This window comes from Streptomyces sp. NRRL B-3229 (assembly GCF_000719505.1).
GTDB lineage: Bacteria > Actinomycetota > Actinomycetes > Streptomycetales > Streptomycetaceae > Streptomyces > Streptomyces griseorubiginosus.
Map to the genome: position 1 here is coordinate 1 of NZ_JOGP01000015.1, position 163366 is coordinate 163366.

Below are 163366 nucleotides of genomic sequence, written 5' to 3' on the forward strand. Positions count from 1 at the left end.
GTGGCTCCGCCGCGGGCGGGACGGGGGGTGGAGCCGGCCGAGGGAAGGGGGGCGGCGGTGAGGTCGGCCGGGGGGAGGGGGGTGGGTCGGGTGTCGGTGGGAGGTGGGGCCGGGGTCGCCGAGGGAAGAGGCGCCGGGGGAAGGGGCGTCGGGGTGTAAGCGGAGTGGGGGGTGGCGAGGGGTTCGGCGGCGGATGCAGGGCGCGCGTCCATGACGGGGGGCGGGCCGAACGCGCCGGTGGGGGGTACGGCGGTGCCGGGGGCCGGAGGTGGGGCCTGGAGCGGAGAGGGCTGGCTGGAGGGCGAGGACTGGGCTGGGGGCGAGGCGGAATCCGAGGCGTTCGCCGCGCTGGACGGCCGCGTGTCCTGGACTTGCCGCAGGGCCTGCGTGGGGGCCGGTTCGGCGTCCGACGGCTGGGGCACGGAGAGCTTGCGCATCCGGAAGGTGGCGTCGGACTCCTGCCCGGGCTCGTCGAACTGCCGCGCGGGCCGGGCAGGTGCCGTGGAGGGCTCGCGGTCGTACGCAGCGGGTGCGGCGGCGGGCTCGGCCGCGGGGGCGTACGAAGCGGGCGTACCGGCATCCCCGGACACCCGGTCGTAGGGGTCAGGTGCGGCTGAGGGCTCGGGCTCGCGGTCGTACGCAGCGGGTGCGGCGGGGGGCTCGGCCGCGGGGGCGTACGAAGCGGGTGCGGCGGCATCCCCGGACACCCGGTCGTAGGGGTCAGGTGCGGCGGAAGGGGCGGGCTCGCGGTCGTACGCAGCGGGGGTGGCGGAAGGGGCGGGCTCGCGGTCGTACGCAGCGGGGGTGGCGAAAGGGGCGGGCTCGCGGTCGTACGAAGCGGGCGCACCCGCATTCCCGGCCGCACCGTCATGCCGGCCAGGTGCGGCGGAAGGCTCCGGTGTCAGGGCGGCGGAGGACGGTCCGGGTCCTGGTCGCGGTTCGGGCCGGGGTGTCGTCGGGAGGAGGATCGGGCCGGACGGTGCCTCGAAGGGCTTCGGCGTTTCGGGGGCCGGTTCCTCGGGCGGGGACATGCGGATCGGCTCCCCGGTGAAGCGGCTGGAGCCGTCCGTGGTGATCTCCAGGGGGACCACATAACCGATGCGGGCGTCGTGGACCGTGGCGTGGACGGGGTGGCCCGTGGAGAGGGCGAGGTGGTGGAGGTGGGTCAGGACGGCCTGGTGGAGTTCCTCGCCCGGCGGTGCGGTGACCGTCCTTCCGGCCACCGTCGCGCACTCCCCCGTCAGCGGGACGCGGACGTCGATCGGGGTCGTCCCCCACTGCTGGTCCCGCTTCTTGTCGCGGCTGAGTCGAGACATCTCATCCCTCACGGTCGTGCACGTACTGTCGAGTCTCTCCGCTCGCCCCCGGTTCTCACGTCACCGTGATGTCACAGGCCTGTTCCAGGAGCCGGTGGCGGGTGGGATGACAGGGTCGGGGCGTGGGCATGCGCACCGGAGAACGGCGAAAGGCGGAGAACGTGCAGCACCAGGGACCGGAGATCTGGATCCGCGGACCTGTGACCCCGGCCGGGAGGCGGTTCTCGTGGGTGGGTACCCATGGTGGCGCCGGTGTCTCCACCCTGGCCACCGTCTACGGCGGTCATGACAGCGGACGCGCCTGGCCGGGCCCCGGCGCCCCGACCTCCGTGCTGCTCGTCGCCCGGACCCACGCCGCCGGCCTGCTCGCCGCCCACCGCGCCCTGGAGGGCTTCCGGCACGGAGAGCATCCGCCGGGCCTCGACCTCGACGCCGTCGTGCTCGTCGCGGACGCCCCCGGACGCCTCCCTCGCCCCCTCGCCGGCCGGATCAAGGAGATGGAGTCGGCGGTCGACGTGTACCGGGTGCCCTGGGTGTCCGACTGGCGTCTCGGCGACCTGAGCGGCAAGCCGCCCCGCGGCACCGAGTCCCTGATCCGGCTCGTCCGGTCCGCCACCCCCTGACGACCCCGGCCCCACCTCGCCTCCCCACTCCGCGCAGCCGTGGCTCCTCGTGGCTCGCCCTGGACAAGTCGATGCACGCACATATAATGCACGTGCGATTACTTCGTACGCCGCCCCTCCGGGAGATCTTCATGACGCGCCGCTTCCTGTTCGTGCTCGGCAGCAGCCGCAGCGAGGGCAACACCGAGCTGCTGGCCCGCCGGGCCGCCGAGCAACTGCCCCCGGACGTCGAGCAGCAGTGGATCGACCTCGCCACGCATCCGCTGCCCGACTTCGAGGACCTCCGGCACGACACGGACCATGTGCGTCCGACGATCGGCCACACGGCACTGCTCTTCGACGCGACGCTCGCGGCGACGGACATCGTGATCGCCTCCCCGCTGTACTGGTACTCGGTCTCCGCGCACGTCAAGCGCTACCTCGACCACTGGTCGGGCTGGCTGCGCACTCCGGGGATCGACTTCAAGGCGACCATGGCCGGGCGCACGCTGTGGGGTGTCACCGCACTGGCCCACGAGGAGTTCGAGGTCGCCGACCCGTTGGTCGGCACCCTGAACAACTCGGCCGCGTACATGGGGATGCGCTTCGGAGGGGTGCTGCTCGGCAACGGCAGCAAGCCCGGTGACGTCCTGAAGGACACCGAGGCCCTCACCCGCGCGAAGACGTTCTTCGAGCAGGAGGCCCCGCTCGCGCGGTACTCCTACGAGCGGCTCACGCCGTGATGTCCTTCGCCGTGAACCTCGCCCACGCGGCCGAGCCGAACACCGCCGCGTACAGCGCCTGAAGGCTCAGGTTCTTCACCAGGTCGTCCCAGTAGACCGGTTCCCGCATGAGGTCGGCGAAGGACAGCCAGTAGTGGGAGAAGAAGTACGGCTGGAGGGCGTGGAGCTGCGGGATCTGGTCGAGGATCTGGACCGTGATCAGCAGACCGACGGTCGTGGCCATCGCCGCGATGCCGCTGTTCGTGAGCGTCGAGACGAACAGCCCCAGGGCCGCCACGCCGACCAGTGAGGCGGCCACCACCAGGGCGATCAGCAGGGCCCTTCCGAGTCCTTCCGCGAAGGTGATCCGGGTGCCGGAGATCGTGGTGAGGTCGCCCAGTGGGAACAGGAGGGCGCCCGTCGCGAGCGCCGAGACCGCGACCACGAGGGTGGCGACCAGGCAGAACGTCATCACCGTCGCGTACTTGGTCAGCAGCAGGCGGGTGCGGCCCGCCGGGGCGACCAGGAGGTAGCGGAGGGTGCCGGCGTTGGCCTCGCCCGCGATCGCGTCGCCGGCGATGACGCCGATGGCCATGGGGAGGAAGAAGGGGAGGGTCGCGGCGAGGGCGGTGAAGACCAGGAACAGGCCGTTGTTGGTGATCTGGGAGATGAAGGCGGGGCCGTTGCCACTGGGGCCGGACGCGGAGTCGCCCCCTGTCTCGATCTTTACCGCGATGCCTACGAGGATCGGGACCGCGGCGAGTACCGCCAGGAGGGCGAGGGTGCGCCAGCGGCGGAACGTGGTGCGGAGTTCGTTGCGGAAGAGGGTGCCGTAGAAGGTTGTACGGCGACTGACGGTCGGTGGGGGCTGGTCGCGCAGTTCCCCGCGCCCCTTAAGGGAGATTTCTTCAGCCTGCGACATCGAAGCCCTCTCCCGTCAGAGCCACGAAGGCGTCCTCCAGGGAGGCCCGCTCCACTGCGAAGCCCCGCACCCGAACTCCCGCCGTCACCAACGCCGCGTTGAGGTCGGCCAGTTCGCCCTCCGGAGGGTCTGAGGTCACCCGGTCCTCCTCGACGACCACATCCGCGACACCCAGTTCCTTCAGCACCCGCGCCGCCTCCGTCGGGTCCGGAGTCGTCACCACCAGCCTCCCCCTCGCCCCCGCCGCCAGCTCCTCCACCGGGCCCTGGGTGATCAGGCGGCCCTGGGCCATCACGGCCACGTGGGTGCAGACCTGTTCGATCTCGTCGAGGAGGTGGGAGGAGAGGAAGACCGTCGTGCCGTCGGAGGCCAGTTCCCTGACGAGGGTGCGGATTTCGCGCATGCCCTGGGGGTCGAGGCCGTTGGTGGGTTCGTCGAGGACCAGAAGTCTGCGGGGCTGGAGGAGGGCCACCGCCAGGCCCAGCCGCTGTTTCATGCCCAGCGAGTACGCCTTCGCCTTCTTGCCCGCGGCGGCGGCGAGGCCCACCCGGTCCAGTGCCGCCGCCACCCGGGTGGACCGGGTGCGCGGGTCGGCGGTGGGGTCGGCGGCGTCGTAGCGGACGAGGTTGTCGCGGCCGGAGAGGAAGCCGTAGAGGGCCGGGCCCTCGATGAGGGCGCCCACGTGCGGCAGCACGGTCCGGGAGGCATGCGGCATGGGACCGCCGAGGACGCGGGCCGAGCCGGAGGTCGGTTCGATGAGGCCCATCAGCATGCGGATGGTGGTGGTCTTGCCGGAGCCGTTGGGGCCGAGGAAGCCGAAGACGCTGCCCGCCGGGACGGTCAGGTCGAGACCGTCCACGGCGAGCTGTCCGCCGCGGTAGCGCTTGGTGAGGGCGCGGGTGACGATGACGTCGTCACCGGCGCCCTGCGGAGCGCTGTCGTCCGGTCCCTCCGGATCCGGCTCCGTGGCGGACCGTTCGCCCATCGGCTTCCTCGATTCGTCGTGCTCCTGGGGACTACTTCCCCGCGTCGGCCGCCTTCACCAGGGCGTCCTTGGTGACCGCGCCGACGTAGACCTTGCCGTCGTCGGTGATCAGGGCGTTGATCAGGCGGGTCTTGAAGACGGTGCCCTGGCCGAAGCCGCCGGAGACCTTGTCGCCGAGCGAGTCCAGGAAGCTGCCCGCGTCACCGCCGACCTCGGAGCCGGACGGGACGCCCTTGCCGCCGGTGTCGAAGGTGGCGATGGAGTCCCAGCCGTCCCCGATGACGTTCAGGCCCTCGGGGCCGTTCTTGCCGAGCTCGGCGGAACCCTTGTCCAGATGCTTGCGCTGCTCCTTGCCGAAGTCCTCCGCGTGCCCGGGCGCCTTCGACGCGTCGCCCTCCTCGACCTTCGCGCCCTTGGGCGGGGTGAAGTCGAAGGTGGAGGCGGCCGGCTTGGCGAAGCTGACCTGGGTGAAGCCCGCGTCCACGACGGCCGCTCCGCCGCTCGCCGGGGTGAGGGTGAACTTGAGGGGCAGGCCGGTCTTCGAGTCGACCGCGACAGTGATCTGACCGACCGTCGTGTCCTCGTCCTTGGGCTTGACGACCAGGCGGTAGGCGTCCCGGCCCGCGACCTGGGCGGTGCCCTCGACGGTGATCGAGGTGGTCTTGTCGGCGGCCTTGAGGGCGTCCTCGGCAAGGTCCTTGGGGGTGGCCGGAAGCTCGTCCTTCTGCTTCCTGTCCCGCTCGGAGGCGGTGGTGTGGAAGACCGAGTTGGACTTGCTGTCGTAGCCCCAGACGTCCTTGCCGTTGTGAATGAGGCTGTACTCGGCCGCGTCCTCGAGCAGCGAGACCTTCTGCCTGTTCTCGCCGTCGGCCGCGACGCGCAGGGTGTGGGTGCCGGAGGCGAGCTCGGTCAGCTTGCCCGCCGGGTCGGCGGACGAACCGTCGCCCGAGCCCGAGGGGCCGGCGGCGGGGCCCAGCGAGTCGGCCAGGCCGCCGAGGTCCGGCAGGCCGAGGTCGGTGGTGATCTTCACGGTGCCGGACAGCTGCTGGACGTCCGACGCGGCGATCTTCTCGACGAGTTCCTGTGCGCTGATCTTCGGCAGGTCGGGGTCGCCGGAGTCGGCGAGCGCCGGGACGAGCCCGATGGTCGCCGCCGCGACTCCCACCACCGTGGCCGGGACGACGTAGCGCGCGGCCTTGCGCCGGCGCGCCGCGCGCAGTTCGTCGGCGTCCGCGGCGGTAGCGCTGTCGTCGGATGCGTTCGGTGCCATGTGTGCCTTACCTCCGTCGTCGGCGGCGGCTGTCAACTCCCGTACGTCCACCCGTAGCCGCCATTCTCACCCGAATCGGTGAGGAGTGGTGTTTTCCGTGGTGTCCATCTGACCAAATCGGCCATGAACATGCGTCAGACCACGGAGCCAACTCCGTGTACACCTGGGGTATGACACGACGCGCGAACGCCCCCTACGGAACCCGTAGGGGGCGTTCGTTCCAGGCACGGCTAGCCGGCGCGGTGGACCACCGCGTCGCACAGCTCCATCAGGGCCGCCTTCGCGTCGCACTCCCGCAGCGGGGCCAGGGCCGCGCGCGCGTCCTGGGCGTACTGCACGGTGTCCCGGCGGGCCTGTTCGAGGGCGGGGTGGGCGCGCAGCGCGGCCAGCGCCTCGGCGTGCCGGGCGTCGTCGGTGAGATCGGAGTCCAGGAGCTCGCACAGGGCGATGTCCTCGGCGAGCCCGAGGCGGGCGGCCCGCTCGCGCAGCCGCAGCACCGGCATGGTGGGGATGCCCTCGCGCAGGTCGGTGCCCGGGGTCTTGCCGGACTCGTGGGAGTCGGAGGCGATGTCCAGGACGTCGTCGGCGAGCTGGAAGGCGACGCCGAGGCGCTCGCCGTACTGGGTCAGGACGTCGACGACCCTCTCGTCGGCACCGGACATCATCGCGCCGAAGCGGCACGAGACCGCGACCAGCGAGCCGGTCTTGCCGCCGAGCACGTCGAGGTAGTGCTCGACCGGGTCTCGGCCGTCCATGGGCCCCGCGGTCTCCAGGATCTGGCCGGTGACCAGGCGTTCGAACGCCTCGGCCTGCACCCGGACCGCCTCAGGACCGAGGTCGGCCAGGATGTGCGAGGCCCGGGCGAACAGGAAGTCGCCGGTCAGCACGGCCACCGAGTTGCCCCAGCGGGTGTTGGCGCTGTCGACGCCGCGGCGCACCGCGGCCTCGTCCATCACGTCGTCGTGGTACAGCGTGGCGAGGTGCGTCAGCTCCACCACCACGGCGGACGGCACCACGCCGGGTGCGTACGGGTCGCCGAACTGGGCGGCGAGCATCACGAGGAGCGGACGGAACCGCTTTCCGCCCGCGCGCACCAGGTGCTGGGCGGCCTCCGTGATGAAGGGGACCTCGCTCTTGGTGGCTTCGAGCAGTCCCTCCTCGACAGCCGTCATTCCGGCCTGGACATCGGCTTCCAGAGCCTGGTCCCGCACGCTCAGCCCGAACGGCCCGACGACGGTCACGAGGGGTCTCCTGTCTGCTGGTGTCTTCTGGCGGTCAAACGGAATGTCGATAAGGCGCTGCCATCACTCAAGTCAGCGTATCCGGTCACCTTTGGATCACCGATAGCGCCCGCCCCGTCCATGCCAGGCGGTATCGGATCACGACCGGTATGTTTTTGATCACCTGAAATGATCGGATATCCATCGACTTGTAGGGAAGTAACCGACTGTGTCCCAGCTGCGCCGCACCGTGTGCCCGGTGCGTTGACACACGAGACGGTCCACGAGGACGTCCGTGTCCCGATGCCGGACGGGACGCTGCTGTACGCGCGCGTGTGGCGGCCGCTCACTCCCGAACCGGTACCCGCGATCCTGGAATACCCGCCGGACCGCCTCACCCACCGGACCGCGGCCCGCGACGGCCGGCGCCACCCTTGGTACGCGGCCCACGGCTACGCCTCCGTGGGGGTGGACGCGCGCGGGCACGGCGACAGCGAGGGCGTGCCGGGCGAGCCGTACGGGGCGGCCGAGCTCGCCGACGGGGTCGCGGTGATCGACTGGCTGGCCGCGCAGCCCTGGTGCGACGGGCGGGTCGGCATGATCGGCAGCTCCGGGGGCGGCTACGGCGCCCTGCGGATCGCGGCCCTCGCACCGGGGCCGCTCAAGGCGGTCGTCACGGTCTGCGGCACCGACGACCGCTACGACGGCGACGTGCACTACCTGGGCGGTTCCGTCCTCGCGGTGGACACGCACGCGTGGGCGGCGGCCACGCTCGCGCTCACGTGCCGGCCGCCGGACCCGCTCCACGTCGGCGACGCCTGGCGGGACATGTGGATCGGGCGCCTGGAGGCCGTGGAGCCGCCCCTGAACACCTGGCTCGCCCACCAGACCCGCGACGAGTACTGGCGCCGGGGCAGCGTCCGGGAGGACTACGGCGCGATCGACGCGGCCGTCCTGGCGGTGGGCGGATGGCACGACCCGTACCGCGACACCGTCCTCCGGCTGGTCGAGCACCTGCCCGCCGACCGGGTCCGCGGGATCATCGGCTCCTGGCCCCACCCGTACCCGGACCACGGTCCACCGGGCCCGGCGACCGGCGTTCTCCGGGAGACCCTGCGCTGGTGGGACCAGCACCTCAGGGGGATCGACACCGGCGTGATGGGCGAGCCCGTGCTGCGCGCCCACGTCAGCGACTCCCACCCCCCGGCGACGGCCCACGGCGCCCTGTCCTCGAACTGCCGGTACGGGGGCGTGAGGCGGACCTCGCGTTCTCGGATCCCGCGTTCCCGGATCCCGCGCCCTCGACTCCCGCACCCTCGGACCTCGCGTTCTCGGACATCGCGGTCTCGGACATCGCGGTCTCGGACATCGCGTCCGCGAACCTCGCGTCCTCGGACGGCGCGTCCTCGGACGGCGTGGTCGAAAAGCCGGAGCAGGCCGCGCAGCTCGGGGTGGACCGTGGCGTGGCCGCCGACGGGTGGAGTCCCGTGACCCTGGACGAGCCCCCTCCCGAGCGCCTGGTGGTGCGGGACGTGGCCAAGGGCGAGTGGCGTCTGGAGATCGATCCCCGGTACGGCGGCACGCGCGTGTACCCCGACGGGCTGGAGTGCACCGAGGACGTGCGGGAGACGTACACGATCGTCGAGCAGGACCCCCTGTCGGCGCGCACCCGCTCGGACTGGTCGATCCGGCTGCACCGGCCGGACCTCGCCTGGGACACCACCGTGCGCACCCGTTCGGAGATCAGCTGCGACGGCGGCGACTTCCACACCTCGAACGAGGTCATCTGCACCGAGGGCGGCGAGGTGGTCTTCCACCGGACATGGGAGAAGCGCATCCCACGAACGGCCGGTTGAAACCCAGTTGGGCCTCTTGCCCGTTTTGGGCGTCTTGCGCATGGGCGTGACTTGACTCACTCCGGCTGACGGACCGGCAGATATCCGGAACCTCTCAATCCGCCTTTCCCGGCGCACAAGTTGAGGCTTGCGACCGCAAAGGATCAAGTGCCCCAAATGCCACCGACCAAGGTCAATAGGCATTGCATGTGAATTCGCCACTTGTTCCGGACATGTGCTCTCGCATACGTTCCCGGCCTGTCGGGCGGACGCCGAATCCTGCCACCGCCCGTACACCCACCGAGAAACCACGGCAGGAGCGGGGGACCCAGGTAAGTCGCCGGACCGGGCGTCTTCGGACATACCGGTACGGCTCGGAGTGAAGTCATGCCTTTTGCGGGCATGGCCGGGCAGCTCCCCGCCCGAACCCGACAGCTCACCTCGCAGGCGACGGAGAGGAACTTCGCCATGCCCGCTGCCGCTCAGCACCGCGCTTCCCGCACCAACCGTCTCGTCCGCAAGCTCGCGATCGCCGGAACCGGGGTCGCCGTCCTCGCGCTCCCGCTCGTCGGCGCGACCACCGCGTCCGCGGCCACCCCGACCGTGCAGACCGCGACCACCCTCGGGTACGCCAACAACCTCGACGGCTGGATCCGCGCCTCGCTCGCCGTCATGGCCGAGCACGGGATCCCCGGCTCCTACGACGGCATCTACCGCAACGTCATCCGCGAGTCCTCCGGCAACCCCTACGCCATCAACCTCTGGGACTCCAACGCGGCCGCCGGCACCCCGTCCAAGGGCCTGCTCCAGGTGATCGACCCGACTTTCAACGCGTACCACGTGGCCAACACCTCGTGGGACCCGTACGACCCGGTGGCGAACATCACCGCGGCCTGCAACTACGCGGCGGCGCGGTACGGGTCCATCGACAACGTGTTCGGCGCGTACTAGGAACGGCGCCTGCTGGGAATTACGCCCGCTGGGAACTACGCCTGGCTGAACAGTCTTTCGAGGACGACGGCGATGCCGTCGTCCTCGTTCGACAGGGTCACCTCGTCGGCCACGGCCTTGAGCTCGGGGTGGGCGTTGGCCATGGCGACGCCGTGGGCCGCCCAGTCGAACATGGGGATGTCGTTCGGCATGTCCCCGAAGGCGATCGTCACCTCGGGTCCCAGGCCCAGGTGTTCGGCGGCCAGCGCGAGCCCGGTCGCCTTGGTGATGCCGCATGGCTGGAGTTCGACGGTACCGGGCCCCGACATGGTGACGGTGGCCAGCGAACCGACCACCGAGCGGGCCGTGACCGCCAACTCGTCGTCGGACAGGTACGGGTGGCGCAGCAGGACCTTGCTGATCGGCTCGCACCACAGGTCGTCGCGCCGGCCGACCCGCACGGCGGGCAGGGTCGGGTGGGGCATCAGATAGCCCGGCTCGATGAGCGTGAGCCCGTCGACGCCGTCCTGGTCCACCGCGGCGTACACCTGCCCCACCTCCGCCTCGATCTTCCCGAGCGCGGTCTCGGCCAGCTCCCGGTCGAGGGTGACCGACCAGAGCAGACGGTCCGCGCCGGCGTCGTACACCTGCGCGCCCTGACCGCACACCGCGAGCCCCGTGCTGCCGAGGTCGTCGAGGAGGGGCCGCACTCTGGGGGCCGGCCGTCCCGTCACGACGAGGTGCTGGGCCCCGCCCTCCGCGACCCTGGCGAGCACGGCCAACGACCGGTCGGAGAGGGTGTCGTCGGCGCGGAGCAGCGTGCCGTCCAGGTCGGTGGCGATGAGTGAATATGCGGGGGAGGCGGCCATGATCAGAGAATACGGATGGTTGGCCCCTCCGACTCGACGCGAACCGGACGGCTGCTGCTTTCACATCTGTTGACGGCAGTTCCGGTTCCGGGAACACGGCGAGGCGGGACGCGCGCCCCCGTCCACCGTTCCGCCGCCGACCGCGGATGCACGTCAATGTCCCGTACGCCTCCCCCCCGTTGCCGGCCCGTCTCTGCCGCTACGGCGCCTGCGGGGCGGGGGGAAGTTCATATCGGGGCGGCGTCCCGCGAGGCGCTGCCCGCGGGCGGGGCGGGGGCGGTGACCGGGAGCGAGTCGCCAAGGCCTCCGACCGCGAGGGCGTACGTCGCCCTGCGATGCCCGCGGGCGACTTGGCGAAGCCGCCGACTGCGATGGCGTCCGACGCCTCCTGAAAGATGGCGCTCGCGCCCGTCTGTCTGCCCGGTGGTGGCCGTGAGGGTGTCAGGCGGCCGCTCGGTTTCCGTGCCGCCGCGCTACGCCGAGTCGCGCACCACCAGTTCCGTCGGGAGGATGACGCCCGCCGGGTCCTCGCCGGCGATCTGGGCCAGGAGCATGCGGACCATCTCGGTGCTGATGCGGTCGAAGGGCTGGCGCATGGTGGTGAGGGCGGGGGCGATGGCGGTGGCCGCCGGTGAGTCGTCGAAGCCGCCGACAGCGATGTCGTCGGGGACCGAACGACCCGACTGCTGAAGGACGTTGACCACACCCAGGGCCATGAGGTCGGAGGCGACGAACACGGCGTCCATGTCGGGGGCCTGGGACAGCAGGCGCCGGGCCGCGCGCTCACCGCCGCTGCGCCGGAAGTCGCCCTCCACCACGAGCGCCGGGTCGTAGGGCAGGCCCGCCTCGGCGAGCACGTCCCGGTAGCCGGCGAGCCGGTCCGGGCCGCCCGGCATGTCCAGCGGCCCGGTGACCATGCCGACGCGCCGACGGCCCCCCGCGAGGAGATGCCGGACCATCTCCTGGGCGCCCTCCCGGTCGGCGGCGGCCACGTAACTCACCTTGGTCCCCCGCCCGATCGGCTTGCCGCACACCACCAGCGGAATCCCGGCGTCGTGGAGTTCGGCCGCGACCGGGTCACCGCTGTGGTTGGACAGCAGCAGCACCCCGTCGACGTGGCCGGAGGTGATGTACCGGGTCAGGCGCCGCCGGTCGTCGTCGCTCTCGGCGAGCATGAGCAGCAGCGGGATGTCGTGCTGGGCGAGTCGCTCGGTGCACCCCCGCAGCAGGACGTTGAAGTTGGGGTCCTCGAAGAACTTCTCCTGCGGTTCCGTGAGCAGGAACGCCACCGAGTCGGAGCGGCCCGTACTGAGGCTGCGGGCATGCCGGTTGACCACGTACCCGGTCTTCCTGATGGCGGACTCCACGGCCCGCCCGGCGGCGGGCGAGACGTAGTGGCCGCCGTTCAGGAAGCGGGAGACGGTGCCCCGCGACACGCCCGCCTCCCGGGCGACGTCGTGGATGGTGGGGGGCCTGCGGCGCCCGTTCGCACTCGTGGTCATGGTCCTCGTCAGGTGGGGTCCGTCAGCGGGAGAAGGGGTGTTCAGGCCTTGACCGAGCCGCTCAGCAGGTCCAGGGACCAGAACCGCTGGATCACCAGGAAGAGCCCGATCAGCGGCAGGACCGCGAGCAGACAGCCGGTGATGACCAGGGTGTAGAGGGCCGGCTGCGAGGCGCCCTGGGCGAGCAGCGTGTAGAGGCCGAGGGTGATCGGGAACTTCTCGTCGTCGGCGAGCATCACGTACGGCAGCAGGAAGTTGTTCCAGATGCCGACGAACTGGAAGAGGAACACCGTGATCAGGCCCGGCATCATCATCGGTACGGCGATCCGCGAGAAGATCCGCCACTCGCTCGCGCCGTCCATGCGGGCCGCCTCCATCAGCTCGGCGGGCACCGACGCGGCCGCGTAGATGCGAACCAGGTAGACGCCGTAGGGCGAGAGGATCGACGGCAGCAGCATCGCCAGGTACGAGTCGGCCATGCCCAGCTTCGACAGCAGCAGGTACTGCGGTACGGCGAGCACGATGGACGGCACCAGGACGCCGGCCAGGATCATCTTGAAAACGGCCTCGCGGCCCCGGAAGACGAACCGGCCCAGCGCGTAGCCGCCGGCGGCGGAGACCGCGGCCGAGAGCAGGGCGCCGAGACCGGCGTAGAAGGCCGAGTTGGCCATCCACCGCCAGAAGATGCCGTCCCGGTAGGCGGTCAGGTCGCTCAGGTTCTGGAGGAAGCCGGTGCCGGGGGCGAAGGTGAAGGTGGAGAAGAGCTCCGACCGGTCCTTGGTGGCCGCGACGACCACCCAAGCGATGGGGATCAGGCAGTACAGCGCGCCGAGGATCAGCACGATCGTGGGCACCCAGGCGGTGCGGCGGCCGCCCTTGGGCCTGGCGGTGAGGGTGAGGGGGGTCATGCCCGGTCCTCCCGGGTGTAGCGGTCGGAGATGCGCAGCAGGGTGAAGGAGAGGACGAACGTGGCCAGGGCCAGGACGACCGCGGTGGCGGAGGCGCCGTAGATGTCGGACTGGAGGAAGGCCTTGTCGTAGATGGCCATCAGGGGGCTCCACGAGCTGGGCAGGCCGTTGGTGAGCGGCTTGAGGGCCATCGGCTCGGTGAAGACCTGGAGGGTGGCGATCACCGAGAAGAAGAAGGTGAGCACCAGGGAGGGCAGCACGATCGGGATCTTGATCCGCAGGGCGATCTTCAGGTCGGACGCGCCGTCGATCCGGGCCGCCTCGTAGATGTCCGGCGGGATGGCCCGGAGCGCGGTGTAGATGACGATCATGTTGAAGCCGGTGCCGCCCCAGACCGCGATGTTGGCGAAGGAGAGGTAGAGGTTGCCGCCGTCGAACAGGTCGGGCTGCGGGAGGCCGAGCTTGTCGAGCAGGTAGTAGAACGGGCTGACGTCCGGCAGGTAGAGGAAGCCCCACATCAGGGCGGCGATGATGCCGGGCACCGCGTACGGCAGGAAGATCGCCAGCCGGGCGAAGGGCGCGCTGCGGGCCTTCGGGGTGTCGAGCATGAGCGCGAACAGCAGCGCGAGGCCCAGCATGGTCGGGATGACGATGAGGCCGTAGCCGAAGGCCCGCAGGACGCTGTGCCCGAACTCGGAGTCCTTCAGGACGTCGGTGTAGTTGCCGATGCCGTTCCAGACCTGCTGCCGGGCGCCCCTGCCGAGGCCGATGCCCTTGACCTGGACCCTGTGCAGGCTCAGCCAGATCGCGTACCCGATGGGCACCGCGGTGAAGGCGGCGAAGAGGGTGAGGGTGGGCACCAGGAACCAGTACGGTGCGCTGCGGCCACGGCGGCGGGGGCGGCTGGGGCGGACGGACTGGGCGGCGGTGCCGGTGCCGTCCGCCAAGGGGCCGGCCTCGACGAGGTCGGCGCCCTTGAGCGGCGCGCTGGTCATGCCTCGGTCACCTCGAAGCCCTGCTTCTTCATGTCGGCGAAGGTCTTCGCCTGCACGGTGGCGAGGGCGGAGTCGAACTGCGCCTCCTTCTTCGCCTTGGTGGCCTTGCCGAAGGCGTCCTGGAAGGTGGTGTAGGCCGTGTTGACGTTGGGGCCCCACGCCGCGGCGGCCGTGGTCGCGGCGATCTGACCGGCCGTGGTGTAGAAGTCCGCCTGGTTCGAGAAGAACTCGGGCGTGGTCAGGACGTCCCCGGACTGGCCCTTGGTGGCGGCCGGGTAGATCGCGACCTCCTTGACCAGGGCGGCCAGCGCCTCCGGGTCGGTGTTCAGCCAGGTGGCGAACTTCGCGGCGGCCTCGGCGTGCCGGGAGTCGGTGGAGACACCGGTGGAGGAACCGCCCCAGCTGCCGGTGACGTTCTCGCCGGACTTCCACTGCGGCAGCGGGGCCATCCGCCACTTGCCCTTGGTGTCGGGCGCGGAGGAGACCAGCACCCCGGGAGCCCAGACGGCGGAGACCCAGGCGAGGTGGGTGCCCTTGTTGAGGGCGTTGTTCCAGGCCGGGGTGTACATCGGCTGGTTGTCGATGACGCCCTCCTGGACCAGGCCGCCCCAGAACCCGGCGACCTGCTTCGTGGCCGCGTCGTCGATGCCGACCGTCCACTTGCCGCCGGAGCCGACGGTCCACCACTTGCCGCCGGCCTGCTGGGCGAGGCCCGCGAAGAGACCGGGGTCGTTGGAGGAGAAGGTGGTCAGGTACGCGTCCGGGACGGCCTTCCTGGCGGCGCGCGCGGTCTCGGCGAACTCCGTCCACGTCTTCGGCACGGTCAGGCCGTGCTTCTTGAAGAGGTCCTCGCGGTAGTAGAACATCAGCGGCCCGGCGTCCTGCGGTATCGCGTAGAGCGCGTCCGTGCCGAGCGTGACCATGCCCCAAAGGCCCTCGGCGAACTGGGACTTGGTGTCACCGGCGTACTTGGTGATGTCGGCCAGCACGTCGTTGGAGACCAGGGTGGGCAGCGACTGGTACTCGACCTGGATGAGGTCGGGGGCGTTGCCGGCCTTCTTCGCGGTGATCAGCTTGGAGACGATCTCGCCGCCGCTGGCCTGCTTGGACACGGTGACCGTGATGTCGGGGTTCTTCTTGTTCCAGATCGCGGCGACCTTCTCCATGTTCGGAGCCCACGACCAGTAGGTCAGCTTGACGGGTCCGCTGTCGCCGCCGGAGTCGTCGTCGGAACCGCCGCAGGCGGCGAGGGTGCCGGTGAGGCCGAGGGCTGCGGCCCCGGCAAGGATGCTGCGCCTGCTGATCTGGCGGCGGTTGATCGACATCTTCATCTCCCCTGACTTGGAACCAGCCGTTCCCGGACATCCCGCGTACGCGGCAACCGCCGTGGGGGGAGGTTCTGCGGACGTGTCCGAGAGGCTGTGCGCGAGGGCCGCGCGGCTCTGTGATCGTGCACAGTAGAGAATTGTTTCGGGCCCTTGTCAATGGCGAGTGTGTGGGGTTACCTACTTGTTGCTCGCCCACGACTGGGGCGAGGGGAGCTGTGCACGATCACAGAAAATGAGGGTTTTCTGTGATCGGCAGGCGGTTCGCCGGCTCCCCTCGCCCCGCTCCTCGTCACCCTTGTCGCCCCGCTCCTCGTCACCCTCCTCGTGCCGCCCTCGACGTCTCCCCGGCTCTCCCCCGGCCACCGAAGCCACCGCATCACCGGTGTCTCCGTGGCCGTCCGCGAAAGGACTCTTTGACATGCGCAGACGCAGTGTTCTCACCGCTGCCGGAGCCGCCGCGCTGGCCGTTCCCGTGCTGGGGGCCGCGCCGGCCACCGCGGCACCGGCGTCAGGCCGGCGGGGCTGCCTGGAGATCCGGGGTGTGGACATCTCCTCGCTGCCGAAGAACGAGGACCACGGGGCCGTGTACCGGACCGCGGAGGGCCGCCGCGAGGACCCGGTCCGCCTGATCGCGCGGGCCGGTGTCACCCACGCCCGCCTCAAGGTGTGGGTGAACCCGGCCGACGGCTACAACGACAAGGCGCACGTCCTGGCGCTGGCACGGCGGTTGAAGCGGGCCGGCGTCGGCATCTGGATCGACTTCCACTACTCCGACAGCTGGGCCGACCCCGCGCACCAGACCAAGCCGGCCGCGTGGGCGGGCCTGGACGTGCCGGGACTGGCCAGGGCGGTGTACGACCACACGGCCGATGTGCTGGGTGCGTTGCGCAGGCAGGGCACGCCCGCCCAACTCGTGCAGATCGGCAACGAGTTGAACGGCGGGCTCATCTGGCCGGAGGGCAACTGGGAGCACTTCGACGCCATGACCGCCTTCCTCAAGGCCGGTCTGAGGGCAGCCCGCGACACCACCCCGCGCGTCCGCACGATCCTGCACCTGGCGAACGGCGGCGACAACGGGCTGTACCGCTGGTGGTTCGACAACGTCGTGTCGTACGGCGTCGACTTCGACGTCATCGGGCTCTCGTACTACCCGTTCTGGCACGGCCCGCTCGCGGACGCGGCCGCCAACATGGCCGACATCACGGCGCGTTACGGCAAGCCGTGCGTGATCGCGGAGACGGCGTACCCGTTCACGCTGGAGAGCGAGGACGACGTCAACGACATCATGAACAGCCCCTCGCAGCTGACCGACGGTTTCCCCGCCACTCCCGACGGCCAGGCCGCGTGGCTGCGCACGGTGGCCGACCTCGCCGCGGGCGTCCCGAACGGTCAGGGCCTCGGCTACTGCTACTGGGAGGGCCTGTGGACCTACCGCGCGGGCAGCGGCTGGGACCCGGCGAACCCGGCCTCGGGCAACGCGTGGGAGAACCTGGCCCTGTTCGACTTCGAGGACCGCGAGCTGCCGGGGCTGGGGACGTTGGGGCGGTATCGGTCGTAGCGGGGCGGCCAGTGGTCGGGGGCTCGTCAGGTGCTCGCGCGTCCGGAGCCAGTGCGTGACAGGGTGACGGTGCAGGTCACAGTCGGGGCTTGGTCTCCCAGCGGGGCCCATGGCGGGGGTGTCGACTCCCGCCAGTTCCGTCACCGGGCGGTGCACCTGCGTCAGGCGGTGCACCTGCTTCAGACGGTGCACCTGCGTCAGATCGTGCAGCAGCGCCCGCGTCTCGTTCGTCGGTATGTCAGGCCGCCGGGCGATGTCGTCCAGGAGGGCGGCATCACCGTCGTGCGCCGCCTGCTCGGCCGTCACCGCCTGGAACACCCGCTCGTGCTCCTGGGTGTACTCCTGGCTCTCGCCCTCGCGGAACGTCCGCTCCGCGCCCACCGCCGCCGGGTCCTTGATCTGCTCCTCGGCCGGATCACCGGGGCGCGACTGCTGCTTGCCGCGGTGCTGCGCTGCTCCTCGTCGCCTTCCATCTTCTTGCGCACCATCGTGCTCTCCCGTCCTCGTCTCTGCCGTTCCTCCCGTTCGTGTCAGCCGTCCAGTTCCTCCTGGACCGGCGGTTTCGGCGCGTCCCGCAGATGCTGGGACTGGCGCCTGCCGCCCTTGCGTGCCTGCTCGGCGCGCTGGGCGGGACTCAGGCCGAGGCCGGATGCGGGGTCCACCCGTACCGACCGCGCCACCTCGTCCTTGTTCGTGTACTCGTCCGGCGGGATGGCGCGCAGCGCCGCGACGATCTCCTCGGAGCCGCCTCCCGTCCTGCGGGCGGCCTCCACCAGTTCGTCCTTGGTCGCCGGGAAGTCCACGTCCTTCAGTGCGTTCACGATCTCCCGGGCACTCGTGCCGTGCGGCGTGGCGTGCTCTCCGTTCCGGTGTGCGGGTGTGGCGGCCGCCGAGTACCCCGACACCGCCGGCCCTTTCGTCCCGCGGTCTCCCTTTTCGGTCCTGATGGCGGGCCGCCTTTTCGGTCCTGATGGCGGGCCGCGAGACGCCGGGGCTCTGTCTCACGTGCGTGGCGACCGCGGGGCGTACCGGGCCGGCACCCCCGTACGCCCCGGGCGTCCCCTGGCCGAAGTACCTCCACGCCTGCCGAAACTAGCCGTGGGCCTCCGCCAGGTGGCGGGCCAGCCGCGGAGAGGCGAACTCGGTGCCGCAGACGAAGCGCATCACCGGGCCGTAGGAGGCCGCCGCCGGGAGGCCGGTGAAGTACAGGCCCGGGACGGAGGAGACGTAGCCGGCGCCGAGCCTGGGGGTGCCGCGGCTGACCGCCAGCTCGGTGCGCAGTTCGTGGCCGAGGAAGTCCATCGCGGCGATGTCGACGCGGTAGCCGGTGGCGGCGATGACGTGGTCGGCCGAGAGGCGGTCCTTGCGGCCGGAGTGGTCGAGGACCTCCAGCACCGGGTGACCCTCGGTCCCGTCCGCGGTGACGATCCGGTCCACCTCGGTGACCTGGACCTTGCCCTCGAACCGGTCGCGCAGCCACCACGCGCCGAGCGGGCCGAGGACCCGGCGCACCAGGTAGTGGCGGGTGCTCTCGGGGAGCAGGCGGTAGGGGTGCGGGTAGTAGCTCAGGGCCCACAGCGACCAGGCGCGGCCGAACGGCGACTCGGGGCGCAGCCTGGGCTGCCGCCACGGGGGTGCGCCGAAGGCCACCCGGCCGTGTCCGCGGGCGACCACCCTGACCTGCGCGCCGGCCTCCGCGGCGAGGGCGGCGGTCTCCAGGGCGGACTGGCCGGCGCCGACGACGATCAGCTCCCTGCCCGCGTACCGGGTGAGGTCGTGGTGCTGGGAGCTGTGCGAGAGCGGTGCGGTGGGGGCCGGGCCGTCGGGGGCCGCGGCGGCCAGTTCCGGAGGCAGGTGGGACAGGCCCGACAGGCCGGTGGCGACGACGACGGCCCGTGCGGTGAAGGACTCCCCGGAGTCGAGCTTGAGCTGGAAGCCGCCCGGCTCACTGCGGTCCACGGAGACCACCCGCACCTGCTCCAGTTCGGGTACCAGCTGCTGCTGGAACCACTGGCCGTAGGCGATGAAGGTCTCCACGGGGATGATGTCCTCGTCCGTGACCAGCCGCCGGATCCCCGCCGCGTCGCAGTAGTGGGCGAGGGTGTGTCCGGGCTGGGGCGCGTCCAGGCTGGAGGCGGCCGGGGTGGACTTGAGGAGCATGCCCGCGGGCATGTGGTCGCGCCAGCTGACCATGGGCTCGCCGAAGACGCGCACGGGTAGGCCGCGCGCCCGCAGATGGGCCGCGGTGGACAGGCCGAAGGGCCCGGCGCCGATGACTGCTACCGGATGGATCACGAAGTCCCTCCCCAGGACGTTCACTTCGTCACTTCGTGGTGGTACTGCTGGTCAACTGGTGAGGCCGCCACGGCGGTTGGTGCGCCACAGCTGGTAGAGGTGCTTGGCGCCCGGCCGTACGAAGCGGCCGAGCATGGTGAGGAACGGCAGCGGGTCGTCACCCGCGAGCCAGGCCAGTTCGGTCCCGCTGGGCCGCTTCGGCGCGTGCGGGGTCGTATAGCCGCTGCGGCGGTAGGCGAGCAGGGCGGGCAGGTCGATGTTCTCCACGACATAGCGGTGCCCGGCCCGCTGTTCGCCCTCGGGGACGGCCCGCCCGGTCAGGTCCAGGTGCATGGCGCGGACGACGTCCACCCCCGACTCGCTCTCGAAGAGCCGGAACTGGGCGCCCATGCGGGGGTTGAAGTCGAGGAGCTTGTACTGGCCGTCGCGCCGGTCGAAGCGCAGATCGAGGTCGATGATGCCGGTGTAGCCGAGCTGCTTGACGAAACGCGCGGCGAGGTCCGCGAGTTCGGGGTTGTCGACGACGTAGGCGTTGGCCGTCATGCCCGCGTGCGGCGGCCAGGAACGCACCTTGACGCCGGTGAAGAGGGCCAGCGGGGTGGAGTTGGCGTCGAAGTAGGCGTGCACGATCCAGTCCTCGGCGTCCTCCCGGGGCAGGTACTCCTGGAGGATCACCCCGGGCCGCTCGCCCCAGTCACGGGCGAGGGCGAGCAGCCCTTCACGGGTGGCGATGCGGGTGGTGCCGGCCACCGCGGGCCGCCTGCGCCGTACGAACGCCTCGCGGTTCTTGGCCACCACGGGGAAGCGGGCCTTCTCGGCGAAGGCCACGATGTCGTCGTACGACTGCGGGAAGGCGGCCTCGGGACTGGCGATGCCGTGCTCCACGCACAGCTCGTGCAGGCCCTGTTTGCTGGCAAGGCGGCGCGGCAGGCCGGATTCCACACTCGGGAAGAGGAAGCGGCCGTAAAGGTCCCGGCGGTGCTCGGCGATCAGGACCGCGGCCTCCTCGTCGGTCGGCACGAGGACGGCGGGGCGGCCGATACGGCGGCCGATCCGGATCAGTCCCTCGACCAGCCGCCCCGGGTCCTCGGTGCCGGTCGTCGGCCAGACGAAGGCGCGGGTGAGGTAGCGGGAGGCGGCCGCGGGTGTCCAGCGGTCCTCGGTGATCGCGTACATGGGCACGCCGAGACGGCCCAGACTGCGGATGGCGCCCACCCCGCCGTGGTGCAGCGGGTAGTCGCCGAACTTGACGATCAAGGCCGGTACCTCGGTGTCGGCCTCGAAGGGCACACTGCTCGAACTCCTGGCCACGGTCCCCCCACGCGTCCCCCCGACGGACGCGACCCCACCCATCCCGTCCGTGTCTCGCAAAGGACGCTAAGCCGGAACGGTCCCCTCCGACCGTCCCTTAACGGGACATTGCCAACTCTTTGGCCACATCGCCAACCCTTCAGACACTCCCGCCAACAGTGGCTCGGCCGTAACGTGTGGCCCGACCACCGGCACCGCCTGTTCGAGAGTGAGGCAGCACCCCATGCCCCCCTTCGATGTTCCCGAGGGTGACCCCTTCGGCCCCCACAACCTCCCCTACGGCGTCTTCTCCACCCCGTCCTCGCCACGGACCGTCGGCGTACGGCTCGGCGACCACGTCCTGGACGCGGGCGCGGCTGCCGCCGCACTCGGCTCCCCGTACGCCGACCTGCTGGCCCGGCCCACCCTGGGCCCGCTGCTCGCGGCCGGCCGCACCGCCTGGTCGGACGTACGGCGGGCGCTGACGGCGTGGGTGACGGTGCCGGCCCACCAGGAGGTGATCGCGGACTTCCTGCGCCCGCTGTCCTCGGTCGAACTGCACCTGCCGTTCGAGGTCGCGGACTACGTCGACTTCTACGCCTCCGAGAACCACGCCCGGAACGTCGGGCAGATCTTCCGCCCCGACGGGGAGGCCCTGACCCCCAACTGGAAGCACCTGCCGATCGGTTACCACGGCCGCTCGGGCACGGTGGTGGTGTCCGGCACGGATGTCGTACGGCCCTCGGGCCAGCGGAAGGCTCCCGCCGACGCCGCTCCCGTCTTCGGACCGTCGGTGCGGCTCGACATCGAGGCGGAGGTCGGCTTCGTGGTCGGCGTCCCGTCCGCACTGGGCCGGCCGGTCGGGCTCGGCGACTTCCGCGAGCACGTCTTCGGGCTGTGCCTGCTCAACGACTGGTCGGCGCGGGACGTCCAGGCCTGGGAGTACGTCCCCCTCGGCCCGTTCCTCGGCAAGTCCTTCGCCACCTCGGTGTCCGCGTGGATCACCCCACTGGACGCTCTGGAGGAGGCGCGGGTGGCCCCGCCGGAGCGCACGCACGAGCTCCTGCCCTATCTGGACGACACGGTCCCCGAGGTCGAGCCGGGCGGCTACGACCTGCGGATGTCCGTCGCGATCAACGGGCACGAGGTGTCCCGGCCGCCGTTCTCCACCATGTACTGGACCGCCGCCCAGCAGCTGGCGCACATGACGGTGAACGGGGCCTCGCTGCGCACCGGCGACCTGTACGGCTCCGGGACGGTGAGCGGGCCCGCGGCGGACGAGCGGGGTTCCCTGCTGGAGCTGACCTGGAACGGCCGGGACGTGCTGGAACTCCCGGACGGCAAGCGGACGTTCCTGGAGGACGGGGACGTGGTGACGCTGTCGGCGTGGGCGCCGGGTCCGGGCGGGGCCCGGGTGGGTCTGGGGGACGTGGTGGGGCGGGTGGTGCCGGGCGGGGAGTGAGGTGAGGGGGCGCCGGAGCGGGAGGGCGCTGAGGTTCCTGGGCTCCGGGATGCCGGGGTGCCGGGGGTGTCGGAAAGGTGCGTCCGGGGCGGTCGGGACTGTCCGAGTCCTGCCGCGGGAGGCCTCCTCACGGCATACTGGCGGCGGGGGGGGGTCCGCGTGGGACGCGTCGCGACCGCCCCCGCAGCACCTCGTCACCCAGCCCCACCCTCCCCTGTCTCCGATCAGGATCCGGAGCCCGTGGCATGACACTCTGCCTGCTCCTGCTGAGCACCGTCGCCCTGGCGGCCGCCGTGCCGGTGCCGCGCGCGCTCACCCGGGCCGCCTGGCCCGAACGGGAACCGGTGGTAGGCCTGTGGGTGTGGCAGTGCCTGGTCGCCACCGTGCTGCTGTGCTGCCTGGCCGCGCTGGTCCTCGGGGCGGCGGCCGTCTTCCACACGGTCCGCGACCATGTGTTCGCCCCGGCACCGCCCGCCGTGACCGCGGCGTACGACCTCTCGGCGGCGCCGGTCTGGACGGTCGTGTCGACCCTGCTGCTGACGGCGGGGGCGGCCTGGACGACGGCGATGCTGGCCCGCGAGCTGGTCGAGACCCGGCGCCGCCGGGGCGCGGCGCGGGCGCAACTGCGGGAGCGGGCACCGGATCTGCCGCCGGGGCTCGGGACGCTGGAGCGGGGGCCGCTGCTGGTCCTGGAGGACGAGTACCCGGACGCGTGGTGGATGCCGGGGAGCCCGCCGCAGCTGATCGTCACCACGGGGGCGCTGCACCGGCTCACCGACCATCAGCTGGACGCCGTCCTCACGCATGAGCGGGGGCACGCGCGGGCCCGCCACGACTGGCTGCTGCATCTGTCGACGGCACTGGCCACGGGGTTCCCGCGGGTGCCGCTGTTCGCCCACTTCTGCGACCAGACGCACCGGTTGGTGGAGCTGGCGGCGGACGACACCGCGTCGCGGCGGTGCGGGCATCTGACGACGGCGCTCGCGCTGATCACGCTGAACCAGCACCGGGGGGTGCTGTCGTGTGCGTCCAGTCATCGGTTGCTGGGTGAGCGGGTGGACCGGTTGCTGGAGCCGCCGCCGAGGTTGTTGCGGCGGCAGCGTGCGCTTACGTCTGCGACGGCTGCGCTGGTGCCGTTGTTGCCGTTGCTGATTGTGTTCGGGCCTGGGTTGTCTGCGCTGGCGTAAGGGTTGTCTCGTCGGCCGCCGGCCGGTGGGGGCTTGTCGCGCAGTTCCCCGCGCCCCTAGGGAGGTCCAGCCCCGGCCCGCCTTCCTGTTCAGGTGGCACATCTCACCCCACAGCGAAGGAAACCGCAGGTCAGTCGCTGATCCGTTGCACCGTCAGGTGGCGCAACAATGCGGCAACACTCCTTTTCCTACCTGCTCGGTATGGTTCCAGCCATGCCCTCCACCGACCGTATCCGGGACCACGCCGGCCAAGGTGCGACCACCGTCGCCGCCCGGGCCCGGCGCCGGCTGCGTGCGGACCAGGCGCGGCAGCTGGCCGATCTGCTGCGCCACCAGATCCTCACCGGGGGATTCGACAGCGGCACCCTCCCCCACGAGAGCGTCCTCGCCACCGACTACCGCGCCTCCCGCAACACGGTCCGCCAAGCCCTGGACCTGCTCCGCGCGGAAGGACTCGTCGCCCGCCACCCCGGCGTCGGCACCGTCGTCGTCGGCCAGAAGTACCCGCACGGCCTGGACCGTCTGATGGGCCTCGCGGAAACCCTCCACGAGCACGGCACGGTCACCAACGAGGTCCGCACCATGGGCCCCGCCCCCGCCCCCCACCCGGTGGCCCAGCGCCTGAAGGTCGCGCCCGGCACCGACGTCCTCTGCATCGAGCGGCTGCGCCGGCTGAACGGCCTGCCCCTGTCCCTCGACCTCACCTACATCCCCCTCGACATCGGCACCGCCCTGCTCGGCGCCGACCTCGAGAACACCGACGTCTTCCGCCTCCTGGAGACGATCACCGGCCAGGGCCTCGGCCACGCCGAGATCACCCTGGAGGCCGTCAACGCGGACGCCCACTCCGCCGCCGTGCTGGAGGCCCCGCGCGGCGCGGCCGTCCTGATGCTGGAGCGCCTCACCCACCTCGCCGACGGCCGCCCCGTCGACCTGGAGTTCATCCGCTTCCGCGGCGACCGCATCACCATGAGCGGCCAACTGCGCCGCTCCCTCTGACCTCTTTCCGAGCCGTTTCCTGGAGACAGCCATGCCCTTGGCGCCCCAGCGGGCCGACGTGCCCGTGACCATCGACGAGTCGAAGTGCATCGACGGCTGCACGCTCTGCGTGGACATGTGCCCGCTGGACTCCCTCGCCATCGACACCAGCAGCGGCAAGGCCTACATGCACGTGGACGAGTGCTGGTACTGCGGCCCGTGCGCGGCCCGCTGTCCCACCGGAGCCGTCACGGTCAACATGCCCTATCTGCTCCGGTGAGAGGTCCCGAACTCCCATGAAGACCAAGCCAGTCGTCGCCGGCCTCCTGCTGCTCGCGCCGCTGACCGCCTGCGGCAGCGCCCAGGCCGGAGACAGCTCCACGGTCACCGTCACCGTCGGCTACCAGTCCAGGACCATCAACACCGTCACCGCAGGCACCCTGCTGCGCTCCCTCGGCTACTTCGAGAAGGAGCTCGACGCGCTGCACGACGGCAAGACCTACAAGGTCGACTGGCAGGACTACGCCACCGGTGCACCCATCACCGCCCAGATGACCGCGGGCAAGATCGACATCGGCTCGATGGGCGACTTCCCGCTGCTCATCAACGCCGCCCGCGGCAAGCAGCTCGGCAAGCCGACCCACCTGGTCTCCGTCACCGGCTACAACCTCCGCGGCGGCCTCAACACCATCGTCACCGCCCCGGACTCGAAGCTCGCCTCCCTCGCCGACCTCAAGGGCAGGAAGGTCTCCACCAGCGTCGGCTCCGCCGCCGACGGCACCCTCGTACGCGCCCTCCAGCGGGCCGGCATCGACCCCGACAAGGGCATCGAGAAGCTCAACCAGCAGCCCGCGGTGGGTGCTTCGGCCCTGTCGGCCGGCAGTACGGACGCGCTCTCCCAGTTCGTCGCCTGGCCCGGACTCCTCACCTTCCAGGGCAAGGCGAAGGCGCTGTACGACGGTGCCGAGCTGAACCTGCCCACCTTCCACGGCGTCACCGCCCGCGAGGACTTCGCCGAGCAGCGCCCCGCGGTCCTGGAGGCGTTCCTCAAGGCCCAGGCCGAGGCCACCGACTACCTCACCGAGCACCCGGTCGCCGCCGCCGAGTCGGTCGCCAAGGCCACCGGCCTGCCCCCCGAGGTCGTCTACCTCTACAACGGCGCCCACGGCATCTCCACCTTCGACCCGGCCGTCAAACCCCAGCTGGTCGCTGCGCTGAAGCAGGACGTCTCGGTCCTGAAGGCGGCCAAGCTCACCGGCGACATCGACGTGGACGCCTTCGTCGACGACCAGTACGTCAGGAAGGCCCTCGGCGCCGACTACGCCCGGCGCCTCGCGGCGACGCCGCCTGCCCCCGCTGCGGCGAACGAGGTGTGGCCGAAGGGTTCCGAGAAGACGGTCGGCTTCAAGTCCACCGCCGAGCTACTGGGTTACGTGGCCGCGCACCAGAACGGCATCCGGGCCGCCTACGTCCCCGACGCCACCACCGGCACCCTCTGGTTCGCCGACAAGGCGGTCTGGGTGGCCGACGGCGACCGGCTGCTGCCCTTCGTCGCCCCGGAAACCGCGCGGGCCTACGTCGGCGCACACGCCGGAGCCCGGACCGTGACCTACGCCCGGGCGCTGGAGCAGGCGTCGTGAGCGGGCGTCCGTCGGTCAGCCGGCGTCGGGCCGGGGGCAGGCCTGCTCTCGCGGGCCGACGTCCGTTCCTGAGCCGTCCCCTGCCGAAAACCGCCCGGTACGCGCTCAGGGCAGCCTCCCTCGTGGCCGCCCTCGGCGTGTGGCAGCTGCTGACCAGCCTGGACGTCGATCTCTGGCTGCGTTTCTCGCAGTTCCCCACGGTCGCCGACGTGGCCCGCGCCTTCGCCGAGCGGCTGTCCGGCCCCGACTACTGGACCGACCTCACCGACAGCCTGTCCCGCATCCTCACCGGGTTCCTCCTCGCCGCGGTGCTCGGCGTGGCCACCGGCGTGCTCGTGGCCCGCTCCCGCCTCGCCGAGGACCTGCTCGGACCGGTCCTGGAGGTGATCCGGCCGGTTCCCGCGATCGCCCTCGTCCCGGTCGCGATCCTCCTGTTCCCCTCCAACGAGCAGGGCATCGTCTTCATCACCTGCACCGCAGCCTTCTTCCCCGTCCTGGTCTCCACCCGGCACGCGGTCCGCGCGCTCACCCCCGTCTGGGAGGAGGCGGTGCTGACCATGGGCGGCGCCCGGTGGCGGGTCCTCGCCTCGGTCGTCCTGCCGGGCGCCCTGCCCGGCATCTTCGGCGGCTTGTCCGTCGGCATCGGCGTCTCCTGGATCTGTGTGATCTCCGCCGAGATGATCTCCGGCCAGTACGGCGTCGGCTACCGCACCTGGCAGGACTACACCGTCGTCGACTACGCGGGCGTCTTCGTCGGCATGGTCACCATCGGCGTCCTCGGCTGGCTCACCTCCACCGCCGTGGAACTCCTGGGGCGCCGCCTGACGCGCTGGCTGCCGAGGGCGTCGTACGACACCGGGGTCCGGCCTCGGCGCGCCCGCGCCGCCGTCACCGCCGGGGTCTCCGGCACTCCCGCGGCCACGCCGAAGACCGAGGAGGCACGCGATGAGCACCTCGTCTGACACCACCCGCACCTCGTCCGAGTCCGAGACCACCGGCAGGCCCACTCCCAGGGCGGTCAGGGCACCCGAGGCCGCGCGCGGCACCCGTCTCACCCTGCGCGACGCCACCCTCGGCCGCCCGGGCGCCCCCGTGGTCACCGGCGTCGGCCTCGACATCGCCCCCGGCGAGATCCTCACCGTCGTCGGCTCCTCCGGCTGCGGCAAGTCGACGCTGCTGCGCACCCTGGCCGGCCTCCTCCCCCTGACGGCGGGCGAGATCGCCCAGGACGGCCGCCCCCTGACCGGCCCCGGCGCCGACCGCGCCCTCGTCTTCCAGGAGGACGCCCTGCTGCCCTGGCGCACCCTGCGGGCCAACGTCGAACTTCCGCTGGCCGTCAAGGGCCTTCGCCGCGCCGACCGCCGCGCCCAGGCCGAGTCCTGGCTCGACCGCGTCGGACTCGCCGACCGCGCCGGGCACCTGCCGCACCGCGTCTCCGGCGGGCAACGCCAGCGTGCCCAGCTGGCCCGCGCCCTCGCCGGAGCGCCCCGGGCCGTCCTCATGGACGAGCCCTTCGGCGCCCTCGACGCCCAGACCCGCGCCGGCATGCAGGACCTGCTGGTCGAGGTGCTCCGGGGCACCGGCGCCACGGTCGTCTTCGTCACCCACGACGTCGACGAGGCCCTCTTCCTCGGCGACCGCGTCGCCCTCCTCGGCGGCGGCCGCCTCACCGCCGTACGCGACGTCCCGCGCCCCCGCGACCGGTCGGCGCACGACGATCCCGCGCGCCTGGCCCTGCGGCGCGACGTCCTCTCCTCGCTCGGTACCTGAAAGGCCTCCCGGTGACCACCTCCGCCTCGACCACGCCCCTGGAGATCCCCGCCCTCACCGACGCCGAGGAGATCCGCTGCGACGTCCTCGTCGTCGGCGGCGGCACCGCCGGCACCATGGCCGCCCTGACCGCCGCCGAGCACGGCGCGAACGTGCTGTTGCTGGAGAAGGCCCACGTCCGGCACTCCGGTGCCCTCGCCATGGGCATGGACGGAGTCAACAACGCGGTCATCCCCGGCCGCGCCGAACCCGACGACTACGTCGCCGAGATCACCCGCGCCAACGACGGCATCGTCGACCAGTCCACCATCCGCCAGACCGCCACCCGCGGCTTCGGCATGGTGCAGCGCCTGGAGTCGTACGGCGTGAAGTTCGAGAAGGACGAACACGGTGACTACGCGGTCCGCCAGGTCCACCGCTCCGGCTCCTACGTCCTGCCGATGCCCGAGGGCAAGGACGTCAAGAAGGTCCTCTACCGGCAGCTGCGGCGACGCGAGATGCGGGAGAGGATCCGCATCGAGAACCGGGTGATGCCGGTGCGGGTGCTGACGGCTCCCGATGACGGGCGGGCCGTGGGTGCGGTCGGCTTCAACACGCGCACGGGCGCGTTCGTCACGGTCCGCGCGGGCGCGGTCATCCTCGCCACCGGCGCCTGCGGGCGCCTGGGGCTGCCCGCCTCCGGCTACCTGTACGGCACGTACGAGAACCCGACCAACGCCGGCGACGGCTACGCCATGGCCTACCACGCGGGCGCCGAGCTCACCGGCATCGAGTGCTTCCAGATCAACCCGCTGATCAAGGACTACAACGGTCCCGCCTGCGCCTACGTGGCCAACCCCTTCGGCGGCTACCAGGTCAACCGGCACGGCCAACGCTTCGTCGACTCCGACTACTGGTCCGGCCAGATGATGGCCGAGTTCGCGGCCGAGGTCGCCTCCGACCGGGGCCCGGTGTACCTGAAGCTGAGCCACCTTCCCGAGGAGTCGATCGCGTCCCTGGAGTCGATCCTGCACTCCACCGAGCGGCCCACCCGCGGCACCTTCCACGAGGGCCGCGGCCACGACTACCGCACCCACGACATCGAGATGCACATCTCCGAGATCGGCCTGTGCGGCGGCCACTCGGCCTCCGGCGTACGGGTGGACGACCACGCCCGTACGACCGTCCCCCGCCTCTACGCCGCCGGCGACCTCGCCTGCGTCCCCCACAACTACATGATCGGCGCGTTCGTCTTCGGCGACCTCGCGGGCGCCGACGCCTCCCAGTACTCGGCGTACGAAGGGGAGTTGCCGCCCGACCAGCTCCGCGCGGCGCACGAACTGATCTACCGCCCGCTGCGCAACCCGGACGGCCCGCCCCAGCCGCAGGTCGAGTACAAGCTGCGCCGCTTCGTGAACGACTACGTGGCCCCGCCGAAGTCCGGCGCCCGGCTGTCCCTGGCCCTGGAGCACTTCGAGCGGATGCGGGACGACATCGCCGCGATGGGCGCGCACACCCCGCACGAGCTGATGCGCTGCGCCGAGGTCACCTTCATCCGCGACTGCGCCGAGATGGCCGCGCGCGCCTCCCTGGCCCGCACGGAGTCCCGCTGGGGCCTCTACCACGACCGCCTCGACCACCCCCGACGCGACGACGGCTCCTGGTTCCACCATCTCGACCTGCACAAGTCCCCCTCCGGCACGATGGAGTTCACGGCCCGTCCGGTGGCCCCCTACCTGGTCCCGATCGACGAGTTCACCCCGGTCGGCGGGCCCTCCCGGCACATCGGAGAGGTGCATCCGGAGCAGGTGGCCATGGCGGGGGGCCGGGATCGGGCGCCGGTCGCGGTGGAGCCGGGGGCGGGGGTGGCGGTGGCTGTGGAAGCCGCGGTGGAGGTGGGGGCGGGAGTGGTGAACTCCCCCGCCCGCCTCCTCGAACTCGTCGCCCTCGCCGAGGAACAGCCCGAACTCGGCGCACTGCGGCCCTACTTGACCGACCCGGCGCCCGCCGTCCGGCGCGAGGCCGTCGCCGTGCTGACCGAGACGCTGCCGCCGGGCACCGGCCCCGCCCTCGCCGAGGCGCTGCGCGACCCCGCACCCGAGGTCCGCGCCACCGCGGCCGCGTCCCTGCGCGAGCTGGTCGAGACGCTCCCGCCCGAACCCGCCCTGCGCGACAGCCTCGCCGCCGCCCTGGCCGAACCGGACCCCGTGGTCCGCACCGCCTCCCTCGATGTGCTGCGCGCCCTGCGCCTCGGTGACACGGAACTCTTCGCCGGGGCCCTGACCGACGCGGACATCCCCGTCCGCATCGAGGCCGTCCGCGCCCTGGTCTCGGTGGACGCGGCGACGGAACTGGCTCGCGCCGCCACCGCCGATCCGTCCCGCGAGGTCCGGGTGACGTTCGCCAAGGCGCTGGCGACGGTGTGGGCCCAACGCCCGCTGGACGCCGTCCTGCACGCCCTGACCCGGCTCACCGAGGACGCCGACGCCCTGGTCCAGGGGGCCGCCTTTGGAGCACTGGGCACCACCGGCTGCCCGCCTGCGCTCGCCGCGCGTGCCGTGACCGCCCTGTCGGCCGCCGCCTGGCAGGTCCGCTCGGGTGCTGCGACGGCCCTTTCCGCCGCCGACGCGGAGGTGGCCGTCCCCGCCCTCGCCAAGGCCCTGGCCGACTCCAACGCGGACGTCCGCAAGGCCGCCGTCCTGGCACTGACCCGCCACTCGGCCGCCGAGGACGCCCGCGCGGCCCTGGCCACGGTGACGACGGACCCGGACGCGGACGTCAGGGCGTACGCCACGCGCGCCTTGTGACCGGAGGTGAGGCCGGCGCTGATCACTTCGCCTGGGAGAGCGCGACCGCGTCGGCGCCGGCGGGGAATCGCAGCTGGCCGGTCGTGTCGTGCACGGCTCGCCACACCGTCTCGGCGACGTCGCTCTCCTTGGTGAACTGGTCCTGGCCCGTGAAATCGCCCATGGCCTTCTTCGCCCATGGTGCGTAGGGCGCCGGGACCAGCTCGTCCGGCGAGGCGCCCTTCGCCGCGTTGGCCGCGAAGTTCGTCGTCAGGCAGGCACCCGGCTCGACCGTCTTCGCCCGCACCCCGAACGGCGCGAGCTCGAGAGCGAGGGATGCGGTGAACCCCTCGACGGCCATCTTGCTGGCCTTGTAGACGGCCGTGAGCGGCATGTGCCCCAGCACCACGCTCGAGGTCACGTTGACCACCACGCCGGAGCCCCGCTCGCGGAACTGGGGCAGCACCGCCTGCGTCATCGCCATCACGCCGAACGTGTTGGTCTCGAAGACCTCCCGCACCCGGGCCATGGGGGTGCCCTCGAACACGCCCATCGAGGGCACGCCCGCGTTGTTGACCAGGACGTCGACGGGGCCCGCGGCCGCGAACGCGGCGGTGATGCTCTCGGGCCTGGTCACGTCGAGCTCGACGACACGGAGGCGGTCCGACTCGGGAAGGACGCCTGGACGCGGCGTCCGCATCGTGGCGATGACGTTCCACCCCTGCGCATGGAAGTGGAGGGCGGTCTCCCGCCCGTACCCGGACGAGGTGCCGGTGATCAGAACGGTCTTCATGGTGTGCCCCTTTGCGAGTGGTGGGATCCATCCGGATGGGCAGGCATTTTCCTGCCCGTCAGGAGAACCGGTCGAGTGCCGGTAATCCCATTGAATCGCTCTGAGCTGGGCAAATAGTAGAACTATCCTCGCTGCTCCTTGCACGATCCTCCCGCAAGCCCATCCGACTCAGGGCAGGAGAACAGCCGGCGCACGGACGGCCTGACGCAGGCGGGCGGCGTCCTGGCTGGGGGGCGCGCCGAACTGGCGGCGGTACTCCCGGCTGAACTGCGACGGGTTGTCGTAGCCGACGCGCTGACCGACTCCGGTGACGTCTCCGGGGTGGGTGGCGAGCAGCAGCCGGGCCTCCTGGAGCCGGATCTGCTTCTGGAACTGGATGGGGCTCATCGCGGTCACCGCCTGGAAGTTGCGGTAGAAGGCGGAGACGCCCATGCCTGACTGCCGCGCCACGTCCTCGACCCGGAAGGGCTGCGCGTAGTGCTCGCGGATCCAGCGCACGGCCCGCGAGATGTGGCTGAGGCTGCTGTCGGCCAGACCGAGCTGGCGAACCGTCGCACCCTGCTCGCTGGTGATCAGACGCCACAGGATCTCGCGCTTGAACAGCGGGGCGAGTACGGCCCGGTCGCGGGGCTCGTCGAGCAGGCGCAACAGCCGGACCACCGCGTCCAGCAGCGCGGCCGGAGCGTCACTGACGGCGATCCCCGACGGCGTGCCCCCGCCGCCCCGGGGGGCGTCACCGGGCCCGGCCTCGAGCAGCAGCTCGGCGACGGCGGAGGGTTCCAGGACGAGACCGAACCCCAGCGCCGGCTGCTCGGGGGCGGCCTGGGTGAACTGCCCTGTGACCGGCAGATCGACGGATGCGACCAGGTACTGCCCGGGCCCGTACTCGAAGACCCGCTCCCCCAGGGCGAGGCGTTTGGCGCCTTGCGCGATGACCGCCAGGAGGGTGCCGGACATCGAAGGCGCCGGCGGATCCGGACGGTCTACCTTCGAGATGAGGACGCCGTCGACGGCGGTGGTCCAGTCGGGCCGCGCGTGACGGGCCAGCAGAGTGCGGAGTTCCTCGAGGTACATGCGCCCATTGCAGCACCATTTCGCACCGCGATCCCCGAAGAAGCGAGGATCGTGCAAGGACGCCGGAGCATCTGTCTAACGTTTGCCCAGCTCAACGGGCTTGAATGGAATCACCGCACTCCACCGCCGAAGAGCAAGAGGAGAAATCCATGACTGCCGGCTACGGCTTCGCCGCAACCCTGACCGCCATGCCTGGTAGGGGCGACCAGCTCGTCGACCTGCTGCTGACCGGACTCGACGAGGGCAGCCCCGGCGCGAGCGAATACTGCCTGCTCTACCTCGTCTCCCGTTCCGCGTCCGACCCCGACGTCGTCCACGTCGCCGAAGGCTGGACCAGCGAGGAGGACCACCACCGCGTCTTCGCCGGCGAGACCGCCCAGGCCATCGTGGCGCAGATCGGCCCGCTGCTCGCCAAGGACTCCGAGTACACCGACTACGTCCCGGTCCGCGGCAGATCCGTCCTCTGACGCCCGCCCGTCCCGCCACCAGCCACCAGCCACCAGCCACCAGCCACCAGCCACCAGCCACGAGCCACGAGCCACGAGCCACGAGAGGCAACGACCATGACCACAGCACGTCCCTCCCTCGACCCCGAACTGCTGGAACTCCTCGCCGACATGCCGCTGATGTCCCAGCTCAGCCCGGAAGTGCTCGCGCAGGTACGCCCCTTCTCCTCGATGCCCGTCGAACCCCTCCTCGAAGGCCGCGCCATCGACCGGCGCGAGGTCACCGTCGCGGGCCCTGACGGCACCCCGATCCCCTTGTCCGTCTTCAGCCCCGCGAACAGCGATCGCGCCGCCGCCGCACCCTGCGTCTACTGGATGCACGGCGGCGGGATGGTCATGGGCGACCGCTTCTCGCAGATCGACATCCCGCTGGAGTGGCTCGACGAGTTCGGTGCCGTGGTGGTTTCCGTCGACTACCGGCTCGCGCCCGAGTCCACCGGCACCATCCCGGTCCACGACTGCTACCAGGGCCTGCTCTGGATCGCCGACCACGCCGCCGAACTGGGCATCGACCCCGCCCGGATCATCGTCGCGGGCGCCAGCGCGGGCGGCGGCCTCGCCGCCGGTGTCACCCTGCTGGCCCGCGACCTCGGCACCCCGGCGATCGCCGCCCAAGTCCTGATCGGCCCCATGCTCGACCACCGCAACACCACCACGTCCAGCCTCCAGTACGCGAACGGGCCCGGCGTCTGGACTCGCGAGATGAACGGATTCGGATGGCGCTGCCTCCTCGGCGACCTCGCCGACGACGAGGTACCCGCGTACGTCTCCCCCGCACTGGCCGACGACCTCGCGGGCCTGCCGACGACCTACATCGACACCGGCTCCGCCGAGGTCTTCCGCGACGAGGACACCGACTACGCCACCCGCATCTGGACGGCCGGTGGCCAGGCCGAACTCCACGTCTGGGCAGGCGGCTTCCACGGATTCGACGCCCTGTACCCGCAGGCAGACATCTCGGCCACGGCCCGCCGAACCCGCACCGACTGGCTCGCCCGGCTCCTGCGCACGAGCTGAGTCCCGGCCTCGTTGAGCGGGGTGAGACCGGAATGGGGCCGCTTCATGCACAGTCCCGGGGCTGTGTCCGAGCTACATCCAGTCGTCCTCGGGCTCCGGTTCCGCGTCCATCTCGGGCCAGTGGTCGGCTCCGGGGTCCGTGTCCGGGTCCGCGGCCCGGCCCGGTGCCTGCGAAGCGAGGGCGGCGTCGGCCGCCCCGCCGTCGGCCGTCCCGCCCCCCGCCGCCCCGCCGTCCGCCAGTCCGGCGAGGACCTCGATCACGCCCTCCCCGTACGTCGCGAGCTTCTTCTCGCCGACCCCGCCGACGGAACCGAGCTGTGTCACGGACGTGGGCCACGCCGTGACGATCTCCCTGAGCGTGGCGTCGTGGAAGATCACGTACGCCGGGACGCCCTGCTCCCGTGCCTGTTCGGCACGCCAGGCCCGCAGCGCCTCGAACGCCGGGACCAGCGCCTCGGGCAGTTCGGCCACCGCGGCCTTGGCCCTGCCCCGCCCGGACGAGGAGTTCGACTTGGCGGTGGCGGGCTTCTTCGGCTCCTTGCGCAGCGGCACCTCCCGCTCGCGCCGCAGCACCGTGCCGCTGGCCTCGGTCAGCACCAGCGTGCCGTAGTCCCCCTCGACCGCGAGGAGCCCCTGGGCGAGCAACTGCCTTACGACGCCTCGCCATTCGCCCTCGGTGAGCTCCTCGCCGATGCCGAACACGGACAGCTGGTCGTGGTCGAACTGGATGACCTTGCCGGTGCGCTTGCCGAGCAGGATGTCGACGATCTGCACCGCGCCGAACTTCTGTCCTCGCTCCCGCTGGAGCCGCACCACGGTGGACAGCACCTTCTGCGCGGCCACCGTGCCGTCCCAGGTCTCGGGCGGGGTCAGGCAGGTGTCGCAGTTGCCGCAGCCCGTCGGCTCGGGCTCCTGGCCGAAGTAGTTGAGGAGCTGACCGCGCCGGCACTGGGAGGTCTCGCACAGCGCCAGCATGGACTCCAGGTGGGCGGCGGCCCGGCGCCGGAACGCCTCGTCGCCCTCGCTGGACTGGATCATCTTGCGCTGCTGTATGACGTCGTTGAGGCCGTAGGCCATCCAGGCGGTGGAGGCGAGGCCGTCACGGCCGGCGCGGCCGGTCTCCTGGTAGTAGCCCTCGACGGACTTGGGCAGGTCGAGGTGGGCGACGAAACGGACATCCGGCTTGTCGATGCCCATGCCGAAGGCGATGGTCGCCACCACCACCAGGCCGTCCTCGCGCAGGAAGCGGGACTGGTGGGCGGCGCGGGTGCCCGCGTCGAGGCCCGCGTGGTAGGGGACCGCCTCGATGCCGTTGCGGGAGAGGAACTCGGCGGTGGCCTCCACCGACTTGCGGGAGAGGCAGTACACGATGCCCGCGTCGCCCGCGTGTTCCTCCCGGAGGAAGGCCAGCAGCTGCTTCTTGGGGTCGCTCTTCGGCACGATCCGGTACTGGATGTTGGGCCGGTCGAAGCTGGCCACGAAGTGCCGGGCCGTCGGCATGTCCAGTCGCTGGGTGATCTCCTCGTGCGTGGCCCGGGTGGCCGTCGCGGTGAGGGCGATCCGGGGGACGTCGGGCCAGCGCCGGCCGAGCACCGACAGGGTCAGGTAGTCGGGCCGGAAGTCGTGGCCCCACTGGGAGACGCAGTGGGCCTCGTCGATGGCGAAGACGGCGATCTTGCCGCGGGAGAGGAGGTCCTGGGTGGAGTCGAGACGCAGTCGCTCCGGTGCCAGGTAGAGCAGGTCGAGCTCGCCGGCGAGGAACTCGGCCTCGACCACGCGCCGCTCGTCGAAGTCCTGCGTGGAGTTCATGAACCCGGCGCGCACGCCGAGCGCCCTGAGGGCGTCGACCTGGTCCTGCATCAGGGCGATGAGCGGCGAGACGACGATGCCTGTGCCGGGTCTGACCAGGGAGGGGATCTGGTAGCAGAGCGATTTGCCGCCGCCGGTCGGCATGAGCACGACGGCGTCCCCGCCGGCCACCACATGCTCGATGATCTCTTCCTGTTCGCCGCGGAAGGCGTCGTATCCGAAGACGCGGTGGAGCGTGGCCAGTGCCTCGCTGTCGCTGCCCGCCGGTGTCCCGGTGATCCCTGGCATCTCGCTGATCCCGCCCATCGCGCCTGTCGCGCCCATCGTCCCGTCCCCCGTACGTCGTCCCTCGACCACTGCTTCCACGATAGGGGTCCGCACCGACACCACCGGAGTTATCCACAGGCCGGCCCCGTGGCGGTTCGGTGGCGGACCAAGGTCATTCGTTCGGACGCTGTCGCATGGCGCACTCGTTCGAGGCGAGGAGATGCTGCTGGGGCGGGCCGGTGCGGTCCGTCCCTCCCGGCCGACGGTGTGTCCCGCGTGTGCGTGTCTCCCGTCCCGTACTGCTCACGCGTTCAAGGAGAATTTCATGGCCCCTCGGCCCCTGAAGGCAGCCCTCACCCTCGCGGCCGCCGCGGCCTTCTCGCTGTCCGCCGTCCCGGCCCAGGCGGCCGACCCGGCCCCGTCGGTCTGGACAGACCTGACCCCCACGTACACGGCCACCGGCGCGTACGGCTATGCGCCGCTCGCCGTCGCCGACGGCTTCGTGCCCATGTCCTGCGTGCCCGGCATGGGCTACCACTACGTCAAGGCGGACAACGTCGGGGAGACCGACCCGGAGCGGCCCGCGGCGCTTCTGTACGACGACGGTCCGCACGGGCGCCGGCTGCTCGGTGTGGAGTGGATCGTGCCCGCGGGGTCCGGGGTCACCAGGCCGACGCTGTTCGGCCAGCAGTTCCAGGGACCGGCCGACGTGCCCGGCGTGGGTTCCAGTTACACCCTGCACGCCTGGATCTACCGGACGAACCCCAGCGGGCTCTTCGACCCGACGGACCCCGACGTGACGTGTGCTCCCGCGTCGGCCCCGAGCACGACTCCCGAGCCGGGCTGGCTGGCCGGCATCGACTGGACCGAGCTGGTCACCTGAGCGCACGCAAGGGGCCCGGCTCCCTCGGTGGGAGCCGGGCCCCTTGTGCGAGAACACCGCCGGTCGGTGCCGCCGGTCGGTGCCGCGGTGGTGCCGCCGGTCGGCGCCTCCGGTCAGCGCACGAACACTCCCGCCTGGTTGGCCAGGTCCAGGAAGTACTGCGGTGCCACACCGAGGACGAGCGTGACCGCGACGCCGACCGCGATCGCCGTCATCGTCAGCGGTGACGGCACGGCGACCGTCGGTCCCTCCGGCCGCGGTTCGCTGAAGAACATCAGCACGATCACACGGATGTAGAAGAACGCGGCGATCGCGGACGAGATCACACCGACGACGACCAGCGGGGCCGCCCCGCCCTCGGCCGCCGCCTTGAACACGGCGAACTTCCCGGCGAAGCCGCTGGTGAGCGGGATACCGGCGAAGGCCAGCAGGAACACCGCGAACACGGCCGCCACCAGCGGGGACCTCCGGCCCAGGCCCGCCCACTTGGACAGGTGGGTGGCCTCGCCCCCGGCGTCGCGGACCAGGGTGACGACCGCGAAGGCGCCGATCGTCACGAAGGAGTACGCGGCCAGGTAGAAGAGGACGGACGACACCCCGTCCGGCGTGGTCGCGATGACGCCCGCGAGGATGAACCCGGCGTGCGCGATCGACGAGTACGCCAGCAGCCGCTTGATGTCGGTCTGGGTGATCGCGACGATGGCGCCGCCGAGCATGGTGACGATCGCGACGGCCCACATGACGGGCCGCCAGTCCCAGCGCAGGCCCGGCAGCACGACGTAGAGGATCCTCAGCAGCGCGCCGAAGGCGGCCACCTTGGTCGCCGCCGCCATGAAGCCGGTGACCGGGGTCGGCGCGCCCTGGTAGACGTCCGGGGTCCACATGTGGAACGGGACGGCGCCGACCTTGAACAGCAGGCCCATGACGATCATCGCCGCGCCGATCAGCAGCAATGCGTCGTTGCCCATGGTGTCGGCGAGTGCCGGGTCCACGGTGGCGACGGTGCCGTCGACGACCCGCGCGATGGTGCCGTAGGACACCGAGCCCGCGTAGCCGTAGAGCAGGGCGATGCCGAAGAGGGTGAACGCGGAGGCGAACGCGCCGAGCAGGAAGTACTTGACCGCGGCCTCCTGCGACATGAGCCGCTTGCGGCGGGCCAGGGCGCACAGCAGGTACAGCGGCAGGGAGAAGACCTCCAGGGCCACGAACAGGGTCAGCAGGTCGTTGGCGGCCGGGAAGATCAGCATGCCGGCGACGGCGAAGAGCAGCAGCGGGAACACCTCGGTGGTGGTGAACCCGGCCTTGACGGCGGACTTCTCGCTGTCGCTGCCCGGCACGGACGCGGCCTGGGCGGCGAAGGAGTCGACCCTGTTGCCGTGGGTCTCGGGGTCGAGGCGCCGTTCGGCGAAGGTGAACAGGCCGACGAGGCCCGCCAGCAGGATCGTGCCCTGGAGGAACAGGGCCGGTCCGTCGACGGCGATCGCGCCCATGGCGGCGATGCCGGCCTTGGTGGTGGCGTATCCGTCGGCGGCGAGCGCCACGACCGCCGCGAAGGCGGCGCACAGCGCTACCACGGACACGAACAGCTGGGCGTAGTAACGGGACTTGCGCGGGACGAAGGCCTCGACCAGCACTCCGATGATCGCCGCGCCCAGGATGATCAGGGTGGGCGACAACTGCCCGTATTCGATCTTCGGCGCGTCGATCTTGGAGATCGGGTCGGCCGCGGTTGTCCACAGGCTGTGGACGACTGTCGCGCTCACTTGGCCGCCTCCACCGCAGGCTTGGGGTCCTTCTTGTGTACGTCGGACATGGTCGACTTCACCGCCGGGTTCACGATGTCCGTGACGGGCTTCGGGTAGACGCCCAGGAAGATCAACAGGACGACCAGCGGGGCCACGACCACGAGCTCACGCATCCGCAGGTCGGGCATCGCGGAGACCTCCGGCTTCACCGGGCCCGTCATCGTGCGCTGGTAGAGGACGAGGGTGTACAGCGCGGCGAGCACGATGCCGAAGGTCGCGATGATGCCGATCACCGGGTAGCGCGCGAACGTGCCGACCAGGACCAGGAACTCACTGACGAAGGGCGCGAGTCCCGGCAGGGACAGGGTCGCGAGGCCGCCGATCAGGAAGGTGCCGGCGAGCACCGGGGCGACCTTCTGGACGCCGCCGTAGTCGGCGATGAGCCGCGAGCCGCGCCGCGAGATCAGGAAGCCGGCCACCAGCATCAGCGCGGCCGTCGAGATCCCGTGGTTGACCATGTAGAGCGTGGCGCCGGACTGGCCCTGGGCGGTCATCGCGAAGATGCCCATGATGATGAAGCCGAAGTGCGAGATCGACGCGTACGCCACCAGGCGCTTGATGTCCCGCTGGCCGACCGCGAGCAGCGCGCCGTAGACGATGCTGATCAGCGCGAGGACGAGGATCGCGGGCGTGGCCCACTTGCTGGCCTCCGGGAAGAGCTGGAGGCAGAAGCGGAGCATCGCGAAGGTCCCCACCTTGTCGACGACCGCCGTGATGAGCACGGCGACCGGGGCGGTGGCCTCCCCCATCGCGTTGGGCAGCCAGGTGTGCAGCGGCCACAGGGGCGCCTTCACCGCGAAGGCGAAGAAGAACCCGAGGAACAGCCAGCGTTCGGTGTTGGTCGCCATGTCGAGCGTGCCGTTGGCGCGCGCTTCCGCGATCTCCTGGAGGCTGAAGTTCCCGGCGACCACGTAGAGGCCGATCACCGCGGCCAGCATGATCAGGCCGCCGACCAGGTTGTAGAGGAGGAACTTCACGGCGGCGTACGAGCGTTGGGCCGCCGCGTTCTCGTCCGAGCCCGCGTGGGCGCGGTCCCCGAAGCCGCCGATGAGGAAGTACATCGGGATCAGCATGGCTTCGAAGAAGATGTAGAAGAGGAAGACGTCGGTGGCCTCGAAGGAGATGATCACCATCGCCTCGACGGCCAGGATCAGGGCGAAGAAGCCCTGCGTCGGCCGCCACCGCCTGCTTCCGGTCTCCAGTGGGTCGGCGTCGTGCCAGCCCGCCAGGATGATGAACGGGATCAGCAGCGCGGTCAGCGCGAGCAGCGCGACCCCGATGCCGTCCACGCCGAGTTCGTAGCGGACGCCGAAGTCCGCGATCCAGGCGTGCGATTCGGTGAGCTGGTAACGGGCGCCATCCGGGTCGAAGCGGACCAGGACGGCGATCGCGAGAGCGAGGGTGGCGATCGAGACGAGCAGCGCCAGCCATTTCGCGGCGGTGCGCCGGGCGGCCGGCACGGCGGCCGTGGCGATGGCCCCGATCGCCGGGAGCACCGCCGTCGCTGTCAGCAGAGGAAAGGACATCGGTATCAGACCGCCCTCATCAGCAGGGTCGCGGCGACGAGGATCGCCGCGCCGCCGAACATCGAGACCGCGTACGACCGCGCGAAGCCGTTCTGGAGCTTGCGCATCCGCCCGGAGAGGCCGCCGACCGAGGCCGCCGTGCCGTTGACGACTCCGTCGACCAGGGTGTGGTCGACGTAGACCAGGGATCGCGTGAGGTGTTCGCCGCCTCGGACCAGGACGACGTGGTTGAAGTCGTCCTGGAGGAGGTCGCGCCGGGCGGCCCGGGTGAGCAGCGACCCGCGCGGGGCGACGACCGGGACGGGCCTGCGGCCGTACTGGGCCCAGGCGATGGCGACGCCGATCAGCAGGCACACCATGGTCGCGCCGGTGACAGTGGCCGCACCGAGCGGGGAGTCGCCCTCGCTGTGCCCGGTGACCGGTTCCAGCCAGTGCAGGAAGCGGTCGCCGATGCTGAAGAAGCCGCCCGCGAAGACCGATCCGAAGGCCAGCACGATCATCGGGATCGTCATGGACTTGGGCGACTCGTGCGGGTGCGGCTCAGCGTGTTCGCCGTGGTGCTCGGCGGCGGGCTCGGCGCTCGGGGCCTCCGGGGAGCGGGTCGGCTGGTTCTTCCAGCGCTCCTCGCCGAAGAACGTCATCAGCATCACGCGCGTCATGTAGAAGGCGGTGATGGCCGCGCCCAGCAGGGCGCAGGCGCCGAGGATCCAGCCCTCGGTGCCGCCCTTGGCGAAGGCCGCCTCGATGATCTTGTCCTTGGAGAAGAAGCCGGAAAGTCCCGGGAAGCCGATGATGGCGAGGTAGCCGAGGCCGAACGTCACGAAGGTGACCGGCATGTACTTCCTGAGGCCGCCGTACTTCCGCATGTCGACCTCGTCGTTCATGCCGTGCATGACCGATCCGGCGCCGAGGAAGAGCCCGGCCTTGAAGAAGCCGTGCGTCACCAGGTGCATGATCGCGAAGACGTAGCCGATGGGGCCGAGTCCCGCGGCCAGCACCATGTAGCCGATCTGCGACATGGTCGAGCCGGCCAGCGCCTTCTTGATGTCGTCCTTGGCGCAACCGACGATCGCACCGAACAGCAGCGTGACCGCGCCGACGACGGTGACGACGAGCTGGGCGTCGGGGGCGAGGTTGAAGATGTTGGCGGAGCGGACGATGAGGTAGACGCCCGCGGTCACCATGGTCGCCGCGTGGATGAGGGCCGAGACCGGGGTCGGGCCCTCCATGGCGTCCCCGAGCCAGGACTGGAGCGGCACCTGGGCGGACTTGCCGCACGCGGCGAGCAGCAGCATCAGGGCGATGCCGGTGAGCGTGGCCTCGGAGGCGCCGGTGACGAGTCCGGGCTTCTCGTGGCTGCCGAGGACCGGGCCGAAGGCGAAGGTGCCGAACGTCGTGAACATCAGCATGATCGCGATCGACAGGCCCATGTCGCCGACACGGTTGACCAGGAAGGCCTTCTTCGCCGCGGTGGCCGCGCTGGGCTTGTGCTGCCAGAAGCCGATCAGCAGGTAGGAGGCGAGACCGACGCCCTCCCAGCCGACGTACAGCAGGAGGTAGTTGTCGGCGAGGACCAGCAGGAGCATCGCCGCGAGGAACAGGTTCAGATACCCGAAGAAGCGGCGGCGGCGCTCGTCGTGCTCCATGTACCCGATCGAGTACAGGTGGATGAGGGAGCCGACGCCGGTGATCAGCAGCACGAACGTCATGGACAGCTGGTCGAGGCGGAAGGCGACGTCCGCCTGGAAGCCCTCGACCGGGATCCAGGTCCACAGGTGCTGGGTGAGCGTGCGGTGCTCGGCGTCCTTGCCGAGCAGGTCGGCGAAGAGGATGGCGCCGAAGACGAAGGAGGCGCCGGCGAGCAGGGTGCCGATCCAGTGGCCGACGGCGTCCAGCCGCCGGCCGCCGGTGAGCAGTACCGCCGCTCCGAGCAGGGGCGCCGCGATGAGCAGCGCGATCAAATTCTCCACGATTCAGCGACCCCTTACAGCTTCATCAGGCTGGCGTCGTCGACCGAGGCCGAGTGGCGGGAACGGAACAGCGACACGATGATCGCGAGCCCGACCACGACCTCCGCGGCGGCGACGACCATCGTGAAGAAGGCGATGATCTGGCCGTCGAGGTTGCCGTGCATCCGGGAGAAGGCGACGAACGCGAGGTTGCAGGCGTTGAGCATGAGCTCGATGCACATGAACACGACGATCGCGTTGCGCCTGATCAGGACGCCGGTGGCGCCGATCGTGAACAGCAGGGCGGCGAGGTAGAGGTAGTTGACCGGGTTCACTTCGACGCCTCCCTCTTGAAGGTGGCCGGTTCGATCTCGGTCCGCTCCAGGCGTTCCTCGGCGCGCTGTTCCAGCGCCTTGAGGTCGTTCATCGCCTCGGTGGACACGTCACGCATCTGGCCGCGGTCGCGCAGGGTCTTGCTGACCGTGAGCTCGGACGGGGTGCCGTCGGGCAGCAGGCCCGCGATGTCCACCGCGTTGTGCCGGGCGTAGACGCCGGGGGCGGGCAGCGGCGGGACGTGCTTGCCCTCGCGCACCCGCTTCTCGGCCAGCTCGCGCTGGGTCAGGGCGCGTTCGGTGCGCTCGCGGTGGGTGAGCACCATGGCGCCGACGGCGGCCGTGATCAGCAGGGCGCCGGTGATCTCGAAGGCGAAGACGTACTTGGTGAAGATGAGGGTCGCCAGGCCCTCGACATTGCCGCCGGAGTTGGCCTGGGTGAGGCCGTTGAACTGGTGGAGGGAGGCGTTGCCGAGGCCGGCGAGCAGCAGGACGCCGAAGCCGAGTCCGCACAGCAGGGCCAGCCAGCGCTGGCCCTTGATGGTCTCCTTGAGGGAGTCCGCCGCGGTGACGCCGACGAGCATGACGACGAACAGGAACAGCATCATGATCGCGCCGGTGTAGACGACGATCTGGACGACGCCGAGGAAGTAGGCGCCGTTGGCGAGGTAGAACACCGCCAGGATGATCATGGTGCCGGCGAGACAGAGCGCGCTGTGCACGGCCTTCTTCATGAAGACGGTGCACAGGGCGCCGATCACGGCGACGGTGCCGAGGACCCAGAACTGGAAGGCCTCACCGGTGGAGGTGGTGGAGGCGGCGGCGAGCTGGAGGTGCGCGGTCATCGCCCGATCACCTTCTCCGACGCCGGTTCGTCCGCACCGAAGGTGGAGTCGACCTCCTGGACCACCTCGCCCTTGGACACGGCGACCTGGGGGACGGTGCCGGGCGCGGCCTCGGTGACCAGGCCGCGGTAGTAGTCCTGCTCGTCCGTGCCGGGGTAGATGGCGTGGGGCGAGTCGACCATGCCCTCTTCGAGACCGGCGAGCAGCTGCTCCTTGGTGAAGATGAGGTTGGCGCGGCTGCTGTCGGCCAGCTCGAACTCGTTGGTCATCGTGAGCGCGCGCGTGGGGCACGCCTCGATGCACAGGCCGCACAGGATGCAGCGGGCGTAGTTGATCTGGTAGACGCGGCCGTAGCGCTCGCCCGGGGAGTAGCGCTCCTCGTCGGTGTTGTCGGCGCCCTCCACGTAGATGGCGTCGGCGGGGCAGGCCCAGGCACACAGCTCGCAGCCGACGCACTTCTCCAGGCCGTCCGGATGGCGGTTGAGCTGGTGCCGTCCGTGGAACCGGGGAGCGGTGGTCTTCTGCTGCTCCGGGTACTGCTCGGTCAGCCGCTTCTTGAACATGGCCTTGAAGGTCACGCCGAAGCCGGCGACTGGGTTCATGAAGCCGGGCTTCAACTGCTCGGTCTCCTTGGGCTCCTCAGCCATCGGACGCCTCCTTTCCCTCCGTAGATCCGCCGTCACTCTGAGTATCGGACCCACCACTGACAATCAGCTCCCGCTCCCGGTGGGGGCGGCGCCTGGGCACCGGCGGCAGCTCCTGTCCGGGCAGCGGCGGTACGGGGAAGCCGCCGGCCATCGGGTCGAAGCCGGCCGGTTCCGCGGCGGTCTCGGCGGCCGCCCTGGACTTCTCGCGGAACATGTCGGCGACGAAGGAGAGCAGCAGCAGGACGAGGACCGCGCCGCCGACGTAGAGGGCGATGTCGGCGAAGTCGTAGTTCTCGTTGCGCAGGGTCCGCACGGTCGCGACGAGCATCAGCCAGACCACGGAGACCGGGATGAGGACCTTCCAGCCGAGTTTCATCAACTGGTCGTAGCGGACGCGGGGGAGCGTGCCGCGCAGCCAGATGAAGAAGAACAGCAGCAGCTGCACCTTGATGACGAACCAGAGCAGCGGCCACCAGCCGTGGTTGGCGCCCTCCCAGAAGGTGCTGATGGGCCAGGGGGCCCGCCAGCCGCCGAGGAAGAGCGTGGTCGTCACGGCGGAGACCGTCACCATGTTCACGTACTCGGCGAGCATGAACATCGCGAACTTGATCGAGGAGTACTCGGTGTTGAAACCGCCGACCAGGTCGCCCTCGGACTCCGGCATGTCGAAGGGGGCACGGTTGGTCTCGCCGACCATCGTGATGACGTAGATGACGAAGGAGACCGGCAGCAGCACGATGTACCAGCGGTCCTGCTGGGCCTCGACGATCGCCGAGGTCGACATCGATCCGGAGTAGAGGAACACCGAGGCGAAGGCGGCGCCCATGGCGATCTCGTACGAGATCATCTGGGCGCAGGAACGCAGGCCGCCGAGGAGCGGGTACGTCGATCCGGAGCTCCAGCCCGCCAGGACGATGCCGTAGATGCCGACCGAGGCGACCGCGAGGATGTAGAGCATCGCGATCGGCAGGTCGGTGAGCTGCATCGCGGTGCGGTGGCCGAAGATCGAGATCTCGTTGCCTGAGGGGCCGAAGGGGATCACCGCGATCGCCATGAAGGCCGGGATGGCCGCGACGATCGGCGCGAGGACGTAGACGACCTTGTCCGCGCGCTTGACGATGACGTCTTCCTTCAGCATCAGCTTGATGCCGTCGGCGAGCGACTGGAGCATGCCCCAGGGGCCGTGCCGGTTGGGGCCGATGCGCAGCTGCATCCAGGCGACGACCTTGCGCTCCCACACGATGGAGAACAGCACGGTCACCATCAGGAACGCGAAGCAGAAGACGGCCTTGACGACGACGAGCCACCAGGGGTCGGTGCCGAACATCGAGAGGTCTTCCGCGGCGAGGGACGGGCTCATGCCTCCACCTCCTTGGGAACGTCGGCGGCGAGGGCGGCCGGGCCGATACGGACGAGGGAACCGGGCACCGCTCCGGTGTCGGAGGCCACTCCCCCGCCGGTGGAGTTCAGCGGGAGCCAGACCACGCGGTCGGGCATCTCGGTGACCTGGAGCGGCAGTTCGACGACTCCGGCGGGTCCGGTCACGGCGAGGAGGTCGCCGTCCTTGACGCCCGCCTCGGCGGCCGTCGCGGCCGACACACGCGCGTGGGCGGCGTGCCGGGTCCCGGCGAGCGCCTCGTCGCCCTGCTGGAGGAGACCCTGGTCGAGCAGCAGCCGGTGTCCGGACAGCACGGCCTCCCCGGCGGCGGGCCGCGGCAACTGGGCCCCGGTCTCGAAGGGTTCGGTGCCGCGCGCTCCGTCCCAGGGCCCGAGCCGTTCGATCTCCGCGCGCGTGGTGCGCAGATCCGGCAGGCCCAGGTGGATGTCCATGGCGTCGGCCAGCATCTGGAGCACCCGTGCGTCGGTGGGCGCGAGCCGGCGGGTCATCTGGTCGGGCTTGAGGGCGGCGTCGAAGAAGCGCACCCTGCCCTCCCAGTTGAGGAAGGTGCCGGGCTTCTCGGCGACCGCGGCCACCGGCAGGACGACGTCCGCGTGCTCGGTGACCTCGCCGGGCCGCAGCTCCAGCGACACCACGAACCCGACCTCCTGGAGCGCTTCACGCGCGCGTGCCGGATCGGGCAGGTCGGCGATCTCGACGCCGGCGACGACCAGCGCCTGGAGCTCGCCGGACAGTGCGGCCTCGACGATCTGACCGGTGTCGCGGCCGTAGCGGTGCGGGAGTTCGGCCACGCCCCAGACGGAGGCGACCTCCTCACGCGCGCGCGGGTCGGTGGCCGGGCGTCCGCCGGGCAGCAGGGAGGGCAGCGCGCCCGCCTCGACGGCACCGCGCTCCCCGGCCCGCCGCGGGATCCACACCAGCTGGGCGCCGGTCGCGGAGGCGGCCCGTACGGCAGCGGTCAGGGCGCCCGGCACGGCGGCGAGGCGTTCGCCGACGACGATCACCGCGCCCTCGGCGCGCAGCGCCTCGGCGGCCCTGCTGCCGTCGTCCGCGAGACCGACTCCGCCGGCCAGCGCGTCCAGCCACTCGGTCTCGGTACCGGGAGCGGCCGGCAGCAGCGTGCCGCCCGCCTTCTCCAGGCCGCGGGTGGCGTGGGTGGCGAGCGAGAACACCTTCTGGCCGTGCTTGCGCCAGGCCTTGCGCAGCCTCAGGAAGACGCCGGGCGCCTCCTCCTCGGCCTCGAACCCGACCAGCAGGACCGCGGGCGCCTTCTCCAGCGCGGTGTACGTGACGCCCGTACCGTCGAGGTCACGGCCGCGGCCCGCGATCCGCGCGGCGAGGAAGTCGGCCTCCTCGCTGCTGTGCACGCGCGCGCGGAAGTCGATGTCGTTGGTGTCGAGCGCCACGCGCGCGAACTTGCTGTACGCGTAGGAGTCCTCGACGGTGAGCCGGCCGCCGGTGAGGACGCCGGCCCGGCCGCGGGAGGCGAGCAGGCCCTGGGCGGCGATCTGGAGCGCCTCCGGCCAGGAGGCCGGCACCAGCTCACCCTCCGGGTTGCGGATCAGCGGGTGCTCCAGCCGGTCGCGCTGCTGCGCGTACCGGAAGGCGAAGCGCCCCTTGTCGCAGATCCACTCCTCGTTGACCTCGGGGTCGTTGGCCGCGAGCTTGCGCATGACCTTGCCGCGCCGGTGGTCGGTGCGGGTGGCGCAGCCGCCGGAGCAGTGCTCGCACACGCTCGGCGAGGACACCAGGTCGAAGGGGCGGGAGCGGAACCGGTACGCCGCCGAGGTGAGCGCGCCGACCGGGCAGATCTGGATGGTGTTGCCGGAGAAGTACGACTCGAAGGGGTCGCCCTCGCCGGTGCCGACCTGCTGGAGAGCGCCCCGCTCGATCAACTCGATCATGGGGTCGCCCGCGACCTGGTTGGAGAAGCGGGTGCAGCGCGCGCACAGCACGCACCGCTCGCGGTCGAGCAGCACCTGGGTGGAGATCGGGACGGGCTTCTCGTAGGTCCGCTTCTTGCCCTCGAACCGGGACTCGGCCTGGCCGTGGGACATCGCCTGGTTCTGGAGGGGGCACTCGCCGCCCTTGTCGCAGACCGGGCAGTCCAGCGGGTGGTTGATGAGGAGCAGCTCCATCACACCGTGCTGGGCCTTCTCGGCGACCGGCGAGGTGAGGTGGGTCTTCACCACCATGCCGTCGGTGCAGGTGATGGTGCAGGAGGCCATCGGCTTGCGCTGGCCCTCGACCTCGACGATGCACTGTCGGCAGGCGCCGGCCGGGTCGAGGAGGGGGTGGTCGCAGAACCGGGGGATCTCGATGCCGAGCTGTTCGGCGGCCCGGATGACCAGGGTGCCCTTGGGCACGCTGATCTCGGCGCCGTCGATCGTCAGCGAGACGAGGTCTTCCGGCGGGACCGCCGCCTCTCCCCCTCCCGAGGGAGCGTTGGTGGTCACAGTCATGCGTTCACCTCCGGGCGGTCGGCCCAGGCCGTGGACTTCGCCGGGTCGAACGGACAGCCCCGGCCGGTGATGTGCTGCTCGTACTCCTCGCGGAAGTACTTGAGGGAGGAGAAGATCGGCGAGGCGGCGCCGTCGCCGAGGGCGCAGAACGACTTGCCGTTGATGTTGTCGGCGATGTCGTTCAGCTTGTCGAGGTCGCTCATCGCGCCCTTGCCGGCCTCGATGTCGCGCAGCAACTGCACGAGCCAGTAGGTGCCTTCACGGCACGGGGTGCACTTGCCGCAGGACTCGTGGGCGTAGAACTCGGTCCAGCGGGTGACGGCGCGGACCACGCAGGTCGTCTCGTCGAAGCACTGGAGGGCCTTGGTGCCGAGCATGGACCCGGCGGCGCCGACGCCCTCGTAGTCGAGGGGGACGTCGAGGTGTTCGTCGGTGAACATCGGTGTGGAGGAGCCGCCCGGCGTCCAGAACTTCAGCCGGTGACCGGGCCGCATCCCGCCGCTCATCTCAAGCAGCTGGCGCAGCGTGATGCCGAGCGGGGCCTCGTACTGGCCGGGGCTCGCGACATGACCGCTGAGCGAGTACAGCGTGAAGCCCGGGGACTTCTCGCTGCCCATCGACCGGAACCATTCCTTGCCCCGCGCCAGAATCGCGGGAACCGACGCGATCGACTCCACGTTATTAACAACAGTCGGGCAGGCGTAGAGGCCCGCGACCGCAGGGAAGGGGGGACGGAGCCGCGGTTGACCACGGCGGCCTTCGAGCGAGTCGAGCAGTGCGGTCTCCTCACCGCAGATGTACGCGCCCGCGCCCGCGTGCACGGTGATGTCGAGATCGAGGCCGCTGCCCAGGATGTTCTGTCCGAGGTAGCCGGCCGCGTAGGCCTCGCTCACGGCCGAGTGCAACCGCCGCAGCACGGGGACGACTTCACCCCGCAGATAGATGAAGGCATGCGAAGACCTGATCGCGTAGCACGCGATGATCATGCCTTCGATGAGGCTGTGCGGGTTCGCGAAGAGGAGCGGGATGTCCTTGCAGGTCCCGGGCTCCGACTCGTCGGCGTTGACCACGAGATAGTGCGGCTTTCCGTCTCCCTGCGGGATGAACTGCCATTTCATCCCGGTGGGGAATCCGGCGCCGCCGCGGCCGCGCAGACCGGAGTCCTTGACGTACGCGATCAGGTCGTCCGGCGGCATCGCGAGCGCCTTGCGGAGCCCCTCGTACCCGTCGTGCCTCTTGTAGACGTCCAGCGTCCAGGACTTGTCCTCGTCCCAGAAGGCCGACAGCACGGGTGCGAGCAGCTTCTCGGGGCTGTTGTTCCTGAGTTCGGGTGCCAAGGTCATCACTCCCCCTCCTCGGCGGCGGGCCCGGCCGGATGGGCCGGGTCGGAGGCCGACGTGTCCTGTGGCGCGTCATGTGAGCTCAAGTGCTCCGACGGGGACGGCTCGTGGACATCCCTGTCCTCAGGGGCACCCTCGCGCGGATGAACCACGCGCGCGGGTGCCGTCTCTCCCCTGGCCAGGCGGAGGCCCACCAGCGACGCCGGTCCCGCTCCGCCGGTCGCCTCGACGGCCCCGGGCCGCTCGTCGGGGAAGCCCGCGAGGATCCGCGCCGTCTCCTTGAAGGAGCACAGCGGCGCCCCGCGCGTGGGCTCGACCGGACGCCCCGCGCGCAGGTCGTCTACCATGCGCTTCGCGCTCGCCGGGGTCTGGTTGTCGAAGAACTCCCAGTTGACCATCACCACCGGCGCGAAGTCGCAGGCCGCGTTGCACTCGATGTGCTCCAGGGTGACCTTGCCGTCGTCGGTGGTCCCGCCGTTGCCGACGCCCAGGTGCTCCTGGAGCTCCTGGAAGATCGCGTCGCCGCCCATCACCGCACACAGGGTGTTGGTGCAGACGCCCACCTGGTAGTCGCCCGAGGGCCTGCGCCGGTACATGGTGTAGAAGGTGGCGACGGCGGTGACCTCGGCCGTGGTCAGCCCGAGGACGTCCGCGCAGAACTGCATCCCGGTGCGCGTGACGTGGCCCTCCTCCGACTGCACGAGGTGCAGCAGCGGCAGCAGGGCCGAGCGGGAGTCCGGGTAGCGGGCGATGATCTCGCGCGCGTCCGTCTCGAGGCGGGCTCGGACGTCGTCCGGGTAAGCGGGTGCGGGCAGTTCGGGCATGCCCAGGCTGACGCCCCGCTCGGAAGAACTGGTGGTCACCGGTCGACGCCTCCCATCACGGGGTCGATGGACGCGACGGCGACGATGACGTCGGCGACCTGGCCGCCCTCGCACATCGCCGCCATGGCCTGAAGGTTGGTGAAGGACGGGTCGCGGAAGTGGACCCGGAAGGGGCGGGTGCCGCCGTCGGACACGGCGTGCACCCCGAGTTCGCCCTTGGGCGACTCGACGGCGGCGTACGCCTGTCCCGGCGGTACCCGGAAGCCCTCGGTGACGAGCTTGAAGTGGTGGATCAGGGCCTCCATGGAGGTGCCCATGATCTTCTTGATGTGGTCGAGGGAGTTGCCGAGCCCGTCGGGGCCGAGCGCGAGCTGGGCGGGCCAGGCGATCTTCTTGTCGGCGACCATGACCGGTCCCGGCTGGAGCCGGTCCAGGCACTGCTCGACGATCCTGAGCGACTGGCGCATCTCCTCCAGGCGGATCAGGAAGCGGCCGTAGGAGTCGCAGGTGTCGGCGGTCGGGATGTCGAAGTCGTAGGTCTCGTAGCCGCTGTAGGGCTGGGCCTTGCGCAGGTCGTGCGGCAGGCCGGTGGAGCGCAGGATGGGGCCGGTGGCGCCGAGGGCCATGCAGCCGGCGAGGTCCAGGTAGCCGACGTCCTGCATACGGGCCTTGAAGATGGGGTTCCCGGTGGCGAGCTTGTCGTACTCCGGGAGGTTCTTCTTCATCTTCTTCACGAACTCGCGGATGTGGTCCACCGCGCCGGGCGGCAGGTCCTGCGCGAGTCCGCCGGGGCGGATGTACGCGTGGTTCATCCTCAGGCCCGTGATGAGCTCGTAGATGTCGAGAATCATTTCACGATCACGGAATCCGTAGATCATGATCGTGGTGGCGCCGAGTTCCATGCCGCCGGTGGCGATGCACACCAGGTGCGAGGAGAGCCGGTTCAGCTCCATGAGGAGGACCCGGATGATCTCGGCCCGCTCGGGGATCTGGTCCTCGATGCCGAGGAGCTTCTCGACGGCGAGGCAGTAGGCGGTCTCGTTGAAGAAGGACGTCAGGTAGTCCATGCGCGTCACGAACGTGGTGCCCTGCGTCCACGTGCGGAACTCGAGGTTCTTCTCGATGCCGGTGTGGAGGTAGCCGATGCCGCAGCGGGCCTCGGTGACCGTCTCGCCGTCGATCTCCAGGATCAGCCGGAGCACCCCGTGGGTGGAGGGGTGCTGCGGGCCCATGTTGAGGACGATGCGCTCGTCGTCGGCGCGGGCCGCGGCCTGGACGATCTCGTCCCAGTCGCCGCCGGTGACCGTGTAGACGGTGCCCTCGGTGGTCTCACGAGGAGAGGCGTGGGAAGTGCTCACGAGTACGACCTCCGCTGGTCCGGAGCCGGGATCTGGGCGCCCTTGTACTCGACGGGGATGCCGCCGAGGGGGTAGTCCTTGCGCTGCGGGTGGCCCTGCCAGTCGTCCGGCATCATGATCCGCGTCAGGGCCGGGTGGCCGTCGAAGACGATCCCGAAGAAGTCGTACGTCTCGCGCTCGTGCCAGTCGTTGGTCGGATACACCGAGACCAGGGACGGGATGTGCGGGTCGGCGTCCGGGGCGCTGACCTCCAGGCGGATCAGCCGGTTGTGGGTGATCGAGCGCAGGTGGTAGATGGCGTGCAGCTCGCGGCCCTTGTCGTGCAGGTAGTGGACCCCGCTGACGCCGGTGCACAGCTCGAAGCGCAGGGCCGGGTCGTCGCGCAGGGTCTGCGCGACGCGCAGCAGGTGCTCGCGCTCGATGTGGAAGGTGAGCTCGCCGCGGTCGACGACCGTCTTCTCGATGGCGTTGTCCGGGAGCAGTCCCTGCTCCTCCAGGGCGCCCTCCAGCTCGTCGGCGACCTCGTCGAACCAGCCGCCGTAGGGGCGGGTGGCCGCCCCGGGGAGCCTGATGGAGCGGACCAGGCCGCCGTAGCCGGAGGTGTCGCCGCCGTTGTTGGCGCCGAACATGCCGCGCTGGACGCGGACCTCCTCACCGCCGTCGCCGCGCTGACCGGGGAGGTTGGAGCCGCTGAGGTCCTTCTCCGGGTTGGCTCCGTTGCCGTTCGCGTCGCTCACCGCAGCAGCCCCTTCATCTCGATCGTGGGCAGGGCCTTGAGCGCCGCTTCCTCCGCCTCACGGGCCGCCTCCTCGGCGTTCACGCCGAGCTTGGAGGACTGGATCTTCTGGTGGAGCTTGAGAATGGCGTCCATCAGCATCTCGGGCCGTGGCGGGCAGCCGGGCAGATAGATGTCGACCGGCACGATGTGGTCGACGCCCTGCACGATCGCGTAGTTGTTGAACATGCCGCCCGAGGAGGCGCAGACCCCCATGGAGATGACCCACTTGGGGTTCGGCATCTGGTCGTAGACCTGCCGGAGCACCGGCGCCATCTTCTGGCTGACCCGGCCGGCGACGATCATGAGGTCGGCCTGGCGGGGTGAGCCGCGGAAGACCTCCATGCCGAAGCGGGCCAGGTCGTAGCGTCCGGCTCCCGTGGTCATCATCTCGATGGCACAGCAGGCCAGGCCGAAGGTGGCCGGGAAGACGGACGCCTTGCGCACCCAGCCCGCGGCCTGCTCGACGGTGGTCAGCAGGAAGCCGCTCGGCAGCTTTTCTTCGAGTCCCATGACTTAAAGGCCCCTCAGTCCCATTCCAGGCCGCCGCGCCGCCATACGTACGCGTACGCGACGAAGACGGTGAGCACGAAGAGCAGCATCTCCACGAGCCCGAAAACACCCAGGGCGTCGAAGGTGACGGCCCAGGGGTAGAGGAAGACGATCTCGATGTCGAAGACGATGAAGAGCATCGCCGTCAGGTAGTACTTGATGGGGAAGCGCCCGCCGCCGGCCGGCGTGGGGGTCGGCTCGATGCCGCACTCGTAGGCCTCGAGCTTGGCCCGGTTGTACCGCTTCGGACCGATCAGCGTGGCCATGACCACGGAGAAGATCGCAAAGCCTGCCCCGAGGGCTCCCAGTACGAGGATGGGCGCATAGGCGTTCACCGCTCCTCGCTCCTCTCAGTCGGCACTGACTGCTGGCGATGGCATCGGACTCACACCCGACTCACACGTCCCTCCAACCTCCGCCGTCCCGACGAAGATCGCGAACATGTGAAGCAGGTCACAAGCCCAACTGACCCGCATCCTATGCCCGCCGGTCTGTGATCTGCGACACGGGGTATTGCACAAGCTTTGTGATCTCCACCACCTGATGAAGGATCATGGAGACCGAACAGGGACGATCTTCATACGAGAAGCGCCCGAGTGATCACCAGAAGTGACATTTTCGCTAGTCGATGCAGGTAAGAGAAGGCGTCTCAATATCAAGAGAGTTCCCCTGCATGCAAATTGGTGCTGGACGAGAGCGCTTGGTAGAGGATCGCGTTCACACATCAGGGGGAGCCGCGAGGACGGATGTGGACGCGTGCGCACATTCACGAGCGGCGGCCGACTCAGGACGCAACCGCCGCCGTAACCGTTGCGTGACCTCCGCCACACACGTGAGGGCCCCTCAGGAACGGGGCTTGGCCAACGGCCTCAACCGATGGTAGATGCGGGTCAATTCGGGCGTAACAGCGAAAGCCCATGATCACAGGCTTGATCGCGTGCGTCCGCAATGTCCGTTACGGCGTCAATAAAGAGCCGCCCGCCATGAATTCGGGCCGCCGATTGAACAACTGTGGCGCAGCCCACGTTTCTTGAAGGTATGGAGGAGCCCCTGATACCAGTTGGTCTCATGTCCCACACCGCTCACATACGCAGCCACCGGAAACCCCGCCGCAGCGCGACGACTTCGATCGCCGTGCGTGCCGGAGTCGCCGGTGGCGTTCTCAGCATGGCAGCGGCGGGCGCGTCGGCTTCGGCGTTCGCCGCCGAGTCGACGACCCAGACCATCGAACTGCCCACCCTCTCGGCCGACCTGGGCAGCCAGGTCGCCGAGTCCGCCGACGCCATGCAGCAGGCGGCCGCCAACTACCAGCTTCAGGCGGAGCGTGACGCGGCCGCCGCGAGCGCCGCCAAGCAGGCCAAGGCCGACCTCGCCGAGGCCAAGAAGAAGGCGGAGGCCAAGAAGAAGGCCGAGGCGGCCCGCAGGGCCGCCGCCGAGGAGGCCGCCTCACGCAGCTCCGCGCGGGCCACCCTGTCCGCCTCGGCGGGCGCGAGCGTCTCCACGAGCTCGTCCACGGCGACCGGTTCGGCCGCGGCGGTCATTGCCTTCGTGAAGGCGCAGATCGGCGACGCGTACGTCTCCGGCGGCACCGGCCCCAACTCCTGGGACTGCTCCGGTCTCGTCAAGACCGCCTTCGCGCAGGTGGGCATCGACCTGCCGCGCGTCTCGCAGGACCAGTCGACGGCCGGCACCCAGGTCTCGCTGAGCAACCTTCAGCCGGGCGACATCCTGTACTGGGGCAGCGCGGGCAGCGCGTACCACGTGGCGGTGTACGTCGGCGACGGCATGTTCGTCGGCGCGCAGAACCCCTCGACGGGCGTCGCCGAGAAGCCGCTGTCGTACGACCCGCCGACCGGCGCGGTGCGGGTGCTCTGACACCGGGACACCTGGGACACCTGGGACATCGAGCCACAGAACAGCACGAACACACGGAAGGGCCGCAGCCGCTCGGGGGCTGCGGCCCTTCCGTCGTCCTGTCCGGGGCGGGCGGCCCGGCGTTCGCGCTGTCCGGAGCGGGCGGCCCGGCCTTCGCGCTGTCCGGGGGGCGGGCGGCCCGGCTTTCGCCCTGTCCGGGGGGCGGGCGGCCCGGCCTTCGCCCTGTCCGGGATCGGAGGTCCTGCCCTCGGCCCGTCCGGGGTTGGATGGGTGCGGGCGGCGCACCCCCGCACCGCCCCGACAGGACAGGAGACTTCACCATGCCCAGTGTGTTCGTACAGGGCCGGCCCACCGACTCGTACCCGCGACTCGCCCCCGAGGCCCGGCGCGGGCGGGTCCGGCGCATCACCGAGGTCGGCGAGGAGATCCTGCACCGGCCGTGCCGGGACGTGACCGAGTTCGGGCCCGACCTGGCCGCGCTGATCGACGACATGTTCCTCACGATGTACATCGCGGACGGGGCCGGACTCGCGGCCAACCAAGTCGACGTCGACCTGCGGCTGTTCGTGTACGACTGCCCCGACGACGACGGTGTCCGACATGTCGGACACATCGTCAACCCGGTCCTCGACCCGCTGGATCCGGCCGCGCGCAGGCTGGTCGACGACGGCGAGGGCTGCCTGTCCGTGCCGGGTGCCGTGATGGACGTACCGCGTCCGGACCGGGCCGTGGTGCGCGGCTTCGACCGGGACGGCGAGCCGCTCGTGATCGAGGGGACCGGGTACTTCGCGCGCTGCCTGGCGCACGAGACCGACCATGTGAACGGGCACGTGTATGTCGACCGGCTGTCCGGGCGGGACCGCAAGGAGGCGTTGCGGCAGGCGGCGGCCCGGCGGGACGAGGTGTTCGCCCGCCGGGCCGCCAACGTGGAGGCGCTGAAGGGCGCTCAGGGCACCCTGGAGGCCTGACGGGCACCATTCTCAGAGAAGCCCGGCTCCCGGGCGGTCCTCCGAGGAGCCCGGCTCCCGGGCGGTCCTCCGAGAAGCCCGGCTCCCGGGCGGTCCTCCGAGGAGTCCGACCCCCCGGGTGCCCGTCACGCCTTCGGGGCCACCTTGCTCAGCCCGTTGATGATCCGGTCCATCGCGTCGCCGCCCGTGGGGTCGGTGAGGTTGGCGAGCATCTTCAGGGTGAACTTCATGAGCACGGGGTGGGTCAGCCCGCGCTGGGCCGCGATCTTCATGACCTTCGGGTTGCCGATGAGCTTCACGAAGGCGCGGCCCAGCGTGTAGTAGCCGCCGTAGGTGTCCTTCAGGACCCGCGGGTAGCGCTGGAGGGCCATCTCGCGCCCCGCGGGCGTGGAGCGGGCGTGGGCCTGCACGATGACGTCGGCGGCGATCTGGCCGGACTCCATGGCGTAGGCGATGCCCTCGCCGTTGAAGGGGTTCACCAGGCCGCCGGCGTCGCCGACGAGCAGCAGGCCGCGCGTGTAGTGGGGCTGGCGGTTGAAGGCCATGGGCAGGGCGGCCCCGCGGATCGGCCCGGTCATGTTCTCCGGCGTGTAGCCCCAGTCCTCGGGCATGGAGGCGCACCAGGCCTTCAGCACCTCGCGCCAGTCGAGCTCCTTGAAGGAGTCGGAGGTGTTCAGCACGCCGAGGCCGACGTTGGAGGTGCCGTCGCCCATGCCGAAGATCCAGCCGTAGCCGGGCAGCAGCCGGTCCTCGCCGGGTCCGCGCCGGTCCCACAGCTCCAGCCAGGACTCCAGGTAGTCGTCCTCGTGGCGGGGGCTCTCGAAGTACGTCCGTACGGCGACGCCCATCGGGCGGTCCTCGCGGCGGTGCAGGCCCATCGCGAGGGAGAGCCGGGTGGAGTTGCCGTCGGCGGCCACCACCAGGGGCGCGTGGAAGGTGACTTCGCGCTTGTCCTCGCCGAGCTTCGCGTGGACGCCGGTGATCCGGCCGGTGCGCTCGTCGGTGATCGGGGCACCGACGTTGCAGCGCTCGTACAGCCGGGCCCCGGCCTTCTGGGCCTGGCGGGCGAGCTGCTCGTCGAAGTCGTCGCGCTTGCGGACCAGGCCGTAGTCGGGGAAGGAGGCCAGATCAGGCCAGTCCAGCTGGAGCCGCACCCCGCCGCCGATGATCCGCAGGCCCTTGTTGCGCAGCCAGCCGGCCTCCTCGGAGACGTCGATGCCCATGGCGACGAGCTGTTTGACGGCACGCGGGGTCAGGCCGTCGCCGCACACCTTCTCGCGCGGGAACTCGGTCTTCTCCAGCAGGAGTACGTCGAGTCCGGCCTTGGCGAGGTGGTACGCGGTGGTGGAGCCGGCCGGCCCCGCGCCGACGACGATGACATCGGCGGTGTTCTCGGACAGGGGCTCGGTCACGGCGGGATCTCCCCAAGTTCGAAATCTGCGTGCCGACCGGCACTGGACATGGGCAGTCTATTCAGCAGAATTGATCACCCGGCTGAAGGGCTGCCCCAGTGAACCGAGCTCTGCCCGTAGTACGGCTGCGCGTCCCCACCGACGAGGACGCCGTCGCCTGGCACCGGGTCTTCGACGACCCGGACGTCATGGAGTTCCACGGCGGGAAGTCCGCGGAGCTGTCCTTCTACGAGGAGCTCACCGCGCGCCAGCGTCGGCACGACGCCGAGCTCGGGTTCTGCCTGTGGACGATGGTCGACGAGGGCGGCCGGGTCATCGGCTTCACGGGTGCCCAGCCGTGGCCGCGGGACTGGGGGCCGACCGGCGAGATCGAGATCGGCTGGCGGCTCGGGCGGGAGTACTGGGGCAAGGGGTACGCCACCGTGGCTGCGCGGATGACGCTGGAGCGGCTGCGGGCGGCGGGCGTCACGGACGTGGTCGCGATGGTCAGACCCGGCAACGAACGGTCGATCGCGGTCACCAAGCGCCTCGGCATGGACCTCGCGGAGACTTTTCCGCACCCGCAGCTTCCGGAGGACGCCCTGTGCTTCCGGCTCTCCCTGCCCGACGGTGACGCAGAGTAGCCGTCTGCTACAGAAAGAAACGCGACCCTTCCGGGCACCACCACGGCGGAGTTACCCTGCCAGTACCACTGGGGGTGACATCTGTGCGCATAACACCCAAAACACCCGAAGTGCGCGTACCGCGTCTGGTCGGACTCATGGCGGTGGACGCACGGGAGACGGCCCAGGCGCAGGGCCTGCTCATCAACGCACCGGACCGCACGGACTTCCACCTGGCCGTCGTCGACTATGTCGTACGCCAGTACCCGCAGCCCGGTGCCGAGGTGCCGCGGGAGTCCCTGGTGTACGTCTGGTTCGACCACGGTCCCGGTGAGGGCGGCGGAGGCATCCGCGAGCCCCGCGTTCCGAGGCCCCCGAGCGGCGGCCTCCAGCGCGAACTGGACGAGCCGGGCGATCCGTACGTGGTCCGGTGCGTGACGGGGCTCTGACACCTGAGGACACCGCGCACGGAAGACAGCGCGCAGGGCACTGAAGACAGCGCGCGGGCCGCGGCTCAGTGCGCCTTGACTCCCCGGTGCAGCGCCACGATCCCGCCCGTGAGGTTGCGCCACGCCACCTTGGACCAGCCCGCCTTCTGGAGGCGCTCCGCCAGGGCCGGCTGGTCGGGCCAGGCGCGGATGGACTCGGCGAGGTAGACGTACGCGTCGGGGTTGGAGGAGACCGCGCGGGCCACCGGCGGCAGGGCGCGCATCAGGTACTCGGTGTAGACCGTGCGGAAGGGCGCCCAGGTGGGGTGCGAGAACTCGCAGATCACGACCCGGCCGCCGGGCCTGGTCACCCGGAACATCTCGCGCAGCGCCGCATCGGTGTCCTGGACGTTGCGCAGCCCGAAGGAGATGGTGACGGCGTCGAAGGTGTCGTCCTTGAAGGGCAGCTTCGTCGCGTCGCCCGCCGTGAGCGGCAGCCACGGGTGGTTCTTCTTGCCGACCCTGAGCATGCCGAGGGAGAAGTCGCAGGGGACGACGTAGGCGCCCGTCCGCGCGAAGGGCAGCGAGGACGTGGCGGTGCCCGCCGCCAGGTCCAGGACCTTCTGGGCGGGGCGGGCGTCGACGGCCTTGGCCACCTCCTTGCGCCACGCCCGGTCCTGGCCGAGCGAGAGCACGTCGTTGGTCAGGTCGTACCGTTCCGCCACGTCGTCGAACATCGAGGCGACTTCGTGCGGCTGCTTGTTCAGGGAGGCGCGGGTCACCCGCCCATTCTTGCAGTACGACCTCCACGGCCCGCTCAGGGGAGCAGCCGCGGCTTCTTCTTCCCGGCCACGTCCTCCACCCATCCGCACAGCAGGACGAACACCGCGATCAGCACCCACCCGACGCCGAACAGGAACCACTGGCTCTCCAGCGGCAGCCACTTCTCGAAGGCGGGCACGTCCCAGAACAGGTCGATCAGCGGCACGGCGAGGATGAGGGCGATCTCGTGCCACAGGTAGATCGTCACCGCGCGGGAGTTGAAGACGGTGACCAGCCGGTCGGTCCGCCGGAATCGGGTGAGCCACGCGAAGTCGGTCCCGAAGTACGCCTTGGCCCACATCAGCAGCGTCACGTACCCGGCGGACCAGAAGGCCTGGGCGAGCGGGATGTCGTCGAGGTCGTACGACCCCGTTTCGGCCTGGTGCGTGAAGGCGTACCAGCCGGCGAAGCCGATCGCGGCGAGCGAGAGCACGACGACGGTGAAGGGCTTCAGCCGTTCCAGGACCCGGTCGCGGTGGGCGAAGCCGAGGATCCAGCAGAACAGGAAGGTCGCGAGGTCGGTCAGCGCGCTGCCGAGACGGTCGTCCGGCGGCTCCCACAGGAAGTGGAAGACCACGACCGGGGCGAGGGACAGCAGCAGGACCGGCACCGGGGCGAGCCGGAACACCCGGAGCAGCAGCGGGGAGAGCAGCACGAACCAGAGGTAGGTCCTCAGGTACCAGAGGATCTCCCAGGCCTGCTCGCCCCACGCGTTGCCGGGCGGATCGCCCAGTGGCACCACCCAGAAGACGATCTGCCGGCCCGGCATCCAGCCGTGGACCAGCATCGCGAGCACCACGAAGACGCCCCAGAACCAGAACGGCGGCAGCAGCCTGCGCAGCCGGCTCCTGATCACCTTGGGCGCGGGGCGCTCCAAGGACTTCGCCATCAGGGTGCCGGCCAGGCCGAACATGACGCCCATGGAGGGGAAGACCATGCCGGCCCAGGCCCACCCGAAGGTGTGATAGGTGACGACCCGGATCAGGGCGACGGCCCTCAGGGTGTCGAAGTAGCGGTCGCGGGCCGGGGGCCGAGGCGGAGGCTTCTCCTCCTCCGCCTCGGCGTCTTCGGGGGTTTCCCGCGGATACGGCGGCCGGGCGGGATCCGGCTGCTCCGGGGGATACGGCTGTTGCGCCCACCCCGAGTACCCGTACTCGGGGTCGTATCCCGGCGAGGGCCAGGGCTGCTCGTGGGCCTGCTGCTCCCAGCTCATCGGCCCACCCCCGCCGGTGTCCCGACCTCACCCGTGCGCTTCAGCTTCTGCCACCTGAGCCGCCCGCCGGTGAGGGCGGTGACGCAGGAGTGGATCAGGACGAGGTACATCATCTGCCGGTAGGCCAGCTGCTGGAGCGGCATCATCAGCAGGTACCGGTACTTCTCCCGGTCGAGGCGGAAGGCGTACGCGGCGCACACCAGCTGGATCCCCAGCACCGCCAGCCACGCGTACAGGGCAGCCCGGAAGTCGACGAAGATCATCGAGTAGGCGGTGAACACGTCGATCAGCGGGGCGAAGACCGGCGTGACGATCTGGAAGATCACCACCAGCGGCATCCCGACCCGGCCGAAGCGGCCCGAGGGCCCCCGGTCGGTGAGGGACTCCCGGTGCTTCCACAGCGCCTGCATGGTGCCGTACGACCACCGGTAGCGCTGCGACCACAGCTGCTGGAGCGAGCCGGGCGCCTCCGTCCAGGCGCGGGCGTGCTCCTGGTAGACGACCCGCCAGCCCGCGCGGTGCATCGCGATGGTGATGTCGGTGTCCTCGGCGAGGGTGTCCTCGCTCATCCCGCCGACCTGGAGCACGGCGTCCCTGCGGAAGGCGCCGATCGCGCCCGGGATGGTGGGCATGCAGCGCAGCAGGTCGTACATGCGGCGGTCGAGGTTGAAGCCCATCACGTACTCGATGTGCTGCCAGGCACCGATGACCGTGTTGCGGTTACCGACCTTGGCGTTCCCGGCGACCGCACCGACATCGGGGTCGGCGAAGGGCTGCACCAGCTGCCGTACGGTGTCCGGCTCGAAGACGGTGTCGCCGTCCATCATCACGACGATGTCGTGACTCGCGCTGCGGACACCGTTGTTGAGGGCGGCGGGCTTGCCCGCGTTCTCCTGGCGGATGACCCGGACGTTGGTCATGCCGAGCGCACGGGCCGCCTCGCGGGCGATCTCCGAGGTGCCGTCCGAGGAGCCGTCGTCGACGACGATGACCTCGATCGGGTGGGTGCTCTTCGACAACGACTCCAGGGTGTTGGCGATGCACTCCTTCTCGTTGTACGCCGGGACGATCACGCTGACCGGGCCGGTGACCGTGGGCCCCCAGCTGAAGCGGCGCTTGTTGCGCTGTCTGTAGTGGCGGCGGGCGAGGACCAGCATCATCCCGAACCGGCCCAGGACGGCCACGCCGACGATCACCAGCCCGACCGAGAGCGTGGGCACCGTGTACTCGGCGACGGCGACCGCGGCGACGAGCGCCTTGCCCTCGTAGAGGGTGGTGCCGGTGGCCTCGCGGTGGGCGGCCTGGAGGCGCTCGGCGGCGTTCTGGTCGGCGCCCGCGGTGCCGTTCCGGTCGCCGCCCTGGAGCTGCCCGCCCGCGGTGCCGGCCGGCGCGTTCGTCTGCTGCCCCGCCGGGGCGTTGTTCGCGTTCTGCGCCTCGACGACCCCGCTGATGGTGGTGAAGGTGTAGCCCTTCGCCCGCATCTTCTCGATGTACTTCGGCAGCGCCTCGATCGTCTGCTCGCGGTCGCCACCGGCGTCGTGCATCAGCACCGAGGCGCCCGAGGTCCCGGACGGCGTGGCCCACTTGACGATCTTCGAGACGCCCGGCTTCTTCCAGTCGTCGCTGTCGGTGTCGACGAAGACGCTGGTGTAGCCCTCCTCGCCGAGCTTCTTGTAGACGGGCCAGCTGTAGTTGTCGATCGCGTCCGTCTCCGAGGAGTACGGCGCCCGGAACAGCGTGGTGGTGATGCCGGCCGCGCCCGCGAGGGCGAGCTGGGTCTGGGTCATCTCGCGCCGGATGCGGGCGTCGCTCTGGTAGGAGAGGTCGACGTGGGTGAAGGTGTGGATGCCGACCTCATTGCCCTGGTCGACCATGTCCTTCACGATCCCCGGGTAGCGCGAGACCATCGAGCCGACGAGGAAGAAGGTGGCCGGGACATCGTACTTCTTCAGGATCTTCAGGACCTGGGGCGTGTACGTCGGGTTCGGGCCGTCGTCGAAGGTGAGCGCGATCGTCTTGGCCGGCACGGAGGTCGTGGTGGCCTGGCCGCCGCGGAAGCTGAGGACGGGCCCGCCGTTGAGGATCTCGTCGGGGACCTTGCTGGAGCTCGCGCCGTCGCGCACCCGCTGGTCGCCGCCGACCTCAGCGCGCAGATAGCCGTCGAGGAGCATCACGCTGGTCAGGCCGAGCAGGAGCAGCAGGGCGAGGATGACCCGCGGTTTCTGCAACGCCGCGGCCCTGCCCGCCGCCCGCTGGATGCGGGTGGGGGCACGCCGGCGGCCGCGGGAGGGCGTCGTCGTGGTCATGTGGTGGGCCGTTCCGGTCAGTTGGAGGCCGCGGAGGCGGTCGCGGTCGGGGCGGCGCTCGGCGAAGCGCCCGTGACGGTGCCGATGGGCAACGCGGGCGGGGTGCCGGCGGGCAGCGCGGGCGGGGTGCCGGTGCCGTCCTGCGGCTGGGTGCCGCCGGGGCCCGAGTTGGACGTCCCGAGCGGTCCGCCGCCGCCGAAGGGCAGCAGGGTCGTGCTGGAGACGCCGATGCCCATGAAGGCCAGGCCCAGCACGACGGCGTAGCCCAGGGAGAGGACGCCGAGGAGAAGGCCGACCCGGCGCAGCAGCTTGGAGCGGCGTCCGGAGTTGTCAACGAACACGGGCCCCTCGGCGGACCCGTTGCCGCGTTTGCGGCGGCGACCGCGCGACTCGGCGCGGCTTTCGGTGGCAGGCTCGGAATGCATTCCCCAGACATTAGGCAGGCTTTATGTGTTCACATTTGGCGTTCTTGTGAGGCGCATATGAGAAACCTCTTGCACTGTCTGTTTCCTGAGAGATTCCCAGAAACCCTGCGCGACCCCCCGGGAGGCGAACGAGGCCGAATGTCCGCCTTACGTGACCGATTCGCCCGTTACCACCCACCTGGTCTGTGAGTCTGCTGTTCGAAGACTTTCCTCATGAACCTCAGGAGGGTGTGAGACATTCGCCCTCCAGAAATCGCCGTAACGAGAGCGGGTGCATGAGAATGCGGAGTTTCCTGAAGCCGATGGCCGGGCTGACATGTCTGTTGGCCCTGGCCGCGGCGGGGTGCTCCGCCGAATCGAACAGTTCCTCGGACGCAAAGCATCCACAACAGAGCACCACGTCACCGTCGGCGTCGGCGTCCGCCTCGGAGGCGGCGTCCTCGGTCACCGGGTACGCGCCCTACGTCAGTGCGACCGATGCCTCCGACAACGACTCCGCGGGCTCACCCTCGGTGTACAACCTCGCGTTCGTGATCGCCGACGGCAGTGACTGCACGCCGTCCTGGAACGGTACGAACGCCGTCGGGGACTCCTCGGTGACGTCCCGGATCAGTGCGCTGAAGGAGGACGGTGCCGAGGTGCGGGTGTCCTTCGGCGGGGCGTCCGGGAAGGAGCTGGCCGAAACCTGCTCCAGCGCGGCGAAGTTGGCGGCGGCGTACAGCACCGCCCTGGACGCCGCCGGCTCCTCCCTCGCCGACTTCGACGTCGAGGGGGACGCGTTGACGGACTCCGACTCGGTGGACCTGCGGTCGGAGGCGATCGCGTTGCTCCAGAAGCAACGGAGCGATCTGGCCGTCTCGTTCACGCTGCCGGTCATGCCGTCCGGGCTCGACGCCGACAGCGTGGCTCTCTTGGAGTCCGCGAACAACCACTCGGTTCAGGTCTCCACGGTCAACATCATGACGATGAACTACGGGGAGTCCTACGACGGGGACATGGGGACTTACGCGATCACTTCGGCGAAGGCGGCGCAAAAGCAGTTGAAGTCGGTGTTCGGCACGGACAACTCCACTGCATGGCGGGCTTTGGCGCTCACTTCGATGATCGGTACGAATGATGTGGCCGGGGAGACGTTCACGCTGTCGGACGCGGCCCAGGTAAGGGAGTTCGCCGAATCGAAGGGGGTGGCGTGGGTGTCGATGTGGGCTACGTTCCGGGATCAGCAGTGTGAGGAGGGGGGTGACGCGTTGACGAATTGCAGTGGGGTTTCCCAGTCGGCGGGGGCGTTTGGGGAGGCGCTGGCCGGTTGAGTTTCGGCTGCGGGTGCGTTGTGGCTGGTCGCGCCCACGCGGCGGAGCCGCATATCGACACAGCCCCGCGCCCCTAAAAGCAACTTCACCTGCGCCTGTGCAGCAAGCGGCCCCTGATCACCGTGGCCACGCATTCCTGTGCGCCGAAGATCGCGAAGGTCGCGTCCGCGCCCGGTCGCAGCAGCATCGGTGTGACCCCGTCCTGAATCCTCAGGCCCGACCTGTGCACCGCGTCGATCACCGCGGGGCGTCGCAGCGGGCCGGCGACCGCCACCGTGCCCTGGGCCAGCAGCCGTTGCACCCCCCGCCTCGCGCTCGCGCCCCATCTCGCCTCGGTCATGTCGAGGGCCGACAAGGCCTCGCCGGTGAGGGGTTCGCTGCCCAAGTCCTCGCGTGGGTCCGGGTGGTAGGACCGCTCCAGGAGTTCCGGGCCGTCCGGGTTCAGCAGGCCCGGGGTGATGACTCCCGGCCAGCGGCGGACCCTTGCCGTGGGGTGGGCGCCGGCCAGCTCCTCGTAGGCCCCCACGGCAGCGATCGCGCGGCCCTCGACCAGGACCGCCCCGGCGGGCAGGGGCGGTCCCCCGTCCCCGCGGAGCAGCTGGTCGGCGGTGTGGATCGTCAGCAACGCGGGCCTAGTTGGAGGCGAGGATCTTCAGCTCGGGGTGGGCCGTGCCGCCCTCGATGGCCGTGGAGGAGATGTGGGACTGGACGCGCGCGTCGACCGGGTCGTTCGCCGGGTCGTCGTGGACCACGAGGTGCTCGTAGGTCGTGGAGCGCTGGGCCGGGACGCGACCCGCTGTGCGGATCATGTCGATCATTTCCTGGAGGTTGGAGCGGTGCCTGGCACCGGCCGCCGAGACGACGTTCTCCTCCAGCATGACCGAGCCGAGGTCGTCCGCGCCGTAGTGCAGCGTCAGCTGGCCCGCGTCCTGGCCGGTGGTGAGCCAGGAGCCCTGGATGTGGGCGATGTTGTCCATGAAGAGCCGGGAGATCGCGATCATCCGCAGGTACTCGAAGATCGTGGCCTGGGTGCGGCCCTTCAGATGGTTGTTCATCGGCTGGTACAGGTACGGGATGAACGCCCGGAAGCCGCCCGTGCGGTCCTGGACGTCACGGATCATCCGCAGGTGCTCGATGCGCTCGGCGTTCGTCTCGCCGGTGCCCATCAGCATGGTGGAGGTGGACTCCACACCCAGCCGGTGCGCGGTCTCCATGATCTCCAGCCAGCGCTCGCCGGACTCCTTGAGCGGGGCGATGGCCTTGCGGGGGCGCTCGGGGAGCAGCTCCGCGCCCGCGCCCGCGAAGGAGTCGAGGCCGGCCGCGTGGATGCGCTGGATCGCCTCCTCCACGCTCACCTTGGAGATCCTGGCCATGTGCTCGACCTCGGAGGCACCGAGGGAGTGGATGACCAGCTGCGGGAACTCCTTCTTGATGGCGGCGAAGTGCTTCTCGTAGTACTCGACGCCGTAGTCCGGGTGGTGGCCGCCCTGGAACATGATCTGGGTGCCGCCCAGTTCCACGGTCTCCGCGCACCGGCGCAGGATGTCGTCGAGGTCGCGGGTCCAGCCCTTGTCCTTGGCGGTGGGCGGGGCGTAGAAAGCGCAGAACTTGCACGCCGTCACGCAGACGTTCGTATAGTTGATGTTCCGCTCGATGATGTACGTGGCGATGTGCTCGGTGCCCGCGTAGCGCCTGCGGCGCACGGCGTCCGCGGCGGAGCCCAGCGCGTGCAGCGGGGCGTCGCGGTAGAGGTCGAGCGCCTCCTCCGGGGTGATCCGCCCACCCTCGGCGGCACGGTCGAGGACGGACTGAAGGTCGGCCTTCTCGGTCACCGGGGCGTGCCTTTCGTCAAGGGTTCGGACGGACCAAGCCAGCCTACGCCAGCCCTGTGACAAGCCCGACCTCAGGCCGTGTACGCGCCGATCAGCAGCCCCGCGTACGCCCCCGCGATCAGGAACGGCCCGAACGGGATCGCCGTCTTGCGGCCCGCCCTGCCCACGAGGACCAGGACACCGCCCCACAGCGCGCCGAGCAGGAACCCGGCGAAGGTCCCGAGCAGTACGGTGTCCCAGCCGTACCACCCGAGGACCGCCCCGGCGCCCAGCGCCAGCTTCACGTCGCCGAAGCCCATGCCGCCCGGGTTGATCCGCCACAGCACCCAGTACCCGGCGCCGAGCACGAGGGCGCCGAGCAGGGCGTCCGTCCAGCTCCCGGCGTGTTCGGGAACGAGCGAGACCAGGCCGAGCAGCGTGAGCGCGGCGGCCGCGAGGGGGAGCGTGAGCGGGTCGGGCAGCCGTCGCACCCGCAGGTCGATCACGGCGAGGAGCACGCCCGCGGGGGCGAGCAGCAGCCAGACGGCGAGCTCCGGGCGGGTGCCGGTGGCCGCGGCGAGGGCGGCGCAGACAAGGGCGGTGACGCCGGCGAGGAGGGGCGCGCCGGGGCCGTACGACTGCCCCCTGCCGCAGGTGGGGCAGCTCGCCGGGCCGAGCCATCCGCCCAGCCGGTGCCCCTCGGGACAGGTGCGCCGCCAGGCTTCCCCGCTCGGCACGGAGAAGCGGTGGGCGGAGCGGGGCAGCAGGGCGCCCGCCGCCGCTCCCCACAGTGCGGCGAGGGCGATGAGCAGCCCGGTCACTCCTCGACCTTCGACATCCGTGCCTCGGGGTATCCCTCGGCGGCGCTCTCCGAGGTGTACTTCAGGTCGTCGCCGTCCGGGGTGAGGCGGACGGTGTGCGCGGTGGGGTTGCAGCCCGCGTGGTTGTCGGGGGCGCCGACGGCCGTGGTGACGAGCCCGGTGCCGGTGATCTTCTTGAGGGTGAGGACGTCCGTGCACAGGGCGCCGATCGGGTCGGTCTGCACCAGCCGGCCCAGCTCCTTGCCCACGGTCACGTCCTTGACGGTGATCCGGAAGGTCCCCATCGGCACGCTCCCGCCGAGTCCGCTGCCCTCGCCCTCCCAGGTGCCGAGGTAGCGGGCGGGAACTCCGGCCGCGCCGCTCGCCGCATCGGTCGCCGTGTCGCTCGACGACGGGGAGACCGAGGTCGCCGAGGCCTCGGGCGCAGGCGGTCCGGAGGCCGACGGCTGGGAGGTCGGTGCCGACGAGTACGCGTCGCTGCCGGTCGGAGCACCCGCCGAGTCGTGGTCGCCCCGCCCCGGCAGCAGGTCGAACAGGAAGACCGACCCCACGGTCACCGCGGCCAGCGCCCCGGCGACCGCGAGCGCCACGGTGCAGCTCATCCGGCGGCCGCGACCGCCCTCACCGGGTGTGGCGGCGGCCGCGACGGAGACGGAGAGCCGCCCGGGTTTCCTGTCGGAGGGCACCACCGTCTCGTCCGGCGTCGCGTCCCGGGGCTCCGGAACGACCGGCCCGGTGGGCACACCGAGAGGAGTCGGCGGTGTGACCGGAAACGCCGGTGGCCCGGCCGCGTCGGCCGGCGGCGCCCCCGCGGAGACGACCGGCATCACCGGCGGGGGCCCGAACGCACCGACCGACGGAGAAGTGAACTCCACCGGCCCGGACAACACCTGCTCCCCCGCCGCGTCGAGGTTCAGCAGCTGTACGGCACTTCGCCCCACCTGCTCGACCAGCGCGCCCGGCAGCCACCCCGCGACCACCAGCCGTGCCGCGCCCTCGGGAGCGAGCCGCCGGGCCAGTTCCCCCGGAGCCGGCCGTTCCTGGGGCGACTTGGCGAGGCAGGACTCCACGACGTCCCGCAGCTCGCCGCCCAGCGAGCCGAGTTCGGGCTGCTCGTGGACGACCTTGTAGAGAAGGGAGGCCGAGGAGTCCCCGGGGAAGGGCGGGGCGCCGGTGGCCGCGTACGCCAGCACCGCGCCCAGCGAGAAGACGTCCGCCGCGCCGGAGATCCCCTTGCTCAGGATCTGTTCGGGCGCCATGTAGCCGGGGGAGCCGATCGAGACGCCGGTGGAGGTGAGCGACGCCGTGCCGTCCGTGGCGCGGGCGATGCCGAAGTCGATGAGGAGCGGGCCGTCGACGGTGAGCAGGACGTTGGAGGGCTTCACGTCCCGGTGGACGAGCCCCAGTTCGTGCACCGCCGCCAGCGCCTCGGCGAGGCCCGCGCCCAGGACCCGTACGGAGTGCTCGGGCAGCGGGCCCCCGTCCGCGACCGCCGTGGCCAGCGAGGGACCCGCCGCGTACCCCGTGGCGACCCACGGGACGGCGGCCTCCGGGTCGGCGTCCAGCACGGGGGCCGTCCACGCCCCGCCCACCCTGCGCGCCGCGTCCACCTCGCGCCGGAAGCGGGCGCGGAACTCCTCGTCGAGCGCGAAGTGCGGGTGCACGATCTTGACGGCGACGGTGCGGCCCCCGGCGCTGCGCCCGAGGTAGACCCGGCCCATGCCGCCGGCCCCGAGCCGGCCGAGCAGCCGGTAGGGACCCACGGCGGTGGGCTCGTCGACTCCCAGCGGCTGCATACCGGCCTCCCCCATAAGGTTCAGATGCAGGTTAGGGCTGAAGCAGTTCCACCTTCACGTCCGCCGGGAAACCCGTCGTGGGGCCGACCCGGCGGGCGAACTCGGTGACCGCCGCCAGCTGCGGCGCCCCGAACCGGAAGTCCAGGGTCGTGAAGTACTTCTCCAGGACCTCCTCGTCGTAGTCCTCCCAGCGGGCGGCCTGCTCGGCGACCTTGCCGACCTCCTCCAGGGAGAGGTTGCGGGAGGCGAGGAAGGCCTCGTGGACCTTGCGGGTGATGAACGGCTCGCGCTCCGCGTACTCCCGGCGGGCGGCCCAGACGGCGAAGACGAACGGCAGCCCGGTCCACTCCTTCCAGAGCGTGCCGAGGTCGTGCACCTGGAGGCCGTACTTCGGTCCGTCGAGGAGGTTCGCCCGCAGCGCCGCGTCCCCGATGAGTACGGCCGCCTCCGCCTCCTGCATCATCAGGCTGAGGTCGGGCGGGCAGGTGTAGTAGTCGGGCCGGACGCCGTAGCGCTCGGCGAGGAGGAGCTGGGCGAGCCGGACCGAGGTGCGCGAGGTCGACCCGAGGGCCACCCTGGCGCCGTCCAGCTCGTCCAGCGGGACCTGCGAGACGATGACGCAGGACATGACCGGGCCGTCGCAGCCGACGGCGATGTCGGGGAGGGCGACCAGGTCGTCCGCGTTCCTGAGGAACTCGACGAGGGTGATGGGACCGATGTCGAGGTCTCCCTGCACCAGCTTCTCGCTGAGCTTCTCCGGGGTGTCCTTCGTGAGCTCGAAGTCGAGGAGCGTGCCCGTCCTCGCGAGCCCCCAGTACAGGGGCAGGCAGTTCAGGAACTGGATGTGGCCGACGCGCGGCCGGGTGCGAGAATTGTCCACATCGCGACACTAGACCCCTTGGGGTACGCTTCGAACTTCGGCCCCCCAAGTCAAACCCCGGCACGATCTTCAAACATCCGGGTGACGTGATCTTGGCCTCTATTGCTTTCGGCTGCCCGCGTGCTAGGCTCGCCGCAAGTTGCAGTTTGGTTTCCCTTGCAGTACAGAGCCTGCGGAGCATGTAACCGCAGGCTCTAGTCGTTTTCAGACGTATGCAGTTGTGCGGCACTGTTTCACACTTGCAGGTTCTGGAGCAGGGCAACCCTTTTGGGCCCAAGGAGGGCTTATGGCTACCGGAACCGTGAAGTGGTTCAACGCCGAAAAGGGCTTTGGCTTCATCGCCCAGGAAGGTGGCGGCCCGGACGTCTTCGTCCACTACTCCGCCATCAACGCGAGCGGCTTCCGCTCGCTGGAGGAGAACCAGCAGGTCTCCTTCGACGTGACCCAGGGCCCGAAGGGCCCGCAGGCGGAGAACGTCACCCCCGTCTGAGCGATCCCGTCTCCGAGGCACTCCAGCCTCTGATCCGGACCTGAATGCAGTACACAAGGAGCCCCGCGCCGCACGGCAGCGGGGCTCCTGCCTTTGCCGGGGCGAGTGGCGGGGGGCTGGGCTCGGGGTCGAGGTCGAGGTCGAGGTCGGATGAGTGTCAGTGGGGGCCGCTAGGGTCCCCGGCCATGACCGACACCGACTTCGTGACCGCGACCCGGACCTTCTACGACGCCATCGCCGAGGACTACGCCGAGCGCTTCACCGACGAGATCGCCGGCAAGCCGCTGGACCGGGCGGTGTTCGCCGCGTTCGCCGACCTGGTCGGGCGGGGCGAACCCGTGGCCGACCTGGGCTGCGGCCCCGGGCGGGTCACCGCGCACCTGGCCTCCCTCGGCCTGTCCGTCTTCGGCCTCGACCTGTCGGAGTCGATGCTGGCGATCGCGCGCCGGGAGAATCCGGGGCTGCGGTTCGAACAGGGCTCGATGCTGGAGCTCGCACTGCCCGACGGTGCCCTCGCGGGCGTGGTGTCCTGGTACTCCTCCATCCACACCCCTGTGGACGCACTCCCCGCTCTCTTCGCCGAGTTCCGGCGGGTCCTGGCCCCCGGCGGCCATCTGCTGCTCGCCTTCCAGATCGGCGACGAGCCCCGCCGCCACGAGAATCCCTGGGGGCACCCGGTGACCCTGGACTTCCTGCGTCGGCAGCCGGAGCACATGAGCGAGCTGCTGACAGCGGCGGGGTTCGCGCCCGTCTCCCGGACGGTGCGCGAACCCCTGGCCGACGAGCCGACCCGCCAGGCCGCGCTGATCTTCCGGCGCGACCAGGAGGGCGGACGTGCTCAGCCCACGGTGTAGGAGTAGGGGATGCCGATCAGTTCGGACCCCATGACCTCCGAGAGGGCCGTGTCGGTGTCCCGCTCTTCTTCTGTTGTTCATGGAGTTCTCCGCTGGTGGGGGGTGCGGGACGGCTGATGAAACCGTCACCGATGATCTTTCGCCCCAACTCGTGAACTCCGCCAGGCACTTGACGTCAAGAGATCTTCAAACATTCAAGAAAGCTCGCCTCTAGAGCACCCCCGCGAGATCCCGGGCGGCAATGTACCCGAACGTCATCGCCGGTCCGATCGTCGAGCCCGCGCCCGCGTAACTGTGGCCCATGACCGCCGCGCTCGCGTTCCCTGCCGCGTACAGGCCCGGGATCACCGAGCCGTCCGGCCGCAGGACGCGGGCGCGGGCGTCGGTGCGCAGGCCGCCCTTGGTGCCGAGGTCGCCGGGGACGATCCGGAAGGCGTAGTACGGGGGCAGCCACAGCGGGGCGAGGCAGGAGTCGGGGAGGACCGCGGGGTCCGTGTAGTAGTGGTCGTAGGCGCTGTCCCCGCGTCCGAAGTCCGTGTCGTCGCCCTTGAGCGCAAGGGAGTTGAAGCGGTCGACAGTCGCGCGGAGGGCGGCGCCGGGGACGCCGATGGACGTGGCCAGGGCGTCCAGCGTCCAGGCCTTGTGCGCGGCGCCCGAGCTGTACCAGTCGTCGGGGAGGACGAAGGTCGGCGCGATGTCCTTGAAGAGGTACCGGTTGCGGTAGTTCTGGTCGACGACCAGCCAGGAGGGGATGTCCGGGTCGGTCGGGTTGCGGTCGTACATGGTGTGGACGACATCGCTGTAGGGGGCGGCCTCGTTGACGTACCGTCGGCCGGCCGCGTTGACGATGAGGCCGCCGGGGAGGGTGCGTTCGGCGAGGCAGAAGTACGGCTCGTCGGGCAGCGGGATGGCCGGTCCCCACCAGGCGTCGTCCATGAGGGCGACATCGGCGCCGAGCCGCTGTCCGGCGCGGATGCCGTCCCCGGTGTTCTCCTTCGCGCCGACCGTCCAGGCCGTGCCGATGGGCTGGCGCTGGTACTGGCTCCGCATCGCCGCGTTGTGCTCGAAGCCGCCGGAGCCGACGATCACGCCCCGGCGGGCGCGGTAGAGGCCGGCGGGGGTGACCGCTCCGGCGACGGTGCCGTTCTCGACGTGGAGCTCGGTGAGGGGGGTGTTCAGGCGGACGGGCACGCCCGCGTCCAGGAGGCCCTTCCGCAGGCCGGCCGCGAGGGACTGTCCCATGGTGAGCGGTGTCTGACCGAGCAGGGCGGCCTTGGTGCCGCGCGCCAGGCACTCGGCGGCGACGGCGGCGCCCTTGAGGCTGACCGCGGACAGGGCGAGCCACTTGTAGTCGGCGCTGAACACCACGAGTCCCGCGGGGACCGCGAGATACGGCGGGTTCAGGTGGGCGAGTTCGGCGCCGAGGATCTTGCCGTCGAGCTGGTCGGGCTCGATGGAGCGGCCGTTGGGGAGCCCTCCGGGAAGCTCCGGGTAGTAGTCGCTGTACCCCTCCATCCAGCGGAAGCGCAGCGGGCTGTTGGCCATGACGAAGGAGATCATGGCCGGTCCCTGGCTGAGGAAGGCCTGCTGCCGGGCGGCGGGGACGTCCGGGCCCACGACGGCGGCGAGGTAGGCGGCCGCCTTGGCCGGGGTGTCGGGGACGCCGGCGGCCACGAGGACGGGGTTGTTGGGGATCCAGATCCCGGCGCCGGAACGGGCGGCGGACCCGCCGAAGGTGGGCGCCTTCTCCAGCACCACGACACTGAGCCCCTGCTTGGCGGCGGTGAGCGCGGCCGTCATCCCGGCGGCCCCGGAGCCGATGACGACGACGTCGTAGGTCCCGGCCGTCGGCAGGTCGGCGGCGCTCGCGCCCTGCTGCACTCCGGCGGCGACGGCCAGACCGGCACCGGAGGCCAGCAGGTGTCTTCGGGTCACGCTCATGGGCAGGTCCCCCCAGCGGCTGGTACGGACGAAGAGGTCCGGAACGTCGCGCGGGGGTCTTGAGAAGTCAAGGGGCGTGAAGGGAACGGGAACCCGAGCTGCGGAACCATCTGAGCAGGTTCTCCTATGCTTGCGCTGCAAGAGGCAACCGGCTGAGGTGGTTTTTGTGGCGGTGCAGCATTTCCCCGAATTCCGTACGGGCAAGGTACTGGCGACCAGGTTCACGGGAACCCTCTCGGAGCGTTACGGCGAGACGCTGGAGCGCATTCCTGCGCCCTCCCGGCTCGTGGACTGGCTGGCGGACAACGGACTCGCCGTCGACTCCTGCGATCAGGCCCAGCTCGACCGGGCACGGGAACTACGGGAAGCGATCCACGCGGCCGCCACCGCTGTCGCGCACGAGAACCCGCTGCCCTCCTCGGCTGTCCAGGTCATCAATGACCGCAGCACCCACGGCCGGGCCACGGCGGCCCTGACCCCGGGGGGCGGCCTGGAGTGGCGGCTGGCTTCCGCGTCGGTGGAGGACGCCCTCAGCGTGATCGCCACCGACGCGATCGGCCTTCTCTCGGGAGAGCGGGAGGGGAAGATCTCGCTGTGCGCGTCTCCGACGTGCCGAGCCGCGTTCGTCGACACCAGCCGGGGCCACACCCGCAGATGGTGCGACATGAACACGTGCGGGAACCGCGAGAAGAAGGCCCGCTTCCTGGCCAACAAGCGCAAGAAGGCACCGCCGGCCGGCTGAGCTGTACGGTGGAACCACCTTAGACGGTTCCATCCGACGAGAGGTCGCCGCCGATGGTGGATCTGACAGTGCTGCCGGGTTACGTGGCCGTGATCATGCTCTTCCTCGGTCCACCCGGTCCCGACATGGCCTACATGCTGGCGGTGGGCCTCGAAGGCGGGCGCCGGGCCGCGGTGAAGGCCATCCTCGGCATCGCGACCGGCATGAGCGTCTACGCCGCCGCCGTGGTCGCCGGCGTGGGACAGATCGCCCGCTCGCACCCGTCGGTCCTGGACACGATCCGGATCGTGGGCGCGGTGTACCTGTTGTGGCTGGCTTACGTCACGATGCGCCACGCCCGTCGCACGATCAGCGGCCACACCGACGTCCCGGCGGGCCGCTGGTACGCGCGGGGCATATTGGTCAGCATCACGAATCCGAAGATCGTTCTCTTCTTCCTCGCGATACTCCCGCAGTTCATCGGAAGCGCGGAGAAGCCGGGACTACAGATGGCGATCCTCGGCGCGATCGACATTCTGATGGAGGTGATCCTCTACGGATCGATCGGAGTGCTGGCCGGATACTTCCAGGCACGCCTGGCCGGCTCGACCAAGGCCACTGCCGTGCTGAACTACATGGCGTGCACGGTCTACGTCGTGCTGTCCGGGACCATCACCGGCGAGATCCTGCTCGCCTGACAGCCCGATCTCGGCCCACACCGTCTTGCCGACGTCCCGTTCGGTGACGCCCCAGGTGCGGGCGAGCAGGGTCACGAGGATCAGTCCCCGGCCGTGCTCGCCCTCCGCGTCGTTCACGAACCGCAGCCGGCGGTCCCCCCTCGTGTCGCTCACCTCGATACGGAGCGTGTTCTCCGGGAGCCGGAGCAGGCGCAGCTCGAAGTCCCTTCCCGGCACGCGTCCATGGGTCACCGCGTTGGCGGCCAGCTCCGCGACGAGGTGCTGCGCAGTGTCGTTCACCTCGCTGTCGTAAGGGTGCCCCCAGGTGTCCAGCGTCGCGGCGGTGAGCCTGCGGGCCAGCCGGGCACCTCTCGGGGTGGCGCTCAGACGCTGGGTCAGTTCGTCGGTGGGGGTGGAGATTTCGGCGTTCACGTGACCGAGCGTGCTGCCTTGTCTCTACGCTGACCAGGGGTGACTCGGCGACGCTGAGTAACTGTACGGGTGCGAGGGGTTCGGTGTACGGGTTGTCGTGCGGGAGGGGTGGGGCGCATGAGTGAGCGGAGGCCGGACACGCCTGCGGAGGCGGACGGTACGGCGGGGTTGTTCGTCGCCCTGGGCAAGATGGTCAAGCTCCTGCGCGAGCGGAAGGGGCTCACCCAGAAGGAGTTCGGCGAGCTGGTGGGCTACGGCCCGGACGCGGTCTCGGCGATGGAGCGGGGCGTACGGACACTCCGGCCGGAGGTGCTGGTCAAGGCGGACGAACTCCTGGATGCCGGGGGCCTGTTGAAGGAGGTCCTGCCGGAGGTCGAGCAGGCGATGGCCAAGAGCCGGACCCGCCATCCGGAGTGGTATCGCGACTACGCGGGGCTGGAGGCCGAGGCGGTCTCGCTGTACGACTACAGCACCATGGGCGTCCTCGGCCTGCTCCAGACCGAGGACTACGCCCGGGCCGTGTTCACGCAACGGCACCCGCCGCTCGACGAGGAAACCATCGAGAAGCGCGTCGCCGACCGGCTCTCCCGTCAGCAGCTCTTCGAGAAGTGGCCGCCGCCGGAGTGCAGCTTCGTCATCGAACAGGCCGTGCTGGAGAGGCCGATCGGTGGCCGCTCGGTGCACGCCGGGCAGCTCAAGCGGCTGTTGCAGGTCGGCCGCATGCGGAACGTACAGCTTCAGGTGATGCCGTCGGGGCGGGACGAACACCCCAGCCTGGGCGGCTCGTTCACGCTGCTGATCCCCAAGGGGAGGGAGCAGGTGGCGTACATGGAGATCCAGGGGTACCCCCGCCTGATCACCGACCGGGAAGAGGTACGCGTACTCGCCGCCCGCTATGGGATCATCCGAGCTCAGGCCCTCAACCCGCACGAGTCCCTGGACTTGATCGAGAAGATGCTGGAAGAGCGATGACCATAGAGAAGTTGACCTGGTTCAAGTCGAGCTACAGCGACGGCGAGGGCGGGCAGTGCCTGGAAGTCGCCGTCACCCCCGACACCATCCACCTCCGCGACTCCAAGCACCCGCACCCCACCGGCCCTCACCTCGCCCTCTCCCCCACGGCGTGGTCCGCCTTCCTGTCCCCCTACTGCGGGAACGCGGCCACCAGGTCCACGTCCTTGTAGCCGGTCGCCGTGATGCCGGATTCCGTGCCGGGGATCAGCGCGCTCGGGCCGTAGTAGTTGCGCGACAGCAGCAGGTCCTTGTCACCGTCGCGGTCGATGTCACGCAGGCGAACCAGGAAGCCGAAGTTCTCGTACGCCGTCGGGTTCCCGGGGACACCCGCGCTCGCCCGCGAGAACCACTGGGAGTTCTTGCCGGTCAGGCCGGACCTCCCGCCGCGCAGGACGTGGACGCCGCCCGCGTCCTTCGCCGTGCCGACTTTCTCGTAGGGCACGCCGACCGCGAGGTCCGGGTAACCGTCGCCATTGGTGTCCCCGGCCGAGAGGTCGGAGCCGAAGCACTCGTGTGCCGCGGCAGCCGTGGCGACGCCCGAAGTGGACTGCGTGAGCCGGTACTTCGTCGTCGGGCCGGTGCTGCCTCCGCGCCAGACGACCACCGAGCCCGCGTTGTTGCGGTACCGGGTGTCGCTGACCGCGAGGTCGCCGTAGCCGTCCTTGTCGAAGTCGGCGACGACGCCGGCGGGGCCGTAGTCGGGCTCCGAGCCGTCGATGACCGTGGCCTTGCCGGGCTTGATCGTGGAGCCGCCCCGCAGGAACCACGCGTCCTGGGTCATCTTGTCGTTGTGGTAGCCCTGGCCCAGGAGGTAGAGGTCGGTCGCCTTGTCCTTGGTGACCCTGCCGGCGACCAGGCCGGTGGTCTCGAAGGTGTCGCCGTAGGTGTGCTTGGTGACCTTGCCCGTCGTACCGGACTTGGTGAAGCCGCCACGGTAGACGTAAACGGACTTGAAGGCGTCCGCGACGGCCAGGTCGGCCTTGCCGTCGCCGTTGAAGTCACCGGCCTCGATGGCCTTCCCGAAGCCCTGGTCGGCGCGCGCGGTGACCTTGAGACGGGTGGCGTCGGAACCGGTCAGGCCGGTCTTGCGGCCCCACAGGATGGTGACCGCGCCGGAACTCACCTTGCCGCTCACCTTCTCCGTGAAGTCGGCGACGGCCAGGTCGGCGTATCCGTCGCGGTTGAGGTCGGCGGTGGCGATGTCCTCGCCGAACTCGTCCGCGTAGCCGCCCGCGTTACCGGCGGTGCCCGGGATGCCCGCGCTGGACTGGGTGAACGTCGTCGAGGTCGTACGGACGCCGGTGGCCGTGCCGTACGTCACGGTGAAATCACCGCCGATTCCGGCCACGGCGAAGTCCCGGAAGCCGTCCCCGTTGAAGTCGTCGGCGTACTTCGCCGGGCCGGCCGCGCTCGCGGTGCCAACGGAGAGGGTGAGCAGTCCGCCGGTCAGGGACACGGCGGTGACCGTGGCGATCGCCAGGCCGAGGGGGGTGCGCGTGGACATGCGTCTCCTGCGGTGATCATGGGTCGGACGGGTAGGAGACTCTCCGCGGCGGGTAATGGTTGCACCAAGGCGGAAGTCAGCGAACGGACTGGAATTGGTCAAGACCTGTTCTGGACCTCTGGTCACCGGTGAGGCGGACGGGTTCACTGCGCCGCATGAGACGACCTCTCCCCCACCTCCCCCGGCGTGCGGCCGCCCTCCTCACCGCCGCCCTCGCCTCCCTGGCCCTCGCGGCCGGCACGGCGGGCACCGCGACCGCCGACACCCCCGTCCCCGCCGAGTTCGGCACCGACTACCACGACCCCGTCACCGCCGCCCCGCCGATCAGCACCCCGCACACCAAGTCCTGCCAAGTCACCGTCGCCGAGGCGAAGTTCAAGGACTTCACGCCGTACACGGGCACCTACACACCGCCGACCGGATGCGGCGCGTCCGGACGGTGGTCGAAGGTCGTGCTGCGGATGGACGGCACCGTGAAGGGCCGGCAGTTCGACCGGCTCGGATACCTGGACATCGGCGGGGTGCAGGTCTTCCGGACCTCGACGCCCGAGCCCTCGCAGGACGGGATCGACTGGCACGTCCAGAAGGACGTCACCGAGTACGAGAAGACGCTGAGCAGCGCGCAGCCCGTCGACATGCTCATTGGCAACGTTGTCGACGGCACGTACACGGGCATTCTCGACGTCAAGGTGACCCTCACCTTCTACGCACCCGAGCGTCACCGGCCCGCGCCCGACGCCCCGGACCAGGTCATCCCCCTCAGCGCCGGCGACAGCGTCACCACCGGCGCCTCCCTGACCACCCCGCGCAACTCCGAGCGCATCCTGGCCGAGGTGTACGCCACCGGGTCGGGCGGCGGCTGCGAGGAGTTCTGGTACACGGCGACGACGCCGTCCGCGTCGTACTCCTGCCAGGGCGGCGACGCCGGGCCGTACCGTGAGGTGCAGGTCAGCGTGGACGGGAAGGTCGCCGGAATCGCCTCTCCCTACCCGAACGTGTGGACCGGTGGCTGGTCGCCCTACCTGTGGTCGGTGATTCCCTCCCCGACCGCCTTCGACGTACGGCCGCTGACCTTCGACCTCACGCCGTTCGCCGGGCTCCTCGACGACGGCAGGGCGCACACCGTGGACGTGTCGGTGGTCGGGGTGCCCGCCGGGCAGACCGGGTGGAGCGCGCCGACGAACGTCCTGGTGTGGCAGGACGCGCACCGGTCGGTGCTGACCGGGGGCGTGACGTCGTACCGGAAGACCGCCCCCGCGCTGTCCAACGACTTCACCGACGGCTCGCTGCGGCACCTCGCGACCTCCGGCGGGGACCACCTGAAGGTCTCCGGCTACCTGAACACCTCTCACGGCCGCGTGACCACGACCGTCGACCGGACCCTCACCACGGCCGTCGACCACCGGTGGACGCCCGACGAGAACACCGACGACGTGACCGGCACCTGGACGGATCACCAGATCGTCACCACGAACGGCAAGTCGGCCCGCATCGACCGTGAGTACTCCCTGGACGGGCAGGCCACCATCGACAGCGCGAACCGGCTGCGGGTCGTGATGTCCGTGGGCGACCACGCCCTGTCGGGCGCCACCCGGACCGACGACACGTACCAGGGCGACGCCACCTTCACCCTCGGCGTGGCCCGCGAGGACCGGCACGCGGTCGCCACCACGAGCGAGCGGTACCGGTTGCGGGCCCCCGGCACCTGCTGGGACCACACCCTCGCGACGGAGCAGGGCGTGCTGACCAAGGACGTGCACGGCTGCTGAGAGGAAGGGCGGCGGCCGCGCACGCCCCCCCTATGCGTCCTCGTGGTCGGCGCGAGGTCGGGGAAGGCGTGGCCGCCGCGGGACTCTCAGCGCTCGTACAGCCCTTCGATCTCTGTCGCGAAGTCCCGCATGACCGTCTCCCGGCGCAGCTTCATCGACGGTGTCAGATGGCCCGCCGCCTCGGTGAGGTCCGTGGGCAGCACGGTGAAGCGGCGGATGGACTCCGGGCGCGAGACCAGCTTGTTCGCCTCGTCCACGGCCCGTTGCAGGATCTGGAGCAACTCCTCGTCGTTGACCAGGAGTTCGGCGGGGACGGGGTGCTTGCCGTTCATCTGGCGCCAGTGGTTCACGCCGTCCATGTCCAGGCTGATCAGCGCCGAGATGTAGGGGCGGCGGTCGCCGAGGACCATGCACTGCGAGATCAGCGGGTGGGAGCGCAGCCAGTTCTCCAGCGGGGCCGGGGCGACGTTCTTGCCGCCCGCCGTGATCAGGATCTCCTTCTTGCGGCCGGTGATGGTCAGATAGCCCTCGTCGTCCAGCTCCCCGATGTCACCGGTGGGGAACCAGCCGTCGGCGGAGGCGGGCGCCACCCCCTCGCCGTAGGGGTCCCAGTAGCCGCGGAACACCTGGCCGCCGCTGAGCAGGATCTCGCCGTCCGCCGCGATCCGGATCCTGGTGCCCGGGATGGGCCAGCCCACCGTTCCCAGGCGGGGCTTGAGGGGCGGGGTGCAGGTCGCGGCCCCGGTCGACTCCGTCAGGCCGTAACCCTCGTAGATCTCCATGCCCGCGCCCGCGTAGAACGCGGCGAGGCGTCGGCCCAGCGGGGAACCGCCGGAGATGATGTGCCGGATGCGGCCGCCCATGGCGTTGCGGATACGGCGGTACACCAGCGGGTCGTAGAAGGTGCGGGCCGCCTTCAGGGCCGCGCCGGGGCCGGAGCCGGTACCGGCATGGCGGGACTCCATCGCCTCGCCGTAGCGCACGGCGACGTTGGTCGCACGGTCGAAGACGGTGACCCGGCCGCCGCTCTCCGCCTTGGCGCGGGCGTTGTTGAAGACCTTCTCCAGCATGTAGGGGATCACCAGGAGGAAGGTGGGTCTGAAGCTGGCCAGGTCGGCGAGCAGGTCCTCGGCCTGGAGGCTCGGCGCGTGACCGAGCCGGACCCGGGCGCGGACGCAGGCGACGGCGACCATCCGGCCGAAGACGTGCGAGATGGGCAGGAAGAGCAGGGTCGCCAGGTCCGCCTCGTCCGACTTCGACTTGAAGACGGGGTAGAGCAGCTCGATCGCGTTGTCGACCTCGGCGAGGAAGTTTCCGTGGCTGAGCACACAGCCCTTGGGGCGGCCGGTGGTGCCGGAGGTGTAGACGACGGTGGCGACCGTGGCCGGGCCCAGCATGCCGCGCCGTACGGCGATCTCCTGGTCCGGGACGGCCTGGCCCAGCTCCGCCAGACGCTCCACATGCCCCTTCTCGATGATCCACATGTGCCGCAGGTCCGGGAGCCGGCTGAGCTCCGGGCCGAGGGCGGCGGCCTGCCCGGCGGTCTCGGTCACCAGGGCGACCGCGCCGGAGTCCTGGAGGATGAACCGGGTCTGGAAGACCGAGGAGGTCGGGTACACCGGGACCGTCACCAGGCCGGCGGCCCAGGCGGCGAAGTCGAGCAGCGTCCACTCGTACGTCGTCCGGGCCATGATGGCGACCCGGTCGCCCGGCATCAGGCCCTCGGAGATCAGCCCCTTGGCCAGCGCGAGGACCTGCGCGGCGAACTCGGCCGCCGTCAGGTCGATCCACCGGCCGTCCTCGGTACGGCGGCTCATCACCCGCTGCTCCGGCGCCGTCCCGGCGTTGTCGAAGGGCAGGTCGGCCAGCGAACCGTGGGTCAGGGGCGGGACCAGCGGCGGCACCGCCACCTCGCGGACCTCACCGTCCAGCCGCACGATCTCTGGTTCGACGAGGACGGGGGCGCCGTCGTAGTCGTGTCCGGACACGTACGAGAGGGACATGTCAGCTCCTGGGACGTACAGCTCGATACCGCTCCTGCATGAGGTACGCAGGGGACGTACCGGGGCGTTCACCCGCGAGTGCGCCTGGAAGGGTTACCGGGGGTTAGGACGGTGATCCTATGGGTCACAAGTGGCGAGTCCGTGCGGGTTTGTTGATGGTCCGGAGCCGGGACTGTGCAACCTCGACCGCAAAGTGAGAGTTTGTCAGCTGTTTGCTCCTACGGCCGCTCCAGAATCGCCGTCACCCCCTGTCCGCCCGCCGCGCACACCGAGATCAGCCCTCGGCCCGGCCCCTCCCGCTCGGCCAGCAGCCTGGCGAGCGTGGCCACGATCCGGGCGCCGGTCGCGGCGAACGGATGCCCGGTGGCGAGGGAGGACCCAGCGACGTTGAGGCGGTCCCGGTCCACGGGACCCAGCCCCTGCTTCTCCCAGGCCGCGAGGGTCGCGAGGACCTGGGAGGCGAAGGCCTCGTGGACCTCGACCAGGTCGAAGTCGTCGAGACCGAGACCGGCACGCTCCAGCATGCGCGGGACGGCGTAGGCGGGGGCCATCAGCAAGCCGTCCTCACCGCCCACGTAGTCAACGGCCGCCGTCTCGTAGGCGGTGAGGTACGCGAGCACCTCCAGGCCGCGCGCTGCCGCCCACTCCTGCGAGGCCAGCAGGACGACCGCGGCGCCGTCCGTCAGCGGGGTCGAGTTCCCGGCGGTCATGGTCGGTTCGGGGCCCTTGAGGCCGAACACCGGCTTGAGGGCGGCGAGTTTCGCGGGCGTGGAGTCGGGGCGCAGGTTCTGGTCGCGAGTGAGGCCGCGGAAGGGGACCACCAGCTCCTCGAAGAAACCGCGCTCGTAAGCCGCCGCCAGCCGCTGGTGACTCGTGGCCGCCAGCTCGTCCTGGTCCTGCCGGGTCACGCCCCACGCGGCGGCGGTCACGGCGGCGTGCTCGCCCATGGAGAGACCGGTGCGGGGCTCGGCGTTGCGCGGGATGTCGGGGACCAGGTGACCCGGCCGGATGCGGGCGAGCGCCTTCAGCCGGGCGCCGGCCGACTTCGCCCGCCGCGCCTCCAGCAGGATGCGGCGCAGCTGGTCGTTGACGCCGAGGGGGGCGTCGCTCGCGGTGTCCGCGCCGCCCGCGACCGCGGACTCGGTCTGCCCCAGGGCGATCTTGTTGGCGGCGGCGATGACGGCCTGGAGCCCGGTCCCGCAGGCCTGCTGGATGTCGTACGCCGGGGTGCGCGGGTCCAGCTTCGAGCCGAGGACGGTCTCACGGGCGAGATTGAAGTCCCGGCTGTGCTTGAGGACGGCACCGGCGACGAACTCCCCCACCGCGCCCGGCCCTTCGAGCCCCTGCCGCTCCACGAGGGCGTCGAGGGCCGCGGTGAGCATCTCCTGGTTGGAGGCGGTGGCGTACGGCCCGTCTGAGCGGGCGAAGGGCACACGGGCACCGGCGACGACCGCCACGCGCCGGGCGACCGGTGGCTTCAAAGGGCTCATTTTCCGCCGGCTCCTCACCTTGGAGATTGACTTACCTGCGGTAACCTTACTCCAGAGTAAGGAATCTGCGACCGACCCGGGAGATGGACATGGCCGACCGCTATCTGAGCTTCACCGGCACCGCGCCGGGCAGGTTCCTCACCCGCAGGCTCGGCCTTCCGCAACCGGCGGAGCTGCGGCGGTGGTCGAGTACCACCGACGGGTTCGAGGGCGGGGTGCTGCTTCTCACGGCGGGGAAGTCACAGCTGTCGGGACTGGAGTTCGCCTCGCCCGCGGGCGCGCCCGCCGGGGTCGTCCTGGACGCCACCGGAGTGCGGGACGTCGAGGACCTGGCGGAGGTCCACGCGGCCCTGCACCCGGTCGTGCGGACGGTCGCAGCAAGCGGACGGGTCGTCGTGCTGGGTTCGCCCCTCTCGTCCGTCGACCATCACCAGGCCGCCGCCCAGCAGGCGTTGGAGGGCTTCACCCGCTCGCTCGGCAAGGAGATCGGGCGGGGCAGGACGGTCAACCTCGTCCGGCTGACCGACGCGTCCGCCGCCGAGTCGACGCTGCGGTTCCTGCTCTCCCCCAAGTCCGCGTACGTCAGCGGGCAGGTGATCGAGGTCGGCGAGCCGGTCCAGGACACCGAGGTCGACTGGTCGCTGCCGCTGGCCGGGCGGACGGCCCTGGTGACCGGCGGTGCGCGGGGCATCGGCGCGGCGGTCGCCGAGACGCTGGCGAGGGACGGGGCGCGGGTGGTCGTCCTCGACGTACCGGGGGCCTCAACGGACGCCGAGCGGCTGGCCACGCGGCTCGGGGGCAGGTCGCTCACGCTGGACATCACGGCCGCCGACGCGGGCGAGCGGATCGCCGAGGCGGTGCCCGAGGGGCTGGACGTGCTGGTCCACAACGCGGGGATCACCCGGGACCGCAGACTGGTCAACATGCCCGCCGAGCGCTGGAGTTCGGTGCTCGACGTCAACCTGGCGAGCGTGCTGCGCACGACGGACGCGCTGCTGGACGCGGGTGCGCTGCGGCGAGGCGGGCGGATCGTCGCCACCGCCTCCATCGCGGGGCTCGCGGGCAACGCCGGGCAGACGAACTACGGCGCGAGCAAGGCGGGCGTGGTCGGCCTGGTGCGCTCCCTGGCACCCCGGGCGCTGTCCGGGCACGGGGTCACGGTGAACGCGGTGGCCCCCGGGTTCATCGAGACCAGGATGACGGCGGCGGTCCCGTTGTTCATCCGTGAGGCGGGCCGCCGGATGAACTCCCTGGCCCAGGGCGGGCTCCCGATCGACGTGGCCGAGACGACGGCCTGGCTGGCGCATCCCGCCTCCGGCGCGGTGAACGGACAGGTGGTGCGGGTGTGCGGCCAGAGCCTGCTGGGGGCGTGATGGAGACCCATCCTTCACAGCCCCAGGGTCCGCAGCCGCCCGGGCCTGCCACCGCCGGTCCGGCCCCCGCCGGTCCGGGCTCCGTCGGGGACACGCGCCCCGGGAACGCGCCCCCTGTCCCGCAGGAGCCTGGCGGCCCGGTCGGGCCGCCGCGGGTGCTCAGCCGGTCGCCCTCCCTCATGCCGTTGCTCGTCGCCGGCGCCCTGCGGTCCCCGTTCAAGCGGCCCTCCGCCACCGCCGAGTTCCCCAGGACCCGGCTCGTGCTGCGCGGGCTGCGGGTCGACCTGGCTCGGCTGGCCGCGTACGAGCGGGTGTGCGGGTTCCCGACCGGGGAGGACGCGCTGCCGGTGACGTATCCGCATGTGCTGGGCTTCCCGCTGGCGATGAGCCTGATGAGCGGCCCGGACTTCCCGCTGCCGCTCCTCGGGCTGGTGCACACGTCGATCGAGGTCACCCGGTACCGGGAACTGGCGGCGACCGGGGAGTACGAACTCTCCGTGCACGTCGACGGACTGGCACCGCACCGACGCGGCACGGAGGCCTCGGTGGTCACCGAACTGCGGGTGGGCGAGGACGTCGTATGGGAGTCGGTGAGCACGTACCTGGCACGGCACCGCACGGCGGCGAGCGGACAGGAGCGGGCGCGGCAGACGCATGAGCCGCTGCCCGGACTCGACGAGTGGCGGCTGGCCGGGGACGTGGGACGGCGCTACGCCGCCGCGTCCGGCGACCGCAACCCGATCCACCTGTACCCGCTCACGGCCCGCCTTTTCGGCTTCAGGAGGGCGATCGCGCACGGCATGTGGACGGCGGCCCGCTGCCTGGCGGCCCACGGCACCCCCCAGGCGGCGCTGGTACGGGCGGAGTTCAGGGCGCCGGTGCTGCTGCCGGGGACGGTGACGTACGCGGCGAACGGAGAGCGGTTCGAACTGTGCGGCGGGGACGGCCGCGTGCATGTGAGCGGGGGTGTCTACCCGCTGACCTGAAGCGGCGCGCCGTCGGCCGGTGCGGTGGCGTCTGGTGCGGTGCCGGTCGGCGCGGTGCCGGTCGGCGCGGTGTCGGTCGGCGCGGCCTCCGGGATCCAGGGCCGGCCCTCCATGAGGTTGCCGAGACCGGCCCAGGCGAAGTTCATCAGCGTCGCCGCCGACTGCCGTGCCGTCACCCCCGGGGTCGCGTTGGCCCACGCGGCGAGGGACTCGGCGGCGCCGACGAGGGCCTCGGCGAGCCCGGCGACCTCGCGCTCGGGCAGATCGGGGTCCCGGTGCGCCTCACGGGCGGCGACCACGATCAGCTGGGTCACGAACGCGACGATCTCCTCCCGCATCGCGGTGACCTCGGCGACGAACGCCTCACCGTGGATCCGGGCCTGGAGATGCAGCACGGACCAGGCGTGCGGGTGCAGCGAGGTGTGTGTGAAGAACGCCAGCAGCCCGTCCCACAGCTGCCGGTCGACGGGCAGCTCGGTCCGCACCCCCGTCCGCACGGCCTCGGTGAGCGCGGCGGCCTCCCGGCGGATGCACGCGGTGAAGAGGTCTTCCTTGGAGTTCAGGTACAGGTAGACCAACGGCTTGGACACCCCGGCGAGTTCGGCGATCTCGTCCATGGAGGCGGCCATGTACCCGCGCTGCCCGAAGATCTCCACAGCGGCGTCCAGCATCTGCTGCTCCCGCACCGCGCGCGGCATCCGCTTGCTCTTCACGACACCCATGACCAAAGCGTACGGTCATGTGCGCGCGGCGGCGGGGGCGTTGTGCTCAGGAGGTCTGCGGGGCCTGGCCCTGGGAGTGACCGGCCTCGTCGACCGTCTCGTCCTCCTGGCTGCGGTTGGCGTCCAGGTTGGCCTTCATGCGGTCGACGCGCTGGGCGACCTGCACGGAGGCGCGGTCGCGCTCCTTGCGCAGGACGACGAAGCTGATCGGCGCCGAGATCAGCAGGGAGAGCAGGACGATCCACATGCCGTTGGAGGAGCCGAGACCGCGCGGGAAGAGGCCGGCGTAGACGAGGCCCCAGACGACCACGAGGCAGCCCACGAAGATCCCGAGGCGCATCAGCGTGTAGCGGAGCATGTCAATCCACTCTTCCGTTTCGAACGGTTTTGAACACCACAAAGGGGCACCGTCCAGTGAAGCACGCCGGGCACCCGATCTTCGACGGGGGTCAGCCGAGCGGCAGCAGCATGATCACGTCGTCGCGGTCGTCGCCCGGAGCGACCCGGATGGCGCCAGGGATCCGACCGACCTCCTTGTAGCCACAGGAGCCGTAGAAACGCTCCAGGCCGAGGCCGCCGCGGCAGGTGAGCCGGATCGCCTCGATGCCGTCGATCCCGCGGGCCGCGTCGGCGGCGGCGGCGAGCAGGTCACGGCCGTAGCCCCTGCCCTGGTGCCGCGGATGCACCATGACGGTGTACAGCCACAACCAGTGGGTCATCAGCCGGTGCGAGTTGAGGGTGAGGAACACGGCGGCTGCCACCCTTCCCTCCCCGTCCTCCCCCACGAGCAGCCGGGTACGCCCCTCTGCCATCGCCACGAAGTGCCTCACCAGCTCCGGGCGTACGGTCTCCCGCTCCACGGGCGCGACGAAACCGACGGCACCGCCCGCGTTGCTGACGTCGGTCCACAGATCGAGGATGCCGTCGCGGAGGGCGGGAGTGACGGGCGGGTCGAGAGTAAACGTAAGGGACACGGCAGCATCGTAAGCCTTACGACAACGCCCGCGCCGCCACCTCCAGATCCGCGACCAGCCCCCGGTACGCGGCCTCCCTGTCCTCGGCCCGCAGCACGGCCGACGGATGCACGGTCGGCACCAGCCGCTCCGGCCGGCCGTGGATCTCCTCCTCCAGCACGGTCCCCCGCACCTGGGTCACCCGGAACGACGACCCGAGCAGCGCCTTGCCCGCGGTGGCCCCGAGCACGACGATCAACTCGGGCTCCACCAGCTCCATCTCCCTGGCGAGCCAGGGCCCGCAGGCCGTCATCTCCCGCAGACTGGGCGCCTTGTGAATCCGCCGCTTCCGGGGCTCGGCCTGCGTGAACTTGAAGTGCTTCACAGCGTTGGTGACGTACGCCTCCGCCGGATCGACCCCGGCCTCCGCGAGAGCCCGGTCGAGCAGCTTCCCCGCGGGCCCGACGAACGGCTTCCCCTGCCGATCCTCCTGATCCCCGGGCTGCTCCCCCACGAGCATCACGCGCGCATGGGGGTCACCGGTACCGAAGACGGTCTGGGTGGCGTCGCGATGGAGGGGGCAGCCACGGCACCCGGCCGCGGCCTCGCGCAGGGCGGGCAGCCCGCCTCGCTCGGGGAGAAACGGTTCAGCCGTGTAGGCATCCTCGGGTGCCTTCGTAGTCACGCGGCCCGAGTACCCACCCAGGGGCGCGGGACTCTGACATTTGCGGCTCCGCCGCGTGGGCGCGACAAGCCCCCACCGCGCCGCAGCCGACGAACGACCTCAAACCCGCATCGGCTGAGGAGCCTCCCGGCGCCCCGCGTCCGGCCCGTCGTACTCCCGAATGATCTCGTACCGCGTGTTGCGCTCCACCGGCCGGAACCCCGCGTCCCGGATCAGGTCCAGCAGATCCTCACGCGTCAGCTTGTTCGGCGTGCCGTAGTTGTCCGCGTCGTGGGTGATCTTGTACTCGACCACCGACCCGTCCATGTCGTCCGCGCCGTGCTGGAGGGCCAGCTGTGCGGTCTGGACGCCGTGCATGACCCAGAAGACCTTGACGTGCGGGACGTTGTCGAACAGCAGCCGCGACACCGCGAAGGTCTTCAGCGCCTCCGCGCCGGTCGCCATCTGGGTCCGGGCCTGCAACCTGTTGCGGACCTTGCCGTCCTTCACGTCCACGAAGTCGTGCTGGTAGCGCAGCGGGATGAAGACCTGGAAGCCGCCGGTCTCGTCCTGGAGTTCACGCAGACGGAGGACGTGGTCGACCCGGTGCCGCGGCTCCTCGATGTGGCCGTACAGCATGGTGCTCGGGGTCTTCAGGCCCTTCTCGTGCGCCAGGCGGTGGATCCGGGACCAGTCCTCCCAGTGCGTGCGGTGGTCCACGATGTGCTGGCGGACCTCCCAGTCGAAGATCTCCGCGCCGCCGCCGGTCAGCGACTCCAGCCCCGCGTCGATCAGCTCGTCGAGGATCTCCGACGCGGACATGCCCGAGATCGTCTCGAAGTGGTGGATCTCCGTCGCCGTGAAGGCTTTCAGGGAGACGTTCGGGAGGGCCGCCTTCAGCTCGCGCAGCGACCGCGGGTAGTACCGCCACGGCAGGTTCGGGTGCAGGCCGTTGACGATGTGCAGCTCGGTGAGGTTCTCGCCCTCCATCGCCTTGGCGAGCTTCACCGCCTCCTCGATGCGCATCGTGTACGCGTCCTTCTCCCCCGGCTTGCGCTGGAAGGAGCAGTAGGCGCAGGACGCCGTGCACACGTTGGTCATGTTGAGGTGGCGGTTGACGTTGAAGTGGACGACATCGCCGTTCTTCCGCGTCCGCACCTCGTGCGCGAGTCCGCCCAGCCACGCCAGGTCGTCCGACTCGTACAGCGCGATGCCGTCCTCACGGGTCAGGCGCTCACCGGCCCTGACCTTGTCCTCCAGCTCGCGCTTGAGCCCGACGTCCATGCCCACACCTTTCTCCGACGACCCCGAACGACTGCGACCACCGTACGTCTACGCCTCTTCGGGCAGCTCTCCGACCCGGTTCTCCCACTTCGTGGAGAGCACGATCGTGGTCCGGGTGCGGGAGACGCCCTTGGTCCCGGACAGCCGCCGGATGGTCTTCTCCAGGCCGTCCACGTCCGAGGCCCGTACCTTCAGCATGTACGAGTCGTCGCCCGCGATGAACCAGCAGTCCTCGATCTCGCTGAGGTCCCGCAGCCGCATGGCCACGTCCTCGTGGTCGGCCGCGTCGGACAGCGAGATGCCGATGAGCGCGATCACGCCGAGACCGAGCGAGGCGGCGTCGACGGTGGCGCGGTAACCGGTGATGACCCCGGCCGCCTCCAGCCGGTTGATGCGGTCGGTGACGCTGGGTCCCGACAGACCGACGAGGCGCCCCAGCTCCGCGTACGAGGCCCGGCCGTTCTCCCTCAGGGCCTGGATGAGCTGCCTGTCCACCGCGTCCATGCGATCGATGCCTTCCGCTGAAAAGTTCCTGAAAGTGCTGAGTGGTACTGCGACTTGCCCTGTGACCCGGCGCCCCTGTGACCCGGCGCCCCTGTGACCCTGCGCCCCTGTGCTCCCGCGCTCCCGTGCCCCCTGCTCCTGCCCCGTCAGTCGGCGCTGGCGCCGCCCAGCGCGCCCCGCCAGCGCCGGTACAGCCCGTGCTCGACGCCCGCCGCGTCCAGCACCCGCCCGGCGACGAAGTCCACCAGGTCCTGGATGTGGGTGGCGCCCGCGTAGAAGCCCGGTGAGGCCGGGACCACGCTCGCGCCGGCGTCGTCCAGCGTGACGAGGTGCCGGAGGGTCTGCCCGTTCAGGGGGGTCTCCCGTACCGCCACGACCAGCGGCCGGCGCTCCTTCAGTGTGACGCTCGCCGCGCGCTGGAGCAGATCCTTCGACAGACCGAGGGCGACGCCCGCGACACAGGCCGTGGAGGCCGGCACGACGAGCATCCCCTTCGTGGCGTACGACCCCGAGGACGGCCCGGCGGCCAGGTCCCCGGCGCTCCAGTACCGCACCGCGTCAAGGTCGGCGTCGAAGCTCGCGGGCTTGCCGTCGGCGCCGCGGGCCAGCCATTCCCCCAGGTCCTCACGCCAGTGCGCGTCCCTGAAGGAGATGCCGGTCTCGTCGAGGAGGGTGAGCCGCGAGGCCCGGGAGACCACCAGGTCGACGCTCTCCCCGGCGGCGAGAAGCGCGCGCAGCACCGACGCGGCATACGGGGTGCCGGAGGCGCCGGACACCCCTACGATCCAAGGTGTACGCCGTGTCTCTCCTGGCTTGACTGGGTTCACACCCCCGAGCCTATCCGGCGTCGCAGGGTGGGAACCGGTCAAGGGGGCCGGGCGTTCTTCTGAACGGGGAGGGGGCTGCCATGACGGGCACGGAACTCGAGTGGTCGCGAGGAGACCGGGCGAAGGCCGCGGCCAAGCTGATGCTGGGCTGGGTCGCGCTGCTGTGGCTGCTGGAAGTGGTCGACGTGGCGAGCGGCCACGCCCTGGACGGCTTCGGCATCACCCCGCGCACCTCGTCCGAGCTGGTCGACATCGTGCCGGCCGCGTTCATCCACTTCGGCTTCGCCCACGTGGCCGCGAACAGCGTCCCGCTGCTGGTGATGGGGTTCCTCGCGGCCCTCGGCGGCATCCGGCGCTTCGCGACGGTCTGCGCGGCGATCATCGTGGCCGACGGCCTCGGCGTCTGGCTCATAGCCCCGGCCCACACCAACACGGCGGGCGCCTCCGGCCTGATCTTCGGCCTGTTCGGCTTCCTGGTGGTCGGCGGGTTCGTGGAGCGCCGCCCGCTGGGCGTCCTGGTCGGCCTGCTGGTGGCCGCGGTCTGGGGCACGTCGATCCTGGTGGGCCTGGCACCCACGCAATCGGGAGTCAGCTGGCAGGGCCACCTCCTGGGCCTCGCGGCGGGCGTGGCAGCTGCGTTCGCCTTCAAACGCCGAGGCCCAGTCCCCACCTAGGGGCGCGGGGAACTGCGCGACCAGCCCCCACCGGCCCGCAGCCCGCAACGAACCCGCAGACCCCCCACGAACCCGCCTCAGACCGTAAGCCCCCGCACCAGCAGATCCAGCAGCGCACACACGAACAACGCAATCCCGATGAACCCGTTGACGCTGAAGAACGCCCGGTTCAGCCGGGACAGATCATGCGGCCGCACGATCGAGTGCTCGTACACGAACGCGCCCGCGACGATCATCAGCCCCACCCAGAAGAACCCACCCGCGTCCGTGGCGACCGCGTACCAGACCAGCAGCGCCGTCGTCAGGACGTGGCAGACCCGCGCTCCCCAGATCGCCGCCGGGATACCGAACCGCGCCGGCACCGACATGACCCCGATCTCCCGGTCCGTCTCCACGTCCTGGCAGGCGTAGATCAGGTCGAACCCGCCGATCCAGATGCCGACCGCGAGGCCGAGGATCACCGCGTCCCAGGACCACTCCCCGGTGATCGCGAGCCAGCCGCCGACCGGACCCATCGCCTGGGCGAGCCCGAGGATGGCCTGCGGGAAGTTCGTGAACCGCTTGCCGTACGGGTAGACCACCATCGGGATCACCGCGACGGGGGCGAGCGCCAGGCACAGCGGGTTGAGCAGCGCGGCCGAGCCGAGGAACACCACGACCGCGACCAGCGCCCCGGTCCAGGCGTGCTTCACCGACATCGCCCCGGTGACCAGCTCCCGCTGGGCCGTGCGGGGATTGCGGGCGTCGATCTCCCGGTCGATGATCCGGTTGACGGCCATCGCGAAGGTCCGCAGGCCGACCATGCAGATCGTCACCAGGAGCAGCCTCCCCCAGTGGATGTTCTTGTCCCACTCGTACATCGCCGTCAGCGCGGCGATGTACGCGAAGGGCAGCGCGAAGACCGAGTGCTCGATCATCACGAGCCGGAGGAAGCCCTTCACCTTGCCGGTCGGCTGCGGTACCGGACCCACGACCCCGTCGGCGGTGGTCATCATGCGAGGCTCCCGAGGAAGGCGTCGAGGTCGGTCAGGAGTGCGGCGGCGGGCAGCGGTCCCGTCTCCACGGTCAGCGGTGTCAGCACGTCGTCGGGCGGGGTGATGTGCGCGGTGAAGGCGTACCCGTCCGCGTCGGCCGGGCGGGCCTCCAGCCGCAGCGCCGCTCCGCCGTCGACCGTGAAGGGACCGGAGGCCGCGAGAAGCTCCGCGCGCAGCCGCTCCGCGAAGTCGGCGGGTTCCGCGTCGCGCACACCGGGCAGCTCGAAGCCGTCGCCGTCGCCGCCGCGCTCGAAGAGGACCGCCCAGGTGTCGCCGGGACCGGCCAGCTCCTCCGGGGAGACGCCCGCCTGTTCGGCGACCTCCCGCACGCCCGGGTCGTCCGGGTCCAGCTGGGGCCGTACGAGCGCCACGTAGTCGGTGTCGGTGCCGATGAACAGGGCCGGGCCGCCCGCGGGGATGGGGCTCACAGGCCGTACTCCTTCCACCGGCGGTCGACCTTCGCCGCCGTCTCCGGGTCGGACAGCACCATCTCGGGCCAGCCGCCGTCCCGCGTGTACCCCTCCTCGGGCCACTTCCTCGTGGCGTCGATGCCCGCCTTGCCGCCCCAGAACTGCTGGTAGGAGGCGTGGTCGAGGTGGTCGACCGGTCCTTCGACGACCGAGAGGTCACGGGAGTAGTCGGTGTTGCCCAGCGCGCGCCAGGCGACTTCGTGCAGGTCGTGGACGTCGCAGTCGGCGTCGACGACCACGATCAGCTTGGTCAGCGACATCATGTGCGCCCCCCAGACGGCGTGCATCACCTTCTGCGCGTGCTTGGGGTACTTCTTGTCGATCGAGACGATCGCGCAGTTGTGGAAGCCGCCCGCCTCGGGCAGGTGGTAGTCCACGATGTCCGGGACGATGATCTTCAGCAGGGGGAGGAAGAAGCGCTCCGTGGCACGGCCCAGCGGGCCGTCCTCCGTGGGCGGGCGGCCCACCACGATCGACTGGAGCAGCGGGCGCTTCCGCATGGTCACGCAGTCGATGGTCAGCGCGGGGAACGGCTCCTGCGGGGTGTAGAACCCGGTGTGGTCGCCGAAGGGCCCCTCGGGCAGCATCTCCCCCGGCTCGAGCCAGCCCTCGATGACCACTTCGGCCTGGGCCGGGACCTGGAGCGGGACCGTCTTGCAGTCCACCATTTCGATCCGCTTGCCCGCGACGAACCCGGCGAAGAGGTACTCGTCGATGTCGCCGGGGAGCGGGGCGGTGGAGGCGTAGGTCACGGCGGGCGGGCAGCCGAAGGCGATGGCCACCGGCAGGCGTTCACCGCGCCGGGCGGCCACCTGGTAGTGGTTGCGGCTGTCCTTGTGGATCTGCCAGTGCATGCCGATCGTGCGCTTGTCGTGGCGCTGGAGGCGGTAGAGCCCGAGGTTGCGGATGCCGGTCTCGGGGTCCTTGGTGTGGGTGAGTCCGAGGTTGAAGAAGGACCCGCCGTCCTGCGGCCAGGTGAACAGGGCGGGCAGCTGGTCCAGGTCGACGTCGTCGCCGGTGAGGACGACCTCCTGGACCGGGGCCTCCTTCACCTTCTTCGGCGGGACGTGCACCATCGATCCGAGCTTCCCGAAGGCCTCGCGCACCCCCACGAAGCCCTGCGGCAGCTCGGGACGCAGCAGCCCGCCGATCTTGTCGGAGATGTCGCCGTACGACTTCAGGCCCAGGGCCTTCAGCAGCCGCCGGTCGGTCCCGAAGACGTTCATGGCGAGCGGCATCGCGGAGCCGCGGACGTTCTCGAAGAGCAGCGCGGGACCGCCCGCCTTCTGCACCCGGTCGACGATCTCCCCGACCTCCAGATACGGGTCGACCTCGGCCTTGATCCGCTTGAGGTCTCCCTCGCGTTCCAGTGCCCTGAGCAGGGAGCGAAGATCGTCGTAAGCCATGCCCCCCAGTATCGCCGAGCCCCGCACAACCCCGACGCCCGCCCCACCGCCCGCGCTGGAGCGAACCGCTACCCTGACCCCGTCGGGGGCCTGTCACAGGCTTCGCACACACTTCCCTGGGGGGCCAAAGCACATGTTCCGGCTGCTGATGTACCTGATCCCGCTGGCGCTGACGATCTACGCGTTCATCGACTGCCTCAACACCCCCGAGGACGAGGCCAAGCACCTGCCCAAGATCGCCTGGGTCTTCATCATCCTGCTGTTCTGGATCGTCGGTCCGATCGCCTGGCTCGCCGCGGGCAAGCTGCGCACCCCGCCGACGGGCGGCCGCACCCCCTCCGAGTGGCACCGCAACCACCGCATGGAGTACGTCGCCCCCGACGACAACCCCGAGTTCCTGAACTCCCTCAAGGCCGAGGCTGCGTCTTCTCACAGCGTGAAGGACGAGGCCCTGCTGAAGGACTGGGAGGCGGACCTGCGCCGCCGCGAGGAGGAGCTGAGGCGCCGGGAGGCCGGCGAGGAGCCGAAGGGCGACTGACAAGCTGTACGCCGCCGAGCCCCCCGAAGCGGACATCTCGCCCCTGGGCGGAGGCAGGCGGGGGCCGGACACTTACCTCGCATGACGACAGCTCCCGCCGACTCCGCCGGCACTCTCGCCCCCGCCTACGGCGACAAGGTCATCGCCGTCGAATCGGCCGGCTCGGAAGCCATTCCCGAGTCCGAACGCCACGGCGGCCCGCTCCAGCTGCTGTGGACCTGGGCCTCCCCGAACATCGAGTTCGCGACCGTCTTCATCGGCGTGATCGCCGTCCTGTTCTTCGGACTGAGCTTCTGGCAGGCCACGGCCGCCATCGTGCTCGGCACCGCGCTCGGCGCGCTCACCCAGGGCGTGCTGTCCCTGGACGGGCCCCGGTTCGGGGTGCCGCAGATGGTCGTCGGCCGCCTCTCCTTCGGCTACTTCGGCAACATCCTGCCCGCCGCGGCCAACGGCCTGGTGGCGGGCGTCGGCTGGTTCGCGGTCAACAGCGTCAGCGCGGCCTTCGCGCTGAACACCCTGACCGGCCTGCGACCGCTGCCGTCACTGCTGCTGGTGGTGGCCGCCGAGATCCTGATCGGCTTCATCGGCCACAACTTCGTGCACGTCTTCGAGAAGTACGCCTTCCCCGCCCTCGCGGTGATCTTCCTGCTGGCCGGGGTGTGGACCTTCAAGGACGCCCACCTCGGCGGGGGCGGCACGGGCGGCGGCGTCGGCGGTTTCCTGCTGGCGTTCAGCGCGGCCTGGGGCTACGCGGCGGGCTGGAACCCGTACGCCGCGGACTACTCCCGCTATCTCCCCCGTACCGCGAACAGGGCCCGGACGATCCTCTACCCGGCGCTCGGCCTGTTCCTGTCGGTCTCGGTGGTGGCCGTGATCGGTGCGGCCTCGGCGACGATCGTGGCCCCGAAGGACGCCACCCCGACGGCGGCCTTCACCGGCCATCTGCCGGGCTGGCTCGGCGACCTGGTGCTGATCGCGATCATCCTGGGCGGGGTCTCGGCGAACGCCCTCAACGTGTACTCCGGCGCGATCTCCATCGCCTCCTTCGGCCTGAACCTCCCGGCCTGGCTGAGCCGCAGCGTGCTCGTCGTGGTGTCCGGGGTCGCGGGCACGGCGGCGGCGTGGGCGTCGCTCTCCGACGCGGGGGCGGCCTACGAGGCGTTCCTGCTGGTGATCGCGTACTGGGTGGCGCCCTGGCTGGGCGTGGTCCTGGTCGAGCGACTGCTGCGCCGCCGGGACGCCGACGAGGTCCTGTCCGCCCGCCTGACCGACCGCACCTTCACCAACTGGCCCGGGTTCGCGGCCCTGTTGATCGGTGTGGCGGTCTCGGTCCCGCTCTTCTCCAACCAGGAGGACTACGTCGGCTACGTACCGGAGCACTGGCCGTCGTTCGGTGACATCACCCCTGTGGTGGGCTTCGTCCTGAGCGCGGTCCTGTACGCGGCGCTGCGGAGGCGGTCGCCGGTGCGGTGAGGGCCGTTCGCCCCACTTCGACGGCCGCCCCGTGAAGCGGCCTTCGAAGCGTGTTCCCGGCACACGTGCCCTTCTCACTCCACCGTGATCGAGTCCAGCTTCTCCCTCAGGTACACGTGGGAGTCGACCGGTTCGTGAGGGACCCTGCCGACCGGGGCCGGGACGGACTCGACGATCGTGCCGGGGGTGCACTCGCCGAAGTAGACCAGGGACATCAGTTCCTCGGCGGGCGCGTCCGCGGGCGGCGGCAGCACCCGGTGGCGGCCGGAACGCCAGCGGTCGCCGGTCCAACGGGCCATCAGGTCACCGATGTTGATGGTGAAGGCCGCGGGGTCGAAGGGCGCGTCCTCCCAGCCGCCCTCGTCCGTGAAGACCTGGAGCCCGCCCTTGCCGGCCTGCCGGTCGAGGATGGTGACCGTGCCGAAGTCGGTGTGCGGTCCGATGCGGAACTGCCCCGGCTGCGGCTCCCCGATCACCTCGGTGCCCGGGTACCAGTTGATGTTGAAGCCGTACGTCGGATGGTCCATGTGCCGGGAGAAGAAGTCGGGTTCGAGCCCGAGGGCCTCCCCGAGGAGCGTCAGCAGCTGCTTCTCCAGCTCGGCCATCCGCCCCAGGTACTCCTCGCACAGCTCACGCAGTGCGGGGACCTCGGTCGGCCAGACGTTCGGCGCGTACCACTCCGCGTTGACGACCGGGTCCTCGAAGGGCTCGTGGGTGGCGAAGGTCAGCGACTCCTTGAGGTCGGGCGGGGTCTCGGTGCCCTCGGAGTAGCCGTTGGCCTCGGCGCCGGGTCCCAGCCAGCCACGGCCGCCGACCTTCGCCTCGTACGCCTGCTTGGTCTCCGCCGGCAGCCGGAAGAAGGAGCGCGCCGCCTCCCGGATGCCCGCACGCAGCGCGGGGTCGACGCCGTGCCCGGTGACCAGGAAGAACCCGGCGGTCTGGAGGGCCTCGTCGAGGGTGCGGGCGATGGCGGCGCGGGCGTCGGGGTCGCCGGAGAGCCAGGGCCCGAGGTCGATGGTCGGAATACGCGGCCGGGAGGTGTCAGTCACCGATGTCCTCGTTCCACAGTGCGGGGTTCTTCTCGATGAAGTCGGTCATCATCCGGACGCACTCGGGATCGTCGAGCAGCAGGATCTCCACCCCGTGCTCGGCCAGCCAGTCGTGCCCGCCGTGGAAGGTGGCGGCCTCGCCGATCACCACGCGCGAGATGCCGAACTGGCGGACCAGCCCCGAGCAGTACCAGCACGGGGAGAGCGTGGTCACCATGGTCGTGCCGCGGTACGACCGCTGCCGCCCCGCCGCCCGGAAGGCGTCCGTCTCGCCGTGCACCGAGGGGTCGTCGTCCTGGACGCGCCGGTTGTGGCCGCGTCCGAGGAGGGTGCCGTCGGCGCCGTAGAGCGCGGCCCCGATCGGGATGCCGCCCTCGGCGAGCCCGGTGCGGGCCTCCGCCACGGCGGTGGCGAGCCAGCTGCGGGCCGTCGCCTGGTCCAAGGGGTCCGGAGTGTTCATGTCCTCACTCTCCTGTGGCCGAAACACGAGGGCAACGTGCGGAAAGTACTCTCCGGGCAGCCCACAGCCGGACGAACTGTCGGGAGGCACCATGCCCGCCCTCACCCTCCGCGAAATCCTGGCGCTCGATCCCGTTCGTGCCTCCGAGCCCGAGCTGCTCGCCGGCCACACCGGCCTGGACCGTCCCGTCCGCTGGGTCCACTCCAGCGAGGTCTACGAGGGCGCCAACTTCCTGGACGGCGGCGAACTGCTGCTCACCAACGGTTTCGGCCTCACCGACCCCGACGAGGAGTCCCGCCGCCGGTACGTCCGCGAGCTGGCCGCCCGGGGCGCCGCGGGCCTCGCGGTGGAGGTCGGCCGGTCCCTGCCCGCCATGCCCGCCGAGATCGTGGACGAGGCCCACCGCCGCGAACTGCCCCTCGTGGCCCTGCACCGGGTGGTGCCGTTCGTCCGGATCACGGAGGCCGCGAACCGGGCGATCGTGGCCCGCGGGCTGTCGGGCCGTGCGGTCGTACGGCCGTGGGGCGACGACCATACGGCGGCCCTGCTGGCCGACCTCGCCGACGGGGCGGCGCTGAACCAGCCGGAGGTGGAGGCGCGGGCGGCGCTGGCCGGCTTCCACCCGGGCCCGGGAGCCCGCCTGATCGGGGTGTCGCTGCACGGCACCCGGGACGTGGGCACCGTCGACCGCGCGGTACGCCTGCTGGGCGGGGCCGGGGCGATGCGGGCCGCGTTCGCCGGGGACGTCCTGGCCCTGCTGTCCCTGCCCGGCACCCGCGCCGGTGACCCGGTGAAAGGGGTGCAGGAGGTCTTCCGCACGGTGGCCGACCCCGGGCTCACGGTGGCCGTGGGCCACGCGGTGGCCGGGGACGCCGGCTGGCTGCGCTGGAGCGACACCCTGCGGACGGCCCGTACGACGCTGGAACTGGCGCTGACGGTCCCCGCGGCGGAACCGGCCGCCCCCGACGGCCCGTTGGTGACCTCGTCCAGGGCCCTGGCCCTGGAGCGGGAGCTGACCCGGGGCGGGATCGACGCCAACCGGGACCGCCTGACCGCGCTGGTCCAGCACACCCTGGGCCCGTTGCTGACCTGGGAGGCGGCCCACCCGAGCGACCTGGTCCGCACCCTGGAGACCCACCTGAGAAACGGCTGCTCCCCGACCCGGACAGCAGCACTCCTCCACATAGGCCGCCAGTCCCTGTACCAGCGCCTGGAACGCATCGAGTCGTTGCTGGGCCTTGAGATCAACAATCCCGACCTGCTGGGTGAGTTGTTGACAGCAACATGCGCGTACCGGGTCGCTCAACGTCCTTCAGGGGCGCGGGGAACTGCGCGCCCAGCCCCCACGAACCCGCAGACGAACTACCTGCGAACCGCCGCCTCACGCAAGGTCACCGAACTGGTCCCGTTGAAGGGCGCATAACAAGTCACCGTAGACGGCACCCGCACCCCGTCCTCCTCGGCAAATACCTTCCGCACCGCCTCGAACGACACCTCCCCGCTCACCACAGGGGCAACCCGGTCGTACAGCTCCCGCGCAGCCCGCGGCAGCGCACTCCCCGGCTCCCCGTCATCCGCCCCCCACACGTCCCACAGCAACGTCTCCACCTTGTTCAGCGCGGCAAGGTCGAGCCGGATGTTGCCCGCCACGAACCGCTCCCCGAAGAACGGCCCGTCCTCGGGCCCGTGCAGCCCGAACCGGGTCTCGTCGGCCCCGTCCTCCCGGATCGCCCGCCAGGCCTCCCCGGCGACGAGGAACCGCGACCGGGGTACGTCCATCGGGTCGAAGTCCACGGGCCAGTGCGCGGTGACGGCGGGGTCGGCCAGCTGCGCGTCGGCCAGCAGCCAGCCCCGCTGCTCGTCCCAGTACTCGGTGACGACGTGGTCGGCGTGGAAGCCGCTCGTACCGAAGTAGTCGGCGAACCCGGACCGCAGCCGGGCCGGCACACCGGCGTGGCGCAGCAGTGAGACGTGCAGCAGGGCGAAGTCGCGGCAGATCCCGACGAACCTGTCGCCCGGCTCCCGTCGTTCGGTCAGGGGTGCGCCGTTGCGTTCGGCGAGGATCCGCAGGATGTCGTCGATGTACCGGGACTCGGCGTCGTTGTGGAGCCGGTCGGTCGGGTGGGTGTGCCCGAAGAGCTCGCCCTCGACCCGGTGGATCATGAGGTCCCGGACGACGCGGGCGAGCCGGTCGGGGTCGCGGGGCAGCCCGGCGTACAGCGGGGCCATGTCCCCGGGGTCGGAGAACACGCTGTGCGTGGCGTAGAAGGAGGTGGCGGAGAAGGAGAGGGACACGGCGGCGGCCTCCCGAAGGCGTCATCGACCACGCGTTCGAATACGGGTCGGCGCACCCCACCGTGTCAAAATCCGCCGGGAAATGTCCAGGGCCCCGGGGTTGCCCCGGGGCCCTGGAACCGGCCTTCGCCGCAAGAGGGTTCAGACGCCGGCGTAGGAGTGCTTGCCGGAGACGAAGATGTTGACGCCGTAGTAGTTGAACAGCCAGCAGCCGAAGGCGATCATCGCCAGGTAGGCGGCCTTGCGGCCCTTCCAGCCGGCGGTGGCGCGGGCATGCAGGTAGCAGGCGTAGGCGACCCAGGTGATGAAGGACCAGGTCTCCTTGGGGTCCCAGCCCCAGTAGCGGCCCCACGCGTCGCCCGCCCAGATCGCGCCCGCGATGATCGTGAACGTCCACAGCGGGAAGACGGCCGCGTTGACCCGGTACGCGAACTTGTCGAGGCTCGCGGAGGCGGGCAGCCGGTCGAGCACCGAGTTCGCGAAGCGGCCGGGCGTGCCGCCGTTCGCGATCTTGTTCTCGTAGCTGTCCTTGAAGAGGTACAGGATCGTGGCGACCGCACCCACGTAGAAGACCGCGCCGCAGAAGATCGCGGTGGAGACGTGGATGTACAGCCAGTACGAGTGAAGGGCGGGAACCAACTGGTCGCTGGCGGTGTACAAGACAGTGACGGCGAGGCCGAGATCGAGGAGGACCGTGGTGACCAGGAACAGCCCGAGCCAGCGCACGTTCTTCTTCAGCGCCAGCAGCCCGAGGTACACGGCGACGGCCACCGTGGAGAAGGTGATGTTGAACTCGTACATGTTGCCCCAGGGCGCCCGCTCCACCGAGGCCGCGCGGGCCACCACCCCGGCGAGCTCGACCAGGAAGGCCAGCACCGTCAGGGAGATGGCGATACGCCCGTAGAGGTCGCCCTGCTCGTCCCCGCCGTGCGCCCCCGGCCCGTCCGGCACGTCGCGCGAGCCCGACGCCGACCGCACCACGACCTGCGGCCGCTCCAGTACGGCGGTACTGCCCCCCTGGTTCACGGTGACCGCCGGCGACTTCTTGGCCCCGGTCGTGCTGGCGTCGGCGGTGAGCGCGGCGGCGGTGCGGCCGACCTTGCTGCGGCTGCCGAAGAGCCATTCGGCGATGTACGCGAAGAAGGCCAGCGTGTAGACGGCCATCGACGAGTAGATCAGCGTGTTGCTGATGTTGGCGAGGTGTTCGTTGGTGGCGGTGGCCAACTCGGTTGCGGCGGCGAGAGTCACTTCTCAGCCCCTTCGGAGGGTGTTGCTCGGGGTTCGGGGGTGGTGTCGTCTTGAGGGGGGTCGTTCTCGGGGTCGGGGGCCCCGGGAGCTCGGTCGTACAGGATCCCGGCCAGTTCGCCCAGCTCCTCCGGCACCTTGGCGGACTCGCTGCGGCCGAGGCCGGCCATCTCGACGACCGTCACGCCGTCGTCCCCGCGCACCGCCCGCACCCACACCCGGCGGCGCTGGATGAACAGGGACGCGGCGAGGCCGAAGATCGCGGTGAGGGCGCCGGTGAGGGCCCAGCCACTGGCGGGCTGCTGGACGACCTGGAAGTTCGCCCACTGCCTGGTGCCCTCGTAGGTGACCGACCCGGCGCCGTTCGGGAGCTTCATGGTCTGGCCGGGGCGCAGGTTCTTCCTGAGCTCCTGTCCCTTGGCGTCCTTGAAGTCCTTCACATGCGACTTGTCGAGCTGGTACACGCTCTGCGGGATGCCCGAGTCGACCCCGAGGTCACCGTGGTAGGGCGTGAGGTTGAGCACCGGGTTGTTCAGCGCCGGGAAGGTGGAGGCCGTCTCGCTGCCCGGAGTGTAGGTCGGGATGAAGAACGCCGAGATGCCCAGCTGCTCGGCGACGCCCTTGGCGTTCCGGTAGCCGTCCAGGACCTTGATCACACCGGTGGAGGTGACGTTGGAGTCGAGCGGCAGCATCGCGACCGCGTCGTGGAAGACCACGTTGCCCTTGCCGTCCCGGACTGTGATGAGGGGGGCGTAGCCGTGGGCCGTGAGGTAGACCTTCGCGTCGTCGATCTCCAGCGGCTCGTTGACCTTGACGAGGGTCTTGCGCTCCTTGCCGTAGGCGCCCTTGCTGTAGGTGATGGCGGCCTGGTAGAGGCGCGGGGTGCCCTTGTTGGGCCCGTTGGTCTCGTAGGTGCCGGTGAACTTGTCCAGGGTGAAGCTGAACGGCACCAGGTCCTCGGTGTCGAAGAGGTTGCCGGACTTGAAGTCGTCGTAGGAGATGAGGGTGTTGGAGAACCCGTCGCCCTCCACGACCAGCTTGTTGCCCTCGGACTTGAAGAGCTGGCCCCAGGCGAAGGAGATCAGCAGCACGATGAGCGCGATGTGGAAGGCGAGGTTGCCGACCTCGCGCAGATAGCCCTTCTCACCGGCGACGTTGTCCCCGGCGAGGTGGGCACGGAAGCGCTTCTGCTTCAGCAGGGCGAGCGCGGCCTCGCGGACCTGCTCGGGCTCGGCCTCGGTGCGCCAGGTGGTGTAGGCGGGCAGCCGGGTCAGCCGCTTGGGCGCGCCCGGCGGCCGGCTGCGCAGCTGCCCGACGAACTGCCAGGTGCGGGGGATGATGCAGCCGACGAGGGAGACGAACAGCAGGATGTAGATCGCGGAGAACCACACCGAGCTGTAGACGTGGAAGAGGCCGAGCTTGCCGTAGACGTCCCCGAGGGTGGGGTTGTTCTTGACGAAGTCGGCGACCTTGGTCGCGTCGGTGCCGGACTGCGGGATGAGGGAGCCCGGGATCGCACCGAGCGCCACCAGCAGGAGCAGCAGCAGCGCGACCCGCATGGAGGTCAGCTGGCGCCAGAACCAGCGGGCCCAGCCGATGACGCCCAGGGAGGGCAGGTTCGGCGGGCCCTCGACCGGCGCGGTGGACAGCTGGGAGCCGGCGGCCCCGAGGTCCTGCTCGCCGGCGGATGCCTCCGGGGCGTCGGAGGGGCCGGAGGCGTCGGGCGCGGTGGGCGTGGTCTTGCTCATGGATCAGATCCCCACAGAGAAGCCGGCGGACCAGGACTGGACGTCCTGCACGAGGCGGTCCCACACGCCGGTCAGCAGCAGGAGCCCGGTCACGATCATCATGGTGCCGCCGATGCGCATGACCCAGACGTAGTGGCGCTTGACCCAGCCGAAGGCGCCGAGCGCCTTGCGGAAGGCGACCGCGGCGAGCACGAACGGCAGGCCGAGGCCGAGGCAGTAGGCGACGGTCAGTATGGCACCGCGGCCCGCGCTGCCCTGCTGGGAGGACAGGGCGATCACCGAGGCGAGGGTCGGACCGATGCAGGGGGTCCAGCCGATGCCGAACAGCGCACCCAGCAGCGGGGCGCCGACCAGGCCCATGGCGGGCCGGTTGTGGAAGCGGAACTCCCGCTGGGTCATCCAGGGCATCAGGCCCATGAAGAAGACACCCATGAGGATCATGAGCACGCCCAGCACCTTGGACAGCACGCCCTGGTTCTCCTGGAGCGTCTGCCCGAAGTAGCCGAACAGCGCCCCGCTGGAGACGAACACCACGGTGAAGCCGAGCACGAACAGCGAGGCACCGGCGACCATCCGGCCGCGTCGGGCCTCGGCCAGATCGGTGCCGGTGACGCCGGTGACGTACGACAGGTATCCGGGGACCAGCGGCAGGACGCACGGGGAGAAGAAGGAGACCAGACCGCCGAGGACCGCGATGGGCAGCGCGAGCAGCAGGGCGCCGTTGAGGACGGTGCCGTTGTAGCCGGTGTCGGCGGCGAGCGTGACGACTGCGCTCACGTCACTTCTCCGCGAGGACCGGGGCGATCATCTTGCGCAGCTTGCTCTCGCTGAGCGCGGCCAGCGAGCGGGAGGCGATCTTCCCTTCCCGGTCGATGACGAGCGTGGAGGGCACGGCCTGCGGGTTGAGGGTGCCCTTCTGGAAGCGGAGCATCAGCTTGCCGGTGGGGTCGTAGAGGCTGGGGAAGGTGATGCCCATGTCCTTCTCGAAGGCGCGGGCGTTCTGGATGCTGGTGTCGCGGGTGTTGATGCCGACGAACTGGACGTTCTTGGACTTCAGGTCCTTGTAGACCGTCTCCAGGTTGGGCGCCTCGGCCCGGCAGGGGGCGCACCAGGAGCCCCAGATGTTCAGGACGACGACCTTGCCCTTGTAGTCGGCGACGTCGACCTGTCCCCCGTCGACGGTCTTGCCGGAGAGGTCGGGGGCGGTGCCCCGGTCGCCCTGCTTGGCCGTGGAGATGCCGTCCGCGCCCATGATGAAGTTGGTGTCGCCGCCTCCGCCCGAGGTGCCGCCCGAGCTGCACGCGGAAAGGATCAGCGCTGCGGCTGCGGCACCTGCGCTGAACAGGCTGGCACGGACTCGGGAGCGGCTACGGCTGGCGGCACTCATGTGAAAAGTTTCGCATGCCCGTTCTGGGGATCTTGCGCGCCCCCCTTGCGGGCGGAAACCCGCATTTCAGGCAGCGTTCGAGGAGCCTGTGGAGGTGGGCGTGGAGGGGGGCGTGGAGGGGCTCTTGAGGAAGCTGTTCCAGCCACCGGCCGGCCGCTGCCCGACGTCGAGCGTGCGCAGCTTCTCGAGCACCTCCGGCTTCTGTACGTCCATCCAGTCGACGAACTGCCGGAAGGAGACCATGCGGATGTCCGCGCCCTTCTCCTTCTCCCGCGCGATGTGCGTGAAGGCCTGCTCCACGGCGTCCATGTAGATGCCGCCGTTCCAGTGCTCGAAGTGGTTGCCGACGAAGAAGGGGGCGCGGTTGGTCTCGTAGGCGCGCTGGAAGCCGGCTATGTAGGCGCCGGCGGACTGCTTGCGCCAGGCCGGGTAGTTGTAGGCGGGCGCCTTGGTCGAGTTGATCGACTGGTTGGCGAGCATGTTGTAGTCCATGGACAGGACCTCGAAGCTGCGGCCGGGGAAAGGTATCGCCTGGAGGGGCAGGTCCCATATGCCGTTCGTCTTCACGGGCCAGACCTGACGGCCGCCGGGCGAGGAGGCGTCGTAGCGCCAGCCGAGCTCGCGGGCGGTGGGCAGCAGGTTGTCCTGGCCGAGCAGACAGGGCGTGCGCCCGCCGACGAGTTCCTTGTCGTAGTCGAAGGGCAGGGACGGCAGGTCGGTCCAGCCGGTGTTGGTGCGCCACTCCTTGACGAAAGCTTTCGCCTGCTGGATCTCCGAGCGCCACTGCGCCGGCGTCCAGTGCGCGACGGTGCCGTAGCCGCCGCAGAAATGGCCGTTGAAGTGGGTGCCTATCTCGTGCCCCTCGAGCCAGGCGCGCCGGACGTTGGCCAGGGTCGCCTTGACGTGCTCGTCGGTGAGGTAGCCGATGTCGGAGGCGCCGCGGGGGTTGTTCGGGGGGTCGTAGAGCCGCTTCTTCGACTCGGGCAGCAGATACAGCCCGGAGAGGAAGAAGGTCATGTGGGCGTCGTGCTTCCGTGCCAGGTCGAGGAAGCGCGGGAAGAGCCCGTTGCCGACCTCGCCGGCCCCGTCCCAGGAGAAGATCACGAACTGCGGCGGGGCCTGCCCCGGCTCCAACGGCACGGGCTTGCCGGGCTGGTGGGGCTGCTTGCCGGTGAAGGAGGTGGAGCCGTCACCGATGGGACGCGCCGTGGGCTTCGGCGAGGGCTTGGGATCCGAGCCCTTGGAAGGGTGGGACACCCCGCCCGCCCCGTCCGACCCGGTGAGGGTCCCGCACCCCGACAGTCCGGCGGCGGCCGCGGCCCCCGCCCCGAGTCCGAGTGCTCCCCTTCGACTGAGAGTGGGCATGCTTCCCCGATTCATCACGTTCTTGGGTGGTCACCCAGTCAGAGGTGACGGGGAGGGGGGCGGGTTCCGCCACTATTTGCGGATTCGGTAACAAGGACGCGCCCCATAGGGGCGCGGGGAACTGCGCGACCAGCCACGACGACGCAGCAGCCCCCCACGAACCACTACGCCCCGAAGGCCTTGGACTTACCCTTCACAGGCTTGGCACCGGCCCGAAGATGAACCGGCACAAGATCGATCGCGGGCTCGCTGTACCCCACGGACACGATCCGGTCGCCCTGATACGTGAAGGACGTCAAAGAAGCCAGCGTGCACTGCCGCTTCCGCGGATCGTGCCACAGCCGCCGCTTCTCGACCCACGACCGCACGATCCAGATCGGCAGCTGGTGACTCACGAGCACGGCCTCGTGCCCCCGCGCCTGGTCCCGCGCGGCGTCCAGCGCCCCCTTCATCCGGACGACCTGGTCGACGTACGGCTCCCCCCACGACGGCTTGAAGGGGTTGACGAGGTGCTTCCAGTTCTCCGGGTTCTTCAGCGCGCCGTCCCCGACCCCGAAGGTCTTGCCCTGGAAGACGTTCTCGGCCTCGATGAGCCGCTCGTCGGTGGCGAGGTCGAGCCCGTGCGCCTTGGCGATCGGCGTGGCGGTCTCCTGCGCCCGCTCCAGCGGGGAAGCGCAGACGTAGGTGATGTCCCGCGGGGCGAGGTGCTCGGCGACCCGGTCGGCCATCTGCCGGCCGAGCTCGGAGAGGTGATAGCCCGCGAGACGGCCGTAGAGGACCCCGTCGGGGTTGGCGACCTCGCCGTGCCGCATGAGGTGGACGACGGTGATCTCGCTGGTGTGGTCGCTGCTCATGCCGCCGTGGCCTCCGCCGCCGCTCGGGCCGCCGCCGGAAGGGCGTCGGCGATCCGCTGAACCGCCTGCTCGTCGTGGGCCGTGGACACGAACCACGACTCGAAGGAGGACGGCGGCAGGTAGACGCCGTTCTCCAGAAGGGAGTGGAAGAACGCGGTGAACCGGAAGGACTCCTGCGCCTTGGCGTCCTCGTAGTTGCGCACCGCGCGGTCCGTGAAGAACACGGAGAACATGTTGGAGGCGTTCTGCACGGTGTGCGCGACGCCCTCCTTGCCGAGCGCCTCGGAGACCAGGGACTGGATCTGCCGGGACACGGCGTCGACCTTGTCGTAGGCCGAGTCGTCGAGGAGCCGCAGCTGGGCGAGGCCGGCGGCGGTGGCGACGGGGTTACCGGAGAGGGTGCCGGCCTGGTACACGGGCCCGGCGGGGGCGAGGTGCGCCATGACGTCGGCCCGGCCACCGAAGGCGGCGGCCGGGAAGCCACCGCCCATGACCTTCCCGAAGGTCATGAGGTCGGGCCGGACGCTGTCGATGCCGTACCAGCCGCTGCGGCTGGTACGGAACCCGGTCATGACCTCGTCGGAGATGTAGAGGGCGCCGTTCTGCGCGCAGGCGTCCTTGAGCCCCTGGTTGAACCCGGGCAGCGGCGGCACGACGCCCATGTTGCCGGGCGAGGCCTCGGTGATCACACAGGCGATCTCGCCGGGGTGCCGGTGGAAGGCCTCGTGGACGGCCTCCAGGTCGTTGTACGGCAGCACGATCGTGTCGCCGGCCTGGGCACCGGTGACGCCGGGGGTGTCGGGCAGCGCGAAGGTGGCGACCCCGCTGCCCGCCGCGGCGAGGAGCGAGTCGACGTGACCGTGGTAGCAGCCGGCGAACTTGATGACCTTGGTGCGCCGGGTGAAGCCGCGGGCGAGCCGGATCGCGGACATGGTGGCCTCGGTCCCGCTGGAGACGAGCCGCACCTGGTCGACGGGCTCGACCCGGGCCACGATCTCCTCGGCGAGCGCGACCTCGCCCTCACCGGGGGTGCCGAAGGAGGTGCCCTTCGACACCGCCTCCTGGACGGCGGCGATCACCTCGGGGTGCGAGTGCCCGAGGATCATCGGGCCCCAGGAGCAGACGAGGTCGACGTACTCCCGCCCGTCGGCGTCCGTCAGGTACGGACCGGTGCCGGACACCATGAAGCGGGGGGTGCCGCCCACGGCACGGAAGGCGCGGACCGGGGAGTTCACGCCGCCGGGCGTGACGGCCGACGCGCGGTCGAACAGGGCCTGCGAGACAGGCGCATCGTACGAATAGGGCAGTTCACTCATAACTTGCGACTACTCCGACCTTCTCCGGTTCGTTCGGCTTTCTCGGACTCCGTTGCCGGTGACCACCTCAGAGTAGGCCAGCCCTCGAAGCCCTCCGGCGTCCGGCGATCTGCGAAACTGGATGCAGATACACACAGCTCACGGGGACGATGGCGGCGAGCCGTTCGTCCAAGGGCTGCGAAGATCCTGCGGACAGGTGTTTCAGCGCACGTTTCGGCGGGCGGCCGTGGGGGAGGTCACTGACACGATGATCGGGTTGCGCGGCGGGGCCTGCGCGTCCTAGAAAAGCAGTCGGGTGGAGATATGCATCGCGGTGGCGGACTGGGCGAGGGGACTGACGACCTGGGTCCTCGACGTGCCCGGCGGGGGAAGCACCGGCGCGAGGCGGAGGAAGCCGGCGAGGCACGCCAGGGTCATGGTGCCGTGGCGCCGGGTGAGTCGGATCGCGACGAACGACGTATCGAACGTCGTATCGATCCGTTGAGGGCGGGAAGCAGGAATGGTGGTCGGGTGGGGGTGACGTACAAGTACTTCGGCGCGCCCGACGGCGCGACCGCGGCCCGCGTGCCGATCTCGATGCGCCCCGAGGAACTCGGCGGCGACGAGCTCGGCATGAACGGCATGTTCACCAAGATCAAGCCGGAGACCATGGCGGCGATGGTCCTCACCGGCATAGAAGGCGTCCCCCTCCACAAGGTCCCCCCGCTCGAACTGGTCGTCCTGCACCCCGACTACGCGGTGGTCAAGCTGCCCATGACGGTGGTGGACCCGCTGCGCGGCATAGGCGAGGAGGCGGTCGGCGCGGCGGCCTTCATCTGGTCGACGGTCCCGGACCGGGGCGGCCCGCGGGACGCGTTCAATGTGTACCAACTGCTGCACGAGTGGCAGGACTTCAGCCATCGGTTGCATGAGGCGGGGCATCAGCCGTACTGCCTTGTGTGGCCGTGACCGGGGTTTCCCACGGATCGGGCGGGGTCTTCGGGCCTCGCCCTTTTCAGTTCCCGAAGGGGCCGCCTGGCGGGTGATGCTCAGGCGGGTCGCGCGGGGGCCCGTAGTTCGACCTCGTATCCGCCCTGGGGAGTGGGTGCTGCGGTGAGGGTGCCGTCCAGCAGTTCGGCGCGTTCTCTCAGGCCGATCAGGCCGTGCCGGGCGCTGGGCAGGGCCACGGAGGGGCGAGTGGGGGCGGTGTTGGTGACGGTGACGCCGAAGTGCCGCGTGTCGTGCCACAGGCGTACGTCGGCGCGGGCGCCGGGGGCGTGCTTGCGGACGTTCGTGAGGGCTTCCTGGACCGTGCGGTAGACGGTGCGCTGCGCGGTGGTGCTGATGCCGGGCGGGAGGCCGCCGGTCAGGGTGGTCTCGATGCCGCTGTTGGCGACCAGCTGCTGGAGGTCGGCGAGGGTGGGCTGGGGAGTGAGTTCGGTCTCCTTGCCACCGGTGGCACGCAGCAGGGTGACCATGTGGCGGAGTTCGTCGAGGGTGTCCACGCTCAGGGTGCGGATGGTGCGGGCGGCGGCGCGGGCGTCGGGGTCCTTGGCGGCGACCTGAAGGGCTCCGGCCTGTACGGCGATCAGGCTGACCTGGTGGGAGACGACGTCGTGCATCTCGCGGGCGAGTTGGGCGCGTTCGCGGGCGAGGACGGTCTGGGCGTACAGGGCGCGTTCGTGTTCGCGGGCCACTTCGACCTCGACGAGCTGACGGGCCACGTCGTGCCTGGCCTGCACGAGCTGGCCGAACAGGATCGGCGCGAAGGCCGTGGCCAGCGTGTAGACGAACTGGATGAGCGTCCAGGTCCGGTCGCCGGACGTCGTGTCGCCGGAGAACGTGTCGGACAGGGGCCAGGCGAGGGTGCCCACCGCCGCGTTCAGCAGGGCGCATCCGGCCAGCAGCGGACGGTTGCGGGTGTGCCTGGCCACGGTGTACAGGGCGGCGATCGGCGCGACCGCCACGTCCATGAACAGGGTCATGGGCAGGGTCAGCAGGAAGACGGTCAGGGGAAAGCGCCTGCGCAGCAGCAGTCCGGCGCAGCCGAGGCCGGCGCAGGCCCACATGACCGGTGTCGCCTCGTCGTAGAGGTTGATCCAGGCGTCGAGCGCGGCGAGCACGACGAGGCCCGCGTCCACGGCCCAGGGCGGCACCCGACGCCACGGGCCCCGGCGCGGGCTCATCGCCTGTGGCCCCGTGCCGCGTCGGAGCCGTCGTCACTGAGCAGTCCGGCCCGCTCCGCGAGGAGCGCGGCCTGGACGCGGCCGGCGACCCGGAGCTTGGTCAGGATCGAACTGACGTGGTCCTTGACGGTGCCCGCGCTCAGATGGATGCGGGCACCGATGTCGGCGTTGGACAGTCCTTCCGCGACCAGGACCAGGACGTCACGTTCCCGGTCGCTGAGCAGCTGCACGCGCGCCACGTCCACGTCCTGGGACCCGCCCGGACCCGGGTGACCGCGCAGCAGGGCCCGCGAGGCCTTCGGGGACATCACCACCCCACCCGCGGCCAGGGTGCGTACGAGGTGGGCGAGCTGTTCGGGCTCGGTGTCCTTGAGCAGGAAGCCCGCGGCTCCCGAGCGCAGCGCGGTCACGATGTACTCGTCGGTGTCGAAGGTGGTCAGCATGGCCACGATGGGCGGCTCCGGCAGCTCCTGGAGCTGCCTCAGGACGGTCAGACCGTCCACGTCCGGCATACGGATGTCGAGGAGCACGACGTCCGGGTGCTCGCGCCGGATCACGTCCGCGGCCTGCGCTCCCGCCGCGGTCGCCACGACCTGGATGCCGTCGGAGGAGTTCAGGATGAGCTCGAACCCGGACCGCACCAGCGCCTCGTCGTCCACCACCACCACCCGGATCACCGGCGTCGCCTCACACTCGTCTGTTCTGTCCACCGCTGTCGTCGACACTACGTCCGGCGCGACGGGCGGCGGCACGGCCACTGCGGACACCCGCCACCCGGCAGGCCGCTTCCCACCGTTCGGGGGGAGTGTTCCGACGCACATCCGGTGAGGCCCCACCGGTCTGTCGGGGCCCCCGCCGAGTGGCTGGAGACGACCCCGGGGTGGTGGCCGTCGGGCGACGGTCAGCTCCGTACGGTGACGACCGGTGAGTCCGGCTTGCCGGTTCGCGAAGATCCGGTCAGGGACCGGGCGATGAGCACCGAGCCTCCGCCGTGGAGCAGCACGCTGCCGAGCACCGTCAGGGTCATGGCGTACAGGGCGGTGTCGGCGTACCGCCCGTCCGGCAGCGCGTTGAAGGCGAGCAGGCCGAACACGATGGAGGTGGTGCCGCGTGGTCCGAGCGCACCCACCATGAGCCGTTCCCGCCAGGTGAACGTCGAGCCGAGGAAGGCGAGCAGGACGGGAAGGACGCGTACGACGGTGAGCGCGGCGACGCAGAGCACGACGGTGGGCCAGTGGAGGCCCTCCTCCATGGCGAGCACCACGGCGTTGCCGAAGAAGAACCACATGCACATCGTCGCCATCGCGTTGGTGTCCTCGATGAGCTGGAAGTCCGAGGCGTGGGGAGCCGGCGCGCCCCCACGGCGGACCGGTGCCTGCCTGACGTAGCGGAAGGCAATCCCGCACACGAACGAGGCCACGAAGCCGTTGCCCTCCAGCGCCGTGGTCACGGTGTAGGCGAGCAGCGGTGTGACCAGCACGGCGATCCGCCGGGACTGCTCCGTCATCCACTCCGCGCGCTCGGCCTTGTTGATCAGCCACGCCACCACGGCCCCCAGTGCGAAGCCGACCACGAGGGCCTTCAGCGCGAACGGCACGGCCGTGCCGAGGGCCTCCAGGGGCGTGCGGGTGACGGAGTCGGTGCCGACGAGGATCAGGGCGAACAGGAACAGGGGCGAGACGATGCCGTCGTTGTAGCCGCCCTCCACGTTGAGCACGCCGCGCACTCTCGCCGGGATACGCGGGTCGCGCACCAGCGTCTCGGCCGGGGCGAAGTCGGTCGGGACGACGATGCACGCGATGAGCAGCAGCAGCGCGACCGGCAGCCCGGGCAGCAGCAGCATTCCCAGGAGCACCAGCGTGATCAGGCTCAGGGGCAGGGCCACCAGCAGGGCCCGAGCGGCGGAGCCGGGGTCGTTGCCGAACAGTCGGCCGCCCGGCAGTTCGGTGGCGTCGACGAACAGCAGGACGGCCAGGATGACCTCGGCCACGTGCTGGGCGACCTGGGAGTTCAGGGTGGCGGCGATATGGCTGTGGGTGAACACCCCTGTGACCACGCCCGCGAGCACCAGCACCAGGGGGGCTCGCACATGTCGTTGCTCCAGCCGACCGGCGACCAGCGACCACCCGGCCACGACCGTGGTGATCACAATCAGGACAAAGATCATGTGCATCCGCTTCAGAACTCGGAACGGTCCGGCGGTCACCCCGCCGGGACCTCCACCAGGGCGTCGACCGGCATGAGCGCAGGCAGACGGTACAACGGCCGAGGCCCGGCGAACAGCACCGTTCCAGTTGCCGGATGACGGCGGGCGGGTGGCCGGCGAGGGGGTGACGGGGACGCCGAGCCGCCCGCGGCGAGCGCGTCGGCGCCGGCTTCTCGGCGCTGTCGATCCCGGTCACCGGACCAACCCTGCCGAGACGGTGGCCGGTCGACCATCTGCCGGGCGTCGGGAGGTGCCCCGCCGGTCGGCCGGAGGTGGTGCGCTGATGCCGGGAACTACTCGTTCGGTCCGGCCGGCTTTCGGTCGTTCTCCAGCAGGGCCGCTCCGAGCGGGGTCAGGGCGTGCAGGACCGTGTTGGCGTGGCGGTGGCTGGTGATCAGGCCGGCGTCGCGCAGGACCGCGGTGTGATGGCTGGCCGTGGTGGGGGTCACGCCGGCCCGGCGGGCGGCTTCGGTGGTGGTGGCGCCGGTCGCGCCGGCTCTCAGGATGGCCGCACGGGTGGGTCCGAGCAGCGCGTTCAGCGCTGGTGAGTCCGTGTGCGGGGTCGTCGTGGGCCGGTGATGGAGGGGGTAGAGGAGGACGGACGGGAGCCCGGGGTCGGCCAGCGCGACGGGCGCCTGCCAGCAGAAGTAGGAGGGGATCAGGAGCAGCCCCCGCCCGTCGAGGTGGACGTCGCGGTGGTCCGGGTACGGATCGATCTCCAGGACCGGTGGCCGCCAGCGGATCGTGGGGCCCAGTCCGGCCAGCAGGCCCTCGGTCCCCGCGTGGAACAGGGTGTGGGCGTGCCGGGCCCGTTCGGCGTGCAGCCGTTCCTGGATGGACTCCTCGTGCGGGGCGATCACGGCCCGGTGGTAGGCGCGCAGGGCGTCCACGAGCTGTTCGCGCAGGTCGGGCTCGGTGAGTCGGCGGGTCCAGGCCGGCGCTCCGACGGCCCGGCCGAGCGCGTCCACCTCGCGCGCGACCCGCTCGCACGGCGTCGCCAGAACCGCCTCCAGGCCGGCCTCCAGTCCCTGGGCGCCTTCCGGTGGTGTCAGGAAGTCGGGGAAGTAGCTGGCGCGGGGGAAGAGCGGTAACAGGAAGGTCTTCACGGTCCGTTCGAGCCCGGCCAGCCGCAGCGCGTCGCATGCGGTGCGGAACCAGGGGGCGTAGGCCCAGCGGCCGTCGCGGGTCTGGAGCCGGTGCAGACTGACCGCGATCTCCCAGAGGGCGTGCGGTTCGGTCGCCACTCTGACTCTGGTGAGGTCCTCGGACGTGAAGTGAAAGCGGAGCATCCGTTTCCCCGTGGAGCAGTGGTGCGGACCTGCGAAGTGTCACTGGGCTCGCATGAGCATGACAGCTGCATGCCGGGCCGGGAAGCATGAATTCCCGCCAGCCGTAGGCCCGTTGGCGCAGTCCACCAGGAAGGTACGACATGTTCTCGTCCGAGCAGGAGCACGACCGCACGTCTCGCCGCACCCCCCGTCGGGGCCGTCTGGGTCTCGTCGCCGGGGCGCTCACCCTCGCCACGGCCGCCCTGGGTCTGGTCGCACCGAGTTCCGCGAGCGCCACGGCGCAGGCGTGGGAGTGCAACAGCGGCAACGTGTGCGTCTACAGCGGCAACAACGGCACGGGCAGCCGGTGTTCGTGGAGCAACGCCGACCCGGACTGGTACAGCGGCGACATCCAGTGTTCGTGGGCCGACAACCAGGTCGTCCGGTCGATCTACAACCGCGGCACGTCGTCCTCGTACAACTGGGTCGTCCTCTACACCGGTGCCAACTACACCGGCGACCACTACTGCTGGGCGCAGAACGGCGGCTTCGGCTCGGAGTTCAACACCAAGATCCGCTCCCACCGCTGGCGCTCCACCTGTTCATGACCGCATGACGGGTCGGCGGGACCCGGAGCACCGGGTCCCGCCGACCCGTGGTGCGTCCCGGAGTCGGGCCGTCGGCTAACGACCGCTGGTCGGCCCCGTGCCCGAGTGGCTGACGATCTCCCCGCCGGTCCGCTCACGGAACGTCCTCAGCGCGTCGATCTTCGCGCTGACGATCCAGCGGGGGCCCACGAGGAAGTCCGCCCGGTACACGGACGCGGACTCCAGCCACGCCTCCTTGAACCGCTCCTCGGGGAAGGTGGTGACGAGGTAGTCGACGTCGTCGGTGTGGCAGACGCCCTGGCGCAGTTCGTCCGCCTCGATGCGGATCCTGGCCTCGCAGCCCGTGAGTCCCGCGATGACCTCGACCTTCGCGGGCGCCACGACTCCCGCCCGCACCGCGGAGATCGCGGGGCTCTTCGACGCCTTGCGCTCGCCGGACGCTTCGTCCGCCCCGCCGCCGCAGGCCACGGTCAGCGGCATCAGGGCGAGCCCGGCACCGACGGCAGCGCCTCGGGCCAGTCGGGCGACCACAGGAGTACGGCCGGTGGGTGACGGCGGCTGCGCGTGGGGCACGTCGCTTGCTCCGTATCCGGGCGCGGGCGGCCCGATCGGGGACACACGGTCACCTCGGGGTACGCGTGAACGCCCACGCGCGTTCACCCGCCGGCCCAGGGGCACCCCCGCGTCCGGCCGCGGCCGTCAGCCCTCGTCCCCCGGCACCTCCCTCATCCCGTCCACGACCGCCCGCCGGGTGATCGCGACCGTGAAGGTCACCGTTCCCTTCTTGAAGGTGTCGCTCGGCTCGACCTGCACGCTGCGCTCCCCCAGGAACGCGTAGGTCTTCTTGTCGAAGATCCACTCCGTGCGCTCCCCGTTCTGCTCGTCGAGCCGCGCGACGGCGACCCCGTGGCGGCCGACCGCGTCGACCGCGTCGTTCACCGCGACGACCCCGGGGATACGGGCGGCGGCCCTGAAGAGCGCCGGGGTCAGCTTCGCGGGCGGGTAGCTCTCGGTCAGCATGTCTCCGATGGCGACGAACGCGGCCTGGTCGCGCGGGACTTCGGGGTCCCGGACGGCGTCCGACTCCTGGTAGATCTTCCGCAGCAGCGCCGCGGGATCGGTGGGCAGCTTCGCGAGCCGGTCGTAGGCCGAGCCGGCCGGGTTCGGTCCGGCCAGGGTGATGCCGTCCTTGCCCGTGTTGCCGGGCTCGATCAGCCAGCCGTCGCGGCCGTCGGGGGACTGCCAGACCTGACGGGAGTGCAGCTTCTGGCTCACGATCGTGGTCTTGTCGCCGACGGTCCTGGGATAGGTGCTGGCGACCTTGGACGCGATGTAGAGGAACTGGTCGGCCCGCACGGTGGTTTCGGAGGTGTCGGCGGCGGCCAGGGCGATGTGGTCGAGCAGCGGCTCGACGCCCCGGGCGTCGACGGCGCCGATCCGGGTCGTCAGCGCGGGCCCGCCGGCCGAGGAGGTGCCGGACTCCCCGCCGCCGGACAGGGCGACCCCGCCCACCACGGCGCCGGCCAGGGCGCAGGCCAGCGCGGGCAGCAGGACCGCGCGGCGCAGGAACGGGTTCGAACGAGCGGGGGCGGCCGCTGTCGACGGGGTGTCACGCGCCGGAACGGCCGGGGCAACGGTGGTCGTACGAAGGTCCTCGCGGATCCGGGCCATCATCTGCTCCTTGTGGAACTGGTGGCGGCCCGCCGGCAGATCCCGCTCCCCGGAGGACAGCAGACCCTGGGTCTCCGTCCACTCGGCCGGGTGCGGCTGGGAGGGGCTGGCGTTCATCGGTTTCCTTCCTGTGCGGACCGGATCACGAAGTCGCGATCACCCTGTGTCTGCCGGTTCGTCCGGGTGAGTTCCCGTTTCCTTCGCGCCGGTCGGGCCAGTTCCGCCTCGGCCAGCTTCCGCAGCCGGCCGCGCGCCCGGGAGAGCCGGGAGCGGACGGTCCCGACGGGGACGCCGAGGGCGCGGGCCGCGTCGGCGTACTCCAGGCCCTCCCACAGACACAGCACGAGGACCTCGCGTTCGGGGCGTCTCAGTGCGGCGAGCGCGGTCACGCTGGCGGCGATCCGGCGCCGGTCGTCCATGCGCCCGGCGGTCTCCTCCGCGTGATCGGCGACCTCCGGGACACCCGCCGCGGCCGCCGCCCCGGCCGCCGCGCGGTAGCGCCGGTTGCCGCGGCAGTGGGAGCGGGCGACGTTGGTGGCGATGCCGAGCAGCCACGGCCGCAGTGACCCCCCGTCGGCGTCGACGGAGGTCCGGCGCCGCCAGGCCTCCATGAAGGTGGCCGACATGACGTCCTCGGCCACGGACCAGTCGGCGGTCAGCCGGAAGGCGTGGTTGTACACCGAGCGGGCGCACTGGTCGTAGAGCTCCGCGAAGGCGTCCGGATCCCCGGCCCGGATGCGGGTTCGCATATCTGTGGTCACGTCCTCAACTGCGCGCCCGGATCGCCGAGTTCCCGTGACACACGTCACACTCGCCTCTCGCTCCGCGACCAATGTTGTGCACTTTATTGACGGCAGTCACCAGACAGCCTAATTTCACGGTGTCCTTCCCCCGCTCAAGGGAGAGCGAGATGCCCCCGTCCCCCACCGCATCCGACCGCACCCGCCAACTCCGCCGAGTCGCCCTCTCCGGTCTGCTCGGCACCGCCGTCGAGTTCTACGACTTCCTCGTCTACGGCACGGTCGCCGCCCTCGTCTTCGGCGAACTGTTCTTCCCCGGCGCCGACCCCGCCGTGGGCACCATCGCCGCGTTCGGCACCTTCGCCGCCGGATACGTGGCCCGCCCCATCGGCGGCATCGTCTTCGGACACTTCGGCGACCGTCTCGGCCGCAAGAAGATGCTGCTGCTCACCATGGGCCTGATGGGCGGCGCCAGCTTCCTCATCGGCCTGCTGCCCACCTACGACACCATCGGCGTGTGGGCGCCCGTCCTGCTGATCACCCTGCGCGTGGTCCAGGGCATCGCCATCGGCGGCGAGTGGGGCGGCGCGACCCTGATGGTCGTGGAACACGCGGGCGAGAAACGCCGCGGCCTGTGGTCCAGCTTCACCCAGATGGGAGCCCCGCTCGGCTCCCTGATCTCCGCCGCCGTCGTCGCCCTGGTCTCCACCCTCCCCAAGGACCAGTTCGCGGCCTGGGGCTGGCGGGTGCCGTTCCTGCTGAGCGTGCTGCTGCTCGGCGTCGGCCTGTTCGTCCGCCTCCAGGTGGTCGAGAGCCCGCTGTTCGCCGAGGTGAAGAAGGAGCGCGCGGAGTCCCGGCTGCCGATCCTCGACGTCCTCAAGCGCCCCCGTCCCGTCCTGCTGGCCTGCTGCGTCGGCATCGGCGCCTTCACCGCCCAGTCCCTGCTGACCAGTTACCTCATCTCGTACGCCACCGGCATCGGCCACCCCCGCCCGCAGGTGCTCACCGCGCTCACCGTCTCCGCCGCGGTCGCCCTGGTCGTGCTGCCCTGCGCCTCAGCGCTCTCCGACCGGATCGGCCGCCGCCCGGTCGTCCTCGCCGGCGCGCTCCTCTCCGCCGCCACCGCCTTCCCCGTCCTGGCCCTGGTCGACCGGAAGTCCTCGGGAGCCCTGATCCTGGCCGTCGTCATCGGCCACGGCATCTCCCAGTCGCTGATGTACGGCCCGCTCGGCGCCCTGTTCAGCGAGATGTTCGGCACCAAGGTCCGCTACACCGGTGCCTCCCTCGGCTACCAGGGCGCCACCCTGGTCGGCGCCGGCTTCTCCCCGCTGATCGCCACGAGCCTGGTCGCGAGCAGCGGCAACGGCACCCCGGTCGCCCTGCTGCTGTGCGGCGGCTCGCTGATCACCGCGCTGACGGTGTTCCTCGTCCGCGAGACGAGCCGGACCTCCCTCACCGACCCGGCGTCCGAACTCCCCACCCCCCACACCGAGGAGATCACCGCATGAGGCCCAGCACCCGCATCGCCTGCGCGGCCGCGCTGCTGCTCACCCTCACCACCGCACCGGCGGCCACGGCGACCGCCGACCCGGCAACCACCCACGTGGACGGCCAACTCCCCTCCGGCGCCACGTACATGATGGACGTCCCCACCACCTGGAACGGCACCGTCCTCCTCTTCAGCCACGGCTACGCCACCGGCCCCGCCAACCCCGCCCAGGACGCCCCGAGCGCCGCCGCCAAGTCCCTTCTCCTCCAGCAGGGTTACGCCCTCGTCGGCTCTTCCTACGCCAGCACCGGCTGGGCGGTCACCGACGCGGTCCCCGACCAGCTGGCCACCCTGAAGACCTTCACCGACCGCTTCGGTGCGGCCTCCCGCACCATCGCGTGGGGATCGTCGTACGGCGGCCTGGTCACCACCGCGATCGCCGAACGCGCCCCGGACGAGATCGACGGCTCGATCTCCATGTGCGGCCTGGTCCAGGGCGGCGTGGCCAACTGGAACAACACCCTGGACCCGGCCTTCGCCCTCAAGACACTCCTGGGCTCCGACGTCCCCCTCGTCGACCTCCCGACGCAGCAGGCCGCCACCGACGCGGCCAACACGCTCACCGCCGCCGTCGACTCCGCCCAGTCGACGGCCGAGGGCCGGGCCAGGATCGCCCTCGCCGCCGCCCTCCACAACATCCCGGTCTGGAACGCCACCGCCCAGACCCGCCCCGCCGCCACGGACTGGGACGCCCAGCAGGCCAACCAGTACGACGCGGTCAAGGGCCTGCTGAAGATCGCCGCCTTCAACCGGCGCCAGGAGGCCGAGGTCCGCGCGGGCGGCAACATGTCCTGGAACACCGGCGTCGACTACGCCCGGCTGCTCGCCGAGTCATCCGTCCGCAAGGAGGTCACCGAGCTGTACAAGAAGGCCGGCCTCTCCCTGCGCAAGGACCTCGCGACACTGAACCGCGCCCCGCGCATCGGCGCCGACCCGAAGGCCACCGGCTGGATGAGCCGCACCAGCAGCTTCACCGGCAAGCTGGCCAAGCCCCAGCTCACCGTCCACACCATCGGCGACCCGCTGGTCCCCGTCCAGACGGAGAGCGCACTGAAGCGGGCGGTCACGGCGGCCGGTTCCGGCCCCCTGCTGCGCCAGGCGTACGTCGACAACGCCGGCCACTGCACCTTCAGCCCCGCCGAACAAGTCGCCGCCCTGCACACCCTGGAGGACCGCCTGACCACCGGCACCTGGCGGGGCACCGACCCGGCGTCCCTCAACGCCCGCGCCACCGCGGCCGACCCCACCGCCCCCACCCGCTACGTCCGGTACCACCCCACCCCCTACCTGCGCCCGTACGACCTTGCGCACACCGCCGACCGCCGATGACCTCGTACGACCGCCTGCCGCACGGTCGGCGGGCGGTCGTACCCTTGCCCCCGTGGAGGACGACGACATCCTGGACACCGCGGAGGGGCCGCAGTCACGCCCGCAGTCGCTCATGCTCACCTTCTTCGGCAACCACGTCCTGGAGGAGGGGGACCTGGCCGTCTACTCGGGCAGCATCATCGACGTCCTGGGCCGCGTCGGCGTGGGCGAACAGGCCGTGCGCTCCACCCTCACCCGCATGGTCAACCGGGGTCTGCTCCAGCGTCAGCGCGAGGGACGCAAGATGTTCTTCGGCCTGACCCCGCAGGCCACCCGCGTCCTGATCGACGGCCGTACCCGCATCTGGGAGCAGGGCGCCGTCAACGACGACTGGGACGGCTCCTGGACCCTGCTCGGCTTCTCCCTGCCCGACTCCTGGAAGCGCCAGCGCCACGACCTGCGCTCCCGGCTGACCTGGTCCGGCTTCGGCGCCCTGTACAGCGGCCTGTGGATCGCCCCCGGCGAGGTGGACGTCTCCGCGGTGGTCGCCGAGCTCGGCCTCACCGCGCACGTCAAGATCTTCCACGCGCGGGCCGCCGAGGTGACCGACATCGAGCAGATGATCAGCGACACCTGGGACCTGGACTCCATCGCCGCCCGCTACGTCACCTTCGACAAGCGCTGGAGCGACCGGCTGGGCCACGCCCCCGACGCCGACCCGATCGGCACCCGCCTCCGCCTGGTCAGCGAGTGGCTGTGGACCATCCGCACCGACCCGAGACTCCCGGCCCGCCACCTCCCCCCCACCTGGCCGGCCCACACGGCCCAGGAAACCTTCTACAAGGTCGCCAAACAGACCCACCCGGCGCTGGCGGCGGCCCGAACGTCCCTGGAGACGATTCCCTTGCACCGGGAGCCGGCTTAAGGCTCGCCGTGCTGCGTGGGGGCGGCTTCGGTCGTTCGGCGGGTGCGGGTGCGTCGTGGCTGGTCGCGCGGTTCCCCGCGCCCTGGGGAGTTGCACTCACGTGCGCCATGACGCCTCCAGGGGCGCGGGGAACTGCGCAAAAAGTGCCCGCCCCCCCCCCACGCGCCCGCAGACAACCAGCTACCCGTCACCGGTCATCCCGCCCACCGTGAACCCGATGACCGTCCCGCCCCCGTCCCGCGAGAACGCGAACGGCGCTCCGCCGTGCGACAGCGCGACCTCCCGCACGATCGACAACCCCAGCCCCGACCCCGGCAGGGACCGCGCATCCGCGGCCCGGTAGAACCGGTCGAACACCCGCACGAGATCCGCGTCCGCGATCCCCGGCCCCCGGTCGAGGACCTCCACCCGCACCGGCCCCGCCACCGTGAACCCGGACACCGAGATCTCGATCGGCGCAGACCCCTCCCGGTCGAACTTCGCCGCGTTCTCGACCAGGTTGGACACCGCCCGCTGGAGCATCCCCGGCCGACCGTCCGTCACCGTCGCCCCTTTCGCGTGGACCACGATCTCCCGCCCGGTCCGCCGCCGGGCCAGCCCCGCCACGTCCTCGGCGACATCCGCGAGATCCACCCGCTGCGGTGGCTCGTTGTCCGACTGCCCCGCCGCGAGGTCGACCAGCTCGTTGACGAGGTCCGTCAGCTCCCGCGCCTCCTGCGTGAGATCGGCGACCAGTTCCTCACGGGTCGCGGGCGGCAGCTCGTCGATCCGCCGCAGCAGCGAGATGTTCGTACGCAGCGAGGTGAGCGGCGTCCGCAGCTCGTGCCCCGCGTCCTGCACCAGCCGCCGCTGGTCCTCCTCGGACTGCGCGAGCCGCCCCAGCATCCGGTCGAAGGCCCGCCCCAGCCGTCCCACCTCGTCGTACCCGGTGACCGGCACCTCGATCTCCAGCCGCCGGGTCCGGGCCACGTCCTCCGCGGCGGAGGTGAGAATCACCAGCCGCCGGGTGATCCGCCGGGCCAGCCACCAGCCGAACAGCCCGGCCCCGATCACCACCGCGGCCATGAGCAGGAACGTCCGCTGCTGAAGCGCCCGCAGCAGATCCTCGGTGTCGCTGAACTCCTGGGCGACCTGCACGGCCCCCCGCCCCCCGCCGAGGGAGACGGTGGCGATCCGGTACACGTCGCTGCCGACCGAGACCTCCTTGTGGAGCACCATCCGCCCGGCGACCCGCGCACCCGCGATGTCCCGGTCCCCGGCGGTGACGGGCAGTCCCGGCCGCCCGGGGTCGGCGACCGCCCCGGTGGCCCCGAGCACCTGCACATCCGTACGGGCGGGTCGCACCAGGTCGTGCCCGGGCGCCGAGGACGAGAAGTCGTCCGTGGCCATCCGCTGCTGGCGGACCTCGTCCCGCAGATCCTGTACGACCTGGTCGAACACGGACTCCTGGTCGACCCGCACCAGACGGGCCGCGGCACTGTAGGACAGCACACCCACGAGAACGGTCACCGCGGCCGTCACCGCGGCGAAGGACACCACGAACGTGGTCCGCAGGGACAGCAGCCGGGGCCGCGGCCGGGCCCAGATCCGAGCCAGCCGCCCCACTCAGTCCTCCCGGAGCACGTAACCCACGCCGCGCACCGTGTGGATCAGCTGGGGCGCGCCGGGTTCGTCGAGCTTGCGGCGCAGGTAGCCGACGTAGACGGCGAGGTTCTTGGAGCCGGGCCCGAAGTCGTAGCCCCAGATCCGGTCGTAGATCGTGGAGTGGTCGAGGACGATGCCCGCGTTGCGCACGAGCAGTTCGAGGAGCTCGAACTCGGTGCGGGTCAGCTCCAGCTCGCGGGGGCCGCGCCAGGCCCGCCGCGCCTGGATGTCCATACGCAGCCCGGCCGCCTCGATCCGCCCCGCGGGCAGCTCGGGTGCGACGGCCTTGGGCGCCGCACCGACCGGGGCCATCCCGTCGGGGCTGGTCCGCCGCAGCAGGGCACGCAGCCGGGCGAAGACCTCCTCGACGTCGAAGGGCTTGACCACGTAGTCGTCGGCGCCCGCGTCGAGGCCCGCGATCCGGTCCTGCGTCTCCACGAGCGCCGTGAGCATGAGGATGGGCGTGCGGTCGCCCTCGGCGCGCAGCACCCGGCAGACCTGGAGTCCGTCGATGCCGGGCATCATCACGTCGAGGACGAGCACGTCCGGCGGCGTCCTGTGAGCCTGCGCCAGCGCCTCCACCCCGTCGGCGACCGCGGTGACCTGGTAGCCCTCCAGGATCAGGGCGCGCTCCAGGGCATGACGGATGGCGCGGTCGTCTTCGGCGAGCAGCACGTTTTGGGGCACCCCCTCAGTGTGCCGTGCCCGCCGAGTCGTGCGACGTGATGCGCAGCTCACCGGGTGCCCTTCTTACTGGCCTCTCACCCCGTCGGCCGCAGCGCGGCAAGCCGCTCCTCGAAGGGCACGACGTCCTCGAAGGTGTCCGCCGAAGGGCGCCGGCCGGCGGCCTTCGGGACCGCTGACAGCCCGCTCATCAGCGCGGCCAGCTCCCCGGCCGCCCGCTCGATCCGCGCGTCCAGCCCTTCCGCGCCCCAGTCCTCCGAGGCGGCGTACACCCCGGTCGGCACGACGACGGCCTTCAGGTAGGAGAAGAGCGGCCGCAGGGCGTGGTCCAGCACCAGGGAGTGCCGTGCGGTCCCGCCGGTCGCGGCGATCAGCACCGGCTTCCCGGCCAGCGCCTCCGGCTCGACCAGGTCGAAGAAGGACTTGAAGAGCCCGCTGTACGACGCCGAGAACACCGGCGTGACGACGACCAGTCCGTCCGCCCCGGTCACGGCGTCGAGCGCGGCGCTCAGCGCCTGCCCGGGGAAGCCGTTGGTGAAGTGGTGCGCGATGTCGACGGCGAGTTCCCGCAGCTCCACGACCTGGACGTGCACCTCGGCGGTACGCCCCACGGCCGCGGCCAGCCGGTCGGCCAGCAGACGGGTGGACGACGGGACGCTCAGCCCCGCGGACACGACGACGAGCTTCATGCGACGACCTCCTTCTTCTGCACGGCCTGTCCGGCCTCGTTCTGCGCGGCGGCCAGCAGGGACGCGTGGGTGGGTGCTTCCGGGACGTCCGCCGGCCGGTTCACCGCGAACTCCTTGCGCAGCACCGGGACGACCTCCTCGCCGAGCAGGTCGAGCTGCTCGAGCACGGTCTTCAGCGGCAGCCCGGCATGGTCCAGGAGGAACAGCTGGCGCTGGTAGTCGCCGGCGTACTCGCGGAACTTCAGCGTCTTCTCGATCACCTGCTCCGGCGAGCCGACGGTCAGCGGGGTCTGGTCGGTGAACTCCTCCAGGGAGGGCCCGTGACCGTAGACCGGGGCGACGTCGAAGTAGGGCCGGAACTCGCGGACCGCGTCCTGGGAGTTCTTCCGCATGAACACCTGCCCGCCGAGCCCGACGATCGCCTGCTCAGCCGTGCCGTGCCCGTAGTGGGCGTACCGGCTGCGGTAGAGCTCGATCATCCGCTTGGTGTGGTCGGCCGGCCAGAAGATGTTGTTGTGGAAGAAGCCGTCACCGTAGTAGGCGGCCTGCTCGGCGATCTCGGGCGACCGGATGGAACCGTGCCAGACGAACGGCGCGACCCCGTCCAGCGGCCGGGGCGTCGAGGTGAACCCCTGGAGCGGCGTGCGGAACTTCCCCTCCCAGTTCACGACGTCCTCGCGCCACAGCCGGCGCAGCAGGGCGTAGTTCTCGATGGCGAGGTTGATGCCCTCGCGGATGTCCTGCCCGAACCAGGGGTAGACCGGCCCGGTGTTCCCGCGGCCCATCATCAGGTCGACGCGCCCGTCGGCCAGGTGCTGGAGCATCGCGAAGTCCTCGGCGATCTTCACCGGGTCGTTGGTGGTGATCAGCGTGGTGGAGGTGGAGAGGACCAGCTTCTCGGTCTGCGCCGCGATGTACCCGAGCATGGTCGTCGGCGACGACGGCACGAACGGCGGGTTGTGGTGCTCGCCGGTCGCGAAGACGTCGAGCCCGACCTCCTCCGCCTTGAGCGCGATCGCGACCATCGCCTTGATCCGCTCGCGCTCGGTCGGCGTACGTCCGGTGGTCGGGTCCGGCGTGACATCACCGACGCTGAAGATCCCGAACTGCATGGTCGCTCACCCTCCAGTTAGTTGACGGTTAAACTATAACCGCACGCCCAGGAGAACGAGGACCCACCCGCACATATTCCGGGCCCCCGCCCAGGGACGCGGTGCGGTCTCGACCAACGCCCCCACCAGCCCACCCAGGGGCGCGGGGAACTGCGCGACCAGCCCCCACGCACCCGCAGCCGAACAACAACCGCACCCGCCGAACCGCCGACTCACGGAACCAGCACAAGCCGCCCCCGCACCCCACCCTTCTCCAACCGCGCATGCGCCTCGGCCACCGCGTCCAGCGGATACGTCTCGGCCACCCGCAACGTCAGCACTCCCTCGTCCACCAACCCCACCAGCTCCGCGAGCCGCGCCCCGTCCGCCGTCACCGACACGGACGCCGTCCGTACCCCCCGCACCGACCCGGGATGCGCCCCCGGGCGTACCCCGACATAGGCACCCCCGTCCCGCACCCACGCGAGCGCCGCCTCCCCGAGCACGGCCGTGTCCAGTACGGCGTCGTAGACCCCGGCACCGGGAGCGGTGGTGAACTCCGCGGCCCCCAGGGACCGTACGAACTCCTCGTCCCCCTCCCGGGCCAGCCCGGTCACCGACACCCCCTGCCGGGAGGCGAGTTGCACGGCGAACCCCCCGACCGCCCCCGCCGCCCCGGTGACAAGCAGCGACTGCCCCTCGCTCAACTCCAGGAGATCCAGGGCCTGTACGGCGGTCAGCGCGTTCAGCGGCAGCGTCGCGGCGTGCACGGCGTCGACCGTGACCGGCGCCTTGGCCACCGCGTCCGCGTCGACGACGACGTACTCGGCGTGCGTCCCCACGTCCTTGGTGAGCCCGTGGTACAGCGCCACCACCGGCTCGCCCACGCCCCAGGGAGCGTCCGCCCCCACCGCGTCCACGGTCCCGGCGACGTCCCAGCCCAGCCCGAGGTCCTTGCCCTCGCCGCCGAAGAACCCGCCCCGGACGCCCAGGTCCACCGGGTTCAGCGCGGCTCCGGCCACCTTGATCCGTATCTGCCCGGCCGCCGGCTCCGGCAGCGCGGTCTCCACCACCTCCACGGCCTCGGGTCCGCCGAACGTCCTCACCACAGCAGCACGCATGACTGAGCACTCCCCATCGGTCACTGTCAGCGCCGGAACCTCCGCCGCCGACGGCAACCCTAGGAAGAGCTACTATCTGCTGGTAAGTAGTTACCTGGAAGTGCGTAGGTCCCCCGGAGGTGAGCCATGCCGACCACGACAGCGGCCCAGCGGCGCGAGCAGGCACGCGTGGAGTACGACGCGTTCATCAAGGGCTGTCCCACCAACCAGCTCCTGGACCGCCTCAGCGACAAGTGGGTCAGCCTCGTCGTCGCGGCCCTCTCGGGCGGCCCCATGCGCTACAGCGACCTCAGCCGCAAGATCGCCGGCGTCAGCCCCAAGATGCTCACCCAGACCCTCCGCACCCTGGAACGCGACGGCATCCTCACCCGCACGATCACCCCGTCGGTCCCGGTAAGGGTCGACTACGCCCTGACCCCCCTGGGAAGCAGCCTCGCGGGCCTCCTCACGGCAGTGAAAACGTGGGCGGAGACCCACATCGAAGAGGTCCACGAGGCAAGAGACCGCTACGACACGGCGAAGGAGACAGACTGACGTTCCTTGGGAACGCCGGCGCGGTTGACTCCTCCAGGGGCGCGGGGAACTGCGCGAGAAGCCCCGCAGACCCGCACCCGGCCGACGACCGCACCGCCCCACGCCTCCCCGGCCGTCAGAAGTAGTACTCGTCCCCGCTGTCCAGCACCAACACCCGCTGCCGATCATTCGCCCGGTTCAGATCCACCGTCCCCCCGTTCCACACCGTGTCGATCTCCAGCAGCACCTCCGACGGCACCCCCACCAACCGCACCCGCATCTCCACCCGCTCCCCCACCGCGTCCGCAGCCAGCGCCCCCACCCGGCACAGCACCACCCGCTCCTCCGCCCGGGCACACCCGTCCGGCAACGTCAGCCGGTCCTCCAACGGCTCCGACCACCGCAGCCGCACGGTCGCGTCCGGTACGGCCGCCGGCCCGTGATTGCGCGGAGTGAACCGCAGGTCGACCCGCCCCCCGGCCAGGGACGCGGCCCCGTGATACGCCAGATCCGCCTCGGGCCCGCCGACGGCGACCGCCGTACCCCCGCCCCCGAGCCCCGCAGCCGCCACCACCGCCGCCGCACCCCACACCGCAAGCACCCGCATGCCACCCACTCCTCGCTCCCGCCGCCGAACCGCGTGGTCGCAGGGATGTATCCCACGTACGGCGAACGACAGGCGCCCTCCAACAGGTGACGCGGGGCCCGGCCGAACGGCGTGCGAAGCTGGGCGGCATGCTCGTAGCCCGTTCCGCCACCCTGTTCGTCGTGGCCGCCCTCTTCGAGATCGGCGGCGCCTGGCTGGTCTGGCAGGGCGTACGGGAGCACCGCGGCTGGATGTGGACCGCCGGCGGAGTCCTCGCCCTCGGCGCCTACGGCTTCGTCGCCACCTTCCAGCCGGACGCCCACTTCGGCCGCGTCCTCGCCGCGTACGGCGGCGTCTTCGTGGCCGGCTCGATCCTGTGGGGCATGGCCGCGGACGGCTACCGCCCCGACCGCTGGGACATCGCGGGCACACTGATCTGCCTAGCGGGCATGGCCGTGATCATGTACGCCCCGCGCGACTGAGCACCGCACGGTCGCACCGGGGCCGCTATACGGACCGCCGGAGAGGAGAACGGGGCGCCTGCCTATCCTGGCTGGCGGAGCCAGACCGTCCCCCGCCCGAGGAGCACCCATGCCCAGCGCAGCGTCCCGCATCGCCGTCGTCACCGGTGCGAGCAGCGGAATCGGCGCGGCGACGGCCCGGCAGCTCGCCGCGGCCGGCTACCGCGTCGTCCTGACCGCCCGCCGCAAGGACCGGATCGAGGCGCTCGCGGAGGAGATCAACGCGGCGGGCCACCAGGCCACGGCCTACCAGCTGGACGTCACGGACCGGGCCGCGGTCGACGAGTTCGCGACGGCCTTCAGGACGATCGGCGTGCTGGTCAACAACGCCGGCGGAGCGCTGGGCGCCGACCCGGTCGCGACCGGCGACCCGGCCGACTGGCGCACGATGTACGAGACGAACGTCATCGGCACCCTGAACGTCACCCAGGCCCTGCTCCCCAAGCTGGAGGCGAGCGAGGACGGCACGATCGTGATCCTCTCCTCGACGGCCGGACACGGCACGTACGAGGGCGGCGGGGGCTACGTGGCCGCGAAGCACGGCGCACACGTGCTGGCGGAGACGCTCCGCCTGGAGATCGTCGGCAAGCCGATCCGCGTGATCGAGATCGCCCCCGGCATGGTCAAGACCGACGAGTTCGCCCTGACCCGCTTCGGCGGCGACGAGCAGAAGGCGTCCAAGGTCTACGAGGGCGTGGCGGCCCCCCTGACGGCCGACGACGTGGCGGACACCATCACCTGGGCGGTAACCCGCCCCAGCCACGTCAACGTGGACCTCCTGCTCCTCCGCCCCCGGGCCCAGGCCTCCAACACCAAGGTCCACCGCACCCTGTGACCGGACCCGAGAAGGACAGAAAAGACCCCCACGACGAACGCCACATGTGGTGGTGGCTCGCCTACTTCCTCTTCGGCATCCACATCGTGGCGTTCGTCATGATCTACGCGGCGATGCACGCCCCGAAGTGAACGCCTAGCGGTCACCCACAGGGATGAACCCCTTCGATCACCCGAACGCCCCCTGAACTGACGACCTAGGCTCGCAGCACAACATCAAATCGACGGCCCTCGGCCGGGCGCCAACCCGGACGAGGGCCTGACCAGCAAGGAAGGTAGAGCTTCCTCATGGCTGACTGCGAGCCTAGCGCCCACCGCTTCATGGACCTGACGGTCCCCGAGTACGCGTACATGTTCGGCTTCTTGCAGGCGGACGGCCACCTCAAGCAAGGACCGGGCAGGAAGGGCCGTTTGAGCGTCGAAATCAGCGCTCAAGACATCGATCTCCTGCGCAGGTTCCAGAAACTGACGCCGTACTACAGCAGCGTCACCGAACGCACGCGGTCGACGAACTTCGCCGAGACTGCTCACTCCGCAATCTGGAGCCTCTGCTCCCTCGATGCCAGGACCAAAGTCAACGAACTCGGTCTGCCGTATGGCCGCAAGTCCAAGACGATTGCTCCACCGCTCGTCGAGTTCTCGCACCGGGACTATCTGAGAGGTGTCATCGATGCCGACGGTTCGGTGGGCCGTACCGGCAAGGGCTTCCCATTCGTTTCCCTGACTACAGCCAGCACCGCCATCGGCATGTTCCTGCGCCAATACGCGATGGACGTCACCGGCTGTGAACGCAACATCAAACGCAACACACGCGACAGCATCTACAACCTCTACTACACGATGGAGGCTGCACAGAGTTTGGCCGCCCACCTCTACTACCCGGGCTGCTTGGCTCTGGACCGCAAACAGAAGGCCGCCGACTCGCTCAGTGCTTGGACCCGCCCCGCAGACATGCGGGCAGCCCACACTCGCCGCCGATGGAACGAGACCGAGGACCGAATCCTGTTGAAGCTGAACAGCCCAAAGGTGGCCGCAGAGGCGCTCGGCAGGACAGCTCAGAGCTGCAATCTCCGCCTCTGGCGCCTACGCACCGGCCAAGTTCCGATGCGGAACAGCCGATGACCCGTTAAATGAGGCCCCCGGTTTCCGCCGGGGGCCTCATACGTCAGCCCTTCACACAGATGAGCTGCTTCAGCTTCGCCACGACCTCCACCAAGTCCCGCTGCTGGTCGATGACCTGGTCGATCGACTTGTAGGCACCCGGGATCTCGTCCACGACACCGGAGTCCTTGCGGCACTCCACGCCCCGCGTCTGCTCCTCCAGGTCCCGTGTCGAGAACCGCCGCTTGGCCGCGTTGCGACTCATGCGCCGACCGGCGCCGTGGGACGCCGAGTTGAAGGCCTTCTCGTTGCCGAGGCCCTTCACGATGTACGACCCAGTCCCCATGGATCCCGGGATGATGCCGTACTCGCCGGCCCGGGCACTGATCGCGCCCTTGCGGGTGACGAGCAGGTCCATGCCGTCGTACCGCTCGCGGCTTACGTAGTTGTGGTGGCAGCTCACCTCGGGCTCGAAGACCACCTTGGCCTTCTTGAACTCCTTGCGGATCACATCCGTCAGAAGGGCCATCATGATCGACCGGTTGTACTTCGCGTACTCCTGAGCCCAGTAAAGATCGTTCTGGTACGCCGCCATCTGCGGAGTCTGCGCGATGAAGACCGCCAGATCCCGGTCGACCAGCCCCTGGTTGTGGGGAAGCTTCTGGGCCACACCGATGTGATGCTCCGCCAGCTCCTTGCCGATGTTCCGGGAACCGGAGTGCAGCATCAGCCACACGACACCCTGCATATCTATGCAGAGCTCTGCAAAATGATTCCCGGCTCCAAGTGTCCCCATCTGCTTGGCCGCCCGCTCCCGACGGAACTTCACCGCATCCGCCACCCCGTCGAACCGCCCCCAGAAGTCGTCCCACCCGGCCGTGGCGAAGCCGTGCATCCGCCCGGGGTCGACAGGACTGTCATGCATCCCCCGCCCCACCGGAATGGCCTGCTCGATCTTCGACCGCAGTCGCGACAGATCCCCCGGCAGGTCGTTCGCCGTGAGGGACGTCTTCACCGCCGACATCCCGCAGCCGATGTCCACCCCCACCGCCGCCGGGCACACCGCACCCTGCATCGCGATCACGGACCCGACCGTCGCCCCCTTGCCGTAGTGGACGTCGGGCATCACCGCGAGGCCCTTGATCCACGGCAGGGTCGCGACGTTGCGCAGCTGCTGGAGGGCCACGTCCTCGACCGTCGCCGGGTCGGTCCACATCCGGATCGGGACCTTGGCGCCCGGCATCTCCACGTACGACATATCGTCCTCATTCCCCCGGAACCAAACAGAAGTCTCATAACGCAAATCCGGCGCCAAGGTCGACGTTTGGGATGACGGACCGGCGTTCACGGCTGTGCGTGCGATACACATTGTCTGCTGGGGACGCCCCCGCGCGGCAAGCGAATAACCTGCGGGGACACTGAGATCCCCACGAGTCGGAGACATCCGAGAGGAGCCCCACCGTGCAGCGGAAGGCCTACGTACCCGGCGTCGCCGCCCTCCTCGCGGCGCTGTTGGCCGGCTGCACCGGCAGCTCGGGCGGTGACGGCACGACGGACGACGCCAACCCCGGCGACGCGGGCACCGCCTCCGCCGTGGCCCAGCCCGGCAAGTACCGCACCCTCCCCGAGGCCTGCGGCGCCGTCGGCCAGAGCACCCTGGACACGCTGCTGCCCGGCATCCAGCAGATCACCGACGAGGACCAGCGCGCCAAGGCCTACGAGGGCGAGGCCACCCTCACCTACGACACGGACCGCAAGGTCGGCTGCCGTTGGAAGGTGGAGGCCGCGGACGCCACCGAGTACCTCTCGGTCGACTTCGAGCGCGTGGTGTCGTACGACAACGCGGTCAGCGACGACAGCCAGGCGCAGGAGCTGTTCGCGCAGGCCGAGGAGAAGGCCGATCTGCCGGCGTCGGCGACCGCCGGTGCCACCTCGGACGTGGAGGAGAGCAGCACGGCCGCAGGTTCCACGGCGTCCCCGGCGGGCAAGCCCGGCGGCTCCGCCTCCGCCTCGGCCTCCGCCTCCGCCTCCGCCTCCGCCTCCGCCTCCCCGAGCGGGTCGTCCTCCGTCACCCCGGCCGATGTCCAGCCCCGGTTGCTGGACGATCTGGGTGACGAGGCGTTCCTGGACGACGCGTTGAGCACTTCGGGTTCGACGGCCAAGCAGCGCAAGGTGACTGTGGCGTTCCGCACGTCCAACGTGATCGTGACGATCGAGTACGAGGAGCAGCCGACGACGATCGGCGTCACCCCGGACAGTAAGGAAATGCAGGACAACGCCCGGAAACTGGCCTCTCAGCTGGACGGGTCGCTGTCCGGTTGAGCGCTCTCCACGCACCTCTCACGCATGCGCACAAGGCGTTCGAAGCTGGACCGCACGGCATCCTCACCGCGTACCGTGGCCCCTCGGACCCGATCCGACGGCAGGAACCACAAGCGTCTTGAGTGAAGGAACCATGCAGCGACGAGCAGAGCGTGACCAGGGTGCCAAGCGAGCGAAGCGTCTTCACCGCGTCCTTGTCTGCGCGGCCGCAGTCCCGGTGATGCTGATCGCCGCCGGCTGCTCCTCCGACTCCGGCTCCGGCTCCGGCGGTGACAGCGCCGGAGCCGGCAACGGAACCGCGAGCAGCGGCGCGGGCGCGGACAGCGGTGCCTCGGCGTCCGCGGCTCCCACGGTGCAGGCGGCGGCGTACAACTCGCTTCCCGACGCGTGCGGGACGCTGTCGAAGAAGACCCTGAAGTCGCTGACGCCGGAGTCGTCCAAGGGCAAGAAGGGCACGTCGGAGGCGGGCACGCGGGGCAGTTGCTCCTGGAGCAGCCTCGACAACAACGGTGTGAAGGGCTCCCAGTTCCGCTGGCTGAACGTCTCGCTGCTGCGCTTCGAGTCGGACACCTCGCGCGGTACGGGTGAGGCGCAGGCGGGGAAGTACTACGAGCAGCAGATCCAGGACGCCCAGTCGGTGGCCGGTGCGAAGAACACCAAGTCGCAGGCGGTGGCGGGGACGGGTGACGCGGCGACGCTGGTGCGCTACGACCTGAAGAAGAAGGAAGGCGCCTTCAAGCAGCAGACGGTCGTCGCCCGGGTGGAGAACGTCGTGGTGACGGTCGACTACAACGGCGCGGGTCTGGCCGGGGACAAGACGCCGAACGCGGACGACCTCAGCAAGCTGGCGGAGCAGGCGGCCAGGGAGACCGTGGCCGCGGTGTCGGCGGCGAACGGTGAGGGAGGGGCGAACGCGGCCCCGTCCGCCCCGGCGTCCAAGGCTCCGTCGAAGTCGGCGTCGCCGTCCCCGACCGCGTCGAAGTCGGCCTCGACGTCGGCTTCTCCGTCCAAGTCGGCCGCGAAGACGAGCTGAAGCAGTACTGACGGCCCGATCCGGCCACCCGTGCGCAGCACATATGTGCCACTCTGTTGCGCGCAACAACACGCACAGGGAGGGGAGTACGGGTGGCCGCGCCCATGCAGCTGACTCGAATGCACCGCGTGCTCATAGGCGTGGTCGTGTTCGGCGCCGTGATCATCGCCGGCATCGGCTTCGCGGGGTCGTACGCGGCCGTCCGTGAGCTCGCCATCAAGAAGGGCTTCGGGAACTTCAGTTACGTCTTCCCGATCGGCATCGACGCGGGTATCTGTGTCCTGCTGGCCCTGGATCTGCTTCTGACGTGGATCCGCATCCCCTTCCCCCTCCTGCGTCAGACGGCCTGGCTCCTGACGGCCGCCACGATCGCCTTCAACGGCGCGGCGGCCTGGCCGGATCCGCTCGGCGTGGGCATGCACGCGGTGATCCCGGTGCTGTTCGTGGTGGCGGTGGAGGCGGCCCGGCACGCGATCGGCCGGATCGCCGACATCACGGCGGACAAGCACATGGAGGGGGTCCGCCTCACCCGCTGGCTCCTCTCCCCGATCCCCACGTTCCTTCTCTGGCGCCGGATGAAGCTGTGGGAGCTGCGCTCCTACGAGCAGGTCATCAAGCTGGAGCAGGAACGTCTCGTCTACCGGGCCCGTCTCCACTCCCGCTTCGGCCGGGCGTGGCGTCGGAAGGCCCCGGTGGAGAGCCTGATGCCGCTGAGGCTGGCGCGCTACGGCGTCCCGCTCGCGGAGACGGGCCCGGCGGGCCTGGCGGCGGCGGGGATCGAGCCGGTCCTGCTGCCCCCGGCGCCGACGCAGGCGCAACTGCCCTCGGCCGCCCCTGTCGCCGCAGCTGCGGACAGTCGTCCCGCCGTGGCGGCTCCCGTCCCACCGCAGGTGGCTCCGGAACCCGAGCCCGAGCCCGAGCCCGACCAGAGCCCCTGGTTCGAGACTCCCAAGCAGGTCGAGTACCAGGGCGGCTACAACCCCGACTACGACCCGGCAGAGCAGTACAACCGCTGGTACGAGGAGCAGCTGGAGGCCGAGCAGTACGAGCTCCAGCAGATCCAGTACGAGGAGCCGCCCAGGGAGCCCGCGGTCGAACCCTCGATGGAGGAGACGGGCAGCTTCCCCATTCCGGTGTCCAACGGCCGCACCCGCGAACTCGGCGAGGGCGGCGGCACCCCGGAACCGACCGAGGAGGACTTCTACCAGGTCTTCAAGAAGTCGATAGACGGCAGCTACCCCTCCCCCGGCCAGCTCAGGGGTGACGTGGAGGCGACGTACGGCGTGGTCCTCTCGCAGCGCGACGCCGAGCGCATGGTCAACCGTTTCACGAACCGCCACACGGCGGAGCTCCAGGAAGACCACATCGCCTGAGCCACCAGGCCGTGAGGCCACAAGGCGACGAGAAACGAGAAGGGGGCCCTCCACACCGGAGGGCCCCCTTTCCGTGCCGCCTACTCCCCGAGCAGCGCCCGCACCCGCTCCTGCCCGACCGCGAGCAGCAGCGTCGGCAGCCGCGGCCCGGTGTCACGCGACACGAGCAGCTGGTAGAGCAGGGCGAAGAAGGTCCGCTGGGCCGTCTTGATCTCGGCCGGCAGTTCCTTGGGCGTGGCGTCCGCGGAGAACCCGGCCTGCACCTTCGGCACCCCGTACACCAGGTGGGTCAGCCCGTCGAGGGACCAGTGCGAGGCCAGCCCGTCGAGGAGCAGCCGCAGCGAATGCTGGGACGCCTCGTCGAGGGACTTCAGCAGCTCGGCGTCGGGTTCGTCCCGCACGATGGTCCGCTGGTCGGCGGGCACCTGCGTGTTGATCCAGGCCTCGGCCTTGTCGTACCGGGGCCGCGCCTCGTCCAGCGCCGAGAGCGGGTTGTCGGGGTCCAGCTCGCTGAGGATCCGCAGCGCCTGGTCCTCGTGCCCGGCGGTGATGTCGGCGACGGAGGCCAGCGTCCGGTACGGCAGCACACGCGCCGTGCGCGGCAGCTCGCCCGCGGCCGTCCCCACCGCACGCGAGTGGGCGGCGACGTCGCCCGGCAGCGCGGAGCCGTCGGCGACCTTGGCGTCCAGCTTGTCCCACTCGTCGTAGAGCCGCTGGATCTCCTGGTCGAAGGCGATCTTGAAGGACTGGTTGGGCCGGCGGCGGGCGTAGAGCCAGCGCAGGAGCTGCGGCTCCATGATCTTCAGCGCGTCCCCCGGCGTGGGCACGCCACCGCGGGACGACGACATCTTGGCCATGCCGGAGATGCCGACGAACGCGTACATGGGCCCGATGGGCTGCTTCCCGCCGAAGATGCCGACGATCTGGCCGCCGACCTGGAAGGAGGACCCGGGAGAGGAGTGGTCGACCCCGCTGGGCTCGAAGACGACACCTTCGTACGCCCACCGCATCGGCCAGTCGACCTTCCAGACCAGCTTGCCGCGGTTGAACTCGTTGAGGCGGACGGTCTCGGAGAAACCGCAGGCGTTGCAGGTGTACGACAGTTCGGTCGTGGCGTCGTCGTAGGAGGTGACCGTGGTGAGGTCCTTCTCGCAGTTGCCGCAGTAGGGCTTGTACGGGAAGTACCCGGCGGAGCCGGAGGACCCGTCGTCCTCGGCGGCCGCGCCGGACCCCTCGGCGGCCTCCAGCTCGGCCTCGTCGACAGCCTTCTGCTGCTTCTTGGCGGGGGCCTTCTTGGTCCGGTACTGGTCGAGGATCGCGTCGATGTCCCCGCGGTGGGCCATGGCGTGCAGGATCTGCTCGCGGTAGACGCCGGAGGTGTACTGCGCGGTCTGGCTGATCCCGTCGAACTCGACACCGAGCTCGGCGAGGGCGTCGACCATGGCGGCCTTGAAGTGCTCGGCCCAGTTCGGGTGGGCGGACCCCGCGGGCGCGGGCACGGAGGTCAGGGGCTTGCCGATGTGCTCGGCCCAGCTCTCGTCGACACCGGGGACGCCGGCGGGCACCTTGCGGTACCGGTCGTAGTCGTCCCAGGAGATGAGGTGGCGCACCTGGTGGCCCCGGCGCCGGATCTCGTCGGCGACGAGGTGCGGGGTCATGACCTCGCGGAGGTTCCCGAGGTGGATGGGCCCGGAGGGGGACAGCCCGGACGCGACGACGACCGGTTTGCCCGGGGCCCGACGCTCCGACTCCTCGATGACCTCATCCGCGAAACGGGAGACCCAGTCGGTGGTCTCAGCGCTCTGACCCACGATCGGCACGTCCTCTTTTAATGATGGCGTTGATGGAGGCTCCATTCTCCCAGACGGCCCCGCGCCGGAGAAAACCGCTTTACCCCCCATGGGATACTGACGGTGTCTATCTGATCCCCCGAGGAGAACGGCACCCACTCCCATGGCCCCGGTCACGTCCCTCAGCGACGCCGTCAACCAGCAGCTCACCTCCGCGATCTCCGCCACCCTGCCGGAGGCCTCCGCGGAGCCCCTGCTCCGACGCAGCGACCGGGCGGACTTCCAGGCGAACGGCGTCCTCGCGCTCGCCAAGAAGGCCAAGGCGAACCCCCGGGAGCTGGCGACGCAGGTCGTGTCGCAGGTGGTCGCCGGTGACGTGATCAAGGACATCGAGGTCTCCGGCCCCGGCTTCCTCAACATCACGCTCACCGACCGGGCGATCACCGAGAACCTCGCCGCCCGCTACGAGGACGGCGACCGTCTCGGCGTACCGCTCAAGGACCGGCCCGGCATCACGGTGATCGACTACGCCCAGCCGAACGTGGCGAAGGAGATGCACGTCGGTCACCTGCGTTCCGCGGTGATCGGCGACGCCCTGCGCGGCATGCTCGACTTCACCGGCGAGCAGACGATCGGCCGGCACCACATCGGCGACTGGGGCACCCAGTTCGGCATGCTCATCCAGTACCTGATCGAGAACCCGGGCGAGCTGGCCCCCGCCGCCGAGGTCGACGGCGAGCAGGCCATGTCGAACCTGAACCGGGTCTACAAGGCGTCGCGCGTGGTCTTCGACTCCGACGAGGAGTTCAAGGAGCGGGCCCGGAAGAGGGTCGTCGCGCTCCAGTCCGGCGACAAGGAGACCCTGGAGCTCTGGCAGCAGTTCGTGGACGAGTCGAAGGTCTACTTCTACTCGGTCTTCGAGAAGCTGGACATGGAGATCCGGGACGAGGAGATCGTCGGCGAGTCGGCGTACAACGAGGGCATGCCGGAGACCGCCCGCCTCCTGGAGGAGATGGGTGTCGCGGAGCGCTCCGAGGGCGCGCTCGTCGTCTTCTTCGACGACATCCGCGGCAAGGACGACCAGCCGGTCCCGCTGATCGTGCAGAAGGCGGACGGCGGCTTCGGCTACGCGGCGAGCGACCTGACGGCGATCCGGAACCGGGTCACCGACCTGCACGCGACCTCGCTTCTGTACGTGGTCGACGTCCGGCAGTCCCTGCACTTCAAGATGGTCTTCGAGGCGGCCCGCCGCGCCGGCTGGCTGACCGACGAGGTCACCGCGCACAACATGGGCTACGGCACGGTCCTGGGCGCGGACGGCAAGCCGTTCAAGACCCGCGAGGGCGAGACGGTGAAGCTGGAGGATCTTTTGGACGAGGCGGTCGAGCGGGCCACCGCGGTCGTCCGCGAGAAGGCCGAGAAGGTGGGCCTGACCGAGGAGGAGATCGTCGAGAACGGGCGGCACGTCGGGATCGGCGCCGTGAAGTACGCGGACCTGTCGACGTCTCCGAACCGCGACTACAAGTTCGACCTGGACCAGATGGTCTCGCTGAACGGTGACACGTCGGTCTACCTCCAGTACGCCTACGCCCGTATCAAGTCGATCCTGCGCAAGGCCGAAGACGCCTCCCCTGCACCGCACCCCGAGCTCGAACTGGCTCCGGCGGAGCGGGCGTTGGCCCTTCACCTGGACGCCTTCGGTGCCATGGTCTTCGAGGCGACGGCGGAGTACGCCCCCCACAAGGTCGCTGCGTACGTGTACCAACTGGCGTCCCTGTTCACGACGTTCTACGACCAGTGCCCGGTGATCAAGCCCCGCCCGGCCCAGGACATCGTGGAGAACCGCCTGTTCCTCTGCGACCTGACGGCCCGCACCCTCCACCAGGGCATGTCCCTCCTGGGCATCAGGACGCCCGAGCGTCTCTGACCCCGGTCCAGGGCAGGCCGAACTCGCACCACACGGCCTTGCCCAACTCCCGTTCCCGCACTCCCCACTTGTCGCTCAGTGCGGACACCAGCAGCAGGCCCCGGCCGCCCTCGTCGCCGTCGTACACGACCCGAGGGACACCGGGGCCGCTGTCGTGCACCTCGACGACGAGGGCGTGCCCCTCGTGACGCAGGAACAGCCGCAGCTGGCGTCCTGGCGGTACGCCGTGCAGCAGCGCGTTGGTGACGAGTTCGCTCACGCAGAGCAGCACGTCGTCGGTTCTCGGCGTCTCGGCGAGGCCCCAGCCGGCCAGGGTCTCGGCCGCGAACCGGCGTGCGGCCTGGGCGGATCGGCGTTCACGGCGGAAGAACCGCTCACGCAGGGGCGGTAGTCGGGTCGTCTCGTTCACGGGACGATAGTTGCGGAGAGTGACTACCGTGGATCACTCGGTGAAGCCGTACAGATTTTTTGTACGGGCTCTTACCCGGTGACGTACGCGTGCCAAGGGGGATGGACCATCTCATGAGCGTCAGGAAGCCGCGACCGAAGAACCTCACGTCCCTGAAGATGCTGGGCAAGCAACTCGGCACCGCGCGTCGGGCCGCGGGCCACACCCAGATCGCCCTCGCCGGCCTGGTCCGTGTGGACGAGGAGACGATCGCGTCGATCGAGCAGGGCAGAAGGACACTGAAACCGGACCTGGCCGCGCTGCTGGACGAAGTCCTGGAGACGAAGGGGATGTTGGCGGCGGGGGTGGCCAACTTGCCGGACATCGACCAGTTCCCGATGTGGGCGGAGCTGTACGTGGAGCATGAGCGGGAGGCCATCGCCCTGTCCTGGTACGACGCCCTGGTCGTGCCGGGGCTCCTGCAAACCGAGCCGTACGCACGCGCGTTGCTGAGCGGACGGGTCCCGGCCTACGACTCCGACGAACTGGAGACCAAGGTCGCCGCGCGGGTCGGCCGACGGGAGATCCTTGAGCGCAGGGTCCCACCCACGCTGAGCTTCGTCGTCTGGGAGCCCGCACTCCTCATGCCCACAGGCGGTCGCGAGACGCATCTGGACCAGCTGCGCTTCTTGCGCGAGTGCTCCGAACTCCCTTGCCTGTCCTTGCAGATCCTGCCGCTGGACCGCCACTCGCACGCGGGCGATGCCGGGCCCTTCACGCTCCTGGAGACTCCCGACCATCAGCACCTCGCGTACACCGAGTCCCAACGCGGCAGCCAGTGGGTTTCCGACGCGGACGAGGTGTCCATCCTGGCGCGCAAATATGCGATGCTGCGGACTCAGGCCCTCACCATTGAGGACTCCAGACGCCTGTTGGACCGTCTGCTAGGAGAGCGATGAGCACGGCACTTCAGTGGGTCAAGTCGACCTACAGCAGCAGCGAGGGCGGCCAGTGCGTCGAGGTTGCCACCGCTCCGGACGTCATCCACATCCGCGACTCCAAGCACCCGGAAGGAAACACTCTCCAGGTCTCCCCCACCACCTGGACCACCTTCACCACCGCCCTCAAGTAACGCCCCGCACCCCGTTGTCAGTGGCTCCCCCTACAGTCACTGGCATGGCGACTCTTCCCAACCCGCTGCCCGGACTCGCGGCAGACCCGAGCGGTCGTTCGCTCGGACTCGGACTCCCTCTGGGGAGGCTGATCGACGAGACCGAGGACGGTCCGTGGCACGAGCCGTTGCTGTGGCACGCCGAGTACGCGGCGTCGTCCGGGGCGTGGACCGCGCTGGGCGGCCGGGCCGCGCGCGTGGGTCTGCTGCCGGTGCTGATAGAGGTCGGTGGCGGCCAGGGCGGGCCCGAGGAGTGGGAGTTGATGCCCGGGAGGATGTCGTACCCCGGGGACCACGACCCGGAGGAGGTCCTGGCGGACTTCTGGGAGGCGTACGCCGAGGACGAACTCGACGACGGCGAGGGGTCCTGGCCGGGTCTCGCCGAGGCACCCTCCTCTCTCCCCGCGGACCCCGACCGACGGGCCGCCGAGACCGCGGACGCGATCCTGGACGAGGGCTCGTGGTTCAAGGAACCGCGTCTGGCCCTGGTCCCGGCGCGCCGCAGCGCGGACATCCCGGCGGCGATCGGCTGGACGGGCCCGCTGAACCACGAGAACGACGTGGCGCGGCTGTGCGCGGTGCTGCGTTCCTGGGAGGACCGCTTCGGCATACGCGTCATCGCGCTGGACTTCGACCGGCTGGAGGTCTCGGTCGCCGCTCCGCCCAGCACCCAGGAGGACGCGGAGGCCGTCGCCGCCGAACACTTCGCGTTCTGCCCGGACAACATCCACCAGGGCAGCTACCGCACCTTGCGCGAGTACGCCGAGCACGCGGTGCTAGGTCAGCGGACCTGGTCCTTCTGGTGGGACTGACCGACCTCGGGATCGCCCCCGGGATCGGCCTCGGGGCCGACCTCGGGCGGCGCCAGCGCGGTCCGCGCCAGACCGCGCAGCCAGACGTGTGCGGGGTCGGTGTCGTAGCGCTGATGCCAGGACAGGTACACCGCGGCCGGCGGCAGTTCGAACGGCAGGGGGAGCAGGCTCAGCCCGAGCACCGCGGCCGCTGAACGCGTCGTCGCCTCGGGGGCGGTGACGAGAAGGTCCGAGCCGCGCACGAACTCGAACGCGGCCCCGTCGGTGGGCGCGGACGCCACCACCCGCCGGGTGAGGCCGAGCCGCGCGAGAGCGTCGTCGAGGACGTTGCCGAGCCTTCCGCGCCGCGAGACGGTGATGTGCTCGGCCTCGGCGTACCGCGCGGCGGTGACCGTCGTGACCCGGGTGAGCGGGTGCCCGCGCCGCACGGCGATGACGTGCCGGGTCTCGGCGACCTGTTCGGCGCGGATGTCGGGTGCGGTCGGGCGGTTCGCGTTCGCCTCCAGGTCGATCTCGCCGCGCCGCAGCTCGGGGGTGTCGACGCTCGATTCCGCGATGAACCGCAGACGCACGCCCGGCGCCTGCTCCCGTACGGCCGCGAGCAGCGCGGGGCCGCCGATGGCGACGAGTGAGTCGTGCCAGCGGAGTGTGAAGGTGCGTTCGAGGGAGGCGAGGTCGAGTTCGCGGCTCGGTGCCAGCACGTCCTGAACCTGCCGCAGCAGCTCGTGCACCTGTCCCCGGACGGCGATCGCGTACGGCGTCGGGGTCATCGTGCGCCCGGTGCGCACCAGGATCTGATCCCCTGTCGTGCGGCGGATCCGGCCGAGGCTTCGGCTCATCGCGGGGGCGGTGACGTGCAGGCGCTCGGCGGCTCCGGCCACGCTGCCTTCCTCCAGGAGCGCGTCGAGTGCGGCGAGCAGGTTCAGATCCAGTTGCATGAGAGTCATGCTAGCCGTGCTTTACATGCACTTGCAGTTAATCAACGGCGCTCCTACCTTCGAGATGCGGGCACGGAACCGAACGCGGTTTCACCTGGTCCGCCTCCTCACCCCCTCCTCAGACGGGAGCACCGCCATGCCCGAATCGACGCGGACCACCGGAATCGCCGCGACCCCCGGCCCCATGTCCGACGCCGACCTGCTCGCACAGACCGCGATCGCCGTGCGGGAGGCCGGTGCGGTACTGCGGGAGCGGTTCGGCGACGTGGTCCGCTACCGGACCCGCGAAGAGCTGATGGACGCGCTCGCCGCCAACGATGACGCGGCCCTCGACGTCCTGCGCCCCCGCCTCACCCAACTGCGCCCGAACGCCCGCCTGGTGGAGGACGAGCTCGCGGGCGGGGCGCTGCCCCCCGGCGAATGGTGGGTCCTGGATCCGGCCGAGGGAAACGTCAACCACCTGCACGCCCTGCCGGAGTGGGCGGTGACCGCCACGCTCGTCCGCGACAACCAGCCGGTGCTCACCGCGGTTCACCTGCCGTTGACCGGTGAGACCTACACCGCACGCGTCGGCGCGGGCGCCCACCTCGACGGCCGCCCGCTGCACGTGTCCCCGACCACGGACCTCGGCCTGAGCCTCGTGGCCACCAGCCAGGCCAGGCCGGACGAGGACGAGGACGTCGTGCGGCGCGTCGGCGCCTCGATCACCGCGATGCTCTTCGACGCGCTCGTGGTGCGGACCTCCGTGCCCGCCACCCTGCACCTGCTGAACATGGCCGCGGGCCGCATCGACGCCTTCTGGCAGTTCGCCGGGGCCCGCGCGGACCTGCTTCCCGGGGCACTGCTCGTCACCGAGGCCGGCGGGCGGATATCGGACGCCGAGGGCCGCCCCTGGACCCCGCAGAGCGCGAGCTTCCTGGCCGCGGCACCCGGCATCCACACCGAAGCCGTCACCACGCTCTCCCGCTGACTCCCACGAGAACGCACGAGAACCACGAACACAACGCCGAAAGGAACCCCACCACCATGACCACCATCGCCGTGCTCGGAAACGGCCGCGTCGGCGGCAGCCTCGCCCTGGCCCTCACCACGGCCGGGCACGAGGTGACCGTGGCGGACCGCTCACCGGGCTCCGCCGCCGACGCCGTACGGACAGCGCGGATCGTCGTCAACGCCACCCCGGGCGCCGGCTCGCTGGAACGGCTCGTCGCGCTGCGCGAGGAACTGCGGGGCAGGATCCTCGTGGACGTCTCCAACGCCACCGTCGACGGACCGGACGGGCTGCCGGCCGAGCTGATTTACCCCGGCTCGAGCCTCGCCGAGCACCTTCAGGAAGCGCTCCCGGGCACCCAGGTCGTCAAGACGCTCAACACCATGCTCTACACGGTGATGACCGCGCCCGGCGCGCTCACCCAGGCACCGACCGCCTTCCTCTCCGGCGAGGACCCGGAGGCCAAGCAGGTCGTACGCGGGCTCCTCGCCGACCTCGGCTGGCACGAGGAGTGGATCACGGACCTCGGCGGCATCGGCACCGCACGGGCCGCCGAGGCCGCGATCCTGTTCGTACCGCACGTGATCCGGTCCGGCGGGTTCACGCCGTTCGCCGTCTCGATCACCCGCTGAAGCACCGCCGACCAGGACAGAAGCACTGTCCACCAGGGCAGCCGAGCCCTACGCCCCGCCCCGCAACCCGGCCCCGAGCCGCCGCAGCCCCTCCCCGATCTCCTCCGGCGTCTGCGTCACGAAGCACAGCCGCAGGGTCGAGCGGTCGGGCTCGCCGGCGTAGAAGGGCGCCCCCGGAACGTAGGCCACATCCCGGGTCACGACCTGCGGCAGCAGCGCGGTGGTGTCGTACGACGACGGGAGGCGCGCCCAGAGGAACATGCCGCCCTCGGGCCGGGTCCAGGTCGATCCCGGCGGCAGGGCCTCGCCGAGCCCCGCCAGCATGGCGTCCCGGCGCTCGCCGTAGACGCCCGCGACGCGCCGCACATGGGCGTCCAGGTCCCGGTCGGCCAGATAGCGGGCCGCGGCCAGCTGGTTGACGGTGGGGGTGTGCAGGTCGGCGGCCTGCTTGGCGACCGCGCAGGCCCGGCGCAGCTCGCCGGGCGCGCGCAGCCAGCCGAGCCGCAGTCCGGGCGCCATCACCTTGGAGAAGGAGCCGAGCAGCACGACCCGGTCACGGGCCTCCTCGTGAGCGGCGATCCACGGCACCCGCTCGCCCTCGAAGCGGAGTTCGCCGTAGGGGTCGTCCTCGACGATCCACAGCCCGCACCGCGCGGCCACGGACGCCACGGCGGCCCGGCGTGCGGCGGACATGGTCCGGCCGGTCGGGTTCTGGAAGGTGGGCACGGTGTAGAGCAGCTTGGGCCGCTCCCGCAGCACGAGTTCCTCCAGGGCCGCGGGGTCGGGCCCCTCCTCGTCGCCCGGCACGGCGACCACCCGGGCGCCCGCGAACCCGAAGGTCTGGAGGGCGGCGAGATAGCAGGGGCTCTCGACGAGGACCGTGTCGCCCGGCTCGATCAGGGCGGTGGCGAGGAGGGAGAGCGCCTGCTGGGAGCCGGTGGTGACGAGGACGTCGTCGGCGCCGGTGGCGAGCCCGCGCACCGACATCCGCTCGGCGAGGGCCGCCCGCAGCACGGGCTCGCCCTCGGTGGTGGAGTACTGGAGCGCCCGTGCGGGCATCTCCTCCAGCACCGCGCGGTAGGCCTCGGCGATCCCCGCCGCGTCGAACAGCTCGGGCGCCGGGAGCCCGCCCGCGAAGTTGATCACCTCGGGGCGGGCGGTGACGGCGAGGATGTCCCGTACGGGCGACCCACCGACCGCCCGGGCCCGGGCGGCGAGCGGCGGCACGGAAGCGAACGTGGGCACCGTCATGACGGCTCCTTGGGCTGCGGAATGCGACGACAGGGTGCAGCGCAGCCTAGGGAACTGAGTGCCGTCTACAAGCACCTTTCCGTGATACGGACGCCGCCACCCGCACCACGCTCGCTAGGCCTTGGTGCCGGTGGCCCCGTAGACGTTGATGTCGGCGTCCGTGACGTCGTTGATGTCGCGGTAGCGGATCTTCTCGATGTCGTCGAGTGCTTCGAAGTCCTCGGGCTCGATGGCGGGCGGCACGGGCGCCGGACCGGGGTGCCACCGGTGCACGGGCACGACCCCCGGCTCGTCCAGGCGCACCCCCGGCACCTCGGTGAAGAACCGCTCCACCTCCGGCTTGGACCGGAACACGAAGGTGAACCCCCGCTCGGTGTACGTCCGCTGCACAGCCCGCATGGGCTCGGGATGCATCTCGTCGGTGAGATGACTGAGAATGATCCGGCTCCCCGCCGGCAGTGCCTCCACCAGCTCCCGCACGATCGGGTGGGCCTGCTCGTCCTCGACGAAGTGCAGGATCGCGACCAGGCACAGCGCGATCGGCTGGTCGAAGTCGAGGGTCTTGGCGGCCTGTTCGAGGATCTGCGCGGGGTTCTTGAAGTCGGCGTCGATGTAGTCGGTACGCCCCTCGGGCCCGCTGGTGAGCAGGGCCCGCGCGTGGGCCAGCACCACCGGGTCGTTGTCGACGTATACGACCCGGGTCTCGGGCAGGATGCGCTGGGCGATCTGGTGGACGTTCTCGGCGGTGGGCAGCCCGGTGCCGACGTCCAGGAACTGCCGGATCCCGTCCCGCCCGGCCAGCCGGCTCACGGCCCGGCGCATGAAGTCGCGGTTGTGGCGCACATCTAGGTACCCGCGCGGGTTGGCGGCCAGCGCGGCGGCGGCCGCCGCACGGTCGACGGGGTAGTTGTCCTTGCCGCCGAGGAACACGTCGTAGACGCGGGCCGAGTGCGCCTTGGTGGTGTCGATCCGCCTGGCCATCTCGGCCGGATCCTGGCTCAGCGCGTCACCGGACATGGACGTCTCCCCTTTGAGTAGGTCCTTCAACGGACAACCACCGCGATGGTCAAGAACCTAACTCCCAGGGCGACTTGATGGTGCCCGATGCCCGACATGCCCCGTCCCGCATCCCACGAGGGCGGCTCGGGACACGACATCCCCGCAGGTCAGCGGGGCTCCACCGAGCTCCCCGTCCCGAATCCCCCACCGGGTCTGGCGCACACCGCACCCGCCCCGCAACCTGATCCCATGCCCACCGGACCCCACAGCCACCGCACCCGCACCGCCATGGTTCCGCTGACCCTCCTCGCCCTCCTCACCCTCTCGGGCTGCAACGACGGCCAGGGCGTGCGCGACGAGGGCCCGGCCAAGGCCGGGCCGGCCGCCGTCGCCCCCGCGGAAAACGCGAAGGCCGCCCGGCACTGACCGGGCGGCCTCGAAGCGGAGTTACGGCATCACACGTGCGCCGGGGCCAGCTTCGGGTTCGGGCCGTACTTGTTGTCACCCGGCTCGCTGTCGAGCACGGAGAAGACGAACAGGGTGATGCCACCGACGAGCGGGACGAGGCCGAAGAGGATCCACCAGCCGCTGCGGCCCGTGTCGTGCAGACGGCGAATCGTGACACCCAGGCTGGGCAGCAGGATCGCGACGTAGAAGATGATCGGGAGCCAGGTCACCTTGGCGGCGATGCCGATGACCAGCAGCACGACGTAGATGATCGCGACGAACAGCATGTACATCCAGTATTCCTTGCGGCGCGCGCGGCCGCTGAACACGGCGTACTTCTTCAGCACATCGAGGAAGTAGTTCATGGTGGTGTCCCCCCAGAGATCGACGTTCGGAACCGTTCCGAATGGATCAGGCCAGGCGCAGAAGATATGGAGGATGTCGAGAACTCGTCAATTCGACTGATGTAAGCAGTCCATCAAGACAGGCACCTGTCACACCCTGACAAATCCACCCCGCCAGAAGCCCGATTCGGGACAGATCATACGAAGATCACCTACCGAACAGAACGGCGTTGTCCGGACGTTGGCCTGAACGAACCCGGCCCGTATCCGGACCGAGTTCGAAACGTTGCCGTGACACGCCGTATCAACGCCCCTGTCAGCGGAGCTTCTGAGCCACTTCGGTCGCCCAGTAGGTGAGGATGTTCCGCGCCCCGGCCCGCTTGATTCCGGTCAGCGCCTCCAGGATCGCCCGGTCCCGGTCGATCCAGCCCTTCTCGGCGGCGGCCTCGATCATCGAGTACTCACCCGAGATCTGGTACGCGGCCACCGGCACGTCCACGGTGTCCGCGACCCGCGCGAGGATGTCGAGATAGGGCCCGGCCGGCTTGACCATCACCATGTCGGCGCCCTCCTCCAGATCGAGGGCGAGCTCCCGCAGCGACTCGCGCGCGTTCGCGGGATCCTGCTGATAGGTCTTGCGGTCGCCCTTCAACGAGGACCCGACGGCCTCCCGGAACGGCCCGTAGAAGGCGGAGGCGTACTTGGCCGTGTACGCGAGGATGGCCACGTCCTCCCGCCCGATCTGGTCAAGGGCGTCCCGAACGACGCCGATCTGACCGTCCATCATCCCGCTGGGCCCGACCACGTGGGCGCCCGCGTCGGCCTGCACCTGAGCCATCTCGGCATACCGCTCGAGGGTGGCGTCGTTGTCGACCCGGCCCTCGGCGTCCAGCACCCCGCAGTGCCCGTGATCGGTCGTCTCGTCGAGGCACAGGTCGGACATCACGAGCAGTTCGTCACCGACCTCGGCCCGCACGTCCCGGATGGCGACCTGGAGAATCCCGTCAGGGTCGGTCCCGGGCGTTCCGAGGGCGTCCTTCTTCTCCTCCTCGGGCACCCCGAACAGCATGATCCCGGAGACCCCGGCGGCCACGGCCTCGACGGCGGCCTTCCTCAGACTGTCCCGGGTGTGCTGCACGACCCCGGGCATGGCCGCGATCGGCACGGGCTCGCTGACGCCCTCCCGCACGAACGCCGGAAGGATGAAGTCGGCGGGGTCCAGCCGGGTCTCGGCGACCATGCGCCGCATGACGGGGTTGGTCCGCAGCCGCCGGGGCCGGGCACCGGGAAAGGATCCGTACATCGTCATACCCCGAGGCTACGCCCGCCCCGGGGGCCCCTTTACCGACGTGCCGTCGGGCGCGCCCAAGGCGGGTGCCAGGTCAGGTAGCCGATCGGGCGCGGGTGCGGGTGCATTGTGGCTGGTCGCGCAGTTCCCCGCGCCCCTGAGGAGTTGCAGTCCACCTGCGCCACGACGGGACCGTCCGCCCACCGGGGCCGCGCGGGCCGCCGCAGGCATCTCAGGGGCGCGGGGAACTGCGCAAAAAACGCCCGCCCCCACGCACCCGCACCCGCACCCGCACCCGCACCCGCACCCGGACAGACAACCTCAGGTGGTCGACCGCCTCCGCCGCGCCCCCGGCCTCCGCTCACTCGGCCGCGTCACCGGATCGCCCGCCTCCACCGCCGCCGCCCGCCGCTTCAGCCCGAAGTCCGCAAGCGCCTCGGCCAGTCGGTGCACGGACGGCTCAGGAGCCATCACATCGACCCGCAGCCCGTGCTCCTCCGCCGTCTTCGCCGTCGCAGGGCCGATACACGCGATCACGGTCACGTTGTGCGGCTTCCCGGCGATCCCCACCAGGTTCCGCACCGTGGACGACGACGTGAACAGCACCGCGTCGAAGCCACCGCCCTTGATCGCCTCCCGCGTCTCCGCCGGCGGCGGCGACGCCCGCACGGTCCGGTACGCGGTGACGTCGTCGACCTCCCACCCGAGCTCGATGAGCCCGGCGACCAGCGTCTCCGTGGCGATGTCGGCCCGCGGCAGGAAGACCCGGTCGATCGGGTCGAAAACAGGGTCGTACGGCGGCCAGTCCTCGAGAAGCCCCGCGGCCGACTGCTCACCGCTCGGCACGAGATCGGGCTTCACACCGAACGCGATCAACGCCTTCGCCGTCTGCTCCCCCACCGCGGCGACCTTGATCCCCGCGAAGGCCCGGGCATCGAGCCCGTACTCCTCGAACTTCTCCCGCACCGCCTTGACCGCGTTGACCGAGGTGAACGCGATCCACTCGTAGCGCCCGGTGACGAGCCCCTTGACCGCCCGCTCCATCTGCTGCGGCGTTCTCGGCGGCTCGACGGCGATCGTCGGCACCTCGTGCGGCACGGCCCCGTAGGACCGCAGCTGGTCGGAGAGCGAGGCCGCCTGCTCCTTCGTACGCGGCACGAGCACCCGCCACCCGAACAGCGGCTTGGACTCGAACCACGACAACTGCTCACGCTGAGCCGCGGCGGACCGCTCACCGACCACGGCTATCACCGGCCGCCCGCCCTCGGGCGAGGGCAGCACCTTGGCCTGCTTGAGCGTCTGGGCGATGGTGCCCAGGGTCGCCGTCCAGGTCCGCTGCCGGGTCGTCGTACCAGCGACGGTGACCGTCATCGGGGTGTCGGGCTTGCGCCCGGCCGCGACCAGCTCACCGGCGGCGGCGCCGACGGAGTCCAGGGAGGTCGACACGACCACGGTCCCGTCGGACGCCCCCACCTCCGTCCAGCACCGGTCGGAGGCCGTGCGCGCGTCGACGAACCGCACGTCCGCGCCGTGCGCGTCCCGCAGCGGCACACCGGCGTACGCGGGCACGCCGACGGCCGCGGCGACACCGGGCACGACCTCGAACGGCACGCCCGCGCGGGCGCAGGCCAGCATCTCCTCGGCGGCGTACGCGTCGAGTCCGGGGTCCCCGGACACCGCACGTACGACCCGCCTGCCGCCCCGCGCGGCCTCCATGACAAGATGTGCCGCATCCCGTACAGCGGGGGCAGGGGCGGTTGTTGACGTGCTGTCAACAACTGTCAGTTGGGGCGCGCCCGTGCCCGGTACCGGAGCCGAAGGCGACTCCGTGTCCGTGTTCACGACGGCGACGCCCGGCCGAGCGTGGGCGCGCACGACGTCGAGCACTTCGTGCCCGGCGACGAGGACGTCCGCGTTCGTGAGCGCCTCCACGGCGCGCAGAGTCAGCAGTCCCGGATCTCCGGGTCCGGCACCGAGGAAGGTGACGTGCCCGTGTTCAGGACCGGCGGGAAGGGTGGTGGGGCTCACTGTGCTCGCTCCCCCATCAGACCGGCCGCGCCCTCGGCAAGCATGCCGGCCGCGAGTTCACGGCCGAGCGCCATTGCTTGGTCGTACGTCTCGGGCACGGGACCGGTGGTGGACAACTGCACCATGCGAGAGCCGTCGGTCGTGCCGACGACGCCCCGCAGGCGCATTTCCTTGACAATCTGCCCGTCGGCCAGAAGGTCGGCCAGCGCGCCCACAGGGGCGGAGCAGCCGGCCTCCAGGGCGGCGAGCAGTGACCGTTCGGCGGTCACGGCGACCCGCGTGAACGGGTCGTCGAGCTCGCCGAGCGCTGCGATCAGGTCCGCGTTGTCCGCGGTGCACTCGATCGCGAGTGCTCCCTGGCCGGGAGCGGGCAAAACTGTGTCGACCGAGAGGAAATCGGTCACTTCGTCGATACGGCCGATGCGCTGCAAGCCCGCCGCGGCGAGCACCACCGCATCAAGCTCACCATCGCTCACGAACCGCACCCGGGTGTCGATGTTCCCCCGGATCGCAACCGTCTCGATATCAAGCCCGTGCGCGCGGGCGTACGCGTTCAGCTGTGCCATGCGCCGGGGCGAGCCGGTGCCGATGCGCGCACCTCGGGGCAGGTCGGTGAGCTTCAGCTCGTCCCGGGCGACGATGACGTCCCGCGGGTCCTCGCGCGGCGGTACGGCGGCCAGCGCCAGCTCGTCCGGCTGCCCGGTCGGCAGGTCCTTCAGCGAGTGCACCGCGAGGTCGACCTCGCCCTTGAGCAGGGCTTCGCGCAGCGCGGTCACGAACACACCCGTGCCGCCGATCTGCGCGAGCGCCTCCCTGGACACATCGCCGTACGTGGTGATCTCGACGAGCTCGACGGGCCGCCCGGTCACCTGGCTCACGGCCTTGGCGACCTGCCCGGACTGGGCCATGGCGAGTTTGCTCCGCCTGGTCCCGAGCCGTAGCGCCTTGGTACTCATGCCGACCCTCGGCCTTCCTCATCGGTGGTGCTGTCCTCGGCGCGGGAGACGGCGGCCACCGTCTCGGGGTCGAGGTCGAACAGGGTTCGCAGCGCGTCCGCGTACCCGGCACCACCGGGTTCGGCCGCGAGCTGCTTGACCCGTACGGTCGGCGCGTGCAGCAGCTTGTCGACGACGCGCCGCACGGTCTGCGTGATCTCGCTGCGCTGCTTGTCGTCGAGGCCGGGCAGCCTCCCGTCGAGCCGCGCGATCTCACCGGCGACGACATCGGCGGCCATGGTCCGCAGCGCGACCACGGTCGGCGTGATGTGCGCGGCCCGCAGCGCGGCCCCGAACGCGGCGACCTCGTCGGCGACAATACGGCGGACCTGGTCGACGTCGGCCGCCATGGGAGCGTCGGCCGAGGCCTCGGCCAGCGACTCGATGTCGACGAGCCGCACGCCGGCCAGCCGGTGCACGGCGGCGTCGATGTCCCGGGGCATGGCGAGGTCGAGCAGGAAGAGCGAGGGAGCGGGCCGCGGGATCTCGGCGACGGGCTCCGGCTTGCGCCGCTCGGGCACCCGCCCGATGACGGCGGCGGTGGCGGCGAGCGCGGCGATGGCGTCGGCCTCCGCGAGCGGATCGACGAGAGCGACGGCCCCCTGCGGCCGCGGCGCGTTGTCCACCCAGGCGGCATGCTGCTCCAACTCGGAAGCAGCCATCCCGGCGACGGCGGCCTCACCGAGCACGGAGAACCCAGGGGTGGCCTGAAGGGGGGCCAGGTCAAGGGGGCAGTTCTCTTCAGCCGCAGAGCCTGCGGGCAGTCGTGCCGCTGGGGCGGCTCCCGACCCAAAGCGGGGCGGCACCTCGTCAGCGCCGAGCTGGGCGACCCACCCCCGCTCAGCCCCAGCACCGGGCACAGCCGAAGCAACAGCCTCAGCCGTGAGCACCAGCCCAGTGGCGCCCGTACAAGACACCACGACATCGGCACGTGTCAGCTCGTCCGGCACCGAATCCATCGGTACCGCACGGGCAACCACGTCCGAGTCACCGGAGTCGTTGAGGATCTCCGCCAGCCGCTCAGCCCGCTCAGCCGTACGGTTGGCGATCACGACCTCGGAAACCCCCGCCCGCGCAAGCGTCGCCGCGGCCAGCGAGGACATCGACCCGGCCCCGATGACCAGCGCCTTCTTACCGAGAGCCCAGTCCTGCACAACCGTGCCGGAGGCAAGCTGCTCCAGCCCGAACGTGACCAGCGACTGCCCGGCCCGGTCGATCCCGGTCTCGGAGTGCGCCCGCTTGCCGACCCGCAGGGCCTGCTGGAAGAGATCGTTCAGCAGTCGCCCGGCGGTGTGCAGCTCCTGCGCCCGGGCCAGGGAGTCCTTTATCTGCCCGAGGATCTGCCCCTCCCCGACGACCATGGAGTCGAGCCCGCAGGCCACGGAGAACAGGTGGTGGACCGCCCGGTCCTCGTAGTGCACGTACAGATAGGGAGTGAGCTCGTCGAGCCCCACCCCGCTGTGCTGGGCGAGCAGCGTGGACAGCTCGGCCACACCCGCGTGGAACTTGTCCACGTCGGCGTACAGCTCGATCCGGTTGCAGGTGGCGAGCACCGCGGCCTCGGTGGCCGGCTCCGCGGCGACCGTGTCCTGGAGCAACTTCACCTGCGCATCGACATGCAGTGCCGCCCGCTCGAGCACGCTGACCGGTGCACTGCGGTGGCTCAGTCCGACGACGAGGAGACTCATGCCGGCATCACGGCGGGTACGTCCCCGTCAGGCCCTTGGTCGGATGCGGAGGCGGAAGCGGAAGCGGGGGCAGAGGACGCGGACGCACCGCGGCCCGCCGCGGCGACCGGACCCGCTCCGTCGGACGACCCCGCGGCCTCCTCGCCGGCCTTCCGCTGCTCGTGGAAGGCGAGGATCTGCAACTCGATGGAGAGGTCGACCTTGCGCACGTCCACGCCGTCCGGCACGGACAGCACGGTCGGCGCGAAGTTCAGGATGGAGGTGACCCCGGCGGCCACGAGCCGGTCGCAGACGGGCTGGGCGGCACCGGCGGGCGTCGCGATGACACCGATCGACACGCCGTTGTCCTCGATGATCTTTTCCAGGTCGTCCGAGTGCTGCACCGGGATGCCCGCGACGGGCTTTCCGGCCATTGCCGGATCGGCGTCGATCAGCGCGGCGACCCGGAACCCACGGGAGGCGAAGCCGCCGTAGTTGGCGAGCGCGGCGCCGAGGTTGCCGATGCCGACGATCACAACCGGCCAGTCCTGGGTCAGGCCGAGTTCGCGGGAGATCTGGTAGACGAGATACTCGACGTCGTAGCCGACACCGCGCGTTCCGTAAGAACCCAGGTAAGAGAAATCCTTGCGCAGCTTCGCGGAGTTGACCCCCGCGGCCGCGGCCAGTTCCTCGGAGGAGACCGTGGGTACCGAGCGCTCCGACAGTGCGGTCAGCGCGCGGAGGTACAGCGGAAGCCTGGCGACGGTGGCCTCGGGAATCCCTCGGCTACGGGTCGCCGGTCGGTGAGTTCGGCCAGTTGCCACGGTGCTCCTGCGGGTAGAGCGGGGCTGTGGGCGGTCATGCGTCCCCGGACCGCCCCGTCGAATGCAGGCTATGTCTTTGTGAACGCGTGCACAAAGATGGTGTCCGATTTGCCCGGCCAACGTGACCGGGGTCACGCGCGTCTCTCTCGGAGGCAAAACCGCACACTTCCCTCATCAATCTCGCCCCCGGGACCACATCGCCATCGATCCTAAGCGACCAAGGGGACCAGTTGGACTAGTCGGTCAGGGCCTTGCGGAGGCGGTTCTCGTCCACCCGCCAGAACGTGTGCTGCTCGCCGTCGACGAGCACGACAGGGATCTGTTCCCAGTACTGGTCGTGGAGTTGAGGGTCCTGGTCGATGTCCTTGTACTCCCAGGGAACCCCGAGATCCCCACACACCTTCTCGATCACCGACTGTGCGTCATCACACAGATGGCAGCCCGGCTTGCGGATCAGGGTGACGAGCCGGTCCTCGGGGGCCCGGCCCTGCTTGCGGCGGAAGATGGGACTCATGCGGGCCATTCTCCCGCCTGATTAACGGCCGAGTCTCGGAGAGTTCACACCCTCCAAACCTCACGACTCCGGAACCCCCGAACAAACTGGCTATGCTCACGCCATGGCCGCTCTCGGATGGCTCACTCCCCGTAGGCGCTCCGCCACGGCGCGGAGCGTGTTGGCAGGCGAGGCCTCGGCGGAGGCCGCGCGCAAGTCGGTGCCCGCCGAGGAACCCGCGTTCCCGGTCCTCGGCGACGACAAGGCAGCCGCCTTCTTCGACCTGGACAACACCGTCATGCAAGGTGCGTCCCTCTTCCACTTCGGGCGCGGCCTGTACAAGCGGAAGTTCTTCGAGACGCGCGACCTCGCCCGCTTCGCCTGGCAGCAGGCCTGGTTCCGGCTGGCCGGCTCCGAGGACCCCGAGCACATGCAGGAGGCCCGCGACTCCGCCCTGTCCATCGTCAAGGGCCACCGCGTCGCCGAGCTCCAGTCGATCGGCGAGGAGATCTACGACGAGTACATGGCCGAGCGCATCTGGCCGGGCACCCGCGCCCTCGCGCAGGCCCACTTGGACGCCGGTCAGAAGGTGTGGCTGGTCACCGCGGCACCGGTGGAGATCGCCCAGGTGATCGCACGACGCCTCGGCCTCACCGGCGCGTTGGGCACGGTCGCGGAGTCGGTGGACGGCGTCTACACCGGCAAGCTGGTCGGTGAGCCGCTGCACGGCCCCGCGAAGGCGGAGGCGGTGCGCGCCCTGTCCGCCGCGGAGGGCCTGGACCTGTCCCGCTGCGCCGCCTACAGCGACAGCCACAACGACATCCCGATGCTCTCCCTGGTCGGCCACCCCTACGCCATCAACCCGGACTCCAAGCTGCGCAAGCACGCCCGTCAACTGGACTGGCGGCTGCGTGACTACCGGACCGGCCGCAAGGCCGCGAAGGTCGGCATCCCCGCGGCGGCCGGAGTGGGCGCGGTGGCCGGAGGCACGGCGGCGGCGATCGCTCTGCACAAGCGCCGCCGCTAGCCGGGCAAACACACCGATCCACGGGTTTTACCGGCGTAACGCCGTGTCCAGCGGCATTGGCTGCACACGGCCACAACACGCCCCCTTCCCTGACGGAACGTGACCGCTTTCGATCAACAAACGGTCACTGTGCGGTACTTGATGGGGCATCAATCGGTTACAGAAGCGACGTAATCGATGAATAGAGCAACTGGGTGTAGCAGGGCCTGCACTAAGCGTTATTCTCCTCAGACGCAATCCGGTACCCCTTCCGTCGCTACGACGGGTGAACGGTCCCGCACTGCACGTGATGGAAGCTCTGCCTCTGGGAGTCCCGTGTACCCACACGTCGGGGTTGACGCCTCGGGCCTGGCTACGCTGCGCGCAACGGTCCAAGACCTGTTGCGCGGCTTCGTCCCCACCGCGTACGCCGTCCCCGCCCTCGCCGTAGCCACGGCACCGATCGGCCCGTGCTACGCACTGGCCGAAGGTTCCGCGGCCGTCGGCAGACGAGGGCGTTCGACCGGTGCCGCAACGGCCCGCCGTCCGGCCGCGGACAGCGACAGCGCCCGCATGATGGACCTGGTCGAACGCGCCCAGGCCGGCGAGGCCGACGCCTTCGGCCGCCTGTACGACCAGTACAGCGACACGGTGTACCGGTACATCTATTACCGGGTGGGAGGTAAGGCCACCGCCGAGGACCTGACGAGCGAGACGTTCCTGCGGGCGCTCCGCAGGATCGGCACCTTCACCTGGCAGGGCCGCGACTTCGGCGCATGGCTCGTCACCATCGCGCGCAACCTCGTCGCCGACCACTTCAAGTCGAGCCGCTTCCGGCTCGAGGTCACCACCGGCGAGATGCTCGACGCCAACGAGGTGGAGCGCTCTCCGGAGGACTCCGTCCTGGAGTCCCTCTCCAATGCCGCGCTGCTCGACGCCGTACGACGGCTCAACCCGCAGCAGCAGGAGTGCGTGACCCTCCGTTTCCTCCAGGGCCTCTCAGTCGCCGAGACCGCCCGCGTCATGGGCAAGAACGAGGGCGCCATCAAGACCCTCCAGTACCGGGCCGTCCGCACCCTGGCCCGGCTCCTCCCGGACGACGCCCGCTGAGAGCGGCCGCCCGCGCACACCCCTGGTAATCGCCAACTCGCTCTCGGTGAAAGTCCGTTGACTCCCCGATCCGATCATCCGCAGTCCGTAACCCAAGTGCCACGCCGCTCGTTGTGCGGGATGCAGGCTCCCTGTGGTCACTCCCTGGCCGACTTCGATCACCCGATCGAGTGCTTGTGGTCAGGGTGTGCAACCCTCAGGACCCCCTGGGGAGTCGACCGTCATGACGAGAGGAGGTGCCGCCAGTGATCGCGAACGTATCGGCGCACCGGCGGGCGAACGCCTTCGCCCAGGCCCTGGAGGAGCAGTCCGACCGGGACCCGGCGGCCGAGCAGTCCGAAGGACACCAGCCGGCCGCCGCGGAGCACTCCGGGCAGGACCGCCTGCTGACCCTCGCGGAGTGTCTCGGCGAGTTGCCCAGACCCGAGCTGGACCCCGAGGTCAAGGTCGTCCAGCGGGCCCAGCTGGTGGCCGCGATGGAGGCCATGCTGCTGGAGGGCACCCTGGGCGAGCCCGCGGTCCCCGAGCAGCGCTCCCACCGGGCCAAGGGCGCGCACCGGGCGAGTGGGCTGGGCAAACTGCGACCGCGTTCCCGGCTCACCAAGGGCCTGGCGGCGGGCGGTCTGAGCGTCGGCGTGGCCGCCGGTGCCTTCGGCGGAGTCGCCGCGGCCAGCTCGGACGCGCTGCCCGGGGACTCCCTGTACGGCCTCAAGCGCGGCATCGAGGACTTCAAGCTCAACTACCTGTCCGACGGGGACGACGAGCGCGGTGTCGCCTACCTCGACCAGGCCTCCACCCGGCTGAACGAGGCACGCCGGCTGATGGAGCGCGGCCGGGGCGGCCACCTCGACCACGAGTCCCTGGGCGAGATCCGCCGCACCCTGTCCGGCATGCAGCACGACGCCTCCGAGGGCCACCGGCTGCTGCACGAGGCGTACGAGCGCGACCCGAACTCCCTCGGCCCCATCCAGGCCCTGGCCGGCTTCTCCCGCTCGCACCGCGAGGCCTGGGGCGCGCTCCGCGAGCGGCTTCCCGTGCAGCTCGGCGACGTCAGCGACCAGGTGTCCTCGGTCTTCGACGCCATAGACGAAGAGGTCGCCCCGCTCCAGTCCCTGCTCCCCGAGACACCCGCGCAGAACGGCGGCAAGGGCGGCGGTCCGCGCCAGGGCTCCGGTTCGAGTTCCTCGGACATCTCGACCGGCCCCGACCGCTCCACGCCCCCGGGCACCGGCGGCTCCACCGAGCACCACGGCGGCAACCCCGGCAAGGCGTCCCCCTCCGGCAACCAGGACGACGGCCTCCTGGGCGGCAGCACCGGCGGCCTCCTGGACCCCCCGAAGTCCAGCGGCAGCACCAGCCCGACCTCCCCGTCCCCCTCGGCCGACCCGGACGTCACCCTCCCCCCGCTCCTCCCCGGCCTCCTGCCCGGCCTGGGCATCAACGGCGAGGAAGCCAACTAGCTCTTCCGCGACGACGGTGGGGGCGCCCTCTCTGCACAGGGCACCCCCACCGTCGCACCACCACCCCCGTCAGAAGAACACCGACCGCCGCTGCACCAGCAGTTTGGCCCCTCTTGTCTGCCGCCCTCGCACCGCTCCGCGGGCTTCGCACGGCTGCGCCGGACTCCGTCCGCCGACTCGCCGTGCCCCCTGACCACCCCCGTCAGAAGAACACCGACCGCCGCTGCACAAGCAGTTTGTAGAGCGTGTGCTGGATCTGTTCCCTGACCTGGTCCGTCAGGTTGAACATCAGCATCGGGTCCTCCGCCGCCTCGGGCGGGTAACCGTCCGTGGGAATCGGCTCACCGAACTGGATCGTCCACTTGGTCGGCAGCGGAACAGCACCCAGCGGACCCAGCCACGGGAAGGTCGGCGTCAGCGGGAAGTACGGGAAGCCCAGCAGGCGGGCCAACGTCTTCGCGTTGCCGATCATCGGGTAGATCTCCTCCGCGCCCACGATCGAGCACGGGATGATCGGAGCGCGCTGCCGCAGGGCCGTGGAGACGAACCCGCCCCGCCCGAAGCGCTGGAGCTTGTAGCGCTCGCTGAACGGCTTGCCGATGCCCTTGAAGCCCTCCGGCATCACCCCGACCACCTCGCCCTGCCCCAGCAGACGCTCCGCGTCCTCCGCGCAGGCCAGGGTGTGGCCCAGCTTGCGGGCAAGCTCGTTGACCACCGGCAGCATGAACACCAGGTCCGCCGCGAGCAGCCGTAGATGCCGCCCCGCGGGGTGGTGGTCGTGGACGGCGACCTGCATCATCAGCCCGTCCAGCGGCAGCGTCCCGGAGTGGTTGGCGACGATCAGCGCCCCGCCCTCCGCCGGGATGTTCTCGACGCCCTTCACCTCGACCCGGAAGTACTTCTCGTACACCGGCCGCAGCAGCGACATCAGGACCTGGTCGGTGAGTTCCTCGTCGTAGCCGAAGTCGTCGACCTCGTAGTCCCCGGTGAGCCGTCGGCGCAGGAAGTTCAGACCCCCCGCGATCCGCCGTTCCAGACCGCCCTCGTCGTGCGCCTGCTGCGGCGGCTGTTCCTCACGCGTCACAGGAACATCATCCTGCGCCGGGGCCGCGCTGGGCAGGGGCTGGACCTCACGGACCGGCCCGGGCTCGGGGCCCTTGCGCCGGCTCCCCCCGCTCCGGCGCCGCTGCGGCCGCTGTACGGCGCCCGCGCGGGACCGGTCGTCGTCGAACGGAATGACCTTGGCGTCCGCCATCGTTGATGCGCTCCTCAGTTGGCGCTCTGCGTCGAGTTGGCGCTCTGCGTCGGGGGCCGGCCGGCGCCGGCGAGCGGCGGCAGCGCGGCGATCCGGTCGACGGCTCCCGCGACGGCCTCGGGCGGCACCAGCCCGGGACCCTGGCTGCGCGCGAAGTCCGCGAAGGTCTCGGCCGTCGTGTACTTCGGCCGGAACCCGAGCGTCTCACGCATCTGGACCGTCGACACGACCCGGCCGTGCGTGAGCAGCCGGATCTGCTCGGGCGAGAAGTCCGTCATCCCCAGCGTACGCACCAGCGACCCGGCCCACGTGACGGCCGGCAGCAGCAGCGGCACGGTGGGCCGGCCGAGCCGCCGCGAACACTGCGACAGCAACAGCACGCCGTCGCCCGCGATGTTGAAGGTGCCGCTGTTGAGCGTGCCCCGCGCCGGCTCGTGCGAGGCGATCCTGAGCACCTCGATCACATCGTCCTCGTGCACGAACTGAAGCCGCGGGTCGTACCCGAACACGGTCGGCAGCACCGGCAGCGCGAAGTACGAGGCGAGCGGGGTGTCCGTGGTCGGCCCCAGGATGTTCGCGAACCGCAGCACGCACACGGCCACGTCAGGACGCCTGCGCGCGAACCCCCGCACATACCCCTCGACCTCGACCGTGTCCTTGGCGAACCCGCCGGAGGGCAGCGACTTGGCCGGGGTGGTCTCCGTGAACACGGCCGGGTCGCGCGGCGCGGACCCGTACACGTTGGTACTGGACTTCACCACGAGCCGCTTCACGTTCGGCGACTTCTGACAGGCACCGAGCAGCTGCATGGTGCCGATGACGTTGGTCTCCTTGACCGTGGTCCGGCTCCCGCTGCCGAGCGCCATCGCCGTCACGTCCAGGTGGACGACGGTGTCGGCGGCCGTCTCGGCCAGGACCCGGGCGATACCGGGCTGCCTGATGTCCGCCTGGATGAAGTCGGCGCCGCCCAGATGATGTTCGGGCGCGACCGCGTCCACGGCGATCACACGGTCCACCTGCGGGTCACGCTGGATGCGTCGTACGAAGCGGCCGCCCAGCTGTCGGGCCACTCCGGTCACGAGCACGACCTTTCCCAAGATCAGCGCCTTCCTTCCAGCCGTGGTCCAGCCCTGGTGCCGTCCTGATACGGCACCGGTCCTGTGCCGCGTTCCCCGTGTGCCGCCAACTTAGCGGTTCGATGTTGCGCTGTGATGACCGCCCGCTGCGCGAGGTGACGACATCCAGCCCACCGCCACACTTCCGACACGCGTGTGGCCCCCCACCGGCATTGGGTGGGGGGCCACAGACACGCTGCTTGCGCGGCGTCGCCTTACTTCTTGTTGCGACGCTGGACGCGCGTGCGCTTGAGCAGCTTGCGGTGCTTCTTCTTAGCCATCCGCTTGCGCCGCTTCTTGATAACAGAGCCCACGACTACCCTCGCTCACTTCTCATCACTCGGTGCTGGGCATCATGGGCCCACACGACCTACGAGGGGCTAGCCTACCCGCCCGAGCGCTGAGGTCGTAATCGAGGTGAACCGGGGAGATCAGGCAGGGGGTCCACGAGTGCCCTGAGGCCCCCATGACCTCCCCGGAACCTCGCCGTCAGGCTGTCTCCACCCCCACGTAACTCTCGCGGAGGTACTCGTGAACCGCGTTCTCGGGGACGCGGAAGGACCGCCCCACCCTGATCGCGGGCAGATGACCGCTGTGCACCAAGCGGTACACGGTCATCTTCGACACTCGCATCACCGAGGCGACCTCCGCCACGGTAAGGAACTGAACCTCGCTCAGAGGCCTCTGCTCAGCAGCCATGACACACCTGAACCTTCCGCACTCGACGGCCACCGGCTTCCCCTTCCGGTGACTCTTCGTCGCTGCGTGCTCACTCCCCAATGTAGGGGCGGGTGATGCAAGTGGGGAAGAGGTGCACCCATCGGAGGCCTACTGTGACAGACACGCTCGATTGAGTACGTAGCGGGTCAGCGGCAGGTAGTAATCGGACCGCACGGCGTCATCAAGTGGAACGACGACGGACACGACCCCCTCGGCCTCCCCCACGAAGAGCGCGGGGTCATCCGTATCCGCCAGCCCAATGGCCTCAAACCCCAGCTGACCTGCTCCGCAGACCCACCCGTGATCCCCGATCACGAGCCCGGGAAGCGGCCCGCCGCTCTCCGCGGCGGCCTCGAGGGCGGTACGAACCGGCAGCGGTGAGTGCGTGTGTGCGCCCGGCTCACCACCGGAGCGCTCCGCCTCCCGTCGCCGGACGAGCGCGACTCCTCGTACGTAGCGAAGGTTGTACGTGCGTAGACCGAACCGGGTCGTTATGTCGACACGGTGACCATGCGCGGGGGTGAGGACGGTACATCCCGCCGCCGAGAGAGCGTCCGCGAGAGCGGCGTAGAACCCGAGCAGTCGGTGCGGATGCCCGGTCCCGATCAGCACGGCCCCACCACACCGGGCAACCGCGGCGAGCCGCAGCGCGAAGGCATCGAGCGCGGCGAGGGTTCGCTCAGGATCGATCACATCCTGGCCAGTTGTACACCTCGGATCGCCTGAAACCCCACACTTGTCCGCCATGAGCCCGATCAAGTCCCGCTCACTCCACGACCTCTCGGGGTCGATCCCGATCAACACCCGAGGATCCCGAGCCGCGAACAACCGATAACTCCGCAGACTCACCTCCCGCGAGGTGGCCACGGTCCCGGCGAGCCGAGCGGCCAGCAGATGGGCGCGGAGAGCGCCGGTGCTCAACACGGGAGAGATGGTGGCGGATGGGCAACGGGGACGTCTTGAGAACGGGGATTTACCGCACAGTTGGAGTAACTCGGACCGCGCAGACCTAGGGGCGCGGGGAACTGCGCGACCAGCCGCATCGGACCCGCAGCCGCCCCACAACCTCACCAGGCACCCCCGCGTCGCGCTACGCCAACAACCCCCGCAACGGAAACACCGCCCGCCGAGTGGCCAGCACCGCCTGATCCAGCCGATCCGCAGGGTCGTACCCCGCATCCCACTCCGCGAACGACACCGGCCACCGCCCGTCAGTCATCCGCGCCGGCGCCAACTGCCGCGTCCGCGCGAACACTTCCTGCCGCCACCCCTCGGGAATCACCGCCTCGGGCTCGATCTCCCGCCCCGCCGCGATCCCCACCAGGTGCGTCCACGACCGGGGCACGACATCCACCACGGCGTACCCCCCACCCCCCAGAGCGATCCACTTGCCCCCGGCGTACGAGTGCGCCAACTCATGACAGGCGACCTGCACAGCCCGCTGCGCGTCCAACGACACCGCCAGATGCGCGAGCGGATCCTCGAAATGCGTATCCGCCCCATGCTGGGTCACCAGCACATCCGGCCGGAAGTCAGCGATCAGCTCCGGCACCACGGCGTGGAAGGCCCGCAACCACCCCGCGTCCCCCGTCCCCGCCGGCAACGCCACGTTCACCGCGCTGCCCTCGGCCGAGTCCGCCCCCGTCTCCTCCGGCCACCCGGTCTGCGGGAACAGCGTCCGGGGATGCTCGTGCAGGGAGATCGTCAGCACCCGGGGATCCTCCCAGAACGCCGCCTGCACCCCGTCCCCGTGATGCACGTCGACATCCACGTAGGCGACCCGCGAGGCCCCCAGCTCCAGCAGCCGTGCGATGGCGAGCGAGGCGTCGTTGTAGATGCAGAACCCCGAGGCCCCGCCCGGCATCGCGTGGTGCAGCCCGCCCGCGAAGTTCACCGCGTGCAGCGCGTCCCCCCGCCACACGGCCTCCGCCGCACCCACCGACTGTCCGGCGATCAGAGCGGAAACCTCGTGCATCCGCTCGAAGGCGGGATCGTCCATCGTCCCGAGCCCGTACGACTGGTCGGCCGCCCCCGGATCCACGGAGGCCGCTTTCACGGCCTCGACGTAGTCCTCCCGGTGCACGAGCCGCAGCGTCGACTCGCCCGCCGCCTTCGCGGCCACGACCTCCATGTCCCGGTCCAGCCCGAAGGCGTCCACCAGGCGCCGGGTCAGATCCAGCCGGACCGGATCCATCGGATGGTCCGGACCGAAGTCATAGCCCGTTACTGCCTCGTCCCACATCAGCTGTGCGCGGCCGCTCATGCCCGCCACCGTATCGGTCCGGTTGAGCGGCGAACGACTTGGCGTACACCAGCGTCACCAGCACCAACACCATCGGCACCAGCATGGCTCCGCGATAGCTCCACGCGTCCCCCAGGGCTCCGACCAACGGCGAACCGACCAGGAACCCGACGTAGTTGAAGACATTGAGCCGCGCCACGGCCGCGTCCGACGCCCCCGGGAACAGCCGTCCGGCCGCCGCGAAGGTCTGCGGCACCAGCACACACAGCCCCATCCCCAGCAGCGTGAACCCGAGCATCCCGACCCACGGCCCGGGCGCCACGGCCACCACCGCGAACCCCCCGGCCGCCACCACCGCCCCGAGCCGTACGACCGCCACCGCCCCGAACCGCCGGACCCCGAAGTCCCCGACGGCCCGCCCGATCAGCGTGGTCACCATGTACACGTTGTACGGCACGGTGGCGAGCTGCTCCGAACTCCCCAGCACGTCCTGGAGGTACTTCGCGCTCCAGTTGGAGACCGTGGAGTCACCGATGTACGCGAAGGTCATCACCAGGCACAGCGGCAGCAGCAGCTTGAAGACGATCGGCTCCGCGCCTCCCGTCTTCTCCTCCACGGGTGTCCCGTCGCCGTCGACGTACCAGCGGCTGCCCACCAGGCACAGCGGCAACAGCACCGCCACGACCGGCAGGTAGGACACGAACAGCGCGAGATGCCAGTGCGCCCCCACCCACGCCAGCGAGGCCCCGACGATCCCGCCCAGGCTGAACACCGCGTGGAAGCTCAGCATGATGCTGCGCCCGTACGCCCGCTGGAGGCTCACCCCGAGCATGTTCATGGACGCGTCGAGCATGCCCACGGCGAGCCCGAAGGCGGCCAGCGAGACACCGAGCTCGACCGTCGAGTCCCCCGCCCCCACCCCGAGCAGCGCCAGGAGCACGACCGGCTGGGCGAACCGCAGCAGCCGGCTCGGCGGTATCCGCTTCACCAGCTGCTCGGTCGACACGCTCCCGACCCCGGCAAGGATCGGCACGGCCGCCAGGAAGGCGGGCAGCAGCGCGTCGGAAACCCCGTACCGGTCCTGGATCGCGGGGATCCGCGTCACCAGCAGAGCAAAGGCAACACCTTGCGCGAAGAAGCTGAACGCCAAAGAGGCCCTACCGCGCCGCAGCACATCTGTCATGGCGGCGAGCGTAGGGCCCCAACGTACTCGTGGGTAGATCCAGCCAAAGATGAATTTCCCTCAGCTTTGCCGGGCTTTACCGGGCGAGGGCCACTTCGGGCATCGAGGGGGCATCGGCCTTGGTCTCGGCGATCAGCATCCGGGCCATCGGCCCGGCGCCCAGCGCCCCGCTGACCAGGAACGCCACCGCCATCGACCCGACCATGACCACGGATCCGAGCCACACCATCGTGTCCACCGGCAGCGTGTACGCCCCCACGACCCGCCCCACGCACTCCGCCAGCAGGACGACACCCCACACCACGGAGAACCGCCGCTCCGCCCGCCGGAAGTCCGCCGACCCCGCCTGGAGCCGCGCCCACGCCGTCTCCCGCTCGGCGATGCCCTTCACCAGCCAGGGCTTCATGCCGGCGGTCATCATCGGCTTGCCCAGCGCGACCGAGACGAGGATGCCGATGCCGATGACACTGCTGACCCCGCTGTCCTTGGCGAGCATCAGCCGCGGATCCCCGGCGACGAAGCTGAGCAGCAGCCCCACCACGTTCACGACGAGGATCAGCGCGGCGAGAGCGTTGACCGTCCGCTCCCGCACCACGCTCCAGACGGTCCGCACCGCGGGCACGACACTGCTGAGGCCCAGGGCCATCAGCGTGCTCATACCGAGCCCGTCCTTGAGGAAGTAGTACGCCCCGATCGGCACAGCCACGTCCACGATGAGGGGAGTCAGGTTCGCGCGCTTCGAGTTCGTCTTCGTCGTCATGCCCTCAGCTTCCCGTCCGGCGAGGGGCTGCCGGTAGGAACGATCGTCCGGAGCTCGGCATGACAAATGTCAGTCGAGTCAGACGAGGAGGTCGAGCAACTCCCCCATGTCGGAGAAGAGTTGAGTGGCACCTACGAGCTTCGCGGCGGGCGTCATCGCGGTGAACCCGTACACGTCCATCCCGGCCGCGTTGGCCGCCTGCACGCCCAGCGGACTGTCCTCGACCACCACACACCGCCCGGGCTCGACCCTCATGCGCTCGGCGGCGTAGAGGAACAGATCCGGCGCCGGCTTCCCGCGCCCCACGTCCTCGGAGCTGAAGATCCGCGCGTCCTCGAACCACCGGTCAAGGCCGGCCGCCCGATGCCCCACCCGGATCCGCGCATGGCTCCCGGAGGAGGCGACACAGTACGGCACCCCGTCCGCGACCAGCTTCTCCAGTACGCCGGCGACGCCGGCCACGGCCTCCAACTCCCGCTCGAACGCGGCGAACACCCGCGCGTGGAAGACATCGTCGAAGTCCGCGGGCAGCCGCTCTCCGCTCCGCTCCAGGACAAGTTCATGGATCCGGTGCATGGCGGAGCCCATGTAGTCCCGGATGGAGTCCTCGTAGGAGGTCGCGTGCCCGAGCTCCGTCAGATAGGCGGCGAGGTGGCGATTGGAGATCGGCTCACTGTCGACGAGGACGCCGTCGTTGTCGAAGATGACGAGGTCATAGCGCATGCCATTGACCATAAACGCAGAAAGGCCCACACCATAAGGTGTGGGCCTTTCCATCAAAATTTGTTCGGCGGTGTCCTACTCTCCCACAGGGTCCCCCCTGCAGTACCATCGGCGCTGTAAGGCTTAGCTTCCGGGTTCGGAATGTAACCGGG

At 70.5% G+C, this 163366-nt stretch carries 154 protein-coding genes, 1 rRNA gene, 3 pseudogenes and 1 riboswitch; of the genes and pseudogenes, 57 read left to right on the forward strand and 101 right to left on the reverse strand.

The window, feature by feature from the left end; genetic code table 11:
- Window positions 1-1316: pseudogene (locus IF54_RS43945) on the reverse strand (hypothetical protein); the annotation flags it as partial.
- A 128-nt stretch (window positions 1317-1444) separates the two neighbouring features.
- Between IF54_RS43945 and IF54_RS0123875 the strand changes: the two are divergent.
- Entirely contained in the window at window positions 1445-1939 is a 495-nt protein-coding gene (locus tag IF54_RS0123875) for a DUF6668 family protein (RefSeq protein WP_030322005.1), read from the forward strand.
- 131 nt (window positions 1940-2070) lie between these two features.
- Window positions 2071-2661, forward strand: a complete 591-nt coding sequence (locus IF54_RS0123880; protein WP_030322007.1) for a flavodoxin family protein — start codon at window positions 2071-2073, stop codon at window positions 2659-2661.
- Here IF54_RS0123880 and IF54_RS0123885 read toward each other — a convergent pair.
- The 4 genes from IF54_RS0123885 to IF54_RS0123900 form a co-directional block, all read right to left on the reverse strand.
- On the reverse strand, window positions 2651-3562 hold the full coding sequence (locus tag IF54_RS0123885; protein ID WP_030322009.1) for an ABC transporter permease: 912 nt from the start codon (window positions 3560-3562) through the stop codon (window positions 2651-2653). The two genes, IF54_RS0123880 and IF54_RS0123885, sit on opposite strands and share 11 nt — an antisense overlap.
- Window positions 3549-4547, reverse strand: a complete 999-nt coding sequence (locus IF54_RS0123890; RefSeq protein WP_030322011.1) for an ABC transporter ATP-binding protein — start codon at window positions 4545-4547, stop codon at window positions 3549-3551. Before IF54_RS0123890 ends, IF54_RS0123885 begins: the two co-directional genes overlap by 14 nt.
- Window positions 4548-4578: 31 nt before the next feature.
- A complete protein-coding gene (locus IF54_RS0123895) occupies window positions 4579-5817 on the reverse strand; it encodes a LolA family protein (protein WP_030322012.1) in 1239 nt (412 codons plus the stop codon).
- 230 nt (window positions 5818-6047) lie between these two features.
- Complete coding sequence (locus IF54_RS0123900) at window positions 6048-7058, reverse strand: polyprenyl synthetase family protein (protein ID WP_030322013.1); 1011 nt, start codon at window positions 7056-7058, stop codon at window positions 6048-6050.
- A gap of 282 nt (window positions 7059-7340) precedes the next feature.
- Here IF54_RS0123900 and IF54_RS44195 point away from each other — a divergent pair.
- Both IF54_RS44195 and IF54_RS0123915 read left to right on the forward strand, forming a co-directional pair.
- Window positions 7341-8749 (forward strand): annotated as a pseudogene (locus IF54_RS44195) (CocE/NonD family hydrolase); the annotation flags it as partial.
- 411 nt (window positions 8750-9160) lie between these two features.
- A riboswitch (cyclic di-AMP (ydaO/yuaA leader) is annotated at window positions 9161-9335 on the forward strand.
- Between the two features lie 5 nt (window positions 9336-9340).
- Window positions 9341-9823 (forward strand): transglycosylase SLT domain-containing protein, encoded by a 483-nt coding sequence (locus IF54_RS0123915; protein ID WP_020135906.1) that lies wholly within the window; start codon window positions 9341-9343, stop codon window positions 9821-9823.
- A 35-nt stretch (window positions 9824-9858) separates the two neighbouring features.
- Here IF54_RS0123915 and IF54_RS0123920 read toward each other — a convergent pair whose 3' ends face one another.
- The 5 genes from IF54_RS0123920 to IF54_RS0123940 form a co-directional block, all read right to left on the reverse strand.
- On the reverse strand, window positions 9859-10671 hold the full coding sequence (locus tag IF54_RS0123920; RefSeq protein ID WP_020135907.1) for an HAD family hydrolase: 813 nt from the start codon (window positions 10669-10671) through the stop codon (window positions 9859-9861).
- Window positions 10672-11144: 473 nt separating this feature from the next.
- Complete coding sequence (locus IF54_RS0123925; protein WP_030322018.1) at window positions 11145-12173, reverse strand: LacI family DNA-binding transcriptional regulator; 1029 nt, start codon at window positions 12171-12173, stop codon at window positions 11145-11147.
- A gap of 41 nt (window positions 12174-12214) precedes the next feature.
- Window positions 12215-13081: a carbohydrate ABC transporter permease gene (locus IF54_RS0123930; RefSeq protein WP_030322020.1), complete on the reverse strand. Its 867-nt coding sequence runs from the start codon at window positions 13079-13081 to the stop codon at window positions 12215-12217.
- On the reverse strand, window positions 13078-14076 hold the full coding sequence (locus IF54_RS0123935; protein WP_030322021.1) for a carbohydrate ABC transporter permease: 999 nt from the start codon (window positions 14074-14076) through the stop codon (window positions 13078-13080). Before IF54_RS0123935 ends, IF54_RS0123930 begins: the two co-directional genes overlap by 4 nt.
- The gene (locus IF54_RS0123940; RefSeq protein ID WP_030322022.1) at window positions 14073-15407 is read right to left on the reverse strand and encodes an ABC transporter substrate-binding protein; all 1335 of its coding nucleotides are present in this window, start codon (window positions 15405-15407) and stop codon (window positions 14073-14075) included. Before IF54_RS0123940 ends, IF54_RS0123935 begins: the two co-directional genes overlap by 4 nt.
- 415 nt (window positions 15408-15822) lie before the next feature.
- On the opposite strand from IF54_RS0123940, the gene IF54_RS0123945 reads away from it, so the two are divergent.
- A complete protein-coding gene (locus IF54_RS0123945; protein ID WP_037820465.1) occupies window positions 15823-16962 on the forward strand; it encodes a glycoside hydrolase family 53 protein in 1140 nt (379 codons plus the stop codon).
- 530 nt (window positions 16963-17492) lie between these two features.
- Here the strand turns inward: IF54_RS0123945 and IF54_RS0123950 are convergent.
- The 3 genes from IF54_RS0123950 to IF54_RS0123960 form a co-directional block, all read right to left on the reverse strand.
- Complete coding sequence (locus IF54_RS0123950; protein WP_234439047.1) at window positions 17493-17783, reverse strand: DUF2795 domain-containing protein; 291 nt, start codon at window positions 17781-17783, stop codon at window positions 17493-17495.
- A gap of 271 nt (window positions 17784-18054) precedes the next feature.
- Window positions 18055-19257, reverse strand: coding sequence for an FAD-dependent oxidoreductase (locus tag IF54_RS0123955; protein ID WP_030322028.1), 1203 nt, complete (start codon window positions 19255-19257; stop codon window positions 18055-18057).
- Window positions 19258-19308: 51 nt separating this feature from the next.
- Entirely contained in the window at window positions 19309-20547 is a 1239-nt protein-coding gene (locus IF54_RS0123960; RefSeq protein ID WP_037820467.1) for a D-aspartate ligase, read from the reverse strand.
- A 244-nt stretch (window positions 20548-20791) separates the two neighbouring features.
- Between IF54_RS0123960 and fahA the strand changes: the two genes are divergently transcribed.
- The 8 genes from fahA (at window position 20792) to IF54_RS0124000 (ending at window position 30370) form a co-directional block, all read left to right on the forward strand.
- Window positions 20792-22009: a fumarylacetoacetase gene (gene fahA / locus IF54_RS0123965; protein ID WP_030322032.1), complete on the forward strand. Its 1218-nt coding sequence runs from the start codon at window positions 20792-20794 to the stop codon at window positions 22007-22009.
- Window positions 22010-22254: 245 nt separating this feature from the next.
- The gene (locus IF54_RS0123970) at window positions 22255-23196 is read left to right on the forward strand and encodes a M56 family metallopeptidase (RefSeq protein ID WP_030322034.1); all 942 of its coding nucleotides are present in this window, start codon (window positions 22255-22257) and stop codon (window positions 23194-23196) included.
- A gap of 213 nt (window positions 23197-23409) precedes the next feature.
- On the forward strand, window positions 23410-24195 hold the full coding sequence (locus IF54_RS0123975; protein ID WP_030322036.1) for a GntR family transcriptional regulator: 786 nt from the start codon (window positions 23410-23412) through the stop codon (window positions 24193-24195).
- 31 nt (window positions 24196-24226) lie between these two features.
- The gene (locus IF54_RS0123980) at window positions 24227-24454 is read left to right on the forward strand and encodes a 4Fe-4S dicluster domain-containing protein (RefSeq protein ID WP_018568287.1); all 228 of its coding nucleotides are present in this window, start codon (window positions 24227-24229) and stop codon (window positions 24452-24454) included.
- 16 nt (window positions 24455-24470) lie between these two features.
- A complete protein-coding gene (locus IF54_RS0123985; RefSeq protein WP_030322038.1) occupies window positions 24471-25814 on the forward strand; it encodes an ABC transporter substrate-binding protein in 1344 nt (447 codons plus the stop codon).
- A 68-nt stretch (window positions 25815-25882) separates the two neighbouring features.
- The gene (locus IF54_RS0123990) at window positions 25883-26776 is read left to right on the forward strand and encodes an ABC transporter permease (RefSeq protein WP_030322040.1); all 894 of its coding nucleotides are present in this window, start codon (window positions 25883-25885) and stop codon (window positions 26774-26776) included.
- Entirely contained in the window at window positions 26760-27584 is an 825-nt protein-coding gene (locus IF54_RS0123995) for an ABC transporter ATP-binding protein (RefSeq protein ID WP_030322042.1), read from the forward strand. Before IF54_RS0123990 ends, IF54_RS0123995 begins: the two co-directional genes overlap by 17 nt.
- 11 nt (window positions 27585-27595) lie before the next feature.
- A complete protein-coding gene (locus IF54_RS0124000; RefSeq protein WP_030322044.1) occupies window positions 27596-30370 on the forward strand; it encodes a fumarate reductase/succinate dehydrogenase flavoprotein subunit in 2775 nt (924 codons plus the stop codon).
- 22 nt (window positions 30371-30392) lie between these two features.
- Here IF54_RS0124000 and IF54_RS0124005 read toward each other — a convergent pair whose 3' ends face one another.
- Both IF54_RS0124005 and IF54_RS0124010 read right to left on the reverse strand, forming a co-directional pair.
- Window positions 30393-31142, reverse strand: coding sequence for an SDR family oxidoreductase (locus IF54_RS0124005; protein ID WP_030322045.1), 750 nt, complete (start codon window positions 31140-31142; stop codon window positions 30393-30395).
- 168 nt (window positions 31143-31310) lie between these two features.
- The gene (locus IF54_RS0124010) at window positions 31311-32216 is read right to left on the reverse strand and encodes an AraC family transcriptional regulator (protein ID WP_030322046.1); all 906 of its coding nucleotides are present in this window, start codon (window positions 32214-32216) and stop codon (window positions 31311-31313) included.
- 149 nt (window positions 32217-32365) lie between these two features.
- On the opposite strand from IF54_RS0124010, the gene IF54_RS0124015 reads away from it, so the two are divergent.
- Window positions 32366-32683, forward strand: a complete 318-nt coding sequence (locus IF54_RS0124015; RefSeq protein ID WP_030322048.1) for a putative quinol monooxygenase — start codon at window positions 32366-32368, stop codon at window positions 32681-32683.
- A gap of 96 nt (window positions 32684-32779) precedes the next feature.
- On the forward strand, window positions 32780-33739 hold the full coding sequence (locus IF54_RS0124020; RefSeq protein WP_030322050.1) for an alpha/beta hydrolase: 960 nt from the start codon (window positions 32780-32782) through the stop codon (window positions 33737-33739).
- Window positions 33740-33811: 72 nt separating this feature from the next.
- Here IF54_RS0124020 and recQ read toward each other — a convergent pair whose 3' ends face one another.
- A complete protein-coding gene (gene recQ / locus IF54_RS0124025) occupies window positions 33812-35872 on the reverse strand; it encodes a DNA helicase RecQ (RefSeq protein WP_234439048.1) in 2061 nt (686 codons plus the stop codon).
- 268 nt (window positions 35873-36140) lie between these two features.
- Between recQ and IF54_RS0124030 the strand changes: the two genes are divergently transcribed.
- Complete coding sequence (locus IF54_RS0124030; RefSeq protein WP_037820470.1) at window positions 36141-36698, forward strand: hypothetical protein; 558 nt, start codon at window positions 36141-36143, stop codon at window positions 36696-36698.
- 113 nt (window positions 36699-36811) lie between these two features.
- Here IF54_RS0124030 and nuoN read toward each other — a convergent pair whose 3' ends face one another.
- Genes nuoN through IF54_RS0124100 form a run of 14 tightly spaced genes read right to left on the reverse strand, consistent with a single transcriptional unit; the run spans window position 36812 to window position 52847 of the window.
- Window positions 36812-38461: an NADH-quinone oxidoreductase subunit NuoN gene (gene nuoN / locus IF54_RS0124035; RefSeq protein ID WP_030322056.1), complete on the reverse strand. Its 1650-nt coding sequence runs from the start codon at window positions 38459-38461 to the stop codon at window positions 36812-36814.
- Window positions 38458-40029: an NADH-quinone oxidoreductase subunit M gene (locus IF54_RS0124040; RefSeq protein WP_030322058.1), complete on the reverse strand. Its 1572-nt coding sequence runs from the start codon at window positions 40027-40029 to the stop codon at window positions 38458-38460. Before IF54_RS0124040 ends, nuoN begins: the two co-directional genes overlap by 4 nt.
- A 5-nt stretch (window positions 40030-40034) precedes the next feature.
- A complete protein-coding gene (gene nuoL, locus IF54_RS0124045; RefSeq protein ID WP_030322060.1) occupies window positions 40035-41999 on the reverse strand; it encodes an NADH-quinone oxidoreductase subunit L in 1965 nt (654 codons plus the stop codon).
- A 14-nt stretch (window positions 42000-42013) separates the two neighbouring features.
- A complete protein-coding gene (gene nuoK, locus IF54_RS0124050) occupies window positions 42014-42313 on the reverse strand; it encodes an NADH-quinone oxidoreductase subunit NuoK (protein ID WP_003974374.1) in 300 nt (99 codons plus the stop codon).
- Window positions 42310-43155, reverse strand: a complete 846-nt coding sequence (locus tag IF54_RS0124055; RefSeq protein ID WP_030322062.1) for an NADH-quinone oxidoreductase subunit J — start codon at window positions 43153-43155, stop codon at window positions 42310-42312. Before IF54_RS0124055 ends, nuoK begins: the two co-directional genes overlap by 4 nt.
- Window positions 43152-43802 (reverse strand): NADH-quinone oxidoreductase subunit NuoI, encoded by a 651-nt coding sequence (gene nuoI, locus IF54_RS0124060; protein ID WP_030322064.1) that lies wholly within the window; start codon window positions 43800-43802, stop codon window positions 43152-43154. The genes IF54_RS0124055 and nuoI overlap by 4 nt, the downstream gene beginning before the upstream one ends.
- Window positions 43795-45162, reverse strand: coding sequence for an NADH-quinone oxidoreductase subunit NuoH (nuoH, locus tag IF54_RS0124065; protein ID WP_030322066.1), 1368 nt, complete (start codon window positions 45160-45162; stop codon window positions 43795-43797). Before nuoH ends, nuoI begins: the two co-directional genes overlap by 8 nt.
- Window positions 45159-47663, reverse strand: coding sequence for an NADH-quinone oxidoreductase subunit G (locus tag IF54_RS0124070; RefSeq protein WP_030322068.1), 2505 nt, complete (start codon window positions 47661-47663; stop codon window positions 45159-45161). The genes nuoH and IF54_RS0124070 overlap by 4 nt, the downstream gene beginning before the upstream one ends.
- Window positions 47660-49009, reverse strand: a complete 1350-nt coding sequence (gene nuoF / locus IF54_RS0124075) for an NADH-quinone oxidoreductase subunit NuoF (RefSeq protein WP_199821239.1) — start codon at window positions 49007-49009, stop codon at window positions 47660-47662. Before nuoF ends, IF54_RS0124070 begins: the two co-directional genes overlap by 4 nt.
- Window positions 49006-49866 (reverse strand): NADH-quinone oxidoreductase subunit NuoE, encoded by an 861-nt coding sequence (gene nuoE / locus IF54_RS0124080; RefSeq protein ID WP_030322072.1) that lies wholly within the window; start codon window positions 49864-49866, stop codon window positions 49006-49008. Before nuoE ends, nuoF begins: the two co-directional genes overlap by 4 nt.
- Window positions 49863-51185, reverse strand: coding sequence for an NADH-quinone oxidoreductase subunit D (locus IF54_RS0124085; RefSeq protein ID WP_030322075.1), 1323 nt, complete (start codon window positions 51183-51185; stop codon window positions 49863-49865). Before IF54_RS0124085 ends, nuoE begins: the two co-directional genes overlap by 4 nt.
- Window positions 51182-51922 carry an NADH-quinone oxidoreductase subunit C gene (locus tag IF54_RS0124090; protein WP_030322077.1) on the reverse strand — a complete coding sequence of 247 codons (741 nt, stop codon included), beginning with the start codon at window positions 51920-51922 and terminating at the stop codon, window positions 51182-51184. The genes IF54_RS0124085 and IF54_RS0124090 overlap by 4 nt, the downstream gene beginning before the upstream one ends.
- Window positions 51919-52473, reverse strand: coding sequence for a NuoB/complex I 20 kDa subunit family protein (locus IF54_RS0124095; RefSeq protein ID WP_007383964.1), 555 nt, complete (start codon window positions 52471-52473; stop codon window positions 51919-51921). Before IF54_RS0124095 ends, IF54_RS0124090 begins: the two co-directional genes overlap by 4 nt.
- Before the next feature lie 14 nt (window positions 52474-52487).
- Complete coding sequence (locus tag IF54_RS0124100) at window positions 52488-52847, reverse strand: NADH-quinone oxidoreductase subunit A (protein ID WP_007383963.1); 360 nt, start codon at window positions 52845-52847, stop codon at window positions 52488-52490.
- 733 nt (window positions 52848-53580) lie between these two features.
- Here IF54_RS0124100 and IF54_RS0124105 point away from each other — a divergent pair.
- Entirely contained in the window at window positions 53581-54387 is an 807-nt protein-coding gene (locus tag IF54_RS0124105) for a C40 family peptidase (protein WP_030322079.1), read from the forward strand.
- A gap of 320 nt (window positions 54388-54707) precedes the next feature.
- The gene (gene def, locus IF54_RS0124110) at window positions 54708-55355 is read left to right on the forward strand and encodes a peptide deformylase (protein WP_030322081.1); all 648 of its coding nucleotides are present in this window, start codon (window positions 54708-54710) and stop codon (window positions 55353-55355) included.
- A gap of 125 nt (window positions 55356-55480) precedes the next feature.
- On the opposite strand, the gene IF54_RS0124115 is transcribed toward def, so the two are convergent.
- Complete coding sequence (locus tag IF54_RS0124115; protein ID WP_030322084.1) at window positions 55481-56767, reverse strand: geranylgeranyl reductase family protein; 1287 nt, start codon at window positions 56765-56767, stop codon at window positions 55481-55483.
- A 98-nt stretch (window positions 56768-56865) separates the two neighbouring features.
- On the opposite strand from IF54_RS0124115, the gene IF54_RS0124120 reads away from it, so the two are divergent.
- Together IF54_RS0124120 and IF54_RS0124125 are read left to right on the forward strand one after the other, a co-directional pair.
- Window positions 56866-57390 (forward strand): GNAT family N-acetyltransferase, encoded by a 525-nt coding sequence (locus tag IF54_RS0124120; RefSeq protein ID WP_030322086.1) that lies wholly within the window; start codon window positions 56866-56868, stop codon window positions 57388-57390.
- 110 nt (window positions 57391-57500) lie between these two features.
- A complete protein-coding gene (locus tag IF54_RS0124125) occupies window positions 57501-57818 on the forward strand; it encodes a PASTA domain-containing protein (protein WP_037820472.1) in 318 nt (105 codons plus the stop codon).
- A gap of 65 nt (window positions 57819-57883) precedes the next feature.
- On the opposite strand, the gene IF54_RS0124130 is transcribed toward IF54_RS0124125, so the two are convergent.
- From IF54_RS0124130 to IF54_RS0124145, 4 genes are read right to left on the reverse strand one after another with little or no spacing between them, the layout of a single operon-like run.
- Entirely contained in the window at window positions 57884-58579 is a 696-nt protein-coding gene (locus IF54_RS0124130) for a demethylmenaquinone methyltransferase (RefSeq protein ID WP_020135946.1), read from the reverse strand.
- Between the two features lie 35 nt (window positions 58580-58614).
- Window positions 58615-59832 (reverse strand): acyltransferase family protein, encoded by a 1218-nt coding sequence (locus IF54_RS0124135; protein WP_030322091.1) that lies wholly within the window; start codon window positions 59830-59832, stop codon window positions 58615-58617.
- Window positions 59829-62138, reverse strand: a complete 2310-nt coding sequence (locus IF54_RS0124140; RefSeq protein ID WP_030322093.1) for a bifunctional polysaccharide deacetylase/glycosyltransferase family 2 protein — start codon at window positions 62136-62138, stop codon at window positions 59829-59831. Before IF54_RS0124140 ends, IF54_RS0124135 begins: the two co-directional genes overlap by 4 nt.
- A gap of 17 nt (window positions 62139-62155) precedes the next feature.
- Complete coding sequence (locus IF54_RS0124145; RefSeq protein WP_030322095.1) at window positions 62156-62563, reverse strand: hypothetical protein; 408 nt, start codon at window positions 62561-62563, stop codon at window positions 62156-62158.
- Window positions 62564-62844: 281 nt separating this feature from the next.
- Here IF54_RS0124145 and IF54_RS0124150 point away from each other — a divergent pair, with 281 nt between their 5' ends.
- The gene (locus IF54_RS0124150) at window positions 62845-63873 is read left to right on the forward strand and encodes a chitinase (RefSeq protein WP_030322097.1); all 1029 of its coding nucleotides are present in this window, start codon (window positions 62845-62847) and stop codon (window positions 63871-63873) included.
- An 85-nt stretch (window positions 63874-63958) separates the two neighbouring features.
- Here the strand turns inward: IF54_RS0124150 and IF54_RS0124155 are convergent, their stop codons facing one another.
- The 5 genes from IF54_RS0124155 to IF54_RS0124175 form a co-directional block, all read right to left on the reverse strand.
- The gene (locus tag IF54_RS0124155) at window positions 63959-64498 is read right to left on the reverse strand and encodes an imidazolonepropionase-like domain-containing protein (RefSeq protein WP_030322099.1); all 540 of its coding nucleotides are present in this window, start codon (window positions 64496-64498) and stop codon (window positions 63959-63961) included.
- Window positions 64499-64505: 7 nt separating this feature from the next.
- Window positions 64506-65705 carry a cyclic dehypoxanthinyl futalosine synthase gene (mqnC, locus tag IF54_RS0124160; protein ID WP_030322101.1) on the reverse strand — a complete coding sequence of 400 codons (1200 nt, stop codon included), beginning with the start codon at window positions 65703-65705 and terminating at the stop codon, window positions 64506-64508.
- Between the two features lie 71 nt (window positions 65706-65776).
- Window positions 65777-66505: a prepilin peptidase gene (locus IF54_RS0124165; RefSeq protein WP_030322104.1), complete on the reverse strand. Its 729-nt coding sequence runs from the start codon at window positions 66503-66505 to the stop codon at window positions 65777-65779.
- Window positions 66502-68301 (reverse strand): serine/threonine-protein kinase, encoded by a 1800-nt coding sequence (locus IF54_RS0124170; RefSeq protein ID WP_030322106.1) that lies wholly within the window; start codon window positions 68299-68301, stop codon window positions 66502-66504. The genes IF54_RS0124165 and IF54_RS0124170 overlap by 4 nt, the downstream gene beginning before the upstream one ends.
- 31 nt (window positions 68302-68332) lie before the next feature.
- Window positions 68333-69181, reverse strand: coding sequence for a menaquinone biosynthetic enzyme MqnA/MqnD family protein (locus IF54_RS0124175; protein ID WP_030322108.1), 849 nt, complete (start codon window positions 69179-69181; stop codon window positions 68333-68335).
- Between the two features lie 286 nt (window positions 69182-69467).
- On the opposite strand from IF54_RS0124175, the gene IF54_RS0124180 reads away from it, so the two are divergent.
- Both IF54_RS0124180 and IF54_RS0124185 read left to right on the forward strand, forming a co-directional pair.
- On the forward strand, window positions 69468-69671 hold the full coding sequence (locus IF54_RS0124180) for a cold-shock protein (protein ID WP_003992177.1): 204 nt from the start codon (window positions 69468-69470) through the stop codon (window positions 69669-69671).
- A 185-nt stretch (window positions 69672-69856) separates the two neighbouring features.
- Complete coding sequence (locus IF54_RS0124185) at window positions 69857-70525, forward strand: class I SAM-dependent DNA methyltransferase (protein WP_037820474.1); 669 nt, start codon at window positions 69857-69859, stop codon at window positions 70523-70525.
- Window positions 70526-70735: 210 nt separating this feature from the next.
- Here the strand turns inward: IF54_RS0124185 and kstD are convergent, their stop codons facing one another.
- Window positions 70736-72466 carry a 3-oxosteroid 1-dehydrogenase gene (gene kstD, locus IF54_RS0124190; RefSeq protein ID WP_030322115.1) on the reverse strand — a complete coding sequence of 577 codons (1731 nt, stop codon included), beginning with the start codon at window positions 72464-72466 and terminating at the stop codon, window positions 70736-70738.
- 166 nt (window positions 72467-72632) lie between these two features.
- Between kstD and IF54_RS0124200 the strand changes: the two genes are divergently transcribed.
- Together IF54_RS0124200 and IF54_RS0124205 are read left to right on the forward strand one after the other, a co-directional pair.
- A complete protein-coding gene (locus tag IF54_RS0124200) occupies window positions 72633-73208 on the forward strand; it encodes a CGNR zinc finger domain-containing protein (RefSeq protein ID WP_030322117.1) in 576 nt (191 codons plus the stop codon).
- A 53-nt stretch (window positions 73209-73261) separates the two neighbouring features.
- Window positions 73262-73885 carry a LysE family translocator gene (locus tag IF54_RS0124205; protein ID WP_030322119.1) on the forward strand — a complete coding sequence of 208 codons (624 nt, stop codon included), beginning with the start codon at window positions 73262-73264 and terminating at the stop codon, window positions 73883-73885.
- Here the strand turns inward: IF54_RS0124205 and IF54_RS43505 are convergent.
- Window positions 73886-74296 (reverse strand): annotated as a pseudogene (locus IF54_RS43505) (ATP-binding protein); the annotation flags it as partial.
- A gap of 117 nt (window positions 74297-74413) precedes the next feature.
- Here IF54_RS43505 and IF54_RS0124210 point away from each other — a divergent pair.
- Together IF54_RS0124210 and IF54_RS0124215 are read left to right on the forward strand one after the other, a co-directional pair.
- Complete coding sequence (locus tag IF54_RS0124210) at window positions 74414-75268, forward strand: helix-turn-helix domain-containing protein (protein WP_030322121.1); 855 nt, start codon at window positions 74414-74416, stop codon at window positions 75266-75268.
- Window positions 75265-75480: a DUF397 domain-containing protein gene (locus IF54_RS0124215; RefSeq protein ID WP_030322124.1), complete on the forward strand. Its 216-nt coding sequence runs from the start codon at window positions 75265-75267 to the stop codon at window positions 75478-75480. The genes IF54_RS0124210 and IF54_RS0124215 overlap by 4 nt, the downstream gene beginning before the upstream one ends.
- Here the strand turns inward: IF54_RS0124215 and IF54_RS0124220 are convergent.
- Entirely contained in the window at window positions 75441-76814 is a 1374-nt protein-coding gene (locus tag IF54_RS0124220) for an FG-GAP and VCBS repeat-containing protein (protein ID WP_030322127.1), read from the reverse strand. The genes IF54_RS0124215 and IF54_RS0124220 overlap by 40 nt on opposite strands.
- 155 nt (window positions 76815-76969) lie before the next feature.
- On the opposite strand from IF54_RS0124220, the gene IF54_RS0124225 reads away from it, so the two are divergent.
- Window positions 76970-78583, forward strand: a complete 1614-nt coding sequence (locus IF54_RS0124225; RefSeq protein ID WP_030322129.1) for a peptide-N4-asparagine amidase — start codon at window positions 76970-76972, stop codon at window positions 78581-78583.
- Window positions 78584-78669: 86 nt separating this feature from the next.
- Here IF54_RS0124225 and IF54_RS0124230 read toward each other — a convergent pair whose 3' ends face one another.
- Together IF54_RS0124230 and IF54_RS0124235 are read right to left on the reverse strand one after the other, a co-directional pair.
- Window positions 78670-80586 carry an AMP-dependent synthetase/ligase gene (locus IF54_RS0124230; protein WP_030322131.1) on the reverse strand — a complete coding sequence of 639 codons (1917 nt, stop codon included), beginning with the start codon at window positions 80584-80586 and terminating at the stop codon, window positions 78670-78672.
- 218 nt (window positions 80587-80804) lie between these two features.
- Window positions 80805-82076, reverse strand: coding sequence for an acetyl-CoA C-acetyltransferase (locus IF54_RS0124235; protein WP_030322133.1), 1272 nt, complete (start codon window positions 82074-82076; stop codon window positions 80805-80807).
- An 89-nt stretch (window positions 82077-82165) separates the two neighbouring features.
- Here IF54_RS0124235 and IF54_RS0124240 point away from each other — a divergent pair, with 89 nt between their 5' ends.
- On the forward strand, window positions 82166-83449 hold the full coding sequence (locus IF54_RS0124240) for a 3-oxoacyl-ACP reductase (protein WP_030322135.1): 1284 nt from the start codon (window positions 82166-82168) through the stop codon (window positions 83447-83449).
- A 179-nt stretch (window positions 83450-83628) separates the two neighbouring features.
- Window positions 83629-84435, forward strand: a complete 807-nt coding sequence (locus tag IF54_RS0124245) for a MaoC family dehydratase (RefSeq protein ID WP_051735514.1) — start codon at window positions 83629-83631, stop codon at window positions 84433-84435.
- Here IF54_RS0124245 and IF54_RS0124250 read toward each other — a convergent pair.
- The 7 genes from IF54_RS0124250 to IF54_RS0124280 all read right to left on the reverse strand — a co-directional run bounded on the left by IF54_RS0124250 (window position 84420) and on the right by IF54_RS0124280 (window position 89389).
- Entirely contained in the window at window positions 84420-85157 is a 738-nt protein-coding gene (locus IF54_RS0124250) for a TetR/AcrR family transcriptional regulator (RefSeq protein WP_234439050.1), read from the reverse strand. The two genes, IF54_RS0124245 and IF54_RS0124250, sit on opposite strands and share 16 nt — an antisense overlap.
- Window positions 85158-85203: 46 nt before the next feature.
- Entirely contained in the window at window positions 85204-85515 is a 312-nt protein-coding gene (locus IF54_RS0124255) for a DUF4229 domain-containing protein (RefSeq protein ID WP_030322143.1), read from the reverse strand.
- Between the two features lie 91 nt (window positions 85516-85606).
- Complete coding sequence (locus IF54_RS0124260; protein ID WP_030322146.1) at window positions 85607-86131, reverse strand: GNAT family N-acetyltransferase; 525 nt, start codon at window positions 86129-86131, stop codon at window positions 85607-85609.
- Window positions 86132-86147: 16 nt separating this feature from the next.
- Window positions 86148-86795: a UdgX family uracil-DNA binding protein gene (locus tag IF54_RS0124265; RefSeq protein ID WP_030322148.1), complete on the reverse strand. Its 648-nt coding sequence runs from the start codon at window positions 86793-86795 to the stop codon at window positions 86148-86150.
- Window positions 86796-86894: 99 nt separating this feature from the next.
- Window positions 86895-88058, reverse strand: coding sequence for an aminofutalosine synthase MqnE (mqnE, locus tag IF54_RS0124270; RefSeq protein ID WP_030322150.1), 1164 nt, complete (start codon window positions 88056-88058; stop codon window positions 86895-86897).
- A 48-nt stretch (window positions 88059-88106) separates the two neighbouring features.
- On the reverse strand, window positions 88107-88562 hold the full coding sequence (locus tag IF54_RS0124275) for an Lrp/AsnC family transcriptional regulator (protein ID WP_030322153.1): 456 nt from the start codon (window positions 88560-88562) through the stop codon (window positions 88107-88109).
- A 146-nt stretch (window positions 88563-88708) separates the two neighbouring features.
- Entirely contained in the window at window positions 88709-89389 is a 681-nt protein-coding gene (locus tag IF54_RS0124280; protein ID WP_078852086.1) for a UbiX family flavin prenyltransferase, read from the reverse strand.
- Window positions 89390-89469: 80 nt separating this feature from the next.
- Here IF54_RS0124280 and IF54_RS0124285 point away from each other — a divergent pair, with 80 nt between their 5' ends.
- Window positions 89470-90063, forward strand: coding sequence for a rhomboid family intramembrane serine protease (locus IF54_RS0124285; protein ID WP_030322158.1), 594 nt, complete (start codon window positions 89470-89472; stop codon window positions 90061-90063).
- A 77-nt stretch (window positions 90064-90140) separates the two neighbouring features.
- Here the strand turns inward: IF54_RS0124285 and mqnP are convergent, their stop codons facing one another.
- From mqnP to IF54_RS0124300, 3 genes are read right to left on the reverse strand one after another with little or no spacing between them, the layout of a single operon-like run.
- Window positions 90141-91058, reverse strand: coding sequence for a menaquinone biosynthesis prenyltransferase MqnP (mqnP, locus tag IF54_RS0124290; RefSeq protein ID WP_420790532.1), 918 nt, complete (start codon window positions 91056-91058; stop codon window positions 90141-90143).
- The gene (locus IF54_RS0124295) at window positions 91055-91525 is read right to left on the reverse strand and encodes a hypothetical protein (RefSeq protein ID WP_030322162.1); all 471 of its coding nucleotides are present in this window, start codon (window positions 91523-91525) and stop codon (window positions 91055-91057) included. The genes mqnP and IF54_RS0124295 overlap by 4 nt, the downstream gene beginning before the upstream one ends.
- Complete coding sequence (locus IF54_RS0124300; protein ID WP_030322164.1) at window positions 91522-92973, reverse strand: menaquinone biosynthesis decarboxylase; 1452 nt, start codon at window positions 92971-92973, stop codon at window positions 91522-91524. Before IF54_RS0124300 ends, IF54_RS0124295 begins: the two co-directional genes overlap by 4 nt.
- Window positions 92974-93106: 133 nt before the next feature.
- Between IF54_RS0124300 and IF54_RS0124305 the strand changes: the two genes are divergently transcribed.
- The gene (locus IF54_RS0124305; RefSeq protein ID WP_030322166.1) at window positions 93107-93511 is read left to right on the forward strand and encodes a PLD nuclease N-terminal domain-containing protein; all 405 of its coding nucleotides are present in this window, start codon (window positions 93107-93109) and stop codon (window positions 93509-93511) included.
- Between the two features lie 81 nt (window positions 93512-93592).
- Complete coding sequence (locus IF54_RS0124310; protein WP_030322169.1) at window positions 93593-94984, forward strand: purine-cytosine permease family protein; 1392 nt, start codon at window positions 93593-93595, stop codon at window positions 94982-94984.
- 74 nt (window positions 94985-95058) lie between these two features.
- On the opposite strand, the gene IF54_RS0124315 is transcribed toward IF54_RS0124310, so the two are convergent.
- Together IF54_RS0124315 and IF54_RS0124320 are read right to left on the reverse strand one after the other, a co-directional pair.
- A complete protein-coding gene (locus IF54_RS0124315) occupies window positions 95059-96033 on the reverse strand; it encodes an isopenicillin N synthase family dioxygenase (RefSeq protein WP_030322170.1) in 975 nt (324 codons plus the stop codon).
- The gene (locus tag IF54_RS0124320; protein WP_030322171.1) at window positions 96026-96493 is read right to left on the reverse strand and encodes a nucleoside deaminase; all 468 of its coding nucleotides are present in this window, start codon (window positions 96491-96493) and stop codon (window positions 96026-96028) included. Before IF54_RS0124320 ends, IF54_RS0124315 begins: the two co-directional genes overlap by 8 nt.
- A gap of 91 nt (window positions 96494-96584) precedes the next feature.
- Between IF54_RS0124320 and IF54_RS0124325 the strand changes: the two genes are divergently transcribed.
- Complete coding sequence (locus tag IF54_RS0124325; RefSeq protein WP_030322172.1) at window positions 96585-97916, forward strand: PucR family transcriptional regulator; 1332 nt, start codon at window positions 96585-96587, stop codon at window positions 97914-97916.
- On the opposite strand, the gene IF54_RS0124330 is transcribed toward IF54_RS0124325, so the two are convergent.
- The 8 genes from IF54_RS0124330 to hemL all read right to left on the reverse strand — a co-directional run bounded on the left by IF54_RS0124330 (window position 97856) and on the right by hemL (window position 106703).
- Window positions 97856-98788, reverse strand: a complete 933-nt coding sequence (locus tag IF54_RS0124330) for a transglutaminase domain-containing protein (protein WP_030322174.1) — start codon at window positions 98786-98788, stop codon at window positions 97856-97858. The genes IF54_RS0124325 and IF54_RS0124330 overlap by 61 nt on opposite strands.
- A 141-nt stretch (window positions 98789-98929) precedes the next feature.
- Window positions 98930-100036: a c-type cytochrome biogenesis protein CcsB gene (gene ccsB / locus IF54_RS0124335; protein ID WP_030322176.1), complete on the reverse strand. Its 1107-nt coding sequence runs from the start codon at window positions 100034-100036 to the stop codon at window positions 98930-98932.
- On the reverse strand, window positions 100033-101781 hold the full coding sequence (gene resB / locus IF54_RS0124340; protein ID WP_030322177.1) for a cytochrome c biogenesis protein ResB: 1749 nt from the start codon (window positions 101779-101781) through the stop codon (window positions 100033-100035). The genes ccsB and resB overlap by 4 nt, the downstream gene beginning before the upstream one ends.
- 3 nt (window positions 101782-101784) lie before the next feature.
- Window positions 101785-102558 (reverse strand): cytochrome c biogenesis CcdA family protein, encoded by a 774-nt coding sequence (locus IF54_RS0124345; protein WP_020135986.1) that lies wholly within the window; start codon window positions 102556-102558, stop codon window positions 101785-101787.
- A gap of 1 nt (window position 102559) precedes the next feature.
- Window positions 102560-103168 carry a TlpA family protein disulfide reductase gene (locus IF54_RS0124350; protein WP_030322178.1) on the reverse strand — a complete coding sequence of 203 codons (609 nt, stop codon included), beginning with the start codon at window positions 103166-103168 and terminating at the stop codon, window positions 102560-102562.
- Window positions 103169-103234: 66 nt separating this feature from the next.
- Complete coding sequence (locus IF54_RS0124355) at window positions 103235-104533, reverse strand: hypothetical protein (RefSeq protein ID WP_030322179.1); 1299 nt, start codon at window positions 104531-104533, stop codon at window positions 103235-103237.
- Window positions 104534-104697: 164 nt separating this feature from the next.
- A complete protein-coding gene (locus IF54_RS0124360) occupies window positions 104698-105387 on the reverse strand; it encodes a histidine phosphatase family protein (protein WP_030322180.1) in 690 nt (229 codons plus the stop codon).
- On the reverse strand, window positions 105384-106703 hold the full coding sequence (gene hemL / locus IF54_RS0124365) for a glutamate-1-semialdehyde 2,1-aminomutase (protein ID WP_030322181.1): 1320 nt from the start codon (window positions 106701-106703) through the stop codon (window positions 105384-105386). Before hemL ends, IF54_RS0124360 begins: the two co-directional genes overlap by 4 nt.
- A 303-nt stretch (window positions 106704-107006) precedes the next feature.
- On the opposite strand from hemL, the gene IF54_RS0124375 reads away from it, so the two are divergent.
- A complete protein-coding gene (locus IF54_RS0124375) occupies window positions 107007-107651 on the forward strand; it encodes a hypothetical protein (RefSeq protein WP_078852087.1) in 645 nt (214 codons plus the stop codon).
- A gap of 80 nt (window positions 107652-107731) precedes the next feature.
- On the opposite strand, the gene IF54_RS0124380 is transcribed toward IF54_RS0124375, so the two are convergent.
- The 4 genes from IF54_RS0124380 to IF54_RS0124395 all read right to left on the reverse strand — a co-directional run bounded on the left by IF54_RS0124380 (window position 107732) and on the right by IF54_RS0124395 (window position 112363).
- Window positions 107732-108868 carry a sensor histidine kinase gene (locus IF54_RS0124380; RefSeq protein WP_030322183.1) on the reverse strand — a complete coding sequence of 379 codons (1137 nt, stop codon included), beginning with the start codon at window positions 108866-108868 and terminating at the stop codon, window positions 107732-107734.
- Window positions 108865-109533, reverse strand: a complete 669-nt coding sequence (locus IF54_RS0124385; protein ID WP_030322184.1) for a response regulator — start codon at window positions 109531-109533, stop codon at window positions 108865-108867. The genes IF54_RS0124380 and IF54_RS0124385 overlap by 4 nt, the downstream gene beginning before the upstream one ends.
- Window positions 109534-109769: 236 nt before the next feature.
- Window positions 109770-111035, reverse strand: coding sequence for a cation:proton antiporter (locus IF54_RS0124390; protein ID WP_030322185.1), 1266 nt, complete (start codon window positions 111033-111035; stop codon window positions 109770-109772).
- A 332-nt stretch (window positions 111036-111367) separates the two neighbouring features.
- Entirely contained in the window at window positions 111368-112363 is a 996-nt protein-coding gene (locus IF54_RS0124395; protein WP_030322186.1) for an ArsR/SmtB family transcription factor, read from the reverse strand.
- A gap of 140 nt (window positions 112364-112503) precedes the next feature.
- Here IF54_RS0124395 and IF54_RS0124400 point away from each other — a divergent pair, with 140 nt between their 5' ends.
- A complete protein-coding gene (locus IF54_RS0124400; protein WP_030322188.1) occupies window positions 112504-112950 on the forward strand; it encodes a peptidase inhibitor family I36 protein in 447 nt (148 codons plus the stop codon).
- 75 nt (window positions 112951-113025) lie between these two features.
- On the opposite strand, the gene IF54_RS0124405 is transcribed toward IF54_RS0124400, so the two are convergent.
- The 3 genes from IF54_RS0124405 to IF54_RS0124415 form a co-directional block, all read right to left on the reverse strand.
- Entirely contained in the window at window positions 113026-113523 is a 498-nt protein-coding gene (locus tag IF54_RS0124405; RefSeq protein ID WP_030322190.1) for a lipase chaperone, read from the reverse strand.
- 126 nt (window positions 113524-113649) lie between these two features.
- The gene (locus tag IF54_RS0124410; RefSeq protein ID WP_030322192.1) at window positions 113650-114738 is read right to left on the reverse strand and encodes a CU044_5270 family protein; all 1089 of its coding nucleotides are present in this window, start codon (window positions 114736-114738) and stop codon (window positions 113650-113652) included.
- A complete protein-coding gene (locus IF54_RS0124415) occupies window positions 114735-115370 on the reverse strand; it encodes an RNA polymerase sigma factor (RefSeq protein WP_030322194.1) in 636 nt (211 codons plus the stop codon). The genes IF54_RS0124410 and IF54_RS0124415 overlap by 4 nt, the downstream gene beginning before the upstream one ends.
- A 161-nt stretch (window positions 115371-115531) precedes the next feature.
- On the opposite strand from IF54_RS0124415, the gene IF54_RS0124420 reads away from it, so the two are divergent.
- The 3 genes from IF54_RS0124420 to IF54_RS0124430 are packed head-to-tail and all read left to right on the forward strand — an operon-like array spanning window position 115532 to window position 119143.
- Window positions 115532-116869 (forward strand): MFS transporter, encoded by a 1338-nt coding sequence (locus IF54_RS0124420; RefSeq protein ID WP_030322195.1) that lies wholly within the window; start codon window positions 115532-115534, stop codon window positions 116867-116869.
- Window positions 116866-118239 (forward strand): alpha/beta hydrolase family protein, encoded by a 1374-nt coding sequence (locus tag IF54_RS0124425; protein ID WP_030322197.1) that lies wholly within the window; start codon window positions 116866-116868, stop codon window positions 118237-118239. Before IF54_RS0124420 ends, IF54_RS0124425 begins: the two co-directional genes overlap by 4 nt.
- 52 nt (window positions 118240-118291) lie before the next feature.
- Window positions 118292-119143 (forward strand): PaaX family transcriptional regulator C-terminal domain-containing protein, encoded by an 852-nt coding sequence (locus IF54_RS0124430; protein ID WP_030322199.1) that lies wholly within the window; start codon window positions 118292-118294, stop codon window positions 119141-119143.
- Window positions 119144-119323: 180 nt separating this feature from the next.
- Here IF54_RS0124430 and IF54_RS0124435 read toward each other — a convergent pair whose 3' ends face one another.
- The 5 genes from IF54_RS0124435 to IF54_RS0124455 form a co-directional block, all read right to left on the reverse strand.
- On the reverse strand, window positions 119324-120748 hold the full coding sequence (locus IF54_RS0124435; protein ID WP_030322202.1) for a sensor histidine kinase: 1425 nt from the start codon (window positions 120746-120748) through the stop codon (window positions 119324-119326).
- The gene (locus IF54_RS0124440; RefSeq protein WP_199821240.1) at window positions 120749-121474 is read right to left on the reverse strand and encodes a response regulator transcription factor; all 726 of its coding nucleotides are present in this window, start codon (window positions 121472-121474) and stop codon (window positions 120749-120751) included.
- A gap of 74 nt (window positions 121475-121548) precedes the next feature.
- On the reverse strand, window positions 121549-122160 hold the full coding sequence (locus IF54_RS0124445; protein ID WP_030322207.1) for an FMN reductase: 612 nt from the start codon (window positions 122158-122160) through the stop codon (window positions 121549-121551).
- Window positions 122157-123272: an LLM class flavin-dependent oxidoreductase gene (locus tag IF54_RS0124450; protein ID WP_020136010.1), complete on the reverse strand. Its 1116-nt coding sequence runs from the start codon at window positions 123270-123272 to the stop codon at window positions 122157-122159. Before IF54_RS0124450 ends, IF54_RS0124445 begins: the two co-directional genes overlap by 4 nt.
- Window positions 123273-123484: 212 nt before the next feature.
- Entirely contained in the window at window positions 123485-124372 is an 888-nt protein-coding gene (locus IF54_RS0124455; protein WP_030322210.1) for an NADP-dependent oxidoreductase, read from the reverse strand.
- Between the two features lie 126 nt (window positions 124373-124498).
- On the opposite strand from IF54_RS0124455, the gene IF54_RS0124460 reads away from it, so the two are divergent.
- Window positions 124499-124906 carry a winged helix-turn-helix transcriptional regulator gene (locus IF54_RS0124460; protein WP_030322212.1) on the forward strand — a complete coding sequence of 136 codons (408 nt, stop codon included), beginning with the start codon at window positions 124499-124501 and terminating at the stop codon, window positions 124904-124906.
- Window positions 124907-125021: 115 nt separating this feature from the next.
- Here the strand turns inward: IF54_RS0124460 and IF54_RS0124465 are convergent, their stop codons facing one another.
- Window positions 125022-125492 (reverse strand): hypothetical protein, encoded by a 471-nt coding sequence (locus IF54_RS0124465; RefSeq protein ID WP_030322215.1) that lies wholly within the window; start codon window positions 125490-125492, stop codon window positions 125022-125024.
- A gap of 128 nt (window positions 125493-125620) precedes the next feature.
- Between IF54_RS0124465 and IF54_RS0124470 the strand changes: the two genes are divergently transcribed.
- The 4 genes from IF54_RS0124470 to IF54_RS0124485 all read left to right on the forward strand — a co-directional run bounded on the left by IF54_RS0124470 (window position 125621) and on the right by IF54_RS0124485 (window position 127948).
- Complete coding sequence (locus IF54_RS0124470; RefSeq protein WP_030322217.1) at window positions 125621-125953, forward strand: YnfA family protein; 333 nt, start codon at window positions 125621-125623, stop codon at window positions 125951-125953.
- Window positions 125954-126062: 109 nt separating this feature from the next.
- Window positions 126063-126827, forward strand: a complete 765-nt coding sequence (locus IF54_RS0124475) for an SDR family NAD(P)-dependent oxidoreductase (protein WP_030322219.1) — start codon at window positions 126063-126065, stop codon at window positions 126825-126827.
- Entirely contained in the window at window positions 126824-126958 is a 135-nt protein-coding gene (locus IF54_RS43950) for a hypothetical protein (RefSeq protein ID WP_258318921.1), read from the forward strand. The genes IF54_RS0124475 and IF54_RS43950 overlap by 4 nt, the downstream gene beginning before the upstream one ends.
- A gap of 156 nt (window positions 126959-127114) precedes the next feature.
- Window positions 127115-127948 carry an LAGLIDADG family homing endonuclease gene (locus IF54_RS0124485; protein ID WP_030322221.1) on the forward strand — a complete coding sequence of 278 codons (834 nt, stop codon included), beginning with the start codon at window positions 127115-127117 and terminating at the stop codon, window positions 127946-127948.
- A 43-nt stretch (window positions 127949-127991) separates the two neighbouring features.
- Here the strand turns inward: IF54_RS0124485 and IF54_RS0124490 are convergent, their stop codons facing one another.
- Complete coding sequence (locus tag IF54_RS0124490; RefSeq protein ID WP_030322223.1) at window positions 127992-129185, reverse strand: RtcB family protein; 1194 nt, start codon at window positions 129183-129185, stop codon at window positions 127992-127994.
- 203 nt (window positions 129186-129388) lie between these two features.
- Between IF54_RS0124490 and IF54_RS0124495 the strand changes: the two genes are divergently transcribed.
- The 3 genes from IF54_RS0124495 to IF54_RS0124505 all read left to right on the forward strand — a co-directional run bounded on the left by IF54_RS0124495 (window position 129389) and on the right by IF54_RS0124505 (window position 132655).
- Window positions 129389-130249: a hypothetical protein gene (locus tag IF54_RS0124495; RefSeq protein ID WP_030322226.1), complete on the forward strand. Its 861-nt coding sequence runs from the start codon at window positions 129389-129391 to the stop codon at window positions 130247-130249.
- Between the two features lie 133 nt (window positions 130250-130382).
- On the forward strand, window positions 130383-131282 hold the full coding sequence (locus IF54_RS0124500; RefSeq protein ID WP_199821241.1) for a DUF3558 domain-containing protein: 900 nt from the start codon (window positions 130383-130385) through the stop codon (window positions 131280-131282).
- 104 nt (window positions 131283-131386) lie between these two features.
- Window positions 131387-132655, forward strand: coding sequence for a DUF2637 domain-containing protein (locus IF54_RS0124505; protein WP_199821242.1), 1269 nt, complete (start codon window positions 131387-131389; stop codon window positions 132653-132655).
- Between the two features lie 80 nt (window positions 132656-132735).
- Here IF54_RS0124505 and lysS read toward each other — a convergent pair whose 3' ends face one another.
- Entirely contained in the window at window positions 132736-134475 is a 1740-nt protein-coding gene (gene lysS / locus IF54_RS0124510) for a lysine--tRNA ligase (RefSeq protein WP_030322231.1), read from the reverse strand.
- Window positions 134476-134608: 133 nt separating this feature from the next.
- Here lysS and argS point away from each other — a divergent pair, with 133 nt between their 5' ends.
- A complete protein-coding gene (argS, locus tag IF54_RS0124515; RefSeq protein ID WP_030322232.1) occupies window positions 134609-136372 on the forward strand; it encodes an arginine--tRNA ligase in 1764 nt (587 codons plus the stop codon).
- Here argS and IF54_RS0124520 read toward each other — a convergent pair.
- Window positions 136350-136781, reverse strand: coding sequence for an ATP-binding protein (locus tag IF54_RS0124520; RefSeq protein WP_030322233.1), 432 nt, complete (start codon window positions 136779-136781; stop codon window positions 136350-136352). The genes argS and IF54_RS0124520 overlap by 23 nt on opposite strands.
- A gap of 113 nt (window positions 136782-136894) precedes the next feature.
- Here IF54_RS0124520 and IF54_RS0124525 point away from each other — a divergent pair, with 113 nt between their 5' ends.
- From IF54_RS0124525 to IF54_RS0124535, 3 genes are read left to right on the forward strand one after another with little or no spacing between them, the layout of a single operon-like run.
- Window positions 136895-137719, forward strand: a complete 825-nt coding sequence (locus IF54_RS0124525) for a helix-turn-helix domain-containing protein (protein WP_030322234.1) — start codon at window positions 136895-136897, stop codon at window positions 137717-137719.
- Complete coding sequence (locus IF54_RS0124530; RefSeq protein ID WP_030322236.1) at window positions 137716-137892, forward strand: DUF397 domain-containing protein; 177 nt, start codon at window positions 137716-137718, stop codon at window positions 137890-137892. The genes IF54_RS0124525 and IF54_RS0124530 overlap by 4 nt, the downstream gene beginning before the upstream one ends.
- Window positions 137893-137936: 44 nt before the next feature.
- The gene (locus IF54_RS0124535) at window positions 137937-138743 is read left to right on the forward strand and encodes a DUF4253 domain-containing protein (RefSeq protein ID WP_030322239.1); all 807 of its coding nucleotides are present in this window, start codon (window positions 137937-137939) and stop codon (window positions 138741-138743) included.
- Here the strand turns inward: IF54_RS0124535 and IF54_RS0124540 are convergent.
- Entirely contained in the window at window positions 138713-139681 is a 969-nt protein-coding gene (locus IF54_RS0124540; protein ID WP_030322241.1) for a LysR family transcriptional regulator, read from the reverse strand. The genes IF54_RS0124535 and IF54_RS0124540 overlap by 31 nt on opposite strands.
- 136 nt (window positions 139682-139817) lie before the next feature.
- Between IF54_RS0124540 and IF54_RS0124545 the strand changes: the two genes are divergently transcribed.
- Both IF54_RS0124545 and IF54_RS0124550 read left to right on the forward strand, forming a co-directional pair.
- A complete protein-coding gene (locus IF54_RS0124545; RefSeq protein WP_030322244.1) occupies window positions 139818-140651 on the forward strand; it encodes an inositol monophosphatase family protein in 834 nt (277 codons plus the stop codon).
- Between the two features lie 56 nt (window positions 140652-140707).
- Window positions 140708-141304: an NADPH-dependent F420 reductase gene (locus IF54_RS0124550; RefSeq protein ID WP_030322246.1), complete on the forward strand. Its 597-nt coding sequence runs from the start codon at window positions 140708-140710 to the stop codon at window positions 141302-141304.
- Window positions 141305-141352: 48 nt separating this feature from the next.
- On the opposite strand, the gene IF54_RS0124555 is transcribed toward IF54_RS0124550, so the two are convergent.
- Both IF54_RS0124555 and IF54_RS0124560 read right to left on the reverse strand, forming a co-directional pair.
- Window positions 141353-142555 carry a PLP-dependent aminotransferase family protein gene (locus IF54_RS0124555; RefSeq protein WP_030322249.1) on the reverse strand — a complete coding sequence of 401 codons (1203 nt, stop codon included), beginning with the start codon at window positions 142553-142555 and terminating at the stop codon, window positions 141353-141355.
- Window positions 142556-142669: 114 nt separating this feature from the next.
- Window positions 142670-143572 (reverse strand): SAM-dependent methyltransferase, encoded by a 903-nt coding sequence (locus IF54_RS0124560; protein WP_030322251.1) that lies wholly within the window; start codon window positions 143570-143572, stop codon window positions 142670-142672.
- Window positions 143573-143803: 231 nt separating this feature from the next.
- Between IF54_RS0124560 and IF54_RS43050 the strand changes: the two genes are divergently transcribed.
- Entirely contained in the window at window positions 143804-143980 is a 177-nt protein-coding gene (locus IF54_RS43050; protein ID WP_199821243.1) for a hypothetical protein, read from the forward strand.
- Between the two features lie 29 nt (window positions 143981-144009).
- On the opposite strand, the gene IF54_RS0124570 is transcribed toward IF54_RS43050, so the two are convergent.
- The 7 genes from IF54_RS0124570 to IF54_RS0124600 form a co-directional block, all read right to left on the reverse strand.
- Complete coding sequence (locus tag IF54_RS0124570; protein ID WP_030322253.1) at window positions 144010-144366, reverse strand: DUF805 domain-containing protein; 357 nt, start codon at window positions 144364-144366, stop codon at window positions 144010-144012.
- Between the two features lie 295 nt (window positions 144367-144661).
- Window positions 144662-145654, reverse strand: coding sequence for a porphobilinogen synthase (gene hemB / locus IF54_RS0124575; protein ID WP_030322254.1), 993 nt, complete (start codon window positions 145652-145654; stop codon window positions 144662-144664).
- 300 nt (window positions 145655-145954) lie between these two features.
- Complete coding sequence (locus tag IF54_RS0124580; protein ID WP_037820484.1) at window positions 145955-147661, reverse strand: uroporphyrinogen-III synthase; 1707 nt, start codon at window positions 147659-147661, stop codon at window positions 145955-145957.
- Window positions 147658-148617 (reverse strand): hydroxymethylbilane synthase, encoded by a 960-nt coding sequence (gene hemC / locus IF54_RS0124585; RefSeq protein WP_030322257.1) that lies wholly within the window; start codon window positions 148615-148617, stop codon window positions 147658-147660. The genes IF54_RS0124580 and hemC overlap by 4 nt, the downstream gene beginning before the upstream one ends.
- The gene (locus tag IF54_RS0124590) at window positions 148614-150344 is read right to left on the reverse strand and encodes a glutamyl-tRNA reductase (protein WP_030322260.1); all 1731 of its coding nucleotides are present in this window, start codon (window positions 150342-150344) and stop codon (window positions 148614-148616) included. The genes hemC and IF54_RS0124590 overlap by 4 nt, the downstream gene beginning before the upstream one ends.
- Window positions 150341-151147: a redox-sensing transcriptional repressor Rex gene (locus IF54_RS0124595; protein WP_030322262.1), complete on the reverse strand. Its 807-nt coding sequence runs from the start codon at window positions 151145-151147 to the stop codon at window positions 150341-150343. The genes IF54_RS0124590 and IF54_RS0124595 overlap by 4 nt, the downstream gene beginning before the upstream one ends.
- Window positions 151148-151382: 235 nt before the next feature.
- Complete coding sequence (locus IF54_RS0124600; RefSeq protein WP_107047880.1) at window positions 151383-151670, reverse strand: glutaredoxin family protein; 288 nt, start codon at window positions 151668-151670, stop codon at window positions 151383-151385.
- Between the two features lie 94 nt (window positions 151671-151764).
- Here IF54_RS0124600 and IF54_RS0124605 point away from each other — a divergent pair, with 94 nt between their 5' ends.
- The 3 genes from IF54_RS0124605 (at window position 151765) to IF54_RS0124615 (ending at window position 155216) form a co-directional block, all read left to right on the forward strand.
- Complete coding sequence (locus IF54_RS0124605) at window positions 151765-152667, forward strand: HAD family hydrolase (protein WP_051135548.1); 903 nt, start codon at window positions 151765-151767, stop codon at window positions 152665-152667.
- A gap of 315 nt (window positions 152668-152982) precedes the next feature.
- Window positions 152983-153756, forward strand: a complete 774-nt coding sequence (locus IF54_RS0124610) for an ECF subfamily RNA polymerase sigma factor, BldN family (protein ID WP_028809350.1) — start codon at window positions 152983-152985, stop codon at window positions 153754-153756.
- A gap of 245 nt (window positions 153757-154001) precedes the next feature.
- Complete coding sequence (locus tag IF54_RS0124615; protein ID WP_030322265.1) at window positions 154002-155216, forward strand: DUF5667 domain-containing protein; 1215 nt, start codon at window positions 154002-154004, stop codon at window positions 155214-155216.
- A gap of 202 nt (window positions 155217-155418) precedes the next feature.
- Here the strand turns inward: IF54_RS0124615 and IF54_RS0124620 are convergent, their stop codons facing one another.
- From IF54_RS0124620 to rrf, 10 genes are all read right to left on the reverse strand, one after another.
- Window positions 155419-156471, reverse strand: coding sequence for a lysophospholipid acyltransferase family protein (locus tag IF54_RS0124620; RefSeq protein ID WP_030322267.1), 1053 nt, complete (start codon window positions 156469-156471; stop codon window positions 155419-155421).
- A 14-nt stretch (window positions 156472-156485) separates the two neighbouring features.
- Complete coding sequence (locus IF54_RS0124625; protein WP_030322268.1) at window positions 156486-157568, reverse strand: NAD-dependent epimerase/dehydratase family protein; 1083 nt, start codon at window positions 157566-157568, stop codon at window positions 156486-156488.
- Between the two features lie 233 nt (window positions 157569-157801).
- Window positions 157802-157900, reverse strand: a complete 99-nt coding sequence (locus IF54_RS41370) for a 30S ribosomal protein bS22 (RefSeq protein WP_003948845.1) — start codon at window positions 157898-157900, stop codon at window positions 157802-157804.
- A 175-nt stretch (window positions 157901-158075) separates the two neighbouring features.
- Window positions 158076-158285: a helix-turn-helix domain-containing protein gene (locus IF54_RS0124630; protein ID WP_016437488.1), complete on the reverse strand. Its 210-nt coding sequence runs from the start codon at window positions 158283-158285 to the stop codon at window positions 158076-158078.
- Between the two features lie 129 nt (window positions 158286-158414).
- The gene (locus IF54_RS0124635) at window positions 158415-159230 is read right to left on the reverse strand and encodes a phosphatase (RefSeq protein WP_030322269.1); all 816 of its coding nucleotides are present in this window, start codon (window positions 159228-159230) and stop codon (window positions 158415-158417) included.
- A 166-nt stretch (window positions 159231-159396) separates the two neighbouring features.
- On the reverse strand, window positions 159397-160569 hold the full coding sequence (locus IF54_RS0124640) for an acetoin utilization protein AcuC (protein WP_030322270.1): 1173 nt from the start codon (window positions 160567-160569) through the stop codon (window positions 159397-159399).
- On the reverse strand, window positions 160520-161731 hold the full coding sequence (locus IF54_RS0124645; RefSeq protein WP_030322271.1) for an MFS transporter: 1212 nt from the start codon (window positions 161729-161731) through the stop codon (window positions 160520-160522). Before IF54_RS0124645 ends, IF54_RS0124640 begins: the two co-directional genes overlap by 50 nt.
- A gap of 76 nt (window positions 161732-161807) precedes the next feature.
- Window positions 161808-162491 carry a VC0807 family protein gene (locus IF54_RS0124650; RefSeq protein ID WP_030322273.1) on the reverse strand — a complete coding sequence of 228 codons (684 nt, stop codon included), beginning with the start codon at window positions 162489-162491 and terminating at the stop codon, window positions 161808-161810.
- 78 nt (window positions 162492-162569) lie between these two features.
- Window positions 162570-163214, reverse strand: a complete 645-nt coding sequence (locus IF54_RS0124655; protein ID WP_030322275.1) for an HAD family hydrolase — start codon at window positions 163212-163214, stop codon at window positions 162570-162572.
- Between the two features lie 62 nt (window positions 163215-163276).
- A 5S ribosomal RNA gene (rrf, locus tag IF54_RS40545) occupies window positions 163277-163366 on the reverse strand; the annotation flags it as partial.

Coding starts and splice junctions, on each gene's coding strand:
- IF54_RS0123875 (WP_030322005.1), top strand. CDS start 1,445: ATGCGCACCGGAGAACGGCGAAAGGCGGAGAACGTGCAGCACCAGGGA.
- IF54_RS0123880 (WP_030322007.1), top strand. CDS start 2,071: ATGACGCGCCGCTTCCTGTTCGTGCTCGGCAGCAGCCGCAGCGAGGGC.
- IF54_RS0123885 (WP_030322009.1), bottom strand. CDS start 3,562: ATGTCGCAGGCTGAAGAAATCTCCCTTAAGGGGCGCGGGGAACTGCGC.
- IF54_RS0123890 (WP_030322011.1), bottom strand. CDS start 4,547: ATGGGCGAACGGTCCGCCACGGAGCCGGATCCGGAGGGACCGGACGAC.
- IF54_RS0123895 (WP_030322012.1), bottom strand. CDS start 5,817: ATGGCACCGAACGCATCCGACGACAGCGCTACCGCCGCGGACGCCGAC.
- IF54_RS0123915 (WP_020135906.1), top strand. CDS start 9,341: ATGCCCGCTGCCGCTCAGCACCGCGCTTCCCGCACCAACCGTCTCGTC.
- IF54_RS0123920 (WP_020135907.1), bottom strand. CDS start 10,671: ATGGCCGCCTCCCCCGCATATTCACTCATCGCCACCGACCTGGACGGC.
- IF54_RS0123925 (WP_030322018.1), bottom strand. CDS start 12,173: ATGACCACGAGTGCGAACGGGCGCCGCAGGCCCCCCACCATCCACGAC.
- IF54_RS0123930 (WP_030322020.1), bottom strand. CDS start 13,081: ATGACCCCCCTCACCCTCACCGCCAGGCCCAAGGGCGGCCGCCGCACC.
- IF54_RS0123935 (WP_030322021.1), bottom strand. CDS start 14,076: ATGACCAGCGCGCCGCTCAAGGGCGCCGACCTCGTCGAGGCCGGCCCC.
- IF54_RS0123940 (WP_030322022.1), bottom strand. CDS start 15,407: ATGAAGATGTCGATCAACCGCCGCCAGATCAGCAGGCGCAGCATCCTT.
- IF54_RS0123945 (WP_037820465.1), top strand. CDS start 15,823: ATGCGCAGACGCAGTGTTCTCACCGCTGCCGGAGCCGCCGCGCTGGCC.
- fahA (WP_030322032.1), top strand. CDS start 20,792: ATGCCCCCCTTCGATGTTCCCGAGGGTGACCCCTTCGGCCCCCACAAC.
- IF54_RS0123970 (WP_030322034.1), top strand. CDS start 22,255: ATGACACTCTGCCTGCTCCTGCTGAGCACCGTCGCCCTGGCGGCCGCC.
- IF54_RS0123975 (WP_030322036.1), top strand. CDS start 23,410: ATGCCCTCCACCGACCGTATCCGGGACCACGCCGGCCAAGGTGCGACC.
- IF54_RS0123980 (WP_018568287.1), top strand. CDS start 24,227: ATGCCCTTGGCGCCCCAGCGGGCCGACGTGCCCGTGACCATCGACGAG.
- IF54_RS0123985 (WP_030322038.1), top strand. CDS start 24,471: ATGAAGACCAAGCCAGTCGTCGCCGGCCTCCTGCTGCTCGCGCCGCTG.
- IF54_RS0123995 (WP_030322042.1), top strand. CDS start 26,760: ATGAGCACCTCGTCTGACACCACCCGCACCTCGTCCGAGTCCGAGACC.
- IF54_RS0124005 (WP_030322045.1), bottom strand. CDS start 31,142: ATGAAGACCGTTCTGATCACCGGCACCTCGTCCGGGTACGGGCGGGAG.
- IF54_RS0124010 (WP_030322046.1), bottom strand. CDS start 32,216: ATGTACCTCGAGGAACTCCGCACTCTGCTGGCCCGTCACGCGCGGCCC.
- IF54_RS0124015 (WP_030322048.1), top strand. CDS start 32,366: ATGACTGCCGGCTACGGCTTCGCCGCAACCCTGACCGCCATGCCTGGT.
- IF54_RS0124020 (WP_030322050.1), top strand. CDS start 32,780: ATGACCACAGCACGTCCCTCCCTCGACCCCGAACTGCTGGAACTCCTC.
- recQ (WP_234439048.1), bottom strand. CDS start 35,872: ATGGGCGCGACAGGCGCGATGGGCGGGATCAGCGAGATGCCAGGGATC.
- IF54_RS0124030 (WP_037820470.1), top strand. CDS start 36,141: ATGGCCCCTCGGCCCCTGAAGGCAGCCCTCACCCTCGCGGCCGCCGCG.
- IF54_RS0124040 (WP_030322058.1), bottom strand. CDS start 40,029: ATGTCCTTTCCTCTGCTGACAGCGACGGCGGTGCTCCCGGCGATCGGG.
- IF54_RS0124055 (WP_030322062.1), bottom strand. CDS start 43,155: ATGACCGCGCACCTCCAGCTCGCCGCCGCCTCCACCACCTCCACCGGT.
- nuoI (WP_030322064.1), bottom strand. CDS start 43,802: ATGGCTGAGGAGCCCAAGGAGACCGAGCAGTTGAAGCCCGGCTTCATG.
- nuoH (WP_030322066.1), bottom strand. CDS start 45,162: ATGAGCCCGTCCCTCGCCGCGGAAGACCTCTCGATGTTCGGCACCGAC.
- IF54_RS0124070 (WP_030322068.1), bottom strand. CDS start 47,663: ATGACTGTGACCACCAACGCTCCCTCGGGAGGGGGAGAGGCGGCGGTC.
- IF54_RS0124095 (WP_007383964.1), bottom strand. CDS start 52,473: ATGGGACTCGAAGAAAAGCTGCCGAGCGGCTTCCTGCTGACCACCGTC.
- IF54_RS0124105 (WP_030322079.1), top strand. CDS start 53,581: ATGTCCCACACCGCTCACATACGCAGCCACCGGAAACCCCGCCGCAGC.
- def (WP_030322081.1), top strand. CDS start 54,708: ATGCCCAGTGTGTTCGTACAGGGCCGGCCCACCGACTCGTACCCGCGA.
- IF54_RS0124135 (WP_030322091.1), bottom strand. CDS start 59,832: ATGAGCTGGGAGCAGCAGGCCCACGAGCAGCCCTGGCCCTCGCCGGGA.
- IF54_RS0124140 (WP_030322093.1), bottom strand. CDS start 62,138: ATGACCACGACGACGCCCTCCCGCGGCCGCCGGCGTGCCCCCACCCGC.
- IF54_RS0124145 (WP_030322095.1), bottom strand. CDS start 62,563: ATGCATTCCGAGCCTGCCACCGAAAGCCGCGCCGAGTCGCGCGGTCGC.
- IF54_RS0124150 (WP_030322097.1), top strand. CDS start 62,845: ATGCGGAGTTTCCTGAAGCCGATGGCCGGGCTGACATGTCTGTTGGCC.
- IF54_RS0124170 (WP_030322106.1), bottom strand. CDS start 68,301: ATGCAGCCGCTGGGAGTCGACGAGCCCACCGCCGTGGGTCCCTACCGG.
- IF54_RS0124180 (WP_003992177.1), top strand. CDS start 69,468: ATGGCTACCGGAACCGTGAAGTGGTTCAACGCCGAAAAGGGCTTTGGC.
- IF54_RS0124185 (WP_037820474.1), top strand. CDS start 69,857: ATGACCGACACCGACTTCGTGACCGCGACCCGGACCTTCTACGACGCC.
- kstD (WP_030322115.1), bottom strand. CDS start 72,466: ATGAGCGTGACCCGAAGACACCTGCTGGCCTCCGGTGCCGGTCTGGCC.
- IF54_RS0124205 (WP_030322119.1), top strand. CDS start 73,262: ATGGTGGATCTGACAGTGCTGCCGGGTTACGTGGCCGTGATCATGCTC.
- IF54_RS0124210 (WP_030322121.1), top strand. CDS start 74,414: ATGAGTGAGCGGAGGCCGGACACGCCTGCGGAGGCGGACGGTACGGCG.
- IF54_RS0124215 (WP_030322124.1), top strand. CDS start 75,265: ATGACCATAGAGAAGTTGACCTGGTTCAAGTCGAGCTACAGCGACGGC.
- IF54_RS0124220 (WP_030322127.1), bottom strand. CDS start 76,814: ATGTCCACGCGCACCCCCCTCGGCCTGGCGATCGCCACGGTCACCGCC.
- IF54_RS0124225 (WP_030322129.1), top strand. CDS start 76,970: ATGAGACGACCTCTCCCCCACCTCCCCCGGCGTGCGGCCGCCCTCCTC.
- IF54_RS0124230 (WP_030322131.1), bottom strand. CDS start 80,586: ATGTCCCTCTCGTACGTGTCCGGACACGACTACGACGGCGCCCCCGTC.
- IF54_RS0124235 (WP_030322133.1), bottom strand. CDS start 82,076: ATGAGCCCTTTGAAGCCACCGGTCGCCCGGCGCGTGGCGGTCGTCGCC.
- IF54_RS0124240 (WP_030322135.1), top strand. CDS start 82,166: ATGGCCGACCGCTATCTGAGCTTCACCGGCACCGCGCCGGGCAGGTTC.
- IF54_RS0124245 (WP_051735514.1), top strand. CDS start 83,629: ATGCCGTTGCTCGTCGCCGGCGCCCTGCGGTCCCCGTTCAAGCGGCCC.
- IF54_RS0124250 (WP_234439050.1), bottom strand. CDS start 85,157: ATGGGTGTCGTGAAGAGCAAGCGGATGCCGCGCGCGGTGCGGGAGCAG.
- IF54_RS0124255 (WP_030322143.1), bottom strand. CDS start 85,515: ATGCTCCGCTACACGCTGATGCGCCTCGGGATCTTCGTGGGCTGCCTC.
- mqnE (WP_030322150.1), bottom strand. CDS start 88,058: ATGGACGTCGGGCTCAAGCGCGAGCTGGAGGACAAGGTCAGGGCCGGT.
- IF54_RS0124275 (WP_030322153.1), bottom strand. CDS start 88,562: ATGGACGCGGTGGACAGGCAGCTCATCCAGGCCCTGAGGGAGAACGGC.
- IF54_RS0124285 (WP_030322158.1), top strand. CDS start 89,470: ATGACGGGCACGGAACTCGAGTGGTCGCGAGGAGACCGGGCGAAGGCC.
- mqnP (WP_420790532.1), bottom strand. CDS start 91,058: ATGATGACCACCGCCGACGGGGTCGTGGGTCCGGTACCGCAGCCGACC.
- IF54_RS0124300 (WP_030322164.1), bottom strand. CDS start 92,973: ATGGCTTACGACGATCTTCGCTCCCTGCTCAGGGCACTGGAACGCGAG.
- IF54_RS0124305 (WP_030322166.1), top strand. CDS start 93,107: ATGTTCCGGCTGCTGATGTACCTGATCCCGCTGGCGCTGACGATCTAC.
- IF54_RS0124310 (WP_030322169.1), top strand. CDS start 93,593: ATGACGACAGCTCCCGCCGACTCCGCCGGCACTCTCGCCCCCGCCTAC.
- IF54_RS0124320 (WP_030322171.1), bottom strand. CDS start 96,493: ATGAACACTCCGGACCCCTTGGACCAGGCGACGGCCCGCAGCTGGCTC.
- IF54_RS0124325 (WP_030322172.1), top strand. CDS start 96,585: ATGCCCGCCCTCACCCTCCGCGAAATCCTGGCGCTCGATCCCGTTCGT.
- resB (WP_030322177.1), bottom strand. CDS start 101,781: ATGAGCAAGACCACGCCCACCGCGCCCGACGCCTCCGGCCCCTCCGAC.
- IF54_RS0124350 (WP_030322178.1), bottom strand. CDS start 103,168: ATGAGTGCCGCCAGCCGTAGCCGCTCCCGAGTCCGTGCCAGCCTGTTC.
- IF54_RS0124355 (WP_030322179.1), bottom strand. CDS start 104,533: ATGCCCACTCTCAGTCGAAGGGGAGCACTCGGACTCGGGGCGGGGGCC.
- IF54_RS0124360 (WP_030322180.1), bottom strand. CDS start 105,387: ATGAGCAGCGACCACACCAGCGAGATCACCGTCGTCCACCTCATGCGG.
- hemL (WP_030322181.1), bottom strand. CDS start 106,703: ATGAGTGAACTGCCCTATTCGTACGATGCGCCTGTCTCGCAGGCCCTG.
- IF54_RS0124375 (WP_078852087.1), top strand. CDS start 107,007: ATGCATCGCGGTGGCGGACTGGGCGAGGGGACTGACGACCTGGGTCCT.
- IF54_RS0124380 (WP_030322183.1), bottom strand. CDS start 108,868: ATGAGCCCGCGCCGGGGCCCGTGGCGTCGGGTGCCGCCCTGGGCCGTG.
- IF54_RS0124390 (WP_030322185.1), bottom strand. CDS start 111,035: ATGATCTTTGTCCTGATTGTGATCACCACGGTCGTGGCCGGGTGGTCG.
- IF54_RS0124395 (WP_030322186.1), bottom strand. CDS start 112,363: ATGCTCCGCTTTCACTTCACGTCCGAGGACCTCACCAGAGTCAGAGTG.
- IF54_RS0124400 (WP_030322188.1), top strand. CDS start 112,504: ATGTTCTCGTCCGAGCAGGAGCACGACCGCACGTCTCGCCGCACCCCC.
- IF54_RS0124410 (WP_030322192.1), bottom strand. CDS start 114,738: ATGAACGCCAGCCCCTCCCAGCCGCACCCGGCCGAGTGGACGGAGACC.
- IF54_RS0124415 (WP_030322194.1), bottom strand. CDS start 115,370: ATGCGAACCCGCATCCGGGCCGGGGATCCGGACGCCTTCGCGGAGCTC.
- IF54_RS0124420 (WP_030322195.1), top strand. CDS start 115,532: ATGCCCCCGTCCCCCACCGCATCCGACCGCACCCGCCAACTCCGCCGA.
- IF54_RS0124425 (WP_030322197.1), top strand. CDS start 116,866: ATGAGGCCCAGCACCCGCATCGCCTGCGCGGCCGCGCTGCTGCTCACC.
- IF54_RS0124445 (WP_030322207.1), bottom strand. CDS start 122,160: ATGAAGCTCGTCGTCGTGTCCGCGGGGCTGAGCGTCCCGTCGTCCACC.
- IF54_RS0124450 (WP_020136010.1), bottom strand. CDS start 123,272: ATGCAGTTCGGGATCTTCAGCGTCGGTGATGTCACGCCGGACCCGACC.
- IF54_RS0124455 (WP_030322210.1), bottom strand. CDS start 124,372: ATGCGTGCTGCTGTGGTGAGGACGTTCGGCGGACCCGAGGCCGTGGAG.
- IF54_RS0124460 (WP_030322212.1), top strand. CDS start 124,499: ATGCCGACCACGACAGCGGCCCAGCGGCGCGAGCAGGCACGCGTGGAG.
- IF54_RS0124465 (WP_030322215.1), bottom strand. CDS start 125,492: ATGCGGGTGCTTGCGGTGTGGGGTGCGGCGGCGGTGGTGGCGGCTGCG.
- IF54_RS0124470 (WP_030322217.1), top strand. CDS start 125,621: ATGCTCGTAGCCCGTTCCGCCACCCTGTTCGTCGTGGCCGCCCTCTTC.
- IF54_RS0124475 (WP_030322219.1), top strand. CDS start 126,063: ATGCCCAGCGCAGCGTCCCGCATCGCCGTCGTCACCGGTGCGAGCAGC.
- IF54_RS0124485 (WP_030322221.1), top strand. CDS start 127,115: ATGGCTGACTGCGAGCCTAGCGCCCACCGCTTCATGGACCTGACGGTC.
- IF54_RS0124490 (WP_030322223.1), bottom strand. CDS start 129,185: ATGTCGTACGTGGAGATGCCGGGCGCCAAGGTCCCGATCCGGATGTGG.
- IF54_RS0124500 (WP_199821241.1), top strand. CDS start 130,383: ATGCAGCGACGAGCAGAGCGTGACCAGGGTGCCAAGCGAGCGAAGCGT.
- IF54_RS0124505 (WP_199821242.1), top strand. CDS start 131,387: ATGCAGCTGACTCGAATGCACCGCGTGCTCATAGGCGTGGTCGTGTTC.
- argS (WP_030322232.1), top strand. CDS start 134,609: ATGGCCCCGGTCACGTCCCTCAGCGACGCCGTCAACCAGCAGCTCACC.
- IF54_RS0124525 (WP_030322234.1), top strand. CDS start 136,895: ATGAGCGTCAGGAAGCCGCGACCGAAGAACCTCACGTCCCTGAAGATG.
- IF54_RS0124530 (WP_030322236.1), top strand. CDS start 137,716: ATGAGCACGGCACTTCAGTGGGTCAAGTCGACCTACAGCAGCAGCGAG.
- IF54_RS0124535 (WP_030322239.1), top strand. CDS start 137,937: ATGGCGACTCTTCCCAACCCGCTGCCCGGACTCGCGGCAGACCCGAGC.
- IF54_RS0124540 (WP_030322241.1), bottom strand. CDS start 139,681: ATGCAACTGGATCTGAACCTGCTCGCCGCACTCGACGCGCTCCTGGAG.
- IF54_RS0124545 (WP_030322244.1), top strand. CDS start 139,818: ATGCCCGAATCGACGCGGACCACCGGAATCGCCGCGACCCCCGGCCCC.
- IF54_RS0124550 (WP_030322246.1), top strand. CDS start 140,708: ATGACCACCATCGCCGTGCTCGGAAACGGCCGCGTCGGCGGCAGCCTC.
- IF54_RS0124555 (WP_030322249.1), bottom strand. CDS start 142,555: ATGACGGTGCCCACGTTCGCTTCCGTGCCGCCGCTCGCCGCCCGGGCC.
- IF54_RS0124560 (WP_030322251.1), bottom strand. CDS start 143,572: ATGTCCGGTGACGCGCTGAGCCAGGATCCGGCCGAGATGGCCAGGCGG.
- IF54_RS43050 (WP_199821243.1), top strand. CDS start 143,804: ATGCCCACCGGACCCCACAGCCACCGCACCCGCACCGCCATGGTTCCG.
- IF54_RS0124570 (WP_030322253.1), bottom strand. CDS start 144,366: ATGAACTACTTCCTCGATGTGCTGAAGAAGTACGCCGTGTTCAGCGGC.
- hemB (WP_030322254.1), bottom strand. CDS start 145,654: ATGACGATGTACGGATCCTTTCCCGGTGCCCGGCCCCGGCGGCTGCGG.
- hemC (WP_030322257.1), bottom strand. CDS start 148,617: ATGAGTACCAAGGCGCTACGGCTCGGGACCAGGCGGAGCAAACTCGCC.
- IF54_RS0124590 (WP_030322260.1), bottom strand. CDS start 150,344: ATGAGTCTCCTCGTCGTCGGACTGAGCCACCGCAGTGCACCGGTCAGC.
- IF54_RS0124600 (WP_107047880.1), bottom strand. CDS start 151,670: ATGGCCCGCATGAGTCCCATCTTCCGCCGCAAGCAGGGCCGGGCCCCC.
- IF54_RS0124605 (WP_051135548.1), top strand. CDS start 151,765: ATGGCCGCTCTCGGATGGCTCACTCCCCGTAGGCGCTCCGCCACGGCG.
- IF54_RS0124620 (WP_030322267.1), bottom strand. CDS start 156,471: ATGGCGGACGCCAAGGTCATTCCGTTCGACGACGACCGGTCCCGCGCG.
- IF54_RS0124630 (WP_016437488.1), bottom strand. CDS start 158,285: ATGGCTGCTGAGCAGAGGCCTCTGAGCGAGGTTCAGTTCCTTACCGTG.
- IF54_RS0124640 (WP_030322270.1), bottom strand. CDS start 160,569: ATGAGCGGCCGCGCACAGCTGATGTGGGACGAGGCAGTAACGGGCTAT.
- IF54_RS0124645 (WP_030322271.1), bottom strand. CDS start 161,731: ATGACAGATGTGCTGCGGCGCGGTAGGGCCTCTTTGGCGTTCAGCTTC.
- IF54_RS0124650 (WP_030322273.1), bottom strand. CDS start 162,491: ATGACGACGAAGACGAACTCGAAGCGCGCGAACCTGACTCCCCTCATC.
- IF54_RS0124655 (WP_030322275.1), bottom strand. CDS start 163,214: ATGCGCTATGACCTCGTCATCTTCGACAACGACGGCGTCCTCGTCGAC.